This is a genomic window from Allobaculum sp. JKK-2023 (genome assembly GCF_034745455.1).
GTDB lineage: Bacteria > Bacillota_I > Bacilli_A > Erysipelotrichales > Erysipelotrichaceae > Allobaculum.
In genome coordinates, this window is sequence record NZ_JAYERV010000003.1 from 2,076,174 (window position 1) to 2,306,859 (window position 230,686).

The following is a 230,686-nucleotide window of genomic DNA, read 5'->3' on the forward strand; positions in this document are numbered from 1 at the left end:
ATTTTTCAGATGGAGTGTAGCTGGACAGCTGAATGATTTCCATTCGATCCAGCAGTGGTCCTGGAATGGTATCCAGGGAGTTGGCGGTTGCGATGAACATGACATCAGACAGATCATAGGGAAGATCCAGATAGTGGTCTGTGAAGGTGTCGTTTTGTTCCGGGTCAAGAACTTCAAGCATGGCGGCCGATGGATCGCCAGAGAATCCGCCAGCCATCATCTTATCGATTTCATCGAGAACCATAACCGGGTTGGTGGCACCAGCCTGCTTCATGGCTTTTAAGATACGGCCGCTCATCGAGCCGACATACGTGCGGCGATGGCCGCGGATTTCGGATTCATCACGGATACCCCCTAAAGAAAGGCGGGTATATGGACGATGGAGAGCTGCGGCAATGGATTTACCCAGCGAAGTTTTACCGGTTCCAGGAGGGCCGACCAGCAGGATGGCACTTCCTTTCATGGACTTGCGCAGTTTCATGACCGCAAGATGCTGGAGAATACGGTCTTTGACCTTGTCCATGCCAGAGTGGCGGGCATCAAGAAGCGCTCTGGCTTCTTTGAGGTCCGGCGTGAATGGTTCTTCTTTTTTCCAGGGCAGGCTCAGCGCAAATTCAAGATAGTTGCGCAGAACTTCTGCTTCCTGAGACTGTCCATTCATGCTTTCCAGACGTTTTGCTTCTTCTAAAAGAGCTTTGGAGTTCTCTTTATTCATGCCGGCAGCCTGAATCCGGCTGGCATAGCTTTTTTTGGGCTCATCCGGATTGCCGCCCTCTTCATTGAGCTCGCTTTGCAAAGCTTCGAGCTGACGCTGCAGTGCCTGGCGACGATAGAATTCACTGGCCTCTTTAGAAAGTTTTTCGTTGACTTCCAGGTTGAGGGAAATGGATTCTTTCTGCCGCAGCAGGTAATCGATAAAGCGAGTAACCCGCTGACGCTGGCTGGACATCGCCAGCAGTTCGTACTGCTCCTGGTTGGAGATCGACATGTACTGGCATAAGAAGGAGATCATCTGGTTGATCGAGGTATATTCTTTCGCCCGTCTGGCAATATGACGGCCGCCCTGAATGGACTTGGCCATATCATCAACGAGGCGTTTGATGTAGTCGAGCATATCCTGTTCGGACTGTTCAGATAAATCCTGTTCTTCTGGAGCAAGCTGCCAGGTGCAGGATTTACCATCTTCTGAGATGGAGACGATTCGGATTCTTTCTAAAGACCGAGCCGTCACGACGGTCGCGTTGTTGCCGTCGCTGTGCATATTCGTTGCGACGCACATTAACCCATAGGCGTTGAGATCTGATGCACCTGCCTGTGCATGCGAATCCTCACCGCTGAAGGCCGCAAAATTCTCTTCGAAGAGATTTTCGGCCTGTTCCTGTCGAAGGTTTTTCAGCCGGAGGATTGTCTGTGGCAGCAATAATGTTCCCGTTACACGAATGAACGGGGAAGTTTTTAATACTTGTTCCATGGTAATCCTCTCTTTCTAGTGTTATGGATGATATTATAGGTGTCGGTTAGAAAAAAGTAAATACTTATAAAAAACTTACTTAGAACTTTTTTCTGATCTATGTGGTAAAATGCTTCTCATAAGGAGTAAACTTGATTTATGAAAAAGCTCATCGTTTATCAGGATGATTCCTGTCCCATGAAACATGCATGCAAAGCCCTCGAGGGAAAGTGGAAGATTCCTGTGATCTATGTATTATGCGTAAATGGTACGCTTCGCTACAACGAACTCAAGCAGGCACTGGGGATTACCAATGTCATGTTATCCAATACTCTCAAAGACCTGGAGCAGGAGGGGCTGATTGTTCGGATCTCCTATAATGAAATCCCGCCACGTGTGGATTACTCCCTGTCAAAAAGTGCCCAGGGACTGATTCCGATCATGAATGCCTTCGCCCGCTGGGGCGAAACCCGGATGACAGATCTGGATACCGTATCCAGTCTGTTCGGGCAGGAAATTCTGGATAACCAGAAGTAATTCATTTCATATCGGAAAAGGGTATGTTTTTAAACAGATAAAGACAGAAGAGATCAAAGATACGCCCAAGAGACCGGAATTGCTCCGGCCTTTTTTGTTGGTTAAATTCACCTAAAACAGACACTTTGCGGCGGATGCCGTTTTGCCCAGGCAAAGAGCGGGGATCAGGCTCAGGTCGGGAGGCCTTGCGGTTTTATCCATAGATTGAAACAGCCGATTATGAATGGCTATGGATGATGGATCTTATATCTGAAAACAGGATCGAACAAAGAAAGCAGACACTATGGCCGATCAGGAAAGCAGATAAAAGGCAAAATCAGAAAGCAGTCATACGAAGGAAAGCAAAATACGATATGAAACAATCAGACGAAAAGGACGAGAGGATCAAAAAGAGGAAGAAAGACATCTGCCATCAGAAAAAAGGGATGAACAGAATCTCTGATAGGAAAAGATACAGGCAGACGCCCTTGGGGACTGTAGATCAGAACGAGTGTCTGATCAAAAAGTTGAGGTAATTTTGCGAATACCAGTCACCGTTCTTGGTCAACTTCATTATATCCGAAAAGTAAAATAAACTCTAAGATAAGAAAATTATCGAAAAAGAGACAAAACAGACAGATTTATTCGTGAATGAAGCGTCCAGCTGGCAAAAATGGAAAAGTGCAGCTCGTCAAGCTGGAATGAAAATTAAATCTCAAACAGCTGATTTTGTGCTCTTTTCTATAGGAAGTTAGTTGGTAAAGTGATGATAATGGTCATTTTATAATCGCTGATTCAGGACGAAAGAAAAGAAAAAAGAGAGAATATTCAAATTTGAATTGAATTCTTGCAAAAATCCCCCTCAAACTATCCGATTCGTACGAGTTTCTGCTCTTCTTTTTTCTTTCAAAGGTGGTTTGCCAAAGGTGGTTTGGCTGCAAGGATTCTCATACGGCATAGAAAGCAAAAACCAAGTCTTAGAATACAGGGATTTGGAGGGCAGGCAATACCAGACCTGGAGGGCAAATACGCAAGATCAGCCGTCAGCTTTTCAAGCCGTTTTTTTTGGAAAGAGACCAGCGCTGGGCACAAAGAGCAAACCATAGAGATGGTCCTGCCAGCCTGTCGGAATACGTATATGCACCGAATATCTGGCACCTCTATATGCATATAGATATTCAATATGCATATAGATATTCAATATGCATATAGATACAAGGGAACGAATTGAGTAGAAATCACTCTTTCAGTTCGCAAAGCTTCGAATGTTTCTTTTTGGAGTGCAGAACGTCCTGGGACAGTGCAGGATCGAGTGGGTTTGGCGAGTGGGGAGCAGGGGGGGCAGAAAGATGGTCGGAAAGTCAGGCAACCGGACAGCCGGGTTGGTTGAGAGGATTGGTCAGTTGACATTTACATCCCTCTGTCCTTTCCTGAAACCTTTATTCAAATTTAGTTTTCTGGTAAGGCCTGGAAAGCTTTGAAAAGGGAAAGAGGCCCCCAGAATCAAATTATGTGATAAATTCCATAACAAGAACCGCCTGAAACAGTTGTTATTTTTGCAGGAAAACGGATGAAAGCAAATTGAAGAAATATGACAGAAACAAAACAGGAGTATCCAAAAATAAAATTTATATGATGAAGGGCGAAAGAAAAACTGAACATAAATTTGCCCGATTCTGATTCAATAACCGCATAAAATAAGGGATATTCACATATAAGTCCAAATTGGATGAAAATTTTGTCCAGACCATGAAATGCTAAAAATAGATAGAGAAAGGACCGAGAAAAACAAGTGGAAAACAAGTCCTGACGATAAAATAGATGAGCATGCCAGAAGGACAAGCCCAAACTTCAACTATAATTTAGACATAAAGAACCCGTTAAAGGGGAAAGGAGAATTATTATGAGTAAGTCTTCATGGGGCTGGTTCAGAGTTCTGTTCATCATCCTGAGTATTGCATATATCTTCGCAGGTTTCATGTTGTTAATGTATCCGCAGATGTTTGCGGGAACCATGATCTATATGATCGGTTTTATGGCAATCTTCTATGGAATCGTACTGATCGGATCGTATCTGATGGCCACTAACTTCAAGAGTTCCTTCACATTGATTACCGGCATTATCCTGGTTATCCTTGGAATTCTGATTTCCTGCAATCTCTTCGAGGCATCCATTGCCTTAGGCGTTGTTGTTTCCATTGGCTTTATGGTTATTGGCGCATTCAAAATCTATCAGGCATTCTTCCTGAAAGATCTTGGCGTTCGCAGCTGGTGGACCATTCTGATTCTGGCTGCCTGCAACATCATCATTGGCCTGATCATGATCTTCAACCTGAACGATTCCGGTACGCTGATCACTCTGCTGATTGGTTCGAACCTGTTAGTCAACGGTGTATCTGACCTGATGCTTTCCTTCACAAGCTTCTAGATCTGATAAACTCTCAAAAAAGTCTATTTATCATTCTCAAAACGGCATTCCAGTTTCTGGAATGCCGTTTTACTGATTAAAGCATTCAAACTAGAATGAATCTTTCTTCTCTGGGCTTGAGGTCGTTGAACCTGTTGATTTCCTCTGATAAATTGAATAAAAAGGGAAATCATCATGAAACAGACACGAAAAATTATCCAGGAATCATTTATCGCCCTGGCGAACGAAAAACCAGTAGATAAAATTACCGTTAAAGAAATTGTTGACCGGTGCCAGATTAACCGGAACTCATTTTATTACCACTTTCAGGACTTGCCAGATCTGATCGAATCTATTTTTGAAGACCAGCTCAACGAAGAAGTCAGCCATCATGCCAATGAGGGCATCCAGGCTGTCTTACTCGCAACAGTAGAGTCCTTAGAAGATAAACATGACATCTGCCGCAATATTTATTACTCCAAAAACCGTGATATTTTATTCATGCGCATCAGCCGCATTGTCACCCGGATTGTGGAAGACTGCCTGAAAGAAACGTATATGCCCCATTATGTCATCTCAGATGAAGACTTTGCGATTATCGTTCAGTTATATCGAATGGAAGTCTCCGGATTTATTCTTGACTGGCTCCATGCGGGTATGAACTACGATCTGACCCGCCGCATTGGCCGGATGTTAGATCTGCGGGCAGGCACTCTGGAAAGCATGTTTGAAAAAGCGCAGCGTACCCGCCTGAGTGCAGCCAGCCAGGACTATCATCTGCGCAAGAAATAGCGATATCACGCAAACAGAGATACAAATGGAGATAAAAAATATAGGTTTATAAGGTTCCAACAGAAATCACGAACAAGAATCACTATTTTGAACGATGACTTTCCTGATTTTGATCACAAAATTAACAATAAACCCTATTGAGTCCAAGATGGTCTTACCAAGAAAAATGATTAATCGTTTTATTTAGAGCTCGGCAAAAGCCCGGCTCTAATTTTTTTTGCCCAGATGAAGGTTTGCAGGATCAAAGATTCAATGAGAATACGAAACAATCCGAACAGGACTCTGTTTATACGTGTTCTATCCTCTCCCTCCTTCACAATCGAAAGCGCATCCGGTGCCCATTGGGCACTTTTTTTGTTGGCAGATAAACAAATCAGGATCATTTCTTTCAAAATGAGATGGAAGTATATCGACTTGTGCTTCTACCTTGTCAGATTCAGGTACAATCAAGAAAGACAACGATGAAACAAAGGAGGCAGATTATGGCGGATTCTACATCTTTATTGCCTGAAGAGAGGACTGGATCGGAGACAAATATAATTTCTGGCAACAACGATCCCCAGGAAGAAAAACAAGAATTTGATCCTGGAAAAGACGACCAGAAGTGGTTCGCTCTTTTAAGCCAGCTGGAAACTCTGCGCAAGCAGACAGACAGAGAAACAAAGAAAGATCCGGTCTATTCGGGCGAGGTCTGGCTGCTTGAGCAGATGATTGATCGCCTGGGACTGGATGAATCTTTAACAAAACTTCTGGAAGACAGAAATACATATGAAACGAACCCCAATCTGTTACAGGTGGCGCTCTATCTGATTTGCTGCGAGTACGAAGATCAGACATTGGCGGATTGGCTGGTTGAAAGATTTCAGTTCAGCCATCAACAGATTCGTGATCTTTTTGCGTTGCTTGAAGAAATCAGACAAGAGGATTTGCTTGCCTATTCGAAAAAGCAGCAGCTGAGTGCGAAAGCCTCAGATCAGGATGAAAACAACACGATTTATGTCGTGGAAAGCGGCAGTCAGGAGCAGGGAGAAATGGATCTTTCGGCTTCGCCCATTGATGTGGTTTTAAAAGGAAGAAGACTGCCCAAAGAAATCAGACAGATTCAGCAGGAAAGATGGCTTGCGGCCATGGCCTACAACTCCAGTAATCAGCTTCCTTTCTTTTTTAAGCGATATCCCCGCCACGAGCAGAAAACAAAAGCATATTTTCAGGAACTGCCAACGCTTTTCGAAGATTGTAAGCAGGCCGATTTAAATCACTTTATTCTGCTTTCACCACGCGGCTATCACGATCCCAGTCATCTGGTCCCCTGGCTTGCTTTAAATCAGAAGCTGGCTGCGCCAGTCAGTCTGTATTGGCAAAGACTGGAAGACAAGTTTGATTTTTCGGATTTTTTCAATCCAGAAGTGACTGGCCAGATCAGGACAGGCGGCCTGCTCATCCGTGAATATCCGGTGAGTACGGACTTTTTCAAAACCTCTGGGGAACCAGAGCTGTTGAAAGGCTTGAAAGACTCGAACAATCTGAACGAGATGAATACTGATTCCTTGCGGTTGATTGTTTATCTGGATCCAGCAGCCCAAAGAAAGCAGGTCAATCATCTGCGTCGGGAACTCTCCAGACAAAAGCGGGAAGTAGAGCAATGGATGGCAGAAGGTCCGATCTCCTGGAATGAGCTGGCCCGTCAGATGCAGAAATATACCCTGCTCGATTTTTCTTATGACCCTGCAACACTGGCTCTTGAATCTTTGGATCAGGAAAAGTCGAATTCAACTGGTTCGGATGGATCAGCTTCGAAGAACTCTTTCTCTACGCATTCAGATTCTCGCTCAAGCAAACGGGAAAATGCGCAGACGAAAACCGCTCTCGCTAAGCCTTGGTCATGGCAGGTCAATACCGCAAAGATCGAACGTTTAGAAAAAACAGCAGGCTTTCGGGTCCTGTTAGTCAACGATGTGGATCAGGATCCCCTGACACTTTTACGGATCTGGAAAGAATATTGGGATCTGCATGAGGCCTCACTTTCGATTCAGGACCGTTTGTATCGTCAGTTTTATCGCGACCCGGCGATGGATCAGATTACGGCAGCTGATCTGACCAGCTATTCCCCTAAAGGCATCTGGGAATGGCGCAATTATCCGGAAGCTGGCAATCTGTTATGTGTGCTGGTGGCCAGACAGTTGTATTGCAGCATCTATCAAGTGTGGAAAAAATACTTTGCGAAAGGGTATGAAACACCCAGAGAGATTCTGCATATTCTTTCCTCGACCTCTTTTCGCTATGCCGAAGATCCTAAGCAGAAAGTGGTGCTCAGTTCTCTGACTGAGATGCAGAAAAACATTGTCCGCAAGTTTGGATTTCAGCTTCCGCCTTCAGCTAAAACATCATCACGCAAATGAAAACCCAGACCATAGGAGTCAACGCTCCATCTTGGCTGCCTGGCAGCCTGGATGGGATTTCTAATAAAGAAAATCTTTCCAGGCGAGGTCGGTCCAGGATTTAATCATCAAAATCAACCTGATGTACAGTTCTGCTTGTTGTTTCCATCTGGTGAATAGATGCACGTAGCCGGTCCATATTTTTCTTGGAATAAAATGGGTCTGCGGTTAGTTCAAATGGAATTCCATTTTCATTGATGATCTTTTTTAAATAAATATTGATTGCGGTTGATAAGGACAGACCGATCTTTGAACAAATTCGTTCTGCGTCTCTTTTGGTGCTGTCATCAATTTGAATGCTAATCTGTGCCATATGCTACCGTCTCCTCTACAAAATCTAGCATAGTATTGATAAATGCTATATACAAGGAAACGGATTTTAACAGTATAGATTAAATAGAAAACTGAGATCTGATCAGGTTCAGGTTTCAAAGGATGAGTCATGGTTTTATCCATTGAGCCGAATAGTATTGAATGAACCATAACAGAAAAACTCCCGGATTCTTTGAAAGAGTCCGGGAGTTTTTTATAGAGATGTTCGGCTTAGGGTTTTGCATGGATCTGATCAGTTGTTGTGGTCGTTGTTCTGGCACGAATCCGCGCTGAATCCACACGACCAATGGGAGTCAGGATGCTTGAGCAGGGAGTCGCTGGTCAGAAATAAGGAAGGCTTTTCTTCTTCAATCCAGAGACAGGAGAAATGTTCTCCGGTTTTGTGTCCATCCCGGCGATACGAGAAGCCATAAGGGCTGGTTTTGGTATTGAGATTAGACAGGTGAATGTTCTGTGGTGGAATGCCCTGGCTTTCGAGGATGCGCACATTGACCAGTTGATTGTCCAGAAAACTGCGATCTCCCTGGCCTGGGTGAATACAGCCCTCTAAGGACAGATGATTCGCCTGCGCCATTTCACAGACTTGGTCGATGACTTCAGGACCAACTTCCAGAGAATGCACCAGTAAAGAAGGGGAGAAATAAACCTGCAAGGTTTCTGGATGGAACAGTCCGTCCTGTTTGAGAGCGTCCAGAAGGCGAAGCAAAATGGCCTGGGCGGTGCCCTTCCAGCCGGAATGAACGGCGGCAATCATTGGAATGGTTGGGTCTTCCAGCAGGATTCCCAGACAGTCGGCTGTGAACACGCCAATTAAAAGGCCAGGATCGGTCGTATACAGGCCATCGGTTTCCAGAATAGAGCTTTCAGCATCAAAGGCGCCTTTGCCGGCGTCTTTTTTCGTTACCCGGGTGATGTTGGCGGTATGCTTCTGCCAGGGAAGGCACCATTGCTCTAAAGGCAGAGTTTCTTTTTGAAGCATCCGTCTGTTTTCCATGACATCCAGAGGATTCTGACAGACATGCAAAGCGAGATTCCCACTTTCAGGAGCATCCGGCGTGCGCAACGTGAAGCATCCGCGGATGATCTGATCAGAGAAAACAAGCCGATTCAGATGATGAACAGTCATGAATTCAGTATACCAATACAACGATAGATGTAAGCAAATAAATATGAAATCCATATATCCCCTGTCAAAATAGATTCAGGTAGCACTTAAGACTTGCATCTGCCAGAAGCGGTGCTATCATGATTAGCAGTTGAACAGATAGAGTGCCAAAACGAGGTGGGAACATGGACCTGACATACCGGCAGCAGGCAATTCTGAAGGCTGTAGTCGAAGAGTTTACCCGTACTGCCCAGCCAATTGGCTCCAAATCCCTGATTCCTTTTCTGGGAATCTCCATCTCATCAGCTACAATCCGAAATGAGCTGGCTGTTCTGGAAAAAGTCGGTCTGCTGGAGAAAACCCATACGTCAAGTGGACGGGTTCCTTCTTTGAAGGGATATCGTTATTACGTAGAAAACCTGATGGAACTTTCACTCGATGATTCCATCCAGCAGGGGCTTCGGCAGGTGTTTTCCAGACGTCACTGTTCCCTGGAAGATGTTATTGCCACGAGCTGTTCCATTTTAGCGGAAATGACGCATCTGACCAGTATGGTGATTGAACCGGATAAGAGCCGGCAGACTCTGATCAGACTCTCTTTAATCCCTGTCAACCAGACTCAGGCAGTGGCAGTGGTCGTGACCAGTACCGGTCAGACCGAACACAGGATGTTTAATTTCTCTTCTGATCTTTCGATTGAGGATCTGAAAGAATGCACGGACTTGTTGAATGACCAGCTCCATGGCGTTCCGATTGATCAGCTGGTTGAAAAACTGGAAGAGATCCGACCAACCCTGGCGGCCAATGTCTCCCGTCATGAAGTTCTTTTTGAGGCGTTTATTTCCGCGTCGCTTGGCTTTGCCACCCATGAATCCAAAGTGTATGGCCGGGCCAACATGCTTGCCCAGCCGGAATTTGCGGATGCGGCCAAGCTTCAGACCCTGATGAAAGTTCTCGAAAATGAATCTCTGTTCCATGAATGGACAGGAATGCCGGGCAATATCTGCACGCGAATCGACCAGCGCAACGAACTGATTCAGATCGGGGACTGCTCGGTGATCAGCGCGAAATTTGACACCGGTCCGGGAGAGCAGGGCCAGCTGATGGTCGTCGGGCCAAGCCGTATGCCCTATGCCCAAGTGATTGCCCTGATGGATTACATGTCCGAACAGATCGAAAAGATGTTTGGGCCACGGCTAGAAGGAGTACAGGATGAGCAAAAATCAGACAAAGAAGAAACCTGATCCAAAAGCAGCAGAAGAAAAGGCGGCTGACCAGGCCGCTGAACCTGTTGAAGCTGAAATTGTGGAAGAAAAAGACGTTGTTGATCCGATTGATGCCCTGAACCAGGAAATTGATTCACTGCAGGCGCAGCTGACACAGAGTAAAACTGATCTGCTGCGTGCTTATGCGGATACGGATAATACCCGCAAACGACTGCAGCGTGAAGCTGAACAGGCTAAAAAATATCGTTTCCAGAGCGCAGCGTTAGAACTGCTGCCAATTCTGGATAACTTAAACCGGGCGCTTGCCGCCAAACCGGACAATCCAGAAGTTCAAAACTATGTCCGGGGATTTGAAATGATCCAGACACAGCTCGTCAACGCGTTAGCGAACGAGGGTGTTCAGGAAATAGATGCTTTAAACCAGCCTTTTGACGCCAACTTTATGCAGGCTCTGGCAACAGAGAAAAAAGAAGGCGTTGAGCCTGGCATCGTAACCGATGTCATGCAGAAGGGCTATAAGCTCAAAGACCGCATGCTGCGGCCAGCTCTTGTAAAAGTGAGCGAATAAAGGAGGAGAGAGCTAACTATGAGCAAGATTATTGGTATTGACCTTGGTACTACCAACAGCTGTGTTGCCGTTATGGAAGGCGGGGAACCAAAAGTAATTCCTAACCCTGAAGGCAACCGTACAACTCCATCTGTTGTTGCCTTTAAAAATGATGAAAGAATCATCGGTGATGCCGCTAAACGTCAGGCCATCACAAACCCAAATGTCATTGCATCCATTAAACGTAAAATGGGTACAAACGAAAAAGTAACCGTTGATGGAAAAGACTATACTCCACAGGAAATTTCCGCAATGATCCTTCAGTACATCAAGACTTATGCGGAAGAATACCTGGGCGAACCGGTTAAAGAAGCAGTTATCACGGTTCCAGCTTACTTCAACGATGCTCAGCGTCAGGCAACAAAAGATGCCGGTACAATTGCTGGCTTAAATGTAGCTCGTATTATCAATGAACCAACAGCCGCAGCTCTGGCTTATGGTATTGATAAAACGGATAAAGAAATTAAAGTCCTCGTTTATGACCTCGGTGGTGGTACATTCGATGTTTCCATCCTGGATCTGAGTGATGGTACATTCGAAGTCTTATCGACAAACGGTGATACTCACCTTGGTGGTGATGACTTCGATAACGTAATCGCTGACTGGATCGTTGACCAGTTCAAGAAAGACAACGGCATCGATCTGAAAGCCGACAAGATGGCGATGCAGCGAATTAAAGAAGCCGCAGAAAAAGCCAAGAAAGATCTGTCCGCTACAATGCAGGCCCAGATTTCTCTGCCATTTATCTCTGCCGGCCCTGCTGGACCATTACACATTGAAACAACTCTGACTCGTGCTAAATTCAACGAAATGACCAAATACCTCGTTGAAAAGACGATCGTTCCTATTGAAAATGCATTAAAAGATGCAGATCTGACTGTGAATGATATCGATGAAGTTCTGCTCGTTGGTGGATCGACTCGTATCCCAGCTGTTCAGGAAGCTGTCAAGAAAGCAACTGGCAAAGAACCAAACAAATCTGTTAACCCAGATGAAGCTGTAGCCATCGGTGCTGCTATTCAGGGTGGTGTACTTGCTGGTGATGTTAAAGACGTTCTGCTGCTCGATGTTACTCCATTAACATTAGGTATCGAAACAATGGGCGGCGTCATGACACCACTGATCCCACGCAACACAACGATTCCTACAAAGAAATCCCAGATCTTCTCTACTGCTGCCGATAACCAGCCAGCTGTAGACATCAAAGTTTTACAGGGTGAACGTCCAATGGCTGCCGACAACAAAGAACTGGGCAACTTCCAGTTAACTGGTATTGCTCCTGCTCGTCGTGGTATGCCGCAGATCGAAGTTACATTTGATATCGATGCCAACGGTATCGTGAATGTAACGGCTAAAGATAAAGCTTCTGGTAAAGAACAGAACATCGTCATCCAGAACTCCAATGGTCTGTCTGAAGATGAAATCGACCGCATGGTTAAAGAAGCTGAATCCAACAAAGCTGCCGACGATAAGAAGAAAGCTGAAGTTGAAACCCGCAACAAAGCGGATGCGTTTGTCGCTCAGGTTGATGCAATGCTCGAAGATGACAAAGACAAGATTCCAGAAAAAGAAGCAGAAGAACTCAAGGCAAAACGCGATGAACTGCAAAAAGCCCTGGATGAAAACGACATGGATAAAGTTGAATCCATCATGTCCGTTCTCGAAAAAGCAGCACAGGCAGCAAGCCAGGCGATGTATCAGCAGGCAAACCAGCCAAATAACGAACAGCCAAAGAATGACAACAACAACAACGATGATGTTGTTGATGCCGAATTCACAGAAAAGAAGTAAACTCTTTTCCAGGTTCCTCGTTTTAGTGCAACCAACATGCCCTGCCGCTTTCCTGAATGCAGTCTGTATGGACTGAATCATAAGTGAATACGGACAAAATGCACCTGTCTTTTCAGGATGAAAGCGAATTTCGGGCATAGAATACGCGGATTTGCGGACTTTATGCTCTGCACTTCATACAGATTGAACCAATCTGTACTAAAATAACGGTACGAACCAAAATTAAGCTACAGGGGCTCTTGCTTCTGTAGCTTTCTGCGTAAGAAGGGGGAATACGATGCCGCAGCAGCAAAAAGACTTATACAAAATTCTTGGTGTTGACAAAACGGCTTCTGCAGAGGAAATCAAAAAGGCTTACCACAAATTAGCCCGCAAATACCATCCTGATATCAACAAAGAACCAGGTGCAGAAGAAAAGTTTAAAGATATTAACGGAGCCTATGAAATTTTAGGCAACGAAGAAAAAAGAGCGCAATATGACCGCTTTGGCACGGTTGATGGACAGGGAGGATTTGACTTCAGTTCTTTCTACCAGCAGCAGTCCGGTTATGATCCATTTTCGGAAATTTTCAACATGTTTACCGGCGGCGGCTTTGGCGGCGCTCAGAGCCAGGCTTTCAGAAACCAGCCAATCCAGGGGCAGGATGTTTACAAACGCATGAACATTGACTTCATGGAGGCTGTAGATGGAACGACTCGCACCGTCACCGTTGATGTAGATGAGCCTTGTGAGCATTGCCATGGTACGGGTGCTGAACATCCAGGGGATGTGCACACCTGCTCGCGATGCCGCGGGACTGGCCGCGTCACGGAAGTGGTCAATACGCCATTTGGCCGTTTCCAGCAGACTGAAGTGTGCCCGGAATGTCGCGGCACCGGTCAGACGATCAAAGAAAAATGCCACGAATGCCATGGCGAAGGCTACGAGCATGTCACCAAAAAACTCGATGTCAAAATTCCGCAGGGCATTCAGAGTGGCCAGCAGATCCGTCTGGTGGGCAAAGGCGAACGCGGCCTGAACGGGGGTCCAAACGGTGATCTCTACATTGAAATCAACGTCGGCGAGCATCCAGTCTTCAAACGGACTGGCCAGGATATCCGGGTTCAGGTTCCAATCTCCGCACTGGATGCAACCTTAGGCACAACGCTGAACGTTCCAACCGTCCATGGGGATGTTGAACTCGAAATTCCAGCTGGAACCCAGCCAGGCCAGCAGTTCCGTCTCAAAGGCAAAGGGGTTCCATACGGCAAGAGTGCCGGGGATGAGTTTGTGGATATTAAAGTTGAAATTCCAAAACGAATCAGCGAAAAAGACCGCGAACTGTATGAACAGCTGCGCAGTTCCGCTGAAGCCAAAGCCGACAGCCCATTTGAACGCTTCAAAAAATTCTTCTCCGGAAAATAAACCCAAAAACAGCCCATTGGAACTGGATTCAGAACCGATGGGCTTTTTATAAGGGCCAAATGGGCAGTGGCAGGAAGAAGTGTTCTCTTGCAAATGGCGGCTGAAAATGGAAGAAACCAGCTGAAAGGACAAAGAACCAGACAAGGCCCGGACAAAAGATCGGACAAAAAACGGGATTTAACAGTTGGATAAATAAGGCAATTTTAAAATAATAAGGGCTAAATGATTGAAATTCCGTTATCGGCTCATCCTCCATTTTTCACCTGTCCACTATTCTTTGCATGTCCATCGTCACCAACATGTCCTTTGTTATCAAGCTAGGCGAATACGCCACGGCTTGCCATGGGGATGAAAGCCCTCTGAAAGATGCTTTTGAGATTCAATAATGGATAAGATGCGACCGACAAAAGCGCTAAAAGCAATTTTTTGTCTGTTATATATGAACGTTTACGCCTGAAATCAACATTTTAGGGTTTGTTATGATCATTAATTGCGAACGTTTTTAGTCAACCTGACCATGAAAGGGACATTTGTCAGGCCCATCTGGATAAATAAAATAAATGCGTTTTCGGTCTTTTTATTGCGCATTTTTTGCGTCTGATGTACAATAAATATAGAAATAGAAAGCGCGTAGGTCTGCCAGTATTTTGGAGTTAGCAGACATACTTTGTACAGAATGATCAAAACTGATAACCTGCCTTATCATCTTTCTATTGGCGGCCATTATATGTTTGATTCTGAAGAGCTGGATGTCTATCTTGGGAAGACTCCAGAAAAGTCGCAAAGAACCGCCATTGGTTATTGCCGTGTTTCTACAAAGAAAAGAATGGCGGACCTGGAAAGGCAGGCAGATGTTGTTGAGATCTATATGCAGAAGCAGGGCTGGCAATACCAGATTATTGAGGATATTGGATCTGGAATGAATTACAAAAAGCCAGGTCTGCTTAAACTGATAGATCTGCTTATAAACAGAAAAGTCAGTCACATTGTCATTACCCACAAAGACCGCCTGCTGCGTTTCGGCTTTGAACTGGTTGAATATCTTGCCAAAAAGATGGAGACAGAAATTGTAATCATCAATCAGGGAGAAGAACGAAACAGTGCGCAGGAACTCACAGATGACCTGATTGCCATCATTACTGTTTTTTCTGGCCGCTTATATGGTTCATGCAGCAACAAGAATAAGGGATCTTGAGCAATGTTTGTTCCGAATAGTTTGTTTCACAATTTTGAAAAATTTCATAAGTAATCTGCCCAATAGACATAGGAGTGATTTCTATATCAACGAGTCATTAATGGAAGATTGAAAATTTTCATAATCACTTGAAAGCAAAGTCTTAGAACAAACATCGCACAAGATCCGAATAAGAAAATAATTGAAGAAACCAGGAAACTGCTCAAGGAGGACAAGGAAGATGAGTCGATCGAAAAAAACAATTCAGATGGTGTCCGTCAGACTGGACAAAAACCAGAGCAGACAGGCAGATAACTTATTTCTCGCCTGGAGAGAAACCTATAACCTTCTTGCTCCTTTTGGCTGTTCCATTGAGTTGATGGGAAAGTCCTGGAAAAAGTGCCGGGACCAAATCCGCGCTGAAAAACGACAGCTTCTTAAAGATACGACCAATCACGTAGCTAAATTGACGGGTATTTCTTTTCCAAAGGGAATGCTTCCTTCATGGCTCTGGACATGTGCTATGCAGTCTATCATCACAAACCGTAAATCCATGGAGGAAGAGATCATCCGCCGTATCAAGGATGAACTCTATACGAAGTACAAGATGAATGCCCAGGAAGCCTCAGTTGTATTTTATGTGGTCAAGACGCCTTCGCTGTTTAAACCAATCATTCGAAATCATCGGTTTGAACCTCTGGAGATTTCCAATAAAGATATCGCTGGCCGCCTGAAAAAATGCGATCCTGTCAGAATCCACCGGCTTCTCACTCATGCGGCAAGAAGGTATCGACAGTACCATAAACCAGTTCATACCAACAAAGGCAGCTGGATGAAAATTGACAAAAACGGTTATACAATCCGTCATGAAGAGAATACAACAATCATTCAGCTGATGGGGTTAGGAAACCAGGAGCCATTTGAAGTCAAACTCCGGGGGATTTTCTATACATCCAAAAAAGAAAAGACCAGAGGCAACCTTACTGTGCTCTATGACCGTGAAAAAAAACGTCTGGTTTTTCAGAGACTTGTCGAAGTAAGAAACCATCCTTCCAAGTCAGAGAAGAACGTTGGCGTAGATGCTGGAATTACTTCTTTGCTCAGCACTTCCAATAATATTTTGTCTGCTGAACTTAAAAAGAAGAAAACTGAAGATAAAAAACAGGTGTTGCGCAAAAACAAGAGCAAGGCGGCTGAAACTTTAGACCAAAGAACTTACAAAGAATGCTTTTATCCTGCTTCTGATTTTCTGAGTGCGCGAGGAGTTCAGAGAAACCGGATGCGGGATCGAAGAAAAAATCTTTTAAAGCAGGCTGACCAGGAGAAGTTTGCATCTAAAAAACCGGATCTTTCCCCTCAGGAAAAGAAAGCCTGCGAAGAACGGACATACTCGCTTTTGCGCAAGGCAGAAAGGATCAGAAAGAACAATATCCGCGGTAGAAAGTCCTTTGCCCGCCAGTCCAGAAAGATCCAGGCCCATCTGGAATGCCTGATCAACGAAGAAATTGCTTTGGTCCTGAAGACAGACCAGAATGTCGGCCATATTGTAATGGAAGATCTGGATATCCGAGGGGCGGCCAGCAAGTATAAGCGAATGAACCGCCTGCTTTCGGAATGGATGTATGGCGTCCTGCAGGAGAGAATCGAATACAAAGCCGGCCTGAAGGAGATCGGAGTCTCGTATGTCAATCAGGCCTACAGTTCCCAGTACTGCCACATCTGCGGAGCAAAAGTTACCCGCGACAAATCAGCTCATGAAAAGGCGTTTTGTCCTGTGCACAAAGAAATGAACGCCGATATCAATGCGGCGTCCAATCTTGTATGGATTTATGAGAATCATCCGGAAATCACCAAATGGACTCCCCGAGAGAGCATTAAGAAGCTTTATGAAGAGAGAATCGAGCAGTTAAAGAATCAGCAGGCAACAAAACAAGAAACAAAACAAGAAACAAAACAAGAAGTAAAACAAGTAACCAGTCAAGTAACACCATAACTCCCTAACTAACCAAGTAAACAAATGAATAGACAGCCATAATGACTGTCCGAGCTTTCATCAAGCCCGGCCGGAGCTGTTTTGTGAAATCTTCGGGTTTCTTAAAACTCAGGCCTGTACCGCGCCGGACGGGCTTTGAGGGGGACCAATTCTGCGAGATTGGGGTATGCCCCTTAAAATTACAAGCTGTACTTTCCCCGGAAAGTGCGGTGCGTAAAGCGGGACTTAGATAAGATTGAAGATTCAGAGTGGAGTCCAAAAGACAAGGCTTTGGATCACCATTCAATTTAACCCTTCGACCGCCGGCTAATGCCGAACACTGTTCGCAGGCAGGAGTGAGTACATTTTATCCCTCCAAGGACAAATTCTACTCATTTATTGAAGGGACAAAAGACCAGATGAAAGGACAGACGAAGGGGATCTGAATCCATTGAAATCAGCGTCCTGGCTGTTGCTTTCAATGGTTTTGGAACTAAAATCAGCTGAGTGCTGAAAATGGCTTTTTGTCCTGAAGAGTCTAAACTGAAGGTAACCCCAAACACGATCCTGGCCCTTTATTTCTCTAACCTCTCTCTAAAGCAGCTTTGAACCTGGTCTGGATAACTCTGAATCCACGCTTCAAAAAAGTTACAGACCTGTCTGGACGTATCAAAAGTCCACCAGGCTGTGCAGGGACAAAAATCGCTTTAAAGGTGGTCATTTCAGCCACGGTTTTGGCAGAAATAATCAAAAATATAAAAGGACACACATGTAAATCAGACGCTGTCCGATTGAAAAGCCAGCTGGCTTTTTGGAAAGGACTGAATATGGCAGATAATACAAGACTTTACTCGATTCTCGGGCTGACTCCAGATGCCGATGACAAAGCCATTAAAAAGGCATACCGGAAACTGGCGATGAAGTATCACCCTGACGTGAATAAAGACGCAGGCGCAGAAGATAAATTTAAAGAAATCAACCTGGCCCACGAAACGCTTTCCAACCCGGAGCGGCGGGCACTTTATGATAAATACGGTGAGATTTCCCTTGATCCAAACTTCAATGAAGATATGTATAACGCCCAGAGAGGATTTGGCGGCTTTGGAAATGGCGGCTTCTCCTATTCTGGTGATGGTGCAGGCTTTGACTTCTCCGATCTCTTCGGTGGAGGAGGAAGCAGCTTTGGCGGATTTGGAGGCTTTGGCGGCGGCCAGGGCGGCTTCAGCTTTGAAGACCTCTTTGGCCGACAGAGCAGCCAGTCCCATGAATACCCGGCAAAGGGTGAAGATCGTCATGGAAGCATTACGATCGACTTTATGGAAGCGGCCAAAGGCGGCACGGAAACGCTCACGTTTAATGTAACCGAACCAGGTCCGAACGGCACCCGTGTCAGCAAACCGCTGACGCTGGAAGTTAAGATTCCAGCCGGTATCCGGGAAGGCCAGAAGATCCGGATTCCTGGCAAAGGAGAACCGGGCGTATTTGGCGGCCCGGCAGGCGACCTCTATCTTGAAGTCAATATCAAGCCTGACCAGACCTTTACCCGGGATAACCTGGATATCATCGTTGAAGTCAGTGTGGATTGCGTTACGGCAGCTCTTGGGGGAACAATCGACGTTCCAACCCTCGATGGCACAGTAGAAATGAAAGTTCCAGCTGGTATTCAGTCTGGCCAGAGACTGCGTCTGAAAGGCAAAGGAATCGCTTCCTCTAAAGGTACTGGTGACGAATATGCGAAGATTCGCATCACTGTTCCAAAACCACTGACCGACGAACAGCGCGAGCTCTTTGAAAAATTACGTGATCTTCAAAAGTAAAATCAGATTTCCAAATTCTGTTGGATTCGATTCGATCTCAACAGCCGAACGCGACAATTTCCGTTCGGCTGTTTTTCAGTGAAGCAATCAATCGGACAGAAGATGCCAATCTTGGCGGCGATCCGCTATAATAACCGGGATATGAGGTGAAAAAATGGATGAAAACAAAAATCAGGTTCCAAACGAGAAACCTGTTAAACCAAACGAATCTGGCAGCGATGTTGTCGAAACCGTCGAAGTTGTTGAAGAAGAAGTGATTACTCCTGTAGATTCAGAAGATAGAGCCCAGAACAATCAGGAGGATGGGATCAAAGAACTGGCCGGCTATGGAAAAGAGACTCCATTAGAGGGCGAAATCATCGATTCTGTTCCAAGTACTGGCGATGAAGAGGCCGAAGCCGTGGATCCAGAAGTTGTTGCCAGTCTGGATAACCAGATTAAGGATCTGATGAAAAAATACAAGATGACTATGTGGGCTCTGGTTGCCTGCATCGTTGTCTATCTGCTTTTCCTGTTTGTCATCAAAACCGCCTACAGCACATGGATTGTCTTAGGCATTTGCGTGGTGATGATCGCAATTGCCGTGTATAACACCAAAATCTCCCGCCAGGTCCAGAAACTGGCGCTCGAAAAACGCCGTCTGACTCATCCCAATGACGCTCCTGCGGCTTCCCAGCCTGCTTCGAGCGGCCTGATGGGCAAATCGACAGCCGGTGCTCCAGTTGGTGAGGTGGATTCCAGCCAGCCAATCGTGGCCAATGCCACTTCCTTAAATGATTTGCCAAAACAGTACACGGTGCTTGATGATGTTGAATTTGGCGATGGCCAGCGGGCAGCCAATGTAGTTGTTTCCCCTTACGGGATTGCGGTGGTCGGAAATGAAGATCTGCGCCCGGAAATGGAAGCGATCTTACAGGAAGAGGGTCTGGAAGACATTCCCGTTTCTTATTACAATCCGGATGAAGAAGTCAGCAGTATTGCGGAAAAGATCCAGGAAGATAAAATGGTTGTTCTCGATGAAAACAAAATCATGTCTCTTCTGTTAAAACTGACGGGAATTAAACGCTAGAACGAACTTTTCTTCCTTCAAGCGAAGAATCAGGATGCTTTTTTCCATCCTGCAAGAGTAGATTGGCATGAGAATCAGCAACTCCATGCTTTTGCGTAAAAAAATGAAAATGCTCTGAATTCCGGTATGGAAGATTACCGTGGAATTCAGAGCATTTTTATTGCGTGAATTAGCTTGAAATTGGCTTAAACATAAATGATTAATCCCTATAAATCTCTGGGTTTATAGGTGCCCGATCCTCAGAAGATCCATTTTGTCCAATGGGTGGCTAGCGCAGTGAATGGTTTTGCTGGAGAGATGCGCTGAACAGACTAGGAATAAGACTGGATCGGCCAGTTAGTCAGCCAGAGAGGGAAGGATCAACGATCAATTTCATTCATGTTCATGACAACTTGTCGGATCTGTGAAAGGTCTTTGACTTCATCATAAATATTGCCGGAATCCATCAGGCGGATATCCTGTACACCGGCTTTGATGGAACTGTTGATGCCGGCCAGTGAATCTTCAATGACAGTCATTTTTGCCAGTGGAACATTCAGGATTCTGGATGCTTTCTGGAACATAGCCACTTTATCTTTATAACTTCCGTCATCATAAACGATATTCTCAGGTTTGATCCATTGATCCAGGTGGAAGCTTTCGACAAAGAAATCAATATTGTCTTTGATGGATGCAGAAGCAATCGTAAACGGAACGCCTTCGGCTTTCAAGTCATCGAAGAGTTTCTCAGCTCCTTCGACCAGATGGAAACTGGGCAGGTCTTCCACACAGGCTTCGCGATAGTATTTTTCCTTGAGCTTGGATAAGCGGTCTGCTTCTTCGGGTGTGGCTTTTCCATTGGTCAGGTAGCGGACAATTTCAATGTTAGGTTTTCCGTTCATGTGAGTATGCAGCTCTTCTTCCGTGATGGGCGTACCGCGAAGTTCTCTTGCAATTCGGCTCCAGGCCTTTACATGTTTGTCGTTATCGAAGAACAGTGTTCCGTTAAAATCAAAAATTACTCCTTGCATTTCGTTTTCTCCTTTTTTATGCTTATCTTTCTGGATTTGTCTGGTCTGTTCCAGGCTGCCGGCGCAATGCCTGGCCTGGAGGGATGACTCTTGTTTACTTTGCGCGGCTTGCTTGTTCTGTCAGTTCTGGCTGATCCGCTTTGTTTCCCTCCCGGATTTCGTCTGCTTGATCGCGGCTTGGGGCTACGGTGATACTGGTGAACTGGCGGTAATGATCGAGGGTGTCCTCTGAGACTTGATCATCTGTAATGACTTCATCGATATTGTGAAGCGAGTAGTAAACATAAAAATCTTCACGGTTAAATTTGTGATCGTCTGCCAGCAGGTAGACGGTTTTTGCGTTGTTGCAGGCAATCTTCTGGAGTTCGCCTTCTTCCATGGATGAGGTCGTGATGGAGTTATCGGCGATGCCATTGCAGGAAATGAACGCTTTATTGAACTTCATGCTTGCGACGACCTGGTTGGCAAGCGGTCCGCAGAAAGCCTTGGTATTGGAGCGATAGGATCCGCCAACCAGAAGAATCTGGTCATCTTGTTTTTCTTTGAGCGCCTCAAAAGCCGCCAGAGAAGGGGTGATGACGCGGACGTTTCTTTCCTTTAATAACTGGGCCATCATTTCAATCGTTGTTCCCGGTCCAAGAAAGATGGTTTCATGCTCACCAACCCGATCCACCGCTGCTTTGGCGATGGCCAGTTTTTCTTCGACTTTTACTGTCGCTTTTTGCAGGTGGCTCAGTTCGTAATCAATGTTATAGTCAAGCGATTGGGCACCGCCGTGAATCCGGATCAGTTTTCCGTTTTTTTCCAGTTCATCCAGATCGCGTCGGACCGTCATGTCGGATACCCCCAGAGCGTTGATGATCTCGGATGCGGTGACAATTCCTTTTTCGGCAATCATTTCCTGGATCCGCATAAGACGTTCGCGTTTCAACATACATGAATCCTCCTTGCATCTGCATTTTTATTTAATACGGAAATTTTATACAGGTCAAGCTTAAACAAACAAAAACAAACATTTTTTCTTCTTTAGTCGGTGAGTAAGCGGTTTATATGTTTGAAAATGTTGTTTGAAAGTGTTGACTCATGCGTAGGTGTCCTGTATATTGTGGGTGTAACAACAAAGAAGAACAAATTCGAACAAGAACAAACGAAGGCGTTCATACACAGCGGCCATCGCCCCCGATGACTGCTGCTAAGGAGAGAAGAATGAAAAAATTACCTGAAGATTTTCTGTTTGGCGGGGCAACGGCTGCGTATCAGGCAGAAGGCGCAACCCACGAAGACGGAAAAGGGGAAGTGGCCTGGGATGAATACCTGGAAAAACAGGGACGCTTTCTGGCGGATCCAGCCAGTGATTTTTATCACCAGTACCCAAAAGATCTTGAACTGTGCCAGATGTTTGGCGTGAACGGGATCCGGCTGTCGATCGCATGGAGCCGGATTTTCCCGAAAGGAAAAGGCGAAGTCAATCCGAAAGGTGTGGAGTTCTACCACAACGTTTTAGCGGAAGCGAAAAAACGGGGAATTAAAGTCTTTGTGACTCTGCACCACTTCGACACGCCTAAAGCGCTGTTTGATCAGGGGGACTTCCTGAACCGGGATACAATTGATGCCTTTGTCGACTATGCGAAGTTTTGCTTCGACGAATTCAAGGAAGTGGAATACTGGACCACATTCAACGAGATTTACCCGATTGCAACCAACCAGTATCTGTTAGGAATCTTCCCACCTGGTATCAAATACGACCTGACCAAGGTGATTGCCTGCCTGCACAACATGATGTATGCCCACGCCAGAGTGGTGAATCTGTTTAAGGACAATGGCTATCCGGGTCAGATCGGTGTGGTGCATTCGCTGGAAACCAAATATCCGGCCAGTGATGCGCCAGAAGATATTCATGCGGCGTTCCTCGATGACGCCCTGTCCGTGCGCTTCTTGTTGGATGCAACGTATAAAGGTGAATATTCAAGCCAAACCTTGCAGGCGCTTGATGAAATCTGTCAGGCCAACAATGCTCACTATGAATTCCCAGAAGAAGATTTCGTGGAAATGCGCAAGGCAAAAGATCGCAATGACTATCTGGGTATCAATCACTACCAGAGCCACTTCGTCAAGGTTTACAACGGTGAAAACGCCATTCACCACAATGGAACCGGCGATAAGGGGACAGGCAGTTATAAGGTCAAAGGCATTGGCGAGCGGATTTACAAAGAAGGTCTGGAAAGAACGGACTGGGACTGGCTCATTTATCCACAGGGCCTGTATGACCTGATGATGCGGATCAAAGAGGATTATCCAAATTACAAGGCTATTTATATTACCGAAAACGGTATGGGCTATAAAGATGAATTCAAGGATGGCGTCATCATGGATGAGCCAAGAATTGACTACATCCGTAAATACCTTTCGGCCCTGGCGGATGCCATTGAAGATGGCGTGAATGTCAAAGGATATTTCCTCTGGTCCTTAATGGATGTCTTTAGCTGGTCGAATGGTTACAACAAGCGCTACGGCTTATTCTTCGTCGACTTTGAAACCCAGAAGCGCTATCCCAAAGCCTCGGCCTACTGGTACAAACAGCTCTCTGAGACTAAAACAATTGTCTAGACGCTGACCCAGGATAAACGTTTTGCGATCTAACAAAGAAGGAGCTGACTTTCTGGAAAGACAAGAAGAGACTGGTATCCAGAAAAGACAAGAAGTCAGATTCCACCGGATCGAAGTGAAAAGAGAGCTATAAGCAATAATCAATAACGAAAAACTGACGGAAAACTGAAAGTCAGACTTAAAAATAAAGCTTTAAACAAAGCTGAAATGAAAACTGTGAAGGAGAACAAGGACATGACGAAAGATGAATTAACAATGACTGGATTTGAAATCGTAGCGTACTCTGGCGATGCGAGAAGCACACTGCTCGATCTGCTCAAGGAAGTCAGAAACGGAAACTTCGCTAACGTTGAATCCAAACTGGCTGAAGCAGACGAAAACATCAACCTGGCTCATAAAAGCCAGACCCAGATTCTGGCCGCTGAGGCAGGTGGGGAAGACATGGATATGGGCTTCATTTTCATCCATGGCCAGGACCATCTGATGACAACCATTCTGCTGCGCGATCTGATTACTGACATGATTGAACTGTACAAAAGAGGATAAAGAGCATGAACGCGATTATTGCTTTTATTGAAAAGGGAAGACCTTTCTTTAATAAACTGGCCGGCAATATCTACCTTCAGGCAATTCGTGACGGTTTCTTAACCGCCATGCCGGCAATTCTGTTTTCCAGTATTTTCATTCTGTGTGCGGCGCTGCCGGAAGTCTTCGGCTTTGTACTGCCCGCTGAATTATCCAGCTGGTTATGGCGCGTCTACAACCTGACCATGGGTGTGGTGGCCATTCTGGTGGCCGCAACCACAGCCCGCTCTTTAGCTGAAAGTTTGAATCGTAAACTGCCCGCCAATCAAAGTATTAATGTCATTTCGGTCATGCTGGCAAGCATCTGCGGATTTCTGACACTGGCCGTTACAGAAATTGATGGCGGAATTGATATCACCTATCTTGGAACTAAAGGTCTGCTTTGCTCCTTTATTTCTGCCTTTTTGTCCTGCAATCTATATAAGTTCTGCATGATCAAGAATATTACGATCAAGATGCCGCCAGAAGTGCCAGGTGTCATCTCGAATGTCTTCCGAAATGTTTTCCCCTTCTCGTTTTCGGTGCTTGGATGCGTATTGCTTGATCTTGCGACAACCAAGATTTTTGGGGCCCGGTTTGCGGAAAGTGTCATCCTGTTGTTCTCTCCGTTCTTCCAGGCAGCCGATTCCTATCTTGGACTGGGGCTGATTGGCGGCGCGATGGCGTTCTTCTGGTTCCTTGGTATTCATGGACCATCCATTGTCGAACCGGCCATTGCGGCAGCCATCTATGCCAACGTTGAAGCAAACTTGATGTTGGTTCAGGGCGGAGAACATGCTTCCATTGCCCTGACCGCTGGATTCCAGAACTTTATCGTCTGCTTTGGCGGTACGGGTTGTACACTTGTTGTTCCATTCCTGTTGATGTGGTTTTGTAAATCCAAACAGCTCAAAGCTGTCGGCCAGGCATCCTTTTTGCCTTGTATCTTTAATGTCAACGAACCTGTACTCTTTGCAGCACCAATCGTGCTCAACCCGTATTTCTTCGTTCCCTTTCTGCTCACGCCCATCCTCAATGCATGGATCTTCAAATTCTTTGTCGATGTGCTCCAGATGAATTCCTTTATCTATGTATTGCCATGGGCGACACCGGCACCAATTGCGATGTTTTTAGGCACGGGCATGGGCTGGCTTGCGCTGGCTCTGGCCCTGCTGCTGATCGTTGTGGATGCGGTGGTGTACCTGCCATTTGTCAAAGCGTATGATACTTCCCTCGTTGAAGAAGAAGCCAAAAACCGCGAAGCAGAACTTGAAGAAGAAAAAGCGGAAAAAGCTGCTCAGGTTGCACCAAAGACAATCGAAGTCGCTCCGGTTTCCAGCAATCAGACATCTGAAGCAAAAGCTGGAAGTGAAGCGGAAATGGCAAAAGCTCAAACAATCGAGCAGACTGCTTTGTCCAATAGTGAGGATTCGAGTATGAAGCCGCTCAATGTTCTTGTTTTGTGTGTAGGAGCCGGAACGTCTGCGATGTTTGCCAATGCGGTCAACAAAGGGGCGCAGGAAAAAGGTCTGCCTGTAACAGCCCAGGCGGAAGCGTTTGGTGGTCATACTGGCATTCTGCAAAACTTCCAGCTTGTCGTCTTAAGTCCGCAGGTGCAGACCCGCTACGATGAAATCAAGGCGGATGCGGATAAGTATGGAATCAAAGTGGTGAAAACCAAAGGGGCGCAATATATTAACCTGACGCGTCAGCCGGAAAAGGCCGTTGACTTTGTTGTTGATGAAGTGAAAAAAGACTGATCCAAGTCAGCTGACAGGTTTGCTTCGAATGTTCGTGAACGATAGACGGATTTTAGATGATTCATCCTTGATCTGATGTCGCTACTGCCGCCTCTATCAATAAACGAAGAATATGAAGCGATGCTCTGTTTATGTAGAAACGCTCTGTTTACCAGATGGAACAGAGCGTTTCTTTTGTTTGTTCAAGGAAATTAAAGGTTGCTTTTCGTCCTGTGCTGCTTTCTCTTTCATCTCTGGCAGTGGATCAGAAATGGTGATCCAGCCAATCCAGAAGTTGGCAGGATCGCAAAAAGGCCTGGAAATCTTGGTAGAACCCGATTTCCAGGCCTGAGGATCATGAATTCGAATGCTTTTTTTCTTTTCGTATTCTTCCCGCTCTTTGAGATATTCAGGATCTTTCTGGGTTCGCTGGCTAAGATTTTTAAAATCCTTGAAATCAGGATTAATTCCATCTATATTCTGGATACCGGAGATAACTCGACAGGTCAATATCTAGATAGTGGTTAACAACTAGGCGTATGTGAAGTACGTCGTCCTAGATAGGGAGAGTCCTTTGATTAGGACTCTTTTTTGGTTGTGTGGTTAACATTGCACAGGAATGATGAATAATTTACGCTCACCTGTTCGGTGAAAAGCAAAACGGCCGAAAACACGTTCTTTAAAGGTGTTTCCGGCCATTTTTCGGTTTTGGTGAATTGTTCAGGTTTAAGTGGGATTCCGCGATATTGTTTAACTGTTAAAATCCGTTATGGTCGTACGGTTTGAGATTGTCAGTCAGCAGGATTTGCGGTGGAATCAGAACCTGCAGAGTGGCTGGAAGCCGTGCCTGTAGGGGTAGAGGAAGATGAAGAAGTCTGGGAACTGGCGCTGGCTTCCGCTTTTGCCTTGGCAGCCCGTCTGGCCTGGCGTTCTTTTTCGTATTCTTCCAGCTCTTTGAGATATTCAGGATCTTCCTGGGGCTCATTGGCTTCGGACTTATACAACATCGACCAGTCGACTTTGCCTTTCAGCCACCAGGCTGTCAGGATTGCTGCAACAGTCATGCAAGCCATCAAAATCCATCTTGGCAGTTTCCAGAGGGTATACCAGCAAGAGCCGATATATAACAAAAGGAAAACTTCCAGGGCACAGGCGCCAAGCTGGATGTATTTTTTCTTTTCCATAGCCTGGCCAAACTGGACACCCATGCCCGCAAACAGAACCAGAATACACATCGCCTCGCCCAGGGCATACCATAAGCCGCCAATCTGAGCGGGGTCAATATCAGCCGATGCGCTTGAAAGCAAGGAACTCAGCCCGATAAATCCGACAAATAAAGCTTCATAGGCAAATCCCTGTTCAAATCCAAAAACGACGGCTTTTGAAGACAGGAAGTTGTTCTGTAAATGGAAGCGAAAAGCCACCCAGTTGAGCAAAGTTAAAAGCAGCGCAAAAACTATCGAGTAGACCATGTTGAACAGGGCTTCATTGTTGATCAATGAAACAAACCAGTCCGACTGAATGAAAATCAGCGGCAGGATCAGGCGAACTAAAACAAGTGTCGAAATCATTTCCAGAATCCCGAAGACAACCGGGCGCCAGCCGTTGTCTTTGATATAGGTATAGGAAACGGTCATCACAAACGGCACCAGCAGGGTGAGGATGACCAGGACGATCTGAGAAAACAGAACCATAAGACAAATACTTACCTTTCCTTGCGGTCTGAAACCGCAGTTAGCTTCATTATAGCATCTGATTTTTTGCTTACGGGCGGGAATTTAAACTGAGGGCACTGACGGCTTTGAAATCGGGAAACAAGAAGAAATTCGAAACTGGCCGGAAATCATCGAAATCTCTCCAGGAAAAAGCGTTTGGGCAGGATCAGAAAATTCTCTTTTGGGGGTTTTGCGCTATGCTTGTGAACATGAGGAAAAATTCAATGATGCAAAAAAGCGGTGGAAACGACCGCTTCTCTTTATGGTCTGGCGCATTGTTTTGCTGCGCACTGTGGGGACTGGCGCCGCCGTTGATTAAAACAGGTTATTCGATTATGCAGATTGAATCGACCAGTTCGATTATCCTGTTTGCGGGACTGCGCTTTTTTCTGGCCGGTGTGATGGTCATTGCCTGGAGCAGTCTCCAAGAAAAACACTTTGTCCACCCGTGCAAAAAAGAGATCAGGCCGATTCTGGTTCTGGCCTGCTTCCAGACATTTGGTCAATATGTTTTCTATTATCTTGGCGGGGCGCATTCAACCGGCATGATGATGTCGGTTTTAAGTGGACTGGCTGCTTTGCTGGAGCTGGTTTTTTCCTGCTGGCTTTTCAGGCTCGAGAAAATGACACCGCTCAAATTCATCGGCTGCCTGACTGGCTTTACCGGAATTTTAATCATGAACTATACGGCCGGTGGATTTACCTTCAGTCTCAATGGCGAAGGCGTCCTGGTACTTTCGCAGGTCTGCGCGGCGATCTCGGCGATTTTCATTCAGATCTTCTCGCGCCAGTCGAGTCCGGTTTTGCTTTCGGGCTGGCAGTTTGCCATTGGTGGGCTTGCCATGATTGGAGCCAGTTTTCTGATTGGCCATCCCGTGATTCACTGGAATGGAGCGGGGGCGCTGCTCTTATTGATGCTTGCCTTTGTTTCCGCTGGTGCCTATACCTTATGGGGTGTTTTGCTTTCCAGATGGCCGGTTTCCAGTGTGGCGGTCTTTGGCTGCACGATCGGTCTGTTTGGAGTTCTGTTCTCGGCACTGTTCTTGCATGAGGCGCTAAGTCTTCGAATTGCGCTGGGTGCGATCTTTATGAGTGCCGGCATTCTGGTCGTTAACTTGAAAACGCAGAAGCTGGAAACCAATGCGCAGGCAGGCTGAGCGGCTGAAAAACTTACAGAGATGCATTTGCTTACAAGAACCAGAAGAACAACCAGTCTGCTCTTTTCATCAGGATCGGACTGGTTTTCTTTTCTTTTTCAGGTCGTTTGTTCGTTACAATAAAGCTGACAAAAAGCGGGCCTCTTTGCTCTGGCCGATCGATCTGGCAGGCAGAGAAGATACAGAATAGGTTTCTGTGCAGGAATAGCAGACAAATTTTGGACGGATATTTGGACGGACATTCAGATGGATCGGTGGTTATTCAGATCTATGGAGACCTATGATGTTCTATGCAACTCTATCCGGCTCTACAGGTAAAGAACCCCGCACTTTCAACTGAAAACAGACATCAGATCTTGAAAAACGAAAAGAAAAAATAGAAAGAGAATCCCAGACGACCCAGCCCCATCAAGGCTTGCTGGATGCAGATTTATGAAAAGCGGCAAAAAGCAATGAGCAAAAGGGGATTGGATGGTTTTGACGGATTCCAGGAAAGGAGTGGACAATGCGAAGAGTGCGAAAATATGCAGGACTGCTGATGAGTTTTGTTCTCAGCCTGTCTTTATTTGCCGGATGTGCGGATGAACACGTTGTGCGGGTGGGCGTCAGCGATGAAGCGCATATCCAGATTATTGGCTATATGGTCAGAGAACTGGCAGCTCGTAAGGGAATTGAGTGCCAGATCCGCCAGACGGGAAGTGGAATTGCAAGTTTGCAGCCAGCGCTGGAAAGTGACTGTCTACAGGTAGGCATTGAGTTTACCGAAGCGGCCTGGCGAAATGTTTTGCAGAAGAAAGACTCCTATCATGCCGGAGATCTGGGGCTTTTGCAGAGTGAATACAAGAAACTGGGGCTTTCCTGGTATAACCTGCCGCAAGTGAAAGATCATTACACACTGGCCATCTCCCGGCGGCTGATGCTCAAAGAAAACATCCATACACTGTCGGAGCTTTTGAAAATCGATGATCAGCTGACCATTGGAGCGCCGACGATTTTCTTTGAAGACTCGACAGGCTACCCGTATCTGCAAAGCGAGTATGGCTTTGACTTTGCCTCGACAAGCAACCTGCCGGAAGATGGTCTGGTTGAAGAATTGCTTGATCAGAAGATTGATGTCATTCCGGCTCATTCAGTCGATGGCTATGTCAATAAGGCGGAACTCGTGATTCTGGAAGACGATCTGGGAGTGCGCGAGGATATGACGGCAGGGATTGTCATCACGAAAGATGCCCTGAAGGAATATCCGGAACTGGCGCAGATTGCCAAGTCGATTGCGGCGGTCTTAACAGATGGTCAGCTGGCCGCTCTGGCTGGCGGAGTGACTTCGGATCTTTTTACAGCCCAGCAGGCAGCCATGATGCTTTTAAAAGCGAAGAATCTGGTTGCAGAAAAGCCAATGTCGGCGTAAAAAAACAATTTTCATGAAACGTTTTCAAAAATCCGGTCATACAAGGCCGGATTTTTTTTGGTCAACGTCTATGATGATGGTGGGAAAAGTTGAGCATTTAAATTGAGCACGATCAAATCGATGCTCTTGAATGCGAAAAAAGCAGTAAAAAGTATACAAAAATCAATCCGGAGTCAGTGAAGAAAAAAACGTTTCAAGATTGGAAAATAGGAATTATTATAGCGAAAAAATCCGTCAGCGCAAACGGAGTTTTCGTAATGCAACAAATGCCATGTGATGTGCAATTTCAATTTTTATTATGCCGCAATTTATGCAACAAAAAGCCCGCCATCTGCGGGCTTTTCTTTATGCCTAAGCGAATATTGAATTTGATTCCGATTCGGTGAGTTATATGATAACTTTTCGTGCAAACGACTTGCACCAAATTGTTTCGATATTATTTTGACAAGATACAGGTAAAAACACTCGAATATTGAAAAAATGAAAACGGAATCATAGAAAATCTGTGGGTTGGATTCATAAACCGAATGAGATTGGCCGTGTAAGGGGGAAGAAGGCGGTTTCAAAAAAATGCGGAAAACGTTTTCTAAGTGGTAGCACTTTCGCATAATGTTGCTATAATCAAAACAGAACAAGTTTGCGAAACAAGCCGGTGCGACAGTGAAACCCGGCGTGCAAACGATTAGGAGGATATATGAAAAATTGGCAGAAATTTGCTTCTGCGGCAGTGATCGGCGCAATGGCTCTGGCCGGATGCTCCAGCTCCAGCTCCAGCTCTGAAACAACGGGATCTACAGCTGGTGGTGAATCCACAGCAGCTGGGGATGCTTCTAAAGGATCTGTTTACTATCTCAACTTCAAACCTGAAGCTGACGCAGCATGGCAGGAAATGGCGAAAAAATACTCTGAAGAAAAGGGTATCGACGTAAAAGTTGTAACTGCTGCAAGCGGCAACTACGAAACCACTCTGATGTCTGAAATGGGCAAGAGCGGTGCTCCAACTCTGTTCCAGGTTAACGGACCTGTAGGTCTGAAAAACTGGGAAGATTATGCATACAACCTGTATGGCACTCCAGTCTTCGATCAGCTGACCAGTGATGACTATGCATTATATATTGGCGACAAAGCGGATAATGATGTCGCTGCAATCGCTTATGCAATCGAATCCTACGGTATCATCGTCAACACTGAACTGCTCAGCAAAGCTGGCTACACAGTAGATGACATTAAGTCTTTCGAAGACCTGAAGAAAGTTGCCGACGACATTCAGTCCCGCAAAGATGAACTCGGATTTGCTGCCTTCACTTCCGCTGGTATGGACGGCTCTTCTGACTGGCGCTTCAAAACTCACCTGGCCAACATGCCTCTGTATTTCGAATACCAGGATGATGGCGTAGCGGATAAAGAAGAACTCGCAGGAACTTATCTGCCAAACTACCGTCAGATCTTTGATCTGTACATCACAGATTCCACAACTCCGGGTGCTGATCTGGCTTCCAAGACTGCTGATGACAGTGAACGTGAATTCACTTCTGGTCAGGCTGTATTCTTCCAGAACGGTTCCTGGGAATACACAAACCTGATCGACAACGGCATGACAGATGAACAGATCACAATGATCCCAATCTACATGGGTGCCGGCGACGAAGCAAATCAGGGTCTGACTACTGGTACTGAAAACTACTGGGTAGTGAACAAAGAAGCAAGCGCAGATGATATCGCAGCGACTCTCGAATTCATGGATTGGTTAGTTACTTCTGAAGAAGGTACAGCCTTCATGGCGGATGACCTCGGTCTGACTATCCCATTCAAAGATGCAAAACCATCTCCAAACGTATTCGTTCAGGAAGATATCAAGCTGACTCAGGATGGCAAGACACCAGTATCCTGGAACTTCACAACAATGCCTTCTGAAGAATGGAAGAACGGTTTAGGTTCTGCTCTGACTGCTTATGCAGCGGATCCAACGGATGAAAACTGGGATAAAGTGAAAGCAGCATTCGTTGACAACTGGAAGACAGAAAAAGAACTTGCTCAGTAATCTGGACCATTCAAACCTCTGATTCTCAAATACAATTCACAGTTCACTGAATAGATAATCTGATCAAGACAATCTGATCAGCAGCTTTTCAACAATCCATCTGGATGAATCGACGGGCGGGCAGCTTTTGAATCCGGCTGTACACATCGAATCTTCCATGGATGGATCGGCTTCAGTTCATCCTTGTGCAAGTCTGTTTCCTGCAAAAGCAGGCTTGCACAATGGAGGGAGATGATCTGGCTGACTCTCTTCGTTGCAAGCCGGAATTCTTCTCTAAAGCTTCACGACATCTTTCAGAATAAGTTGAAAGATGTCCATATTCGTTCTGGAAACAGAACAACCTGATCTGGTGCGCAGGGTTCATGATTTTCATGAAGCCGCAAAACCAATACGGATTCAGACAGGTATTCATCAATCAATTCCTTCGGTTTGTATATCGAACTAACGCGCAGGCAGGAGGTCACTTCCGCCTGCGCTTATTGTTTGAAAGAACAACTTAATTTGACTGGATTTCAATCTGATCAGTCCTGAATCTGATTGAATTTAAATCAAGTCGAAACACCGTAAGGAAACAGTTGGCCAAAAAAGAAAAAATACTGATTTAGGAAGATAAGGAAAAAATTATGGAAAAGGCTCTGAAACGCTATGGCTGGATCTTCGTCCTTCCTACTCTGGCAGCATTTACGATTGGATTTATCATTCCTTTTTTAGAAGGTCTGTATCTTTCGTTTTGTCGGTTTACCACTGTAGGCAACGCGCGGTTTATCGGTTTTGGTAACTACGTAAGCGCCCTGACGGATCCATTATTCTTACAGGCAGCCTGGTTCACGCTGGCCGTTACAATTGTCAATATCATCGCAATCAACGTTCTTGCATTTGCGCTGGCAATGGCTCTGACACAGAAATTAAAGGGAACCAACTTCTTCAGAACGATCTTCTTCATGCCTAACCTCATTGGTGGTATTGTTCTGGGCTACATCTGGCAGATTCTGATCAACGGGATCCTGTCAATCTGCGGACAGCCGCTGTTAAAGCTGAATGCTACAGCCGGCTACTGGGGCATCATCATCCTGATGTGCTGGCAGCAGATTGGTTACATGATGATTATTTACATCGCTGGTTTACAGAACGTACCCGATGATCTGATTGAAGCCGCAAAAATCGATGGTGCCAACGACTGGCAGATTCTTTGGAAGATTAAGATTCCAATGATGATGCCATCTATCACGATCTGCGTATTCCTGACGCTGACCAACTCACTGAAACTGTTCGACCAGAACTTAGCTCTGACTAACGGTGATCCAGGTCATGCGACAGATATGCTTGCATTAAATATCTACAACACGTTCTACGCTCGTGCCGGTGCAGCCTGGAAAGGCATTGGACAGGCTAAATCGGTTATCTTCTCGATTGTTGTTATCCTGATTGGATTCTGGCAGTTAAGAAGCACCAGAAGTAAGGAGGTTCAGGCATAATGAAAAAAGAAGGCTCCAAAGTCAAAGAAGTCCTGTTATTCATTCTCATGTGCATTCTGACTGTCCTGTGGATTTACCCAGTTTTCATGATTCTGGTCAACTCCTTAAAGGTCGAAAGTGCAATTACAACCAGCAGTGTATTCTCCATGCCTGGCCCCGGTCAGTTTGCCGGCCTGGCGAACTATACTGAAGCATTAAATTCTCAGGGATTCTTATCTTCTCTGGGTTACTCCACACTGATTACCGTAACGTCTGTTGCTGCGATTATTCTTTGCTGCAGCATGTGCGCATGGTACATCATCCGTGTCAAATCGAAATTTAATAACTTTTTGTACTATTTATTTGTATTCTCCATGGTTGTACCGTTCCAGATGGTTATGTTTACCCTGTCTCAGACAGCGGACCTGCTCAAACTGAACACACCGTACAACATCTGGATTATTTACCTCGGATTTGGTGCCGGTCTTGCCGTCTTCATGTTTGCAGGCTTCGTAAAATCCATTCCAGTGGAAATCGAAGAAGCTGCCCTGGTTGATGGCTGCACACCGCTGCAGATCTTCTTCAAGATTGTCTGCCCAATCCTGAAACCAACTATGGTTTCCGTTACCATCCTGCAGGCGATGTGGGTATGGAACGACTACTTATTACCAACACTGGTTCTTGATATCACCAAGTACAAGACCATCCCAATGCTGATTCAGTACTTCCGTGGAAGCTATGGACGTGTTGCCATGGGTCCAATGATGGCTTCGATCATGATGACCATCATCCCAATCATCATCGTCTACATTCTGGGTCAGAAACACATTATTAAAGGTGTTGCTGCCGGCGCCGTTAAAGGATAAAGATTTTGGCCAAGGTCACCATGAAAGACATCGCCAAAGCTTCGGGCTGGTCCTTAGGGACTGTCTCGCGGGTGATGAGCGATGCATCGGGTGTCAATGAAACGGCCAGAAAAGAAGTTTTAGAAGCGGCACGACAACTCAATTATCAGAAAAATGATTTCGCCAGCGCTTTGAGACAAAAGCGCCCGGAAGGAATTTTGATGATTGTACAGGCTGACGGATGCCCGATTTATTCCCGACTGGCCTGTCTTGTGGAAAACAGACTGAAACAGCAGGGAAAAAGGGTTACGCTTGTTCAAGTTCACCATGATGAAAACGAAGCTGAAGCAGCCCATGAACAGATGCGCTGTCAGACACCGGGTGCTCTGATCTTTTTTGGGGCAAGACGCAGCAAGCTTCGTACTCTGGGTCGGAGCGCAGTTCCGGCCCTTTGTGTTGGTGTAGACCAGAGCGGACTCGGCCTGGAAAGACTGATCAGTTTCGGTCTCCCCCAGACTGAAGTGGCCCAGCAGTCCACAGAGTGGCTGTTTGAAACCGGCCGCAAATCCATTGGCGTCATTTTGAATGATCGCTATACCTATCCAGAACTGCAGGAGTCTTTTTTAGGCGTCCAGTACGCATTTTATTCCCGCGATCTGGTCTTCGTGGCCAATGATCGCTCGACCCTGCAGCCATCCACCCTTCGCGGCGGCTATCAGGGTCTGCTCCAGCTCATGCAGCAGGTTCCGGATGTGGATGCCGTGCTGGTGGGCGATGAGGACCAGGCTCTGGGGGCTTTGCGGGCAGCGGCAGATCTTGGCAAACGGGTCCCGGAAGATTTGGCCATTTTTGCTCTGGATCTGACCGAGAACGCTGAATTTGCGATTCCGCGGCTTTCTGGGATCAGACGGGATCTGGAAGACGATGCAAAACAGATCTGCGAGCTGGTTTTGAAGCTGGAAAGTCATGACTGGAGTCTGCTTGATCTTCCGATGCGCGAAGCTTCATGGCAGGTTCGCTGGAAAGAATCCTGTCCAAAGCCCGTGCATCCGTTTGATCCGGCTCTTTCTTAAGGCGAAATCATCCCTTCGAAACGTTTTCCTTTTAACCAGACTGTTAAAAAGAAATCAAACGAAGGCGAGAGTGCTATTATCGATTTATGGATTCTTGACGCTGGCTATTCTGATTCACCCGATAATATGCGAAAAACGATTATAACTATTTAGATTTATCTCATCAGCAGACAGAAGCCCCCTTCTGGATCGAACCCCATCCTGAGTCATTACAAAGCCTGCAGTCAGGAACGATTCTCAAAAAGGGAAAGCTTTCTGTCGATTAGAAAGAAAGGATACGTATATGAGAAAAAATGGCGTGCTTTTGCACATCACCAGCCTCCCTTCCAAGTACGGGATCGGTACTCTTGGTCAGGAAGCTTTCAATTTTATTGATTTCCTCAAACGCTCTCACCAGCAGTTATGGCAGGTTCTGCCTTTAGGACCAACCAGCTACGGTGACTCTCCGTATCAGTCCTACTCCACTTTTGCGGGTAACCCATATCTGATCGATCTGGATCTGCTTGAAAAAGACGGACTGCTCAAACCGGAAGAATTCAAAGACCTGCAATGGTATGAAGAAGAGGACTGCGTTGACTTTGGCCTCATGTACAACCAGCGTTATAAAGTTCTCGACAAAGCGGTTGAACGTTTCCTGGCTAACCCGCCAGAAGACTATGCGCAGTTTCTCGAAGATGAAAAAGACTGGATCGATGACTACGCTCTGTTCATGTCTTTAAAAGACAAGCACGAAGGCAAGCCATGGCTCGAATGGGATCCAAAATACCGGAAATACGACGCCACAAAAGCGGAAGCCTGGAAAGAGGAGTTCAAGGATCGCATGGACTATTACAAAGTCCTCCAGTATCTCTTTTACAAACAGTGGAGAGCGGTTCGTAAATACGCTTCTGAAAACGGTGTTCAGATCATCGGTGACTTACCAATCTACGTTGCCCAGGACTCCGTGGATGCCTGGAGTAACCCGGAACTGTTCATCTTCGATGAAGATGGCAAACCATCTTTAGTGGCTGGCTGCCCGCCTGATGGCTTCTCTGCTGACGGTCAGTTATGGGGCAATCCGATTTACGACTGGAAATACCACAAGAAAACCGGCTATGACTGGTGGATCCGTCGGATTGCGCATACGACAGAAGTTTACGATATCCTGCGAATCGACCATTTCCGTGGATTTGATTCCTTCTATGCCATCCCGGCTGGTGCTACAACTGCGAAAAAGGGTGAATGGCTTGAAGGACCAGGCATGGATCTGTTCAATGCGGTTGAAAAGAAACTGGGGAAAAAGACCATTATTGCCGAAGACCTTGGCTATCTGACTCCATCTGTTAAGAAACTGCTTGCTGACACAGGCTATCCGGGCATGAAAGTTCTTGAATTTGCATTTGACTCCCGTGATGGATCTGGGGCAGAGTATCTTCCATATAATTATCCAAAGAACAGTGTTGCTTATGCCGGAACTCACGACAATGACACAATCCGCGGCTGGTTCGAGAATATTTCGCCGGAAGATAAGAAATACGCCTGCGATTACATGGATGCCTACAACCCAGATGAATACAACTGGGAAATGATGCGCACTGTGATCGCTTCTCCTGCCGATACGACTCTCGTTCAGGCTCAGGATCTGCTCAATCTGGATTCTTCTTCCCGAATGAACACGCCAGGACGTCTGGGCGGCAACTGGACTTGGCGCTTAAAACAGGGGCAGCTCGATGACAATATTGAGGGGACTTTACGCTGGGTAACCGACCTGTATGGCCGTGGACCTGTTGTAAAAAAGCCTGAAAAAGGCACTGAAGACAAAGAACTTGTCGAAGAAGTAATGACTGCAGCGGACTAATTCAGAGTTTTTTAGATTTTAGAATCTGTCCAAAACAGATCAGGACTTTGCCAATTTCCTGATCTGTAATTTATCCTTCCTATACCTCTTACCAAGACAGGATATCTGCTCATTGCAGAAATATCCTGTCTTTTTCGGTTTTTCACAATTGCGCAATCTGATCCTCCACACCTGTTAGTGCTTTACGGTTATGTGGGAAATGCGGCCGGATGGCGGTAGGACCACATACAACATCTGGAGCATAGGACCATCAAAAAATAGAAGGTGAACGCCAATTTTACGACGTTCGCCTTCTTGAATGGTTTATTAAACTCTATGAGGGAGTGATGTCTGGTGGATTGCCAGGGGGATTACTGAGACTGCTGGAGTAATTCCAGATATTTTAACCAGTCACTTTCAGGAATTTCCAGCAGGTCGATGGCCTCCTTGCTGGAGAGATGGGCATTTTTCATGACCGCATGAATCGAACGTAACGATTCTTCCTGAATCCCCTTATGGATTCCTCTTTCTTCGATTGTTTCGCTTAAATTACACATTTTACTGTGGCTGCTTGAGCAGCGCCAGATATCTGGATCGATCACTTTCAGGAATTTCCAGCAGGTCCATGGCCTCCTTGCTGGAGAGATGGGCGTTTTTCATGAGGGCATGAATCGAACGTAATGATTCTTTCTGGATCCCTCTTTCTTCGATTGCTTCGCTTAAATTACACATTTGGGCTGCCTCCTTTTTCATCGATTGTGTCATCTGAATTCCATAGTCATTTTGAAGCGTTTCTGCTTTTTCAGCCGCGCTTTTGAGATCAGAGAGCAGAATATCCAGCATTCTCTGCGTACCATTGTAGTTTTCTGGTCCAGGCCCGCCAAGACAGACGATGATTACAGACATTAAGTCGTAGTGACGGACAGGCTCAATGGTGTGACCGACGATTGGACGTGGTTGAATCTCATACGCGGTGACGGTGTTTCTTTTCTTTACTGGCGGATTGGTACAGATCCAGATGGAGTAGACTTTCTTGATTTTTCCATACTGGGAATCAGTGAAATCGCGCTCATTTTGTGCAGACAGTAATCTTGCACCATAATAAATTCCTCGCTTTACGATTGGATAGCCTGGATAGTAGTTTTTCTGCGCCTCAATGTTGATGATCAGGCCAATCCGCTCGTTTGTATGAGGGACCAGTGCCCGATACAGAATATCGTAAGTTACCTCCCCTCATTGACGGATTTATCCGCTGTATCCATGCCTGTGATGACAGGATTTGTCTGGTCTGGATTGACCGGAATCACTGCTACCTCAGGCGTGCCTTCGATATATCGATTGGCAATCTCATCCACAGAATAGTCCTGGTACTCTTTCAAGTAAGATTTCATAATACGAGCAAGAATTACCTTCTCTGACAACAGCCGTTTACAGGCCGCGTCGTAGCTGGCTTTTTCTTCAGTGCTTTGCAGTTTGCCTGCAATGGATGTCGGATGCTTTTGTTCGTCCATTCCTTCTTATCCTTACAATTATAAGTGATCGGAACGCTCACAACTTCTTTTGCCAGTTTTTCCTGCTGCATACTCCTTGGACTGTATGATCCAAAGATCATCCAGAATGGAGAAATGCGGACTCACTTGTGGTCATTTTTTTGCTGGGTGAAAAAAGCATTTGATCCAAGCGGTCTTTAGAAGGGGCAGGCAATGGAGTTAAGGTGAATGTTCATCTTGATATACGTGGCTTTTTAGGAAGTGTTTAAAACTCTTCCAAAAATCGAAGAAAATGGTCCTCTACATTTTGGAGTTTTCCGGTTATGTGAGAAATGGGATCGAATTGGCAAAGTCACAGAAAAGAAGAAATGATTGGCGTAGAGCGCTTAATAAAGCCGGTCTGAGCGATTTTGAAAGGATTGAATTCGAACATCGGCTCGCTGGCTGTTGGGGGATGGATAGGCTGGAAAAGATTGATATGGACCTGCAAGATGGATCGGAAAGCTGAAACAAGCTGGAAACACCGAAAAAGCCTGAATTGCAATCAAACCATATACAGCGAAATTACGGGATTTGTTCGAAAATGAAGAAGATTTCGGATTTTGAATTGCCAAAAGGCAAAAATTGGATACTTGCTGCAATCGGTACGAAAGACAAATATCAGGGAAAAGCAGGGCGTAAAATCGGTTAAATTCAAACTTTACAGTATGAAAATCAATCGTTTACAGAAGAGTAAATTATGTAAAATTCCGATAAAGCCCGTGTAAATGGCCTCAGATTCTTTGAAAAGTCACAGGAAACAGTCTTGTTCAATTGTAAAGAAGATGAAAAAATAGGAGTAATCAGTTTTTAGACTCTGAAAGAGTCAGGAGAGGAAAATGAATTCAACTGTTTCTATGGTCCTCAGCCTTCTGACAGGGGTAGCGCTTTTCATTTTTGGAATGGGATCGATGTCAGATGGTCTGAAGAAAGTAGCGGGTAACAAGATGGAAATGATCCTGTACCGGCTGACCAATTCACCCTGGAAAGGCTTTTTGCTGGGAGCTGCTGTAACCTGTGTTATTCAGTCTTCCTCAGCGACAACGGTTATGGTTGTCGGCTTCGTCAACTCCGGTATGATGAAAGTCACCCAGGCGATTGGTGTCATTCTTGGCGCCAATATCGGTACAAGTATTACGGGATGGATCGTCTGCATGTCCTTTTTGGATGGTGCAGGCTGGGCTTCCTACTTTTCATCGTCAACGATAACAGCTGTCATGGCCGTCATTGGCATGTGCATGCATATGTTTGGCAAGCGCGATTCGATTAAAGCGTTTGGCAATATCCTGCTGGGTTTTGCGGTTTTAATGACGGGCATGAGCATGATGTCCGGTTCGGTTGCTCCGCTTAAGGAAAATCCACAGTTCATCTCCATGATGCAAACCTTAAGCAATCCATTGATTTCACTGCTCTTTGGTATTCTGGCCGCAGGCGTTTTACAGTCTTCCTCAGCGGCAGTGGGCGTTGTTCAGTCTTTGTCAGTAACTGGCGCTCTGACTTTCGAATCCTCTTTTCCATTAATTATGGGGATTGGAATCGGTGCTTCGTTCCCGGTTATGCTTGCTGCAATTGGGGCCAATAAAGATGGTGTGCGAACGGCACTTGTTTATTTACTGGCATCAATTATTTCAGCCGTTCTTGGCTGCGCATTGTTCTATCCGCTGGAAATGACTCATGTCTTCTCGTTTAACCGGATGATTATGGATCCATTCAGCATTGCGGCCGTAAACACGATTTTCCGTGCGGTTACGATGACTTTGATGCTTCCATTTACCAAAGCCATCAAGAAACTTACCTTCGTGCTTGTACCATCCAAGCCGGAAGAGGAAGAAGACCTCGACGATTTCGACAAACTCGAATCCCGTCTGCTGGCCAACCCGGACCTTGCTTACTCGGCTGCCATGGATGTTATGGATGGCATGGGTAGAAAAGCCAGGAAGGCAGTGATCCGTTCAGTCAATCTGATCAATGATTTTTCCAATGAAGGCTACCGAAAGATCTGCGATCTGGAACAGTCGCTGAATAAATATGAAGAGAAACTGGGAAAATACCTGGTGAAATTAACAGCTGCTGGTGTTACGTATCGTGAATCGCAGAATATCTCGAAGTCTTTACAGGCCATTGCCGACTTTGAGGCGATCGGTGACTATTCCTTAACGATTGCTGATCAGACAAAAGCCATGAAGGAAAAGAAAGAGAAATTCTCGCTGGAAGCCCTGGATGAGCTCAACGTCATTGCAGCGGCAGCAGAAGAAGCAGTCACAGTAACTGTCAATTCCTTCATGAACAACGATACAACGGAAATCAAGCGAGTCTTCGCGCTTTCCCAGCTTGTTTCGCTGTCTGCCAGCCAGATTAAAAAACGCCATATGGCCCGTTTAAAAGCCGGTACCTGCTCCATGGAACTTGGATTTGTACAGGCGGATATTATTTCCTGCTATCAGCGGATTGTTGATCATTGCGCTGCGATTGCTCTGGATATTGTCAAAGAAGCGGAAAAGGATTTCTCGATCCACCGGTATCTTCGTCAGTACACCACCGAGATGCAGCCGGATTATGCAAAAATGCTCCAGCATTACGAAACAAAGTATTCGATTTAGTAATCAATTACAGGTCAGCTTCCTGCATGGGGAGGCTGGCCTTTTGTATTGAAAAGCGGATGAAATCGATTACACCCTTCTCACACAGTGTCAAGTAAACGTAAAACGCTTAAATTGGGAATATGTAAGCGAATACGAACGATTCCAGATCGTGCAACAACGTGCAACAAAGCGTAATTAAACGGAACAGATGCACAAACCGTTGCATTTCAAAATGTTGAGGTATATAACAAAGGTGGTATTGAACCACCCCGTTCGAGGCCTATATGCCCTTAACAACCAGAAAGCTGGATCAGGACTAAGCTCGTGAATATTCTAACAAGCAAAAAACGGACCGCCAGGTCCGTTGATTGATCGGTTGGTTTATCGGCTTCGCTTAGCCTGCTTCCACTTTTGAAGACAGCGCTCAATCTCTTCTTTCTCACGACGGGAAATCATGAATTTCCCTTTCTTAGCAGAGATTTCATACTGACTGCCGCCATACTTTTCCAGCGAGCGGATAGTAGAATAGGGGATGTCGTCAGTATGGTAAACCAGCCCCTGTTTATAAAACAGAAGCCGGCCGTCATTCCAGCGCTGAACTGCTTTAGCCCCCAAAAAAACAGCGATCCCGATAAAACAGAGGGTCTCTGGCGAGAATCCGTTTTCTCCAGCCATCGTTAACGACTGGCTGCCAAACGACAGAACGAAAAATGCCAGGACGATATCAAGAAACAGCCAACCCTGATCAAAGGTGGCTTTCACAGTACCGGGATGCAGTTTCATGAAGTTTCGCTGATAGTCGAAGCTTTGTTTAAGTGAAACCGCTTGTTTATAGAGGAAGACAATACTCAGTGCGAGTATCAGAATCCCTAAAATCCATAACGAATAAAAGGCCATATGGTGTGCTCCTCGTGATCACGTTATTTTTTATCATATCAAATAGATGATATGAGTGTGAATCTGAAAAATGCAAATTTTAGCCTCTGAAGTGCCCTGGAGATTAAATATTGCGTTCACATGATTAGATTTTGGCGAAGGGCTTCGGTAAGGTTCTATACAGGAGGATCTCTTATGGACATGAACAAAACTCTGCAGGACATCGCTTCCCATTATTATGGAAAGCCATTAAAAGACTGCAGCACCCGTGAAATTTATTATATTCTGCTCGACCTCACGAAAGACTTGCTCAAAGACGTTCCGACGATCCAGGGTGATCGTAAACTCTATTACATTTCTGCTGAATTCCTGATTGGTAAACTGCTTTCCAACAACCTGATCAATTTAGGCCTGTATAAGGATGTCAGAACCGTTCTCGAAGAAAATGGCATCTCACTGGCTGAAGTCGAAGAATACGAACCAGAACCATCCTTAGGAAATGGTGGCCTGGGCCGTCTGGCGGCTTGCTTTTTGGATTCGATCGCAACTTTGGAACTGCCAGGAGATGGCGTAGGATTGAACTACCATTTAGGCCTGTTCCATCAGCAGTTCACAGATTACAAACAGCACGAACTGCCAGACCCATGGATTACAGATAACAGCTGGCTGACGGACACTGGCAAATACTATCCAGTCACATTCAAAGACTTCACTCTGCCTGCCCACCTGTATTCCATCGATGTAGTCGGCTACACCAAAAAGAAAAACAAACTGCTTCTGTTCGATCTGGATTCTGTCAATGAAGCAATTGTCAAAGAAGGCATCTCCTTCGATAAAACGGACATTGCTGAAAACCTGACTCTGTTCCTGTATCCAGATGACAGCGATGATAAAGGTCGTCTGTTACGTGTTTACCAGCAGTACTTCCTCGTATCCGCTGGCGCCCAGATGATTCTGGAAGATGTAAAAGCAAATGGCTGGGATCTGAAAAACCTCAGTGACCACGTTGTCATTCAGATCAACGATACCCACCCATCCATGGTTATCCCTGAACTGATCCGTCTGTTAATCCAGAACGGTTTAACAATGGATGAAGCCATTGCTCAGGTGGAAAAGACTTGCGCGTATACCAACCACACAATTCTTGCCGAAGCCCTGGAAAAATGGCCAATGAGCTTCTTACAGGAAGTCAATCCAGATCTGCTGCCAATCATCAAGTATCTGGATCTGCAGGCGAAGAAACGTTCTGAAAATCCAAAAACATTCATTATCGACGACAACAACCTTGTCCATATGGCAAGCATGGATATCCACTACTCCAAATCCACAAATGGTGTAGCAAAGATCCATACTGATATCCTCAAAAACACCGAGCTTCATGACTTCTATGAACTCTACCCAGAAAAGTTCAACAACAAAACCAACGGTGTTACCTTCCGCCGCTGGCTGCAGGCCTGCAACCCGCAGCTGACAGACTGGATCATCTCAAAAATCGGAGACGGCTTTTTGAGCAATGCGGATGAATTAAGCAAACTGCTCCCATTCACCAAAGATCCAGAAGCTTTAAAAGAACTGATGGCTATCAAGAACGTGAAAAAACAGGAACTGGCTGTTTTCTTAAAGAACCGCCAGAACGTAGATCTGGATGTCAATTCCATCTTTGATATTCAGGTTAAACGTCTGCATGAGTACAAACGCCAGCAGATGAACCTGCTTTGCGCTATCAATCTGTACCAGGAAATCAAAAATGGATATAAACCAGAACAGAAAGTCACCATTATTTTCGGTGCCAAAGCGGCTCCTGCTTATATCCTGGCGAAAGATATCATTCATGCAATCCTTGTCTTTGCTCAGATCGTAGATAACGATCCAGTTGCTTCCCAGTACATGCAGGTGATCATGGTTGAAAACTACGACGTAACCTGCGCTGAAAAACTGATTCCAGCTGCTGATATCTCCGAACAGATCTCTCTGGCTTCCAAAGAAGCATCCGGAACATCCAACATGAAGTTCATGCTCAACGGTGCTGTGACTTTAGGTACAGACGATGGAGCAAACGTTGAAATCCACCAGCTCGTTGGGGATGACAACATCTTCATTTTCGGTACAGATTCCGATACCGTCATCAGCCACTATGAACATGCGGATTACCACCCACAGTCCATCCTCGAAGCCGATCCAAAACTCAACAAGATCGTTGACTACCTGGTCGGCGAAGAAATGATGACATATGGCGATCCAGAGTGCCTCAACCGTCTGCACCACGACATCACAACGAAAGACTGGTTCATGGCTCTGCTTGACCTGGATTCCTACATGGATGAGCGCAAGAAAGCCTATGCTGCCTACGCAGACCAGGCAAACTGGGCAAAAATGGCTCTGACCAACATTGCGATGGCTGGTTACTTCTCTTCCGACCGCACAATTGCCCAGTACAACAACGATATCTGGAAACTGAAAGATCTCAAAGGCTTCGAAAACGTAGATAAACCTTTACAGTCTGCCACTGAATTAGAAGCGGATACTCCAGCGAAGGCCGCTTGCCCAAAAGAAGAAGTGCCTGTAAAAGAGGCTGCTGCTCAGGAAAAAGCCTGGGATCATAAAGTGACTGAAGCCAATTCTGCTCCAAAGAAACTGGCTAAAGCCGCTTCGAAAATGACCCTCAAAAAGAAATCGAAATAATCGACGGATATAAAATCGTCGTTTCGAAAGAATCACAATCAGAATTACCATGCGAGAATAACCAATAGACAATCGGCAGCTGATCCAGCAAGTCAGCCTCCGATCCAGAATGAAACCCAATCCGAAAATCAACCTAAACCAATTCCTTTGAATTTCCCGAATCCATTTCGATCAGGGCATTGAAAGACACCTTCAAAGTCTGAGTATCCAGCAAATGCTCCAGATTCTTGAATCTGAACCTCAAGTCCTGACTCCCGAAATATAAACCTGTTTGAAAGACCGAATGATCTCGCCGTTCGGTCTTTTTTTTCATATCCGAAAATAATTCGACTGATATTTTTTTTTGCTTTTTGAATCTGGTAAAACATCTTTATCAAAAGCATAAAAGGTGTTTCATAGAAGAAGCGTTCAGAGAAAAATACAAAAAAGTTCTCACCTGATGAAACACCCTCCTCAAAACCCCGTATATGGAGACGTAAGGTTTGGAAGAAGAAAAATTCATCGGCTCACGAAAATTTACAGACTCCATGGCAAGTCATGGGGAGCGAAACATATCCTTATCGCATGGCAGGACAGTTTCAGCTATCGTCTGCGAGCAGCCTGGAGGAATACTGTCTTCGGACAATACTGCTATGTTGTTTACGTCATCACACCTTAAGATGTCGTTCTAGTCTTAAGTTCTATGATTCTCTTTTAGCCGTCTGTTTGAGGGAATAGGAGCGCACAGCATACCTTACAGCCTTCGGGCAGATTTATTTACTGAAAGGAGGGATCAGCGATGCCAGAAGCATTGACTGATGGGCTAGACATTTATGGCAATTCATTGAGGCCGACAAAACGGTACCCAAAGATTGGCAGACTGTTAAAAACAAAGAAAGCCAAAATCACAAAGAGGACTCCATTTTCGGTACAGCTTTTATACACACCTGACATACATATGATTCAAAAGATCACATCAGGTGTAGATGCTGGATCTATTGGACAGACTGCAAGAACGAAAATAAGTACATCAATTGGAGATCAGACCATTTTCATTTATATGCAGCAAATTAAGGAAGGAAATTGAATTATGGGGCAAAAAGATATTTTGGAAAAAAGATTCGAAAATAAAATAGAAAACTGGGCCGAGCTTGCGAGGCCCAGTTTTCTATTGAACCAACACGCAAAAGCCCTGATCTGCGGCCATACCCCCTCGATCGAATCAACCAAAGGAATATTTTGAAATCAGGACTTTCGTAATATATTTTTAAAATAATCTTATATGGGGTACTAATTTCTATAAGGAGTGTAGAGAAGATGCCAGTTTTAGAAAATCAAGGCATACTACCCCCTTTCCCCCAAGATTGTGTTTATAAAAATGTGCTTGTTATAGTTATGTAAAAACGGTTCTTGGAACCCCAAACAGCCTTAAACATTCCCAGGAACTGACATATTCCATTTCTGAACCGCATTTTTTACAACGTCCAATTGACTGCTTGGGAAATACCTTACTAAGGAAATGGATCAGAGGATTTTCTTTCGGTGGATTTACATCGGTAATAGTGATCACTTTATCACTCTGACGTTTAGATTCTTTGATCAATTCCTTTAGTTTGGGAATCAAAGAACCTTTGCGGCCGCTGCTTAAGAAACCATAGCCGCGTTTTGTGTTGAAGTAGCGAGGAGGAATATGCATCATAAACCGACGCAGAAATTCCTGGCCCGTAAGTTCCATCGTTTTAATCTCATTGTTGTCTCGATAGTCTTTATATTTGAATTTCACGATCCCGTTTTCGTAGGATACGATCCGGCTCTCAGTAATCGCTACTCTGTTGACATAACGTCCAAGGTAATCAATGACGTGTGATGGATCGCCGGTAGATTCACGGATTTCGACGTTCCATTGCTTTTTATCAGATTCTTGAATGGCCTCATTGAGTTTACTTTTATCAAAGGTATCGTCCGATGAGAAGTGTTCTTTGAGCCGTGACATGAATTCGTTTTTGAAGTGAGCAGCGAGTTCTTTGACAGGGAACAGGAATGTCTTGCCATCTCTGGTTGTTTTCTTTGGGGTCACCCACTCTCCTGAGTCAGACAGAGCACCGGCACAGAAGACGACATGGATGTGGGGATGAAGATCAAGTTTTTGTCCCCAGGTATGAAGAGCACAGTAAAAGCCAGGCATTCCGCCAAGGTACTTTGGGTTGGCGGAAAAATCAAGAAGAGTCTGCCCGACACTGTCAAACAGGCAATTGTACATGAATTCAGGGTCATACAGACAAAGTATGTTGAGTTCAGAAGGAATGGTAAACACAATATGAAAATACTCGGCATCTAACACGTATTCCTGCTGCTTTTGAGTCCATTTAAGACGAGCAGCAGTGCCGCAGCAGGGACAGCAGGCGTTGTGACAGGAGCCGTTGTGGTATTCGGTATGACCGCAGTGAGGGCAGAAGGACATGGCAATTCCTTTCTGCTCGGTATGACATTCGCGAATATCTTTAAGGACCTTGGCGTTCTTATAGCTCAGTTGATCGAGGACCAGGTTGCCATTTTCGATCTGGTCAGATATGATCTCTCTGAAAAAGAAGGTAGTATTATTTTCTGCCATTATTTTTTCCTTTCCAGCTCTCACAGGGAGAGCCAAAGTCAGCCAGATCTTTTTCATCTAAGCGGATGTATCTGGCTGTTGAAGCGATAGAGGAATGCCCCATGGCTTCTTTTAAAGCGAAGAGACTGCAGTTATCTTTGGCCATGTGGGTGGCGAAAGAAACACGCAGACTGTGGAACCTGTGACTGGGAAGATAGAAGTCGAAAGCCTGGATGTATTTCTTAAAACTCTGAGACAGGGAATCGGAGCTGAGATGACGTCCAGGCTTTTTTCCTTGGAAGACGAATTCGTCAGGCTTAGGAGTAACAGGATGGTTGTAAAAGGCGTACTTATAGTAGTCGTTAAGAGCCTCCTGAGTCATTTTGGAGTAATGGACACTGCGGGTCTTGTTGCGCTTTGAATTGTGAATGGTAATCAAAGCGTCCTTTTTATTGAAATCACTGAAACGAAGAGAAACAACTTCAGAAACCCGCAGGCCGCAGTCATAACCGAGAAGGATAGCGGCTTTTAAAAGAGGATTTGTACAGGAGTCAATAAGGATGTTGATCTGGGAGTGAGTGAATCCGGGAGTGGGGGCGGGATTGCGGTGAAGAGCTTTAGGCATGAGCTTAGAAGGGATACTGAGTCCAAGGACAGATTCATAGAAGAATCGGATAGCGAAGACAGCGCCATCAATAGTTGAAGGAGCGTAGGAGGAGTTTTTCTTAAGCCATATGAGGTAGTCTCTGGCGGCAAAGGGAGTGAGGAGGCAGACGTCAGAGGGAGAAGCGTGATTGAGAAAGCGGACGATCCAGGCATGGTAAGCAGAGCGAGTGCCTTTTTGAAGGTTGCGAAATTCAGTCATCTGGTCAAAGAGAGCGAGAGCTTCAGAATGAGTCATGGTGAGAGTTCCTTTTCGAATAAGTCAGGTAGAGAGCAATAAGGAACTTCGTAAAAGTAATTCCATATTTAATGCTACACATAATTCCCATAATTGATTTTCTCAGTCCGACCGAATCCACTGAGACAAAACTGTGTTTCTGATTTTAGCTTCCATTCGTTCTATACTTTAACCGAAGAACTCGTTTTCCTTTGGAGGTATGGATAATGAAGAAAGCCTACGAACCCAGTGATGAAGTTAATTACTACCTTGAATTCTACAATGCCATGCAGGACAGCTTTGATGAACCAACAAATCGAAAAGCTCTTGCCTGGATCTGCGAAAAGTGTGGATACGGAACTCAGCACTATGTCCAGACCGTTACCCATACTGACCCTAAAACGATTGAGCGGGGCAGAAAAGAACTTCATGGGGAGGTTCCAACTCCAGAGCAGGGACGCCAAAGGCTCAAGGGATCAGGCCGTAAAACAGTCATAGACCATCACCCAGAGATTTTGGATGACCTTCATATGATCATTGACGACCATACCTATGGCAATCCGATGAATCCATTGTCATGGACCACTCTTTCTGAATCCAAAATTTCCGAAAAATTCATGGAAGAATATCAGATTTCTGTCTCCCCTTCTGAAGTTGGCATTCTCCTTGAAAAAGAAGGATATAGCCGTCAGAACAACAAGAAGATGCTTCAGGCAGGCAAACCGCATCCAAACCGTGATGAACAGTTTCAGACGATTAACGCGACCGTCAAAGAATTCCTTGACGCGGGGGACCCAGTCATCTCCGTAGATACAAAGAAGAAAGAGAACCTTGGCAATTTTAAAAATAACGGTACGGAATACCGGCCGGCTCATGATCCCAGACTTGTTTTGGACCATGACTTTCTGGATAAAGAACTTGGAAAGGTCAATCCTTATGGGGTCTATCTTCTCAATAACAATACAGGGTTTGTAAATCTGGGAACAGATCACGATACGAGTGATTTTGCCATAGAAAGTATCCGCAGATGGTGGAATACTGTCGGAAAACCGACCTTTCCAAATGCAAAGCGCCTATACATCAACTGTGATGGTGGAGGAAGCAACGGAAGCAGATGCCGTTTATGGAAAGAAGATCTGGCTAAACTCGCTGAAGAAACAGGACTGGAGATCTGGGTCAGCCATTTTCCTCCTGGAACAAGCAAGTGGAACAAGGTCGAACATCGGCTGTTTTGTTATATCACCCGAAACTGGGAGGGCAAACCGCTTTATGATATCGAGACAGTAGTTGAGCTTATCAGCTCAACAACGACAAAAACCGGACTGAAGGTTAAATGCGTTGTAGACGATCACGAATATCCAATTGGCAAAAAGGTATCGGATGAGGAAATGTCCAAAATCGACATCACACATTTCGGGAATGAAGCACATTGGAATTATATAATCAAGGGGCTTAAGTCTGAATAAATTGGGATTTATTTTTACGCAGTTCCTAAGATAATGATATCGTACAAGATGATAAAGAACCATATGGATAAAGCTGAATATGCTTGAAAGAAAAGAACCATCCCTAGCACCCTCCCCTATCCCCACCACCCGAGGGGCGGGGGGGATGGGGGAGGGTGGTGGGGATGGGGTACACATTTGGATGACGTGTTGGTTCAATAACAAGGATGTCTTTGCGGATATCGTTAATGGCTTAATGTGGAAGGGAAAGCAGCGGATTCGACCAGAGGATCTGATCGATAAGCTTCCACGTCAAGACTATTGGTCGGAAGAGAAAGGAATGTTGTGCGAAAAAGAACGAGATGTTGTAAAGGGATGGTATGAAGGTGATATTCAAATTCTCAGCGTTGGTTTTGAAAACCAGACCAAATTTGATGAATGGATGCCATTACGAGTTTTTGGATACGAAGGAAATGAATACAACGATCAGCTTCGCAATGAAAACAAAGACAAACCATTTTATCCGGTCATTACTTTAGTTCTTTATTTTGGTGTGGATCAGCCTTGGAGAGGTCCACGTACTTTAAAAGAAGCGTTAAAGATTTCGCCGGAAATGGAGCCATATGTTAATGATTGCAAACTCAATCTCTTTGAGATTGCTTATCTGCCTGATGAAATCGTTGAGAACCTCAAAGGTGATTTCAGATTTGTTGTTGACTACTTGATTCAGACGAGAAAAAATGAGAACTATCAGGTTAGCATTCAAGAATTAGATCATCCAGAGGATACTTGGGCTTTATTAAGTGAGATTACTGGAGATCCCGGCTTTAAAATTTCTTATAATAATAACAGAGAAGGAGCACCTAAGACGATGAAACTATTTATGAGCGAAGTAAAAGCGGAAGGAAAAGCAGAAGAAAGAAAGGACATTGCGCTTCATTGTGCCAAGATGGATATGCCTGTCCAAAATATTTCTCGAATTGTCCGGGTCAGTGTTGACGAAATTGAGAAATGGATCAAAGAAGCCGGTCTGGATAAGGAAAGCCACGTTCTGCAATAATAACCAGGAATGCATAGTCTAGCCATTTTATCAAAGATGTTGATGGCTTGACTCAGATGAGAAATATCAGGTTAACATTCAGGATCCTAAGTGAGATTACTGGAAATCCTGACTAAAAATTTCAGTGTTAGGATAATAAATCAGGAACGCCTAAAATTATGAAACTATTCATAAGTGAAGTAAAAGCAGAAGGAAGAGCCGAAGAAAGAAAGGATATTGCGCTTCATTGTGCCAAGATGGATATGCCTGTCCAAAATATTTCTCGAATTGTCTGCGTCAGGGCTGACAAAATTGAGAAATGGATCAAAGAAGCCGATCTGGATCAGTAACTCTACTCGCATCATCACGCCATAGCCAGCGGCCGTTTATAATCAGGCCAATTCAGATCCAGCCAAACGCAATTGAATTGAATAATCAGGAAGGTATCGTCGGATCCCTTCCTTTTTTGGCTTCTTGGTGTTGGCAGGAGGCGTTGCCTTTTTGTTTACAATCTGCGTTTCTTTTGGTTTGTCTTTGATTTGTCGATGCTTTGAGAAAGAAGACCTTCTAAATAGACTTTTTAGGTCTTCATAAAGCTTTTCAGCACCAATATAAAAAGATCCAAACTTTCATAATGTAGTGGCTGAATGCTGCCAGAGACACTTCTGAAGCTTTGGATCTGTAAGGTAAAATGATAAATCTGTTTAAAATAAAGACTAAATGATGAGTGAATTAGGCCATCATTGCGCCATCTACCGGAAGTACAGCACCCGTAATATAGCTTGCCTGATCGGAGGCCAGGAAGACAAATGCTTTGGCAATATCTTCAGGTTCGCCGATGCGTTTTAAAGGAATGGCCTGAATCATTGGGTTGATCATCTGTTCTGGCAGGGCTTTGACCATGTCGGTGAAGGTAATGCCTGGAGCGACCGCGTTGACGCGGATGCCGAATTTACCCAGTTCGCGGGCCAGGGAAATGGTCAGGCCGTTGATCGCAAATTTGCTGGTTGGATAAGCGACCCCGGATGGCTGCCCTTCTTTGGAAACCATAGAAGAGGTAAACAGAATGACGCCATGGCCTTGTTCTTTCATGATGGGTGCTGCAGCACGGGAGCAGACATATGGAGCGATGACATTCAGGTTCATGACTTTGGTGAACAGGGATTCAGAATACTCCAAAAAGGGAGTGGCATCGGAAATGCCGGCGTTGTTGATCAGAACGTCAATGGATCCATATTTTTCCTTGATTTCAGCGAAGTCTTTATTGATGGCTTCTTCATCAATTAAATGGGTCCAGCGTCCTTCTGCGTTTGGATCGTTGTTGAGTTCGTTGAGCGCTTTGGTGACCGTTTCTTCACGGGATCCGTACAGAACGACTTTGTAGCCTTCTTTTAAGAAGGCCTGGACAGTCGCAAATCCAATGCCGCGGGTGCCGCCAGTAATAACACAAACTTTCATGAATTTAGATTTCCTTTCTGAACAAAAGAATCCGGCGCGGATGCTTTTGTTTCTAAATGGTTAACAGACTTATTTTGCATGAAAGCAATATCAAAAATCAAGGCGCGTCTTTGTCGGATCAGGCTGTTTTCGACCAGAAAATGGACCAGAGAACAAAAAAATCAGGACCCTTACGGGTCCTGACCTGGAGGAATTCAAAAAATTCCGGGTATTCGATGATTCTGACTATTTCAGGATTGTGCCTGTGTTTGGATCGAGATCAACGAGGATGTTCTTGTTGGAATCTTTATCGAAGATCTGGATGTTGTTGTTATTGAAAGCAAGAGTCACTACATCACCAACGCGTGCTTTTGTAGATGGGTCAACTGCCGCAGTGACTTGAGTGCCGTTGCAGTCTACATACAGGTTGGAAGTGGAACCGAGCATTTCGTAAACTTCAACTTTACCTTTAGCAGTGGATTCTGGGAATTTTGCCAGCATCTCTGGGTGGTCGGATAAGTCTTCAGGACGGATACCTAAAACAACGGACTGACCATTTTTGTAGCCTTTGGCTTTCAGCTTAGCGGCTTTTTCATCAGAGATCAAAATATCGTCATCGCCGATTGTCAGGTAAACTTTGTCGCCAGCTTCTTTAATCACGACGTCCATGAAGTTCATCTGTGGAGAGCCGATGAATCCGGCAACGAATCTGTTCACTGGGTACTGGTACAGGTTGGATGGGGTATCGATCTGCTGAACTTCACCATCACTCATAACAACGATCCGGTCGCCCAGAGTCATCGCTTCAGTCTGGTCATGGGTTACATAGATAATTGTGGAACCCAGTTTTTCATGCAGTTTGGAAATTTCGACACGCATCTGACCACGCAGTTTTGCATCCAGGTTGGATAATGGTTCGTCCATCAGCAGTACTTTTGGATGACGGACAATCGCACGGCCCATGGCAACACGCTGTCTCTGACCACCGGACAGCGCTTTTGGTTTACGGTCAAGCAGGCTTTCCAGACCTAAAGTCTTGGCAGCTTCGGCAACGCGGGAGTCAATTTCTTCTTTTGGCAGTTTCGCAATCTTTAATGGGAATTCCATGTTTTCGCGAACTGTCATATGAGGATACAGAGCGTAGCTCTGGAAAACCATGGCAATATCACGGTCTTTTGGATCCAGATCGTTTACACGTTTGCCATCAATGTACAGGTCACCATCGGAAATATCTTCCAGGCCGGCAACCATACGCAGGGTAGTGGACTTACCACAGCCGGATGGACCGACGAAAATAACGAATTCGCCGTCTTTGATGTCGAGGTTAAAGTCCTGAACGGCTTCGAAACCGTTCGGATATACTTTTTTAATGTGATGTAAGTTAAGTTCTGACATAAATCTCCTTGCAGCCGCCTGAAAGCGGCAGAATTCACCCTCAAAAATCAGCTTTATCTATCGGATTATTGAATGGTGTAAGCGCTCTTGCTTCATCTGAGAAAAGAATACGTCATCTGCCATACAGATACAAGAAAAAAGAGTTGAAACGTTTCATTCGGAGCTTTTCGAGACTGAAATCATCTTTTTCGGATACCTTAGGTGAAGTAAAACTGGAAGTAAAGATTGAAGGCCATAAGAGATCATCTAAATCGGATCCTTTCGACAGGCTTTTTGTGGGAATTTTGAAAGTAAAACGCTTTCATCTCTTTTGTGACCTACAATAAAGAGAGGAGCGGCGGACGAGTTGATGGCCTGAACGCAGAAAACTGGCAGCTATCTGGTTGAGAAAGAAAACGGCGCCTCAAAAAAATTTTTAAAATCTTCTTCCAGAGGGTTGCATTCAGGTAAAATTTTAGTAAATTATAGATAGATATTTAGTAAAACATTCTGGGCGGCACACCAGCCCGCCTGGTAGAAAGAAGAAAGATTATGGCTGACGTATCAATTTTAAAACTGGTGGAATACGGAGTGCAGACAGGCCTGCTTCCTGAAAGTGAACGTATTTACGCCACCAACCTGCTTCTGGACCTGATGCACCAGGATTCGATCGATGAAAACGCCTGGACACCAGATGGCAACCCCATCGACTTACCGGAAGTCTTGAAGGATCTGCTCGACCTCGCTGCAAAGCGCGGGATCATCGAAGACTCCATCACCTACCGCGACTTGTTTGATGCCAAACTGATGAATGCTCTGCTTGCCCGCCCCGCTCAGATTCAGGCAGTTTTTGACAATCTCTTTGCGGAAAATCCAAAAGCTGCAACGGACTGGTTCTATAAGCTCTCTCAGGATTCCAACTATATCCGCCGTGACCGCATTGCCAAAGATGAACGCTGGAGTGCTGCTTCTCCATATGGCGAACTGGAACTTTCCATCAATCTGTCCAAGCCGGAAAAGGATCCCAAAGCCATCGCGGCTGCCAAAAATGCTCCACAGTCCAGCTACCCAAAATGCCAGCTCTGCATGGAAAACGAAGGCTATGCCGGCCGTGTCAATCATCCAGGACGCACCAACCACCGCATTATCCCGATTACCATTAACCGTTCCGACTGGGGCTTCCAGTATTCGCCATATGTATACTTCAATGAACACTGCATCGTCTTCAACGGCAAGCACACTCCAATGGCGATCAACCACGATGCCTTTGTGAAACTGTTCGACTTTGTCGATTTGTTCCCACACTATTTCTTAGGCAGTAATGCTGATCTGCCAATCGTTGGCGGATCGATTCTCTCCCATGACCATTTCCAGGGCGGAAATCATGATTTCCCCATGGCCAAAGCAAAAATCGAAGAAGAAATCACCATTCCAGGTTTCGAGGACCTGAAAGCAGGGATTGTCAACTGGCCAATGTCTGTCATTCGTCTGCGCGGGGAAGATCGCAGCCGCATCATTGAAGCAGCTGACCATATTCTCGATACATGGCGTGGATATACGGATGAAGCCGCAACGATCATTGCCAACGATGGCGAACCACACAACACCATTACCCCAATCGTGCGCCGCCGTGGCAGCGATTATGAAATCGACCTGGTTTTACGCTGCAACATCACAAGTAAAGAGCATCCACTTGGTGTCTTCCATCCCCATGAACAGTGGCACCATATCAAGAAAGAAAACATTGGTCTGATTGAAGTCATGGGTCTTGCTGTTCTGCCGGCTCGTCTGAAGCAGGAAATGTCTGATCTGAAAGCAGCCATCCTCAACCATGAAGATCTGCGTGCCAATCCAACCCTTGAAAAACACGCCGACTGGGCTGACGAGATTCTCGCAAAGCATCCAGATCTGGATGCCTCCAATATCGATCAGATCATCCATGATGAAATTGGCTTAGTCTTCAGCCACGTTCTGGAAGATGCCGGTGTCTATAAGACAGATCAAGAAGGCCGCAAGGCATTCCACCGCTTTATCGCTGCTCTTTAATCGAGTTCAGTTTACAAAAGGCTGAAAACCACAAAAACCGCAGACTCCAAACAGCCTGGAGAACACTCCCAGGCAACATCCACCCCATCAATCCGCCCAAAACCAGCTTTTGCCTGGTCAAAGGCGGGTATGATCCGGTTTGATTAAAACCAAAAAACAGCTTGAACAGACGGACTGAAAAGCTGAATCCACGAAAGGTAGAAAAGGTAGACATCGTATGAAAATTCTGGTTACTGGCGGCGCCGGCTATATCGGCTCCCACACTGACGTTGAACTGCTCAATGCCGGTCATGAAGTTATTGTTGTGGATAACTTATACAACGCAGACGAAAAAGCATTAGAGCGCGTTGAAGAAATCACGGGCAAGAAAGTGAAATTCTATAAAGTCGATCTGCTCGACAAAGAAGCCCTGAATCGGGTCTTCGATCAGGAACAGGTGGATGCGGTCATTCACTTTGCCGGCTTAAAAGCCGTTGGCGAAAGTGTGCGCAAGCCGGTCGAATACTATGAAAACAACATTGGCGGCACCCTCAACCTGATCGACGTCATGAAAAACCATAACGTCAAAAATATCATTTTCTCTTCTTCGGCTACCGTGTATGGCGATCCAGTCGAGATCCCAATTACTGAAAAATGTCCAAAAGGCACTTGCACCAACCCCTATGGCTGGTCCAAATGGATGATCGAACAGATTCTGACGGACGTTCATACAGCCGATCCTGACTGGAATGTTTTGCTGCTTCGTTATTTCAATCCAATTGGCGCCCACGAATCCGGCCGGATTGGAGAAGATCCAAAAGGGATCCCAAACAACCTGCTGCCCTATGTTGCCCAGGTAGCCGTTGGCAAACTGAAAGAAGTGGGTGTCTTTGGCAATGACTATCCAACCCCAGATGGAACCGGCGTTCGTGACTACATCCACGTCGTTGACCTGGCAAAAGGCCACGTGGCGGCTTTAGGTCAGATTAAACACAATGGCGGTGTCAAAGTTTACAACCTCGGTACCGGCAAAGGCAGCTCCGTTCTGGATGTGATCCACGCGTTTGAAAAAGCGTGCGGCCATCCAATTCCTTATGTCATCAAACCAAGACGCGAAGGCGATATTGCGATGTGCTATGCCAACAGTGACCTGGCTAAAGATGAACTTGGCTGGCAGGCTGAATACGATCTGGATGACATGTGCCGCACTTCCTGGAACTGGCAGTCTAACAATCCAGATGGCTATCGTACAGAAGGCAAGTAATCGCCTCTGATCGCTTTCTTAAAGGCCAGAAAGGTCTTTAATTCCATCAAAGTCTTTCAATAAAACAAAATCAGACAAACAAAAGGACCGCAGGGAGCGGTCCTTTTGTTTGTCTAGAATTCAAGGTAAGCAAGCTTTTCGAATAAATCCGCGCTTTCTAACAGGATGGATTCATCAAAGGTAAAGCGGGAATCATGCAGTTCAATTGCGGTGCCTGTGCCTAAAAAGAAGAAGACACCTGGCACTTTCTGCTGGTAGGAAGCAAAGTCTTCCGCAATCATGACGGGTTTTTCTAACAACGTGAAGCCGTCAATCGTGCTGGTGATGCGTTCAACCAGCGCTTCATCGTTGTGGACCGGCGGGTAGGCATCGGACCAGTGAATGGTGATTTTGGCCCCACTCTGGTGTTCGAGTTCCTGGGCAATTTCTTCCAGGCCGCTTTTGAGAAAATGGATGGTTTCAAAATCAAACCCGCGCAGTGTCCCTTGCAGCAGGCAATGGTCAGCAACCACATTGCGAACCCGGCCGGCACTCATTTTGCCAAACTGAAGCAGGCGGTTAACCCCTTCTGGAAGACTCTTTTCCAGGGTCATCGCATAGCGGAAAAAACGCATGCCAATTTCGAGCGCATCAATGCCTTCTTCGTGGCGGGCAGCGTGAACCGCCTTGCCTTCAATGTCCACATCAATTTCAGTGGCACTGGCCATCATTGGACCGGAAATCGTTGCAATCTGGCCAGCGGGAAGAAGCGGCCATAAATGCAGGCCAAAGACAGCCGCGACATTGTACATTTCAAACAGGCCGGTATCCAGAATGGGCTGGGCTCCGCCTGGCGTTTCTTCACCGGGCTGGAAAATCAGCAGAATGTTGCAGGGCAGATCTTTATAAATCTTCTGAATGCGATGCGCCAGCAAGAGCAGATTGCTCATATGGCCATCATGGCCGCATGCATGCATGCGGCCTTCAAACTGGCTTTCAAAAGGCAGGCCGGTATTCTCTTTGACCGGCAGGGCATCCATATCGCTGCGAAAAGCGATCGTTTTTTCCTTTCCGTTATCGAAAAAAGCCGCGATGGCCGAGTCAATCGGATGGGTAATGATGCAGTCCAGCCCATCCAGCTGCTGGAGTAAATACTGTTTGGTTAAAGGCAGATCCAGTTCGAGTTCGGGAATCTGATGGAGATTGCGCCGCCAGGTCTGGAGCTGTTTCAGTTCATCGTTTCTGTTCATGGCACAAGTATAAACAGTTTCTGAAATCCTGAAAATATCCGCAGCCAATCCAAATTCAGGAAGAAATCAAATGAGCCGAAAACAGGACAAATCTTTTGTGCTTTCCAGACGAGAGGGAAGAGAAAGAGGATTTCTGAATCAGAGGATCAAAAGAGCCAGAAAGAAGAGAAGCAGTCAATTCAGAAGGAGGCGGGATAGATGGGTATCTGCAGCGAATTGGGCTGTTTTGGTGACGATAATAAAGTCATGAGTAAACAACCATCCAATTCAAAACAACCTGAATCTGCTTCTGTTCAAAAGCAGAATTCTTCCTCTATCGCCTCTGCCAGAACGGCAGGTGTCCTTCATTTCAAGCAGCCCGCTGGCGCCAAGGCTTCCCTGGTTGAAGAGCAGCACCAACAACGCCCGGTGCTTCAGGAAATCGTGGAAAATGATCGCGAAGAACACATTGAATCCGTGCGCCTTGGGGTGCTTCTTTCCATTGGTGTCGGCATTCTGAACGCCTGTACCTATGTGACCAGAGGCCATGTCTTTGCGAGTTCCCAGAGCGGAAATATCCTGTATCTGGGCCTTGATCTGGCCCAGGGCAACTTTGCGAACGTTACCAAGTATCTGTTTCCACCGATGATGTTTGCGATTGGCATCGTTATTGCCGAGCATTATAAAGACAAACCGGATTATCCGAGATGGCGTCAGATTCCATTTTTGATTGAAATCGTATTGATTACTTCGGCTTCCTTTTTACCCGACAGCTGGAATGCGCTGGCCAATCCGATTTTCGGCCTGGCAACCGGTCTGCAGACGATCACCTTTCGCAAAATCCGGCGCACCCCGGTGGCTACGATTGTCATCACCGGCAGTTTTCAGAATTCCATCACCCATCTCACGCGCTTTTTAACGGTGCATGACCGGGCGGATGCGTTTCGGGCGATGGTGTATCTGATTATCGTGCTGGCTTATTTTGCGGGGATTATTGGCGGAGCTATGCTTTGTCCCTATCTTGGCCACTATACGTCGCTGGTCAGTGCGGGGTTCCTGTTTCTTTGTACCTTTATCGCTTTGCCCGAACGATATCAGCTCGAAGAAAACAGGCGGGAAAAAGAATAAACCTGAAAATGACCCCATGCTCATCGAAAATCAAACAAAGTGGACAATCAGATGGAGACATTCTTCTCGAAAATGAATTCCTGTGTGCAGGCTTCGCCCTGCTGATATCAGCACACTTTTCTGGATGAAAGGAAGAAAAGCCGCAGGCTGGAATCTGTTCAAACCAGACAGATTCCAGTCTGCTTTTTGTTTTCCATTTCTGGCCGGAGGTCATCCTGAATATTGCTTTTTCCCATAATCAGACGATGAACTGGATTGGTTTCTTGATGAATCGTCAGTATTTCAGACGTTTTTCACCATTTTTCTGAAAAAATCAAAGTTTACATTTCAAAAACGTTGCGATTTGAGCACAGGCCGTTAGAATACGAATCATCAAATCGATGACCGGAAGGAGTACCTGTCGGAAAGTCCAAAGAGAGCCATGGCGTGGTGAAACATGGCGGCCGGAAGACAGCGAACGTGTCCGTGAGTGGAGCCGCGACAGAAATCGAGTGGTTCCCGCGACCTGGCGTTATAGGAAAGTGTCCTCTGCATTGATCAGGGGGAAGATTGGTGGTACCGCGATATTTATCGTCCTTTCCTTGGGGAAGGGCTTTTTTTTTGAAAGGGGAGATTCCTTATGCAGGAAGGCCGACGAACCCTTGAACCTTTCAAGGCTGACTGAGGACATCCAGGTCCTGTTCCTGAATGTCCAAAGCGCAAACCGAAAACCCAATTGAATCTGAACCTGTCCAACAAAAAGATGTTCAGAAAAGATCGATCGCAGGCTGCGTAAAAAAGAGCTATCAAAGGCGGTCGCAAAGAAAACCCACATGGAAATCATGTGAAGACAACTCAGGAAAACAGACACAACTAAGGAGAATACCCATTATGAGCAACTTACATAACGAAAATAAAAACTATAAGAAAATCGTCCTCGCCTATTCTGGCGGACTGGATACATCCTGCCTGATTCCATGGCTGAAAGAACACTATGGAAACTGTGAAGTGATCGCTGTTTCTGGAAACGTCGGCCAGGCCGGCGAGCTGGATGGCCTGGAAGAAAAAGCCCTGGCCACTGGAGCAAGCAAGCTGTATATCGAAGATTTAACCGACACATTTGTCGATGACTATATCATTCCATCCTTAAAAGCAGGGGCAAGTTACGAAGACTATCTGCTGGGAACTTCTTTTGCAAGACCCATCATCGCCAAACGGATTGTTGAAATTGCCAAAGCCGAAGGCGCGCAAGCCATCTGCCACGGCTGCACAGGAAAAGGAAACGACCAGGTTCGGTTCGAACTGGCGATCAAAGCTTTTGCTCCTGAAATGGACATCATCGCTCCATGGCGGTTCTGGGAGCTGAACTCCAGAGAAAAAGAAATCGAATATGCGAAAGCCCACAACATTCCTTTAAAGATTTCCAAAGAAACCAACTACTCCAAAGACAAAAACCTCTGGCATCTGTCTCATGAAGGCCTGGACCTGGAAGATCCGGCCAACGAAGCCCCAATCAATACACCGGGCTTTCTGGAACTGGGCGTGTCTCCGGAAATGGCTCCCGACAAGCCAACCACAATCAAACTGCACTTTGACAAAGGCGTTCCAACAGCGCTGGATGATCAGCCAATGACCGCCAAAGAAATCATTCTCAAACTCAACGAAGTCGGTGGAGCCAATGGCATCGGTATTCTGGATATCGTTGAAAACAGACTGGTCGGCATGAAGTCCAGAGGTGTCTATGAAACACCAGGTGGAACCATCCTGTATGCCGCCCACAAGAAACTCGAAGAAATCACGCTCGATAAAAACACGAAACACTTCAAAGAAATCGTCGGCCAGAAATTCGGTGAACTGGTTTACGACGGTCTGTGGTACACACCGCTGAGAAAAGCGTTGTCCGCATTTGTAGACTCTACGCAGGAAACGGTTACCGGGGATGTCACTTTGAAGTTATATAAAGGAAACATGATCCCGGTATCGGTCACTTCTCCATTCTCGCTGTACAACGCCGGCATGGCGACATTTGATGAAGATGACTGCTACGATCAGGCCGATTCTGCCGGATTCATCAACCTGTTTGGTCTGCCGGTTGCCGTTCGGGCAATCAATGACCAGGCCCTGGCTGAACAGACTGGAGAACATTTCTCCAGCGTTGAATAATGAGTACGCTCTGGGCCGGGCGGATCTCGAAAGGAACAGATCCTGCCGCAAACGACTTTAACAGTTCCATTTCCTTTGATAACAGACTGTACTCGCAGGATATTCTGGGATCTCTGGTGCATTCGTGCATGCTCGAAAACCAGGGCATTCTGACTAAAGATGAAAAAGCAGCCATTCATCATGGCCTGCTTGAACTTTTATCCGACATGAATGCCGGCCGCATTCAGTTTACGGATGAATATGAAGATATTCACACCTGTGTGGAGCAGCTGCTGACGGCCAAGATCGGCGATGCCGGCAAAAAGCTCCATACCGGCCGCAGCCGCAACGACCAGGTGGCGCTTGATACACGCCTGTTTGTGGTTGAACGCATCAATGAAATCAAAAACAGACTGTGCCGGCTGATGGATACCCTGGCTGATATCGCTGCCGCCAATGCCGACACCATTGTTCCAGGCTACACCCATTTACAAAGAGCACAGCCTGTGACCTTTGGCCATACGATGATGGCCTATGCCAATATGTTCAGCCGTGATATCAAGCGGCTGGAAAACACCCTCGATGTCATGGACGAATGTCCATTGGGCGCCGGCGCTCTGGCCGGAACTACCTTCGATCTGGATCGAGACTTCACTGCAAAACGCCTTGGCTTTTCCAGACCAATGTCCAACTCCATCGATGCCGTTTCAGATCGGGATTTCTGCATTGAATTTCTTTCTGATCTCTCCATCCTGATGATGCATATGTCCCGTATGTGTGAAGAGATGATTTTGTGGAGTTCCTGGGAATTCAAATTCATTGACCTTGATGACGCCTTCTCAACCGGAAGCTCCATCATGCCGCAAAAGAAAAATCCGGATATGTGCGAACTGATCCGGGGCAAAACAGGTCGGGTCTATGGCGATCTGATGGGCTTGCTGACGGTGATGAAAGGTCTGCCGCTGGCCTATAACAAGGATATGCAGGAAGACAAAGAAGCGATCTTTGATGCGTGTGACACCGTGGAACAGTGCCTGAAAGTTCTGGTTCCAATGTTAAAGACCATGAAGGTCAACAAGACCAACATGAAACAGGCCGGCCTGAAAGGCTTTATCAATGCCACAGACTGTGCCGATTATCTGGCAAAAAAAGGCATGCCTTTCCGTGATGCCTACAAACTGACCGGTCAGCTGGTGGCCAGCTGCCTCGAACAGGGAAAAGCACTGGAAGAGTTAACGCTCGAAGAGCTGCAGGCCTTATGTCCGCTCTTTGAGGATGACTTCTATCCCGCCATTGATTTACTCAACTGCGTCAACCAGCGCAAAGTCTATGGCGGCCCATCCCCACAGTCGGTTCTTGATCAGGCAGCCAAAGCCAAAGCGTTTGCCAAAGCGCATAAATCCTGATCACGATTCAAACCCATCCGGTCTGCTTTCGATCCGGCCAAAGATCCATTCCAGAAACGAATGGGAATGTTTGATTTTACTTTACATGAAGAAAAAAAGATCATAAACACAGGCTTGGCTGGCCTGTGTTTGGCTTTCTGTTCTTCCAAGGGGAGAAGCCAGAGCCAAAGGAAATAAAAACATGAAGAAAATCTATATTGATGGCCAGGCGGGAACCACCGGATTACAGATCCATGAACGGCTGAAAAACCGCCCGGACTTGCAGCTTTTAGAAATTGATCCTGCCTTGCGAAAAGATCCGCAGGCCCGCAGGGCACTGATGGAAGAAGCCGATCTGGTCTTCCTTTGCCTGCCAGATGCGGCCGCAAAAGAGGCCGTTGAACTGATGTTGGGCATGGATACCAAAATTATCGATGCCAGCACGGCCCATCGGACCCATCCAGACTGGACGTATGGCTTTCCCGAACTCGATGCACAGCACAAAAAAGCGGTTCAGAAGGCCAGACTCGTTGCCAATCCAGGCTGCCATGCCAGTGGGTTTATTTCTCTGGTGTACCCGCTCGTTTTGGGTGGATTGCTCAAACCCGATACGAAACTGACAGCCTTCTCCTTAACCGGATATACAGGGGGCGGCCGCAAGATGATTGAAGATTATGAAGGAAATAAAACTGAAGCCATGGCCAGTCCAAAAGCCTATGGCCTGACGCTCAGCCATAAGCACCTGCCCGAAATGAAAACGGTCTGCCATCTGGAACAGACCCCGTTATTTGTTCCGGTTGTCGATGACTTTGCACAGGGCATGCTTGTTTCGGTCTTCCTTGATCCAGCGGATTTAACTGAAGAAGGAAAGAAACTCACCCCTGAAAGTCTGTACCAGTTTTTTTCCAAGTGGTATGCCAACACCAATATTCAGGTTCATCCCGGCCAGCCCGCCCTTTTTTCCAACACGCTGGCGGGCAGTGATCAGATGGAACTGTTTATTAACGGCAATGAAAATGGCTATGTGCTCAATGCCCGTTTCGACAACCTGGGCAAAGGAGCAAGCGGGGCCGCTGTTCAGAATATGAACCTCATGCTTGGCCTGCCAGAATTTGAAGGCCTGGTCCTTTGAAGAGAAAAAAGAACAAACTCACACCTCTGAATCCTTTTTCAGATCCTCAAAATCTGAGCGATCGATCAAGAAAATTCGAAATGGATGAAATAGACGAAATAGAAAGGAAATCTGGATGAAACCTGTTACTTCTTCGATTACAGCAGCTCAGGGATTTTCTACCGGCGCCGTACACTGCGGCCTGCGCAGTAACCCCGAGAAAAAAGAGCTCGCGCTCATTGTTTCCAGTGTCCCCTGTACAGCCGCCGCGGTTTACACCTCCAACCAGGTCAAAGCCGCCCCCCTGTATCTGAATATGAAACATCTGGCCAATGGCAAAGCCCAGGCAATTACTGTCAATTCAGGCAATGCCAACGCCTGTGCTATCAATGATGCCAAAAATGCGCTGCTTCAGGCTGAAGCAGCCGCAAAAAAACTCAACCTGGATGTTGAAGATGTCCTCGTTGCTTCGACTGGCGTCATCGGCCAGGAATTACCGATTGAAAAAATCGTGGCGGGCACCGACGCCATTGTTTTGGGCCAGGATCCGCTGGAAAGTGCCCATGCGATTATGACTACCGATACGAAAGTCAAAGAATACGCAGTGGAATTTGAACTGGATGGTAAAATTGTCCGTCTTGGCGGCATTGCGAAAGGGTCGGGCATGATTCACCCCAATATGGGAACCATGCTTTGCTTCATCACGACCGATGCGGCCATCAGCAGTGAATGCTTAAGCCAGATGCTGAAAGCCAATGTCAAAAAGACCTTTAACCGCATCAGCGTCGATGGCGATACATCGACCAATGATATGTGCATCGTTTTAGCCAACGGCCTGGCCGGCAATACCGAAATCACTGGGGAAGGGACAGACTATGAAACGTTTAAAACGGCCCTGAAAGTGGTCATGGAACATCTGGCCATCGCGATTGCCAGTGATGGCGAAGGGGCAAGCCGGCTGATTACAGTTGAGGTTAAAAATGCCGCAACAGAAGATCAGGCGGAAACGCTGGCGATGAGCGTGGCTTCTTCTTCCTTGTTAAAAGCCGCTGTGTTTGGCGCCGATGCAAACTGGGGCCGGGTGCTTTGTGCGATGGGATATTCCAAAGCTGAATTTGATCCGGCACGGGTAGACATTTATTTTGCTTCGAAAAACGGTGAAGTCCTCGTCTGCAAGGCTGGTAAAGGCATTGAATTTGATGAAGACAAGGCAGCCCGGATCCTTGAACCCGATGCCATTGAAATCATTGCCGATCTGCATGAAGGCGAAAAACAGGCGACCTGCTGGGGCTGCGATCTGACTTATGACTATGTCAAGATCAACGGAGACTATCGGACATGATCCCGCCAGAGCAAAGAGCAGCGCTGTTAGCGGAAAGCCTGCCGTATTTAAAAGAATATAACGGCGAAGTGGTCGTCGTGAAATATGGCGGCAACGCCATGATTGATGAAGAGTTGAAAAAAGCCGTCATTGAAGACGTCCTGATGCTCCATCTGGTGGGCATCCATGTCGTGCTCGTGCATGGGGGCGGACCGGATATCAACCGGATGCTCAAACGGACGGGCGTCGAATCCCACTTTGTCAATGGCTTGCGCGTAACGGATGAAGAAGCGATGGAAATCGTGCAGATGGTCCTTTGCGGCAAGGTGAACAAAGAACTGGTCAGCCACCTGGAAGGCAAAGGAATTGGTCTTGGCGGCATGGATGGAAATCTCTTCCAGGCCATCCCGCATGTCGAAGAGGGCAGTGATGCAAAGTATGGCTATGTTGGCGATATCGTCCAGGTGAATTGCCAGCTCGTTTCGGATGTCATTGAAAAAGGCTATATCCCGGTCATTTCTTCGGTTGCCGCCGGACTTTATGATGGGCACTCCTACAACATCAATGCCGATCTTGCCGCAAGCAAGCTGGCTGGAGCGCTGCATGCCAAAAAGCTGATTCTGTTAACCGATATCAGCGGCCTGCTGGCCGATCCGGCGGATCCAGACAGTGTCATTGCCAATATTAAAGTTTCCCAGATTCCCGCCCTGGAAGCGACGGGTGTCATTTCGGGAGGCATGATTCCCAAAGTTGCCTGCTGCGTGGAAGCGGTCCGGCAGGGCGTTTCCAGAGCAAGTATTATTGATGGCCGGGTGCCGCATTCAATTCTGATTGAATTACTGACCAACGCTGGCATTGGAACAATGTTCAGCCAGGAGGAAATCTGATGGATTTTGAAACCTTAAAAGCAATTGAACAGGACAATCTGATGCAGACCTACGGCCGGTTTGATCTGGCTTTAGATCACGGCGATGGCTGCATTTTATATGATCTGGAAGGAAAACCCTATCTGGATCTGACCTCAGGGATTGGTGTCAATGCCCTGGGCCATAACTATGAACCCCTTGTCAAAGCCGTATCCGATCAGGCGGGAAAAATGATGCAGGCCAGCAACCTGTTTTATACCGAACCCATGATCCATGCGGCCGCAAAATTAAATCAACTGGCCGGCACCAGACGCGTGTTCTATGCCAACTCGGGTGCTGAAGCCAATGAAGGCATGATCAAAATTGCCCGCAAATACAGCTGGGACAAATACCAGGATCCAGAACGGTTGAATATTCTGACTTTACGCAATTCGTTCCATGGCCGGACGATTGCCACTCTGGAAGCCACGGGCCAGGACCACTTCCATGCCAACTTCTTCCCGTTTACCAATGGCTTTGACTACGTGGAAGTGGGCGATCTGGAAGACCTCAGTGAAAAACTTTGCTCGGGCAAATATGCCGGCATCATGATGGAACTTGTGCAGGGAGAAAGCGGCGTACGTCCTTTGGATCCAGCGTTCGTTTCAAAAGCCGCAGAACTTTGCGAAGCGAATGATGTATTGCTCATGATTGATGAAGTCCAGACGGGTGTCGGCCGGACGGGGGCATTCTTCTGTTACCAGAATTATGGCCTGCATCCGGATCTCGTTTCCTGTGCCAAAGGTCTTGGCGGAGGTGTTCCCATCGGTGCTGTTTTGGCCGGTGAAAAGACGCAGGATGTTTTAAAAGCCGGCGATCACGGCACAACATTTGGCGGCAACCCCTTAGCAGCCAGTGCGGCCAATGTTGTTCTGGATACCATCGGCCAGCCTGAATTTTTAGACGATGTAGCTCAAAAAGGCCAGTATCTGATGGAGGCCATTAAAGCATTGGATTCTGATCACGTCAAAGACGTACGCGGCATGGGTCTGATGATCGGCATTGAAGTCGGTCCAGATGCAGTTCTGGATGACTTGGCCAAATTAAGAGAAAAAGGCGTGCTCGCACTCAAAGCTGGCAAAGGCACGATCCGGCTGCTGCCGCCGCTGACTCTTTCCTATGAGCAGATGGACCAGGCCGTCGCAGCCATGAAGGAGGTTTTTGCATGAATCATTTATTGAAACTGCAGGATTTGTCCCCGGAAGAAATCACCCGGATCCTCGATCTTGCGGATCAGTTGAAATATGAAAAGAAACATGGGATTGAACACCCCTATTTAAAGGGAAAATCCGTAGGCCTGATTTTCCAGAAATCTTCAACGAGAACCCGTGTTTCCTTTGAAACCGGCGTCCATCAGTTAGGCGGACAGCCTTTATTCCTGTCTTCGGCTGACTTGCAGATTGGCCGTGGGGAACCTGTGCAGGATACGGCTCGCGTTCTTTCCCGGTATCTGGATGGCATCATGATCCGGACCTATGAACAGAAAGAAGTCGAAGACCTGGCTGAATATGGATCCATTCCAATCATCAATGGTCTGACTGATTATTGCCATCCTTGTCAGGTGCTGGCGGACTTAATGACCATCCGCGAAAAATTCGGCAAACTGGAAGGGTTGAAAATGGTCTACATTGGCGATGGCAACAACATGGCCAACTCTCTGATCGTTGGCGGTCTGAAGATGGGGATGGATGTCGCCGTTGCGACGCCGGCGGACCACAAACCAGATCCAGCTGTTCTTGAATTTGCGGCGGCCTATCCAGACCACTTTACCTGGACGGAAAGTCCCGAAGAAGCTGTCAAAGATGCGGATGTTGTCTTTACCGATACCTGGGCGAGCATGGGCATGGAAGCCGAAAAAGAAGCACGCCTCAAACTCTTTCAGGGCTACCAGGTCAATGATGAACTGCTTGCCCATGCCAAAAATCCAGTGATGGTCCAGCATTGCCTCCCTGCTTACCGGGGCCAGGAAATCACCGAAAAAGTCTTTGAAGACCATGCCGATGAAATCTTCGAAGAAGCGGAAAACAGACTCCATGCCCAGAAAGCGGTTATGGTGCTGTTGATGAAAGATCCACAATAGTCAGGCTCCCTTGAAAAAAGGACAGCCAAATTTCAATCAAAAGAACGAGAATAAGCCTCAGATTAAGTCTTCCATTAATCTGAGGCTTTACATTTTCAAGAAAGCTTTTAAATAGCCTTATATTATACGTTGAGTCAAATAGAATGAATAGATAGGATCTATCTAACCAAATGGAATGAATAGATAGGATCTATCTAATCAAATGGAATGAATAGATAGACTCTTGAATGTAGATATATTTTGGTGGTGCATCTGCACTCAGCAAAAACCATGCAAAATGCGTAGCCGCTTTACTGTGGCCGGATGAGAAAGGGCAATCTTCTGGATTTCGCCAGGCGCTGACCAACCTTTTCAAGAACTGTCTAAAAAGTAGAAGATGAATAGCGCTTTTTCTACAGGACTTCCTTGATTGTATCCTGGCAAACCTGACCAATTTGTATTCGAGTACGGGATTCGACTTGAACTAAGCTTTTTTCAAAAGCGACGGTCATAAAAACAAGAAAGGAGCATCGCTATGCCATTTACACCCATCCAGAAACTGGTATTCAACCAGAGTTATGAGGGAGTCTGGAGGATCGCTCAGTTTTCCCTGTCCAGCGATCGCAACGGCAATCCAATGGCCAGACTGGAACTGGCAGATGCCTTTGACCGGCTTCCAGCCGTCTTCTTTTCGATCAATGAAAATAACCTCAGCCAAAAAGAATTGTTTATACCCAGCGGATTTGCAAAAGTCGCTTTTCGATATGAAGAGGATGCCCGCTATGGTCCCCAGGCGAAAGTGATCAGTATGCAGGGCGTAACACTTTCTGAAGCAGGCGATCTGACACAGCTCATTCCGGCGCTGCCTGATCGTCGGGAAAATCTGAATGCTCTGTATCAATGCGGCAGACTGATTCAAAGTTCTGGGCTGCGGTCGCTGGTACTCTATGTACTGGAGCGATATCAATCGGTTCTGATCGATTTGCCAGCCGCAAAATCAATGCATCATGATGTGCTGGGCGGATGGGTTTTCCATACGCTGCGTATGGCCCGGCTTGGATATTCACTTTGCCGAGTCTATCCTGAAGTGAATCAGGATCTGTTGATCAGCGGCATTCTGCTCCATGATCTGGGCAAGCTCCAGGAATTTTCTCGTGATCCAACAGGGATGGTCATTGATTATTCGGTTTCTGGTGTTTTGCTTTCGCATCTGGTTATTGGTCTTCTGATGCTGGAAGAAATTCTGAAAGAGATGAAAGCCAAAAATCTTCCGGTACCCAGCGAAAACGAGCGCCTGGCCTTATTCCACATGATTGAATCCCACCATGGCAAACCGGAGTATGGAAGTCCAATCACCCCCAGATTTCGGGAAGCCATGATTTTACATTATCTGGACCAGATTGATGCCAAAATCTGGATGTTTGACCAGGTGCAGGGCAATCTGGACCCAGGCAAACTCTCCGAAAAAGCGGTTTTTGGCCTGGATGGACGCGTCTGGAGACCAGAATAATCGTCCGCCATCTTGCGGTCTTTTTCTGATCAGATCTGAGCAGAGTCTGTCCAAGGGAATGACTGCAGCTGCGCTTATGGCAGTGGTTTTAAATCTGGAACCGAAAGAATGCATTTTGATCATGGCACAGGGAAAGTCTGACCCTGTGCCATTTTTAAGTCGGGGATGAAAATGAAGATATTTTCCAAGCCAGTTCAGTTTTTCAATTCTTAAAATAGGACAGAAAATGAGGAAATCGCATGAAAAAAGAAATACGAACGGCAGTCTACGATGACCGGCTGCATCTTGAGGCTTATTCCTTTGCGAACATCACCCAGCCATTTCCCAAGCATTTTCATGAATACTATGTGATCGGATTGGTGGAAGAAGGGGAACGGATTTTGTGCTGTAAAAACTGCCAGTACACCCTCAAAAAGGGGGATATTCTCCTGCTGAATCCAGGAGATATTCACGCCTGTAGTCAACAGGATGGAGGAACGCTGGATTACAGAGGAATGAACATTTCGCAAAGTGTCATGCTCGATTTAGTCGAGAAAGCGATCGGCCAGCGGGTGCTGCCGGGCTTTTGGGGAAACGTGATCTGTGATGAAGAGGCAGCTGACTATCTGTACAGGCTTCACGAACTGATGATGAAAGGTTCCCATGAATCGAAAAAAGAGGAAATTTTGCGGCAGTTGATCGCTTTGCTTGTCGAGCACTATAGTCAGCCATTTGTCTTCGCTGTTCCAGAAGATCATGAAGAGGTGGAAAGGGCCTGCGCATTTATGGAAGCGCATTATGCCAAACCCATTAACCTCGATCAGCTTTGTCGATATACAGCTGTCAGCAAATCGACTTTGCTTCGAGCCTTTGCGGGCGCCAAAGGCGTCACGCCCTACAGCTATTTGCAGAACATTCGGATCGGAAAGGCCCGCCAGATGCTGGAACATGGCGATTCGCTGGTGGAAACCGCTCTGCGCACCGGATTTTATGATCAGAGCCATTTTACAAACTGTTTCAATCGCCTGATTGGACTGGCGCCGGGCGTTTATCGAAAGATCTTCCAGGATCCAAAGGAGAAAATCCATGAAAAATAGCCAGACTATAGGGCGTCTGTGCGCTCTGTTTACGATCATCATCTGGGGAACGACCTTTATTTCGACGAAAATTCTGCTGACAGACTTACAGCCGGTTGAGATTCTGTTTTTCCGGTTTGCCATCGGACTGTCAGCTCTCTGGCTGATTTGTCCTGAGTGGCTGAAAGGAACAAGCAGAAAACAGGAACTGATCTTTGCGGGGGCAGGACTTTGCGGAATCTGTCTGTACTATCTGCTGGAAAATATTGCCCTGACCTGCACTCTGGCTTCTAATGTCGGCGTAATTATTTCGGTCGCTCCATTTTTTACCGCTGTTTTCTCGACCCTGTTTCTGAAAGAAAACAAGCCGCCAGTTTGCTTTTATCTTGGCTTTGTGGTTGCCATGGCCGGGATCGCCCTGATCAGTTTCAATGGGTCCAGTCTGAAGTTAAATCCTTTTGGCGACTTGTTGGCGTTGCTGGCAACTGTGGTCTGGGCTTTCTATTCGGTGTGGACAAAGAAAATCAGTGGTTTCGGATTTTCGACCATTCTTACCACGCGCCGGGTATTCTTTTATGGAATTTTATTCATGCTGCCGGCCTTGTTCCTGCTGGATTTCAGGCTGGATCTGACATGGATCGCCAGTTTTTCCAATCCGGTTGATTTGGGCAATCTTCTTTACCTGGGATTGGGTGCTTCTGCTTTGTGTTTTGTGGCGTGGAACTATGCGGTGAAAGTATTGGGAGCTGTGAAGACGAGTATTTATATTTATATGGTTCCTGTCATTACAGTGGCAACTTCGGCGATTATCCTTCATGAACAAATCACTGTTCTCATGCTTGTCGGGACATTTTTGATCCTGGCGGGTCTGATTTTGTCAGAGAACGGACGGTTCAATGTCATTTAGCTTAGTTTTTGATAGTTAGTATTGTCCACCATCCGTGCACAGATGGTGGATTTTATATTTTCTGGTTTAACGAAAATTAGCTTTGACAACAACTCTATAATTGTCTAATTTAATCCTTACTCAATCAAAAATGCAACCGTTTAAGGAGGAATAAAATGGCAATTAGAGTTACTTCACCACATAAGATTTATCAAAGATTCATGAAATTCCTTGAGGAATTTGCCCACAAACAGGAGAAGATTCTTGCTTCTCAAACAGGAGCTTTCTCACGAAGTCATTATCGATCATCAAAAATAAACTTGTTCCATTTCCTGAATACATCCATTATCGGGAATGGATCAACACTCTCCGATTTATCCATGAACTATTTCGGCATGGGCAGTGTAAGACCATCTGCTTCGGCACTTGTTCAGACAAAAGCCAAGATTCCAGTCAGCGTATTTTCAGCACTGCACAAAGCCACCTTGGCACTTTATTCCATGGATAAAAAATATAAAGAACACAGGGTAATCGCTTTTGACGGAACCAATGAACCTGTTGCGCCAAATGAAGATGAACCTGACTACATCATTTATACCAAGAACAAGGAAAACATTATCCGGGCCGGTATTCACGTTAACGCAGCCTATGACGTACTTAATGACAAATTTTTAGCCATCGTCACTCAAGACCAGAGGTCCAAAGACGAACGGGCCGCTGCTATGAAAATGGTCAAGGAGATTCACGAAGCTTATCCTGGCGAGACATTTCTCTTTGTCATGGACAGAGGGTATTTCTCTTACCCATTATGTAAGCTTATTGAATCCTTAGGGCACAAATACCTCATACGTATGAAAGAACGAGAGTATAGCTGCCTGACTTATACAGAGCTTGACCATACAGAAGACCAGCAGATCAGCCGCATTCTTACCCACCACCAAAGAAAAGGGGAAAAAGAAAACCCCCAGATGAAATACCTGGTCAAAAAATCAATGAGACAGATTGATCCAGAATCTGAATTTATTGATTTTGACTGCAGGGTGGTAGCTATCGAGATTGGCGACAACGTCTGGGAAGGACTGATTACCAATCTGGATGAAGCAGAATTTCCTCCGGAGGCTCTTGGATTTATTTACCACCTAAGGTGGCGAATCGAGCAGAGTTTCTCCTGGCTTAAATATGGAATAGGAATGAAACGTATCCACTCGATAAAAGCAGAATACATCATTCAGGAGATTTATTCATCCCTTATCTTCTACAATCTGGTTTCCGAGATCAAAAAGTGTGTTCTTGAATCATCTCAATCAGATAATAAAGAAGAGAATCAGACAACTTATGAATACCAAATCAATACAACTAAGGCGATACGGGCTATCAGGAACACGTTCACCCCGAAGTGGACGAAGAATCGAACGATTCGTCAAATTACAAAAGCGGAGTTTCAGGCTCTGACCGAGGAGCTGCTAAGAGAAAAACTGCCCGTTCGGCCGGAAAGAAGCTTCAAGCGAAATCTCCATCCCAATCGTTTGATATGGTTCACCTATCGATAAGTGCATTATATGCGCATCTTATTGATACAAACCACCCATACAATTCTTAAAAACGGCTCTTATCGAAGGGTTGTTTTTAGTGCACCTATTTTGATGAATACAGCCAAATCAATCAGTATATTTTGTGCTTGGTTGGTGCATATGGATATAATCAGCAGCAAATTCTATTCCTATCATCCACTTTGTCTTTGATTTTTATACAAAGTTTGAGGTCATATTTTTCTAGCTAAATGACATTGACGGACGGTTTACAAGAAAAGAGGAAACAAAAGATGATTCAACAAGATGAAAAATGCGTAATGGTCATTGATAAAAATCTATCGAGGGGGCTTATTGCCAATACAGCGGCTATCCTGGGGATGACGCTTGGTAAAACAGAGCCGCAGATGATCGGAGTTGAGGTCATGGACCAGAGTGGAAATCAACATTTAGGGATTGTAAAAGTCCCAATTCCAATTCTGGAAGGATCACTCGAGCAGATCAGGCAGATTCGTACCAAACTGTACGAACCGGATTTTCAGGACTTGACGGTGGTGGATTTTTCGGATTTAGCCCAGGGATGCAAGACCTATGACGAATTTATCGAGAAAATGGGCAACTCTTTTGAAGAATCTTTACGATACTTTGGAGTCGCCCTGTGCGGTCCAAAGAAAAAGATTAACAAACTGACTGGAAGTTTGCCTTTATTGCGTTAACTCTATCTGGCTGCCAATGAGTTTCTGCACGTTGATGTTGACACGCAAACGCGAAGAGGCCGGTACCTCTTGGAAGAAAAATGCAAAAAAGCGAGACTTTGATCAGGCAGGGAAATGAAGAGCCTGCCTGATGAAAAAGCTTAGTCGCCTGGTAAAAGATTTCACTTTTCCAGGCAATTTCATTTTCGTTATTATCATCGGCATCATTTTCTTCATCTTCTTTGCCTGTCTGATCAGTCTATCAGTTATTCAGACACAGGAGTTTAAAGCAGCCCCTGTGCAAAACTACAGGGCAAAATGACTTTCTTCTGAAATTGATAGGCCCATCAGTACGAAAAAACGGCCATCATCATCGTGGCCGTTTCTCTTTGATTGTGCTTTTCACTTTCTTGTCAGCAAAGAGCGCTTTCTTCCAGTTCAGGCGGGTCGATTGGGGCTGGTTCTGTCGGAACCGGAGCAGGGGATGGATCTGCGGCGCCAGGATCTGGCGTTGGCATTCCTGGATCAATGCCGGGATCGGCACCGGTTCCTGAATCGTCCGGAGTTAAAGAAGGCGCATCTGGCAACACGGGATTTGTAGGTTCAGTCGAAACAGGCGGAGCAATATAGTCATTGCTTCCATCATCGATGGAAGGTGAAACTGGTGCTGAAGGATAGTAAGGCGTAGTCGTATCGGGTTCTGTATCTGGGCTTGCCGGATAATACGGTTCCGTGATTTCAATCTCTTCGGCAGGTCCGGCTGGCTGAAGTTCGAGTTTTTCCCAGAATTTTTCTTTGGCATCCGCTGTCTGATTGAGAACGTTGTAGGCGATCTTGTTAATTACGCCCGGATCAACCGTATTGTCATTGGAATTGGATAAGACAACGATGCGGTATGGATTTCCGACTTTTGAAAAGCCGACACTGTTGGTTGCTCCGCCAACCTGGCCATATTTCTGGATCATCGTATCTTCTTCCACCAGGTCATTGAGATAGGAATCTGCAGCAGCTCCATCCAGGGCTGAAATGATCGGTTTGTATTTGGTCTGGTTGTTCATCAACAGCCGGACTTCATCCATCAGCTGGGCTGCTGTGCAGACGTTATCGAGAGGATTTTCAGCAATGCCCGGGTATTTGGAATAGCGCGAGCGCAGATCGCAGAATTCTTCCCAGCCGCCCAGATTGTCATAGAGAATCGCAGCAGCCGTGTTATCGGAATACGTTAGCGTAAAGGCGACCGCATCCTCGATGGGAACGGCGGATCCAATCCCATAGGAGCCAAGAATGGGGTTTGAGCCTTCGTCACGCACCGACTCCGCTCCAAAGGTCAGGGTAGACTGTTCTGTTTTCTCCCCCTGGGCAATCTGATCGTAATACAACATGGCTAACGCCAGCTTGTAGGTACTGGCAGCAGTCATGGTTTTATCCACATTTAATTTGTAGGTGACGCTTTCATCACCCGATTCCACATAGATCGCAAGATCGGACATTGCATAGTCACGATCGTGAATATAGGACTCAATCTGGGTGGTCAAAAGCTTGGTGATGGCTTTCGGATCTTGGTAGATCGAAGAAATCTGACTGACATCTGAAGTCGTGGAAGACTGGCTATCGTGCTGGGCGACTGTCTTCTCTTTACTGGTCAGAGCTGAATAAATTGAAAAACCAGCCAGACAGACCGAAAGGGCAACAAAGACAATACACACCCAGACAATCGCAGGTCTGGAAGAAGAGTCATTGGAAGTCTGTTTCATACGTATTCTTTCTAAGGGGACGGCCATCGGCAATCCACCGGCCATATCATTTTACTTTCCTTATCTTCGGTATTTTTTAGTGGACAATCAAGATTCAGTTTTCAAATTCCATTGAAATGAATCAAAAAACATAGACTCTTATCTAACAATGCATTTCGTCTCATTTAGACATTGGTTTTTTGATCCTGTTTCCACGAAGAAAAGGGGGAAATGGTTGAAATGGCCAGAGAAACAGATCGATAAGGACAATGTTGAAGGTTCAGGCAGAATTTTGAGGCCTGCAAAGCCGGAGAATCATTCGCTGATTGGTGAATGACTCTCCGGCTTTTTCGTGAGCGTGGTTTTCGCAAAAGCCCACAGCCAAAGATCGAGGGAGAAACAGGGACACAACAGAGAAAGACCAAAAAGATCGACGGGAGATTTGAACGGTGAAGAAAGGAAGACCACCAGACAGAAAAGTGGGTTGGACGCCAGGCAAGTTCAGGCTCGGTGAAAGCCGGATCCAGACAGGCGCTGAAAATCCACTGGCTATTTTTTGGATACGATTACATGTAAAGATTTATAAAGACTTATAAAAGTGGAGGCTTGAGGCCAACTTCTTTAACGATAAAAACCCGCAGATTGGGCAATGTATGAAAGCTATAACGAGAGAGGATTAAGAGCGAAAAAAGGAAAGAATAAAATCGTTAAAGATCGTGCTTAATTTTCTTGATGAAATTAATCCTTAGATAATCAGGAAAGTAGAAGCACACTGTCTATTTTTCCAACAAACCCTTTAAGCATCAATTAAATTTCATATCTTCCTCGGTAGAACTATACTAAATGTGCTTCTACTTTGAAGCATAGAGGAGTGTGCTTCTACTTATGGCTTATATCAAGGTTCAGAAAATCGTTCGTGATGCTGAAAATAACATAGTCTCTGGGTCCGCGGCCATTGTTAAGTCTATTTATGCGCCAGAGAGGAAAAACCATTCTGCTCAACAGGTTTTAGAACGTCTTGGCAAGGTGATTTCACTTGCTGAGGATAAGAAATCCGGGGTTTTTCTTTCTCCAACACGTGGTTTAGTTCACTATAACGTGACTACGGATACTTTTTCTCCTGTTTCAGAAGAAGAAAAAGAGAACCAATGTAAGCTGGTTTTCCCAGAGCCGCAAATTCATACGGTTTTTGGTGACTCATATCTACTTCTACAATTTTTAGAAAAACGTGGCCTGCTGGAGGTTTTCAAAACGGTTTTTCCAAAAAAAGAAGAACTGGAAAGGGTTCTTGCTCATATTCTTCATGGAGTTCTCAGAGATGGATCAAAAATTGGCTGTGATGATTTTCTTGAAAAATCTTATGCATCTTATTTATTTGAAGACTTGCCAATTCAATCCCTACACTCCGATACAGCTTTTTTCTCTTTGCTGGGAAGCGATAAAACCCGGGTGGCATTCTTCAAAGAGTTTATAAAGCTGATGAAGAAACAAAATCCAAAATTTGGCCAGGGATGCTACGTAGACTCTACTCCTCTTCCAAACCAGATTACCAACAACCCTTTTAATGCACTATGCTGCCATGGACTTTCGTCATCTGAAATTCAAATCCGCCTGGTCTTGGTTTTAGACGATGCGACTGGCCTGCCAGTTTGGTATGACATCATTCCTGGCAATGTGCTGGATTTAAGCACGGTGATGAACATTGTCAATGATGTCGCTTCGACTTTGGATATTGAAATTGAATCGCTGGTTCTTGATGCTGGCTATGTATGTGAGCCGCTGATAGCCGCTTTCCATATTGGAAGTTCAAAATCCGTCATCAGCCGGATGCCAGCCAGACGGGGGTACCCGTTCAAAGAACTCTACTGGCAGTTCAAAGACCAGATAAATAAAGGGAAATACCAGTTTGTTCGTAAGGATCACACCTATTTCGGAAGAAAGAAGAAAATCAAACTATACGGAAAATATGACGAATACGCCTACGTTTATGTAGATCAGAACAATGCGCTTTACCACTTTATTGATTATCTTGAAGACCACAAAGATGAGTTTCAAAAGATGAAGGATAAAGACAAGGACTGGATGACTGTCAAATTCGGATATTTTGTTCTTCTATCCAACATCGATACTTCTCCTGAAGATTTGCTTTATCGGTATTTCTGCCGCACTGAGATAGAGACAGTTTTCAAAACCAGTAAAGAATATTTGGAACTGCTTCCTCTTTCAAAATGGAGCGATACAACAGTCAGAGGGAAAATCCTGCACGATATTATCGATACAATCATTCTGTTGCTCGTTCGAAAACAAATGGAAAATACCGGCGTATCTACATCACGATTATTTGGGAAAACCCAATCGTTGATGTGCTGCCTAGGACCTAATAAAAAAGTTGTGATCGAAGTTCCTAACAAGCACGTAAAACAATTTTATAAAATTTTAGATATAGAAATTCCAACTCATCTAAACCTTGATAAGGAACGAAGTAGAATGCGCGGCTATACTCATCTGTAACAGTCATTGATGTGTATAGCTAAACTAGTTTAAAATCCAAAGTTGTGCTTCTACTTTTTCGATTATCTAAGGTTAATGCTCTATTTATACACGTGCGAAGAAAAAAACTGGGAAATACGACGGTTCTCTGTGCTTAAATCGCCTTCATATCTAAAATAAGATTATAAATATACTTATTCGATATCTGTTAGCGTGTCCAATCGCTAGTTAATTTAGATAAAAATTAATTTGTATCCTTTATAAGATTATAAAAAATCTAATGTGGATTGATATAGTTTTAAAAAATATAGTTTTCAAAAAATGTTCAAAAATACTGTAAACTTTATGGACAAACATACAGTATAAGGATAGAATAAAGACAGAATTAAGAAGAAATAAAGAAATACCTTTCAGAAATAAAGAAGGCCTTTATTTCATCGCCGCCAATCAAGAGAAAACAAAGAAAAACAGAATGCCTGTTCGGGGGAATAATATGAAAAACACAACTGAAACCAACACATTAAAATCGAATAAAGGAACAAAGAAATTCAGACTTGCAGCTTTAGTCGCCGGCTGTTCAGTTGCTGCTGTGATCGGATTTGCAATGATGAATTCGAACAAACCAGTTGTTGCAGGCCATGCTTACACCAGCGAAAATAAAGTCGCTGTGGCTGCCTCAGACAAGAAAACTCTTAAAGCTGAAGAGAAAACACCAGAGCAGCCAGCAAACTCCGCAATCGCATCCGATGCGGATCCAAAAGAAGAGTCAGTCGTTGAATCAACATCCGTTGAACCTTCCACTCCAGCCCAGCAGAATGCTCCCGTAGAAGCGGCTGCCTCTGTTCATGAAGAGACTTCTATGGCCCAGACTTCTTTTGAAGAGTTTGAAGAAGTTGAACCTGACTACGCGCCGGCTCCAACCGCGGTTCCTGTTGAACAGCCAGTCGCAGACCAGATGACAGCGGCACAGGATAATGTATGGCACATCACTTATATTCCAGCCTGGGGCGCCGGATCCGCTCCTGAAGATGGATCGATTGGCATCTGGGCAGACGGATGGTTCATTGCTCATTCTGGTATGGCCAATGGCGACAAGATCGCTTCTTTACCGCAATATGTAGAAGTAGATGGTCAGGTTTATACAATGACCGACACCTGGGTTTCTGACGACAATGTTTCCACGGATGAAATTGCCAGAGCTCGCGCCAACAACGGCATCGTTTTCCAGACCTGCATTACCGATACCACCAACCGCATGGTTCACTATGAACCTGTAAATGGAACTGGCTATGCTTATAATTTCTCCAGTTATCCATATACCGCTCATGATGGCGAGATCTTCGGCTATTAAAAATAATGATTCATCCTGTTTATAAAGGGATTGTGACGCATTTCTGTTTGTAAGAGCTGCGGGCAAACAGTCCCTTTTTCTTTATCCGCTTGATGGCGAGCGGTCCTGAGCACTTTTCTGAATATGATTTTCAATCTGATTTACTTGGTGGAAGTTCTCTTTGCCACTAATTGTCGAATTTTTTCTAAATCCGTCAGCGGTGGTTGAACTGGCGAGGCAGTTTCTTGTTACTGTTAAAATCCGTTCATATCACTTTTAACAGGTTGTGTATGGAATTGGATTAAGCCAGTTATAAGGCAAATTAACCATAGTTGACTGAAAGTAAGCATTAATTTCAATTCAGGAAAAATGCACCGAATTGCATCAAGATGTGAATGGTAACTTAAAACAGATCGGATTGAGCAAAGAAAGGCTGTGGATTGTTTTGCTTTTCGGAGAAATGATGTATACTATGACTGTAATGACAACACCTTGGGAGCTTCACTAAAGAAGCCAAAAGAAAGGGCCGTGCTGGTAACACGGCCCTTTTTTACTGCTTGAGGATAATGACAACGCCTTGGTGGCTTGTGCTTGTTTTAGATCAAGACATAAGCCAGAACAGAGTTGGGAGTTAATCCAGAACTTTCTTGATCACAATTAAAACAACGATCAAGATGATCATCATTTCCATAAACATGGAAGTGGGTTGCTCCTTTCTGCTTAGGTGTTGTCAGCATCCTCAACTTTCGTTGAATGTGACATGATGTCATTATCCTCCCAGCGTTTGGAAGTCCAACCGCCAAATGAATTATAGCAGAAAAGCTCAATTTTGTGCATAATTAACGCAAAATATTGGTGTTCATTTTATTGATATTGCATATTGTTTGACTTGATGAACAGGGAATCACTTATGAAGTTTTTCTGAAACGAATGTATGGGGAACAGGTCTCTTGGTGTTCGATTTTTGAAATGTTTTATGTAAACCCAGATAATTCATGATGTTTTTCGCAAATGAGTTTTGTATTCGAAATTCTTTCTTTTTGGTTGAGTAATTTACATTGCACAGGATGCTGATCGATTTATTTTCACCTGTCTGGTGAAGAATAAATGGCCGGAAGCTCTTTTGATAAAGGGGTTTCCGGCCATTTATTGTTTGTGATGGAGCGCCTGGGAATCATTAGGCTTTGGATTTCTGCTTTCTGGCGGAAGCTTTTGAACGGTCAGCTGCCCGTAAGATGATTGGTCAGGAAGATGATCGGTGTGGTCAGTCGGTGGAAGTTTCATTGACCAGATGCGCCTTAATCGTGACATCATAGCCATATTCAACATAGCCGAAAAGCTGAAGGCCGATTTCATCCGCAAAGACCTGATCGACTTTGCGATGATGATCTTTGAGCCAGTTGAATAACGGCGAAAAGTCGGCGTGTTCATCCTGGATATGAACGGAAAAGATTGCATACTGACCCGCGGGGATTACCAGCAGGTTTTCCGGATTGACTCTGGTGTAGTCACAGTGTGGGATCTGGATGTACTCCTGAAGTTTGAGAAGATGATTTTGTTTCATGGCTTCCAGATCGAGAACATATCCATATCTGCGGCGGATGGTTTCGGCATGTTGCAGCGCATCTTTAGCTGCTTCCATCATCGACGCATGATAATGCTCATAGGCCTGTTTTTCCTGCCGAAGCCCCGCAATGACGACTTCCTCTTTGAGGGTTTCCAGATGAACTGCCAAGTCCGCGGGTCTTTTTTGAATGCGTTCGTTGACCTGTTCATACCAGCGAATATCATCAGCTACCTGCTGATAATAGCGGCTTAAGGCCAGGGCCTGATCCCGGTAGGCGGCAAGCAGGGCGGTAACTTTTGTATTGTCATGGGAAGCAAGAATTTCCTTGACCTGACTCAGGGGGATCGATAACTTGCGGCACATGGTAATGACATCCAGCTGCCACAGATTCCAGCGTGAATAATAGCGATAGCCATTGATTTCGTCGACAAAATCCGGTTCTAACAGCCCGCTTTTGACGTAAAAGTGAATGGTGTCTTTGGACAGGCCAGTGATCTTGCTGACCTCACCGATGCGATAACGAGTGGCTTCCATTGCGCAAACCTCCATCAAGAAATTTCAGACTTTCATGTCTGTCTGCTGGTTTCTTATGGTTTATTATGGCCGCTTGGAAGAGATGGTTTCAACCGGACCAGGAAGATTTGAGCGTTTGATCCGGGCATTTTCAAAAAGAAAAACCAAAAGGCAAAAACTGAAAAAATCATCCTTGACTCTGACGGAACGTCAGGCTGTATGGTTAGAGTGCTTAAGCACAAAGGAGTACTCGATGATTCCAGTTGGAAAATTTGCCCGGATGTGTCAGGTCAGCATCCGCACTTTGCATTACTACGATCAGATTGGTCTGCTCCATCCTGCCTATGTGGATGAAGACAATGGCTTTCGCTACTATGAAATTGAGCAGATGGATACCATGCTCCAGATTGCCCGTTGTAAACGATTTGGTTTTTCTTTAAATGAAATTGCCAGTCTTGATCTGCACTGCCCTGAAAACAGCCGGGACCTGTTCAAAAAACAGGAATACCTACTGATCTCCAGAATTCATGAGCTGCAGACAAACCTGCAGGATCTGCGCATCATGATGGAGAGAGCTGAAAGGAAGATAGAAACCATGCCAGAAACAAAGAACATTCGCATTGACTGTATTGAAACCAAACCCACTCCGATTTTCTCTTTACGCAAGCAGATGGGCGTAGGGAATTTCGGCCAGGCGTATTCCGAATTGTATGATGCCCTCATGAAAGCCAACGTAAAACCAGGTCTGCGCGGAGCCAGATATTTTGATGAAGAATTCGATTCCCAGAACTCAGACATCGAAGTCTTTGTCACGCTCGATGAAGCAGACCAGCCAAAAGCAACTGCCCTGATCGATGGCGGTCTTTGCGCTCATGCCACTCACCATGGCGGTTATTCAACTTTAAACGAAACCTACAATGGTATTGCCCGCTGGGTTTTCGAAAATGGCTATGAGCTGACTGGTGCGCCTTATGAGTTGTACACAAGCACTGGTTTTGAAAACCCGGATCCAGCCACCTGGATCACTGAAGTCTACTTCCCAATCCGGAAAGCAGACTGATCTTTGATCGATAGCTGCAGTCCACTCAAGAAATTTGAACAGATTCAAATCTTGCCTCTTTTCCTATGAAAAGGGGCGTTTTTTGCGTTCGTTTTCAAAAGTGGGGATGGATTTCTGGGGATATGCTGGGCCAAGAAGAAAAAAGCAAAAAAATTTGCAGATTCTGAAACACAGTCTTCCTTTTCGCGAATATGAAGGTGATTACCGGAAGAAGGTGAAAGCAGATGAGAACTGATGATTCAAAAAAAACAGGCAGTGTTTAACCGCAAATAAAAAGTGGTCATGGAAAATAATGAAAGATAAAGGAGGAATGAGTATTTATGGATCACACTGACAAGTCTTGTCTCGATGAGACAGATGTTACAAAACCAAGCAATCACAATCAAGAAAAAGAACAGTCAGACTTTTACAATCCACTGCTGATTGATCTTGTTATGAGAAATCTCTTTTGCAGTGAAAAGAATCTTATTGAGCCGGTTTTATGCACACTTCTGGACAAGTCGAAATTGATGATACTGGATGACTTTCATCGCTCTGCCCTAGACATATATAGGCCTCCATATGCCATTTTTGATATTCTAGAGTTCGTTAAACCAGTCAAACGTGCGTTTGTTTATCTTCGGAGAGCAAAAGAATATCCCAATCCATTGGATGACAGATACCAATGTGCCAAATTTGATATGGAGTTCAAAGATCTCGGAAATAAAGTCCATGATTTGCCGGAGATTTATCACGTAGTCATCATGGATCATGATTTTTTTGGTGAAGGGGAACCTGTCTATGAAGCCCAGTGGTCATTTAAAAAGACAGGAAAGCTGTTAGGTGATGGTTCTCATATTCTTTATATCAATGGAGACAATCGAAGCGATACGCCTTTAGGACGATTGATCCATGATCTTTTCTGTCCTGTTCCAGAGGACATGTATGATAAAAAACTTGGTGAATGGACTGGAGAACTCATCAAGAGAAGAACAGCGTTTGTAGAGGCGGTATTCAGCGACAATGAACAGAAAGCTGAAAAGAAGAAGCAAGAGGATCAAGAGGATATGGAATACGCAAAAGTTTCAGCAAAACAACCATCATAAGACGGTTCAGTGCAGCGACAATGCCTAAAACCAGGCCCAGGATGGTTCCGATGATGCAGACACCGATCCCAAGGCCAAAGGAGATCCCGATGCGCGGCGTAACCAGAGCGGAAACCGGCATATTGCGTTTGATCGCATAGGAGATTCCAAAGTCACCTTTGAGCATGTTGGCGACGTAGGTAAGAAACTGCGTGAAGACCGGTTTATCCAGCCCATACGCGGCGTAGATCTGTGCTTTCTGCGCTTCTGTGAGTTTTTCATCGTTAAATGGGGTACCAGGCATGAGCTTGAGCATCATAAACAGAACAAAGACGATGACAAGCAGAGTCACGATGGAAATCAACAGACGGCGCACGATATAGCGGATGGTTGATTTGTCCATAACATATATATTCCTTTCAAATCAAAATTCTCCAGACTTTCATAAACCGGACTTTGAAAGAAGCGAAGAAGAAAGCCTGACTTTTGTGAATGTCAGCGAAAAACATCTATTTTCAATACATGAACACAACATGGTGCAGATAAGAGCTGAATCACAAAAGATGCCCGAAAGCAGGAAAGCCAGCCGATGGCTGCAGACAGAAAGCTTCAAAGAAGAAGGCCTAAAAGCGCAATCGGCAGGCTGCAAAGAAAGAAATGAACCATTTTCTTTCGTTTCTGGATGGATGGGCGGGCAACATCAGCAAAGAGAAGCCAGAAGAGAAACCAAGCCAGGACAGCTTTTCTTTGAAAAAACGGGTCTCACCAGGAGGTCCGTTTGTTGTCCGTACAGAGAATCAGTCAACTGATTCTGTCAATCAGTCAGCTTTTTCGAGGTTCTTATAAATATAAGGAACACCGAAGGAATGGCTTTCGATGCCTTTTACTTTCGGGTTGTTCAGGGTACACAACTGTTACCTTATCTTGGCGAATCAAGATATTAATATTCTTATATAACTATTTTATAATTCAACTAATTGTGGATTTTTTATGGTATCATTCAAACAGGAGATGACGTTATGATCGGTCCTGAAGACTTAAGAAGAGAACGGTATACCACTGGACAAATTGGAAAACTTGTAGGGAAAAACTACCATACAATTGCCCTTCATAAAAACAAGGGCATGATTAATATGGTGCAGGATCCCGTTTCCGGGTTCTGGTATGCCGATAAAAAAGACCTGATTGATTATCTGAAAAAACTCGGGTTATGGAACAATTCCGAGAAAAAGAATGCTATCTATGCCAGGGTTTCTTCCCATGATCAAAAGAAACATGGTGATCTGGACAGACAGATCGGCAGGCTCTGCCAGAAAGCTTCTGGCGCAATGATCTTTTCTGATGTTGGCAACGGCCTGAATACAGAACGCAAAGGACTAAATAAACTCATAGATGAGGTCATTCATAATAAGATTGATGTCCTCTATATTACTCATAAAGACAGACTCACCAGATTTGGATACGGCTATCTTGAAAAGTTTTTTAATGCCCATGGAGTCAAAATCATAGTGACCGAGGGTAAGCCGGATAAGAACTATCAGGAGGAGCTGGTAGACGATATGATGTCGCTCCTTGCCTTCTTTTCCGGGCAAATGTATGGAATGAGAAGTTCTCAAAGAAAAAAGATTGCCCAACAGGCCAAAGAAGCAATTGAAGAACCTCTCAAACAGGAAGAAACAAGAGTTTGGGAGGCCTGTAAAAGAAAGGAGCTGCATATATGGCGACAAAAATGAAGATTCGAGAAAAAGTCCCTTATCAAAGAGCAGCTCTTTTTGATGAAGAATCGTTTACACTCACTTCCTCCGGCCGTTTTGGTAAAGAAGGATGTCTGGATAAAAAATCACTGCTCAAACCAAAGGAAGAAGCTGTGGCGCAGCTGGCGGAACTTAGAGCCTATATTGAAACAATGGCAGAACATTTTTCGCAGATGGTTCATTCGGCATGGGTGATGATCTGCCATGGAATGGAAGATGGCGAGATTAAAGCTTCTCTTGTCGAAAAGTATTCTGTTAAATCGAGAGTAGCGAATGCGGCAATCAACCAGGCCCGCACCAGAATGAATTCCCTGAGTGCGCTCAAAGTGACACAGATGGAGGAGCTTGAATCCAAAATCAGCGCCTACGAGGAGCTGCTTGAAGATCAGAAAAAGGAGCATAAAGAATGGCACCAGAGCGTAAACTGGCATAAGCCGCAAAAAGGTGACTGCCAGAAAAACAGATACTGGAAGCGAAAACTCAACAACATGAAAAACCGCCTCCATGGAATGAAGCAGAAACTGGCGAACTGGAAAGAAAAAATTGAAAACAGTTCTTTTTCATGCTGCTTTGGATCTAGAAAACTCTTTAAGGCTCAATACCATTTAATAGAAGCAGGATTTGCAAACCACGAGGAATGGAAAGCGGCCTGGAGAAAAGCCAGAAAGAAAAGCTATTATCTGTTTGGCAGTTCGGATGAGACTCAGGGAAACCAGTTGTGTCAATTAACACCAGAATCTAAACTTGGCTCTGACTGGTTCAGTCTGCTTCTTAGAAGCGGGTTTAAAGATGACAAAACTGGGCGTCACATCGCAGTGCGGATTCCATATCTGAAAAAAGAACTGAAAGACAATCTCGAAAACCGCTCTGTTTCCTATCGTTTTGTTCTGAAAGATAAAGGACTGTATATTCAGCCGATGGTTACAATCCAGAAAAAAGAAACCTATGAACCACAGGGAATGCTTGGAATCGATATTAATGATGGATTCTTCTCGGTTACTGAAAGTGACAGCCAGGGAAAATTTGTTTCTTCCCAGGATATCACTTATTCAAATTCAGGTTCCAAAGCGGTAAATGCCACCGTGATGGCCCAGAAGCTGTCTGAAATTTTTACCCGAGCAGAGAAGCTCCATTATGGGGTTGCCATCGAGACAATCAATCTTACGAAGAAGAAAACAAAGATTCAAAAGAGATGGGAAAGAAAATATAACCGAATGATTTCCAATTTCCCATACTTAAGATATATGGACAACTGTGAAGCATTATCGCTTAAAAGCGGTGTTCCACTTTATTACGTCTCTCCCTACTGGTCATCTGTTCTTGGGGATGAGAAGTACTCTGAAAAGCTGGGGATCAGCCGTCATCAGGCGGCAGCCTATGTGATTGCCCGGCGGGCTCAGAATTACAGCGAATTCTATATTCCTCCCAAAAAAGGAAAGTCCAAAGCCAAGAAAACTGAGGCAAAGAAGTCTGAAACAAAGGCGTCAAAACCATGTGCGTAACTGGCATTCAGCAATGATGTAAGTCCAATCTGCTTTGAAAATTCGGCCTCTTAGTCCACTTGATTGAAGAGGCCTCACTTGTTTTTATTGCGACATGGGCGAAAGCCCAAGGTGTCTTGCAATGTATTTTTGAAATGCATTTAATCTGCAGTCCGCTATATATGAAGCGAGTCCAACTCTGTACAAACGCAAGTTTGTTGGGCACGGAAAAGTTTATCCTTCATCCCGGTTAATGGCCAGCGGATCATTAGCCTTGCTCTGAAGGTGAAAGAGCTTTTTTCAACCCAGCAGAGGAACCAGCCGTAGGGATTCTAGGGCAGCTTCATTTTATCCGTATAGCTGGATTAGCTAAAAATAGGCTACGGTCTTGAATCCATGGATAAAGATAATGCGCCAATTCCAGCCATTGCCGAAAGCTACGATGTTTCCGATGATGAGCTGACTTACACCTTCCATCTGCGCGATGCCAACTGGGACAACGGCACACCTGTAACTGCTGACGATTTCGTCTTTGCCTGGGAAGAAACCGTCCACAATCCTGCTGCTGAATATGCGTATCTGTACACACAGGATGGTGCCTGTGTTGAAGGTGCAGATGAGATCGTCTACGACGAAAAAACTGACGGTAAGCTCAGTATCAAAGCTGTAGATGACAAAACATTTGAAGTAAACCTGAACAATTCATCAAAACCGACAAATGGCCGGAAACACCTTTAAAGAACGCGTTTCCGGCCATTTTGCTTTTCACCAAACAGGTGAGTGTAAATTGTTCATCATTCCTATACAATATTAGTCACACACACCCAATGTCATTTAGCTTAGTTTTTGATAGTTAGTATTGTCCACCATCCGTGCACAGATGGTGGATTTTATATTTTCTGGTTTAACGAAAATTAGCTTTGACAATAGCTCCATAATTATCTAATTTAATCCTTATCACGTTGAAAACATAACTTTATAAGGAGGAAAATATGACAACTAAAGTTACTTCGCCGTCGGTGATTTATCAAAAATTCATGAAATCCCTTGAGGAATTTGCCTACAAACAGGAGAAGATTCTTGCTTCTGAAACAGGAGCTTTCTCACGCAGTCATTATCGATCATCAAAAATAAACTTGTTCCATTTCCTGAATACATCCATTATCGGGAATGGGGCAACACTCTCCGATTTGTCCATGAACTATTTCGGCATGGGCAGTGTAAGACCATCTGCTTCAGCACTTGTTCAGACAAAAACCAAAACTCCAGTCAGCGTATTTTCAGCACTGCACAAAACCACATTGGCACTTTATTCCATGGATAAAAAATATAAAGAACACAGGGTAATCGCTTTTGACGGAACCAATGAACCTGTTGCGCCAAATGAAGATGAACCTGACTACATCATTTATACCAAGAACAAGGAAAACATTATCCGGGCCGGTATTCACGTTAACGCAGCCTATGACGTACTTAATGACAAATTTTTAGCCATCGTCACTCAAGACCAGAGGTCCAAAGACGAACGGGCCGCTGCTATGAAAATGGTCAAGGAGATTCACGAAGCTTATCCTGGCGAGACATTTCTCTTTGTCATGGACAGAGGGTATTTTTCTTATCCATTGTGTAAGCTTATTGAATCCTTAGGGCACAAATACCTCATACGTATGAAAGAACGAGAGTATAGCTGCCTGACTTATACACAGCTTGACCATACAGAAGACCAGCAGATCAGCCGCATTCTTACCCACCACCAAAGAAAAGAGGAAAAAGAAAACCCCCAGATGAAATACCTGGTCAAAAAATCAATGAGACAGATTGATCAAGAATCTGAATTTATTGATTTTGACTGCAGGGTGGTAGCTATCGAGATTGGCGAAAACGTCTGGGAAGGACTGATTACCAATCTGGATGAAGCAGAATTTCCTCCGGAGGCTCTTGGATTTATTTACCCCCTAAGGTGGCGAATCGAGCAGAGTTTCTCCTGGCTTAAATATGGAATAGGAATGAAACGTATCCACTCGATAAAAGCAGAATACATCATTCAGGAGATTTATTCATCCCTTATCTTCTACAATCTGGTTTCCGAGATCAAAAAGTGTGTTCTTGAATCATCTCAATCGGATAATAAAGAAGAGAAGCAGACAACTTATGAATACCAAATCAATACAACTAAGGCGATACGGGCTATCAGGAACACGTTTACTCCGAAATGGACGAAAAAACGAACAATCTGTCAAATTACAAAAGCGGAGTTTCAAGCTCTGACCGAGGAGCTGCTAAGAGAAAAACTGCCCGTTCGGCCGGAAAGGAGCTTCAAGCGAAATCTCCATCCCAATCGTTTGATATGGTTCACCTATCGATAAGTGCATTATATGCGCATCTTATTGGTACAAACCACCCATACAATTCTTAAAAACGGCTCTTATCGAAGGGTTGTTTTTAGTGCACCTATTTTGATGAATACAGCCAAATCAATCAGTATATTTTGTGCTTGGTTGGTGCATATGGATATAATCAGCAGCAAATTCTATTCCTATCATCCACTTTGTCTTTGATTTTTATACAAAGTTTGAGGTCATATTTTTCTAGCTAAATGACATTGCACACACACCAAAAAGAAAGGATTTTGAACAATGACACACACCCTGAACAACAGTATGGCCGGTTTTATTCCTGAATGCAACATTTCTTTTAATGGAGGGGATCTTTCTTCCGATACCGGTGCAATTCTCCCTCTCGATTTCATCAATTCTAATCTACTTCTTCAGCCTTATGCAGACCTTCCTTTTCGGACGAAAGGCAATCCTGCCATCAGAAAAATTCCAACTTCTCTTTGATGAGCCAGCAGGTTTTCAAGTATCTCCTTGGTTACTCATCTCAGGCTGATCAGGAGGTTCTTGCCAAAGACCCAATTCTCTGTCAGTACTTTCAGGGGATTTCTTCCCAAAGCTCTGTCAGCCGTTTTTTCAGCCGTGTCTGTGAAGATACGAATAATGCTTTCTGGCAGATTTTTATGAATCAGACCTGTCAGTTTATCAGTGCTAACCAGGACGATATTCTTCTCGATGCCGATTCGACAAAAACCGATACCTATGGAAAGCAGGAAGGGGCTGCATGGATCCATCACTATAGTCAGACTGGATATCATCCATTTGTCATTAACGAATACAACTCGAAAACCCTTGTGGGGGCATGGCTGCGTCCTGGATCCACTTATTCTGCCGACGAAGCTGAACCGATCATGGCTGAAGTCCTCAAGCGACTGCCTGACTGGACTGCAGCTGGCAGAATACGGATTATCATGTTCCGTGGAGACGCTGCTTTTTACTCGGGCGACCTGATGGACCTGTTTGAAGGCCGTTTCAATCCAGTTCGTTATGCCATCAGAGCCAAAGGAACAGACAGACTTGAAAGCTTATGTCAGGATGCCTGCTACGACAGTTCCGATCACGAAGAAGACAGCACTTATACTTCAGCTAAGCCTTTTTATGGAGAAATCCGCTATCAGATGTCCAACTCTTCAAAAAGCAGAATGGTCTGTTTTAAGCTCTATTTCATCGAAGAAGAGGATGAGAAAGGGCAGGCTCAGCTTCTGCTGGTCCCTCATGTTTTTGCGGTAATCACCAATATCGAAAACATGAGTGTAAAATAGGTTATCGACTTCTATTGTCAGAGAGGCAACAGCGAAAACTACACCAAGGAGTTGAAAAGTGACTTCATGGCAAATACGCTTTCGCATCGCTCATTTGAAGCCAATGCCTTTGAATTTCTTCTAAAATGCCTTGCCTATAACCTTTTTCACTTTTTCCAGTTCCGGGTGATGGAAGGTGCTGATCAGAATATGACATGTGGATCATTCCGGAAAAAGTATCAGAAAGTTGCTTCAAGGCTGAGCTTTCATGCGCGAAGTTTTCACTTGAAGATTGCCAGTTCATTTCGTCATGCCGACAGATTCACCCGATATCTGCAAAAGTCCAGGACAATCGGATGGATAGCCGCTCATTTGTGTTGAATCCATTTTAAATAAAGTAAAATTTTAAATTCGGCAGCCTTCGGACTGTCTTTTTGTCGTGGACAAAAGGTTGTTATATGCGATTTCGACCAGTTTTTGCCCGTCATTTTTGAAAAAATCAAGTACCCCCCTCCACCGGAAACAATGTGGATAACCGAATCGAGAAAGATTTGTTTGCATTTTGAAGACAAAAAACGAAAAATGGTTTTGTGAAAAAAGCCATGAATTATTCGGGGTAAAACTGTCGAAGAAATATCCGTACTTCGTTTCTTTAATGTCCTTCCCTGTTTTCTATCCAATCAATGAAGAATTCTTCAAAGAACAGGGCGAAAACTATGCCCAGACAGCTGACAACCTGTTGGCCAACGGTCCTTACAAACTGGTTGACTGGACTGAAGGTGCATCCCTGACTCTAGATAAGAACACACAATACTGGGATGCAGACAATGTTAAAGTTGACGGCATCGATGTCAAGATCGTTCCGGAGGCTTCCACTTCCGCGCTTGATTTCGAAAGCGGCAACACTGACTTTACAAAACTGAACTCTACTCTGGTCGATAAATACAAAGATTCCGACAGCTACACTTCCTATCTGGAAGGATATCTGTGGTATCTCCAGTACAACTTTGCTAACGAATATCTGGCCAATGCCAATATCCCTCAACGGTTGCGGCAATCATCTCAAAGGACATACCATCCGTTGCGTACGACGTATCCATAGAAATAACGTCGTTTTCTTTAGCGAGGGTGACGCGTTTTCCGCTGCTTGTCGTGGATGCACCATCCGCAGTGGATGGAGCATCGGCAGTGGAAGAGGCAGCCGAGCTGGATCCTTTCGTTGAGCTGGTCGATGCAGAAGACGAACTGCATGCTGCCAGCGAAAGAGCCAGGGCGCCTGAAGTTAGAATGGAAAGTAATTTCTTCATAGTCTCCTCCGGAAATCGAACTCATTATAGGTTGGTTGAAAAATTTACAAAGAAACTGAAAGCTACTTTTCATGAAAACGGCAAAATTATGGTCGAAAGCGCATACATGATATTTAAATTTTGGAAAGTGTTAGATTTCTTCGATCTTTTTTGCCGTTTTCCAGTAATGAAGAGAAAAAATGACAGGAAAACGGCGAAAAAATCGGAGATATGTCTTTAATTTAAATCTGAAAACGATGTTTTTTCATAAGAAGAAAAGCCAGCGAAAACCAAGAATGTCAATATCTGGAATGAAAGAAAATGAAAGCGGGGGAAACCAGACAAAACGAAACTGGATTGCCCAACCTATTGCTTGAATGGGTTCCATTGGCTTTGGAAGGTGATATACCGAGAGCAGCAATATTCTTCTTTGCATGAAAGCTGGCCTTGTCTGGTCACTCTTGCAAGTCATACCGGCAGCTTGCCTCAACAGCTGAATCGGCCAGCCGCAGCGCAATGAGGACAGCCTGGTTTTGAGAATATTGAGTTCAGGAAAGTTCAGGATCCAGTCTGGATCCGGAAAGGAATGAAGAGAATGTCAAAAAACAGAAAAGCCGCCATCATCGGGATTGGCCATGTTGGCGCTCATGTCGCAAACAGCCTGGCAACCCAGGGAATTGTCGATGAGATCATGCTGATCGATCAGAAGGCACAGAAAGTCACTTCGGAAGTTCAGGATCTGCGGGATGCCATGCTTTGGCTGCCGGATCCGGTCCGGATTTATGGCGGCGATTATGATCAGCTAAAAGACGTGGACGTCATCGTCAACTGTGTCGGGAATATCGAAACGTTAGTCACCTGCAATGACCGCACGCTGGAGATGCGCTTCAACGTGGAAGCAGTCGACAGCTATGCCGATAAAATTAAAACAAGCGGCTTTGATGGCATCATCATCAATATCTCCAACCCCTGCGATGTTATTACCCGTCATCTGGCTTTAAAAACCGGTCTGCCTAAAGGGCGTGTTTTTGGTACGGGAACGGCCCTCGATTCTTCCCGCCTGATTTCAGCTATCTCTTTGAAAACCGGACTCAGCCTCCAGTCGATTGATGCCTGCATGATGGGAGAGCATGGCAATATGCAGTTTGCACCGGCTTCGATTTTCTCCTTCCGTGGAGCGCCCTTACAGGCCGTTTTAGGCGATACAGAACTGGATTGGCACGAACTGGAAAAAGAAGCGATCGGTGGCGGCTGGGTGACGTTTACCGGCAAGCACTGCACGGAGTATGGCATTGCCGCGACGGCAGCAAGACTGGTCCGGGCCGTTCTGGAAGATGAAAAAGTTCTGCTTCCGGTTTCCGCTCCACTGGACGGCGAATATGGCGTGTTTGGCCTCTTTGCGGGGGTTCCGTCGATTATCGGCAAAAATGGCGTGGAAAAGGTCATTGAATATCCGCTGACTGAAGATGAGCTTTTCCGTTTCCAGGCGTGCTGCCAGGGAATTGCTAAAAACGTTGAAACGGCAGCCAAAATGGAAGTCGGCGAAATGTAGTCAATGATCCATCCAAACTGTATAGCAATTTGGATGGGGTATCCTTGCCTGTTGTATGAATTAGATCTAGAACCATCCAAAGAAAAGACAATCCACCAATAGACATCACTTGTAAACAGGACAGGAATCGATATCACTTACAAAATTGAAACAGCATGTGGAACATGTCCTGCAATCACTGCTCAATAAAAAACGATTGAACAAGGATTCTCTGGGCAGACTTGCTGGTCTGGTCAGAAAACCATTATTCAAGAGCCTTGCCAGAAATAGCAAGGCTCTTTTTTGTAAAGGAAAAGAGAAAAGGAAGAAAAGCAAAAGGAAAAAGAAAAAACCGTCTCTTTATTCTGGGGCCAAAGAGACGGCTAAGATGACAGCAATAATAATGTTTCAGGGAATATGTTCGAAAAAGAGGCAGATACGGGTGTTTGCTGTCACCTGGTGAACAAGCGTTCGCGCAGACTTTGCTGCATCAGAATCTTTGCAGCCGGAAATCGATCTGTAATTTCCACTTGTCTGCAAATTCAGGATACGAAAGAAGCAATCTGGATGCATTTCTTTTGCCCAAAAAGAGAGAAAAACATTACATCTCAATCAGATACAATCATTTCCTGAACATGTTGTTTTTTTCAATACAGGCAGAATCGTCCCGTCCAAGGCGGCGAAAATCAGTTGAAAAGGAAGAAAAAATAACTCTTTTCTGAAAGCAAATTTTGATAGGATAAACATGAAAACGGCCGGTTTTTGACAGTCTCAAAAAAAGAGATAAAAAAGAGAGATGCTGTTTCAAAAAAAGAATCAAAAGAATTACACAATTGGTGACATTATATTCAGAAAAGGAAATGCCTTCATCTTCTTAAATAATGAAAAGGAAGATCTTCGCCAAAAGGGGGACGCGGTCGATGGCAGTCGATATGAAAAAGATTCTGGCAGATGGCCTGCTGGATCTTTGCCAAAAGAAAGATCTGCGGCAGGTCAGCATCAAAGAAATTCTTACCCAGACTGGTGTCAGCCGCCAGACATTTTACAATCACTTTCTCGATAAGGAGGATTTGATCTGCTACATTTATGACACTCGGATTATTCCTGAATTTGATCTCAATTCGGCCGAGGTCAGCTTTTATGAAGCCCTGCTGGCGGATTTCTACCGCATGAAAGAACACAGGGCCTTTTTAAAGCAGGCGCTGGCCATGGAAGGACCCAACTGTCTGAAAAACCATATGTACCGTCATGCAGAAGATTTTGACCTGAAGTGGCATCAGAAAGCTTATGGAAGTGAGCCTATGCCTGATGCCCTGACTTTTGCGACCACGTATCATGCCAGTGCTTCAGTCAGTATGACTCTTTCATGGATTCTGGCAGACATGCCAGTTCCCCCTGAAGAAATTGTTGAACTGATTACCCGGATGCGTTCGATCGGAATGGAAAAGCTGTTTGCCACATCCAAAGACGGAATCAATCCCTACCGCAGTCATCCTGCCTTGAAATCAGCTTTGACAGAGGAATGAAAGCCATAATTTGGGCAGGCATTGATCCGAAACGACAGGCAGGCAGGAAGTTCTGAAAAAAATTTGGACATTGGCCAGCTGAGCTTTTACAATGGAAAGCATTGCCTGACTGGCAGCCAGATTCTGGCTGAACAGCCAGGGATTTTGAAATCAGAAAATTGAGAGAAAATTAGGAAATGAAACCATTATGTCTTCTGTATTGATCAAAATTTGCGGATATCTGGTCATTATCGCCCTTGGCTATCTGCTTCGTGAACTGAAACTTTTTCGAAAGGAAGATGCCAAACTTCTGGGGACGCTGATCATCTCTGTAACTCTGCCTGGCGCCTTGATTCGAAATTCAGGAGCGATTGTGATCGGCCCTGAATTTCCCCTGTTATTTACATTTGGAATCATTGCCAGCATTGTGACGCTGGCAGCCGGATTTTTACTGGCCGGGCGTAAAAGAGAACCCCGGACTTCCGCATTTATGTTAACAGTCAGTACGTTCAACCTGGGCGCCTTTTTGCTGCCGTTTGTCGAACTGTTCTTTCCCGGGACCGGTGTCGGATATCTTTGCATGTTTGACTCTGCCAACTCTGTGATGGGACTTGGTGTTTCGTATGCGCTGGCCAAAGCGGCTTCCAGCCCCCAAGAACCCCTGACCCTGAAAAGCGTTTTTAAGACTCTGGTCCACTCCATCCCGTTTATGACGTATGTCTTTCTGTTTGTGCTGGCTGCGTGTCATCTCAGGCTGCCTGATGTAGTCCTCGAGTATGCAGGAACCATCGGCAATGCCAATGCCTTTTTGACGATGTTCATGATCGGTCTGTTGATTGAATTCCGCCTGCCAAAACAGGAAATCAAAGAAATCATTCAGGTCTGCCTGACTCGCTGGATAGTGGTTGCCTGTCTTGGAATCTGTGTTTTCATTCTTCCAGATGTGGATCCACTGCTGAAAACCATCACGATTCTGTGCTTATTTGCTCCGGTGGCCGCTGCGGCTGTTCCGTATTCAATCAGCTGCGGCTATCAAGGGGATCTGGTCGGGATGGTCAGCACGATTACGATGGCCTTCAGTGTCGTCAGCATCCTGTTGATTGTCAGTTTTGCGGCTCATCTTGGCCTGACGGTTCTGTAAGCTGGTCATTTGTCGGATTGCTTCATGATTATGGATCAGTATCCACTCAGACTCATTCCGAAAAGAAAACGGCTCTGAACGCTTCAAAAAAGCGGGCAGAGCCGTTTTTGCTGGGAAGAATTTGAAACCAAAGGACTCTGCTTAAAGAAGCCAGAACCTTAAAAAGGCCCGAATCTTTAAATAGGCCAGAAAGCAGGATGGATGGACTTAGATCTGGATAGAATCAGATCCGAAATCCTGCAAAGCATGGGCCGACAACGTGATGGATCAGGCGATGCGGTCAGGTAAGGACTCGTGCTGGCCTTGCCATGTATGCTGCAAAGCTTCCAGAAAGGCGTCCAGATATGGCTGGCCATCCCGGTCGAGATGGTACTCACCCAGCGTAATATTCGGCTTGGTCTTGCCATGGAAATCCGAACCGCAGGTGATCAGAAGACCATGATTTGCTGCAAAGTTTCGATAATAGTCGATCTGCTCTGGGAAATGATAATTGGAGTAGGCTTCCAGACCGTCCAGGCCATAGGCAGCAAGTTTTTCAAGCCATGCATCCTGGTGCTCAAAGGTGCGGAAAGGGTGGGCGATGACCGCAATCCCGCCGGCTTTATGAATGTGGTCGATGGCTTCAAAAAGATCTGGATACTGGACAGGGCAGTACAGATCGCTGCCAGCCTGCATATTATCCCAGTAGAAGTTGACGGGGGCAGGCTGGCTGCGCGGGCCGCCTGGCAGATAATCCTGGAAATCAGGGATGTCTTTGGTTCTGGGATCGGCAAGAATCTGGTCAAACAGCGTAAACCAGGGATTCATGTCTTTTGCCTGTTTGCGGATGGTGTCTTCATCAAAGCTGAAGCCATATTTTTCATTGATTTTTTTGACGCGAAGCCCAAAGGAAACCCGGGCGTTTTCTTTGGCTTTGGCCAGCAGGCCTTTGATCCAGGGATCCTCCAGATTGATGCCATAGCCTAACAGATGAACGTTGTGTTCACCTTTGTAGGTGGTTGAAACTTCAATGGCATTGATGACCTGAATTTTGCGCTTTGCCGCGATTTCTTTTGTGGCAGAAACATTTTGAACAGTGTCGTGATCAGAGAGAGCAATGAGTTTCAGATCATGGTCGTCAACCAGATCCACTAATTCTTCTGGAGTAAACTGGCCATCGCTGCTGGCGGCCGAATGCATGTGTAAGTCAAATTTCATAGGGAAGATTCCTTCTTTCTGGCAGATGCAAGGAGAACAAAGTAAAACAGAAAATGGGCAAAGCGATAAATCGAACATCGGAAAGTGTCGGCCAAAAAGGTCGAAAATCACGATGAATAAAAGATTTCGGCTTCATTATAAAAGCAGGACCGTCCAAAAAAACACCCGTCATTTGGCAAGCGCTTAGAAAACCGGAAAGATGAACGCGCCTGAATATGGCGGCAGGGCGAGAGTCCTTTGCAGGATTGTCGAATCAAGAAAGCAGGACAGAGAACAGCGCAAAAAAAGCTGGCCCTTGCAGTCAGGACCAGCTTTGTGGATTGGATTGAGTCAGTTGAAAAGAGAATTATTCAACGAGTTCAGCATCTTCGAAATGCCAGTAGCCGTATGGAGAATGCCAGATTCCTTTAACTTTTGTCTGATCTTCTAACCAGAAGTCATTGTAGTAAGCCAGAGGGATGCATCCTGCTTCTTCCATCAGGATTTCTTCTGCTTTGTGCAGCGCGTTGGATCTTTCCTGTTCATCCAGAGTGGTTCTGGAGATTTCCATCTGTTTGTCATATTCTTCGTTGCTGAACTTACCATCGTTGTTACCGTTGGTGGAGTAGAGCAGGTCGAGCATGTTCGATGGGTCAGTGTAGTCACCTACCCAGCCGTTACGGGCAACTTCATAGTCACCGTTACGACGCATCGGGGTAAAGGATGCCCATTCAACAATATCAACATCCATGTCAATGCCCAGCTCTTTCCAGGCCTGCTGCAGATATTCAGCAACAGCTTTATGGTAACCGGCATCGTTTGTTGTATAGGTGATCTTTGGCAGACCTTCGCCATTTGGATAACCAGCATCGGCTAACAGTTTTTTCGCCTCTTCAAGGTTGCCTTCATAGTCGGTTGTCGAGATGAATTCTTCGCCGCCGTTCGAGTTGGTGACAAAGTCTGTACCGTTGATGTCAGACCATCCTGGACCCATAAAGTTGCCAGCTGGAGAATAGGTACCCTGCATCAGCGTGTTGGCCAAATAATCACGGTCAATCGCCAGGGAGAGGGCTTTACGAACGTCTTTGTTTGTGAACGGTTCTTTTTCAGTGTTCATCGAAACATAGTAAGTACCGATGATTGGATCCACAAAGAAATCATCGCGATCTTTCAGAGATGGGATTTCTTCTGTTGGAACGTCTTTAATCATGGCCACTTCGCCAGCGTTATAGGCATTGTAAGCTGCGTTGGAATCTTCGATCAGGTTGAACTTGATTCCATCGAGTTTCACGTTTTCAGCATCCCAGTAGTTCGGGTTCTTTTCCATCAGGATGTAGGAAGAAGGTACCCATTCTGTGATGTAGAACGGACCATTGGAAACGTAAGTGGAAGCATCAGTTGCCCATGCATCACCATTGGCTTCGATGGTTGCTTTCTGGACTGGGGAAAGCGTTGCAAAGGCTGCCAGGGATTCAAAGTATGGGCAGGCATCTTTCAGATGAACAACGAAAGTCTGGTCATCAGTTGCTTCAACATTCAGTTTTTCAATGTCGCCAGCAATCGCTTCATCATAGCCTTCAACCATGGACAGCACAGTTTCAGCATATGGAGCCGCTACATTTGGATCGCACACACGCTGCCAGCTGTAAACAAAGTCTTCAGCGGTTAAAGGTGTGCCATCGGACCATTTCAGGCCATCCCGCAGTTTGAATGTATAGGTTTTTCCATCTTCGGAAACTTCCCAGCTTTCAGCTGCGCCCGGAGCAATTTTGCCATCTTTGTCATTGGTCAGCAGACATTCGAAGTTAGTCAGGATCATATTGCCGCCATCTACTGCGGAGTTCAGGGCTGGATCCAGAGTCTCTGGGTTTGGACCAATCTGTACGGATAAGATTTTCTTATCGCTGGACGTATTGGTTGCACTGGCTGTGCTTCCGGATGTGGAATCAGCGGTGCTGGTTGGTGTGCTGCTGGAAGAGCATCCAGCAACGCTCGCTGCCATGACAGCTGCCATGAGCAACGAAAGGGAACGAGTCTTCATTTCTGTATCTCCTTTTCTTTTTTCCGTCGTTGTTGATCCAGATCAAGATTCATCAAAAACACGAAACGCAGGCCAGAGCGTTGATTTCTGAGCGCAGTTGTTCGAAGTAAACGACGCATTTACCAACATACAAGATCTGGAACAACTTCGAAATCTTAAAACGATCAAGCAAAAGACGGTATATAAACCGAAACGGTGAAGAATCCGTTTCGTGTCTACCAGAGTGAAAATAAAGCGTTGAAAATAAAATCTCTATTTCTTCTTGAGATCTTCCATATTGACGTGGTGGCAGGCGACAAAATGACCTGGCAGCACTTCTTTAAATTCAGGAGCCTCTTTGGCACAATGCTCCGTTGCGCGCGGACACCGGGTTCGAAACCGGCATCCACTTGGCGGATTGACTGGGGAAGGAACATCACCTTCCAGCACAATTCGCTGCGAGGCCCGGGCGAGTTTTGGGTCCGCCAATGGAATTGCGGAAATCAAAGATTGGGTGTACGGATGAAGCGGGGTGTTGGTCAGTTCATTGGCTGGTGCCAGTTCGACCATCCGACCCAGGTACATTACGCCAATCCGGTCGGAGATGTGTTTGACGACGGACAAGTCATGGGCAATGAACAGATAGGTCAGGCCCAGATCGCGCTGCAGGTCTTCAAACATGTTGATGACCTGTGCCTGAATGGAAACATCCAGCGCACTGATTGGCTCATCGCAGACGATAAAGTCTGGATTGACGGCCAGAGCGCGGGCAATTCCGACACGCTGGCGCTGGCCGCCGGAAAATTCATGCGGGTAGCGGTTGGCATGTTCGGAGTTCAGCCCAACTTTACGTAAGAGCTCAATGATCATGTCATAGCGCTCTTTGGAATCTTTGGCTAAATGGTGGGTATCAATGGCTTCGCCCACGATATCACCGACGGTCATACGCGGATCGAGCGAAGCATAGGGGTCCTGGAAGACGATCTGCATGCGCTTGCGATAGGGCAGCATGCTCGCATACTGTTTCTTTTCAACATCGAAAATGACATCGCCATCAAAAACAAATCGGCCGCCAGTTGGTTCATACAGACGAAGCAAGGAGCGCCCAGTGGTGGTTTTTCCGCATCCGGATTCACCAACCAGTCCTAAGGTTTCGCCTTTTTTTATCGTGAAAGAGACGTCGTCGACAGCCTGGACAAATTTTTTATTCTTACCATGACCACCGGCCGGGAAGTATTGTTTGAGGTGTTCGACAACGATAAAGTCTTCATTTTTCTCGCTCATGCTTCTCCTCCTTGGTCCATGGCAATGCGGCTTCCTTCAATATTCGAAGGAGCAATCTGTTTTTCCATGGCCGCTTTCTGGTGCAGCCAACAATACGTATAGTGCGTGCCATCATCAAATTCAGTAATTGGAGCCGGCTCACGCAGGCAGATTTTCATGGCTTTCTCGCAGCGCGGAGCAAATGGGCAGCCTTTTGGCGGATTGAGCATATCTACCGGCGTTCCTTCAATCGGGATCAGACGCTGGTGCTCATCCACATCCAGTCTTGGAATGGAACGGATCAGGCCCTTGGTATACATATGACTTGGTTCATAGAACACCTGGTCTGTGGTTCCGTATTCAACAATGCGTCCGGCATACATGACCGCAATGTGGTCACACATCGAAGCAACTACGCCTAGATCATGGGTGATCATGATGATCGCCATGCCCAGTTTATCTTTTAGCTCCATCATCAGCTCGAGAATCTGAGCCTGAATGGTGACGTCAAGTGCGGTCGTTGGTTCATCGGCAATGAGCAGCTTGGGTTCACAGGCCAGGGCAATGGCAATCATGATCCGCTGTCTCATTCCCCCAGATAATTCATGGGGATATTGCTTCAGACGTTTATCAGGTTCGTTGATGCCGACCAGTTCGAGCAGCTCGCGCGCTCTTGCTTTGGCTTCCTGTTTGGTTTTACCGGTATGAAGCGTAATGACTTCCGTAATCTGGTTGCCGATGGTGTATACCGGGTTGAGGGAGGTCATTGGATCCTGGAAGATAATGGAGACTTCGTTCCCCCGAATTTTACGGAATTCTTTTTCGCTCATCGTTTCAATCTGGTGACCGTTAAACTGAATTTTCCCCCCGAGCAGTTTGCCTGGATCAGCCGTCAGGCCCATCAGGGAATAGGCCGTAACGGATTTTCCGGAACCGGACTCACCAACAATTCCAAGAACTTCGCCAGGACGCAGCGAGATATTGACATCGTTTAAAGCTTTCACCTCTCCGGCGGGGGTAAAGAAGGAAAGTCTTTCATTTTCAATCTTAACTAAATATTCATCTGACATGGACATCACCTGTTACTTTTTCATCTTCGGGTCAAAGGCATCGCGCAGACCATCGCCAAGCAGATTGAAGCTCAGAATGGAAAGAGAAATGACAGCAGCTGGAATAAACAGCAGATATGGATAGGTATAAATTCCGTTCAGACCAGCACTGGCCAAAGAGCCCAGGGAAGGAAGCGGAACAGCAACACCCATGCCTAAAAAGCTTAAGAAACTTTCAGTAAAGATAGCGGATGGAATCTGCAAGGTGGCGCAGACAATCAATGTACCGATGCAGTTGGTCATCAGGTGTTTGCGGATAATGGTGGAACTTTTGACCCCTAATGCTTTGGCAGCTGTAACATAATCGGACTGTTTGATCGTCAGAACCTGGGAACGAATCATTCGGGCCATTCCTACCCAGTAAAGCAGGGCAAAGACAATAAAGATGGAGATCATACTCGTTCCGACTGTCTGGATCCAGCCAAAGCCAGGCATTGAAGCCAGGGATTCAAGTGGGGCTTTCAGGGCAAAGGACAGCAGGATAATTAACAGAACATCGGGAATGGTATAGATGATGTCGACAATGCGCATCATCATCAGATCGACCCAGCCGCCCGCAAAGGCTGCCACGGCGCCATATAATGGGCCGATCAACAGGATAATGCCCGTTGCAATCAGACCAACCAGCAAAGAGATCTGGGTGCCGACCATAACCCGGATCGCATAGTCACGGCCCATGGTGTCGGTTCCAAAAATATGCGGGAAGACATGGCCGCCAGCATCAATGATTGCCTGCTCGTCGGCTGAGTACTGCATCGGGGCCAGGTTGGTGGCGCCTTTAATCTGCGTTTCGTAGCTGTAAGGATAGAAATGTGGAACTACGAAGGCGAAAATCATGATAATGACAATGACCACCAGAGAAGTCATGGCCACTTTGTTTTTTAATAAACGCCGCAATCCGTCTTTCCAGAAGCTGACGGATTCGCGCATGATGACTTGGGATTGTTTTTCTTCATCGGTCGCCGGCAGAAAGTCTGCGGGATCCAGCTGAAGACTGAGTGGATTTTTTGGCATCGCTTAAACCTCCTGCTTTCTAATCGAGTTTGATCCGTGGGTCGATGACTTTGTAGAGCAGATCGACTACCAGAGTCATCAAAATAACCAGAGTGGCTAAGAAGATCGTCGTTCCCATGATCAGGGTGTAATCACGTCCGGTAATGGCAGTGATGAACGATCCGCCAAGACCTGGAATAACGAAAATCTTTTCAACAACGAAGCTTCCGACAATGGTATAGGCAAGCATCGGACCAACGTAAGTGATTACCGGCAGAATGGCATTTCGCAGTGCGTGTTTGAACAACTGTTTATTGCCTGAAAGACCTTTGGCTTTTGCGGTTCGCATATAGTCCTGGCCTAAAGCATCCAGCATGCTCGAACGCATCAGCCGCATGATGTAGGCTGTCGGATAGAAGGCGATCGCAAAGACAGGCATGATATACGATTGCCAGGAATTCAGGCCAAGGGTGGGCAGCCATTTGAGCTTCGCACCAAAGATGTAAAGCAATAAGGTACAGATAACAAAGCTGGGAACCGCAATGCCCAGAGTGGCAAAGACGGAAATAAAACGATCCCAGAATTTTCCCTGATGAAGGGCAGCAACGCAACCCAGAGTAACGCCGACAACCAGCGCAACACACACCGCAATTCCGCCGACTCGAGCGGAAACCGGAAACTTGCTGGTGATGATATCCAGTACCGAACGGCCGCGCTGCTTTAAAGACATTCCAAAATCTCCCTGCAGCAGCCCCTGCATATAGGTCAGGTACTGCTGCCATAAAGGTTTATCCAGGCCATATTTGGCTTCAAGGGCAGCGGTAGCCTGTGGACTGATCGCTTTTTCTGAAAGGAATGGTCCGCCAGGGATCATGTTCATCAAAAAGAACGTCAGCGTTGCGACAACCCAGACCGTAATGATTGCCAGCAAAATTCGTTTCAAGACATAACGTGACATTTTTCAATCCTCTCCTGTTTTGTTGGTTTTCAATCCTCACATCAGGTGACAGTTCCTGAACAATTTCAGACCAAGCTCTTTATCACGCTGCTTGCGAAAATTTACGTGAGGAATTGTAACACGCTAAAAACAAGATTTTCCCATAGTATTTCAAAAAGTTTCAGACAAGCTGAAATTTCTTTTCAAAATATATGATTTTTCATGGGATTTTTCACTTGATGCAAGGTGGACAATGGAAAAAGACGGGCATAAAACCGGATGAAATTCACATAATCTGGTAATGAGATGATATCAATCCGGGTAAAAATTATCTGATGTAGAAAATGCAAAAGAATGAAAGAAGAAAAGGAAAGCAAAAAACAGAAGGAAGGACAGAAAAAACGCTGAGGCCTGGCCAGCTTTATGGTTCAGAAAGATCTGCATTCCTCGTGATCATCACCGCGGATTATCCTGCATTCAATCCGACCTCCTGTTCGCCAAAAAGTCGGGAGAGGGGAGCGGTCATTTTGTACAATAGGACCAACAAATGATCATTTGGAGGAAAAAATGAACTGGATTGAATCGCTGCAAAGCGCAATTGCGTATATGGAAGCGCATCTGGAAGAAAATATCACAACTGAACAGATTGCCAGGCACTGCGGCTATTCGCAAAGATACCTGGCGCAGGGTTTTCAGATTGTTACTGGCTATTCGTTTGCAGACTACATTCGAAACCGCCGGCTGTATCTGGCGGGAAAGAAATTACAAAGGCCAGACCAGAAAGTCATCGATGTTGCCCTTCAGTATGGCTATGACTCTGCTGATAGCTTTAGCCGGGCGTTTCGACGTTTTCATGGCTTTCTGCCAAGTCAGGCAGGACAGCCAGATAAAACATTAAAACCTTTTTTGCCTTTGTTGATTCAGATCAGTGTTCGCGGAGGAGAAGCAATGGAATATACAATTCAAAAACTGCCAGCTTTTGAGCTGATTGGAAAATGTCTGTCGATCCCTGCAGGCGCAAACTCTTTTCAGATCATTCCGGAATTCTGGAATAACTTTAATGGAAAAGTCGGCCAGCTTATGGATCAAAAAGACTCTGTAAATCCAGAGGCTAAAGCCGTCTGGGAAAACCGCATTGGTGAATTTGGACTCTGCATTGATTCCCCAGAAAAACTGGAGTACCTGATTGGCGGCCGATACCATGGCGGCCAGATTCCTGTTGGCTATGAAGTCCGTCACATTCCAGCCTGTACGTGGGCCCAGTTTACCAGCATTGGCCCGCTGCCTGATGCTTTGCAAAGCGTCACCAGACAGGTGTTCAAAGAATGGTTGCCGCAAAATCCAGACTACCAGCTGGATCAGGATTTTTCGATCGAATATTATCCGCTGGCAGACTGCCACACGTCAGATTATCGCTGCCAGCTCTGGATTCCGGTCAAGAAAAAAGAAGCGGAAGAAAAGCAGGATTAAGGATGAAAAAGAAAAAACAAACTTAGCTCGAGACAGACCATATTGCACAAAGTCTCAGATCAACACCCCAGAAAAAACAAAGACGGCTTTCTATACAATGAGAGCCGCTTTTTTTTTCACAAAAATAAGGACCTTTTTATGATCAACAACAGATGATCTGCCAATATTCCAATCTTCTCAATATTCAGTCATGCGGATATCTGTTAAATTTCAGTATTGTTTTCAGTTTGTACGCAAGGGATTCAGATCGTTTGATACACTGGATGAGGTCTGTATCCGCAAAGGAAAATTACAGGAATAAGGGGAAATTTTACATGTCATTTCGAACAGATATTCTGACCTGGTCCAAAGGGGATTTGATGGAAACCTACTGGAAGGTCTTCTTTAAACGCCAGAACTGCCAGACAGGATGGAAGATAGATCTGATGACTGTCTTCTTAAACCGGTCGGCCAACAAGCATGGCGGCTATATCGGCAAAGGCGCCTGGTTTAAAAGCCGGCCGCGGCTTCCGCATGGATTGCACGGCATTTTTATCTCCCGCTATGCCCGGATTGGAGAAGAGTGCTGGATTTACCAGAATGTCACCATCGGTGAAATTCATGGCAAGGCTCCCATCATCGGGGATCATTGCCTGATTGGCGCCGGTGCCGTTCTGGTTGGCGAGATTACCATCGGCGATGGAGCAAAGATTGGCGCCGGGGCGGTTGTCCGGCAGAACGTTCCAGCCAAGGCTACTGTCTTAGCAGGGGAGCCACAAATTCTGATTCGTTCTTCCAGAAAAGACGTATAATAATCAAAGACACTGTCCATCTGTCAAAAACAACTCATTCGGATACACTTTTCATCCCTGTTTCTTTAGCTTATTGAGCACTCTCATAAATTCTAGGAGGAATCTGAATAAATTATTAACTAATTATTAAGAAAATATTAGCTAAGCGGCTTTTATTAGTTCTGCCTTTCTCAAAGAAAGTTTTGAGAAGCCAGTTTCAGTCGATCTGAAAAAAAGGCCGCACTAAAAAAAGTAGGAATACTAGTTTGTTTTTTTACACTAATTATTAGCTGCCTTTTCCTCTTTTAACCAGGCATCTGTATGAATGTTTACACATACAAGAAAGGTTACAAATGATATCCGGCGCTGAGTACGTGTTTTCGTTTTATGGAGACCGTAATCATTCAGACAACGATTGTTGACTCGCTCACAGCTTGTCCGATTGTTATAAACTGTCTTCCACTCTTTGGTTCCATGCTTCTGCATAGCCCTTTCTCTGGCACTGTTACACTTCAAATAGACGGAGAGGCCATAGGTACCTTTTGAACATTCGTCACGATGGGAGCACTCCGGAATTCGCTTCATAACATACGGGCAGCGATATTTATAGGCATTATGCGTTTTGTCAAAACCGGTACAGTACATCTCTTCGCCTGATTTGCATATTGGTTTGCCGGTAGAGGAAATGGTTACGCTGCCTTTTTCGGTTCCTTTTCCTCTTCTTTTATTGAGGTCGATAACGGGATTGATAGACCAGTTTTCGCACAGCTGAAAAGTCGCTTCATTATCACTGGCGCTGTCCAGACAGAGATGAGTAATGTTTATGTTCGGATATAAGTGCCTGACCTGGTTTATTGCTTTAATCGAAATGGTTGAATCGTGTTCTCTGGCAGATTCGATCATAAAGTGGATTGGCAGATCAATATTTTTATCGGAGTTATGAACAACGTTAAAATAGCCTGTAAAGCCAAAATAGTAATCTCCCTTATCACTGTCAAAACCAATACTGGCATCAGGATCAGAATAACGACGAAGGGTATCAAATTTTTCGGTTCCAGTGTATTCTAATAGATGATGACCTCTGTTGTTTGCGTGAACATAGACAGCGGTTCCATCACCCGAAAGAATGAGATTACCCGGATCGATCAGGCCCATTGCGATAGATGGTTCCACCGCAATTTCTTTAAATAGAGCTTGAAGAATCCTGATAGACCTTTCTGGGTCAATCTCGCCCATTTGAGCCTGAATCGCCAGGGAGGTTGTCGCCCCGGGAGGATTCAGGTTCATTTTTTCTCCCTTTCTGGTTGGATTTGGTGTCCCGGACTGATCAATATCAGAATCTGGAGGACTGGCAGAGTTTTTTGGGGATCTTACGCAAATGTAGTTTTTAACACTAGTGATCAGTAGAAGCCTCTCATTCTGACTATTTCTCATTCATGATCATTGTTTAAATGACCGTTTTGTCTTCCCAACGTGATTTTTCAATCCAGTCTGCTAACAAAGTTCTGGCATTTAATCCACCACACGTTATACTAGATTGGGCATAAAACTTATGGAACAGGTGTTCAATGTTGGCTCTGCCAAACATGGTACGTTTGACAAGCTTATAGCGGCAGTTGCCGCCTTCAACGAACCCGCTGCTATGCTCATAGGATATTGCGTTCTTGACCGGCGCAATATCTTTTTTTATGCCGTTTATAAAGCCTTGGATTCTACTCTCCTCATATTTGGTACAGAACCAGTCAAGTTTATCTGGATTGTCTCCCATCAATGTCTCATGGAAATCCTTCCAGAGCTGATCGCAGAATCTCACTGCAGGATACTTATCCAGAATCTGTTCGTACACTTTCGCAACTTCAGTCTCCTTCATCTTGTCCCGATCGCTGGTTACCATGTATTTCACGATGTCGTAGCGTTTGACCTGAACCGCTTCAGTGCCCCTGTCATAGTCAAAAGGCTTTATGAGTTCGTCTTTGAGATGAGTATTCTTCATCTGATGAATATAATGCAAGACCGTACCATAACAGGCCTTGCATCCTTTAGATTGCAGGTATGAATAGATGACAGCGGGTTTATGGCCATCAATAACCATTTTATAAATTATATTGGTATAGTTATCCATGTCTGTCTTATACTTTGGTCGCTTTCTAACCTCTTTTATTCCTTCAACTTCCTCTTCCGTCATCTTCAGGTATTTTTTTAAAGTCGGATAGGAGATGTCATATTTCTCCTGAAAATCCTTGAACTTAGGCTTCACGGTCTCAGCCCATTCTTTTCGCAAAGAACAGATCATTGCGTACTTATCAGAACAGACTTTTGCCTGTCTTTCATACTGTTCTGCGTAAAAATCGTCACTTTTGGCTTTGTCTTTGATGATCTGGCAGTTTGTTTCGGCAACGGGTGTATTGTCATATTCCACTTTTTCTGGAACAGCAGGCGCGGCTTTCTCTGTCTCAGGTTTTACTGAAGTAATCTCTCCATCCTTTACATAGAGTGTAGATGGAATTTCACACTTCAAAATATCCTTAATACGGCCTACAAGATTCTGGAATAAGTGGAAACGGTCTGCTATCTGAGTACAGTCTGGCAAGATCTCAGAAATCGCTGAAGCAAAAGCGGAAGCACGATCACGGGTTACAATCTTAACCTTCTGGTGTTTTTTCAGCCACTCCTTAAGTGCCTGGCCATCTCTTCCATCAAGCAGCGCAATAACCTGGTGCGTTTTCAGATCGTAAATAGCTGTGTGGTAGGTTCGCCCTTTTCTGGAACTGACGTCATCGACACCAATGGCCTTGATATCAGGGTTATCTACGATTGTAATGTTTTTGTAGATTCTGGTGATGGTATCATGGCAGACATCAATGCCCATGGACTGGCACACGTGTGCTGCCACATTTGCCGAGCAGAAGAGTGAAATAGACAGCAGAAAAACAGTAAGTTCGTCACTTTTCCGCTGATTAAAGCGGTATCCCTTGACAGGAAGCACAAAAGTAACTTTCTTACCATGCTTATTGAAGTAGACAAGGCGTTCCTGGCGAATATGAACATAAGCAGTCTGGCCTCCAACAGGCATGATCTGACAGATGCGTTCCTGATATCCATTTGTGGAAATACATTTTTCACCGTTTGGTCCACTGATTTTCCCGGTTTCTGGAGCATGAATACGAAAAAAGTGGAGGCAGCCATACTTGTCCCGATAATCCTGTCGGTCAGCGTCTTTAATCAAATCTTCACCAAAGAGAGAGGACTCAATATCGTGAACAGGCTTATTCTCTTCGTGAATACGGATAAAACTCAGTTTGTTCATTGTCACCACAGTCCTTTCAGAAACCCCTTAAAGAGCATGAAATTCTATGATAATGAAATAAGCAATAATGAGCAATAAGGTTATTGATTATAGATGCTTAACAAACCTAATAAAGATAATTAATTTATTTAAATGATCAAAAAAGGGACTGTCATTGCGGACAATCCCTACTGATCACCAGTGTTAAAAACTACATTTGCGTAAGAACCTTTTTTGGCTTTCGTCCCGGCCTGCCTTTTGGCTTTTTAGCTTTCTTAGGCTTATTATTCTTTCCTGCGGGAAGGATGTTCACAGAAATATCCCACAGATAAAGTCGATCCATTAAGGAATAATAGGTCCCGACTGCTGGGTTGCGTCCACTGATGCCGCAAAGTACCCGGAGTAAAAAGTCGTACTCAAGGCGGTCATGCCATAACTGAATACTGGTTTCCTGGAAGTGATACATAAGAACCAGAGAACGAATAAGCATCCGTGGATCGGCAGCAGGTCGCCCTCTGGAGGAATACAGGTGAGAAATCACATCTATAACTGGATCCAGATTAAGCAGAGTGACCTTACCTAAAGCCATGGCGTATGACAGATCGTTAAGCCTGTCAATCTGCGAAGAGTGCATGATGGCTATCCGGCCATTCAGATCCTGTAAAAAATCCTGGTGAGTACTAGAAACGGTTAACATCTCGACTGCTCCTTTCTAAAAGTCATTTTTCTGATCGGCATGAGGCCGCAGAAAGGTGTTAAGTTTTCAACGCTCAATCCAATGCTTAATAAAAAGTTAATATTTATTCAAATAAAAAATACCATCTTTCGCTTCTGAATGTAGGAAAAACGAAAAATGGTGAATATAAAATCCATGGCACCTAAAGGTGTTTCGAATTTATGAGAGTCGTCTTATTAAATATAAGGAAAGAAAATTGAGGAGAAATCCGATCTGCCCAACAGGGATATCGGCTCATGCGTCTGATAAAGTCCTGATCAGGCCACTTGAAAAGCCATATTCTTGAAGAGGGAAGACAGAAATACGAAAACAAAAATACGAAAACAAAAATACGAAAACAAAAAGGAGGGAACCCGCTGGAGCCCTGGGTCGGGTGCTGAAGGAACTGGGCTTTGGGCAAACAGGGGAAAAGAGCGCATGAAGTCAATTAAAATCAATGAAATTGAAGGGTTTCAGATTGGTCAGGCCCAGGATGAAACTGGCGGTACGGGTGTAACCTGCATTCTTTGTCTGGAGGGGGCAACCGGGGCGGTCGATGTTCGCGGCGGCGGACCAGCGACCAGAGAAACTGATCTGCTCGATCCGAAAAATATGGTCCAGAAGATCAATGCGGTCGTCTTATCGGGCGGCAGCGCCTTTGGGCTGGAAAGCTCGAGCGGGGTCATGCAGTATCTCAAAGAAAAAGGCGCCGGCTTTGGAATGAAAGGATTCTGTGTGCCGATTGTCTGCCAGGCTTCCTTATTTGATCTGGGCTGCGCAGATCCGAATGTTTTCCCGGATAAAGCCATGGGGTATGAAGCGGCCTGCAACAGTGAACAGGGACACTGGACCAGCGGCTGCTATGGCGCAGGCACGGGAGCAAGCGTAGGCAAGATGCTTGGCTTTGATCGGGCCATGAAATCTGGCATTGGTTCAGCGGCCTTTCAGATTGGGCCGTTAAAAGTCGGGGCCATTGTGGCGGTCAACGCGTGCGGCGATGTGTTTGAACCAGACAGCCAGACCAGGCTCGCAGGCATTTATGACAAAGAAACCCAAACAGCTTATAACACGGAAGATCTGATTTTGCAGATGGCTGGCCAGCAGTTAGAGCGGATGAATACCACGATTGGCTGTGTGCTGACCAATGCAGATCTCGATCAGGCCCAGCTGACCAAACTGGCTGGCATGGCCCAGAATGGCCTGGCCCGCACGATCCGGCCGGTTCATACTCCCAATGACGGGGATACGCTGTTTGCGATGACAACCAACAAAGTGCCCGCTGATTTGACTTTAGTCAGTGTGATGGCGGTTAATGCTGTATCCCAGGCGATTGTTGATGCGATCAAATCCGCAAAAGCTGGTTATGGTCTGGAAAGCTGGTCTTCTTTACAACAGGAAATCCAGAGATAGACAAGACTTGGCTCGTTTGATTCATCGAGCAGTTTTCCTCATTTTTTTGTTCATTTCATCGGGCCAGGAATAGATTCCTGGCCTTTTATGATGCCGGAAGAAACAATCTGGCCAGATCAAGAAAACAGATCTGGCTTTGATTAAAAAGCAGAATCTGCAAGATATCAATCAGCCACACAGCCTGCAAAAAGGCATTCTCTGCCGGCTTTTCCGTCTTTCCCTGCATAATAGAGATGAATCTGAATCAGATATATTCAGAACAGAAAGAAGGATTCTAACATGTCTTTAAAAGGAAAAGTCGCTCTGATTACTGCCTCCACCCGCGGCATTGGACTGGCTATTTCTGAGCGACTGGCCAAAGAAGGAGCTACGGTCTATATGGCGGCCAGACGGCTGGATGCAGCCAGCCAGATTGCAAAGGCGATGAATGCCAAAGGATACGATGTTCATACTGTTTATTTTGATGCGTACGATGAGGATTGTTTCCACAACATGGTGCAGACCATCGTTACGGAACAGAACCGGCTTGATATTCTCGTCAATAATTTTGGAACAAGCGATCCCCGCAAAGATCTGACCATTACCGATACTCCGTATGGTGTCTTCAAAGATATCATCAACGTCAATCTGGAAAGTGTGTTCCGCGGCTGCCAGGAGGTCATTCCAGTGATGGAGAAAAATGGCGGCGGAAGCATTATTAATATCTCTTCGGTCGGCGGCCTGATCCCGGACATCTCGCAGATCGCCTATGGTACTTCAAAAGCAGCCATCAACTACCTGACCAAAGAAATTGCCGTACAGGTCGGCCGCAAGAACATCCGCTGCAACGCCGTCCTGCCTGGCATGACTGCAACGGATGCTGTCAAAGACAATCTGTCCGATCACTTCAAGAATATGTTTGAAAAAAATCTGCCGATCAAACGAATGGGCACGCCTGAAGAAATTGCAGCGGCCGTTGCTTACTTTGCCAGTGATGATGCGGCGTATACAACCGGCCAGATTCTGACGGTTGGCGGCGGCTTTGGCCTGGGAACTCCAATTTTTGGAGACCTCGCGGATGCTGCCCAGAAGCGTTAGCCGGATTGGGAGAACTGAATAATCAAGAATAAACCAAAAATAAAGGAAAATCTGCCCTGCTCAGATCGATCTGTACTGCCAGGTGGCGAAAAAAAGCTGGATGAAAACCCATCCGGCTTTTTCTTATGGTTTCTTGCGGTAAGGAATCGTCCGATTTTCTGGCGGAGATAAGAAACCGGGGGGACGGTTTGTACTGGACGGTCAGACAGGTTGAAGAATCTGTCTGGGTGATGGTCACCGGTTTGTTTGAGTAAATGCTAAAATAGAATCAGGATTTATCATTTTATAAAATATTAAAAAATAGAGCGTTAAAACGGAAAAAGGAGTGAAAAGAATGGCTTTACAGACAGTTCTGAAAACCTGCGCGGATCCCATCAACAGACAGATCCTGGATTTGCTTCGAACATCCTCTTTAAATGCAGGGGAAATCAGCAGTCATTTTTCGGTGAGCAATGGGGCGATTTCTCAGCATCTCAATGCACTGAAGGCTGCCGACCTGGTGCGCAGCCGTCGGGAAGGGCGCTTCATTATTTACGAGCTGAATACATCAGTCCTGGAAGAGGCAGTGATGTGGATGTACTCTCTCTAATACAGCTAAAGAAGCACACGGTGAAAATGAATCCAGGCCAGCGCAGACCTGCCGGCCACAGGAAGGAAAATTAAAATGATCCGGCTTTGGCATGGCACTTCTTTAAAGAATCGCAGAAACATTCTGATTTCGGTCATTTCCTGCCTGTTTCCGATGGGAATTGGGCTTATGGCCTGGTCTTCTTTTCCTGACCAGATTCCCATCCATTTTAACTTTCAGGGAACGCCGGATGACTGGATGTCCAAAGCTGCATTCTTTTTTGGATTTCCCTGGTTTTTTGCGGGATTTGATCTGCTGATTCTGTTCATTACCTTTCAGGATGCCAAAGGGCGGCCTGGAAGTCCGGTCATTGAATCCATGATGATGTGGATGATCCCGGTGATTGAATGCATCACCATCGGGGGATGTGTATTCTTTGTTTTCCGGCCAGAATTTCAGATTGAACGGTTTTTAACCGGAGCCATCGGTCTTGGCGGACTGGTTCTGGGCAACCTGCTTCCAAAAGCAAGACAGAATACGACTTTTGGATTTCGCAACAGCTATACGCTCAACTCAAAGGAAGTCTGGGCAAAAGTTAACCGTGCGGGCGGGTATGGAATGTGCCTGATCAGTCTGGGGACTCTGCTTGGCGCCTTTTTGATCCATCCTGCCTGGGCGACTCTGGCCGTCCTTCCCTTTTTGATGATTGGCCTGATGATCGGGCTTTGGCTGTATTCAAAAACTCTGTACCACAAACTCCATTCCCAGGCCTGAAAAGAAGCAGCTTCAAACTGCACTTTCAATATCAGTCAAGTCCAGAAAACTGGATCATTCATATCAATTATGGTGCTGACCAATCTATGATGCAGAAAATTCAGGCCGATCTGCAATCCAGTTTGATCGGATCTTTAGACAGAAGATTGATCCTGCAATGGCAGACTTTCTCTTTCATGGACCGATCAACAGAAAAAACGATCCGGATTCTGTAAAGACAGAGGACGGATCGTTTTGCTTTGTGGCAAAGAAGAAATCGAATGAAATCAGACCAGAGCAGGTCCTTTTTTCCAGGCGTGTTTAAGCCGCCATAAAAAGAGCAGGCCGCGAACATTCAATTCGACATTCATCGCAATCCATGGACCAATCAGTCCCATCCGGGTGCTTAAAAACCAGGCCGCGGGAATCCGTACACACCATATGGACACAAAGTTCAGGCAGGCTGGCCAGATCGTATCGCCTTTGGCGCGCAGAATGCCCGCAATCGCAATCGAAGCGCCATACATGGGTTCCGCAAAGGCTTCAAGTCGCAGGAGTCTGGCTCCCAGCCTCTGGACTTCTACAACGGGAGTGAGCATGGCCATCAGGTTCTGGGAGAGCACAAACATCAAGATGCCCGAGCAGCCCATCATGATCATCGCAATGCGGGTAATGCGCCAGGAAATCTGTCTGGCCAGATCCACGCGGTCGGCTCCAACTGCCTGCCCGACAATCGCCGTGGCCGCTGCGGCACAGCCATAGCCAGGCATGTAACAAAGACTTTCCGCGGTGATCGCAAAACTGTTGGCTGCAATCGAAACTGTACCCAGAGTGCTGACAATCCGGGTGAAAACGACATAATTGGCCCCGGAGATCAATTGCTCAATACTGATGGGGACGCCAATGCGCATTGCGTTTTCAATCGATCCGCGGGTAAAGCGAAAGGAAGATTTTTCTTTGAGATACGGATTTTTCAGATATACCCAGCCCGTCAGAAACACAGCAGCCCAAAAAATTGAAAGCGCCGTTCCTAAAGCCGCGCCAAGCACACCAAGCTGCAGGCCATAAATAAAAAGGGCATTGAACAGGACATCGAGAAAACACATGACAATCTGGACCAGGCCCGGAATTTTGGTATCACCCGCACTTTGCAGCATCTTCACCGCCCAGTCATTGAGCAATGAAAAGGGAAGGCCCAGGCAGAACACCAGCAGATAGAGTCCGGCATCGTGCACGACTTCGGGCTGGCCGCCAAGCCATAGGGGCACCTGGCGGCTGATCAAAGCGCCAAGCAGGGCGATGGGAATGCCCAGAAATAAAACCGCAAGCATCCCTTGTCGGCACAGGGAACTGGCTTTATCCAGTTTTCTGGCCCCGATAGCCTGGGCAGCCTGAACGGAGAAGCCATAGACAATCCCCTGGCAAAGGCCATTGATCAGCCAGGTGGTCGAAGCCACCAGACCGATGGCGGCCGAGGCATTGGTGCCAAGCTGGCCAACCATGCTGGCATCGATCAGCTGCATAATGGTCACTGAAATCTGGGCAAGAATCGCCGGCCACGACAGCAGCAAAATCAGCTTGCACTGCTGGTTGGCGTCTAAGGATTCGTTCTGGCGGATGCGAGCGAGTAAGGCTTCCGAGTTCATTCCTCAAGCTGATCGACATACGCAAGCAGATCAGCCATGGAGCCATGCGGAAAGGTCTCTAAAAGGGAAGAGCTGGTTTTGTTTTCGATCAGATACTCGGTCAGCACAAACAAATCCATGCCAGCGGCAACGGCGCCATAGTCTTCATTGAGGTCGTTTCCAACCATCAGGATTTCTTCTGGTTTCAAACCGAACCGGTCGGCAATTTCCATAAAGTAACGGGGATCGGGCTTGCAGAAGTGGGAGTTTTCATAACTGGTGATCCACTCGAACGCTTCCGGCTTTAATCCGCCCCAGGCCAGCCGCCTGTCGATCGCAATTCTCGGGAAGACCGGATTGGTGGCAAGAATTGTCATCAGTCCTTTTTCTCTGGCTTTTTCAATGACTTCATGGGCCAGCGGAATTTTTGGACAATGCTGCTGGTTCAGGTTGAAGTCCGTTTGATAGTAGTCTTCAAAGTAGGGCATCTTCTCGACAATTTCAGGGCCGTACTGTTCTTTCATAATCTCGAGAAAGGCTTCTTCATTGGTCAAAGCCGGATCATGGCGATTCATGGCCGCCATGCCCCGATAAATCGTCTGAATCAGTGTTTTGGGTTCAAAACCATAAGGGGCCATTGAAGCAGAGAGGGTATTGAGATAGCCCTGAACGAACTCTTCCAGCCTCATTCCCACTAAAGAGCCGTCCAGATCAAAAAACAGAGCTTTTTTCGTCATTTCAGAATTCCTTCCTATTTTGTTACGTCTATTTGGTTTCGCTTCCTGTCCGCTTGAATGTTCTGAACTGATTTTTCGATACTGTACAGGAATGCGTTACTCACCATTATACGACAAGCGGGACTTGAAAAGGCTGTTCCTACAGAATGGCAGCCAGAAGTTTGCCTGAACTGGCAGCTTGACACATCCTGTACGATAGACAAAGACGAACCGGTGCCACTCGACAATTCTGTATCGAAAACAAAAGTCAATTATCGCTGGTGTTTTTGGGCCGGTCAGATGCAGAAATGAATCCGGAAATCGTCTGAAAAACTCTTCCTTCAAAAGGAGAGAAAAATGGATGGAAAGGAGAAAAAATGATTGTCAATGCAAGCAGCCGGACCGATATTCCGGCCTTCTTTTCCACATGGTTTTTAAACCGCCTTAAGGCTGGGTACTTTGACGTGCGCAATCCTTTTGCCAGCCAGATGGTTTCCCGGATTTTTGTTGAGGATATTGATGCCTTCATGTTCTGCACGAAAAATCCGCTGCCGCTGATCGATCATCTTCATGAAATCGAGAAACCGATTTTGATGGATGTCACCATTACGCCCTATCACCAGGATTTTGAACCGAATGTGATCGACAAAAAGAAGATCATTGAAGGGCTTTGGAAGATGAACAGAATTCTGGGCAAGGAAAGTCTGAGTGTGCGCTATGACCCGATTATTTTATCCGATCGATACCCGGTGGAATACCATCTGCGGGCCTTTGAAAAACTGTGTACGCTGGTAGAAGGCTGCGTTGAATCCATCTCTGTCTCTTTTTTGGACGACTATAAAAATGTCCGTAAAAACGCTCGTGAACTGGCGTTTCACCAGCCCACTCCAGAAGAGTTCGAAGCCATTGGCAAAGGCTTTGCCCAGAGTGCGGCCCGCCATCATCTGCAGGTTTTTACGTGCTGCGAAAAAGGCATTCTCGCAGAGTATGGCATTTTGGAAGGCGGCTGTTTTTCCATGAAGAAAGCCTATGCCATGACGGGAAAAGTCTTTAAAAAGTGGAAAGCCAGGGATTGCGGGTGTGTCGAGATGGCCGATATCGGAGCTTACAATACGTGCAGCCATCTGTGCCGGTACTGCTATGCCAATTACGATGAGAAGGCCATTGCCCGCAATGTTGCCAACCATGATCCTGACTCCTCTTTACTGATCGGCCATCTTGGTCCAGGCGACGAGATTAAGCGCCGTAAACCTTGAGGAAAAGAAAAACAAATGTTCGAAATCATCTGGAAACGATACAATAGAAAGAAAGAAAAACCGAACCATTCGGTTTGATGACAGGAACGACAGGAATAAAGGAAGAAATTGAGCGCGTTTTGCCATCGCGTTCAACCATTGAAAAGCAGAGAAAGGAAAGAGGAAGTGTCATGGATATCAATCAGGAAAAAGACTATCTGCAGGAAATTCAGCATCTTTATAATCTGCTGGAAGCCCATCAGATCCCGGTTAAGAAACCCGAATGGGTGCTTGAAGCGATGAACCGGGTCTTTTCCTCTGCTGCCTATCCTCCACAAACCCATTCTTCTTCCCACCCGGAGAATCATTCTTCTTCCGGGCCGGAGAATCATCCCTCTTCGTGGTCAGAGAATCATTCTTCTTTATGCGCAGATAATCGTTCCTGGCCGGTGCCTCCTTCATTGGAATCTTCGACTTTGAACGATCCAGCGCCATCCTTTGAGCCATTGCAACCTTTTCAATCGGCAGTAAGCGGGGGTTTACCGAAGGGTCAGTCCTCTGTTGCCGAGAAAATGAATGGCGCTTTGCAAGGGAACTCAGCCATCTCTCCTTCTTTCGGGAAAGATCCTTTGACAGAAAAAGAAATTTCCCCAATACCGGCTGTTTCTGCCTCAACCAGGCCCGATCTTGACCTTTTTGCTTCTTATTTCAAAGGGCGGCCGGATCATTTTTACTGCATCGCCAAGTCAGGCGCCATGTATGTTCCGTGTACACGGGATGGAACTTCAATCTGTCCGAAAACCAGTCCTTCTTTTGTCTGGAAGCCAGGTGTTTCTCCTTGCAAGAACTGTAAATACAAGGAAAACCAGATCTTCAACCGCCAGGTGCTCGCTGCCTATTTTTCTGGGCGGCCAGATATTCCTTACAATCAGCTGCGCATCTGCCCATTTTTGGCCAATGGAACGACCTCCCTGATGGTTTTTGATTTTGCCAGACTGGAAGATCTTTCTTTAGAGCGCCAGAAAGGACTTGCCGACAAACTGCAAAAAACCGCTGTCAGTCTGAGGATGGATGGACTGAAGGTCGTGAATGCGGATGGAAAAGCCGTTACGCTCTGGTTCTTTCTGGAACAGCCCATTGAAGCGGCCAAAGTCATTGAACTTGGCCAGATCCTGATTTTAAGAGCGATCGAACAGGAAGCTTTGGATGAGCTGCGGGTATTTGACTGTGTGATCCCCAATAAACTGCCAAACAAACCTGGGGATCCTGGCTGGTCGATGGAACTGCCTTTGCACATGGCAAGCATGAAACAGGGCCGGACTCTCTGGCTGGACGAAAACTGGAACCCGAAAAAGCCTGATGTCTGGACGGTTTTAAAACAGACTTCCAAAATCAGCCTGGCTCGGATCGATCAGCTGATCAAAGGCTCCCGCAAAGAAAATCTGAAAAGCAGACTGGAACTGCGCCTGCCTCAAACAATGGATGAGACCAGCCAATCTGAGAAAGGCTTTGAATATGCCGAAACCCTGTTTGATCCCTATGCTCTTGATGCCTTTCTTTTTGAAAGACAGGACATTGAAGGAAAAATGCAGATCCATTTAACAAGCGGGATTGAAATTGAGACTTCAAATCTTAAAGATGGCCTGCGCATGGCGTTGCTGATGCTTGGCAGCTGCTGGAATCCCGAATATGCAGGAAAGAACACCCGCTTTGTCAGTGGACCGCACGTTCTTTCCAGTGTGCACTTCCAAGGTGATCGGATTGTGCTGCCGCGGGGAAGTTTGCAGGTACTGGTTGAACAGCTTGAGCAGGCCCAGATTGATTTTGAGCTTTCTGACGAAACGATTGCTGGGCCAGCCCTGCCCATGAACTTTGGCGGCGAGCTGCGCGAAGAACAGACTGGTCTGGTCGATGTGTTAGCCCAGGGCCGCTGCGGCATTTTGGAAGCGGCCACCGGAGCGGGGAAAACGGTCATGGGAGCGGCATTGATTGCCGAAAAGAAAACCAGTGCGCTGGTCTTGGTCAATTCCCGGGAAATTCTTTCTGGCTGGGTGCGCACCCTCAATGAATTCCTGGCGTTTGAAGATGAAGAATTCGAACAGTTTAAGATCTCTTCGACGAAATACCCTGGAAAAATCGGCGTTTTGCAGTCTTCGACCAAAGCGCTGACGGGGCGGGTGGATGTGGCGATGATTCCTTCCCTGACCAAACGGGAAGATCTGGACAGCCTGCTTGAACGGTATGGCCTGATCCTTTTTGATGAATGCCATCATGCGGCCAGTCCCGTGGCGCAGACGATTCTGGAAGCGACGAAAGCGCGCTACGTTTATGGCTTTTCGGCTACCCCAAAACGCAATGACGGTCTGTTTGCGAAAGTCTATTGGCAGCTGGGTCCGGTGGTTTCCCAGTTTACCGCCCGCGATCAGATGGCCAGACAGACATTTTCAAGAGCCGTTACCGTTCGCCCAACGCCCTTTAGCGGATATGGAGAAGATCTTGGCGGCGATTTTACCCGGATTACCCAGCAAGCCTCACTCGACCCGGAACGGAATGCCAGAATTCTGGAAGATGTTCTTTGCGCAGTGGACCAGGGAAGAACAGTGCTCGTGCTGACTCGTTTTGTCGAACATGCCCGCATGCTTGCCAGGACTTTGGAAAGCATTGATTCGAGGCTGAATCTGCTGGTCTATGCCGGGGATCCAAAAGAAAAAGCCGCCAACCAGGAAAAACTGCATGAGCTGGCGGGCAAAGATCATGTGGTGCTCGTTGGAACCTATTCGAGTATTGGTGAAGGCTTTGACTTTCCCCCGCTTGATACCTTGATGCTGGCCCTGCCGATCCGTTCTCAGGTTTCGATTTCGCAGGCCATTGGACGCATTCACCGCCAGACGGCTTCGAAAAAACAGGTGCTGGTCTATGACTATCTCGATGAACAGATCCCAATGCTCAATAACATGTACGCAGCCCGCAAACGGGAATATGAAAAACAGGGATATGAATGGACTTTGCCTTTAAAACAGACCCGATCCTTTCCAGAGGTGTGGAAACCGAAAGAATATGCCGGCCAAAAAGCCCTGGCTTCTCTTGGTCAGGATCTTCAGAACGTTCAGGCAAGGGTGGCTTTTGCCACGCGCCAGATTCTGCCAGAAGAAGAAAACCGCCTGTTTGCTCTGCTTGCCCGCTTAGATTCAAGAAACAGAAAGATCCGGGTGGATCTGTTTGTCGAAACCATCGAAAATGATCAGAGTTTTCGCCTGCAAAGCCGGGGCATTCATATCCATGTCCATGAGCGGATCGTGGAAAACTGCCTGATTCTTGACCAGACCATTGTCTGGTATGGCCGTGTCCTTCAGCTTCAGGACAGCACCGATCTGGAAGCGGCTGGATTTGGGGTGTGGCGGCTTGAAAACGCGCAATTTGCAAATGATCTGCTGACGCTGCGCCGTAAGGAAGAACTGAGACTTTTGAAAAAGCAGCAGGATGAAAGAACAGGTTGATGGGTTTTCCGTTTGAAAAAAGCAGCCGAACTTTTATCGGTTGGCCACAAGAGGTTGTTTTTGATGGTTGGAAGACTGATATAATAGGTAGACAACAGGAGAAAATACGCGATGACAATTGATTTAGATGAAATTATTGATGCGATTCAAGGCGGAACCAGCCGGATCGAATACTACCTCAATACACGCAGCGGGGAAATCATTATGCGTGATGATACCTTACCACCCCGGGAACTCAATGATATTGATGATGAAATTGATAAATACTATGATTCCCTGATTCTGATGCCAAATTCCAGAGATGCCGGTGAAGTGCGCATGATGCGCCAGTTCACCTGGGATCTGCCAGAAGGCCAGGCCAAAGAAGCACTGGAAGCAGCGCTCAACAGCGGGAAAGGATTATACCGCCGTTTCAAAACTGTACTGAAAAACTACAACCTTGAAAACATGTGGTACGAATATGAAGACGATCAGTATGTTCAGTTTGCCCGTGAATGGTGTGAAGCCAACGAAATCGCCTTTGAGGAAGTGCCAAAGATCGTTTACCGTCATGCAACCCGCCGGGATGTAGAGCAGCTGATCGCCCTGAAGAAAAAAGAACTGGGTGTTGAAGACGACAGCCTGGATTTTGAACTCAACCGCTATTTCTCTGCCCAGTTACGCAATGGTGCTCTGTACCAGATTGTAGCCTGGTGGAAAAATAAAATTGTTGCCACAGGTGGAATTGCCTGGGTATTTACGCCGCCAACGGTTGAACAGCCAGATGGCCGCATCGGCTTCTTATGCAACTTCTGGATTGAAGAGGAGCTGAAAGGACGCGGCTACGAACAGGAAATCATTCAGCGCCTGCTCGAAGAATCCCGCCGCCGCAAACTGCCAGTCGTCAGAGCCTATGGGATGACCCAGGATCTGATGGAACAAACAGGTTTTGTCAAAGAAGACGATGTTTATCGCACGGTTCTCAAACTGAAATAGAGCGGACCGTTGATTGCTGTAAGCAGATTCCAAAACTGGATTCAAGCTTCCAGTTCGTTAAATTCTGAAAAATAGAGCCTGAGATTTCTGTTTCTTGAAAAAGAAAGGAAATCCCAGGCTTTTTGTGTGGTTAGACATTTGCTCAAAGTTGCTGATGATGGATTCTGTCTGTGGAAAAAACCAACTTTTCCATCAGAGGTTGTGCCGGGCTTTATAGTCAGTCCCCCAGTTTTCCATGGCATCCAGGATCGGTGTTAAAGAAAGGCCGAGTTCAGTCAACGAATATTCGACGCGGGGCGGAACTTCGGCATAGACCTTGCGGTGAACAAGGCCATCTTCTTCCATGGCGCGAAGGGAAGAGGTCAGAACTTTCTGGGCATTTAACAGTTATAAGTAATATTATAAATTCTTTTATTTAATATAAAAATATATAGACTTTCGGCTATGAAATCGATATCATAATAGCGGAGATGATGCTTATGGCCCTGATGAAAATCGGTGAATTTGCCAAAGAACTGGGCGTGTCTGTACAGCAGCTCAGAATTCTGGATAAGAACGGAATTCTCAAGCCGGCTGTCACTTCCCCAAAAGGGACCCGCTATTATTCCGAAGATCAGCTTTATCAATACAAACATCAAAATCGTCCAACCAGAATAGTCGTCGGTTACTGCCGGGTCAGTACGAACGGCCAGAAGAATGATCTGGAAACTCAGATCTCGAATGTCAAAACATACATGCTTGCCAAAGGCTACAGTTTTGATGTCATCAGTGATATTGGTTCCGGAATCAACTACAAAAAGAAGGGCCTCCAGAAGCTGATGAAGATGATCTCCAGTAACGAGGTTGATAAGGTTGTTGTGCTGTATAAGGACCGTCTGATGCGGTTTGGGTATGACATGTTCGCTTATTTCTGTGAACTGAACGATGTAGAAATCGAAATCATCGACCATACGGAAAGAACAGAAGAACAGGAACTGACAGAGGACCTGATCCAGATTGTTACCGACTTTGCAAACCGCCTGTATGGCAAACAATCAAAGAAAACAAAGAAGCTCATCGCTGAAGTAAGCCAAAAGGAGGCTGATCCAGATGATTATGGCGAGGAAGATCCGCCTGCTGCCAACACCTGAGCAGGAAAAACTGTTCTTTAAATCGGCAGGAACAGCCCGCTTTGCCCACAACTACTTTGTGCAAAGAATGAAGGAACATCACGAAGAGACCGGCTTATGGTCCATTAAGGAAGAAGATGTCCGAAAGGAGTTGACGCAGCTCAAAAAGACAAAGGAATACTCATGGCTGAAGGAAGTCGGGGCTAATGTCGTCAAGCAGTCTGTTAAAGATGCCGGAAAAGGACTCACCCGCTTTTTGGAAGGTACCGGCGGGCTTCCAAAGTTTCACAGCCGCAACTGCACAAAACCGTCATTTTATGTCAACTACGAGACCCTGATTAAGACAGAAAACGGATTTCGCGGTGAGAAGATCGGCTTTGTCAGAACAGCCTCACCTCTTCCAGACCTTCCAAAGGGACAGGCTCACTATAGCAACCCAAGAGTCTCCTATGATGGAAAACACTGGTATATCAGTGTCGGCATCGAGGTTCCCGAAGAAAAAGCAGAACTGACTTCTACAGTCCTGGGCATTGACCTGGGAATTAAAGTGCTTGCTTATCTTTCAGACGGAACCTGGTATCCAAACATCAACAAAACCGGACGAGTGCGCAAGCTTGAGCGAAGACTGTTAAGAGAGCAAAGACGCCTGTCCAGAAAAGAACGGGCCAACATCGACCACTATGAGGAAGCCATTGGAAAAGACGGAAAGACTTATCGAAAACCGGTCTATAGAAGAGGGCTGCATGAATGCCGGAACTACCAGAAGCAGAGAAAAGTGGTGGCCGGTGTCCATAAGAAACTCAAAGACCTGAGAACCAATTATGTCCATCAGGTAACAAGGGACATCGTCAATACTCTGCCTAAGGCAATTGTTATGGAAGATTTGAAGGTCCGGAATATGATGAAAAATCATACGCTTGCCAAAGCAATCAGTGAGCAGATGTGGTCAGAGTTTCGAAGACAGATTGAATATAAGGCGAAGATGAAAGGGATCGAAGTTGTCTTTGCTGATCCGTTCTTTCCAAGCTCAAAAACCTGTTCGCACTGTGGAAACGTTAAGAAAGATCTTCAGTTAAAGGACCGGATTTATATCTGTCCGGTCTGCGGCCATGTGATTGACAGAGACTTGAATGCCAGCATGAATCTGGCATACTGCTACATCAATCAGCATGACCTGGTGCAGGAATAAAAGTTCACCAAAAAGAACATCCTGCAAGTACCCTTCGCTATGGGGGAAAGAGAATGCCTGTGGACTGCCATACAAACGCTGTGTAAGCCAGCGGGCGGAAAAACTCCGAAAGGAGAAGAAGCAGGAATCCATCCAGAGCAGACCTGTTTAAGAATTTGCATAAATCCCTGTTTTATGTTTTTGCAGAAATAGCGTGCTGACCTATAACCAAATTATATTTATATCGTTGTTTGATTTTTATAGTTTGAATATAGTCGCTATATATCTGACTTAGGCTAGATTATTGGGAGAGTTACTTTTATGCAGATCCTTAGCAGGTTCAAGCTGGATGGGGGAAGATATCTGTAACTATCGAGCAGAAATATTAGATAGTTGTAGATATTTAGTAGCGGAAACCGAACCAATCGAGCGCTGCAGCTGGCCAAAGCGCAAGGTGCCCTGACGCAGGTCTCTTAAAATGAGAACTTTCCATTTTGAATCAATGGGTGTATATTTCTCCAGCGGCTGATTTCCAGGCTGATGGAGAAGAAACAGGAAAAATTCTCGAATTTGACGACCATTTCATGGTGAATAAAGATGGCCAGAGCTTCATCAGCTACAAAGATTATGCAAAAGCGTTCGTAAATGAAGTGTTGAATGGTACACATCATAACGAACAGATTAGTTATTTGGCTGCTTAGGATGATTTAGGAAGGTGAATGCGTTCTCGAACAACGGATCTTTCTTTTCAGTCTTTTATGGCTTCGGATTGTTGATGATGAGCTTGGTTCCTGGCAAATGCCAGAAAACAAAGATTTGAAGCATACTTCTGATCTACGAGTTATCCGCGAAAATTTTTCGCCATACACAGTTAAAAACAAAACAGCGCTGCCCATTTGCGTAAAGGCAATGGACAGCGCTGTTTCTTTGTAAAAAGACGACTGAAAAAAGAAGGATGAATGGAGAATAGTTCGGCAGGGCGCCAGAGTTTCTTATTCTTTATAGGCATATTTTCTGTTTCGCGTTGATCCCTCCACCTGAATCTGACCATTATGGATCAGCTGAGTAAGCGCTTTTGAAATCTGGTATTTGTTCAGGCTGGTAGCCGCCATAATTTCTGCCCGGGAAAGAGAACCGGAATCATGGTTCTGTAAAACTTACAGAATTTGTTTCTGCACAGGCGTGAGAACTTCCAGGCCCTTTACGACAGGAAGGATCACATACAGAGAGTTGTCTGTGATCTCAAAGGAAGGTTTCTCATTCGAATCGATCGAATTATGACAATCTGACTCATTCGAATGATGATTTCTCTGATGCAAGATCCACTCAGACTCCAGTGCATGTTTCCAGAGAGATCTGGATTCAACGATTACTAAAGGTCAGGCAAAAGAGAAAAAGAGGATCCTTTTAGCTGCCTGCGGCAGAAAGGATCCTCTTTGATGTTTTATGGACGGATTCAATCCAGGTTCAGAGTCCAGAAATAGAACACAGATAGAGTCTGGTTCAGTTCATTAGATTCTGGATTTGGATTACGAATTCTTTTATCTGTGTGAATGTCCAAAGATGGGAACTTCAGGCGATGAAATGCCTGGTTACACACGACAGGCTGGCTTAATGATTGCAGCCGCCGTGTCCGCCACAGCAGCCATGATCTTCATCATGATCCTGTCCATGTCCACCGCAGCATTCGTGATCATCTCCATGATCATGTCCGCCGCATCCGCAGACAGGGTTAAAGACAACCAGTTCACCATCCTGTAAATCAATGATGACCTCTTTAACGGCTTCTCTGGCCTGTGGATCGTCAGCTAAAATCATGACGCCGTCTACATTTTCTGGTTTATCGTTTTCGTCGAAACGGACCATCTGGAATGCTGGGCTTACACCGCAGCAAGTCTGCTGTAACACAACTTCCAGACCATCAGCACCGTTATCCGACAGAAGTTTTTTCAGTTCAGCTAAAGCTGGTTCAGTAATTTTCATGGAAAACTCCTCCAATTCCTACGGTTTCAGTTTACCGATATTTGGCATGGATTCAATTTAATCGACTTCAAAGAATGGACTTGACCACACAAAAGACCTGAGATAAAGAGAGAGACAGACTATATTAAGAAGTAATTAAATATTGTGGCTATTATATGAAAAACCAACTGAAATAGATTGTTTAGAGTATCCTTTTTATTGTTCTACGTCAATGTAAATATCGGATTTTAAAGAAATATACCCAGAAAAGACAGGCATTGATCCTCTTAACGAAATTTTTATGCGTTAGTATGTGAGTAAGAAAAAGGAGGGCTTACAGATGAGTCTTACACTTCGAAACAAGCTCGATGCCCAGGCAAAACTTGGCGATGGACAGACCTGTATGGATCTGTATGAAGCTTACCAGAATGAGAGTGGAAAGCAGGCGGCTGCCGACTGGCTGGAAGAGGCACTGGACTCCAATAGCTCCTCTGCCCAATATATTGCCGGTGTTCTCGATCTCAATGAAGGCCGCATTGAAGAAGGAATTTCGTTTTTAACATTGTCTGCGACCAACGATAATGCTCAGGCGATGAATGTTTTAGGCCAGCTGTATCTTGGAAACGTAGCAGGATTGGAAAATGTTGAATTTGACCTTGAAAAAGGAATGGATTATCTGATTCAGGCTGGCTGCAATGGCTGCACTGATGCTCAGCTCATTCTTGGTAAGTGCTTCTATCTCGGAAAATGGGTGCATAAAGATAATTTGATGTCTACATTATGGCTTGAAAAAGCGGTTAAGCAGGGCTGTCAGGATGCACAGACACTTCTCGACGAGGTTTTGATGACCAGTGTGGTTCTGAATTAGGCCAGCTGCTTTCGATTTTGTTTTCTGTTTTGAAGCTTTACTTTTGTTCTGCTTGATTCAGGGATTGTCTTGGAAAGCAGGAGGGTTCGTTTGGACAACAGACCGGAGCAATCCGGTTTTTTTGTGGGTCTTGGAAATTGGCACAATGCGCATTAAAAAGAACTAAAGCAAAGGAGTCCCGGGCCTGCCTTTTCTGGAGGGCGTTATAATTGGCCGTATGACGGAACATGAATATAAAACGGATCAAAGGTCCCTGTTTCTGGCAGGGATGAAAGCCTCTATTCCCATTGCGCTGGGGTATTTTGCGGTTTCGGCTGCATATGGCATGGCTGCAATCATTGAGGGAATGACGATTACCCAGGCGACAGTGACTTCGTTGATTACCCTGACCAGTGCCGGACAATTTGCGGGCACGACGCTGATTTGCGCTGGCGCTTCACTTGTTGAACTGATTTTGACGCAGCTGATCATCAATGCCCGCTACTTTCTGATGTCGATCTCGCTGGCGCAGAAGACAGCGCTGCATACACCATTATGGAAACGAATGTTGATGGCGTATGGGATTACGGACGAGATTTATGCGGTCGCTATATCCGAAAAGGGAAGACTGCGCTTTGCCTGGATGATGGGCTTGATTGTCGGTCCAGTTGCTGGCTGGACATTGGGAACATGGGCTGGCGGACTGGCCAGTGCAACTTTGCCCACAGATCTGGTCAATTGCCTGGGACTGGCAATGTATGGGATGTTTATTGCGATTTTCATCCCCGCTGCCAAAAAATCCAGACCGGTCTTCTATTGCGTTTTACTGGCATGCGGACTTTCCTGCCTTTTTGCGTGGGCGCCGGCTTTGCAGCTTTTTTCAGGCGGGTATTCCATTATTATCATTACGGTTGTGGTCAGTGCCTTGATGGCGTGGCTGTTTCCAAGATCGGAGGATGAACAATGAGTGCTCTGCATACCTGGACAGGCATTGTCGTCATGGCCTTGGTGACTTATATCATCCGTATGATTCCAATGGCCTTTTTCTCAAAACCGATCCGTTCTCGGTTCTTTCAGTCTTTTCTTTACTATGTCCCTTATGCCGTATTGGCCGCAATGACCTTTCCAGCAGTCTTTTCCAATGACCTGCCGCTGGTTGTCAGTGCCATTGGAGTGCTTGCAGCGATTGTCAGTGCGTATTTTGGAGGAAGTCTTCTGGTGGTGGCAGCAACTGCTGCGGCCGCTGCCTATCTGGCCCAGTTGTTTGTTTAGAAAATAGATAAGAATGCGTAAAAACGTGTAAAGCTGAATCTGCCTTTTCCTTTCCGGGATTGGATTCAGCTTTTTTGGTGTCCAAGGCGAAATATTCTAAGCAGCTGGTTTGGCAAACGGTTTCCAAATCAGATGCCAAGTCTCAATTTCAGGCAGGATTGTTTTCTCATCTTGGTTTTAAGGGGACCCTATGGTTGGGCGGTGTCGGCGGGATGACATAAAAGTGGTGCATCTGGCTTGAAAATTGATTGGAATTCGCTTTCAGGTGGTGATTTGTCCCCGCCAGCAAGGGGTTTTATGGTCCTTATTGCCAGAATCGTTCTGTTTTCTCTTATAATGAAAACTGACAAAGGAGTCTTTTGATATGGAAAAAACAGATAAACTCCACTATATCAAAGTTGCCTGCTCCGCCTGCCTGATGGTGGCAGCGAGCATGGGACTTTGCTTCTATTGCGCTGGAGTCTTCTATCAGCCTGTCGCCGAGGGCCTGTCAATCTCAATTGGGCAGGCTTCAGCCTGTACGACGATTATGCTGATCTGTATGGCGCTGACAACGGTCTTTGTACCGTATCTGCTTCGTAAGGTAAAACTTGAAACCCTTTTATGGATCGGTACGATCCTTGCAGCAGGTTCAGTTCTGTGTATTTCTTTTTGCTTCAACCAATATTTCATGTATTTCTTCTCCATTCCAATGGGCATTGGAGCGGCAATGATCGGCATGGTGCCGGCTACAACCATGATCAACAACTGGTTTGAAAAGAAAAAATCCTGGACGACTTCAATCGTTCTGGCGGCTTCGGCCTTCAGTGCCGCCATTTTTTCGCCCATGATGTCCGCTGCTGTCAGTGCTTTAGGATGGCGCATGGGATTAGTGATTCAGGCCGTTCTCATCCTGATTTTAATGGGTCCTGCCCTTTACTGGCGATGCTCACTTCATCCGGCTGCAGTGGGTCACGTTCCCTATGGACAGGAAGAAGTTTCGCATGAACGTCAGAAAACCCCAAAAGCAATTCTGGTCAGCTTTGCGCTCATTGCGGTTTTCTCGGCAGCTTTAATTGGCCTGCCGATGCATTTCTCCACTCTGGCCACTTCTATGGGCCAGAACACGCTGGCAGGTGCAGTGGCTTTAAGCTGGTGCATGATTGGCAACTTTGTATTTAAACTGCTGGGCGGATTTTTATCCGATAAGCTCAAGCCGGTGCTTTCTTCCGGAATCCTGGATGTCATTGCCCTGGTGGCTACTGCTGGAATCCTGATTTCGATTCTGACCTCTTCAGCAGGCGGCCTGGTCATTCTGGCTTTCTTCTTTGGCAGTGTGTTTGCGCTCAATGAATTGTCGCTGCCATTGCTTGTTTCAAACCGGATGCATCGCAAATACTATGCGACGGTCTATGCCCTGCTTAACTTTGTTTCCACATTGACAACAGCGTTGGCCATCATGACAGTTGGCTTTATCTATGATCGTACGGCTAACTATATCTGGATTTATGTCATTGCGGTTGTTGAAGAAGTCATCATCGCTCTCTTGATCTGGTATCTGATTCATAACGAAAAAGTCGATGATCTGGTCACCAACGAAAAGACCAGAAGCTTTGTGGCCAAACTGCGTGCGGACCGGATCAAGCGTGCCAACGCCCGGGAAGAAAAGGCAGCCCGCCGCAAAGAACAACAGGCGCAGGCGGCCAATGGAAAAACAGACGCAAAAGCTGACGCAAAAACAGAACCTTCCAGCAACCCAAGCTCCGCCCAGGATGGTTCAGATGCGGTATTCAAATCTCAGATGGCTCTGATTGATGCACAGCCTGACTTTGCCCAGGATAAAAAAGGAGCTGCGCCAGCGCAAAGTCCAAAAATGGAAGCGGATATTACCGGAGACTTGGCTTCTGAGACGACCGGAAAGACAGACTTGGCGACTGAAAAAACAGACGCTTCATCTGCTACAGCTGCCCCGGATGCTCCAACGACACCAACTGCACCGGTTTCGTTTTCTTCAGCTGTAAAGCCGGATGTCCAGGGTGACTCTGATAGCCCGAAAGCAGACGAAAAGCCGCCGGTCAAAGCGACCTCGGTTAAGCAGCCTGATTCTTTTGACTTCACTTCGGATCAGCAGCTCGATCAGCAGGCTGAATCGATCCTGCCGGATTTTGATCCTGGAACTTCTGAATTGGAAGACTGACAGGGAAAGATCTGAAAAACAGATACTGGCCATTCAGAGGTAAGTAAAAATGCGAAAAAAAGGAGAACCATTGATTTCGGATGGTTCTCCTTTTTTGAGTGGGACTAAAAGCAGATACAGGGCGTTTTGGGTTCTTGATCGATTCTGAAGCGAGTTTTTCAGCTTGTTTTGATGGCAGATAGATTGCTTCTTTTTAAAGCATTCGATCGGGCAGATCCTGCCCCTTTTCTGGCAGGTCAATGGTCAGCAGATAGCTTTCATAGCCATTGATGACAGTGGTCTGCTCGATCGTATAAATCCGGGGATAATTTCCATAAGCCAGATGCACATGGCCATGGAAAAAGTATTTGGGATGGTAATCATGGATGAGTTTGTTAAAAGCCTCAAATCCGGTATGGCAAAGATCTTTGCCATCATGGTGACCATAGGCAGGGGCATGAGCCACCAGAATATCAAAGCCGTGGGTCTTTTTCAGTTTGAACCAGAGCTTGAACACACGCTTATTCATTTCGCGCTGGGTGTACTGAAAGGGGCCATCTTTATAGCGCATAGATCCGCCAAGCCCTAAAAAGAGCAGGCCATTCCAGCGATAAATGGCATCATCCAGACAAAAACAGCCAAGCGGTGGATTATCGAGGTATTCCGTGTCATGGTTACCGGCGATATAGAGGACATCGCCTTCAAACATCGTGGCGATAAATTCCAGATAGCGCGCTGGCAGATCTCCACAGGAAATAACCAGATCGATTCCATCAAAAGTGTCCTGTTTCCAGTATTGGTAGTAAGCAGGTTTGACTTCATCGGCCAGAAGCAGAATTCTGGCTGTTTTCTTACTCATGCTTTGCACGCGGACTCAGGCTGGCTGCCTGGACACTCTTTTCGAGTTTTTCGGCATCACCGGCCTGAACCGAAGACGAAATGACTTTGACCAGCCCGGAATTGGAAGAGTCAGGATCATCGGCTGGAATTTTCAAGGAGGAGTCAGCCTGAACCGAGTCGGTATATTTTTCTTTTGGTGTCTGTTCACCGGGTTCCAGTTCATCCAGACCGTGGACAGCCACCAGTTTTTCTGCCGATGGAATCAGTTTATCGGATGTCTCATCCGGCAGTTTGCCAATAATATTGCCAACCAGGAAGTCCATCCGGGCCAGATCATTCATGGTAATGGAGGCATTTTCTTTCGCTCCACGTTCTTTGGCATGGATGCCGCCAAAGATAAAGAAACGTTTTTCGGTAATGTCATTTTTTAACAGATCAATCAGACGATGGGTCTCATACGGCAGTTCATCCGAGAAGGAGACATCAATCAGGCCATTGGACAGGCCCAGCCAGTAGTTGATCGAGCCGCCATTTGCGGTTTGCTCATCCGCTTTATAGGTTCGATTCAAAATTGAAGACATGATCCGCGTATAGAAAACGGACCATTTCTGCTGGACAAGCGACAGATTTGAGAATTTTCCAGTGCGTACATCAAACAGGCCAAATCGTTTTCCCTTCCCAATCCGGGTATCAAAGTCCTGGCCAGAGATATAGATCATATCGATATCGAGCGGGAATTCCGTGTTGGTCGGCGTTTCAGTTGTCGACCAGTCCAGATACACTCTTGCCGCCGGCCGAACCATCGCAACACCGATCGCAAACGCATTGATATCGGCAATGGCACCATAAATCGGGTAGTCGGCAATGTAGCCGATTTTACCGGACGTACTCATTGCGGCTGCTGCAATCCCCTGCAAAAACTGGATCTCATAGCCGCGAGTGTAGTAAGAGCGCACGGTGGTTGCTTCCGGGTTCAGGGAGCAGTTGAGGAATTTAATTTTCGGGTACTTCGCGGCATAGCGGTTGGTTGCCTGCAGCATGAGCGGATGGGAAGTAAAAATGACCTGTGCTCCCCAGGCAATGGCTTCCTTGAAGGCGTTGTCGAGGGCTTCTGGCGTATTGTTATTCGGATAAATTTTCACATCTACCCGGCCATCCATATTCACAGCCATCGTCTTAAAGGCTTTATAGTGGGTCAGTGCCCATGAGGAAGACTGAGGATCGCCTTCCTGGATCAAGGCAGCTTTGATTGGCTCCTTCAGCAGGGAAAGCACGGACTTGCGCTCACTCAGTTCGGTTTCCGTCAGTAAAGCAGCTTCTACCACGTCCGGGTAGGATTCAATCTGGGGCAGAATCGGCGTCAGTTCCTTTTCAATCGTTGAATCTGGAATGGCCTGGGAAGGCCGCCAGCCATAAACATCCAGATAAATTAGAAATGCATCCCCATCACTGGCCTGAATCGGGCGGGTGATCAGTTTATTCAGGACGGTAGAAAAGCTGTAGAAGAAAGACAGAATGTTTTTGCGTTCTGTTTCTGTAAAAGGCTGCTCTGAATCAGGATGGAGAATGCGCAGCAGCTTTTTATAGTTGCGGGATTTGGTCATCAAAATGGAGTCAATGCCAGTGAAGTCATAGAAAGCGAGAAAACTCTTGTAGAGTTCACCTTTTTCCATATCATCAGGATTGACAATTAAGTTGATGACGTGGGCACTGATCAGTGGGTTGTTTAAAAATTTCGTGACTGAAACGCGTTTATTGCCTTCTTCGACAAAGTAGCGGCCGAACAGTTCATAGACAAGAATCGGATCGCGCAGTCCTTCGTTGGTCGCATGCTGACAAAGTGTAATCCACTTCGATGCAAATTCAGTCGTGTTATCAAGCAGCGGCATAAAGTTTGCCGCAAAGGATTCGGTACGGCCTTCATGACAGGTGCCGAGAATCTGGTCAGTCAGAATTTCGCGGACACCAAGATCCTTCTTTTTCACCACTTTCATGGATTTGAGATAGTGGTCAAGTACAGGCAGATAGGGATCGGCTCCCTTCGCTTTTTTTTCGTTTAAACAAGCCAGACCTCGTTTGCGGGCCTGATTGTACTGGTCCATAGCGGATGCGGGCATAGTCTCACCTCATTCATCATCAGTCTAACATTGTCAAATTTCTTCCCAATCGAGCAAGCCCATCCAATGAAAGCCAAAACCGACTGTTTTGCTTGGCCCTGAAGAAAGTTGAAGAGGACTCGAAAATGAGACCAAGACAGATAAGGGGCGCACTGGAGTGGACACGATGGCATTCCAAGAGGCGGATTGCTTCTCACTTTCCGTTGTTCATACGAGAGGAAAGGCAGAGCGGAAATCAATCAGAAACGATGTGAGAAACCTTTTTCAGCTGAAACAGTATATTTTTGGTTAAAAAAATCTTCGCCCGCTGCGAAATTTTAATAATGGTCAGCGAATTGTACCAAACAGGACGGATTAACAGCAAAACAGGACGGGCAGAAGTTAATTATGCAGAAAACGCTTACAATATATTGGCAGACAGTGCATGATCACGCCAGACTGCCCCTTTGAGAACTAAAAATCCAGGGACTCGTTCGGTGGAGAGAACCGACTGCACGACTTGATTACTGCATGTTTAAATTCATGGAAAGGGAGATTCATTATGGTTTTAAGTGGAGAGGAAATGCTGCTGCTCGAAAGTCTGATTGGCAAGAAGGCGGAGAAAATTCTGATTCCAATTCCAAAAAATTCTGTAAGCAAGCCAGTCGAAACCGTGCTCGTTCTTTCAAAAGATAAAGGGATTCTGATTGATTCCTGTTACCGACCCCAAAAAGCAATTGAAACACCCGATGGGTATCCGCAGATGCGGGTGCGCCTCATTGAGAAAATTCCTGAATACGCGAATGGAGATGCGATCGCATTGTCAAATACCGGAGAAATTGTACGTTCTATTGAAGTAACAAGTGAGCACATCCTTACCCCGAAAGACACAGCATGCTATACAAAGGCTGTCCATATCGAATTTACTGGACAGCGTGAAATTACCATTACCCGTGAAACCTTCCGCAATCCTTCTTTGCAGGTTTACGAACGGGTGCCGGATCATCCAATCGAGCCAGAATACAATGCTCGTGTAACCCAGACGGTCCAGACTTTCTGACACTGAAAATTTCGTTTCATCCTCATCCCTATCAAAATCCGTTCCAGATCGGATTTTGGAATTCCGGCAGTTCGTCCAGGCTGCCGGGATTTTTTTATGAAAAAACGCAATATTTCCGTAAAAATAAGGATTGCAAACTGTGAGGTATTCAATGCGGGCCAGAGGAGGGAGAAAAATGTTCAGAATGGTTTTCTGATGTCAGGAAATTGAAAGAAATCAAGTCGATAGGAGATTTTCAGTCGAAAAATGTGAAGTGGAAAAAGAGCGTAAAATTCCATCTGAATGACTTTTCAATAGCATCTAAAGTCGATTGGATTTGAATCTTCAAACAAGATTATACATTTTTTGGGCAAAAAATGATAAAAAAGAGGGGTTCCGGTCTAGAATACCCAGTTGCTTATTTACTTCCCAAAGATTATTTTTTATACTCCAAGTGTACCTGAGATTTGCGTTGGGGGACGTGGAGATTGGGTACGGGAATTTTGTAAGGACGGAATACCATAATAATTCATAATAAATTTTGTGCGATCATGTATTCATCTTTTTTCAACTCTGATACCTTCTGATAGATTCATCACTCACGTTTTAAACCGTCCTTATTGTGCGATTAACAGTGAATTCTGCCAGGACAGAGTTCACTGTTGGGAGCCTTCGGGCTCTTTTTTTTATACCGCTCTTTCAGGCAACGATTGAAAACAGGAAACGCACGCAGCCAAAAAAGCAGCAAAAAGATGTCCAGATGCTCTTCGTATGATCTTTAAGTCTCTCTTTTTAAGAGAGAACCGGAACCTTTCAGACTGAAATCAGAATTCTGTTGCCTTAGAAAGCGATAAAGAAAAGGGAAAAAGCGAAAGAGCAGCTTTTCAAAAATTGTGATCTCTGAATGCTTTTTGAGAGGCTGGCTGCCAAATCACTTGCTGATTCAGGCTGATCATGTCAGCGGCCTTATTGAAATCAGTACTCGTCTGGTTAATAATCAAGGCACTGAGAACGTTCCATTCAGAACATTCAATCCACCCAGACTCCATCTTTGAGACTAGAAAAAGGAGGCTTTATGCAGATTTCCAGCCGTTTTACTATCGCCGTTCATATCTGTGCCTGTCTTCATGCTTTTGAAGGCAAATATCGTCTGACCAGCGATTTTCTCGCATCCAGCGTCAATGTCAATCCCGTCATCATTCGCAATATTCTCGCCCAGCTGAAAGTCGCCCGGATTGTGAGCGTCGCCAGAGGATCAGGCGGAGCCTGCCTGATCTGCAACCCTGAAACGACAACTTTACTGGATGTTTATCGCGCAATTGACCCGATCGAAAACAACCAGCTGTTTCATTTCCATGAAAATCCAAATCCAGACTGTCCAGTCGGGCGTTCGATTCATGAAGTACTGGATGCGCATCTGATCAGTGCTCAGAAAGCGATGGAAGAGGATCTGGCGAAAAATACCTTGGCTGATCTCTTTGCTCAAACCGATCAGGCGATTGAAAATCAGGAACAGCAGGAACAGACTTCGCTTTGAAAACCGAAATTGACAAATGAGGCCAAACGTCCACATCTGGACAGGCCTCATTTTTTTGTCTCTGGTTTGAGTTGGATCTTTATTGGATAATGGAGCCACTGAAAAGATATTCAAGAATATCCAGTCAGATGTTTTCGGAAGCTGTCTTTTGAAGGATTGAAGGAATGGATAGAGAAATGTTTTGTTCGAGTCAGCCAGAATTGAGACCAGAATTGACACAGGAAATTCAATTCAGAACCAATAGCTGTCCATCCTTTCCAGCCAGAGCAGTTTCCAATACCACAAGAAAGGGAGACACCATGAAAAGAAGCGCAAAAGGCCAGGCAATGGTCGAAGACACAATCCAGATTCAACCGACTGCTTTTGATAAGCAGGACAAAACCTCAATTTACTGGTTAGGCAACGGCGGAGCCATGATCAACTCTCAGGGAACCGTGATTCTGATTGACCCGCTGCTCAAAGGTTTTGATATGCCGCTTTTGATGAATGAAATGCCGCTTGATCCATTAAAAAGCGGCCATATCGATGCGGTACTGATCACCCATATTGATAATGATCATTATTCCCGTCCAACCTGCACGGATCTTAAAGACAAAACTGATCGCTTCTATGCCCCCAATTATGTGGCAGAAGTTATGGACGAAGAAGGTTATCCTGTCAGCATGAAAACCATCTGGGATGAATTTCCGGTTGGTCAGGTCAATGTGCAGCTGACTCCAGCTTTACACAACTGGCAGAACAACGTCAAAAAATGGCAGTATCGCTATTGGAAACCGGAAGACTATTGCGGCTACTATCTGAATACGCCAGATGGAAAAATCTGGATGCCAGGAGACTCCCAGCTTCTTTGTGAACAGCTGGAAAGGCCGGTCCCGGATGTCATTCTGTTTGATTTTGCGGACAACGCTTCCCATATCACATTGGATGGAGCTGTTGAGCTTGCCAATGCGTATCCCGATTCAGATCTGATTGCGATTCACTGGGGATGTGTGGATGCACCTGAGATGTCCCCATTTAATGGGGATCCTGAAAAACTCCGGGCCAGAATTGTCAATCCAGACCGCCTGAAAGTTCTTGCTCCCGGTGAAGAATACATTCTGAATCAATAAGCCGGATTTAAAAGGAGAAGAGAAGACCAAATCAGTCGTAAAGAAACAGGAAGCCTCACAGAGAAGGCACCAGAGGGAAAGCACGATAGAGAAAGCCGAAAAGAAGAAAGGAAATGGAATGAAACATTTATATCTCATGCGTCATGGACAGACGCTTTTCAATGCTCAGAACAAAATCCAGGGATGGTGCGATTCTCCTTTGACATCCAAGGGAATCGAGCAGGCCAAAGCAGCGAAAAAGATTCTCGATGAACGGATTTTAACAGTTGATTATATTAGGTTTTTAAGGAAAAAACAGTTTCTAATGAATAGAGATGTGTTATTATAAATTCATGAGAATGAAGACGTCACAAGCCTGCAAATACCTTGGGGTTGCCAGGCACACCTTATACAAAATGATTGAAGATGGAATGCCTGCCCATCGCTCTATTGGCGGACACTACATGTTTGACCAGGAAGAAATGGATCAATACATTGGCAAAGCTCCTGCTCTTCCTGAACGAATGGCTGTTGGCTATTGCCGGGTTTCAACCAAAAAGAGAAAAGATGACCTTGAAAGACAAGCAGATGTGGTTGAAATCTATATGCAAAAGCAAGGCTGGAAATATCAAATCATTGAAGATATTGGATCTGGGATGAACTACAAAAAGCCGGGGCTTTTAAAAATGATCGATCTTTTACTGGATCGAAAGATCAGCCATATTGTCATTACCCACAAAGACAGGCTTCTTCGTTTTGGCTTTGAGTTGATTGAATATATTGCCAAAAAGATGGATACAGAAATCGTAGTTCTTAACCAGGGCGAAGAAAGAAACAGCGCCCAGGAATTAACAGATGACTTGATTGCGATCATCACTGTATTTTCAGGACGGCTGTATGGCTCCAGAAGTAATAAGAACAAAAAAATCATTGAGGAAAGTAAACGGCTGTTGAAAGGTGATGAAGCAGATGAGCAAATCGAAGAAAACGATTCAGATGGTTTCAATCAAATTGAATGATGACCAGCAGATGTTCGCCGAGAATTTGTTTACTGCTTACATGGAAACCTATAACCTGCTCTCTCCTATTGCCTGTTCCATCAATTCTTATGGACGAAGTGCAGAAAAGATCCGGGACGATCTGCGCAAGCAAAAGCAGGTGTTAAAAGACATCACGACTCATGTTGCAAAAGTAACTGGGGTCGCTTTTCCTGATGGGACGCTTCCATCCTGGCTATGGACAATGGCTTTGCATTCTGCAGTAGCGAACCGCAAGTCTATGGATGAAGAAATCTTCAGGCGGATTCAGGAAGAGCTGTATGCAGATTACAAGATGACGGCCCATGAAGCGGCAGTTGTCATGTACGTGGCTAAATCCCCCAAAGTCTTCAAGAAGATCCTTCAAAAAAGAATATTTGAAGTGCCCAAAAAATTTTCAAACAAAGAGATCAATGGCCATCTGCGGCAATGCGATCCTAAGCGGCTCCACAAACTCATTGCCCACGCAGCAAGAAGATACAGGCAATACCTTCACCCAGTTCATACGAATAAAAATACATGGATGAAGATCGATAAGAATGGATATGGCATCCAGCATAAAAATGGAACGACTTTTATTTCTATGCACAGCTTAGGCAGCCAGAAAGAATTCAAGGTTGAACTGAAAGGAATCTTTTATACAGCCAAAACAGGCAAGACGAGAAGCAATCTTACTGTTGTCTATGACCGGGACAGGAAATGCTTAGTTTTCCAGAGAATGGTTGAAGTCAGAAACCGCCCGAACCAGTCCGAGACAAAGGTTGGGATGGATGCCGGAATCACGTCACTGCTCAGCACTTCCCATGATATGGCTTCTGCTTCTTTAAAAGAAGAAAAGCTTGCCAAGAAGGAAAAAGAACTGAAAGAAAAAAGAGCAAGGCGGCTCAAACGCTTGACCATACAACCTTCAAGCAGTTCAGCTATTCTGCTTCTGATTTTCTCAGCGAGCGGGGAATCCAGCGCAACCGGATTCGAGACCGCAGGAAAAATGCCTTAAAAGAAGCAGACCAGATCCAGTTTTTGCTTAACGATCCACAATCAAAACACTCAGAAGACGAGAAAAAGAAACTGGAAGACCAGATCTATGCCCTTAGACGCAAAGCCAAGCGGATTGAGGAAAACAACCGAAGAGGAAACAAACGCTTTCGCAGGCAGTCCCAGAGAATCCAGGATCATTTAAAGACAATCACAAATGAAGAGATTGCCTTAGTTCTCAAAGCAGACTCGGATATTGGGCACATCATCATGGAAAACCTGGACATCCGGGGACAGGCAAGCACCTGGTCAAAACTAAACCGCAGGCTGTCAGGCTGGATTTATGGCCTCTTGCAGGAAAGAGTGGAATACAAAGCTGGATTGAAGTCAATTAAAACTTCGTATGTCAACCAGGCTTACAGTTCCCAATACTGCCATATCTGCGGAAGCAAAATCCAAAGAGACAAATCTCATTATGAAAATGCGCGTTGTAAGCTGCATGGACAGTTCAATGCAGATATCAACGCCGCCCATAACCTCGTCTGGATGTATGAAAATCATCCTGAAGTCACCAAATGGACTCCAAGAAAAACAGTCCAGCAGTTTTATGAAAAAAGATCTGAATGTTATAACCAGACTGTCTGCAGCCTTATTGCATCATTAAAAGGGTTAAGCAGTGCAAAATCTGCCTAACCCTGCGTAATTAGTTTTTCTGCACAAAAAATACGAACCAAAAACAAGTGCGAACATCAAGCACGAACCCATAGAAAAATCCCATATGAGTTTTGGACTCATATTTGTTTACTCCCCCTGCCGAAGCTGGCGGCGGAACGATCTTCGGATTGTGCCAAAGTCTCAGGGCTGGTCCTGCGTCGGTAAGGGGGATGCGGGATGCCAGTACTGCGATACTGGGCTGTATCCCATAAAATTTGGATTTGGATTCCCTTCGGGGAATTTTGGTCCTCAAAGCGGGGCTTAGATAAGGATCTTGTATCTTAACCCTTCCCCCGCCGGCTAATGCCGAACACTGTTCGCAGACAGGGATGTAACCGTTTTATCCTATCAGGGATAAAACAACCTCATTTAACGAAGGGGAGATTCAGTTTGATCATGCCTGCTGTTCAACGGCGGAGCGCTGCTCCGATACCCTGGAACTGGTAACTGATCTTCCTTATGAGCGCTTCAAAGGATTGAAAGAACAGTTTTATGGTGAGCTGGAAGGAGAAAGCGAACGACTCAACCATCATCTTACGCCAAAAGACTGTGAGACGTTTTATCTGCAGTATGGCGGAGAGTCGAGTAACGAAACCAAAGACCGGATGGTTCGCACACTGACAAAGATTATGGAGCGGGATGGCTATGAAAATGTCCTGGCGGTTTCGCATAGTGGCTCCTGTTTTAACTTCTTAAGACACTGGCAGGATCCGATGGAAGAACTCAAAAAAGGATTTGGCAACTGCACGATTTTTGTCTATGACTATGAAGACGGCCGCTTTACGCTCAATGAAGTCGTTCGTCCGTAGTCATTCGCAAAGTCCTTTTTCACTGCCGTATCCTCGATATGAAAAGAAGAGGGTTTGACCGGAAGCGGAGAACGTGGTCATTCGTGGATCTGAGAATCCGGTCCACATCAAAGATAACTTTAATATCTGGGATTTTGAGCTGACCAAAGAAGAAATGGACCAGATTGCGGCACTCAATCAAAACAAGCGTTACTACCATTCCGCTTTGGAACTGCCTGAAAAGTATGTGGCAATGGTTCCAGATGTAGAGGAACAGAAGTAAACGCTGATTTTAGCCAGGTTTCAACATATTCCTGGAAAAACGAAAACCGGGGAACAGTTTTTAATGCTCACCAGCCCTTTTGGAAAGCCTGCAAGGCTTTTTCAAAAGGGCTTTTTGCGATCAGGTCTGAATTTTGGTTTCAATCTGGAATTTGATTTTTTTCTGGAAAACGCGGGGCTGTGGCTGCATCTGGTGTGGTCTGAAGAGCAGGAAATGTCGTCAGTACAGGTCAAAATTCTCGATGTAATGTTTGACATAACAACAAGAGGTATCTATAGTTTTATTGTAATGATTATCATTACAACTGACTCTCTCCATCTATTCTGCTACGTGCAAGAATGGGAATATGCATTTTGATAAAGAAAATAGGAGAAAGTGGCAAGAAAATTCAGACAGAGGAAGAAAAGAAAGCCATGACACAAGAAGAAAGAATGAGCTGCCTGATTGCAGCGTTGATAGAAGAAGATGAACGATATCAGGGCTTAACGATTCCGGGAGGCTATGAAGACAAAAAGCATCTGCTGCGGGGATTGATGAATGTAAGGCCGCCGCGTCCGGTTGATCCGGAAGTTCTGACTTTGCAGGATGAATTTTTACAGGAAGAACTGAAGCATAAAGGAGTAGTGGGGCTGGAAGATCTTAAGCCGGTTGAACCGCAGATTTATCTATGGAAAGGGGACATTACTCGTCTGAAGGTTGGTGCGATTGTCAATGCGGCCAATGATCAGATGCTCGGTTGTTTTGTACCACGACATCATTGTATTGATAATGCCATTCATACGTTTGCGGGCATGCAGCTTCGTCAAGACTGCGCAAAATTGATGGCAGAACAGAATGGTCCTGAACCAACCGGACAGGCGAAAATGACCAAAGCCTACAATCTGCCCTGTCAATACGTCCTTCATACTGTCGGGCCGATTGTTTATCACCATGTGACGAAAAGAGATCGTGAACTGCTCGCTTCCTGCTACCGGTCCTGCCTGGAAGTGGCCGATGCGCATCATTTAAAATCAATCGCGTTTTGCTGCATCTCAACCGGTGTCTTCCATTTTCCAAATGATCTGGCCGCAAAGATTGCGGTGGATACCGTTAAACAATATCTGAAAGAAACAGGATCAAGAATCGAGGTGGTTTTCAATGTTTTTAAAGAACTGGATGAACAAATCTACCAATCCATCCTTGGATCAGGACAAAACAGCCATTGAACAGCTCAAAGAAGCAATTGAACAGGCTGATGCAATTGTGATTGGGGCTGGTGCTGGTCTTTCAACGGCTGCAGGATTTACGTACAGCGGCCCAAGGTTTGAGAAATACTTTTCAGATTTCGAAAAGAAGTATGGTTTTGACAACATGTATGAAGGCGGATTCTACTCCTATTCAACGCCGGAAGAATTCTGGGCGTTCTGGAGCCGTAATAATTACATCAACCGGTATATGAATGCTCCAAAACCGGTTTATGATGAGCTGTCTGAACTGGTGAAAGACAAAGATTATTTTGTTCTGACAACCAATGTGGATCATTGCTTCCAGAAAGCAGGTTTTGATAAAAAGCGTCTGTTCTATACCCAGGGGGACTATGGCCTGTTCCAGTGCAGCAAACCCTGCCATGAAGAGACTTATAATAACGAAGAAATTATCCAAAAAATGGTTAAAGCACAGGGTTTTGTGATCGAAAAAAATGGAGATCTGCTTTTACCTGAAGGCATAATGCCTAAAATGGAAATTCCTTCAGACCTGATTCCCTATTGCCCGCATTGCCATGAACCGATGAGCATGAATCTGCGCATTGACAATACGTTTGTGGAAGACAAGGGATGGCATCAGGCAGCCAGACGCTATCATGACTTTCGGCAAAGTCATGCGGATCAGAAAGTTCTTTATCTCGAACTGGGCGTTGGACCCAATACGCCAGGAATCATCAAGTATCCTTTCTGGTCGTTTACCAATTCCAATCCAGATGCAGTGTATGCCTGCCTGAACATGGGCGAGGCTTTTGCTCCTAAAGAGATTCAGGATCGCTCGATCTGCGTTAATGGTGATATTGGCGAAATTATCAAAGAGCTATTTTAGAAAAGTGGTCCATGGACCACTTTTCTAAAATAGAACGTTGACCATTGCGAAAGGGGATATAGAAAAAGACTGGATATCAGAGATGCTTTCTTAGGGCATGTTCTGAAATTCCAGTCTTTTTGTTTTTTTTCTTAAATTGGGGAGCGGCTATTCCACTTTCAACATTCTATAACCGACACCAATGTGGGTCTGGATGAACTGAACGTTGCCTTTCTTTTCCAGTTTTTTACGCAGGGTAGCCATAAATACACGCAGGGAAGCAATGTCGTTATCCATGTTGGATCCCCAGATCTGCTGCGTGATGTAGTTGTGGGTCAGCACACGACCGACGTTTTTGCTGAGCAGTGTTAAGAGCTTGAATTCAATAGGCGTCAGGTGGAGTTCCTCACCATTAAGAGTGACGCATCCAGCGGCATAATCAATGCGCAATGGGCCGTTGACGAAAACAGACTTGGAAACGGCTGCCTGAGGCTGAGAAGACAGATGTCTTTCGACAACCCGCAGACGAGCCAGCAGCTCAACAATGGAGAATGGTTTTGTCAGATAGTCATCTGCACCGGCATCCAGAGCGCGAATTTTATCTTCGTCATCTGTACGGGCAGAAATAACAATCACTGGAACGTTGGACCAGCTGCGGACTTTCTTAATAATATCGACTCCATCCATATCGGGCAGGCCCAGATCCAGGAAAATTACATCTGGATTGTGGGTGGAAGCTTCCAGAATTGCCGTTTTACCATCAGGAGCCATCAGATATTTATAATTATGAGCTTTCAGGGTGGTACCGATTAAATTGCGAATGGAGTTATCGTCTTCGACAACAAGTACTGTTGTAGTATTCATAAAGATCACCTTTTTCTTTTCTCAATTATACAAAAGATTTATATATGGAAACAAATGCAACTATGCAAGTTTGGTGCACGGAAAGCGGATTTGGCAAAAAAAGCGCCAGACGTGCAAGGCTGACGCTATGCGATCGAAAGTAAAGGAATCCGGAAGGAGAAAACACATCCATGAGGCTCGTTATCGTGAACTTCAATGGTTCCGTGATGAGCATCAATAATCGCTTTACAAAGGAATAAGCCAAGACCTAAATAGTGGGTAGAGTCAAACCTTGGAGCCTCTCCCGTGTAGAAGATATCAAAAATTCTTTCTTTCATGGAGTCTTTAATCCCATCCCCCTCATCAGACACTTCAACCACAGCCATATTGTCCTGGGCGTAGGTCCGTACCTTGATTGGAGTGCCTTCGGGGGTGTGGTGAATGGAGTTGGTCACCAGATTGGAGACAACCTGGGCAATCAGACTGGCATCCATGTTGGCCACCAGAAGGTCATCACCTTCTTCGATCGTAATTGGATGGGTGACGTTGGCTTTGTTTGGGTAGTCCATTCCGCTTTCAACCACATCACTCAGCAATTCTGGCTGCAGTTTAACCGGCATGGAACTTGAATCCATGCGGGCAGCTGTCAGCAGATTTTCGATCATGTAATACATGTTCAGGGAATCGTACTGGATTTCATCCCAGAGCTTTTCTTTTTCCGGCTGATCCATGGTGTCGTGCGAGAGCTTGTAGTTGGCAATGTTGCCGATAATGGCGGTTAATGGCGTGCGGATATCATGAGCTAAAGCCTTTAACAAGTTAGAGCGAAGCAGGCCGCTTTCACGCTGGAGATTGGCTTCCTGCAATGCGGCTTCCTGTGTCATTGTCTCCAGAGTCTGGGCCCCATCCGCAACGATATTGCGCAGCACCATCTGCTCGAGGGGATCAATGGCCTGCTGGTCAAAGCGGATGCCGATGACCCCGAAGGTTTCCGAAGAGGTTTCCCAGGGAAAATAGAGATAGGAGGCCATCGTGTGATAACGGGTCATACACCCAGTTGGTTCACGATACTTCAGCGCTTCTTTGGCAATGACCAGTTCTTTTTCAGCTTGCGTGTGGTCACTGGGGACATTCAGATTCACATCGAAGTAGACAGGATCCCGGAAGATTTCCTCTTCATAGGGGTAGTAAACAATGTCCCGTTCTGAAATTTCCGCAAGCTTACGGCAGGTAACATCAATGACTTCTTTTGGTGTTTTGGCCAGATGAAGTTTATGGGTCGTATTGAGCAGCATCTGAGTTGCCCAGGTTGACCTTTTGGCGCTTCGTGTTTCAGCCTGAAGTTTGATTCCAATATAGGATCCGATCAGGGAAACAACAAAGGCCATGGCGATGGCCATCGACAGACGTCGCTGGTTATACAGGATAGACAATCGTGGCTGGGCAAACAGGAAGACAAACAACAGGTCAGAACAGAATGCGGAAATCAGTGACCAGAAGATGCTTCCGGTGGTAATGGAGCAGGCCAGAACCCCAAGAATAAAAATCTGCGCCAGGATAAATTCGTCGACGTTGGCCCCATCGAGGATAAAGCACGCAATTGTGGTCAAAGCGATGATCAAAACGATGCGCGCCAAGTTCAGCAGGTTGGATTTCAGATCGTGTTTTTCAGGCTGGAGATGCGAAGCATGTACGGTCATCGTTCCGGGGACAATCATCAGTCTTGTCTCTTGAAGAACTTCTGAAATTTTCTGGGCAAAGGTTGGATGAAAACGGCCCAGAACTTTTGGAGTCGGCGATTGATTGATTACCAATAAATTTATGGAATTGCTCCGGCAGAATTCACCGATCAGGTAGGCAGGGTCTGCCCCATCAAGAACCGTAATATGAGCGCCTAAAGAGGCTGCATAATTGACATTGTTCTGAAGAGCAGCTTTCTGGCTTTCACGGGAAAGATGCATGTCAGGTGTATTGACATAAAAGGCAAAAAATTCCCCATTGGACAGCGCAGCCTCCTGAAAAGCAGTATCAATGGCTTGTCTGTTCGATGGATCAGAAGTCAGATACACCGCAATGACAGAAGGCGAGTTTTGAGCAGGTAAAGAAGGTTGACTGTTCATTCTATCACCGCCTTTCTAAGAAAATCCTCATGAAGGATAAAAAGAGGCTCACAGAATACTGGTCAGTTTTCGAGCTGGGAAAAGAGAAGAACAAGTGAAGTTCAAAATATGGATATGTGAATATTCGCTTATTGCCTTCAGTATATAGAAGAGTTCATTAAGGTGCGCTTAAGGAATAAAAAGGCGGGTATGAATCGAATAAAGAAAATGTTGAGTGTCCTCAACAAATTCAGATATCGCAAACGCATAACCGCAATCCCGATCGTTTGCCTGAATGATTTCCACTGACCACGATGAATCCTGCTTATTTTGACAGAAATGAATCGGGCGCTCTTTTCTGGGCGGCTGATCGTTGCCTGCATGTAAACGTCCAAAGCCTGTTTCCAGTCGTTTTGTGGATCTTTACCACGAATAAGGAATAAAACCCACTTTGACCATCTCATAATCGCCGAAAAGAGAGAAATAAACAATATGAAATGATTAGAAGCGGTCAATTTACAGACGTTTTTCAGCAAGTTGATAGAAAAGTCAATAAAAATCGACAATATGTGAACAATTATAGCTTATCTAATCTTTATGTGTATCTGTGAAATACGAATATTAAGGACAAAAAAGAGACAGAAATGCAAAAACGGTCGTATTTATTCGTTAAAGCAAAGAGAAAAAGGAAACAGGAGTGTCTTACACGACCTGAAAAACAGGCAGGATACAAGACAGAAAAAGAATGGACAGCATCTGACAATAAAAAAGACAGCTACTTTGCTGTCTTATACGTCTTGGTTGGGCACGGGCGGACAATCAGAATTTTACGTGCAAAGAGTTCATCGATCAGTACATACGGGCGGCACTTAGAAAGTAAGGCAGCCAGTCTGGAAAAGCGCCACGCTTCCAGTAAAGTCAGGCCAAACATCGCAAGGATGGATGGGATCGATATAAGTTCTGGAATCCGCTGGTACATCGTAAAAACAAACACGGTGCACAGAATTGGAATCAGAACCATATTGGCCAGAGCAAGAACGGTTTTCTGCGGCATCTGAAGCATCGACTCGATCTGAGCGTACTCATTCTGCTCGATCGAAGAAGAGGCCATCCGATAATGGAGGACGCTGCGATAGATGTCGATCAGTTCTGGGTTGTTTTTCGAGATGATCTGTTGAAGGGTACTATACAATTCGTCGCTGCTGATATATTTACGCATTTTGATACCTCAATTGTTAGAAGACCTGTCTAAGAAATCTTAGATCATGTAATCCTGAATTAAGAATCTGAGATCTGTGATCAGAACTCCTCAATCAAGATATACGAAAGAAATCGAATGAGCAAGATTCCAGTAAAAAATCGGCCTCGAAGTACAGTTATCTGGAATTGAAAGCGATCACTAAAGTGAACGATCGAAAAAAACAGGCAATTTTAAATGTGCAGAAATGATTCGAAGACATAAAAATGAGAAAAGTAGATATTCAGAAAAGAATATAAATCGCTTTCACGATAAATAAGTCATAATATCGTCCTGTACATAAATTAAATTCATCTGTTTTAGAGGATGAGGTTTATCCAAAGCTTGCAGTCGCTTTACAGTTCGTTCACCATTATCGTGACATGAATAAGAGCCAGAAACAAGTTATACGATTCAATAAAAATGAAAGTGCTTTCTATACAAAAGGCGAGGAACTCATCGATGGGAGTTCCCCGCTGGAAACGGATTTCTGGATCAGAAAAGTTGATTTTTATAAAGAATAGAGTGCCGGATTCAGTCTTTTAAATAACTTTAAACTGACTCCATTTACCGGAGCGAAAACGACCATAGAAGATAACGGCTCGAACGCCCCAGTCCATTGCCATGGCCAAAGCCACACCGATGACGCCAAGACGAAACATCACGCCTAAGAGCCAGGAGAAGACCAGGCGGATGAATACTGTGGAGCAGATCGAAACAATCATCGTAAAGCGCACATCGCCCGCCGCGCGCAAACCAGCGGCAAGAGCCCCCGAGAAGGGGAAGAACAGGGCATTGAAGACGTTGTGAATGACAACCAGCCAGAACACCAGGGCTTTGGTTTGGGCAGACAGGGAGTACACACCCAAAAAAGCCGGACAGCCAGCCAGAATGAGCAGATTCCAGACGGAAGAGAAAATCAGCGTGATCTTGAGCAGCTTTTTGAAAAAGAATTTGGCATTTTCAATATCACCTTCTCCCATACACTGACCAATGACGGTGATGAAGACAGGAGACATGGTCACTCCAGCCAGGGCAGCCATCGACCAGATACTTTGGGCAACACCATTGGCAGCAATCTGAAGCGTTCCAAACATAGCAACAATGCTGGATAAGCCAACTTTGACCAGCTGGAAGATGCCATCTTCCAGTCCATTGGGAATGGCAATATGTAAAATCCGCTGAAGCATCGACCAGGAAAATTTGCTCAGCCATTCTTTCTGATAGGACACATCGTTTTTTGGGGAGAAGGCCAGAATGGTAATCACCAGAGCACTGAAGGCTCTGGCAATCAAGCTTGGCCATGCAACACCCGCGACCCCGGCATGAAAAACAAAGACACCCAACAGGTTGCCGACTACGTTAATCAAGTTCGAGAACAGCGAGATCACCATCGTCACCTTGGTTTTGCCAAGGGATCTGAAAATCGCTGCCCCCGAGTTGTAAATGGCGATAAACGGATAGGAGTAAGCTGAAATCCGCAAATAGGTCATGCAGGCTTCCATCACATCCGCTTCGACCTGACCAAAGAGTAACGATAAGATCGGACGGGCAAAAGCCAGAACGAGAACAGCCATGACCAGGGAGAAGACAGTCGAGAATAAGAGGAGCTGACTGGAGCTTTTACTGCCATTGGCCCGATCGCGCCGGCCAATATACTGGCTGATGACAACGGCCCCGCCGCTGGCTAAAGCAGCGTACAGATAGATGAAAATATTGTTGAACTGGTTGACCAGGCTTACACCGGAAACAGCCGCTTCACCGGCGTAACTGACAATCAGTGTATCGGCAATGCCCACCAGCATCACCAGAAACTGTTCGCAGAAAAGGGGAACGATAAACGCCATCAAAGCTTTATTGGAAAAGCGTTCAGTTTTCAGAGAATGAGTTTCCATAAAGATCCTTTCTTGTTGTGTTTTCCTGAATCGTTTTATAGCAAGTTTTATAGTTCAGCTTTTGATGCTGAGCTTTTTCTGAAAAGGTTCAAAGTCGTGTTTGAATGCTGCAAGCGATGGTTTATTGCTCGCAAACCTGATAGCGAAGGAGAACAGCATTGCTTCTTGGCCGATGATTTACATCAAGAAGTTTCAGTCTGGTTAAAGGCGCTTCATTGTCCTGGTGGTTGAACACCGGCATAAACTGGGCCCGGCCGTCAATCCCGGCACCGATCAGGATATCAATTTCATCGAGCAGGCCGGCATCGAGAAAGGCAGTATTGATCGTGGCGCCGCCAACAATACCTAAACGGTTGATGCCAAATTCATCATGCAAAAGTTTAGCAGCCCTGGGCAGATCGATTTCTCTGTCCCCTGTGACAATATAGGAAATGTCCAGAGTATCAAGGTACTTCAGATATTCAATCGGGACCTGCTTGCTGCAAACCATGATCAGCGGATGGGCATACTCTTTGGCCTGTTTCCAGAGCAGTCCCCCATGAGAGGCCATTACCACATCAAAGGGCTTGGGGCCGTGGACTTTGTTGGAAATCATTTCCTGTCCTGCCGCCAGACAGCCCAGCTTGAAATTGCCCTGGCTGGGCCATTTCAAGCTGGGCTGTCTGGCGGCCGGATACCGTAGCATCAAACTGAAAAGCATCAAGCAGGAGATAATATTCTTCAACACCGGGAAGTTTTGCGGTCATGGCGCAATCGATTCTTCCATCGACGGAAGTCATCATGTAACAGATAATTTCAGGTTTACTCAGAGACGTATTCATATTGAAGGTTCCTTTCAAACGAAGAGCAGAGATTGAGCCGGATCTGGTTTTGACAACCAGAAAACGGGATCTTTGCTTTTTCTTTCTTTTGATGGTTTTAGTATAGAAAGTCTGCTTATTAATATCTAATACCTATTAATCATTTCGATCTATACGGAAAACGAATAAAAAGATGTCGGTTTGCCTTTTGGAAGTATTTTTTTGGATCCATGGTTGCATCAGAGGCAGCACTTTGATCCAGCAGTGTTTTGAATCCATCGCTTTTTGGGCCGGGCTCAAAAGAAGAATGAAAGATAAGACCCGAGGATAAGTGAGAAGAAAGAGGCAAGACCAGGAAAAGAAAACAGAAAAGCGCGAAGAGAAAATGGCCAAAGCTTCATCCTCTATGCCGGCAATTGTGAAAGGGGGTTCCCAGAAACTGGGAAAGGGACGGGAAAATGGGAACCGGTTTTTATTGAAGCCTATAAGAGAAGAAAGAAAAAGCGCGATAAATAAAGAGAAAAACAGCCTGGGAAAATTCCGGCCGAAATGGGAAAAACACAGAAAATCCTGCAAAATCCCAGATGCTTTCCCAGAGATTGAAACCGGTTTTCTTAGATTGTATTCTGACACCGTCAAAAGACAGATGAAGTCAGAGAGGACTTCTCAAACAGGAGGAAAAAGAAATGAGTTTAGTACTTGCACGCATTGATCAGCGACTGATCCACGGAATCGTCGTTACCCAGTGGACTGGAGCCACTAAAGCCAAACGCCTGATGGTAGTTGACGATGAAGTCTCCAAAGACGAAATTCAGAAACAGGCCATGCGGATGTCCAAACCAGCGGGAACCGGAATGTCCATCATTGACACAGACACAGCGATCAAAAATTTTAATGCCGGAAAATACGACAACCATAACGTCTTCATGGTTGTCCGGGAACCATCGACTCTGATCCGTCTCAAAGAAAACGGTGTCGAGATTCCAAAAGTCAACATCGGCATTATGTTCGATGGCGAAGGTAAGCGCACCGTCAAGAAAATGGTTTCCGTCAATGAACAGGAAATTCAGGATTTCAAGACGCTGCAGTCGATGGGCGTCCCTGTTACCTTCCACTTTGTTCCTGGCGAAGCAGAAGAAAGCTTTGAAACCTATATTCACTGATCTGCCTGTCTATAAGACAGAAAGCCGCCTTCTTGTGGATGTTCATGCACCTGAGATAGATAGCCGGTGAATAGATTACCCAAAATGAAGATTAGAAAAAGAGAATCGAATTAAAAAATGAAGTGAAAAACGAATTAAAAAAACGAATGGACTGAAGCAAAGCGCAATCCTGGACGACTCAAAAGCCAAAAAACAAAACCAAAAGTAGACTGACCGGACATCGGACCAGTCACTTTGAAGGAGGAAATTATGGAATTTATTCAATCGCTGCTGATTATCCTGCTGGCAAGCTGGATGGTCATCGATCAGCAAGGCCTTGTTTTGATGACCTGGTTTCCGGTCATGATTTCTGTTCCCGCTGGCCTGATTATGGGCGACATGACGACAGCGCTGATGATTGGTGGAACGTTCCAGCTGATGAACCTGGGCGTTGCCAATATCGGCGGAAGTTCGGTTCCCAACTGGGGCCTGGCCGCCTTAGTTGGGATCTATGTTGCGTGTCGGACGACATCTGATCTTGAATCGGCTAAAGCCGTAGCTCTTGCCGTTGGTGTTCCGGTTGGCATGTTAGGTATTCAGCTCGATGTGCTGGCCAAACTGATTAATACGTATGTGGCCAACGCAGCCAAAAAAGCCTGCGATGCGCTCAACTTTAAAAAGATGGAACGCATTCTCTGGTTAGGCCCAGTGGTCTTCATTCTGTCTACCGCCATTCCAACAGCTCTTTGCATCCTGTTTGGCGAGCAGATCGTCAACTTCATTCTGGAATCCGTTCCTGAATGGTTTACCAATGGCCTGTCCATTGCCGGAAATATGCTTCCTGTTGTCGGCATTGCCTTGCTGCTGCAAGTCATGCCAACCAAAAAGTTCTTATCCATGTTGATGCTTGGCTTTGTCTTCTCGGCTTATCTCAACATTCCAATGCTTGGCGTTTCCATTGTTGGCTTCGCCCTGGCTTACTACTATTTCACCACCCAGAATAACAAACCTGCCCTGGCTGCCGACCAGGCAGAGGTCACAGAGGAAGGAGACGATTGGGATGAATAAGGAAACTATGCAGGGAAAACTGACCCGCAAAGATATCCGCACTGCCGCTTTTCGCTATATGTTCATGGCCTGCAACATCTTCAACTATGAAAGTCAGCAGGGACCGGCAGTCGTCTTTGGTTTAAAAAAGGCGCTGCGCAAACTGTATCCCAACGACGAAGACTATCGGGCTTCTTTGGATAACCAGTTCAAATACTTCAATACCACAACCTGGATGGGCAACATTCTGCTGGGTGCCGCTTTGGCCATGGAAGAAAAAGATGGCCTGAAGGCCCTGGATGCTGTTCAGAACTTCAAAACCGGCATGATGGGTCCGCTGGCAGGTATCGGTGACACCCTGATCTGGGTTCTGTATCCGACCATCATGGGATCGATTGCTGCCTACATGGCTCTGGAAGGCAATCCCATCGGCGCCATCAGCTGGTTTTTGCTCAACGTATTCTTCCTGTTTGTCCGCTTCAAACTGTTTGATATGGGCTATGACTCCGGTCTGAAACTCATCACGGCTCTTGGCGATAAGCTGTCCGTGTTTACGGAGGCTGCTTCCATGATGGGCCTGACCGTGGTCGGTGCCCTGATTCCATCGGTCATCAAAATGACGGTCGGCCTGGAATTTGCGACCGGTGATGTCGCTTTGAACTTGCAGACAGGCGTTCTGGACCAGATCATGCCAGCTTTATTGCCAGCTTTATTAACTTTCGGCGTCTATAAGTTGCTGGCCAGCCGGAAAGTCACTGTCATCCAGGTGATTTTGATGATCATTGTCCTGGCTCTGGTTTGCTCCTTCTTTGGAATTCTGACTGTCTAAGATTGCAGACAGAAAGAATCAAACCAACTCTATACCCCCAAAAACCCGTTTTAATCTTCGCTATGCAGGCTGGATTTCGATTCTGACATCGATCGAAGCCAGCCTGCCTTTTCTTTGCGAAAACCAGACTCTAAAACGGATGGACTGAGAACACGGCGAAGAACATGAGAAAGAGGACTGGAAACAAAATCGAAAACAAAATCAAAGATTGAAAAATGGAAATCATCGAAAAAAGAAAGTGAGAAAGCTTATGACAAAAATTGTACTCGCCAGCCATCACCGCCTTGCCGATGGCATGAAAGATACTCTGGATTACATCCTGCCCGAACATGTGGAAGTGCAGGCAGTCAGTGCCTATTTACAGAATGTTCCAGTGGAAGCAGAACTCGCTCAGGCTCTTGAAGGCATCAGCAGTGAGGATCAGACTTTGATTTTTACCGATATGATGGGCGGATCGGTCAATCAGGCGTGCCTGCCGCATGTCCTGGCCAATCCCAATGTGCATCTGATTGCTGGCATGAACCTGCCATTGATTCTGTCCTTAACCCTGCGTGCTGCTGCCGGACCTTTAGAGGCAGCGGATATTGTCAATGAAATCAACAATGCCAGAGAACAGATGATCTATGTCAATGAGCAACTGAGCGGCAGTGAAGATGACGAGGAGGATGAATAGCCATGTGTGCAACGGCAGCACCCTGGTGGAAACAGTCCGTTGTCTACCAGATTTATCCACAGAGCTTTCAGGATTCCAATGATGATGGCATCGGGGATCTGCGCGGGATTATCCAGCGTCTGGATTATCTGAAAACACTGGGAGTGGATGTTTTATGGCTGAATCCCATTTATGAATCCCCACTGGTTGATAATGGCTATGATATTGCCGATTACCAGAAGATCAATCCTATGTATGGAACAATGGAAGACTTCAGGGAATTGCTTGAAAAAGCGCATGAGCGCGGCATCCGGATTGTGATGGATATGGTTATCAACCATACCAGTACAGAACACCGCTGGTTTCAGGAATCGAAAAAATCCAAGGACAATCCCTATTCGGATTACTATATCTGGAAAGATCCAAAACCTGATGGCTCTGCACCCAATAACTGGGGATCGACCTTTGGCGGTCCGGCATGGGAATATGTGCCAGAGCGGAATCAGTATTATCTGCATTGCTTTGCGATTGAGCAGGCGGATTTGAACTGGGAAAGCGAAACGGTCCGCCAGGATATTTATGATCAGCTGCGCTTCTGGCTCGATCTGGGTGTTGACGGCTTCCGTTTTGATGTCATCTCGCTGATTTCTAAAGACCAGTCCTTTCCGGATAACAATGGCGAGTATGTCTACACGAAGTCGTATTATGCGGGCTGCTCGAATGGGCCGCGCGTGCACGAATTTTTACACGAACTCCACGAACAGGTTCTCGACCATTACGAAACAATCACCGTAGGAGAGACCCCAAATACCAACAGTGCCCAGGCTTTGTTGTTTACAAATCCAGAACGCAAGGAACTTGACATGGTCTTCCAGTTTGAACACATGCATCTTGACTATGGCAAGTATGGAAAATTCTCGCTGGAGAGAGTCAATCTGGCGGACCTGAAAGAAAACTTAAGCAAGTGGGAACACGATCTTGAGCAGGGTTGGAACTCGCTGTACTGGAATAATCATGATCAGCCGCGGGCTGTTTCCCGCTTTGGGGATGAAAACTATCCAGTTGAATCTGCCAAAATGTTAGGCACCCTGCTGCATGGCATGAAGGGAACCCCGTATATCTATATGGGCGAAGAACTCGGGCTGAAAAATACCGTCTATGATTCGCTGGACGAGTATCAGGACATTGAAACTCGCTATTTCATTGAAAATATGAAAGAAGCAGGGGAGAATCCTGAATTTATCCGCCAGGTGGTCTACAACGGCTCCCGTGACAATGCCAGAGCCCCCATTCCGTGGAATGACCAAAAACCGTATTATGGTTTTTCGAACCACAAACCCTGGCTTAATTTTTCCAAAGAGACTTCGGCTAATGTTGAAACAGCTCTGGCCAATCCGCAGTCCGTTTTCTACCACTATCAGAAACTCATTGCTCTGCGCAAACAATTACCCGCTATGGTGGATGGAACCTATACTCTTCTGGCGGCAGACCATCCCCAGGTGTATGCGTACCGTCGCTCGACCAGCAATCAGGATCTTGTCATCCTCTGCTCCTTTGCTCCAGAAGAAATCCCCTTTGAACTGGATTCGAAGGAAAGCAGAGTAAATCCAGCCAAGGCCCGGCTCGTTTTATCCAATCTGGAAAATTCCCCGCACACGCTGGAAGGCGTGCACCGGCTGCGTCCTTACGAAGCCTTGATTTACTGTCTGGATAAAGAAAACTGATGTTTCCGGCTCTGCCAGAGGCTGGCAGCTTTATAAACCGGGAGAAGACAGCTTGTCTTGATCTGAGGGTCTGAAAGCAGATTCTTTTCTGTGTGGCTCCCCACTGCAGCTTTCAGATCTTGTTTCAGATCTTGATTTCCTGAATTTCTTTCGTATCTCTTTTGCTTCTCTTTTCTCTTTATGGAAAGGCGGCTGATCCTTTGTGGACTGGCCGTCTTATTTTTTTGAGTGCTGGATTTGCGGCAAGTTTTTCAAAAAAATGACAGGGTCAGTTGGAAGCAGGCCAAATCTGGTTAAAATAAAAACCATCCGGATGATCATTAAATGAATGGAAGAGAGGCGGAAGACAGCTGTTCTGCGTGCTTTTGCAGCGGCTATCCCGCCATGGTCTTCGATCAGAAATCCGCTCATCAGGCAAGAAGGAGAGAAAACCATGGCACTTCAGGAACAAGTGAAATTGCATTATGACGCGCTCAATGAGACCGAAAAAGAGATGATTTCTTATCTGATGGACCATCTCGATGAACTTTGCAGTCTGTCGATTACAGATATTGCCCGCATGCTCCAGTCCAGCCGTTCGTCTGTTTTACGCCTGGCTCAGAAACTTGGCTATCGCGGTTACAGTCAGCTTAAATATGAGATGCAAAATGCAGTCCAGATGCGGGAAGTGATTCCGGACAATCTGGTCGCCAGTTTCCGTCATGAAGTGGAACGGACCTTCGAACTGGCTGAACAGGTCAATTTTCTGCCGCTGGTCCAGGCGATGAGTCAGGCCCAGAATCTGATTTTGTATGCGACAGGATTTGTGCAAAGCAACTATCTCAAGCAGCTGTCCAGTGAACTGTTCATGTATGGACGCCCGAATTTCAAAGTGAATGGCGAATCCAATTTTGAAATCATTGCCCGTTCGCTCACCAGCAAGGATCTGGTGATCATTGCCGGATATTCCGGCAATACGCCTGGAATTATGCAGACGATTAATCTGCTTGGCGTACGCAAAGTCCCAATCTGTTCTGTAACAGTGCTTTCCAATAATAAGCTGACTGAAGCCAGCCGCTATTCTCTCTTTTATGAAACCTCTGAACTGGCCGGAATAGAAGGCGGTATTTCGATGAATTCACTTGGCATCATTCTGACTATTCTTTCCCGCAAGTACCTCGAGTATACGCTTTACGATGAAGTCTGAGACACTGACTTCCAGACGGGAAAATCGTAAAAAGCCAGAACAGACAAGGCCAGTCTACGATTTGAAGACCAGGGTCTTGTTTCTTTCAATGGCGAATTACTATACTGTTTTTAGAAATATTCCAAAGTAAATTAACCAGTTTTTTCTACGGCTTCTGCTGGAAATGAACAGGCAGGCCGTATTTTGGTCCCGAATAAGGAAATAACGCTAAGAAAAGTAAATGCAAAGCTGAAGATAAACAATAATAAAGAGCAATGGAAAGGTAGTGAGAAAGAATGAATCGCTTGTCCGCTGTTCTGTTTAACCAATTGAATTCTGGTGCACCCAATAGTACGGATGCTCAGATCGCCCGTGGGATTCTTGATCATTTTAAGCAGCTGGACAGACTGAGTCTTTCTCAAATGGCTGAATTGTGCGGAGTGTCACCGGCGCGCCTGAAAAAATTCATCAAAGAGATTGGTTATGAAAGTTATACCGATATGAAAAGATTCAATACTGTTCAATCGTATACGGAGGAGCAGCTTACCCAGCGGATGATGACCTATGATGTGCTCAGTCAGCAAAATCAATTTCTGAAGTACGCCCATCGTGAAGAGGAAAAGCTGGAGCTGCAAAAGAGGATTGAAAAAGTCGTTCGCAAAATCAACGAAGCAAGGACCATTTATCTGGCCGGGTCGCTGGAAATGGTTTCGCTGGCCCTCAATTTCCAGACTGATTTATTCCAGATGGATAAACGATGTTATGTGATCAAAGACAAAGCAGATCTGGAATTTTACCATCCGGATGGGGAGCAGGATCTGGTAATTATCATGACAATGACAGGTCGGTTGTTTTCCTTCGGAACGCCATTGGGAATTTTGCTGAGATCCTATGAATCAACCATCCTGATGTCCAGACGCCCCTGTCTGGATTGTGATCTCTATCTGCCGATTGGCTCACAGTATGAGATTTTTGATGGATATTATTGGGTACTGTTTTATCTGGACCAGATCAAGGCAGCTTACTGGCGCAGGTACTTTGCATGATTCTTCTGCCACGAATCTGCCTCGATTGTATGGAGCATGATGTAGATTCCTACCAGGCAGCCATTGCCAGAGAAGTATTCAGACAGAAAAAGAAAATCGTACAGTTTGGAGAGCGAAAGTTCTTTGAGCAGTGTTTCTGCTCAAAAGCATCTTTCCAGCGGTATTTGAAGAAGATGAACATGGATTCCTTTGAGAGATTCAAGCGGACCGTTGTCAAAGAGATGGAAGAAATTGAAGGCCTGATGAGGTGCAGACCCCGGAATCAGCAGCTTCACGAGCGACTAAGCATGGCTGCCCAGGTGAATATTCTTGCTGAACCGGAAGCCGGTTTTCTGTTCCAGGTTTATCTTCCTTATTTCCTGTACCTCAATCCAAACACTCGACTCCTTCTGCCCGTTGATCAAAGCCCAATGCATTTTCAGCCCGAAGATGTGTTGATTGTCGCTTCGACCGAGCGGATGCTTTTGGATTTGATTATCTTTCTGAACTATGAGTTCGGTCAGAAATCTGTGCTTGGAGGAGACCAGCTCAAACCAACCGTATTTATCGGCCCAAAAGGAATTTCCAGCGCATCGGATCCACAGATCAGTATTTATATTGAATCCACGTCACGGCCAAGTAAACGAATCAATTCGTTTTGCAAAGCTGTTGAATCGATTCTGTTCTAAGAGACTTCATCTGGACCACTCAACTTTTTGACTGGTTCGTATTCTTACTTTGTTCAATCTCCCGGTTAAATCCCGGCTAAAACAGAAACAAAGGCGCCTGCATGGGGCGCCTTTGTTGTGAAATTTGAGGAGGCTTCAAAGAAAATCGACTGGTTTTTACCAGAGACTTTCATTGGAGTAGTATTCATCCAGATCAGCAGAGAACCATCTGCCATTGAGGATGTTCTGAATAATCGTCTGCTTGTCCTGGGCATCTAATGGATCAGCATCCATTCTTTCAATGATCTCTGCATTTGTTGTGCTGACATCTTCCATCTTGACAACCGCTTTATCCTCTTTTGCATCCAGAACGAGCGTTTCGGGACTGGATGCTGTAAATGGAGTCCAGTCTACACCGGCATCAGCGGATACTGGTTTTCCATCTTTCAGGAAGCTTGCCAGATACTGGTTGAAGTCTTTGGCCATATCGGTATATCCAGCCTGACTGAAGTCATAAACGCTGGAATAGTTGTTCTGGCTTGGAGAAATCGCCGGAACAAAAATACCGTGGAAAGAGCCGTAACCTTCGATTGGATAAGCAGAATTGCGATCACCGTAGTTGATCTGAGCCAGATAAATATTGGAGGTATATTTGCCATCCATTTTCTGAGCCGACAGCTGAGTATTGAAAATCCGGTAGAAATCGCCGCCGTAGACATTGACGAATTCAACGGATTTTTCTTTATCTTTCGTCTCGTCCAGTAATGGATCGAAGCAGCCAAACATCGAGAATTCTTCGGATCCGGTCACCATCATCAATGGAACATCATTGACGAATTCGCCATCAAAGCCATCCATTGGCAGGACTATATCATCGACATACAGATGCGGGAATTTTGCCATGCGGATACCGGCATTCGGGAACAGATTGATGACACGATCGGCATCCAGGCCATACAGATAGTCTCTGACTTCGTCGGTATCTTCCAGCAGCCAGGCCGCGGCTTCTTCTTCGGTTTTGGCCTTTTTATCTTCAACAACAAGCGGAGCCATGGTATCGGCAATTTTCTGGCTGGCCTGCTCCTGGGTGGAAATCGTCATACCGCCAGAGAAAGCGATGGCTTTGCTGAACAGATCTTTAAAGGTTGGAGAAATCAGCATGGCCATGACATCGCGGCCGCCAGCCGAGAAGCCGGATACCGTTACGTTTTCAGGGTCACCGCCAAAATTTTCGATATTGTCTTTGACCCACTGTAAAGACTTGGCCAGATCAAGCATCGCAAAGTTTCCCGTTGGATTGTCATCATCGATTAATGCTGGCAGGCTGTTGAAGCCCAGCAGACCTAAACGATAGTTAACGGATACATAGACGCAGTCATCGGTTTTGACCATGTCATTGCCAGGAATTTCAAAGGAACTTCCAGTCTGGTTGTTACCGCCATGAACATAAACAAGAACCGGCAGCTTTTCTGCTTTTTCGGTTGTATACACATCAAGGTTCAACGAATCGGTTGTCCCGGTCACGATGGTTTCGCCATCTTTTGTGGTCGTCTGCATCGCAATTTCTTCCTGAGTGGAGACATCTTTCACGTCCTCCCATTTGTCGGGATCTTGCGGAGCTTTCCATCTTAAATCACCAACAGGTTCTTTTCCATAGGGGATTCCATAGTATACTTCAACACCATCCTGATCAACGCCCTGTACCTGACCATATTGAGTGTCACGCACGCTGGACTGAGCAGTTTTGGCCTCTTCTGTGGTTTCGCTGGAGACTGCAGAAGAAGCCTGGGAAGAGGTTTCACTGGAGGCTGTGCCTGAACCAGAACTGGAGCAGCCAACCATTGATAAAGCCAAAAGCGCACTGAGTGTTCCACTCAAAAATCTTTTGATTCGCATTCTTTTTGTCCTCTCTTTTCATAAAAGGGAAAACTCCAGCAATTTCCTGATGTCTGCAGGATGGATGAGGGAGGGAATCACGGCGAATGTTGCCATCCATACAGACTGAAAAGGAAACTGCATCCAGAGAACCGCCATCTTTTGAAGTTTTAACTTCGCGCAATTTTAAGGTTGATTGTTTCAGCCTGCCTGCCAGGAATAAGCCGGATACAGAAAGGAAATTGAAGACAGTCTACGGATGAAGAAACACTATAAAACAGTGGTATTTTCGGGAGTTTTCGATTTTTTTTGATCTCTATCTCTATCATAGCTGAAAGCGCTTTTTTGAACAGAATCACTTTGCTTGGACGGCCTCAAAAAATGAGGCCGGTTGAGGAAAAACAGAGTTGGAAAATGAGGGCGTTTATAGTCTTGATCAGTCAGAAATAAAAAAATCTGGCATACACCAGATTCAACGGAAAATTGAGTGATTCAATGTCTTTTTGATCAGCTTGATTTGGCCGAATTGGCAGCAGACAGAATGATGATTGTTTGCGGCAGATCGGAAGGGGAAGATTATGCAGAGGTTTTTTCTGCAGTATTTTCACCAGAAGCGTCTTCAGGATTTCCCTGAGGAGTTTCTTTTGCCTGATCCTCGGCTTTGCGATAGAAGTGGGCAGTAGAAATTCCCCAGGTCTTTTCGCGATATTTGACTAAGTCGCCATAGCGGTCGTTCATTTTCTTTTCTTTGCGGGTGCGGATCACAACTTCGCCATCGGGTTTGAGCAGGGTGGCATCGCCTAAAGCTTCCATGACTGGATGAAAGATTTCATCGACGGTATAGGGCGGATCCAGATAAATCAGATCGAAGGTTTCCTTGTTTCTTTTTAACTGTCTGATCGCATCAAAAACATCCTGCTCCATGACATTGGCATCCCGGCCTTCAAAATGGCAGGCCTTGAGGTTGGAACGGATGACTTTGGCCGCTTCTTTTCCTTTTTCAACCATGACCACATGCTTAGCATGCCGGCTGATCGCCTCTAAGCCCATGGATCCTGAGCCGGAAAACAGGTCCAGAAATGAACTGCCGGGAATTTGAAACTGCCATACATTGAATAAAGCCTGACGAATTTTGTCCGTGACCGGGCGGGTATCTAAACCTTTTGGGGCATCTATGATCTTTCCGCGGGCATCACCTGAGATGATTCTCATATCCTATTTCCTCATTTCTATCCGATGAAAAATCCTTTGATGGATCTGTTCTGATCGTACCATGAACGGGCATAAACAGCCTGTTGAATGCGTAATTGGAATAAGAACGCAAGTGGATTGGAAGTACCATTGAAAATAAGTTGAAAGAATATTGAAAATGGTAGACTTTCTGTTAAAAATGTGAGAAAAAGGAAATAGATACTACAAAACCGCTTACATTTTTTGTAAGCTGAAAAAATCTATAGTACTTGTTTGACTCAGAAACGAGCCTGAAAACCCATGAGCTCTGGAGGTGAAGAGATGAATACCCGTAATTTACAGATCCATCTGGAAAACAGACTTTCTTCGCTTGCCAGTGCCTGCGTGAACCACAATGCGGTTGATGACGGACTGATTTTTGAAATCCTGACCTCGGATAGCCTTAGCGACGAGTCCCGCCTTCATTACATCTGTCAGATTGAATATCGTCTGCCTTCCACCAGCAAAGTGAAACGGAAATCGAATGTAGATCTGAATTCTCTCTACCAGGAAGAGGAAGACGTTCGCTGTGAAAAACAGAAACGCTGGAATGAACTCCACCAGATCGCCGTGGAACTGCGTTTAAACAAGAGTGAGCACAGAGAACAGCCCAGAGAACGCTTCTACAAAATGGTCAGCGTGCTGACTGTTGATTCCAATCAAGCTGCGGGCATGACAAACGACCTTTCAGAATTCCCCCTGAATAGTCTGCAATCCTGAAAAACTTGATCCGGCTTAACCGCCGGGTCTTTTTGTCTTGTTTGTAATGCGAAAATTGGAAGGACCAAATTTGTTTTTATTATACAGACTGGGTTGTTCTGACTCCCGTCATCTGCTTTGGTTTGTGTCCTTTTCAAAGGGGATTTTTACAAAGATTAACCTGATTTTCGCAAATTCAGTTTTGTAAAAGATTTTTTCTTCTCTCTATGCCTCAGATCGAGCGATGTGGCCGGCTTGGTATGAACAGGATCTGGAAATTCGATACAATATAGAGAACAGAACTCGATTCGATTTCGAACCAATACGCAATCGAAACAAAACGTCAAGTTACAGAAACAGGATAAAGGAGGAGTCAAAACGATGGAACGCTATCGAAAAGTCAAATCGCCCGCAGATCAGCTCGTACTCGATGTGGTGGATGTGATCCCAAATGGAGAAGTGAAAGGCATTGTCCAGATTGTCCACGGGATGCAGGAGCATAAGGAAAGATATCTTCCGTTTATGGAATTTCTGGCGAGTCGGGGTTACGCCTGTGTAGCGGGTGATCATCGTGGTCATGGAAAATCAGTGCGCGAAGATGAAGATCTTGGCCATTTTTATGACCAGACCGGAAATGCCATTGTTGAGGATCTTGATGCCATCAACAGTCCTTTGCGTCTTGAATATCCGCATGTCCCCTTTTTTATGATAGGACATTCCATGGGAACGCTGGTGGCCCGCAAGTATCTCAAAGATCATGATAATGAACTGAGCGGACTGATTTTATCGGGACCGGTCTATGAAAATCCGGCTGCAGCAGCCGGGCAGAAACTGATTGATGTTCTTACCCACTATAAAGGGGAAAAATACGTCTCCAAACATGTCGCGAAACTGGTTGATGGCTCTTTTGACAAGAAAGTCAAAGGAACCGGAAAGAATCGCTGGTTATCCGCCAATGAAGAAAACATCAAAGCATTTGATGCGGACCCGCTCTGCGGAAAACCATTTACTCTCAATGGATATCGCAACCTGATGATTCTGGTCCAGGATACCTACAGTAAAGATGGCTGGCATGTCCACAATTCTGGATTACCAATTCTGTTTGCGGGAGGTGAGCAGGATCCGGTCATCGGCAGTCCGGATGAATTTGTCAAGATGCAGGAATTCCTTAAAGAGCGCGGCTACCAGAATGTCCATGGCAAGCTTTATAAAGATATGCGTCATGAAATTCTCAATGAAGTCAACCGTCAGATGGTCTACGAAGATTTCCTGAACTTTTTCAATGAACACAACCCGAAAACCAGACACTAAAGCGCGATGGAGGCGAAAGGGAAGCACCGGATCGGCTGGTTTCTACCTGGCAAGGAACAAGATGAGAAAGTCACGTTGATCTGCGCTCACCATTCCTATTGCAGCAAGATGGCAGAAGCTTCTGGCCGATCTTCTGAATTTTAGAGATGTCAGCTGGCCTCTCGTTTTTGAAGCCTGATTTTTGAAAAAATCAAACGTTTATCGAAAAGTTGATTGAAGCCAGGTCGTTCAGTTCGGATCTTTTTCGATCGATTGTAAGATAAAAACAAATGTATTTACGGCGTAGTGAGCACAGATGGAACCAGATCTTGATTCAAGCTCCCGTCAATAGAATTTTCAGAATCAAAGCCGGAAGAATGGTTTTGTAGAAAGCGAATGAGAACGATGATCAATGTAGGATTTATTGGATTTGGAAAGATGGCGATGGCCATTGTCCAGGGCTGGAAAAAGACCGGACTGCTCAATCAGAAGCTTTGCTGCTTCGCTTATGCGCCGACATGGCCGAAGCTGGAAGCAAACTGTGCGTCTTTGGATTCCACCCCATGCAAAACCCCGCAGGAACTCTGCCAGAAGAGCGATGTGGTGATTCTGGCCTGCAAACCCTATCAGGTAGATGGTGTGCTTGACCAGACTGTCTTTGATCTGGCAGGGAAACTGGTTGTCTGTGTGGCCGCAGGAATTAACTTTGAAAAACTGGATGAAAAACTGCCAGATATCCATCATGTCTCGATCATGCCCAATACGGCCATGGCAGCCGCAGCGGGGATTGTGATTGAAGAGCAGAACAATTCAATGGATGAAAAAGATCGTGAACTTTTTAAAACTCTGTTCAGTCCACTGGCTTTAATTGAGTCGATTGCTTCTAAAGATTTCTCCATTGCAGGAACGATTGCCGGCTGCTCGCCTGCATTTCTGGGTCTCTATGCGGAAGCTTTGGCGGATGCGGGCGTGAAATATGGATTAAGCCGTCCGGTTGCGGCAAGACTGGCAGCCAGAGCTGTTTATGGTGCGGGTGCCATGTTGATTGAAGAAGGCAAGGAGCCTTCTGTCTTCAAAAATGAAATCTGCTCACCTGGTGGAACCACGATCAAAGGCGTTGTGACGCTGGAAAAAGACGGCTTCAGAAAAGCTGTGATTGAAGCCATTGAAGCCATTGAAGGTTAGACTCGAGCCGGTCTCAAGCGGTGAAGGGCAACGTTCAAACGCACAAACTGCCCAGGCTGGATGGCCTCCATTAACAATCTGAAAAACAAAATGGATTTTCCTGACTCTGCATCAGCAGCATGGCGGGAAAATCCATTTTGTTTTCCATTTCTGGCTGTTTCCGGCAGCTTCCTGCGTTTACCGAATAGAAGAATGCGGTCTTGATTTTCAGCCCGATAGTTTCTGAAAGCAGGGAGGACGAATTCTAATGCCTAATGCCTAATGGCCTAATAGTGAAGATCGATCAGTTCGACGCTGTCGTAGGCAGGCAGGGCTATGGATGGCGCATAGACAAAAGTCTTGGCAGAAGAACTGATCGCATTGTAATCATAGATCCCGCCATAGACCACCTGGCCGTCTTTTTTATAGACAACATTGACCTTGCCATCGATGTAGTCCACACCGGGCTGCGGAGTGACCTGAAAGGAGATAACGCCGCTTTGTTCAGGAACACCATCGGTCAGTAAAGTCAGCGTATTGTATTTTTCCGGATATTCGTGACGATAGGCTTTCAGAAGCGTTTCATGGTCAGCAGATTCTGGATTGTTGAGCAGGAAGGCGTAATCATCCAGCCTGTTCCACGCATCGTCATCCCGGTCCAGGGAGATGCTGACTTCACTGATATCATCCAGAACTTCAAAATCAGGAAAAACAGTGGTGATCCAGATCTGCGGGCAGTCAAAACCAATAGCCGAAACGTATTCACTCTGGATGTCCGAGTCAATCTGGCTTTCAACTTCCAGCTCAATCCAGGTACTGTATTCTTTGCCCAGTTCTGTCGGTTTGGTAATAGAGACAGTTGCCAGCAAGTTGTCATCAACCATGGAAAGCGGAAGAAGTTCATATTCAAGGGCCTGATCGCTTTCAGCGACTGCTACCGTTTCAGAATAGCCAACATAGCTGTCTTGTCTGGCAATCGAATAGATACTGCTGCCCATAGAGAGCACGCAAGCCAGGGCGGCCGCCAGTAAAACGGGCGCCGGCCGGAAGTAAGTCTGGTATTTTCTGGAAGAAGCCAAACGTGGATTTGTCTCTGTCGTCTGAAAAGCGTTCTGCTTTGTTTGCTCATGTTGAGAAGCTGTTTTCTTTTGCGGTGGTTTGGGGATCTGGAATTGTCTGTTTGTTTTCATACATATTCTTTTTCAAAAGCGGACTTTTGATTGTCCTTTCTGCTTGCGGCGGACGATTTCTCCTTCTTATACGGCTGTTTTTCAGCCTGGAAAAGACAAAGGAATCGATAAGGAGATCCAGGGCAGTTATGAAGTCCGTCGCTAATCTGCTAAGATTATAGCAAATCTGTTTTTTCATCTGTCTTACCTTCAAAAATGTACTGGAAGCTGTAAGAAAAGATGAAATGTCATCATTGATCGAAAGAGAGGGAAACAATCTCTATGTCTCGACGAAAACAGAATCCGTTTAACTTTCAATACCCTTACCAGATGGGCCGGATCAAGGCGGCTTTATATCTGTGCGCCTTTGTGATCACCGGCTGTTTTTCCTTTCTTTTTCTGGTTGCAGCCGAAAATGCGTTTGCGACGATGTGCGGGGTGGCCGGCATTGTGTTCAGCCTGTATGGCCTGATCAAAATGATTCTGACTTTTCCTGATCGCTCCAGACAGCGTGCTTCAAAGTCACCTTTTCTGTATCCAGAGATCAAAAAGGAAGAGCAGACAGAAAAAGAAACCAGACTGCCTTCTTTGCCAAAGAAGAAAACAGCTCCGGAATACCAGGCCCTGCTCAACCGGCTGGAAAATAACCTGGAAGGCGTGCAAAGCCGCAGCATTGCCGTCTCTACATTGATTGACGAGTATTTTGAAGGATCTGTCATCTCTTCCAGCCGCTATAAAGACGTCATGAAAAGTGCCGTTGATGTGCTGGAAACCAACTATAAAAATGCCTGTCAGGCTGTTGAACTGTTTGGAGCCAGCGCCCCAACGAAAGCCAGAATCCAGATTTTGCAGAACTATGTGGATGATTCCGAAGATGTCGTCAGCAGTTTTGACGTAGTTGTCAATGAGTTAGTCCGCCTCAAACAGTCCAGTACGATTGAAAAAGGCGATCTGCTCGATCAAAGTCTCGACGAACTGGCAGCAACAACCGCTTATTACGCTCATAAGAAAAACAACCCCGGCCAATAGCCGGAAAGCTGAGTCTGCACGAATATGGCCAGGGCAGATTTTCAGAAGTTTTCTCTTGGTGTTTTGGATAGACTTGCAAACACAGGATTCCTCTTTGGCTTTTTGAACATCGTAAACCTGCAAAAAATGGTGCCCTGCCAGTCATTGGCAAGAGCACCATTTTTTGTCTGCCTGAAAGAAACAGACCGGTTTGTTGATCAATCTGGTCGACAGGGACAGCAGAGAGTTCGTCAACAAAGACAGCACAAGGAAGCAAGGTCACTCCAGCTTCACTTCAATGACCGTATCATCCTGCAGCGGGGTCTGGGCTTCAATACTTTGCCAGTTGACCCGGCCATAGCCATCCGCACTGATCGCAATGCCGGTTAACTGCCAGAAGGCTGTGATGTCCTTGCGCGTCCAGCCGATCATGTCGGGCATTTTCCGCTCTGGACCATTGGTCAGCAGCAGAACATTGTCATTGGAGTTGATCGTTGTGCCCGGATCCGGAAACTGGCTGACAATGGTATCGCCATTGCCGATCACAACCGTATTGACGGACTTATCGGACAGACTCTGGGTCGCATAGTCGAGCGAATGAGAAACCAAAGAAGGCATCTGAGCAGTTGTCCATTCCTGATGGGGTTCTGTGACACTCTGATCCGTTCCGGTGTTCACGTTCTGGGCTTTCAGGGCAGCTGACATGATGTTTTTAAAGGGGTCAGCGGAATAAGACAGATAGTCCGGTCCCTGCATGCCATAACAAACCAGAACTTTCGGATCATCGGCTGGCGCAGCAGCCAGAACTGTTGAGGTGTAGTTGGTTTTGTCATACGTTCCGGTCGCTTCATTATAAATTTCACCGGTACCGGTTTTCAGAGCCATATCGACACCATCAATCCGGAACCGCTCACCGGTCATGCCATCGTCCATGACGTGCCGCATCAGATCGATGGTCTGATGCGCAGTGTCGGCTTTAATTGGAGTTCCGACGGGTTCTGGATTGAATTTCTGAATGGTCTCATTGGTTAATGGGTCAATGATGGAGTCCACGACGTAGGGTTTCATCATGATGCCGTCATTGAAGATTGCGGTATAGGCTTTGCACAGTTCCAGAATGGTCATGGAAGAAGCCTGACCGAATCCGGAAGACAGATAGTCCGTTGCGGTATTGTTGTTGCTTACCCCAGTGACTTCATTGAGAAACGGAATATCTGTTGCCTCAAACAATTCAAAGGCGTCCAGGTATCGTTGGACGGTATCTTTGGTCAGATAGTTGGACAGCAGTTCACAAAGCGCAATGTTAGAGGAATGCGCCAGGCCATCCGCATACGTCAGGGTTCCATAGTCAGTGCCAAGGGCATCCATGATCACAGGGTATTCAGTCGGGGTGTCGGCGCTGACACGGGTGATCTTGCCAGTATATTCGTCGACGACATAGTGGAATTCTCCGGCTCGATAGTATTCGTTATACGGGTACACCCCGGCATCAATGGCCATAGCATAGTAGATCGGTTTGATGACCGAACCAGGCTCGAGGGAGCTTTCGGAGATCTTGTCGGTATAAGACGGAATCACCAGGTGGGTGTTCTGGTCAAAGGTTGGATAGGATCCCCAGCCAAGAATTTTGCCGGTTTCCGGATCCATGACCAGACACCAGGCGGCAGTGGCTTTGGATTGTTCCATGGTCTGCCTGAGGTTGTCTTCGATAGTCTGCTGCAAAGAAGAGTCGATGGTCAGTTTGACATTTTCGCCATTGGAGGCTTCCTGAAGTACCTGTTTGCTTCCCGGCAGTTCCTGGTTGAGTTTTGTTGCCCGGTACTGTTCCAGCCCGTCTTCACCACCCAGATAGGATTCCATGGCTTTTTCCAGACCCGATTTGCCCGTGATCCGTCCAGACTCATCAGAGTAGGCCGCAAAGCCGATCATATTGGATGAGAATGGAGTGATTGGATATTCACGTTTGACGGTTTCCACAAAGGAAAGACCTGGAATATTCATCGCTTCGAGTTTTTCTTTTTCATCTTTGCTGATGCGTTTGGTTCCAGTCCCCAGCTCAATCTGGGCTTTTCCGTTGGCCTGGCCATCTTCAAGCAGCTGGAGAAGTTCGTCTTCATCGACCATGTCGCCTAAAACGGTTTTGATGGCAGCTGCCGCCTGAGCGGGATTTTCGATGTAATCATCGACATTCTGTTCATCAGCAACTTTCAGTGCGGCTTCAACCTGGGAAGTCCGGCCGTCTTCTTTGGCCTGTTCGAGAACATTCTGGCGCTGATAAGCGCGCAGCTGTTCATCTTCCTTCTTTTCTTCTTCGGTACGAGTATCAAAGTTGGCTGTGATGGTGTAGGCGATCGTCTGGCGGGCGATTGGCTGATTGGAGCGGTCAAGAATTTCTCCACGGACGCCGGCAATCGTGCGATATTGCACCGAGTCACGAATCAGGGAATTGAGGGCAGAATTGCCAGACCACAGATGCTTCTGGCTGACCATGGTGTAGAGAATCGTGCTGACGGCTAAAGCCATACACAGAACAAACGAAAAGCCGATGACCAGAATATGTCGGTTGGCGGCCTTATCATCTGGCTTCTTTTTCGAACGACGACTTGCCTTTAAAGCCCTGGGGGAAGATTGGCTTGGGCGGGCAGATCGGGATGTTTTTTTTCTTGGCATAAATTCCTCCTTTCTGATCCGGTTCCGGGAACTCTTCCCAGAAGGATCCATTGATGTATTCAAGTATTCCAGCGAAAAGTTAGTCTGCAATTAAAAACAGAAAACTTTAATGTATGTTTGTTAAAAAAACAATCTTAATTACTTTACTAGAAAAAGGAACAAGAAAAAAGAGCAGAATAAGGACCATTCTGTAAGGAAGGACATTTCTGCTCTTGAAGTTTCTATTGGTTTTCGCCGTAGTAGTAGACCCGGTTGGCATCTTCGCTGACCTGGCCTTCAAGCATACCGAGAACCCGGCTTTTTTCTTCAAGCTGGGCGATATCGCTTTTGAGCTGTTCAATCGCTGTAGAGCGCTGAGAAATTTCGTCGGTCAGTTCTTTGTTGCTTACGGATAAATCATTGGCGTAGGAATTCAGAATCAGCCTGGTCGCACAAAAAAACAGGGCACACAGCACAAACACACTGGTCAGGATCTTACCGGTTTTTGTCAGGTGGCTGTTTTTTCTGGATTCACTTCTTTTCGTCTTCTTCATCGGTCCGTTCAACTCCCCTTAATTTTGCGCTGTGCGCTCTGGAGTTTGCCTCCAGTTCTGCTGGCGAAGCCGTGACTGGCTTGCGGTTGACCAGCCGGTAATTCAAAGTTTCATTCACTGCCACCGGCATCCGGCGATTGACTTTTTTCGGTAAGGCCCGATTGGCAAATGCCTGCTTGACAATTCGATCTTCCAGCGAATGGAAGGTAATGACGGCCATGCGGCCGCCTGGTTTGAGCCGGTCGAGTCCCTGTTCAAGGGTGGCAGTCAGCTGTGGAAGCTCTTTATTGACCTCCATGCGCAAAGCCTGGAAGGTCTGTTTGGCTGGATGACCTTTTTTGCGCAGAACAGCAGCTGGCAGGGCAGATTTGATGAGATCCACCAGTTCGAATGTGGTCTCAATGGGCTTTTCTTCGCGGGCTTTGACAATGGCCGAAGCAATGCGGCCGGCATTGGGTTCCTCGCCATATTCACGCAGAACGCGCAGCAGTTCTTCTTTCGGATAGGTGTTGACAATCTTCTGCGCATCCAGATCCTGACTTTGATCCATGCGCATATCCAGCCTTGCATCATAGCGATACGAAAAGCCTCGCTTTGGATCATCAAACTGGGGAGAAGAAACGCCCAGATCCATCAGGATGCCATCGACCTGGCCGACGCCCAGCTCATCGAGTTTTGCATTGAATTCTTCAAATGGAGCATGAATCAGTGTGAAGTTGCTGCCAATTGCTTCCAGTCTTTTTCGGCTCTCGTCAATCGCGCTCTGATCGAGATCGAATGCATACAGGTGGCCATGAGGGATGCGCTTGAGAATTTCACTCGAGTGGCCGCCGCGTCCTAATGTGCAGTCGACATAAATGCCATCCGGCTTGATCTTTAGCATGTCAATTGCTTCATCCAGTAATACGCTGATATGTTCCATAGTTTTAGCCTCCATGACTTAGTCGAGAAGGGTGGTCAGGTTTTCCGCAACCTTCTCGTAGGAAGGAAGCATTTCTTCTTGCAGAGCAAGCCATCTTTCTTTGGACCAGATTTCAACCCGATTGGCCACACCGATGATGTAACACTCTTTTTCAAGAGCGGCTTCCTTGACCAGTGATCCCGGAATGAGGATTCGTCCCTGGCCGTCCGGTTCTACCTCAGTCGCTTTGGCCATAAAAAAGCGCATAAACATACGGGCATCCGGGTTTGTCATTGGCAGGGAAGAGTATTTTTTGTAGAGGCTGGTCCACTCTTCGAGTGGATAAACGGTGAGGCAGCCATCCATACCCCGGGTAATGTACACACGTTCACCGAGTTCTTCGCGGAATTTCGCAGGCATAATCAGCCGCCCCTTACGGTCGATATTGTGCGTGTATTCGCCCATGAACATGTGTCATCACCTCCCCACTTTGTGACACATTTACCTACTTTGTAGGTGCATTATACCCCTGAAACCCCCTTTCCTCAATTCAAATTCCGAAAAGGTTTAGAACTGTCAGAATGAATGTCAAAAAATAAACACCGAAAAAACACTTTAAGTAAAACCGAAATAAGTTGGTCATTTCGAGAATGCAAGGAAAGTGGGGGAAAGGGGCGGCAAAAACCACCCTTTGTGCTCTTTTTTGGCGAATGTTATCCAAATTGGCCCCAAATGAGCACCAAAAAGGGTTTGGGTGGGGCGTTGTGCCAGAGGTTTAAAGACTGAAAATGTTCAATTTTCAGACATACATGGCGAATCTGTAAGAAATAAGAAACGGATGGTGAAGAACTATGAAGAATAGCGAAGAAATGAAGTCTGGCCGGGGCAAAAAGTGGTGAGCCACAGGGGCGGAAGCTGGTCATGAGAGTGACGAGCCACAATCTACCACCAAAATAGACACCACTTTGTGACACGAAAGGCAGAATTTTTCGGACTGAATGGCGGCCAGACTGCTTTTTAGAGTCCTGCATCGTGTCTGCAAAGGAAAAAGGAGCCACTTTCCACCACCAGATTCATTGCTTTTCCAGGACTGGGCCAGTCCATCCACTTTCTGCCACGAATTTCCTCTCTTCTTGCGCTCCAATTGCGCTTTCAAAAACACCCACTCTGTACCACGGGATCCTTTGCTTCCAGAGTGCGGCTAAGATCCACTTCGCTCCACCTCTTTTGCAAACTTACAAAGATTTGGCAGATATTTCCTTCCACCATCAAAAAAAGAAGACTCGGATTCTTTCTGATTTCTGTCAAAGACTTTTTGAAGACTGGATTTGGTGCAGGCCAGAGTGCAGCAGAAAATGAAGACGGGAAATGATTCCAGTAAAGAGAAAAAACGGTCATATAAAGAGAAAAAGCTGTCATTAATCTGTAAGACAAATACTGTCAGCACGGGAGATAATAAAAGAAATGAAAGGCCTTAGGATAGAAAAGCAGAAAGGGGAAGGTAAATTGCGGTCAAAAAATTTGACGGGACAGGTCTTTCGTTGACCAGTCAAAGATAAATCAGGTCTTTAAAAAGTGGGAACTGAACGACAATGTCAGGAAAAATTAAAAAGAAAGAGTTCGCAGAAATTATGTGAATTGTGTTTCAGAAATTACTTAAAAAATTCAAAGCGCGCCCTATAATAAAGGCAAATGGAGAGTATGTATGAACTTTGTTAGCTTGATTCTCGCGCTGTGTCCGATCATTTTGCTGATCATTATTATGATGGTGTTCAAAAGACCGGCATGGCAGGCGGCCATTGGAGCTGCCATCCTTGCAGCAATTGAAGCTCTGCTGTACTGGAAAACGCCGGCCAGTGTGGTCGGCATGGCTGCCATTGAAGGTGCAACCATGGCATTATGGCCGATTGTCGTGGTCATTATTGCTGCTGTCTTTACGTATAATCTGGTCTGCTCGACTGGCGGCATGGACGTCATCAAAACCATGCTGACGAGCGTATCGCCAGATAAACGGGTCCTTGTCTTACTGGTGGCCTGGTGCTTTGGCGGGTTTATGGAGGGAATGGCCGGATTTGGCACGGCGATTGCAATTCCAGCCGGTATGATGATGGCCATGGGATTTGATCCCTTGTTTTCCTGCCTGATCTGTCTTTTGTCCAACGGATTTCCGACGCCCTGGGGATCAATTGGTATTCCAACGGTTACCGTTGCTTCCTTATTGAATATGCCGGGAACAACAGCGCTTTCGACCATGCAGGTCATTCAGGTGGCTGTTTTCTTTATCGCAATTCCTTTTCTTCTGGTCGTGCTGACTGGTAAGGGAGTGAAAGCTTTAAAAGGCATGACCGGTGTCTGCCTGGGAGCTGGTCTTGGCTTCGTGCTTCCCATGCTTGTTGTGTCTGCTTTTGTAGGGGCTGAACTGGTTGTTGTTATCGGTTCGGTTTTCTCTTTGGCCATTACAGTTCTTTTAGGAAAACGAGTGAAACCGGATCCTGAATATCTGATGAGTGCCAAAGAGGAAAAAGAGGAAGAAAAAGCGGCAGCCAAGATCACGCTCAAAGATGCGCTGGTTGCCTGTGCACCATTCCTGTTTATCTTTGTCTTCCTGCTTGGTTCCTCCAAACTGGTTCCACCCGTCAACAGTTTCTTATCGCAGTTTTCAACAACGGTTTATTTTGTCAATGAAAACAGCGCAACGACCTTTGCCTGGATCAATACGCCAGGCGTATGGATTTTCCTGTCAGCTATTCTGGGTGCCCTCATCCAGAAAGCCAGCTTTAAACAGTTCACTTCTGTTTTCAAGGCGACTCTTAAGCAGATGACAGGATCGATCATCGTCATGGTTTCCGTTTTGATGGCGGCCAAGATCATGATCTACTCTGGCATGATTTCTGATATTGCCAAGTTTGCGATTGCAGCAATGGGCGGCATGTATCCGATTATTGCCCCATGGCTTGGCGCTCTTGGTGCTTTTGTAACGGGAAGTGGAACGTCTTCGGGTGTTCTGTTTGGCAAGGTTCAGGCCGATGCCGCGGCAGCTTTAAATATGAATGAATACTGGGTTGTTGGTCTGAATGCCTTAGGCATCGGCGTTGGTAAAATGCTTTCGCCACAGTCCATTGCGATTGGTCTTTCGGCAGTCGGCGGTCTGAAAGAAGACTCCAAACTGCTCAAGATGGCTCTGCCTTATGGAGCAGCCTTCATTGTGATCTGCTCGATCATTGCCGGACTTGGTATTGTATTTGTGCATTAAGTCAATGGTCAGACACGAGAATTGGTTTTAATCCCAATAGACAATGGGAACGAATTAACCGTTCGTTGTTGTGGGTGTTGCAGTGCGAACTTCGTACAATAAATTCATACGATTCTGTCTGGGATATCCAGCCTTGAGGAGGAATTTCTATGAAGTACGATTTCAGCAAGCCTTTAACCGATGACCAGCTCGAAGTAGTTAGATGGGTTCAGGAAAATGGTGATGACGTGACCAAAGCCAGCGAACATTTTGATCTGGATCCAGCTGATATTTTCAAATGGACGATTCAGGATTACGAATTGACACGGGAGCCATTGATGAAAGAGGGCACACAGAACATGACAGAAGAACTGTTAGCGCAGATCAATACGCTCTATGAACATGAAGTCAACCTGAACAAGATCTGGGAAGATTTCCAGAAGGCTCAGTTTCTGAATTAAAATTGAATTCTTATCGAAAGCTGCTCTTCGGGGCAGCTTTTTTCATGGGGAAAACGGGGAAGATACCCGAAAAGAGAATGGAACAAGCCATAGCTGCATCACAGAGCTGAAAAATAAAGCCAGAAAACAGAGCTTTAAAGATAGAACCGGTGCTGAAAGAGACAGGATCGGCATCCAGAAAAATCCCTTCAGAAATCCAGACTGAATGTTAAGAAAACGTTTCTTGTTTCTTTACGGGGAACTCTGATTTGGATTGGTACAATTTTGATATCTGAGTGTTTCTTTACTCGTGTTTGTGTTCTTGAGCGGTTCTGGAAAAAACAGAAGCCAAACCAGGCTGGAACTTTCATCCAGCCAGACGATGAACATTCCAGAACTGAATCACCAGCAGACTCTGCATCGACCAGAAACAAACAGAGTTCACCAGCAAGAAGGAGGCTGAACCGTAATGAAAAATCTGAAGAAACCGATCTGTACCGTGCTTTGCGGGGCGATGTTGTGCGGGTGCGCCGGCGGCTCGGATCGTCAATCCTCCACTGCCTCATCCCAGACTTCCACTCAAAACTCCCAAGTCAGCGTAGTGAGGGCTGGCGATGAAGAATTAAACCGCCTGTATTCTTTTTCCTGGGATCTGTTCAGCCAGGTCCGCCAGGAAAAAGAAGGCCAGCTTGTCAGTCCGCTTTCGGCTTTATTTGCGCTTGGCATGACGGCCAACGGAGCCAAAGGAGAAACGAAAGACCAGATGGAAAAGGCCCTGAACCTTTCCGTTGATCAGATCAATGCGCTCAGCCGGGCTGCCCTCGACTCCGCCAGCGCTGACCAGACCCGGACTCTGGAAATTGCCAATTCGATCTGGCTCAATCAGAACAAAGCCGACTCGTTTGTCGACTCCTATGGCACCCTGCTTGACCAGGATTACGACGCACAGTCTTTTCAATTTGATGCTGCGAATGATCCACAAAAAGAGATCGATCAATGGATTAGTGAGAAGACACATGGCCTGATTGATCAGATCCCCGCTGAACTGTCTTCAGCAACGGCTCTGGTTCTGGTCAATGCTTTGGCTTTTGATTCTGCCTGGGCCAAGGCCTATGAAGACAACCAGATTGTCCGTGCGCCTTTCCACAATGTCGATGGAACCGAAACCCAGGTCGAAATGTTGACGAGTGAAGAAGAAGATCTGGTGATGGCTGAAGGACTTAAGGGTTTTATCAAACCCTACGAAGGCCATCGCTATGGTCTTGCGATCATGATTCCGGAAGATGAGAATCATTCCCTCGATGAAGTGCTGGCCAGTGTGGATGGAACTAAACTTCTCAATGCCCTGCGCACGCCCCAGCCAGCGACCATTCATGCCTCCTTTCCGGAATATGAATTTTCCAGCGAAATGGTGCTCAATGACACACTGAAAGCCATGGGAATGGAACTGCCTTTTGAAGACGGTGCTGATTTTTCCGGCATGATCGAAGGCGGAAACATTGCGATCAGTGAAGTGATCCAGAAAGCCAGAATTGAAGTGAGTCGTACGGGAACCAAAGCGGCCGCCGCAACGGAAGTGGTCATGAATGAAACGGCTGCTCTGGTGACAGAAGATGAAGTGGATGTGGTCTGTGACCGACCGTTCCTCTATATTCTGATGGATCTTGAGACCGCCACCCCGGTATTTATGGGAACAGTTCAGTCCATGGAGAATAACCAGCCAGACCAGTAAGGAGAGCTGCACTCCGGACGATCTATTCCAGGATTTCAGATCAATCCAGACCGAAAAATAAGAAATCAAGGAAATCTTTGATCCTAAGATTTGATCTTTAGAAAGGAAAGATACGCATGATGCATACCACGAAAAAATCAATGGCTGCTCTGCTTTGCGCAGCAATGGCAGCCGGCTGTTCCAGTCAGGCAGCCAACCCTTCGCAAAGCGCCAGCACCCGCTCTTTGCAAAGCCAGGCTCCAGCCGAAAGTGAAGCGTCCAGCACGCAGTCGTCACAGGTGGTTACAACGCCCGCTTCTAACGTGAATGCCATTACGGAACTCGATCATCTGTTCGCTTTCTCGTGGGATTTATTTAACAATACACGGGACGAAAACGACAATTCCATCCTGTCGCCATTCTCCGCCTGGATGGCTCTGGGCATGATGGCCAATGGCACCGGCGGAGAGACCCGTAAGCAGATGGAAGATGTATTTGGATTGAGCATTGAGCAGATCAATGGTCTGGCCAGCAGTGCCCTAAAGGCCACGAGTGCCGATGAGGCACATACCCTTCGTCTGGCCGATTCTGTGTGGATTCGGGCTTCTGAATCCGATTCGATTCTGGATTCGTACAAAAACCTGTTAGCTGCGGACTATCAGGCTGAATCCTTTGAAACTGATTTTGATGACTCGACCAAACAGCAGATCAACGACTGGGTTCGTGAACATACAGACGGCCTGATCGATCAGATGCCGGTTGATCTTTCACCAACCACGATGATGATTTTACTCAATGCTTTGAGCTTTGATTCTGCCTGGCAAAATGAATATGAAGACGATCAGATTGTTGAAGAAATATTCCACAACCAGAATGGCAGTGAAGCTTCGGTGCAGATGATGAAAAGCGATGAAACGCAATACATCTCTTCGCAGGGCCTGCATGGATTTACGAAACTGTATAAGGGCTACCACTATGGCTTGACGGTTCTGATCCCAGAAGGGGACCAGAGTCTCGATGAAGTCCTGCACAAGGTTGAGGGCGTCAAATTGCTGCAGGATCTTAAAAATCCGACTTACAGTATTGTTCATGCAAGCTTTCCGGAATTTACCCTGAGCAGTGAGCAAGGACTCATCAAACCATTACAGAAAATGGGGCTGAGTCTGCCGTTTGGCGATGATGCTGATTTTTCCAATCTGAGCCAGGAAACTGGACTTCATGTCAGTGAGATCAAACAGAAAGCCAAAATCGAAGTCAGCCGCACGGGAACCAAAGCCGCTGCTGCCACGGATGTTGGAATTGCCGGGGCTGCGCTGACGGAAGAAGAATATACCATCACCTGTGATCAGCCGTTCCTGTATATCCTCAGTGAGATTGAAACTGGAACACCAATTTTTATCGGAACCGTCGAAAATATCTCCGATGAAGTGACCGAGTCGTAAAAGAGGAAAAAACCACAGACAAGCGGAAGAAAACGGCTGGCGATCCGCCAGAACGATGAATCAATCAGGACGCTGCTTTCCAGGGCCGGAAGGTCACCAAGAAGCAGCGTCCTTTTTACAGTCTGGCCCAGGCAAAGAAAAAAGCGAAAAATCCATTCTCGGATCTTTCGCTGAATTCTCAATATCGTGAATAAAAATCAAAATTCTATATCCCGAAAGGCTGCATACAAAACCATGCAGTCTGCCGGAGTCAGATCGACCAGAGCAAAGCTGGTCACAGATGGATTCAGTGTCCTGAAGCAGTATCAGACTAAGCGTCGTGCTCAGTGTAATCCACGTCAATTACATTCGGTAAAGATTTCTTTTCCTGGTACTGGGACTTGCTGGATCCAGAAGAGCCGGCACTATTCAGATCATTTGCAGAAAATGTTCTGGTATAGACTTTTACAGTGGGTCTCTGGAACATGAAGAGCAGGGGCACCGCAAGAATTAAAACAGGAAACATAAAGCTCAGGAACGGAAGTAAGAACACACATCCAATCAAAAGCAGCATTGCAATCATCCACATGGTCAGTCCTCCTTAATAAGCGGCCTTCTTTTTAATTTTTCATCTGCCGCGTCGTGACTATAAGTTAGCACGATTGGTTCGTACGAATACAGTAAGATTGTGTGAGATTCACTAAAAGCATAAATTGTGCTCTTTTCCAAGGGTAAGACACTTAAAAGAAGATGAAAGGGTCAACAAAATCGTTAAAAAGCCATAATTTTGACTGCTTTTTTAACTCCCTGCTTTATGTGTACAAAATGTGTGGCTGCAAATCATGGACAAACGTTCATGAATACAAGACGGAATTCAGGGTAACCGATTTGAATGTTAATCGAAAAAAGAACAGAAAAAATATTCTTAACGAAATGGCTGCAAACCAAAAAACGCCAGAATCTGGAAGGAAATCCTCTTTAAAAGACCGATCAGAAAAGAGGAACGAACACTTTTGAGACGTTACCTTCCTGCAGCAGTTATTTTGCCTGAGTGCCAGAAGATCTGGCAATTCTTATCCTCGAAAGAGAGTAGATGGATCTGAAAAACGCTATCTTCAGGTGAAAATATGGCAGGAATTGCATTGTTTATGGCAGTATATTGAATTTGATCGGTACAATATGGAAAAGAGACCGATTTTTCTTTCCGATGGTTCGACCTGCTCTTCTGGATGTCACTTTTCTGTCCTTTCTTCCATCCACTCCTCCGTCCTTCTGTTTATTAATGGGCTGGAAGGACCGCAGGTGAGAAGACAAAGAAAAAGCCGACTGAATCAGTCAGCTTGCGTGGAAGGTTACCAGAGTTCGGTTTCCAGAACGTGAAGGTTATAGACATAGCGAATCTGTTCTTCCAGCCATCCGTGGGCAATCCAGCCCAGATCGCCCTGCTGAAGAACAATTTCGTCTCGCTGGTCTAAAGAACCTAAATAAATATCATAGCCGCGAAAATTTCCAACATAATCCATTTTCAGGTAGGGACGGCCATCGTAAGGTTCCTGCTCATCGACGATTGTCCGATAAACCATCAGTACTTCTGTTTCCGAATAGGTAAAATCATCGTCAAAGGTTGTCATAACTAAAGGTTATCATGAAATTTCCATCAGGCCATCTCCTTACCTCAAAAAGTAAGAAGACTGAAACGCTGACCTGCTTGTGTATATGTCAAATATATTTTCCAATTATAAGTCTAAATTATTTTGCAGTTTTTCCTTCATAGACCAGGGAAGGGGGATCGGTTTTTGTCCAGCTTATCCTTCTTTCTGGCAAAAATGAGAAATACGTCTGGGCAATTGCTGGCTGCTTAGATAAGATCAGAGTGATCCAGAAAAAACAGGTTTGTTGCCTGTCCAGATTGATGGAAATCCATTGATCTCAGATGGAAATTCGCATAGGGGCATTGCCCGCATCGGAGATATTTATTGGCCACAATTCAACAGGAAGAGCAGAGTCTGGACGAGTAAAGATGGAGGAAACATCAATGAGCAATTTTGAACGCTATGAGAAAATCCATGATCTGGTCATGAAGGAATTCGGAAACATTTATAACAAAAATCTCTATACCTATGCCGTGGCCCACACCTCGATGGTGGATGCCTATATCACCTTGATTGCCCGCAGCCGCGGGCTCGATGTTGAGCTGGCCAAGGTGTGTGCTGTGCTTCATGACTACTTCAAGTTCACGCGGAATATGGCCTATGAGCATGCATTGCGCGGAGCCAGTGCAGCGAAAAAAATGCTGGATGAAAGCGGCCTGTTTACCCGGACGGAAACTGAAACGATCACCCATGCGATTGCTGAACACTCCAATAAAGAGCGGACGGGCGAAATGATGGATGAAGCTCTCAAAGATGCTGATGTACTGGCTTCCTGGGCAGAAAATCCCGCAAAAAGCCTTTCTGCCACAAGAGAAGCCCGTCTGGAACTTCTCAAAGAGGAACTGAATTTTTAGTCCAGGCCAGGCAGGATAAAAAATTCAGCGGGCTTTTGACGAAAAGAGATCGTTTCATTGGTCAGTATAGGATAAAGAAATCCGAAGCGCTAAATGAAGCTTGAGGAATAGATTGGTAATAAAAGGAAATTTTGATGATGAGGTCAAATAATTATAAAAAATACCGAGATGTTGAAGATCAAATTAAATATCTCGAAATACATAAAAAAATCATTGTTGAAGATGATAATAAGAAACTATTCTTGGAGAGGAATTATATAGAATTAATAAATCCATATAAAGAATTGATTTACCAAGGAAAAACTGCGACAGGTAAACATATTTACAAAGAAGATGTTTATTTCTCATCTATAAAATCTCTTGTCGAAATTGATGACTGGATTTGTCAAAATCTATTTATTCTTATAAGAAGGTTTGAAAAGCGTTTTAGAAATACGATTACACTCATTCTTTCAGACAAGTATTCTCAACCTGGAAAATACTGTAGTAATTATGGAATAACCTATATCGATGACATTCAGGATGTGATAAAAGAAGGCGATAAAGACTATTCCGAGTCTGTAATAGCTCCTAATATTAATGTTACTCTTTCAAAAGAAGGGAAATTTATTTCTGATAATCCAAATAGAATTATAAGTAAAGCCGATCTATTGGCAAAAATCAAAATAATTGGAACTTGCAAAGATCAGAGAGATTATAAAACCAATGGCCCTATCAATAATGCAATTTTATCTCAAAAAACAGCTCCTTTTTGGCTGGTAACTTCAGCATTAAATTTTGGGGACTTACAAAGGCTTTTTGAGTTACAAGATTCTAAGACAATGAAGAAAATCTATAGACAGACTTTGGATATCAATGACGATGTTGAAGTTAGTAATAAAGATATATTTAAATTTTTAGGCAAGATTGAAACTGTGCGTAAGATGAGAAATACAGTAAACCATTACTTGCCGATTTTCCCTCTTCTATTAGATCAAATCCCTAAAAAAGTCCAAGAATCACAGATTTTGGCAACTATAAAAATGCTAAAGAGTATTAAGGATTCATCATTGATGAAAACAGATTCAGAGAATTTAGACTATCTTGCCTTTATAGGATCGCTAGAAGACAACACTTTCGGGATTAAAATCACTAATTATAATAAGAAGAAGTTTGAAATGGTAAAGGCAGTAGTCGATCTTATTATTCAAACAAAAGAATAATAAAAGGCGGACCCAAAATAATGAGATCCGCCAGTTTGAGGGCCTTGCCCTCCGTCGTTAAATATAGTTTACTGTTTTCGATCAACTGTTGTCAACATTTGCCTGAAATTGTTTGTAGATGCACGGGTAAATCCGTTACTGTTCACACCCTAATGCAATTGAGCGGCATATTTCTATGAATTGAAGCCAATGCCAGCTCCAATTCAGCTATATCTTTAGTATCTTAGTGATCTGTCCCAATGACTTTTATAATTATTCTCAAAGAAGTTAATTGCCATTAGACCTTTATATAAAGTGCAAATCTCTAACGATGAAAGATCTTGTTAATATAAAAGTCAATGAAACGCAACATTAGTACAGGGGTTTCTATTTACGAGAATTGCTCATTTCAGCTATTCATTGAAACTTCAAAAATACTGTACTAGATATTCTGTGTTCTACGCTGTCTATTGGCCAATGACCAGACTTTCTGCTTTTTCAAGATTTAGCGCTAATAGAATTAGTCTGAGATCCTATGCTCTCACGCTCTTAGTGATCCTGATGTCGGAATCGGTATTCCCGTCTTAAGGGTTTGGGTACTACTTTCTTTAGAAAATGCGAAAAAAATTTTAGAAATTTATTTATTGAGCCCTTAAGTAAGGCTCTTTTTTTTTTGAAAAAACTTGCGAGTATTTTAGATGTGCTCTATAATGGTAGTACTTGTAATACCTAATTATGGAGGAAATATGGTATGGCATTTCATCTCAGAAAATCCAAACGCGCTAAAGGGATCTATCTTCAAATTTACGAGTCATATCGCGATCCAGAAACCAAGCTACCTAAATCAAAACATATAAAAACACTAGGTTATGCAGATTATTTAGAATCTCTAGGAGTTAAAGATCCAATCAATTTCTACACAACCGCTGTGCGAACGATGAATGACAAACGGAAAATTCAGACCTCCAAGAAAAAATTGATAGAAAAAAACATTCCAGAAAAACGCATTGGCTTTTTTGTGCCTGCAGCGATTTATCGCCGTCTGGATGTCAAAAATGATATTGACTACCTTCAATACGGGCGCAAATTTGAATATAACTTGTCAGATTGTCTTGAGTTATTAATCTATTCAAGACTATGTAATCCCATGTCTAAATTTAAAACCGTTAACGAAATATTTCCCACTCTGTATGGCCAGACACAGTTTTCCTATGACCAGACTCTTTCTTGCTTAGAGTTGCTCGGACGCGAATATGAGAAAGTAGTAGAAATCTTTACGCATCATACACATGAAACATACATTCTAGATGTAAATCAAACCTATTTTGACTGTACAAATTTCTATTTTGAAATAGATGCCCAGGACGACTGGCGACGTAAAGGTCCGTCTAAAGAAAATCGAACTGATCCTATTATTGGTATGGGATTATTACTTGATGCAAATTGTCTTCCAATCGGAATGAGACTTTACCCCGGCAATCAGTCTGAGAAACCGGTTATGCGTGAAGTTCTCCATGACCTTAAAAATAAACAGGGAGTGACGGGAAAAACGGTCAGAGTGGCCGACAAAGGCCTCAATTGTGCCGAAAACATCCATGATGCGATCTTGGCTCATGATGGCTATATCTTCTCCAAGTCAGTCCTCCAGCTCCCTGAAGATGAGATGGAGTGGGCTATCGAAGATGAGGGGTTTCAGGAAGTGATAGATCGTGATGGCCGGCTGGCTTACAAAATGAAGAGTAAACTTTTTCAACATAAATACGATTACCGAGATGAAAACGGAAGAAAGCATAGTCTTACCGTCACTGAAAAAAGAGTAGTCACATTCAATCCTTCTTTGGCAAGAAAAAAACGTCGAGAGATTACTAGATTAGAAGAAAAGGCCAAGAATCTGTGTGCCAGTGCGGCAAAAAAATCTGATTACGGCGATTCGGCTAAATATATGATTTTTACGACAGAGAATAAATCTGATAATGGAAATAAAGAAAAAGTTATCGCTGTATTAAATACAAATTTGATTGAAAAGCATCGTAAATGTGCTGGTTTCAATATGCTTATTACTTCTGAATACAAAATGGATGATTCGACTATTTACCAGACCTATCATGAATTATGGCATATTGAAGAATCATTCAGGACGATGAAATCATCTTTAGATGCGAGGCCAGTATACTTACAGAATTATGACAGAATCAAAGGGCATTTTTTAGTGTGTTATCTCAGCGTCCTGCTTGAGAGGCTTTTTCAATATAAAGTTTTAAAAAATAAATTTGGAAGTGAAAAAGTATATAACTTTATGCATGAACTAAAAGTACTTCCAACAGGCCCCTATACATTCATAAATATAAGTCCGAAATGTGATATCAATGATTACTTATCTAAAACATATAATTTACCACTCGATCACTATTACTTAGAGAGAACTCAAATAAATAAAATCCTGGAGAAACATTTCTGATGTTTTCTCCAGGATTTTGAGTACTACATTTAAAAACGTGACCCTAAAGTCAGGTTAAATATAGTTTACTGTTTTCGATCAACTGTTGTCAACATTTGCCTGAAATTGTTTGTAGATGCACGAGTAAATCCGTTACTGTTCACACCCTAATGCAATTGAGCGGCATATTTCTATGAATTGAAGCCAATGCCAGCTCCAATTCAGCTATATCTTTAGTATCTTAGTGATCTGTCCCAATGACTTTTATAATTATTCTCAAAGAAGTTAATTGCCATTAGACCTTTATATAAAGTGCAAATCTCTAACGATGAAAGATCTTGTTAATATAAAAGTCAATGAAACGCAACATTAGTACAGGGGTTTCTATTTACGAGAATTGCTCATTTCAGCTATTCATTGAAACTTCAAAAATACTGTACTAGATATTCTGTGTTCTACGCTGTCTATTGGCCAATGACCAGACTTTCTGCTTTTTCAAGATTTAGCGCTAATAGAATTAGTCTGAGATCCTATGCTCTCACGCTCTTAGTGATCCTGATGTCGGAATCGGTATTTGCCTTTCCCAAATCCAGATACTGGCTCAATGACTCCATGTTTTGCCATTTCACCCAGCAGTTGAGAGCATCTTGTCGGTTTCAGACCAAGGATCTGCTGAACCTGCGATCATCCAAAGGCTGGCTTTGATCCCAGTTTCTTTTGTAATGCATGAATATGAGAAGCGGTTTTGGGGCTAAAAGCATCTTCAATGTTCACTTTTCTGGGTGAATATTCGCTTTTTCTTTTTCAATGTCCACTTTTTTGGGTCAATGTTCACTTTTTTTATCCGATGTTCGCTTTTACTATTCTTTAAAGGCGCCGCTGATATGCAAGAACCGATTATGAAGAGGATTGCTTTCGTTTAACAGGAGATTGCGTAGGAATAACTCGAGGTACTCTGTTGTTTCATAAATGCCGTTTTTCAGATCGTTGTAGTTTGCCCTGACCAGAGAATTTCGAAAATACCATGCATTCTCGGCAAAAATATCGTTTGTCACATCAAAGCCCAACGCGTGTAAGTACTTGATGAAAAATACCGCTGTCGTTCGTGTGTTCCCCTCGCAAAATACATGGATCTGCCAGAGTCTGGATACGAACAATGCAAGATGGTGGATGATTTTAGCCATCGAACGATGTTTATAAGAAAATTTCTTTTCCTCTGAAAAATCGTAGTCAAGTGTGGCCTGTAACTCTGTACCGCTTCCGTAGAGCACCGAAGCCCCGTTCAGCACCCATTCCTTCTTTGTAATGTTGTAGTCTCGAATACGCCCGGCGTGAGAATAAATGCCGGTAAACAATTTTCTATGGATGGAAAGATACTCATTTGGCGTAAAGCTGAATGTCTTCTCTGAAAGCAGGGCAGCGATTCTGACCGACACTTTATCGGCTTCTTCAGTGCGATCATCGGCGTTTCGACAAGAATTTTTCTCATAATAGCTTTGCACAAGCGCGTTGGCCTGTTCAAAGGAAATCTCGCCCTCAATATTGCGAATGGCTGTCTGGGCCAGATATTCCGAAGTTCTCAGGCCATCCACAGCCTGCAGCCCGATGGCCGTACGCCACGCCCACTCCCTGTCTTGCTTATCTGGTTCTGCCTCTTTCATGGATTCCTTAAACGGATCTTTGGTCATTCCCTGTTTCCTCGCTGTCATTTTTGCCTCGATAAGATATTCCTCGTCTCTACGGGCCCAAGGTACATCCCCTGTTGAAAATCATTATTCTTCTGCCTATTTGTTGAATGCCTGCTTGGTTCACTTCACCACATCATCAATATCAGAGGTTTGTTCAAAGAACAGTTCTGCGTCCTCATTTTTTCATCTACCAGGATCGGTAGAGCTCTTGCATCGCCCTGTTTGCCTAAAGGCCTTTACTCTTTTAATCTGCTAATCTGCGCTGGACTTTTTACGTTTTCATCTCGTCGATCCGAACAGCACCTGCTACAATATGAAAAACGTTGAATTTTGCAGTTTTTAATATTGAAAAACGTTGGATTTTGCAGTTTTTCAATATGAAACAGAAATTGGAGGGAAAATATGCTGAAACGAATTGTTTACAGTAAGCTCGAAACCTGGAAGAAAGACGGCTTGAAAAAGGCGGTCTGTCTGATCGGAGCCAGGCAGACCGGCAAATCTACCGTGGCCCGAGAGTTTGGCAAAAACAATTACCGGCAAGTCATCGAACTCAATTTCATCCGCCATCCCGAAGCCAAAGAAATTTTCCGCTTGCCTGATCCCGCCACCATTTATTCTCGTCTGACCGCTCTGATGCGCCAGAGTATTGTCGAACACGATACATTGCTCATACTTGATGAGATCCAGGAATGCCCAGAAGCCAGAACGGCTGTAAAATTTCTGGTTGAAGATGGAAAACTCGATATCATTGAAACCGGATCCCTTCTTGGAGTCAGCATCCAGGAAGTCAAGTCCTATCCAGTTGGATTTGAAAGAATTATTCCTATGTATCCGATGACCTTTCTGGAATTTTTATGGGCCTTGAATATTCCTCAAGGCACTATTGATCATCTCAAAAGCTGTTATAAAAACAGACGGCCTGTGGACGAGTTGATCCACAAACAGATGCTGGATTTGTTTTCTCTGTATATGGTCATCGGCGGGATGCCGGAAGCTGTACAGGTTTATTGCGACACCTTCGATCTGGCCAAGGTATCTGTCATCCATGACAGTATCCTCGATTTATATCGTATGGATATTCAAAAATATGCAGTCCGCAGAGAACGAGTAAAAATTCTGGATATCTTCGATTCGATTCCTGGCCAGCTCAATGCCAAAAACAAGCGGTTTAAGGTAGCAAAAATCGATAAGAAAATGCGGACTTATCAGTTCGAAGACAGCTTTTTATGGCTGGAGGCAGCTGGGATTGCACTGCCTTGCTACAACGTCTGCCAACCCACTTATCCCCTTTTGCTCAATGAGGAACGAAATCTGTTTAAGCTGTATCTTTGTGATACTGGGCTTCTTTGCCGGATGATGGGTGGTGGCACATCTATGGAAATCTTGAAAGGCAACATCGAAATCAATCTTGGCGGTGTTCTGGAAAACGTCTTTGCCCAGGCTTTGAAAAGCCGTAACTTCAATCTGTTTTATTTCGTCTCAAAGAGAAATTATGAACTGGACTTTCTGGTCCAGAACCAAAGCCGGATCGATCTTTTAGAAATCAAATCTGGAAAGTACTATACAAAACACGCCTCTTTAGATAAGGCTCTCAACAATCCTGAATGGCAGTTTGGCCAGACCATTGTTTTCTGCAAAGGAAATGTTCAGGAAATTGGCCGCATTCTGTATTTGCCACTGTATATGGTGTTGTTTTACGAAGAGGAAAAAGAGCCAGAGCAAGTATGGAAACCAGATCTGAGTGCCTTGCTGAATTTCAATTCCGATGGAAATACCTGCCAATCTAAGGAAGAACTAGAGTAAAGAAGAATCAGAGCAACAGAAAACCGGACCGAGCTGACGGGTCCGGTTTTCTGTTTTATTCAGCTTCATCCACAGAATTGCCCATGATTGCCATGCCCTTTGGCAGGATGGGGTGTTTTGTAGACAGGATCTGGTCCAGCAGAACAAAGTGGATTTGGTCTGGCAGGGTAAAGAAGCCCTGGTTTACTGGTCAGGTTTTACGCTTCTTTCTGGCATTCCTTAAGCAGGATGGCTTCCACCTGACCTGAGAAGCGCTGCTGCAGGGCTGGTGTCGGATCCTTGGAAGCAAAGAATGTATAGAGGGCACTGTTGCCATAGCTTACATTCAGATCTTCGACATTGAGGCTTCGCAGATAGCTTTCCACTTTACCGGAAATGCTGTAGTCCGCTTCCAGCTGATAAAACCCCAGCGTTCGCGGCGTGATCCATTTAGCCTGTTCTAAGGCTAAAGCAACGCTTGATGAATACGCCCGCACCAGACCGCCTTTGCCAAGCAAGGTCCCGCCAAAATAGCGGATCACGACCGCGCCAATCTCATCCCCCGCACTTCCCAGTAAGACATCCAGCATCGGTCGGCCGGCTGTTCCGGAGGGTTCGCCATCATCGCTTGAATGGGTAAGACTGCCGGCTTTCAGGGCCGAACAATAATGGGAGGCCTGAGGATAGTCCTTTTTCAGGCGGGCGATCAGCGCTTTGAGTTCTTCCACACTTTTTATTCGGGCCAGAACGCAGATAAATTTACTTTTCTTGATTTCCTGACGGACAACAACTTCCTCTTGCAGATACATCGCATAACCTCTTTTTCTGAATTCTCTTTTGACAGCTTTTTGGATTTCTTTTTTGACGGTTTTTCAGATTCTTTCTGTCTTTTGGTCTGTTCCATACTACCTGTTTTCTTTGGACGGTGAAAGTCCAAAAATGACTGTCCAATTATGCAAAGCTCAATCGGACTTCCTGAAGATTGTCTTTGGCAGATATGCATACCCAGAAAAGCAGAAAAACTGTTGATCACAGATGAACAATGGTTTGCTCACAATGAGAAATGTAAGAATCGGTTACAAAAACATGGATTTTTCTTTCAAATTTTTACAAAGGAACACATCATTCGTTGACAGGTTTGCGACACCTTCTCTAAAATGGAACCACGTTGAAAAAAGCGATGACAAGGACAAATCGGATCTGGAAGGTTTTCAGAAAGCAGCCGGGTGATGCGAGACTGCAGCCGAAGATTTCGAAATCCTCCCCTTCGAGCTGAAAGAGTGAACAGAAGTAATTCTTTCCGGGACATCCCGTTATAGATGAAACGATTGATAGATCGTTGAGCGGCCGCAGTGTTGCGGCAATTAGAGTGGTACCGCGGATGATTCTCCGTCTCTTTGCGTCTGTGATGCGAGAGACGGTTTTTTTATGCAAGGAGGAGACCATCATGATGAATGCATCCAAATATTCCCCCGGATACTTTCCGGTTGAACACGCTGAATATCGCTGGGTGAAAAAAGATCACCCAGAAAAAGCCCCAAACTGGTGCTCGGTTGACCTTCGCGATGGCAACCAGGCATTGATTGTTCCAATGTCGCTGGAAGAAAAACTTGAATTTTTCCAGATGCTGGTTCGAATTGGATTTAAAGAAATCGAAGTCGGCTTTCCGGCTGCCTCGGAAACGGAATATGAATTTTTACGGACACTGATCGAACAGGATCTGATTCCGGAGGATGTCACCATCCAGGTGCTCACGCAGTGCCGGGAACACATTATCCGCAAGACTTTTGAAGCGGTAAAAGGTGCCCCAAGAGCGGTGGTTCACTTCTACAACTCCACTTCCAAAGCCCAGCGCGAGCAGGTCTTCAAGAAGTCCAAAGAAGAAATCAAAGAGATTGCGCTGGAAGGTGCAAAACTCGTCAAACAGCTGTCTGAAGAATACGATGGCAATTTCCTGTTTGAGTATTCTCCAGAATCCTTTACCGGAACAGAACCAGACTTTGCTTTGGATGTCTGCAATGCGGTCATTGATGTCATGCAGCCAACTGTTGAGCGTCCGATGATTATCAACCTGCCGGTAACCGTTGAAATGTCACTGCCGCATGTTTATGCCAACCAGATCGAATACTGCTCTGACAGGCTTCATAACCGGGAGGCTATTATTTTAAGCACCCATCCGCATAACGACCGGGGAACTGGGGTTGCCGATACGGAACTGGCTTTACTGGCTGGAGCGCAGCGTGTGGAATGCTGCTTATTTGGCAATGGCGAGCGTACTGGCAATGTGGATGCAGTCACCCTGGCGATGAACTTATATGTTCTGGGTGTTGATCCCCAGCTGGATTTTTCCAATATGCCTGAAATCGTTGAAACCTATGAACGTCTGACCCGCATGCATGTTCATGAACGTCAGCCCTATGCAGGGGCTCTGGTCTTTGCGGCGTTCTCCGGCAGTCATCAGGATGCGATTGCCAAAGGCATGAAATGCAAAGAAGCGGATCCGCTTGGCCGCTGGACCGTTCCCTATCTGCCAATCGATCCGCATGATGTAAGCCGGACCTACGACGCTGATGTCATCCGGGTAAATTCTCAGTCCGGAAAAGGCGGCATCGGATATATTCTCGAAACCAAATATGGATTTGACCTGCCGGCCAAAATGCGCGAGCACTTTGGCTATACCGTCAAGGAAGTTTCTGATCATGCCCACGCTGAACTCAAACCTGAACAGATCCTCAAAGTCTTTGAAGAAACCTATCTCAATAAAAGAAAACCCGTCCTGGATGTTATCGAAGCCCACTTCATTCAGGGCCGCAGCCTGAAGGCGGTCGTGACCGCAAAAACCGGCGGCGCAGAATATGAATGGTATGCAGCGGGAAATGGTCGTCTGAATGCAGTTAATAACGCAATCAAGCAAGGACTGGGCATCGAATATTCTCTGGAAACCTATACCGACCAGTCTCTTGGTAAATCTTCAGATGCAAGTGCAGCCAGCTATGTTGGCCTGCTCTGGCCGGATGGCAGCCGCACCTGGGGCGCTGGCATGGATCCCGATATTATCTTCTCGGGTATTCTTGCCCTGGTTTCCGCAATTAACAATCACTTTGAACAAGGAGGGACCAACTGATGGCAATGACAATGACGCAGAAGATTCTGGCGGACCATGCGCATTTAGAATCTGTCAAACCAGGCCAGTTGATTCTGGCTGATCTCGATGGCGTACTGGGAAATGACATTACAACTCCAGTGGCCATTGCTGAATTTGAAAAAGCCGGCTTTGATTCCGTTTATGATCCCGAAAAGATCAACATCGTTCTGGATCACTTTGTTCCAAACAAAGACATCAAAGCAGCTAAGCAGTCTGCTGCCTGCCGCACTTTCTGTCACAAACATGAAATTCCCCATTTCTATGATGTTGGCAAGATGGGGATCGAACATGCTTTGCTGCCAGAGCAGGGAAGAGTGACTGCCGGGGACTGCCTGATTGGGGCGGATTCTCACACCTGCACCTATGGGGCGCTTGGAGCCTTCTCAACGGGTGTTGGATCTACGGATATGGCAGCCGGCATGGCCACCGGCAAAGCCTGGTTTAAAGTGCCATCCGCAATCAAAGTAGAACTGACTGGAAAACTTTCTCCTTATGTAACAGGCAAAGATGTCATTCTGGCTTTGATTGGGCAGATTGGCGTGGATGGAGCATTGTATCAGTCACTTGAATTTACCGGTGAAGGTGCCCACTCCCTTTCTATGGATGATCGTTTATGCATCTGCAACATGGCCATTGAAGCAGGCGCCAAAAACGGCATCTTCCCAGTGGATGAAAAAACACTGGCTTTCCTGACGGAACATGGCGCCAGTGAGCCCCGTATTTTTGAAGCCGATCCAGAGGCTGAATACGAAAAAACCGTGAGAATCGCTCTGGATGAACTGGAGCCAGTTGTTTCCTGGCCGCACTTACCAGAAAATGTGCATACCGCAAAAGATTCGAATGAAATTGAAATTGACCAGGTTGTTATTGGGTCCTGTACCAATGGGCGCCTGGAAGATATGACTGCTGCTTACGAAATTCTGCATGGCAGTCATGTCAAAGATGGCGTACGCTGCATCATCATTCCAGCAACCATGGATATTTATAAACAATGCATTGCCAATGGGTATTTAATGGCTTTTATTGAAGCTGGTGCCGTTGTTTCCACCCCAACGTGCGGCCCATGTCTTGGCGGATATATGGGCATTCTTGCACCCGGTGAACGATGTGTTTCGACCACCAATCGCAACTTTGTCGGCCGGATGGGGGATGTGACTTCTGAAGTCTATCTGGCAAGTCCTTATACAGCAGCTTATTCTGCTACGACCGGCCGGATCAGCGACCCAAGAGAGTTTGAAGGAGGAAATGATCATGAATGAAGCTTGCGGAAAAAGTTTTGTCTATGGCGATAACGTGGATACCGATGTTATCATTCCTGCCCGTTATCTGAATACACCAGATGCAAAAGCGCTGGCCGAGCACTGCATGGAAGATATTGATGCAACCTTTACCCAGAGCGTAGAACCTGGGGATCTGATCTGCGCGGGCTGGAACTTTGGATGCGGCTCAAGTCGTGAACATGCCCCGCTGGCGATTAAGACTGCTGGCATTGACTGTGTCATTGCCAAATCCTTTGCGCGGATCTTCTATCGCAACGCGATTAACATCGGTCTGCCAATTCTGGAATGTGAAGCAGCGGCAGATGAAATCCAGCCTGGCGATGTGGTGAAAGTTGATTTTTCGACCGGAACGATCACCGATGAAACCCTGGGCAAAAGCTGGAAAGCTGAACCGTTTCCACCCTTTATTCAGGAAATCATCGACTGCGGCGGCTGGATGCATTACCTGCGTAAAAATCAGTCCCATCAGGCATAATCTGGCTTTTCACTGGCAAATGGGGCAGAAATCTGGATACTGCTTTCGTTAGAGCCTTATTCACATGGGGCATTGATCATCATTCTTATGAGGGATCGATCATCGTTCACTGCCTAGAAAGGCTGCCCTGCGCTATGGGATTCTGGATTAGCTGTGGACTAATATATAAGGAAAGAGATAGAGAAATTTAAGAAAGCTGCTGCAAGGAAACAGGCAGAATCAAGAACTGAATTTCATTCTGGCTCAGATGCTGACTATTGAGCAGATTCGATAACAAGAGAGTTGATCCTTCTATAAGAAAAGATAAATCCGGTAGTCCGGGCCTGGGCTGTCGGTTTCTTTCAATGAAACTTGTCTTTGAATAATGGACAGCTCTTATCTTTAGAAGTAGGATTCAAAGATCAAAAGAAATAATCCCGAAAGGAATCGAGTGTGTATGAAAAAGAAAATTGGTGTGATCCGCGGAGATTGCTCATCACGGGAAATTGTTGAGCAGACGCTTCGGGTCCTCGACGCGATCGCCAAAAAATACGATCATGAATGGGAGTATGAACCCATTGCGATGGGTGGTGATGCAATTGATCAATATGGAAGCCCGCTTCCAGATCATGAACTAAAGAAAGCGCTGAGTTGTGATGCGGTGCTTCTTGGAGCAGTAGGCGGACCCAAATGGGAGGGCCTGCCTGGGCCGCAACGGCCGGAAAAAGGCTTACTGGCTTTGCGTAAGGGGATGGGACTTTTCTCCAATCTGCGTCCAGCCAAAATCTGGCCGCAGTTAGCCGATGCCTCCCCATTGAAAAAAGAAATCACAGACAGGGGGATTGATTTTGTCATTGTGCGTGAACTGACTGGCGGGGTCTATTTTGGCGAACATACCACCACAACCGAAAATGGCGTCAAAAAAGCCTTGGACTTAATGCCTTATGATGAAAACGAAATTCGCCGCATTGGCCGGGTTGGTTTTGAAACGGCCATGAAGCGCCGCAAAAAACTGACGCTGGTCGACAAAGCCAACGTTCTGGATACTTCGAGATTATGGAGAGAAGTTCTATATGATCTGAGCAAAGAATATCCAGAGGTTGAATTTGACGTGATGTTTGTAGATAACTGTGCAATGCAGATCTGCAAGAACCCAGCGCAGTTTGATACCATTGTCACGGAAAATATGTTTGGAGATATTCTGTCCGATGAAGCCAGTGAAATCACCGGTTCAATTGGCATGATTCCTTCTTCTTCCCTTGGCGAGGGAACAAGAGGCCTGTACGAACCGATTCATGGCTCCGCTCCTGACATTGCCGGCAAAAACCTTGTGAATCCATTGGCCTGCATTCTGTCCGCGGCGATGATGCTTCGTTATTCCTTTGGCATGGAAGAAGAAGCAGCTGACATTGAAAAAGGTGTGGAAGCTGTTCTGAACGATGGCCTGCGCACTGCTGACATGATGAGCGAGGGCATGCGACAGGTAGGCACCTGCGAAATGACGGATGCCCTGTTAGAAAAACTGGCTTAGTCTGTCTTCGATTTAAAACTGAAAGAAAATTGGAACCCTGTCTTTGAAAAGTCCAGACAGAACCTGAAACATCAAAAACAAAGCGAAAAACAATACTTCAGAAATAGAATTGTTGCAATCAACAGCCCGGGAGGTCCCGGGTTGTTGCGTCTTTTCACCCTCCCTGTCTCAATCAGTCTTCGCTCATCTGCCTGACTTTGAGCTGTTATGTTCTAAAAATGTCAGTCAGCTGAAGTAAGAGCGGAGAAGGGAAGAAAAGAAGAGAGGGGGGAAGAGGGGGAAATCGACTTCTGCCAGATCGCCCCAGATTCCGGCAGATTCGAAAAAGCAAGACCCAAAAAGTCAAAACCTGGGAAGAAAAATGGGTTGACAATGGAATTCGATCCTGTGTTTTTTCAGTCACATTGTAGTTTTATTGTCTTATTCGGATGTTATTCTTTGCTTGCCTGAGATCTTATCGATTCAACGCAGCCTGTATTCATGGAGGAATTCTTGTGAAAAATTGACAAAAAACGGATGCCTGAATCCTGAACGACTCAAATAAAGGAAGATCAAATCATGGAATAAAGTAAGGTGAGACAATGAATTTTTATGATCTGATTCAGCTGGATCCAAATGCCATCCGCGCCCGAATCCAGAAGACCGATGATCCCAAAGAAATCAGACAGATGCGGCTTGCGGTTGTCGTTCGTTCCGTTCTGATTGTCTTGTTTGCGATTTTATTCATTTCTTTAATGAATGCCTGGTTTGGAGCGTACAACAGTTCAATGGCTGTTTCCATTTTCTGTGTACTGCTTGCGGTGCGTTTTGTCGGATACGGCTATAACATTTATGATTCCCTGCTCAGCATGGCTGTTGTGTTTGCACTGCTGGTAATTTGTCCGGTAGCGGCCTATAATGCTGGCTTTCTGATGAAGCTGATTTTGTATATCGGCAGTTTGTTGGTCATTATGATTCTGACAACCCAGCAGCCGCAGATGGGCAATGGCGGGTTGTATACGTTCTCATTTGTTTTTCTGGCTCAGAATCCAGTGTATGGGCAGCAGCTGCTGCAGCGGGCAGAACTGGCGGCTTTAGGATTTGTGATCTGCGGTATTGTTTTATGGCGCAACCATCGAAAACAGTTTGCGGATGTTCATCTGAAGGAGATCTGGAAAGAGGCACGTTTAAGCAGCCGGAAATTCCAGTGGCAGCTGCGGCTGGCTTTAGGGGTCGGCCTGCTGTTGAGTATTTTCTCGATTACGCATGTCGAACGATTCATGTGGATTGGTTTTGCGTGTGGCTCACTGCTTTCGGATTACAATGTCGAAACCAATGTGCATGAAAAATTTAAAGATCGTCTGGTCGGTGCAGTTGTTGGTTCGCTGGCATTCTATCTGCTCTATCAGATTGTTCCGGCCAAGTTCTATCCGTTCTTTGGCCCGATTGGCGGCGTTTGCCTGGGACTTTGCACTGATTATAAACATAAGACCATGCTCAACTGCTTTGGTGCGCTGATGATGGCAGCCGGTCTGTTTGGCCTGAAGAGTGCAGTTTTCATGAGAATGGGATATACATTGCTTGGTATTCTCTTTGCGCTGGTTTTCTTCTATCTGTACGACCATTTTCTGATGAAAGGTCTTCTCAAAAAAGGCAGTGACCCAATTGCGCAATCCTTTAAAACGCAGGACTAGAAGATGGATTCAGGACGTCATGAATTGAGGTTTATGAATCCAAATCCATGGAGACTATTTCTGAAACAGAATCTGGCTTGAACGATTCTCTGGTTTGAGCCAGTTTTTTTTGTGGGCAGACAGACGTACAAAAGGAGAACAGGGAAGAAAAGGGGAACAGGAAGTCCACCCCACTAAGGGAGTTCATGCTTTTGGAGCAGAATTTTGTTTTTTGGAACAGATCTTGTACAATGTGGACATGAAAAAGAGACAGATTGGCTTCTGCAAGGAATCCGAATGGTTTTATCGCGTGTACGCCCGGGAAAATCAGGTCGACTATCTGCAGCTCTGTTTGCTTGATCTGCTCAGACAAGCCAATGGATCCCTGACCTGGATGGCCATTGATCAGCAGATTCCCTATTCCCGGCAAATTATCCGTCAGACTGTTCAAGATCTGGAACAGGATGAGCTGGTCACAACAACTCCGGATGGCGTCTTTCTTACAGACCTGGCTGAATTTACAGTGGATGAAATTCTTGACGATCTTCACCATAAACTGGATGCAGCCTTTGCCTTGATGGATGACAGTACACCAAACCTGATGGCCTAGCCTTGCATTTAAGCCTGCCCTTGAACCACCTCCCAAAGCGGAGGTTTTTTTATTGGTCTGAATCTGGCTTCTGTTTCTGACTTCTTGTTTTTGCAGTCTGGCCTTTGCGTTTAAGTTTTTGTACTTCTGGCTTTTTGTACTTTGGCTTGAAAAGCCAGGAAGAGGGACTGAATCACAAAGAACCAAAAGAAATTCTGGCCGCTGAAGAATCTCTTAAACTTTCCAAAGAATTTGATAAGAATCGACGAAGAGAAGAAGAATAATTTATGCTGTGTCTGTTTCTGGCTTTTTAGACGGATCAAAAATGATGAAATTAAGTTCGAAAAATCCAAAACAGGATGAAAAAGTTAAATCGAATAGATGAAAATTAAAATCTATTTGGAGAAGGTAACCGAGAACAACATTTTTGTGATGAAAATGGGATGCTTTTGGGGATGCACTTGGGCATATCTTGTTGCCTGCCCAAAAATCATATACAATAGGAATCACTTAATTTGTTAAGAAATTAACAAATAGTAGAAAGGAGTGGAGGATATGAGCTTTGGAACAATGGGAATCTTCTGGCTGGTTCTGGCCGCAGTCATGCTTGTGATTGAATTGGTTACAGTTTCGCTGGTTTCCATCTGGTTTGTTGCTGGTGCCCTGGTTGCCGCACTGCTGGCCTTTTTACATCTTGGTCTCTGGATTCAGATTGCGGCATTCATTCTGGTATCGGTTGTCCTCTTCTGCTTCTTCAAAGATCGGCTGCAGGCATACTTCCGGTATCGGCATGACCGTTCTGGTGCCAGTCTCATCCTCGGGAAAACCGGTAAGGTGACCAGCCCGATTCAAGAACACCAGGATGGACGGATCCTGGTTGATGGTCAAGACTGGAAAGCAAGCTCTACACAGAATCTGCCAACGGGCACAGCCGTCAAAGTCATTGGCATGCATGGAGTGACCCTTGATGTCGAGCCGATGGACAAAGCCTAGTCAAAAACATCTGGTTTCATGGACCAGAGAAAGCATTGAACGAATTGAATTTTTAAACTGCATTTTACATTTCATCGAATGAATGCTGTCTCGGGCAGCAGCTGACCGGAAGGAACTGGCTTATCACGAAAGTCCGGTCAGAAGGAGGAAATTATGCGTATTTTAAGTGGTGCGATTGGTGGAATCGTCCTTGTAGTGATTCTTGTCTTCATCCTGCTTGCACTCATTAACAGTGTGGTTTATATCGTTCCTCAGGCTTATGCCTATGTAATTCAGCGCCTGGGTGCGTATCTGACCACTGCGGATGTAGGTCTGCACTTTAAAGTTCCGTTTATCGACCGGATCACAAATAAAGTCGATTTAAAAGAGCAGGTGGCTGATTTCCCGCCACAGGCTGTAATTACCAAAGATAACGTTACGATGCATATCGATACTGTAATCTACTATCAGATTACGGATCCAAAGCTGTATACCTATGGTGTTGAAAACCCAATGAATGCGATCGAAAACCTGACCGCCACAACATTGAGAAACATCATTGGTGAAATGGATCTCGACCGTACCTTAACCAGCCGCGATGACATCAATACCAAGATGCGCGCGACTCTGGATGTTGCTACCGATCCATGGGGCATTAAAATCAATCGTGTCGAACTGAAGAACATCATGCCGCCGCAGACTATCCAGGATGCGATGGAAAAACAGATGAAAGCAGAACGCGAACGTCGTGAAAAAATCCTGCGTGCTGAAGGTGAAAAGGAATCCACAATCCTTGTTGCCCAGGGCCGTCAGGAAGCGGCGATCCTGGAAGCTAAAGGTAATCGTGAAAAGATGGTTGAAGAAGCCCTTGGTAAAGCCGAAGCGATTAAAGCTGTTCAACAGGCTACTGCCGAAGGCTTGCAGATGCTCGCCCAGGCTGGTGTTACCGATGAAGTTCTGCGTCTGAAAGCCATTGAAGCCTTTGAAAAAGCTGCCGATGGCCGGGCAACCAAGATCATCATTCCATCCGAAATTCAGGGTGCCGTTGGTCTGGCCCAGGGGATTGTTTCAACGGTGACCAAAGAAGATCCGGACAAACTGCCAACTCTGCCGCCAGAAGCCAGAAAGTAGTCATTTCTCAGCATTAGATTTTGCTTAACAAGCCGCCTGCATTCAATTGCAGGCGGCTTTTCTGTGTTTTGGGCAAGAGTGAAATAGGAGCAGACCCAAAGCAGGCATGCCGCGAGTCAAGAAATGAGTCGATCCGGGAAGACTGAAGCGTCAGAAAACAAAAGCCAAGAAAAAAGACGAAGTCATTACTTCGTCAGAGGAGCAAGTTCTTTGTCGAGATAGTCGAAAGTTTCTTCAACGGTAGAGCAGACTTTGAAAAGACTCATTGTAGCTTCAGAAACAAAGCCTTCATCGACCATTTTATTCATGGTTTTCAGTAACAGATCATAATACCCATTTAAATTTAACAATACGATTGGAGCATCGAGCTGACCGAGCTGTTTGAGAACCAGGATTTCATAAAATTCTTCCAGGGTTCCTACACCGCCAGGTGCGGCGATAAAGGCATTGGATAAGGATTCCATGAATGCTTTGCGCTCACGCATTGTCCGGGTATAGATGGTGTCATTGCCATTGTCGTAAAGAACACCCGGCTGTCTGAAAAAGAAAGGCGCAATTCCAACCGTGTCGCCGCCAAGCTCCAGCGCCCCACGACAGGTTGCCCCCATAATTCCGGTGTCCCCGGCACCATTGACGAGTCTCCAGCCGCGTCTGGCCAGTCCTGAACCAAGCTGTCTTGCAGCCTGTAAGTAGCTGCTGGCTACGTCATTGCTTGAGCCGCCATATACGGCTATACCGATTTGTCGCATATACATATTCCTTTCCTTCATCGCAAGGCGATGATCATATCAATTGGATTAACGGAATCTGAATCTGTTCAAATTCCTCAAGTCAGATTTATTTTGCCCCATAATGAGCATTCTGAGGAATCAGAAGCTTGCAATCTGCAAAAATCAGAAGCTTTTCTTGATTTTAGAAGGTGGATTGATTCAGCAATCCGGCTTGCCTGAACCGGTATCTTCGTGATTTTGAATATCAAGGAAGCGGTGAATTCTCTGCATTTTGACGTCGGTCTGATTGAGCATGGTTGCGCATTCAAGCAGCTCACGATTGACGTATTCGGAATCTGGCAGATTTTTTTTATAGCGGAGCTGGTGTTCAAGGGCAGCCCAGGAATCCATGGCAGTTGTCCGAAGCTGGATTTCACAAAGTACAGGCCGATTCTGAACGGCCGTACAAAGACCGATCACGTGCAAAGAACGGTAACCAGATTTTTTGGGGTGCTTGATATAGTCTTTGACTTCAAGAATACGGTAATGGTCGATTGAATTCAGGACCTCAACGACAGAATAGATATCGTCGATATACGAGCAGATGATTCGCAGACCAATAATATCGTGCAGATTCTGACAGGCTGAAGCGGGTGAGACTTCAAAGCGATAACGGACCAGCTTCTTTTCAATGCTTTCACGGGTTTTAAGCCGGCCGGAGATGGAACGCAGCATCGTATGATGATGATCGCGTTCGACTGAATATTTAAGATTGAGCAGGGATGTGAGCATGTACTCCTGTGTTCTCGAACAGGTGTAAAGCATCTCGTCCCAGTCGTCGGTACTCCATACCAGTGGATCCTCAGGCATGGTTGCCCTCCTTTCGAATGAAGACCAGCGTGCTGGAATCAGAACTCTCAGGATCGAAGTGGTAACCGAGTTCCTGAAAATCCTTCAGGTCATGCCAGTCTTCAATCTGATGTTCTGCCATCCAGCGCACCATGGCGCCGCGGGCCATTTTGGCATAGACGCCTTTTTCTTTGCGCTTTCCATTTTCAATTTCAAAAAAACGCGGTGTAATCATGTTCTGAAAAGCGCCGATACAGCGGGAATATTCTTTAGAAGCCAGATTGACGATCACTTCGTCTTCCAGTTCATCTTTCAGCTTGCTTCCCCAAAAATCATAGAGTGAAAACGGGAGCTTTTGCTGCATCTCCAAACGGTAAGGAACAACGCCATCGAGAGGTTTTAAAACCCCGTAAAGAGCGGAAAGAATACGCAAATGCCTGCAGATATACTCCCATTGCGTATCATCAAACACATCAGGAGCCATATAGCGAAAGGCAATTCCGTCATAACTGAGTAATGCAGGTGAAACCGGCGGAAAAATTCCTGCCTTCTGGCGCTGCAGTTCTTCGTAAACCGGATTGAAAGTCCGTAATGAACAATTATAAAGTCTGAATAATTCTTCATAACTCTTGCTGGCCAGAACCCGGAAAAGGGTATCGTGCTCTTCCATAAAGACGGGTGTTGATAATGGAAAATCGTGATCTTCACAAAGCTTCATTTTCTTTGCGGGCGAAATAATTATTTTCATTGCTTTCATTATAGGGACTAACGGCAGAGCATGGACAAAAATTGGCAACATCTTTGGGGCATCGATCGAATTTGACCATTTCTGAAAGAAAAGGACTTCGTGCTCTGGATGCTTGTTTCAGCTTTACGGTTTTCAATCCCTATAAATTGCCATCTCTTTTTGCAATGGTATCCTGAATGCGAAACGGGCATCGATTGTCTAAATCGAGGTCATGTCATTCTTTTGAAAAAAAGCGGATTCAGATATCCTGAGCTGTTTTGTACTGTCGAGAAGGAATTGCAACGGTACAGAAAGAAAAGGATTATCTGGACAGTATCTGGCACAAACCATGATAACCAGACAGAGTTATCCCTTTTTAAGATACATAATAAATCGAGATAAGATTAAAAAATATGGATAGTTAAAGCAAAAATAAAAATACATACAATTTTGACGAAATGTATATACAAAAAGAAAATAAAGGTCTAAACTACAGACATAAGGAGATATACAGACTATGGGAAGAATGTTTAAAACAGAACCGTTCTATTCGCCAAGACCATGGGGATATGAGCTGTGGACGCTTTCAACACATCGAAGCGGACAGTCACTTGTCCTGCCAGAAAAAGAAAATCTGCTGAAATACTTAGGAGAACCTCTGAAAATTCTGATCAAGATCATCAAAGCGGATGAGGCTCTTTCCGTACAGGTTCATCCTGGAGATGAATACGCCCGCATCCATGAAAATGATATGGGCAAAACCGAATGCTGGTACATCCTGGATGCCAAACCGGATGGCAAACTGATTGCGGGCATCAAAAAAGGCCTCGACCGCCAAAAGATGACCGAAATTCTTAAAGAAGGAAAGCTGGAAGACGTTATTGAATACATTCCAGTCAAAAAAGGAGACATGGTTTTCATCCCCCACGGAACGGTCCATGCCATTATGGGCGGCCTGAAGCTGTTTGAAATCCAGGAATCTTCCGACTCCACCTATCGTATGTATGACTGGGGCCGTGACAGAGAGATGCATATTGAAAAATCGCTGGATGTCATCGACTATACCTGCACCAATGGCGCCGGTAAGATTGAAAACTTCACCAAACTGGAAACACCGTATTTCCGGGTGGAAAAAATCGTGCTGAGTGATGAATCAGCAACTTACCAGGTCACTGAAGAATTCCAGACGTTGAATATCTGTCATGGAAGCGGAAAAGTTGTCTCTACGGAAGGACAGGAACTTTCTCTGGAACCAGATCAGACTATTTACATTCCCAAAGGAACGGAATATACGATTTCCGGAAACGTTGAACTGTTAAGAACCTGGTGATTTTGCCAAAATCCTTTCTCCCCTTATAAAAGGCTGCCCTTGATTGGACAGCCTTTTATATAGATCATCAGCCGTAGATTCTATCTATATCCTATTTGTATGTTTGAATCATCTTTCGCCTCTTCAAATAGTCTGCTTTTCCGGCTGATTCTATGCGATAAGGGCGGCATGGATCTGGCTGCACGGGATGGTTTCAGAAACCACTGGGACGTAAAATGAGTGAATTGTATCCCTTTTCATGACCTGAAGAGGTTTTAGCTTGCGCTCATACAGGAATGGCGGTATAAAGAGTGAGCTGCTTTTGAAACACCAGAAACAGCAAACCTCTTATTTGTGAATGAATAAAATATTTTCACAAAAGTGCTTGACCCGGGATACCACCCGGTGTTATAGTAATTGAGCGTTAAGAAAACACGGCAACAAAGCCGATGGCCTGACGCGAATCATCTTTAGATATCGAAGAAATCATTGATTGTGAAATTCTTAAAAATATTTCACAAAAGATGTTGACTTCTGATATGGCAGATGATAAGATAAACAAGCCTTGTGAGGGAAATCGATTCGCTCACAAATGGATAGCTCTTTGAAAACTCTGATTACAGACAATTCAATATTCGAAATTAACACGTCGATTCTTGAAACAACACTTAATACTTCAATAATCAATTCACGAAATATAAACGCAATAGCGTTGAGTCAATATCAAATGGAGAGTTTGATCCTGGCTCAGGATGAACGCTGGCGGCATGCCTAATACATGCAAGTCGAACGGAACACTTTTGTGTTCAGTGGCGAACGGGTGAGTAACACGTAGATAACCTGCCCATATCCGGGGGATACGCTTTGGAAACGAAGTCTAAAACCCCATAGGAAAACAGAAGGCATCTTCTGTTTTTGAAACAGGCCTTAAAGCCTGGGAGATGAATGGATCTGCGGTGCATTAGTTAGTTGGCAGGGTAAAAGCCTACCAAGACGATGATGCATAGCCGGCCTGAGAGGGCGATCGGCCACACTGGGACTGAGACACGGCCCAGACTCCTGCGGGAGGCAGCAGTAGGGAATTTTCGTCAATGGGCGCAAGCCTGAACGAGCAATGCCGCGTGAGTGAGGAAGGTCTTCGGATCGTAAAGCTCTGTTGCAGGTCAGAAAAGAAGGAAAGAGGAAATGCTTTTCTTTTGATAGTAACCTGCCAGAAAGTCACGGCTAACTACGTGCCAGCAGCCGCGGTAATACGTAGGTGGCAAGCGTTATCCGGAATGATTGGGCGTAAAGGGTGCGCAGGCGGCGTGGCAAGTCTGAAGTGAAAGGTACGGGCTCAACCTGTACAGGCTTTGGAAACTGCCACGCTCGAGGACAGGAGAGGGCGGTGGAACTCCATGTGTAGCGGTAAAATGCGTAGATATATGGAAGAACACCAGTGGCGAAGGCGGCCGCCTGGACTGTTACTGACGCTCAGGCACGAAAGCGTGGGGAGCAAATAGGATTAGATACCCTAGTAGTCCACGCCCTAAACGATGAGGAGCAGGTGTCGGGGGTAATGCCCCGGTGCCGAAGCTAACGCAATGACTCCTCCGCCTGGGGAGTATGCACGCAAGTGTGAAACTCAAAGGAATTGACGGGGGCCCGCACAAGCGGTGGAGTATGTGGTTTAATTCGAAGCAACGCGAAGAACCTTACCAGGCCTTGACATGGGATGCGAAGACTTAGGAACTTCGTAAAAGTAATTCCATATTTAATGCTACACATAATTCCCATAATTGATTTTCTCAGTCCGACCGAATCCACTGAGACAAAACTGTGTTTCTGATTTTAGCTTCCATTCGTTCTATACTTTAACCGAAGAACTCGTTTTCCTTTGGAGGTATGGATAATGAAGAAAGCCTACGAACCCAGTGATGAAGTTAATTACTACCTTGAATTCTACAATGCCATGCAGGACAGCTTTGATGAACCAACAAATCGAAAAGCTCTTGCCTGGATCTGCGAAAAGTGTGGATACGGAACTCAGCACTATGTCCAGACCGTTACCCATACTGACCCTAAAACGATTGAGCGGGGCAGAAAAGAACTTCATGGGGAGGTTCCAACTCCAGAGCAGGGACGCCAAAGGCTCAAGGGATCAGGCCGTAAAACAGTCATAGACCATCACCCAGAGATTTTGGATGACCTTCATATGATCATTGACGACCATACCTATGGCAATCCGATGAATCCATTGTCATGGACCACTCTTTCTGAATCCAAAATTTCCGAAAAATTCATGGAAGAATATCAGATTTCTGTCTCCCCTTCTGAAGTTGGCATTCTCCTTGAAAAAGAAGGATATAGCCGTCAGAACAACAAGAAGATGCTTCAGGCAGGCAAACCGCATCCAAACCGTGATGAACAGTTTCAGACGATTAACGCGACCGTCAAAGAATTCCTTGACGCGGGGGACCCAGTCATCTCCGTAGATACAAAGAAGAAAGAGAACCTTGGCAATTTTAAAAATAACGGTACGGAATACCGGCCGGCTCATGATCCCAGACTTGTTTTGGACCATGACTTTCTGGATAAAGAACTTGGAAAGGTCAATCCTTATGGGGTCTATCTTCTCAATAACAATACAGGGTTTGTAAATCTGGGAACAGATCACGATACGAGTGATTTTGCCATAGAAAGTATCCGCAGATGGTGGAATACTGTCGGAAAACCGACCTTTCCAAATGCAAAGCGCCTATACATCAACTGTGATGGTGGAGGAAGCAACGGAAGCAGATGCCGTTTATGGAAAGAAGATCTGGCTAAACTCGCTGAAGAAACAGGACTGGAGATCTGGGTCAGCCATTTTCCTCCTGGAACAAGCAAGTGGAACAAGGTCGAACATCGGCTGTTTTGTTATATCACCCGAAACTGGGAGGGCAAACCGCTTTATGATATCGAGACAGTAGTTGAGCTTATCAGCTCAACAACGACAAAAACCGGACTGAAGGTTAAATGCGTTGTAGACGATCACGAATATCCAATTGGCAAAAAGGTATCGGATGAGGAAATGTCCAAAATCGACATCACACATTTCGGGAATGAAGCACATTGGAATTATATAATCAAGGGGCTTAAGTCTGAATAAATTGGGATTTATTTTTACGCAGTTCCTTAGAGATAAGTTGGAGGATATCATCCACACAGGTGGTGCATGGTTGTCGTCAGCTCGTGTCGTGAGATGTTCAGTTAAGTCTGGCAACGAGCGCAACCCTCGTGATCTGTTACTACCAGTAAGATGAGGACTCAGATCAGACTGCCGGTGACAAACCGGAGGAAGGCGGGGATGACGTCAAATCATCATGCCCCTTATGGCCTGGGCTACACACGTACTACAATGGCGCCTACAGACGGAAGCGAAGCTGTGAAGTGGAGCGAACCCGAGAAAAGGCGTCCCAGTTCGGATTGAAGTCTGCAACCCGACTTCATGAAGTTGGAATCGCTAGTAATCGCGGATCAGCATGCCGCGGTGAATACGTTCCCGGGCCTTGTACACACCGCCCGTCAAACCATGGAAGCCGGCAACGCCCGAAGCCGATGGCATAACCTGAAAAGGAGTGAGTCGTCGAAGGCGGGGCCGATGACTGGGGTTAAGTCGTAACAAGGTATCCCTACGGGAACGTGGGGATGGATCACCTCCTTTCTAAGGAGAAAGTACAAGGAAGCATTAAGTAACTAAGTTGGAGTCTGTAACAGAGTTTTGGAAGAGCGATCTTCCAGGCTGAAATTCATCTTCTTCTCGAAGAACAAAGTTCAAAAGAGAAGTACAGAAGAAACAGTCTAAACCATGGATCTTTGAAAAACGAACATCAGTATAAGACATAACAGAAGGTCTGACGTAAGTTGTAAGTAGCAACGTTACGAAAGTAACCGACTGAAAAGAGAGAAGAAATTCAATCTTTGAAGTCACAAGATTTACCAAGTCAGAAAACAGTTAACAGTTCTTATTAGAAAAATCTCGAAAAAGCATAGTTAAAAACAAGCATATTTGAAACTAGATCAAGCAAGGAAGGGCGTACGGAGGATGCCTTGCCACTCTTGAATGATGAAGGACGCATCAGACTGCGAAAAGCTGCGGGGAGCTGTCAGGAAAGCGACGATCCGCAGGTATCCGAATGGGGGAACCCGGCTGGAGTCATATCCAGTCATCCATGTCTTTGATATGGAGAGCAACCCGGTGAACTGAAACATCTAAGTAGCCGGAGGAAAAGAAAACAACAGTGATTTCCCGAGTAGCGGCGAGCGAAAGGGAATTAGCCCAAACCATAGCGATATGGGGTTGTAGGAGCGCAACAGACGAAACGCGAGTGAACAGGAACGTGATGGAAAGCACGGACACAGAAGGTGAAATCCCTGTACTGGAAAGCAAGCCAAGTAGTCAGCGAGATCCTGAGTACGACGGGACACGTGAAATCCTGTCGGAAGCAGGCGGGACCATCCGCCAAGGCTGAATAAGTAAGAGTGAGCGACAGTGAAGAAGTACCGTGAGGGAAAGGTGAAAAGAACCGCGCAAGCGGAGTGAAAGAGAACCTGAAACCGTATGCCTGCAAGAAGTCAGAGCCCGTCAAAGGGTGATGGCGTGCCTTTTGTAGAATGAACCGGCGAGCTGCTTTTGGATGCAAGGTTAAGCAGGAAAATGCGAAGCCGAAGCGAAAGCGAGTCTTAACAGGGCGAATGAAGTAGCCAGGAGCAGACCCGAAACCGGGTGATCTAGCCATGGGCAGGTTGAAGCAGAGGTGAAACTTTGTGGAGGACCGAACCGACCATCGTTGAAAAGCTGGCGGATGACCTGTGGCTGGCGGAGAAATTCCAATCGAACCCGGAGATAGCTGGTTCTCCCCGAAATAGCTTTAGGGCTAGCGTTAATGTAAGCCTGCGGAGGTAGAGCACTGAATTCATGATGGCCCCATCCCGGGGTACTGAATGGAATCAAACTTCGAATGCCGCAAGGAGAAAAGTTGGCAGTCAGAGTGTGGGTGATAAGGTCCATGCTCAAGAGGGAAACAGCCCAGACCGCCGGCTAAGGCCCCAAAATGATGACTCAGTGGAAAAGGATGTGGGGACGCACGGACAACTAGGAGGTTGGCTCAGAAGCAGCCACCCTTTAAAGAGTGCGTAACAGCTCACTAGTCGAGTGGCCCTGCGCCGAAAATGTACCGGGGCTAAGTCATCTGCCGAAGCCGCGGATAAGGATTGAAAGATTTTTATGGTAGGGGAGCGTTGCATGTTCATGGAAGCAGAATCGTGAGAGTCTGTGGAGGGCATGGAAGTGAGAATGCCGGTGTGAGTAGCGAGATGCAGGTGAGAATCCTGCACACCGAAAGCCCAAGGATTCCAGGGGAAGGTTCGTCCGCCCTGGGTCAGTCGGGACCTAATGATAAGCCGACAGGCGAAGCAGATGGAAAGCAGGCGAAGATTCCTGCACCCGCAATAAAGGCGATGGAGTGACAAAGACGGGAAGTGTGACCCTCTTAATGGATTGAGGGCCAAGCGCGGCAGTACGGATCCAGGCAAATCCGGATCAAGACGTACAGAGCGTTAGGGGTAAGTGAAATCGAAAGAAAGTAGCCAAGCACATGGAGCGGCTTTCAAGAAAAGCTTCTAGCTTAAACTTTATTGCGGCCCGTACCAAAACCGACACAGGTGGGCGCGCTGAGCAAGCGAAGGTGAGCGAGAGAACTGTTGCCAAGGAACTCGGCAAAATTGCCCCGTACGTTCGCAAGAAGGGGCGCTCGAGAGAGCCGCAGTGAAAAGGCCCAAGCGACTGTTTAACTAAAACACAGCTCTATGCAAAGCCGCAAGGCGAAGTATATGGGGTGACACCTGCCCGGTGCTGGAAGGTTAAGGGGATCTGTTATCCGCAAGGAGAAGCAGTGGTCCGAAGCCCCAGTGAACGGCGGCCGTAACTATAACGGTCCTAAGGTAGCGAAATTCCTTGTCAGGTAAGTTCTGACCCGCACGAAAGGTGAAACGATTTGGGCGCTGTCTCGGCAGCAGACTCGGTGAAATCTTAGTACCTGTGAAAATGCAGGTTACCCGCAACTAGACGGAAAGACCCCATGGAGCTTTACTGCAGCCTGGTATTGGGTTTTGGATGATCATGTACAGGATAGGCGGGAGGCTATGAAGAAGGAACGCCAGTTTCTTTGGAGCCGCCGTTGGGATACCGCCCCTGATGATTTGAAGCCCTAACGTGAAGAGAGAATCTTACAGACAGTGCCAGGCGGGCAGTTTGACTGGGGCGGTCGCCTCCTAAAGAGTAACGGAGGCGCCCAAAGGTGCGTTCAGTCTGGATGGAAACCAGACAGAGAGTGTAAATGCAAAAGCGCGCCTGACTGCGACACCAACAAGTGGAGCAGGGACGAAAGTCGGGATTAGTGATCCGGCGGTGCCGAATGGAAGGGCCGTCGCTCAACGGATAAAAGCTACCCTGGGGATAACAGGCTGATCCCGCCCAAGAGTTCACATCGACGGCGGGGTTTGGCACCTCGATGTCGGCTCATCGCATCCTGGAGCTGGATTCGGTTCCAAGGGTTGGGCTGTCCGCCCATTAAAGCGGTACGCGAGCTGGGTTCAGAACGTCGTGAGACAGTTCGGTCCCTATCTGTTGTGGGCGCAGGAGATCTGAGGGGAGCTGTCCTCAGTACGAGAGGACCGGGATGGACCTGCCAATGGTGCATCGGTTGTCACGCCAGTGGCACAGCCGGGCAGCCAAGCAGGGAATGGATAAGCGCTGAAAGCATCTAAGTGCGAAGCCAGCCCCAAGATAAGATCTGCGGTAGATAAGACCCCTTGAAGACTACAAGGAAATAGGCTGGGTATGGAAGTGGAGTGATCCATGAAGTTGGCCAGTACTAATCGGTCGAAAGCTTAATCTAAGATAACGAGAGTGCCTGTTGGAGTGATGAAGAATTGATGAAGGATATGGAACCAGAGTCAAAGACGCAAGTTAAAGACAATGATTCCAGAATCATTCAAAATCACAGACAGGCGGTAATAAGAAGTAAACGATCAGAAATGATCCAATCATAACTGTAACCAAGGTTATGTCGAAGCTGGTGTTTGTTTTTGAAAGATCCATGAGATAGAATGGTTAAGTCGCAAGACAAACCGGTATGGTGACGATAGCCAATGGGTCACACCCGTTCCCATCTCGAACACGGCCGTTAAGCCATTGAACGCCGACGATAGTGTAAAAGCAAAAATAGGAAGTCGCCAGACAAAAGCAGATCCCTGAAGAATAAAGGAGAAATCCGATATTCTTCAGGGATTTTTTTGCTTTAACTGAATATACTGGAAATGTAGAATTTCTTTCAGACTAGATCTGATTTGATACGATCTGTATGAACGAACAGAATCAACAGACAGGAGGAGATCCATATGATTCGCGATATTTGTAAAGATGAGGCATTTCTAGCTCAGAAAGCAGAACCAGCAACAAAAGAGGATCTTGGAATTGGCCAGGATTTGCGGGATACACTCACTGCGAATAAAGAACAGTGTGTTGGCATGGCGGCCAACATGATTGGTGAAAACAAACGGATCATCATCTTCGATGACGATGGCAAATATACAGTGATGTACAATCCGGTCATTGTGAAGATGTCCGATCCTTATGAGGCAGAGGAAGGCTGCCTTTCTTTGACTGGTACGCGAAAAACGAAACGATTTGGAAAGATCAAAGTGAAATGGCAGAACGAAAAATTCCAGACCCGGATTAAAAACTTTTCAGGATGGACGGCTCAGATCATTCAACACGAGATTGATCATTGCGAAGGAATTCTGATATGAAAAAACGAACCCGGATTCTTCTTTCCGTCCTGATTGCGGTTGCTCTGATCATTGGAATCGGCGGCTACGCTTATGTTTCGGACTACTATCATGCTGATGAGGCTGCCCAAGAAGCGATGGCCAGTCAGAATGGGCAAATCAAAGTTGAGCAGGATGGAAATGTGACTTGGTTTATCCCTGAAAGTCCAGCGGCAGGATTTATTTTTTATCCAGGTGGAAAGGTGGAATTCTCGGCCTATGCGCCATTGATGAAAGCCTGTGCCGAGAGGGGAATTCAATGCGCTCTGGTTCGAATGCTCGCCAATCTTGCCGTTCTGGATCCGAATGCGGCGGAGAGTCTAGAAGCAAAGTATCCGCAAATCAAGAACTGGTATATCGGCGGCCATTCGCTTGGCGGCGCCATGGCCGCAAATTATGCGGCTTGTCATGCAGATGAGTTTAAGGGGGTGATCTTGCTGGCGGCATATTCGACAAAAGATCTTGCCAATACCGGTCTTCGTGTTTTATCCATCTATGGCTCAAAAGATGGAGTCCTGAACCGGGAAACGTATGAGAAAGATCGTTTGAATCTGCCGGCGGATACCACAGAAATCATTCTGGAAGGCGGTAATCATTCGCAGTTTGGAAGCTACGGCCATCAGGAAGGGGATGGAGAGCCCACACTTTCCGACACCCAGCAGATTCAACAAACGGCAGAGGCAATTCAGACTTTCGTTTCTGATCAGACTAAGAAGGACTGACCACGCCGAAACTGGCATCACCCAACCTGTTCGTTTCCAAATTGACAATTTGTTTTGATTTTTTGGTAACTGGCCGTGCAGCTACGTACAATTTCTTGAATCAGTCTTCAAATCCCGTTAAATTGTTTTCAGAAACAGCAAATGAGGTAAAGAAAAGATGGCGAATACGAGCGGTATAGAAATTCCTGAATTAGTTCTAGCGGATATTGATGGAACTCTGGTTGAAGATGCAACACGAACGATGACTCCGTTTGTTCGAAGAGTGCTCCAGCATCTCCATAAAAAAGGTGTTCTGTTTGGAATTGCCTCCGGCAGACCTTGTGATGAATTGCCAAATACGATTGCTCAGTATGAAATGGGATTTGAACCGGATTTTATTGTCGGAATGAATGGCGGAGAAGTTCTTGATACCAGCACTGGTGAGGTAAGTGTATTTGATCAACTGCAGCCAGACAGAATCAAGACGATTATCGAAATGATGCAGCCTTATGATCAAGTCAATCCAGTCATTTACAGAGAGCATCTTCTGGTGTGCCGGTTTTATGATGATCTGATTCGTACATCAGAAGAACATGCGCATAAGAAATCCATTGTGGTCAAATCGGATGATGAATATTGGACAGAGCCAACCGGAAAAATTATGTTCCGTACCCAGACTCCAGAACAATGCGAAGAAATTGAAGCTTTTGCGAAAGCACACATTGATTCGACGTTAGCGGCTTTCAGAACTCAGCCTACTTTGTTGGAAGTTCAGGATATCAATATGAACAAGGGTGTGGCTTTGATGGAAATCAGCCGCAGAACTGGAATTGACCGTTCTCGGATTGTGGCTTATGGAGATGCCAGCAACGATAACGAAATGTTGAAAGCGGCTGGTCTTGGGGTATGCATGATCAATGGTCTGCCCGATACCAAAGCCTCCGCAGATGCCATTACTGAAAAAGATAACGATCATGATGGTATGGCGCATGATCTGATTGAGCGCTTCCCCAGACTTTTTGAAGACTTCGACATCGATCAGGCCTGATTGAATTACAGAGAGAAATAAACCCAAATAATTCATGGCTTTTTTCACAAAACCATTTTTCGTGTTTTGTCTTCAAAACGCAAACAAATCTTTCTCGATTCGGTTATCCACATTGTTTCCGGTGGAGGGGGGTACTTGATTTTTTCAAAAATGACGGGCAAAAACTGGTCGAAATCGCATATAACAACCTTTTGTCCACGACAAAAAGACAGTCCGAAGACTGCCGAATATAAAATTTTACTTTATTTAAAAAGGATTCAACACAAATGAGCGGCTATCCATCCGATTGTCCTGGACTTTTGCAGATATCGGGTGAATCTGTCGGCATGACGAAATGAACTGGCAATCTTCAAGTGAAAACTTCGCGCATGAAAGCTCAGCCTTGAAGCAACTTTCTGATACTTTTTCCGGAATGATCCACATGTCATATTCTGATCAGCACCTTCCATCACCCGGAACTGGAAAAAGTGAAAAAGGTTATAGGCAAGGCATTTCATAAGAAATTCAAAGGCATTGGCTTCAAATGAGCGATGCGAAAGCGTATTTGCCATGAAGTCACTTTTCAACTCCTTGGTGTAGTTTTCGCTGTTGCCTCTCTGACAATAGAAGTCGATGACCTGTTTTACGGTCATGTCTTCGATATTGGTGATTACCGCAAAAACATGAGGGACCAGCAGAAGCTGAGCCTGCCCTTTCTCATCCTCTTCTTCGGTGAAATAGAGCTTAAAACAGACCCTTCTGCTTTTTGAAGAGTTGGACATCTGATAGCGGATTTCTCCATAAAAAGGCTTAGCTGAAGTATAAGTGCTGTCTTCTTCGTGATCGGAACTGTCGTAGTAGGCATCCTGACATAAGCTTTCAAGTCTGTCTGTTCCTTTGGCTCTGATGGCATAACGAACTGGATTGAAACGGCCTTCAAACAGATCCATCAGGCTGCCCGAGTAAAAAGCAGCGTCTCCACGGAACATGATAATCCGTATTTTGCCAGCTCCAGTACAGTCAGGCAGTCGTTTGAGGACTTCGGCCATGATCGATTCAGCTTCGTCGGCAGAATAAGTGGATCCAGGACGCAGCCATGCCCCAACAAGGGTTTTCGAGTTGTATTCGTTAATGACAAATGGATGATATCCAGTCTGACTATAGTGATGGATCCATGCAGCCCCTTCCTGCTTTCCATAGGTATCGGTTTTTGTCGAATCGGCATCGAGAAGAATATCGTCCTGGTTAGAACTGATAAACTGACAGGCCTGATCCATAAAAATCGGCCAGAAAGCATTATTCGTATCTTCACAGACACGGCTGAAAAAACGGCTGACAGAGCTTTGGGAAGAAATCCCCTGAAAGTACTGACAAAGAATTGGATCTTTGGCAAGAACCTCCTGATCAGCCTGAGATGAATAACCAAGGAGATACTTGAAAACCTGCTGGCTCATCAAAGAGAAGTTGGAATTTTTCTGATGGCAGGATTGCCTTTCGTCCGAAAAAGGAAGGTCTGCATAAGGCTGAAGAAGTGAATTAGAATTGATGAAATCGAGAGGGAGAATTGCACCGGTGTCGGAAGAAAGATCCCCTCCATTAAATGAAATGTTGCATTCAGGAATAAAACCGGCCATACTGTTGTTCAGGGTGTGTGTCATTGTTCAAAATCCTTTCTTGGTTGTTTGTGCGAATAACATTGTACAGGAATGATGAACGATTTACACTCACCTGATTGGTGAAAAGCAAAATGGCCGGAAACACGTTCTTTAAAGGTGTTTCCGGCCATTTGTCGGTTTTGATGAATTGTTCAGGATAAAATGAAAAAATGATCCCTGAAAGCAGAATGCAAGAAGAACCGCTTCCACTGCTTTCAGGGATTTTGCTTGTTGCGAAAAGGTATTGTTACAGAAAGGGTATTGATGCAAGATTGGATTTTTTGATTGAGTTTATCAGGCTGGAATGCGCTGTCCAATAATCAGTTTTTAGAGGATGGAATACATTGGGCAACGGCGCCTGCTAATGTAGAAAGCGGCATCGTCTGTAAGACGACCTGCCCTGGTCCGGTTACCACAGTATTGAAGAAGCCTTCACCACCAAACAGTTTGTTTTTCATGCCTTTTACAGATTGCACATCAATGGAACAGGTGGATTCAATCATCGCCACATTACCGGTATCAACGATCAGCTGTTCACCCGCTTTGAGATCATACGTCCATTCGGCACCATCTAATTCCAGAAAAACGATACCAGGGCCGATAATCTCCTGCATAATAAATCCTTCACCGGAAAAGAAACCAGCCATCATTTTCTGTTGAAAGAAAGTGGATAACTGAATGGAACTTGATCCAGCCAGAAAAGCGCCTTTCTGAGCGATGATGGATTCACCTTCTTGCAGAATCACAGTTTTGATGCTGCCAGGAAAGGAAGAACCAAACGTAATTATTCCAGGTTGTTGGCGGGCGGTATAGACATTCTGGAAAATACTTTCGCCACTGAAGATCCGTCCGAAAGCTTTGCCTAAAGAGGTTCCCTGGGTCTGCATTTCCATATTTGGTGACATCCAGATCATGGAACCTTTTTCGGTGACCATGGATTCGTTTGTGTCCAGATCGCAGATGACAGCGGGAAAATCACCGCCAATAATTTGATATTTCATAACAGCCTCCATTCTGAATTTTCGCCATGAGCTGATTTGTGCCTAATGAGCTATGGGCAGAAATTCTTATTTTTTATCATCGCACAGTTTGTTTAGAATGGATGCTTTTCATCCCTTTTTCTTCTCTTCTTATCCGGATACCTATCGATCAAATAATCATAAAATATAGTTTCAGCTCATAGAGTCTTTGCTTACTCTTCTAATCCTTTCAAAAAACTTGATATATCCTTTACGGCTTTGGCTGGCCGATCACTCATAATCTCCCAAATCGGCGTTTCACTTTGTGCTTTAGAAAAATACCTTCGAGCACAGGATAGAACAGCAGCAATATCCTGTTTTTGAGCCATAGCGTCATACGCTTTGTCGTAAATGCACATATCAAATTTTTGCAAAGGCTCCTCATCTAATTCAATTTCGTATAAATGGAGTTTTGCGCGTTTTTCTTCAGGTTCTTGTTTCCAGCCTGCCTCATAGAGAATTTTAAAATTTTCAAGGTCGTCAAAAAAGTATTTGCAGTTTATTCGGCTTGGGCAGTTTGGAAATTCTTCTTTACGAACAAACTCGAAAACACCTTCAACACACCATTTTATATACTCAGAACGATCAAGATGTATCAATTGATCGGGTAGTAATTTCTTCGCCTGACCATTGGCTGCCACATCACAAAAGAAATCCATACCGATTTCAAGAGCATGTACAAATGGAAGCGTATATTCAGCTTTTTTCTCAAAATCATTTTTCATGTTTTCGCCCAACACAAGTGTCTGGCTCATATGGTATACAGTCATACTTGGCCTCCTATAAATATCAACCTAAATCGGTTTGTTTTATACTGTTCCATTCCATGTTTTTAGGATACATTTCTACTTTCCAAATCATTTAGCTTCATCAATCAGTAGAAAAGGCATTTCATCTTTCTGAACTCCCAGCCATTATCTGCATTTCCTCAAGCAATCTAATCTGTCCGGGATAAAGGTTTGCAGACCATAATCATTTGAAGAATCACATCCTGGATTTTAACATTTCTACCACTTCGAACATCAATTTGTTTGTAACAGAAGCCTGCTGGATTTAGTTATTTGGAATAAACACAACGTTGCCCAAGAAAATGTTAAAGTATAAAATAAGAATAACCAAGGAATGAATTTGTTTTTTCGATTGGAAGATTGATTCTGATAGTGTCGGATCGTTTTGCTGCCTTCTTGGCAATTGAATCAACAAGGATTTTTGCTTTTTTTTATCAATGAGGCCCAATGTCATTTAGCTTAGTTTTTGATAGTTAGTATTGTCCACCATCCGTGCACAGATGGTGGATTTTATATTTTCTGGTTTAACGAAAATTAGCTTTGACAACAACTCTATAATTGTCTAATTTAATCCTTATCACGTTGAAAACATAACTTTATAAGGAGGAAAATATGGCAACTAAAGTTACTTCGCCGTCCGTGATTTATCAAAGATTCATGAAATTCCTTGAGGAATTTGCCCACAAACAGGAGAAGATTCTTGCTTCTCAAACAGGAGCTTTCTCACGAAGTCATTATCGATCATCAAAAATAAACTTGTTCCATTTCCTGAATACATCCATTATCGGGAATGGATCAACACTCTCCGATTTATCCATGAACTATTTCGGCATGGGCAGTGTAAGACCATCTGCTTCGGCACTTGTTCAGACAAAAGCCAAGACTCCAGTCAGCGTATTTTCAACACTGCACAAAGCCACATTGGCACTTTATTCCATGGATAAAAAATATAAAGAACACAGGGTAATCGCTTTTGACGGAACCAATGAACCTGTTGCGCCAAATGAAGATGAACCTGACTACATCATTTATACCAAGAACAAGGAAAACATTATCCGGGCCGGTATTCATGTTAACGCAGCCTATGACGTACTTAATGACAAATTTTTAGCCATCGTCACTCAAGACCAGAGGTCCAAAGACGAACGGGGCGCTGCTATGAAAATGGTCAAGGAGATTCATGAAGCTTATCCTGGCGAGACATTTCTCTTTGTCATGGACAGAGGGTATTTTTCTTATCCATTGTGTAAGCTTATTGAATCCTTAGGGCACAAATACCTCATACGTATGAAAGAACGAGAGTATAGCTGCCTGACTTATACACAGCTTGACCATACAGAAGACCAGCAGATCAGCCGCATTCTTACCCACCACCAAAGAAAAGAGGAAAAAGAAAACCCCCAGATGAAATACCTGGTCAAAAAATCAATGAGACAGATTGATCAAGAATCTGAATTTATTGATTTTGACTGCAGGGTGGTAGCTATCGAGATTGGCGACAACGTCTGGGAAGGACTGATTACCAATCTGGATGAAGCAGAATTTCCTCCGGAGGCTCTTGGATTTATTTACCACCTAAGGTGGCGAATCGAGCAGAGTTTCTCCTGGCTTAAATATGGAATAGGAATGAAACGTATCCACTCGATAAAAGCAGAATACATCATTCAGGAGATTTATTCATCCCTTATCTTCTACAATCTGGTTTCCGAGATCAAAAAGTGTGTTCTTGAATCATCTCAATCGGATAATAAAGAAGAGAAGCAGACAACTTATGAATACCAAATCAATACAACTAAGGCGATACGGGCTATCAGGAATACGTTTACTCCGAAATGGACGAAAAAACGAACAATCTGTCAAATTACAAAAGCGGAGTTTCAAGCTCTGACTGAGGAGCTGCTAAGAGAAAAACTGCCCGTTCGGCCGGAAAGGAGCTTCAAGCGAAATCTCCATCCCAATCGTTTGATATGGTTCACTTACCGATAAGTGCATTATATGCGCATCTTATTGATACAAACCACCCATACAATTCTTAAAAACGGCTCTTATCGAAGGGTTGTTTTTAGTGTACCTATTTTGATGAATACAGCCAAATCAATCAGTATATTTTGTGCTTGGTTGGTGCATATGGATATAATCAGCAGCAAATTCTATTCCTATCATCCACTTTGTCTTTGATTTTTATACAAAGTTTGAGGTCATATTTTTCTAGCTAAATGACATTGCAATGAGGCCTGAATATTTTGAAGGGAGAAAGTTGTATGCGTAAAAATCGGTTTTTGATCAATCTGACCCTGATTTGCATTGCCTGTATGGTGATGGTTGGAGCGATGGCTGCAATGCTGCTGGCAAAAATCAGCCAGACAAGTGGATTCCTGATCATTGTCATCAGTCTGGCCGTTTGCTGTTGTGGGCTGGCGTGGACAAACTATCGGTACAATGCCTATGGCAGACAGTTTGCATCGCGATATCCAGATGCTGGTCAAAAGAAGAAAATCTGAAATACCATAGAGCCAGATGTTTTTTTCAAGAGTCTGACAGGAATTGAAAATCAAGAAGGAAAAGCCGCTGAAGAAGATCGTCAAATGCTTTTACCATCGGAAAAATAATCAGTAGTAAGAAGCACTACCAGTATCAGCAAACAGAAGAAATAATAAGAAGCCAAAAATGGAAAGGCCTCGAGAGATGGAAGTTCATCTTTCGAGGCCTTTTGTATGCTGCCTGGATCAGCGCATTATCGTTAACTATCCTTTAGTTCAGAAAATGGAGCACAAGGCAATCCAGCTCTTCCATGTTTCCAGGTCAAAGAAGAATGGCTTTATTGCCCATATTCTGGGCGAACGGCTGAAACATCGAAGGCTTCATACATCCCCAGATTTGTCTGTAAGTAAATTCGATAGCAGGGAATCAGCCATTGCCCAGAGAGATCAGCTTTCCAGATCAGCCAGATGTGATCAGAAGAAGGAGATTCGTAACCGTCAGGGACTTCGAAGTCATCCAGGACTTCCTGCAAGGTCAGCAGCGGATATTCATAGGCAGATGATACGGTATCTAAAGGATAGAGAATGGATTGAATGCCCTGTGTATCTGCATAGACAATAATGGCTTCGATCTGGGAAGCAATGAGATTGTCAATTTCATCGGATTGGCGCTGATAGATCCGAAAGCGGAATTGGTGGTCGCTTTCAGTCTGACGGACAGGCTGCAATTCGATAACGGGATCTGAAAAAGGAAACAGGGCAGGGTAAGTTTTGATAATATTTTCCATGGCGAGCAGGGCTTGTTGGGAAGTGGTGGCTGCAAAAGGAATCGAACCATTCACAAACAACTGCCCATAATCAGCATTAATTAAATCCAGACGCCCATATTGAGTCTGAGCAAAGATGGAGGAATTTAACAAATAGGGTTCAGGATCAGCCTCAATCAGGGAAGCACAGATCTGGAGTTTTTCAAGTAAGGAATTCAGTTGGTCCTGGATAGTTTTGGTGTCGCTTTGATCAATCTGACGATCTGGGAGGGCTTGGGTATAACGAAAAACAGGTAAATGGGTCGGCCATTCCTGGTCAGCGTGCGGGTTGGTGGTCAGCGTGTAGAAGCCGACAACCCCTAAATTGGCCGCGCCGCTGGCATTGAGGGCCGTCTGCCCCAGAGAATCCAAAGGAAGCCGGGGAAGCGTGCGGGCTACAGACAGAGGCAGAAAGACAAAGCCCATGGTCAGAACCAGGACCAGTGCTGCTGGAGCTAAGAAAAGAAATAGGGATCGTTGGGGGCGAAGGGAAGCCTGAGTTAAGGAGTGGATCAGTCTTTGTTTCTGGTCATCGCTTAGATAGATTTGATCAAGTTGTTGGCGGTACTTCTGTTGGGATGAATCTTCAGAATGCATACAGACTTCCTTTCCAGATTGGTCACTGGTCTTGTTCTGTTGTGGGGTGGTAGTTTTCTGGCCTTCATGTTGGGCTTTGTCTTCATTCATGTCTCTGCCTCCAGAATGGTTTTCAGGTGGGTCCGCCCACGGGAGAGCAGGCTGTAGACTGTCCCTTCACGGCACTTCAGGATTTTAGCAATCTCTCTTGCGGGCAGGTTTTCATAATAGTGCAGGTAAATAGCTGAGGCTTCGCGGGCCGGAAGTTTTCGGATTTTGGCCAACAGATCCATCTGGGCGGAATCAAGGAGTGATGGATCTTGGAAAGCGGGCTCGACGGTGGGGTATTCCGAGCGCATTTTCTGCCACCAGTGCCGGTGATAATCCGTGCATAAGTTCAGCACGACCCGATAAAGCCAGGCTTTTAAATGTTCAGAGTTCTGAAAGGTGCGGTGGGTGTTCATCAGGCGCATGAAGGCTTCCTGGACTATGTCCTGCGCCTGGACTGGATCGCAGTGATGCATCGCCAGCCGGTACATGCCATCCGCAAATTGCCGCACAACATCTTCAATATTTTCTTTGTATGCCATACGGCGTTTCCTTTCTGTTCGATTTCTCTTGTCATTTTTTGCCGCAATACTGATCCAGCTGCGATATTTTTAAAGCAACCTGGCTGCACGCCAATTGGATCGATTTTTCTTCTGGATAAAGTTACAGTTTACAGCTGCTTGTAACTTTCGACCTGGAAGATGTAACCATCGTCTTCACTTTCAAGAAGTGTTCCGGTCAGGGCCGCTTTGCACGAACCAATTCCAACCTCTCCATTCAATCGCAGCCGGATGTTTTCTGTATCGCCTAACAGAAAAAGCATCGGGTGCCCCTGATCGTCCATGGGAGCATTCTGGGGCAGGTTGCCGATCACGATAAAACGGGATCCAACAAGGCTTTGTGCATTGTCTAAGACTGAAGCCACAGGATAGGAATGCAGCTCCTGATCACTTCGAGATGCATTTTGGATGGATGGATTCGAGAGAGTGGAACTGGAGTCAGTTGGAGAAGATGAATCAGCGACAGGAATCGGGTGAAGATTCTCATCGCCCTTGGCCGCTTGGCCAGAGGGTTCCTCTTGCTGGCTTTCTGATTGGGGAGTGGACTCTTCGGTTTCAAATGGTTCACTGGTGGTGTTTGGATTTTTCGTACAGCCACTCAGGATTACGGCTGAAAATAAAATGGCAGAGCTGATTCGCGAAATTTGCTTCATAATAAAACCTCCTTCACTTACAACACGATTGAGCAGGACAATTCCTTGCGTCAAAAAATATTTTCGCAAAAACGAAAGAATCACAGAAGAATCATAGAAGCCAGATAAAAGAGTAGATGGGCAGGCAAAAAGAAAACCCGGTCTGCGATCAAAAAGATCACAGACCGGGAAGACAGACAATAGATAGAATTTAAAGCTGAAGGCGAATTCAATGATTCTTGTATGGTGAATTCAGAGATTCTTGTATGGCCTAGTAAGCACCGTTAACAAGACTGGCCGTTCCGCTGGTTGCAGAGAAGCCTGGAACACCCTGGTTGGTAACATCAACGCCGTTCTTTTCAACTTTCAGGTTTCTGAACTCAACGCCCGCATTGCAGAAGTTATGAAGAATGTAGGCATTTGGAGTCGTCAGCTGAGTTTTGTACAGACCAACAAGCTGGTCGTTAACAAAGGCAGCCATATATCCTTTTGCATAGTAATGAACAGTCAGATGAACAAACTGGTTGTCGACGATTTTAGGGGCAATGGTATTGACAGAGTAGAATTGTTCACCGCTTGTTCCCGCATTTGCGGGGAAGTTGATGACAGTGACGTTGATTTCCCCCTGCTTGAACAGGGCATCATTTCCAGCCTGATAGTGCAGTTCGATTCCAATCTGCCCGGAGCCGCTGCCATTGCCAGCAATCACAAACTGTGTTTCGTAGTCAGATTTTCCCTGACCATTGATCGCAATGTCTCCAGAAAACGCAATGACTGGCGTTTCGTTGTCCAAATCTGTGTAATCGAACATTTTGTTAGAATACAGAGTTCTGTAGGATCCTGGATTATTCTGTTCAGCGCCGCCGGCACCGGTTACGTTTTCATCGACCTTAACTGTGCGGTTTCCTGGATTTCCTTCTTCGATACCGAGGTCAGCAACTTTCCAGGCGACACCTTCATTTTTCCAGCCAACACTAGCCAGATGGTTTTGTTCAGTCTGGCTTGTTGTGTAGTTATGGGTTCCGGATTTTGCGTTTGGATTGTAAGCAACATACAGATTCAGGTCCCCGCTGGAGTAGAAGACTGGACTTCCGCCATTGTCCCATTTCCATCCCAGTTTTACGAGATTGTCTGCTTCGTCTTTATTGACCGTATAGTAGTGATCGCCGCCATTGGCATTTGGATTGTACAGACGGTAAACAGGATCGCCAGTGTTGTACGCCTGCCATCCCGTTCCCTCATACAGCCAGCCGACGCTGATCAGATGTGTGCATTCGCTGCGGTCAGTTGTGTAAAAATGTTCGCCAGTATGCGCGTTATACAAGCGGTAAACCGCAGAAGAGTTTGCTGGAGTGCCTGGATTGAGAACAGGCACGACCCCACTCAGCAATGAGGCGGCTAAACTCATCGCTGCAAGTGTTTTGAAAGCCATTTAGAAATCCTCTCTTTTCTTTGGGTTCCACACATATTCACAAAGTGTGGTTAAGTATATTGATTATTGTTAATCTTAATCGTTAGAATGGCAATATCTTAATCGTTAGAATGGCAATACCTTATGAATATTGTCCGGTTGTCATACTTGATTCTCACTGACCCCATGGCAAGCCATGGGGGGTGAAATACACCCCTGTTGCTTGACAGGACAGCTTCGGCTGTTGTCTGTGAGTAGCCTTGGTGAATATTGTCTTCGGACGATACGAACTCCGTTGTTTATGTCATCACACCTTTAAGATATCGTTCTAGTCTTAAGCTCTGTGGCTCTGCTTTAAAAGCCTGTTCGGGGTAACAGGCGGTGAGCTTGAGCGTAAAAAGCATTTACAACATTGGCGAAGGACACCTTACATCCTTCAGGCTGGTTTATTTACCGAAAGGAGGCATCTGTAATGCCGGAAGCTTTGACCTATGTTCTGGACATTGATGGCAACCCATTGATGCCGACCAGACGATGCGGAAAGATCCGCAGACTCTTAAAAGCAAAGAAAGCTAAAGTAGTAAAGAGAACTCCTTTTACCATCCAGCTTTTATATGAACCTGATACTCATGTGGTTCAACAGATCACATTAGGCGTCGACGCAGGATCTAAACATATTGGATTGTCCGCATGTACAGACGCAAAAGAACTCTATGCAGAAGATGCAAAGTTGAGAACCGATGTATCTAACAAACTGACCGCAAGAAGAGAGGCGAGAAGAACAAGAAGAAACCGCAAGACAAGATATCGAAAGCCAAGGTTTAACCACCGGGTGCATTCAAAACACAAAGGATGGCTGGCGCCTTCTGTGGAGCAAAAGATTACATGCCATTTAAATGTTATCCGGAAAGTGACAAAGATCCTGCCGGTTTCAAAGATCGTGATTGAGACAGCCTCTTTTGATACACAGAAACTGAAAGCACAGCTTGCAGGGCAAAAACTTCCTGAAGGCAAAGATTACCAGAATGGCGAAATGAAAGACTGGCTCAACGTCAGAGACTATGTACTGTCCAGGGATGGATACACTTGCCAGTGCTGCAAAGGAAAATCCAAAGACAACAAACTGCAGGTCCATCATATTCATCAAAGAAAAGATGGAGGCAGCAACCGTCAATGAAACTTGGAGCAGACGCGTGCTTTGCTGCTTCTTGCCTGTTCCAGTTTAGTCTGTTTCAACCGTTTCTATCGTTAAATCCAGACGACGGATTTTCCATAATGGGGAGCGAAAGCGGATCTTCTCAACTTGCTGGGGGTCAATGTTAACAATCAGATTGCCTGGTTCACTTCCAAGTTCGGCCATGACCTGGCCATCTGGAGAAACAACCATGGAATGTCCATAGCTGGTATAGCTTCCATAGTCGGCTTGTGCGGGATTGACGGCACAGATAAAAACCTGGTTTTCCATGGCTCTCGTCTGAAAGAGTGGTTTCCAGTGTTTCTTTCCTACTTGTTCATTAAATCCGCAGACAGCCGCAATCAAAAAACAGTCTTTCGCAATCAGCCGATAGTTTTCACAAAAGCGGTTGTCATAACAGATCAGAACACCAAGATATCCCCAGGGCGTCTTGATTTTGCAAAGGGAATCTCCTGGGGTAAAGACATCCCTTTCCCGATACGTATGCTTTGAAGTATGCACTTCCAGTAAGTGCGTCTTGGAAGGGGTAGCGGCGATCTTTCCATTGGCGTCAATAATGGCGCATGCATTGTAAAGATGCCCATTCTTTTTGCAGGGAAGGGAGCCGGCCACAATCCAGACGCCAAGCTCTTTTGCGCGCTGGCAAAGGGCATCCATCATAAACGACCATTCATCCTGATGCTCCAGAATCTTCTCATTGATAAACGGCGTATTCCAAAGTTCAGGCAGAATGACCAGATTGGCCTGCCCTTCAACAACAGCGGATTCAATCTGAACCAGAATCTGGTTTAAGTTTTCTTCTTTCTGTTCGCCAACCAGCGGCTGAATCAATCCAACAATCATGTGCTGACCTTCTTTCTTTGCAGATCTTTTCTTCCAGTCTACTCATATTCACAGAATCTGAAAACAACCAGTCATCTTCAAAAAGGCGGACTCATCTTTGGAGATTTTAAGCTTCAGGCATCCTGATCAATTTCAAAAAAGCCACGCACTATACTAAAGAAAACTGGACCGGAAATATGAAAATGCGAATAATGGAGGGTATATATGTCAATTTTAAAATTAGCACCAGCCTCTGTGGTTGATGAACCCGATAAAAAAGCCATCTCGAAACTGATCAGCACGGATGAACCTCTTGCAGCTGCTTCTACGTATCTCTTCTCAGCCAATCCTGAATACGGAAGCGTTGTTGTCAGCGGAGACAAAGCCGGTATCTCCTTTAGCCAGTGGCTCATGGACTATGGGTATCATGCCTTAGGTACGGATTGCGATCAGTACGGAAAGCTGCCGCTGGAAATCCGCGGCCTGGGTGGAGAAGAAGGCAAACTGTTTTACAGTCTCAACAAAACCAAGCCAAGTCTGTGGGTAATCACTGAAGCCAAACCAGGGGCAGTTGTCTATCTCGGTGAGGGTGAAAAGACTGAATCAGCCCAATTCTTAGCTTCTCTGACGGACGGGTCGTTTACAAAAGGGATGGAAGATTACGAAGTTGTTCCCCAGATGACTGCTGAAGTGGATGCGGGAACGACCTATGTGGTCGATGACAGAGTCCGCATCCTGGAAGTCACCCCTACAGTCGATCTGCCTGCCGAACTTCATATGCATGTCTTTGATCACGAAGAAGAAATTGAACACTGCGATGATCCTGATCATGATCACGATCATGACCATGGCTATCATCAGGGCGATGGTGTCATTGATGGCAGTGCAAGTTTCTCAGCCGGCGAATCCAACAGCCTGTATGAAGCGGACTTCTATCTGGTGGATGGCTCCATGGAAATGAGTACTGATTCCAGAAGCTTCAAAGTTCTGGTCTTCATGTCGGGAACGGCTGTTGTCGATGATCACGAAGAAACGATTCATGCCGAAAAAGGAACGGTTATCTTTGCTCCAGCCAGCAGTAAACCTTTCCGCATCACTGGCAACTGCAACTTCATGATGGTCCACCTCAATGCTTAACTGATTTTGATCAGTAAGCTGCCTCAGTACCAGAAAAATGGAACTGCAATCCGCATGCGATGCATGTCATGAGTGCCAATATCAAATGTATTGAACAAAAAGCATTCCCACGCGGAGTGCTTTTTTTGCGGGCTTCCCTGCAGCAGAGTCTTTTCAGACTGAAACTGGCGGTAAAAAAGCGGATGAATCTCTCTTTTCAGAGCACAAGCATCTGAAAAAGGATTCTTCCGCTAATTTTTTACGTTAACGAAAGAAACACATTATTTTCTACGGCGCTTTTTTCTGGATTTGCGCTCGTCTTCATCGGGCAGTTCAACATCCACAATATAGCGTTCAAAGGCATTGACGACGGTTGTTTCTTTATAGGTGGAAATTCGGGGATAATCGCCATAGTTCATGTGGACATGACCATGGAAATAGTATTTTGGGCGATGTTTATCGAGAATAGCAGTAAAGGTTTCAAATCCTTTATGAGGCAGATCCGGGCCGTCATTGTGCCCGGCAGCAGGAGCGTGCGTTACGAGAATATCAATTCCGCGATGGCGGATAAAGGAATACCACAGGGAAAGATACCGGCGGTTCATTTCCGCTTCCTGGTATTGATAGGGACCCGGCTTATACCAGTACGATCCGCCCAGACCTAAAATCCGCAGGCCGCGCCACACATAAATGCGGCCATCGATATTCACGCAGCCATGAGGCGGCTTGTGAATATAGGAAGAATCATGATTGCCAGGAATATAGAGGACTTCACCGCGAAAGACATCCGCAATGAAGGTCAGATATTTAGCCGGCAGATCTCCGCAGGAGATGATCAGATCGATGCCTTCAAATGTTTTTTCATTATAGTATTCGTAATACGCTTTGACTGGTTCGTCAGCAAGAACCAGAATTCTGGCAGTCTTCGGCATCAGAAATCCTCCTCAATCGGATGGTTCAGTCTTTTCAACAAGACGGGTTCAAAATCAATATAAAAGTAATCATAACAATTCCTACCAATAGTCTACAAAGAATGGGAACGTTTCTGAGAAATCGTGACTGATCAGGTGAAAAGAAAGGGGATTGATCACGCTGAAAAATTTTTGACTAAAATAGAAGCCAGAACAATAAACCAGAAAGGAGAAGCTGCCAGAAGTCTGAACGATCCATGCACTTCCCAGAATTCCCATCAAAAAATGAGAATAAGACAGAAAGGCAAAAGATATCTAAGACTTAAGAACGGCAGCAGGACTGAATCCGAAAGCGGGCAGAAATCATACCGATTTTATAAAACCTCTGGATTGAGTCCCTTGTGACAGGAAATGGTAACTAAGGATTTACAACCCCGCCAGGCCGGAATTCTGATGCCGGTTTTTTCGATTCCCTCCCCTTATGGAATCGGTGATTTTTCTTCCAATACATATCGCCTTATCAAAGATTGCTCCCAGGCAGGACTGAGCATCTGGCAGATTCTACCACTGGGGCCGATTGAAACTGGCGAAGGCCCTTATAGAACGTATTCGTCGTTTGCGATTGATCCGATTTATATCTCGATCGAAGAACTTCAAAAAGACGGCTTGCTGGAAACGATCACCACCCTCGATTCCAATCCGGATGAAGTGGAATATGCAAAAGTGCGCGCATTTAAGGAGCCATATTTCAGACAGGCCTTTGAAGCGTTTCGAAGAAGTGAAAACGAAAAGCTGAAAAAAGACTGGAAATCATTTTTAAAACAGGCATATTGGTTAGATCGTTATGCCTTATTTATGGCGCTGAAAAAGAAAAACGGTATGAAGCCCTGGATGGAGTGGCCCATGGAAGAGCGCCAGAAAACAACCCCCGATGAAAGCCTGGAACAGGAAGTCGAGTATCAGAAATTCCTGCAGTGGCAGGCGTTTTGGCAATGGCGCAAGATCATTGATTTTGCCCACGCGCATGGCATTCATGTCATTGGGGATATTCCCATTTATGTCTCGGGCGATTCGGCTGATGTGTGGCAATATCCCGAGGCTTTTGAACTGGATGAACAGGGGAAGCCGCTGCAGTATTCTGGATGTGCTCCAGATGATCTGGGCGATGGTCAGTTCTGGGGAAACCCGATTTACAACTGGGATGCTTTGAAGAAGATGAATTATGACTACTGGATCAAACGACTGGGCTGGTCGGCTTGCTTAACCGATACCGTGCGCCTGGATCACTTTATCGGCTTTGACCGATATTGGGCAATACCGGCCGATAATCCAGTGCCAAAAGCCGGCCACTTCGAAGAGGGACCCGGGGAAGCATTGTTTGATGCCGTATTTAAAGCTGATCCTTCGCTGTCCTTTATCGTTGAAGACCTTGGTGTCCTGCGTTTGCAGGTGACTTTACTTAAAGATAAATACGGCATGCTTGGCATGCGGGTTTCGCAATATGCTTTTGGTCCTGCAGAAGAAAAAGCGGGGTATCGGCTGCCAGAAGCCTGCATCGTTTATCCAGGCACCCATGACAATGATCCCATCGAGGGCTGGTATGCCTCTTTGCCAAAGCACGAACGCAAACAGATCAATAAGATCTTCCGTCACTTAAAACTGAAAGGCCGCAGCATTTCTGACCGTATGGTGGACTATTGCCTGAAGACGGACTGCCGGATTGCAATTCTGCCGATGCAGGATCTGCTCAACTTCGATGAGACGACCCGCATTAACCGGCCGGGCACGCCTGGGGATGAAAATTGGAAGTGGCGGCTCAATGATTTTGCGCTGTTCGAAAGCCGGCTGGATTCGATCCGCCGTAAGCTCAAAAATACCAACCGTCTGGTCAGCAGAGTTCATTAAGTTGATCGGCCTGTCTGGATTCATCCAGGAAACAGGACAGACCAGACCGAAAACTCAGATCCAAAAATCAAACCAGAAATTCAGACCGGACCAGGCTGCAGGCAGGGAGGTCTGATCAGAAATCCTGCATAAAATATAGAAATCCTGAACAAAATATAAGGAAAACAGGAAGATCAGAATTGTCTGCTGGTTATGAACAGCCTCTAACTCTTTAAAAACTGCAGACCATTCACAAGGTCTGAAAAACTTGCTCAATCGAAGCGGCAGGCGATGTATACTCTCATCAATCCCCCAAGAAAAAGGCGGCCGCCAAAGCCGCCTTTTTCTTGGGGGATTGAAATCGAATTGAACCCAGGATCCAGGTCTGAATTGAGGCCTTTTGACCAACTGTTTCTGATACAGAAAAGAAACTGCATTGAACCAGTCTGCTGACCATAGAAACCATCAAACAGACTTTGGATAAAATAAAATTGTCTGCTGATGCCGAGAATTCAATCCTTTCATGAAATCATATTCTGAATAGACCAGTTTCTGTCCCTTAAACGATCTTAGTCTTCCAGCGGCAGATCGAGCGTGAAGGAAGAACCGGCCGTTAGGGTTTCGTTTTGAATCTTTTCAAACAGAGAATTGAGGAAGTCTATCGCCGCAGGCCCATCGACTTTTTTAAGGGTATCTGAACGGGAAGTGGAGGCAGTATATGTCTGGCCATCATAGACAAATGTGTCTTCCAGATCCAGGAGCGCTTTTTCAATTGCACCTTGGGCATTGAGATGGAAAGTCAGTTCGGCCCTGGTGGTCTGATACGTGTCTGCCATGTAATTGCCCGTTTCAAACAGGTCTTTGCGATCCTTTTGCCGGTCGAGTACCTGGTTATAGGTGTTCAGATTTTTGGCCTGAACGGTAAACAGATACCCATCTCCATCCGGTTTGATCTCGAAGGTATAGAAATCCGGATTTTTGTAGGGAGCAATGGGCAGGGCGTTGCCAAACATCGAAGAGAACAACTGTGTTTCGTTGGCAATCAGATTCTGACGAATCTGTTCGTCACTTAAGTTCGAAGTTTCTTCTTCTTTACCGGGAAGAATACTTTTGAGCGTCAGGGTCGGATTTGGAGTTGTGTACTGTCCGCTATCAAAGCTGGCAGAAAGAGCAGTTGTAGACTGGGCATCCATTTTGACAAAAGCGACGTAGGCATCCGAGATTCCACTGGGGGCATTGCGGGTGACTTCGTAGAGGGTGGTTCCCTCTAAGTAGCAGGAGAGAATCTTATCCGCGGTTTTGGTTTTCAAAATGAACTGACGTTGCGTATTTGTTTCAGGAACCTGGCTTGAGCGCAGCTGATCGATCTGGAAGCAATAGTCATAGGCAGCAGCAGTATGGCTGATCAGAGCATTAAAAGCGGCATTGACTTCTTTGGCAGAAGACTGGTCGGAAAGAGCGCCCAACTGCTCGAGAACACTGGCCTGATTTTCTTTCGAGGTGTTCACGGTGTCCGAAGAGGAAGCAGACGAAGATGAGGTGCTGATCTTTGCCTGAACAGAACTTGAAGGTGTTTTTTCTTCCGAGAAAACGGAATTGGTGGAGGAAGGGCTTGAAACCTGTCCATTTGGTGTGGTACAGCCGGCAAGGAAGAGAACAGCCCCGAAAAGAAGGGCAGAAAATTTACGCATGGAAAAATCCTTTCATTGAACTGGCGGCCATCTGAAAAAAGCTGGACTTTTCAAGTGTTCTGCTTAGAAAAGGCAAAAAACAGAAAGTAAACGCTCTTGCAAAGACAACAGTTCAGACTGGAGTTGAGCTTTCAGACTGACCAAATCGAAAAATTGACCGAAATTTGATTCGATTATTTGTTACAATAACACACACAATCAGACCAGGCGCCTAAAAATGTGCGGTCTGATCTGGATTGTTCTGTTTCAGACAATCCAGATTCAGCGGATCCTGGCAAAAAGAAAGGTCATTTTATGGAAGTCTATGCTGAATACAGCGTTCCGGCGATCCCCAAGTTTTCCCAGCTGATGCTTCGCAATCTGCTGATTTTAATGGGGATTCTGTTCTTTATCCTGTCTCCGACACTTTACTACACACTGGTTTTTTCGATTACCTGTTTTACGCTGGCTTACTATTACAATCATTCGCTGCGAATCGACTATGAGTACATCATCTGCAACGATGAATTTCATATTGACCGTATTGTCAATAAAAACAAACGCCGCAAAGCCTATCGTCTGAATCTGCAGTTTCTGGAAGTCTTTACGGATATGCAGTCCGTTGTCGATGAATATTCCCGTTCCAAACTGCGCGGACGGCGGGTCATCCGCAAAAACTTTCGCAACCCGAAATACAAACCCTATCTGCTCGTAGTGCACGATGCAGATCGAACCGAATGTGTCATCATCAACGGATCTGCTGAACTTGTCCAGGCCTTCCGCCAGCGCTATCCTCAGAAAAGCAAACTTTCTTTTGAAACCTTAACCGAACTGCGTACGGTTGAGGCCGGATAGAAGAAACCCTCTTCTAAAAAGAAGGGCGATCTGAAGCGAAGAAATCTGTTTTTTAAAATCTTATTCGATATCCAGTTCAGTCCAGTTTTGATCTGCTTTTTGGCAGATCAAAACTGGACTTTTTCAGGTCTGCTTTTTGATTCATTATCGATTTGGCTAGACTCGACTCACTCGACTCGTTCCTGTTCAGCAAAAAAATATCAGATTCGAGATGGAAAGCCTTTTTTGATTTGCAGGGCGCAAAGAGACAGAAGAGGCAAAAGGGGCTAAAGGGACTAAAGGAATAAAGACGGTTTCATACCCAAAAAATGTGTCTTTTCCATACTTTTTTGTGAAATTATCCGATGTGTGCATAAAGATAACTGTTTTGTTCTTTGATTTTGATTGGTCCTACCATTTGTGGACGATAAGTACTAAAAACGTGTTCGTTCAGGATGGCAGGAAAACCATTTCAATGAAATTTTGTTAGAAATTTCACATGGAGTGGATTACAATAGGCCACGGTTCACAGAAAAGTTGTGCTCAATGAGAAGCATCCGTTTGGCGGGCGGCTTCAAGTTCGATGAAATGTCGACAAAATATCAAAACCCGGCTGTTGCTCTTGGCAGGAGGTTGCATACCTGTCAAGCAGCTCGGCAGTCATCTGCGTTCTGGGTTTGGCAGCGATCAGAAAAAAGAGGCGGACTGTGAGTAGACGATCAGACGCATTGAGCACGCATTCCATTGGCTGACAATGGAGTGCTGAGTGTTGGGCAATTCCGAAAACGGGCAAAACAGGCAATTGGATAGGTAAACGATGCGCGAAATAAGATCTTATATTTGCATAAACGTTGCATGAGCTTCGAAAAATGCGTTCGAATGATCAAAAAACGGTCAAATATGGAATTGAACGGAAGGAAATGGGGATTTTTCTGGAATTTGCACAAAAAAATTAGGCGCTTTCTGCGAAATTGCGATATAAATTAACTATCTGAATTCTGAATCCGTTTTCATTCTTGAAAGGCATGAGAACTATTGCACAACATGGCCACGGGACAGACCGCTATCAGAAAGAGTTGTTCCAGACTCTCTGCTGTCTTTGGCAAATTAGATCGAAATGTTGTGCTTCTGTTTCGTAAACACGGCTCTGAAGCACCGAAAAGAATGAACGTCTTCAGAAAAAACTGAATCTTGCGCAGTGCGGGATTCAGACTCATTTCTGTAATTTTGACATAAGGAGGAAAATCAAAATGGAAATGAAAAAACTTAGCGCCGGCTTGATGGCTGGTCTGATGGCTCTGTCTATGGCAGGCTGCGGCGGCAGTGGTAATTCTTCTAGCGGAAGCACAGCTGGTTCGAGTGCAGCTGCTGGTTCCCAGGCCGCTGGCTCCGAAGAAGCAAAAACAGTCACCATGACCGTTTCCGGTCCAAGTGAAGACCAGACTTCTGAAGCAGATCCGAACAAAGGATGGCTGCAGGAACAGTGCGAAGCTTTCGCC

Annotated in this window: 187 protein-coding genes, 2 rRNA genes, 5 pseudogenes and 4 other annotated features (2 of these 198 only partly in view); of the genes and pseudogenes, 129 read left to right on the forward strand and 65 right to left on the reverse strand. The window is 45.5% G+C overall.

Annotated elements, in window-relative coordinates; genetic code table 11:
• Positions 1-1,471, reverse strand: partial view of an endopeptidase La gene (gene lon / locus U4956_RS08340; RefSeq protein ID WP_323090128.1) — the 5' portion only. 869 nt of this gene lie to the left of the window's left edge; only the first 1,471 of its 2,340 coding nucleotides appear in the window; it begins with the start codon at positions 1,469-1,471; the stop codon falls past the left edge of the window.
• Positions 1,472-1,609: 138 nt separating this feature from the next.
• Here lon and U4956_RS08345 point away from each other — a divergent pair, with 138 nt between their 5' ends.
• The 4 genes from U4956_RS08345 to U4956_RS08360 all read left to right on the forward strand — a co-directional run bounded on the left by U4956_RS08345 (position 1,610) and on the right by U4956_RS08360 (position 7,564).
• Entirely contained in the window at positions 1,610-1,987 is a 378-nt protein-coding gene (locus U4956_RS08345; RefSeq protein WP_323090129.1) for a winged helix-turn-helix transcriptional regulator, read from the forward strand.
• Positions 1,988-3,869: 1,882 nt separating this feature from the next.
• Entirely contained in the window at positions 3,870-4,394 is a 525-nt protein-coding gene (locus tag U4956_RS08350) for a DUF308 domain-containing protein (protein WP_323090130.1), read from the forward strand.
• A 174-nt stretch (positions 4,395-4,568) separates the two neighbouring features.
• Positions 4,569-5,165 (forward strand): TetR/AcrR family transcriptional regulator C-terminal domain-containing protein, encoded by a 597-nt coding sequence (locus tag U4956_RS08355; protein WP_323090131.1) that lies wholly within the window; start codon positions 4,569-4,571, stop codon positions 5,163-5,165.
• Positions 5,166-5,647: 482 nt separating this feature from the next.
• Positions 5,648-7,564 (forward strand): hypothetical protein, encoded by a 1,917-nt coding sequence (locus U4956_RS08360; RefSeq protein WP_323090132.1) that lies wholly within the window; start codon positions 5,648-5,650, stop codon positions 7,562-7,564.
• Between the two features lie 100 nt (positions 7,565-7,664).
• On the opposite strand, the gene U4956_RS08365 is transcribed toward U4956_RS08360, so the two are convergent.
• Positions 7,665-7,916: a type II toxin-antitoxin system RelB/DinJ family antitoxin gene (locus tag U4956_RS08365; RefSeq protein ID WP_323090133.1), complete on the reverse strand. Its 252-nt coding sequence runs from the start codon at positions 7,914-7,916 to the stop codon at positions 7,665-7,667.
• A gap of 252 nt (positions 7,917-8,168) precedes the next feature.
• Positions 8,169-9,062 carry a polyphenol oxidase family protein gene (locus U4956_RS08370; RefSeq protein ID WP_323090134.1) on the reverse strand — a complete coding sequence of 298 codons (894 nt, stop codon included), beginning with the start codon at positions 9,060-9,062 and terminating at the stop codon, positions 8,169-8,171.
• A gap of 164 nt (positions 9,063-9,226) precedes the next feature.
• Here U4956_RS08370 and hrcA point away from each other — a divergent pair, with 164 nt between their 5' ends.
• The 8 genes and pseudogenes from hrcA to U4956_RS08410 all read left to right on the forward strand — a co-directional run bounded on the left by hrcA (position 9,227) and on the right by U4956_RS08410 (position 20,102).
• A complete protein-coding gene (gene hrcA / locus U4956_RS08375; protein WP_323090135.1) occupies positions 9,227-10,285 on the forward strand; it encodes a heat-inducible transcriptional repressor HrcA in 1,059 nt (352 codons plus the stop codon).
• The gene (gene grpE / locus U4956_RS08380; protein WP_323090136.1) at positions 10,254-10,835 is read left to right on the forward strand and encodes a nucleotide exchange factor GrpE; all 582 of its coding nucleotides are present in this window, start codon (positions 10,254-10,256) and stop codon (positions 10,833-10,835) included. The genes hrcA and grpE overlap by 32 nt, the downstream gene beginning before the upstream one ends.
• 18 nt (positions 10,836-10,853) lie before the next feature.
• The gene (gene dnaK / locus U4956_RS08385; RefSeq protein WP_323090137.1) at positions 10,854-12,665 is read left to right on the forward strand and encodes a molecular chaperone DnaK; all 1,812 of its coding nucleotides are present in this window, start codon (positions 10,854-10,856) and stop codon (positions 12,663-12,665) included.
• A 277-nt stretch (positions 12,666-12,942) separates the two neighbouring features.
• Positions 12,943-14,070 (forward strand): molecular chaperone DnaJ, encoded by a 1,128-nt coding sequence (gene dnaJ, locus U4956_RS08390; protein WP_323090138.1) that lies wholly within the window; start codon positions 12,943-12,945, stop codon positions 14,068-14,070.
• A gap of 646 nt (positions 14,071-14,716) precedes the next feature.
• Positions 14,717-15,265: pseudogene (locus U4956_RS08395) on the forward strand (IS607 family transposase); the annotation flags it as partial.
• A 220-nt stretch (positions 15,266-15,485) separates the two neighbouring features.
• Positions 15,486-17,237, forward strand: a complete 1,752-nt coding sequence (locus U4956_RS08400) for a zinc ribbon domain-containing protein (protein ID WP_323090140.1) — start codon at positions 15,486-15,488, stop codon at positions 17,235-17,237.
• Positions 17,238-18,043: 806 nt separating this feature from the next.
• On the forward strand, positions 18,044-19,033 hold the full coding sequence (locus U4956_RS08405) for a DnaJ C-terminal domain-containing protein (protein ID WP_323090141.1): 990 nt from the start codon (positions 18,044-18,046) through the stop codon (positions 19,031-19,033).
• 154 nt (positions 19,034-19,187) lie between these two features.
• Positions 19,188-20,102, forward strand: coding sequence for a hypothetical protein (locus U4956_RS08410; RefSeq protein WP_323090142.1), 915 nt, complete (start codon positions 19,188-19,190; stop codon positions 20,100-20,102).
• Positions 20,103-20,461: 359 nt separating this feature from the next.
• Here the strand turns inward: U4956_RS08410 and U4956_RS08415 are convergent, their stop codons facing one another.
• Positions 20,462-21,112: an HAD family hydrolase gene (locus tag U4956_RS08415; protein ID WP_323090143.1), complete on the reverse strand. Its 651-nt coding sequence runs from the start codon at positions 21,110-21,112 to the stop codon at positions 20,462-20,464.
• A gap of 94 nt (positions 21,113-21,206) precedes the next feature.
• A complete protein-coding gene (locus U4956_RS08420; RefSeq protein ID WP_323090144.1) occupies positions 21,207-22,046 on the reverse strand; it encodes a DeoR/GlpR family DNA-binding transcription regulator in 840 nt (279 codons plus the stop codon).
• A 272-nt stretch (positions 22,047-22,318) separates the two neighbouring features.
• Between U4956_RS08420 and lacG the strand changes: the two genes are divergently transcribed.
• The 3 genes from lacG to U4956_RS08435 all read left to right on the forward strand — a co-directional run bounded on the left by lacG (position 22,319) and on the right by U4956_RS08435 (position 26,043).
• Positions 22,319-23,719 (forward strand): 6-phospho-beta-galactosidase, encoded by a 1,401-nt coding sequence (gene lacG / locus U4956_RS08425; protein WP_323090145.1) that lies wholly within the window; start codon positions 22,319-22,321, stop codon positions 23,717-23,719.
• 234 nt (positions 23,720-23,953) lie between these two features.
• The gene (locus tag U4956_RS08430; RefSeq protein WP_323090146.1) at positions 23,954-24,265 is read left to right on the forward strand and encodes a PTS lactose/cellobiose transporter subunit IIA; all 312 of its coding nucleotides are present in this window, start codon (positions 23,954-23,956) and stop codon (positions 24,263-24,265) included.
• Between the two features lie 5 nt (positions 24,266-24,270).
• Positions 24,271-26,043 (forward strand): PTS transporter subunit EIIC, encoded by a 1,773-nt coding sequence (locus U4956_RS08435; protein WP_323090147.1) that lies wholly within the window; start codon positions 24,271-24,273, stop codon positions 26,041-26,043.
• 770 nt (positions 26,044-26,813) lie between these two features.
• Here U4956_RS08435 and U4956_RS08440 read toward each other — a convergent pair.
• Positions 26,814-27,716 (reverse strand): hypothetical protein, encoded by a 903-nt coding sequence (locus U4956_RS08440; RefSeq protein ID WP_323090148.1) that lies wholly within the window; start codon positions 27,714-27,716, stop codon positions 26,814-26,816.
• 245 nt (positions 27,717-27,961) lie between these two features.
• Here U4956_RS08440 and U4956_RS08445 point away from each other — a divergent pair, with 245 nt between their 5' ends.
• The 7 genes from U4956_RS08445 to malQ (U4956_RS08475) all read left to right on the forward strand — a co-directional run bounded on the left by U4956_RS08445 (position 27,962) and on the right by malQ (U4956_RS08475) (position 37,552).
• The gene (locus U4956_RS08445; protein ID WP_323090149.1) at positions 27,962-28,894 is read left to right on the forward strand and encodes a DMT family transporter; all 933 of its coding nucleotides are present in this window, start codon (positions 27,962-27,964) and stop codon (positions 28,892-28,894) included.
• A gap of 505 nt (positions 28,895-29,399) precedes the next feature.
• A complete protein-coding gene (locus tag U4956_RS08450; RefSeq protein WP_323090150.1) occupies positions 29,400-30,302 on the forward strand; it encodes a glycine betaine ABC transporter substrate-binding protein in 903 nt (300 codons plus the stop codon).
• Between the two features lie 694 nt (positions 30,303-30,996).
• The gene (locus tag U4956_RS08455; RefSeq protein ID WP_323090151.1) at positions 30,997-32,343 is read left to right on the forward strand and encodes an ABC transporter substrate-binding protein; all 1,347 of its coding nucleotides are present in this window, start codon (positions 30,997-30,999) and stop codon (positions 32,341-32,343) included.
• 623 nt (positions 32,344-32,966) lie between these two features.
• On the forward strand, positions 32,967-33,818 hold the full coding sequence (locus U4956_RS08460; protein ID WP_323090152.1) for a sugar ABC transporter permease: 852 nt from the start codon (positions 32,967-32,969) through the stop codon (positions 33,816-33,818).
• Positions 33,818-34,663, forward strand: coding sequence for a carbohydrate ABC transporter permease (locus U4956_RS08465; RefSeq protein WP_323090153.1), 846 nt, complete (start codon positions 33,818-33,820; stop codon positions 34,661-34,663). Before U4956_RS08460 ends, U4956_RS08465 begins: the two co-directional genes overlap by 1 nt.
• Positions 34,664-34,668: 5 nt before the next feature.
• A complete protein-coding gene (locus tag U4956_RS08470; protein WP_323090154.1) occupies positions 34,669-35,715 on the forward strand; it encodes a LacI family DNA-binding transcriptional regulator in 1,047 nt (348 codons plus the stop codon).
• Positions 35,716-35,998: 283 nt separating this feature from the next.
• On the forward strand, positions 35,999-37,552 hold the full coding sequence (gene malQ, locus U4956_RS08475; protein WP_323090155.1) for a 4-alpha-glucanotransferase: 1,554 nt from the start codon (positions 35,999-36,001) through the stop codon (positions 37,550-37,552).
• A gap of 350 nt (positions 37,553-37,902) precedes the next feature.
• Here malQ (U4956_RS08475) and U4956_RS08480 read toward each other — a convergent pair whose 3' ends face one another.
• The 3 genes from U4956_RS08480 to U4956_RS08490 all read right to left on the reverse strand — a co-directional run bounded on the left by U4956_RS08480 (position 37,903) and on the right by U4956_RS08490 (position 39,042).
• Positions 37,903-38,088: a hypothetical protein gene (locus U4956_RS08480; protein ID WP_323090156.1), complete on the reverse strand. Its 186-nt coding sequence runs from the start codon at positions 38,086-38,088 to the stop codon at positions 37,903-37,905.
• Between the two features lies 1 nt (position 38,089).
• Positions 38,090-38,437, reverse strand: a complete 348-nt coding sequence (locus tag U4956_RS08485) for a hypothetical protein (protein WP_323090159.1) — start codon at positions 38,435-38,437, stop codon at positions 38,090-38,092.
• Positions 38,438-38,754: 317 nt separating this feature from the next.
• Positions 38,755-39,042: a hypothetical protein gene (locus tag U4956_RS08490; protein WP_323090161.1), complete on the reverse strand. Its 288-nt coding sequence runs from the start codon at positions 39,040-39,042 to the stop codon at positions 38,755-38,757.
• Positions 39,043-39,899: 857 nt separating this feature from the next.
• Here U4956_RS08490 and U4956_RS08495 point away from each other — a divergent pair.
• The gene (locus tag U4956_RS08495) at positions 39,900-41,660 is read left to right on the forward strand and encodes a Na/Pi cotransporter family protein (RefSeq protein ID WP_323090163.1); all 1,761 of its coding nucleotides are present in this window, start codon (positions 39,900-39,902) and stop codon (positions 41,658-41,660) included.
• 363 nt (positions 41,661-42,023) lie between these two features.
• Here the strand turns inward: U4956_RS08495 and U4956_RS08500 are convergent, their stop codons facing one another.
• The gene (locus tag U4956_RS08500) at positions 42,024-42,539 is read right to left on the reverse strand and encodes a hypothetical protein (protein WP_323090164.1); all 516 of its coding nucleotides are present in this window, start codon (positions 42,537-42,539) and stop codon (positions 42,024-42,026) included.
• Positions 42,540-42,713: 174 nt separating this feature from the next.
• Here U4956_RS08500 and U4956_RS08505 point away from each other — a divergent pair, with 174 nt between their 5' ends.
• Entirely contained in the window at positions 42,714-45,200 is a 2,487-nt protein-coding gene (locus U4956_RS08505; protein ID WP_323090165.1) for a glycogen/starch/alpha-glucan phosphorylase, read from the forward strand.
• A 778-nt stretch (positions 45,201-45,978) separates the two neighbouring features.
• On the forward strand, positions 45,979-46,266 hold the full coding sequence (locus U4956_RS08510) for an RRXRR domain-containing protein (protein ID WP_323090166.1): 288 nt from the start codon (positions 45,979-45,981) through the stop codon (positions 46,264-46,266).
• A 306-nt stretch (positions 46,267-46,572) separates the two neighbouring features.
• Here U4956_RS08510 and U4956_RS08515 read toward each other — a convergent pair whose 3' ends face one another.
• Positions 46,573-47,790 (reverse strand): IS91 family transposase, encoded by a 1,218-nt coding sequence (locus U4956_RS08515; RefSeq protein ID WP_323090167.1) that lies wholly within the window; start codon positions 47,788-47,790, stop codon positions 46,573-46,575.
• The gene (locus U4956_RS08520) at positions 47,777-48,670 is read right to left on the reverse strand and encodes a site-specific integrase (RefSeq protein ID WP_323090168.1); all 894 of its coding nucleotides are present in this window, start codon (positions 48,668-48,670) and stop codon (positions 47,777-47,779) included. Before U4956_RS08520 ends, U4956_RS08515 begins: the two co-directional genes overlap by 14 nt.
• A 206-nt stretch (positions 48,671-48,876) precedes the next feature.
• Between U4956_RS08520 and U4956_RS08525 the strand changes: the two genes are divergently transcribed.
• From U4956_RS08525 to U4956_RS08535, 3 genes are all read left to right on the forward strand, one after another.
• Positions 48,877-50,115 (forward strand): ISAzo13 family transposase, encoded by a 1,239-nt coding sequence (locus U4956_RS08525; protein ID WP_323088158.1) that lies wholly within the window; start codon positions 48,877-48,879, stop codon positions 50,113-50,115.
• A 79-nt stretch (positions 50,116-50,194) separates the two neighbouring features.
• The gene (locus U4956_RS08530; protein ID WP_323090170.1) at positions 50,195-51,154 is read left to right on the forward strand and encodes an Rpn family recombination-promoting nuclease/putative transposase; all 960 of its coding nucleotides are present in this window, start codon (positions 50,195-50,197) and stop codon (positions 51,152-51,154) included.
• Positions 51,155-51,312: 158 nt separating this feature from the next.
• Positions 51,313-51,483: a hypothetical protein gene (locus U4956_RS08535; protein WP_323090171.1), complete on the forward strand. Its 171-nt coding sequence runs from the start codon at positions 51,313-51,315 to the stop codon at positions 51,481-51,483.
• A gap of 382 nt (positions 51,484-51,865) precedes the next feature.
• Here U4956_RS08535 and U4956_RS08540 read toward each other — a convergent pair whose 3' ends face one another.
• On the reverse strand, positions 51,866-52,591 hold the full coding sequence (locus U4956_RS08540) for an SDR family NAD(P)-dependent oxidoreductase (RefSeq protein WP_323090172.1): 726 nt from the start codon (positions 52,589-52,591) through the stop codon (positions 51,866-51,868).
• Positions 52,592-52,816: 225 nt separating this feature from the next.
• Positions 52,817-53,965, reverse strand: coding sequence for a sn-glycerol-3-phosphate ABC transporter ATP-binding protein UgpC (locus tag U4956_RS08545; protein WP_323090173.1), 1,149 nt, complete (start codon positions 53,963-53,965; stop codon positions 52,817-52,819).
• Positions 53,966-54,496: 531 nt separating this feature from the next.
• Between U4956_RS08545 and galT the strand changes: the two genes are divergently transcribed.
• Both galT and galE read left to right on the forward strand, forming a co-directional pair.
• Positions 54,497-55,990: a UDP-glucose--hexose-1-phosphate uridylyltransferase gene (gene galT / locus U4956_RS08550; protein ID WP_323090174.1), complete on the forward strand. Its 1,494-nt coding sequence runs from the start codon at positions 54,497-54,499 to the stop codon at positions 55,988-55,990.
• A 217-nt stretch (positions 55,991-56,207) separates the two neighbouring features.
• On the forward strand, positions 56,208-57,233 hold the full coding sequence (gene galE, locus U4956_RS08555; protein WP_323090175.1) for a UDP-glucose 4-epimerase GalE: 1,026 nt from the start codon (positions 56,208-56,210) through the stop codon (positions 57,231-57,233).
• 113 nt (positions 57,234-57,346) lie between these two features.
• Here galE and U4956_RS08560 read toward each other — a convergent pair whose 3' ends face one another.
• On the reverse strand, positions 57,347-58,462 hold the full coding sequence (locus U4956_RS08560; protein WP_323090177.1) for an amidohydrolase: 1,116 nt from the start codon (positions 58,460-58,462) through the stop codon (positions 57,347-57,349).
• Positions 58,463-58,660: 198 nt separating this feature from the next.
• On the opposite strand from U4956_RS08560, the gene U4956_RS08565 reads away from it, so the two are divergent.
• The 14 genes from U4956_RS08565 (at position 58,661) to U4956_RS08630 (ending at position 74,468) form a co-directional block, all read left to right on the forward strand.
• On the forward strand, positions 58,661-59,569 hold the full coding sequence (locus U4956_RS08565; RefSeq protein WP_323090178.1) for a YoaK family protein: 909 nt from the start codon (positions 58,661-58,663) through the stop codon (positions 59,567-59,569).
• Positions 59,570-59,940: 371 nt separating this feature from the next.
• Positions 59,941-60,150 (forward strand) — a binding site (T-box leader).
• A gap of 289 nt (positions 60,151-60,439) precedes the next feature.
• Positions 60,440-61,711, forward strand: coding sequence for an argininosuccinate synthase (locus tag U4956_RS08570; protein WP_323090179.1), 1,272 nt, complete (start codon positions 60,440-60,442; stop codon positions 61,709-61,711).
• Complete coding sequence (gene argH / locus U4956_RS08575) at positions 61,711-63,096, forward strand: argininosuccinate lyase (RefSeq protein WP_323090180.1); 1,386 nt, start codon at positions 61,711-61,713, stop codon at positions 63,094-63,096. The genes U4956_RS08570 and argH overlap by 1 nt, the downstream gene beginning before the upstream one ends.
• A 181-nt stretch (positions 63,097-63,277) precedes the next feature.
• Positions 63,278-64,207 carry an N-acetyl-gamma-glutamyl-phosphate reductase gene (argC, locus tag U4956_RS08580; protein WP_323090181.1) on the forward strand — a complete coding sequence of 310 codons (930 nt, stop codon included), beginning with the start codon at positions 63,278-63,280 and terminating at the stop codon, positions 64,205-64,207.
• Between the two features lie 115 nt (positions 64,208-64,322).
• The gene (gene argJ / locus U4956_RS08585; protein ID WP_323090182.1) at positions 64,323-65,528 is read left to right on the forward strand and encodes a bifunctional glutamate N-acetyltransferase/amino-acid acetyltransferase ArgJ; all 1,206 of its coding nucleotides are present in this window, start codon (positions 64,323-64,325) and stop codon (positions 65,526-65,528) included.
• The gene (gene argB, locus U4956_RS08590) at positions 65,525-66,394 is read left to right on the forward strand and encodes an acetylglutamate kinase (protein ID WP_323090185.1); all 870 of its coding nucleotides are present in this window, start codon (positions 65,525-65,527) and stop codon (positions 66,392-66,394) included. The genes argJ and argB overlap by 4 nt, the downstream gene beginning before the upstream one ends.
• On the forward strand, positions 66,394-67,581 hold the full coding sequence (locus U4956_RS08595; protein ID WP_323090187.1) for an aspartate aminotransferase family protein: 1,188 nt from the start codon (positions 66,394-66,396) through the stop codon (positions 67,579-67,581). The genes argB and U4956_RS08595 overlap by 1 nt, the downstream gene beginning before the upstream one ends.
• Positions 67,578-68,492 (forward strand): ornithine carbamoyltransferase, encoded by a 915-nt coding sequence (gene argF / locus U4956_RS08600; RefSeq protein ID WP_323090189.1) that lies wholly within the window; start codon positions 67,578-67,580, stop codon positions 68,490-68,492. Before U4956_RS08595 ends, argF begins: the two co-directional genes overlap by 4 nt.
• A 514-nt stretch (positions 68,493-69,006) precedes the next feature.
• The gene (locus U4956_RS08605) at positions 69,007-69,981 is read left to right on the forward strand and encodes a 3'-5' exoribonuclease YhaM family protein (protein ID WP_323090190.1); all 975 of its coding nucleotides are present in this window, start codon (positions 69,007-69,009) and stop codon (positions 69,979-69,981) included.
• A 239-nt stretch (positions 69,982-70,220) separates the two neighbouring features.
• Positions 70,221-71,057 carry an AraC family transcriptional regulator gene (locus U4956_RS08610; protein ID WP_323090192.1) on the forward strand — a complete coding sequence of 279 codons (837 nt, stop codon included), beginning with the start codon at positions 70,221-70,223 and terminating at the stop codon, positions 71,055-71,057.
• Positions 71,047-71,943: a DMT family transporter gene (locus tag U4956_RS08615; protein ID WP_323090194.1), complete on the forward strand. Its 897-nt coding sequence runs from the start codon at positions 71,047-71,049 to the stop codon at positions 71,941-71,943. Before U4956_RS08610 ends, U4956_RS08615 begins: the two co-directional genes overlap by 11 nt.
• A gap of 155 nt (positions 71,944-72,098) precedes the next feature.
• Positions 72,099-73,472: an IS4 family transposase gene (locus U4956_RS08620; RefSeq protein ID WP_323090195.1), complete on the forward strand. Its 1,374-nt coding sequence runs from the start codon at positions 72,099-72,101 to the stop codon at positions 73,470-73,472.
• A gap of 272 nt (positions 73,473-73,744) precedes the next feature.
• Positions 73,745-74,167 (forward strand): DUF2000 domain-containing protein, encoded by a 423-nt coding sequence (locus U4956_RS08625; RefSeq protein WP_323090197.1) that lies wholly within the window; start codon positions 73,745-73,747, stop codon positions 74,165-74,167.
• Between the two features lie 130 nt (positions 74,168-74,297).
• The gene (locus U4956_RS08630; RefSeq protein WP_323090198.1) at positions 74,298-74,468 is read left to right on the forward strand and encodes a hypothetical protein; all 171 of its coding nucleotides are present in this window, start codon (positions 74,298-74,300) and stop codon (positions 74,466-74,468) included.
• 91 nt (positions 74,469-74,559) lie between these two features.
• On the opposite strand, the gene U4956_RS08635 is transcribed toward U4956_RS08630, so the two are convergent.
• A complete protein-coding gene (locus U4956_RS08635) occupies positions 74,560-75,900 on the reverse strand; it encodes a serine hydrolase (RefSeq protein ID WP_323090199.1) in 1,341 nt (446 codons plus the stop codon).
• A gap of 864 nt (positions 75,901-76,764) precedes the next feature.
• On the opposite strand from U4956_RS08635, the gene U4956_RS08640 reads away from it, so the two are divergent.
• On the forward strand, positions 76,765-78,390 hold the full coding sequence (locus U4956_RS08640; protein WP_323088133.1) for a transposase: 1,626 nt from the start codon (positions 76,765-76,767) through the stop codon (positions 78,388-78,390).
• 472 nt (positions 78,391-78,862) lie between these two features.
• Positions 78,863-79,720 (forward strand): hypothetical protein, encoded by an 858-nt coding sequence (locus U4956_RS08645; RefSeq protein ID WP_323090200.1) that lies wholly within the window; start codon positions 78,863-78,865, stop codon positions 79,718-79,720.
• A gap of 1,243 nt (positions 79,721-80,963) precedes the next feature.
• Here U4956_RS08645 and U4956_RS08650 read toward each other — a convergent pair.
• Complete coding sequence (locus U4956_RS08650; RefSeq protein ID WP_323090203.1) at positions 80,964-81,800, reverse strand: MerR family transcriptional regulator; 837 nt, start codon at positions 81,798-81,800, stop codon at positions 80,964-80,966.
• A gap of 232 nt (positions 81,801-82,032) precedes the next feature.
• Between U4956_RS08650 and U4956_RS08655 the strand changes: the two genes are divergently transcribed.
• Positions 82,033-82,839, forward strand: coding sequence for a MerR family transcriptional regulator (locus tag U4956_RS08655; RefSeq protein WP_323090204.1), 807 nt, complete (start codon positions 82,033-82,035; stop codon positions 82,837-82,839).
• Between the two features lie 320 nt (positions 82,840-83,159).
• Positions 83,160-83,924, forward strand: coding sequence for a hypothetical protein (locus tag U4956_RS08660; protein ID WP_323090205.1), 765 nt, complete (start codon positions 83,160-83,162; stop codon positions 83,922-83,924).
• Here the strand turns inward: U4956_RS08660 and U4956_RS08665 are convergent.
• Entirely contained in the window at positions 83,833-84,306 is a 474-nt protein-coding gene (locus tag U4956_RS08665) for an ABC transporter permease (RefSeq protein ID WP_323090206.1), read from the reverse strand. The genes U4956_RS08660 and U4956_RS08665 overlap by 92 nt on opposite strands.
• Between U4956_RS08665 and U4956_RS08670 the strand changes: the two genes are divergently transcribed.
• From U4956_RS08670 to U4956_RS08720, 11 genes and pseudogenes are all read left to right on the forward strand, one after another.
• Positions 84,290-84,712, forward strand: a complete 423-nt coding sequence (locus U4956_RS08670; protein ID WP_323090207.1) for a hypothetical protein — start codon at positions 84,290-84,292, stop codon at positions 84,710-84,712. The two genes, U4956_RS08665 and U4956_RS08670, sit on opposite strands and share 17 nt — an antisense overlap.
• 210 nt (positions 84,713-84,922) lie before the next feature.
• A complete protein-coding gene (locus U4956_RS08675) occupies positions 84,923-85,636 on the forward strand; it encodes an IS607 family transposase (protein WP_323090209.1) in 714 nt (237 codons plus the stop codon).
• On the forward strand, positions 85,621-87,159 hold the full coding sequence (locus tag U4956_RS08680; RefSeq protein ID WP_323090211.1) for a hypothetical protein: 1,539 nt from the start codon (positions 85,621-85,623) through the stop codon (positions 87,157-87,159). The genes U4956_RS08675 and U4956_RS08680 overlap by 16 nt, the downstream gene beginning before the upstream one ends.
• A gap of 375 nt (positions 87,160-87,534) precedes the next feature.
• On the forward strand, positions 87,535-87,876 hold the full coding sequence (locus tag U4956_RS08685; RefSeq protein ID WP_323090213.1) for an ABC transporter substrate-binding protein: 342 nt from the start codon (positions 87,535-87,537) through the stop codon (positions 87,874-87,876).
• A gap of 254 nt (positions 87,877-88,130) precedes the next feature.
• A complete protein-coding gene (locus tag U4956_RS08690) occupies positions 88,131-89,504 on the forward strand; it encodes an IS4 family transposase (RefSeq protein WP_323090214.1) in 1,374 nt (457 codons plus the stop codon).
• Positions 89,505-89,977: 473 nt separating this feature from the next.
• Positions 89,978-91,153, forward strand: a pseudogene (locus U4956_RS08695) (IS1380 family transposase).
• 181 nt (positions 91,154-91,334) lie between these two features.
• Positions 91,335-91,874, forward strand: a complete 540-nt coding sequence (locus tag U4956_RS08700; protein ID WP_323090215.1) for an ABC transporter substrate-binding protein — start codon at positions 91,335-91,337, stop codon at positions 91,872-91,874.
• Positions 91,875-91,942: 68 nt separating this feature from the next.
• A complete protein-coding gene (locus tag U4956_RS08705; RefSeq protein ID WP_323090216.1) occupies positions 91,943-92,299 on the forward strand; it encodes a hypothetical protein in 357 nt (118 codons plus the stop codon).
• 354 nt (positions 92,300-92,653) lie between these two features.
• Entirely contained in the window at positions 92,654-93,610 is a 957-nt protein-coding gene (locus tag U4956_RS08710) for an L-lactate dehydrogenase (protein WP_323090217.1), read from the forward strand.
• 899 nt (positions 93,611-94,509) lie between these two features.
• Complete coding sequence (locus tag U4956_RS08715) at positions 94,510-95,115, forward strand: TetR/AcrR family transcriptional regulator C-terminal domain-containing protein (protein WP_323090218.1); 606 nt, start codon at positions 94,510-94,512, stop codon at positions 95,113-95,115.
• Between the two features lie 187 nt (positions 95,116-95,302).
• The gene (locus U4956_RS08720; RefSeq protein ID WP_323090220.1) at positions 95,303-96,235 is read left to right on the forward strand and encodes an AEC family transporter; all 933 of its coding nucleotides are present in this window, start codon (positions 95,303-95,305) and stop codon (positions 96,233-96,235) included.
• 267 nt (positions 96,236-96,502) lie between these two features.
• Here the strand turns inward: U4956_RS08720 and U4956_RS08725 are convergent, their stop codons facing one another.
• From U4956_RS08725 to U4956_RS08750, 6 genes are all read right to left on the reverse strand, one after another.
• Positions 96,503-97,432, reverse strand: a complete 930-nt coding sequence (locus U4956_RS08725) for a PHP domain-containing protein (protein ID WP_323090221.1) — start codon at positions 97,430-97,432, stop codon at positions 96,503-96,505.
• Positions 97,433-97,778: 346 nt separating this feature from the next.
• Positions 97,779-99,452 (reverse strand): peptide ABC transporter substrate-binding protein, encoded by a 1,674-nt coding sequence (locus tag U4956_RS08730; protein WP_323090222.1) that lies wholly within the window; start codon positions 99,450-99,452, stop codon positions 97,779-97,781.
• 252 nt (positions 99,453-99,704) lie between these two features.
• A complete protein-coding gene (locus tag U4956_RS08735) occupies positions 99,705-100,715 on the reverse strand; it encodes an ABC transporter ATP-binding protein (RefSeq protein WP_323090223.1) in 1,011 nt (336 codons plus the stop codon).
• Positions 100,712-101,764, reverse strand: a complete 1,053-nt coding sequence (locus U4956_RS08740; RefSeq protein ID WP_323090225.1) for an ABC transporter ATP-binding protein — start codon at positions 101,762-101,764, stop codon at positions 100,712-100,714. Before U4956_RS08740 ends, U4956_RS08735 begins: the two co-directional genes overlap by 4 nt.
• A 12-nt stretch (positions 101,765-101,776) precedes the next feature.
• Positions 101,777-102,817 (reverse strand): ABC transporter permease, encoded by a 1,041-nt coding sequence (locus tag U4956_RS08745; RefSeq protein WP_323090226.1) that lies wholly within the window; start codon positions 102,815-102,817, stop codon positions 101,777-101,779.
• Positions 102,818-102,836: 19 nt separating this feature from the next.
• Complete coding sequence (locus U4956_RS08750; protein WP_323090227.1) at positions 102,837-103,754, reverse strand: ABC transporter permease; 918 nt, start codon at positions 103,752-103,754, stop codon at positions 102,837-102,839.
• Between the two features lie 546 nt (positions 103,755-104,300).
• On the opposite strand from U4956_RS08750, the gene U4956_RS08755 reads away from it, so the two are divergent.
• Positions 104,301-105,203 carry an AraC family transcriptional regulator gene (locus U4956_RS08755; RefSeq protein WP_323090228.1) on the forward strand — a complete coding sequence of 301 codons (903 nt, stop codon included), beginning with the start codon at positions 104,301-104,303 and terminating at the stop codon, positions 105,201-105,203.
• A gap of 314 nt (positions 105,204-105,517) precedes the next feature.
• Entirely contained in the window at positions 105,518-105,994 is a 477-nt protein-coding gene (locus U4956_RS08760) for a DapH/DapD/GlmU-related protein (RefSeq protein WP_323090229.1), read from the forward strand.
• A gap of 258 nt (positions 105,995-106,252) precedes the next feature.
• Here the strand turns inward: U4956_RS08760 and U4956_RS08765 are convergent, their stop codons facing one another.
• The 3 genes from U4956_RS08765 to U4956_RS08775 form a co-directional block, all read right to left on the reverse strand.
• Positions 106,253-107,260: a transposase gene (locus U4956_RS08765; protein ID WP_323090230.1), complete on the reverse strand. Its 1,008-nt coding sequence runs from the start codon at positions 107,258-107,260 to the stop codon at positions 106,253-106,255.
• 160 nt (positions 107,261-107,420) lie between these two features.
• Complete coding sequence (locus U4956_RS08770) at positions 107,421-109,280, reverse strand: ISL3 family transposase (protein WP_323089818.1); 1,860 nt, start codon at positions 109,278-109,280, stop codon at positions 107,421-107,423.
• Between the two features lie 190 nt (positions 109,281-109,470).
• Positions 109,471-109,956 (reverse strand): transposase, encoded by a 486-nt coding sequence (locus U4956_RS08775; protein ID WP_323090231.1) that lies wholly within the window; start codon positions 109,954-109,956, stop codon positions 109,471-109,473.
• Between the two features lie 456 nt (positions 109,957-110,412).
• Between U4956_RS08775 and U4956_RS08780 the strand changes: the two genes are divergently transcribed.
• From U4956_RS08780 to U4956_RS08795, 4 genes are all read left to right on the forward strand, one after another.
• Positions 110,413-111,384, forward strand: coding sequence for a P1 family peptidase (locus U4956_RS08780; RefSeq protein ID WP_323090232.1), 972 nt, complete (start codon positions 110,413-110,415; stop codon positions 111,382-111,384).
• A 279-nt stretch (positions 111,385-111,663) separates the two neighbouring features.
• Complete coding sequence (locus U4956_RS08785) at positions 111,664-112,461, forward strand: SDR family NAD(P)-dependent oxidoreductase (RefSeq protein WP_323090234.1); 798 nt, start codon at positions 111,664-111,666, stop codon at positions 112,459-112,461.
• A gap of 334 nt (positions 112,462-112,795) precedes the next feature.
• Entirely contained in the window at positions 112,796-113,050 is a 255-nt protein-coding gene (locus U4956_RS08790) for an autorepressor SdpR family transcription factor (protein ID WP_323090235.1), read from the forward strand.
• 75 nt (positions 113,051-113,125) lie between these two features.
• Complete coding sequence (locus U4956_RS08795; protein WP_323090237.1) at positions 113,126-113,803, forward strand: DUF1648 domain-containing protein; 678 nt, start codon at positions 113,126-113,128, stop codon at positions 113,801-113,803.
• A gap of 266 nt (positions 113,804-114,069) precedes the next feature.
• Here U4956_RS08795 and U4956_RS08800 read toward each other — a convergent pair whose 3' ends face one another.
• Together U4956_RS08800 and U4956_RS08805 are read right to left on the reverse strand one after the other, a co-directional pair.
• Positions 114,070-115,428: an MATE family efflux transporter gene (locus tag U4956_RS08800; protein WP_323090239.1), complete on the reverse strand. Its 1,359-nt coding sequence runs from the start codon at positions 115,426-115,428 to the stop codon at positions 114,070-114,072.
• A complete protein-coding gene (locus U4956_RS08805; protein WP_323090240.1) occupies positions 115,425-116,144 on the reverse strand; it encodes an HAD family hydrolase in 720 nt (239 codons plus the stop codon). The genes U4956_RS08800 and U4956_RS08805 overlap by 4 nt, the downstream gene beginning before the upstream one ends.
• A 356-nt stretch (positions 116,145-116,500) precedes the next feature.
• On the opposite strand from U4956_RS08805, the gene U4956_RS08810 reads away from it, so the two are divergent.
• The 3 genes from U4956_RS08810 to U4956_RS08820 all read left to right on the forward strand — a co-directional run bounded on the left by U4956_RS08810 (position 116,501) and on the right by U4956_RS08820 (position 121,830).
• On the forward strand, positions 116,501-117,379 hold the full coding sequence (locus U4956_RS08810) for a DUF1848 domain-containing protein (RefSeq protein WP_323090241.1): 879 nt from the start codon (positions 116,501-116,503) through the stop codon (positions 117,377-117,379).
• Between the two features lie 608 nt (positions 117,380-117,987).
• Positions 117,988-120,855, forward strand: coding sequence for a TOTE conflict system archaeo-eukaryotic primase domain-containing protein (locus tag U4956_RS08815; protein ID WP_323090242.1), 2,868 nt, complete (start codon positions 117,988-117,990; stop codon positions 120,853-120,855).
• Between the two features lie 111 nt (positions 120,856-120,966).
• On the forward strand, positions 120,967-121,830 hold the full coding sequence (locus U4956_RS08820; protein WP_323090244.1) for a UPF0158 family protein: 864 nt from the start codon (positions 120,967-120,969) through the stop codon (positions 121,828-121,830).
• Positions 121,831-122,022: 192 nt separating this feature from the next.
• Here the strand turns inward: U4956_RS08820 and U4956_RS08825 are convergent.
• Positions 122,023-122,208, reverse strand: a pseudogene (locus U4956_RS08825) (winged helix-turn-helix transcriptional regulator); the annotation flags it as partial.
• Positions 122,209-122,309: 101 nt separating this feature from the next.
• Between U4956_RS08825 and U4956_RS08830 the strand changes: the two are divergent.
• Both U4956_RS08830 and U4956_RS08835 read left to right on the forward strand, forming a co-directional pair.
• Entirely contained in the window at positions 122,310-122,960 is a 651-nt protein-coding gene (locus U4956_RS08830; protein ID WP_323090245.1) for an IS607 family transposase, read from the forward strand.
• Positions 122,920-124,128 (forward strand): transposase, encoded by a 1,209-nt coding sequence (locus U4956_RS08835; RefSeq protein ID WP_323090246.1) that lies wholly within the window; start codon positions 122,920-122,922, stop codon positions 124,126-124,128. The genes U4956_RS08830 and U4956_RS08835 overlap by 41 nt, the downstream gene beginning before the upstream one ends.
• 348 nt (positions 124,129-124,476) lie before the next feature.
• On the opposite strand, the gene U4956_RS08840 is transcribed toward U4956_RS08835, so the two are convergent.
• Positions 124,477-124,677, reverse strand: coding sequence for a winged helix-turn-helix transcriptional regulator (locus U4956_RS08840; RefSeq protein ID WP_323091490.1), 201 nt, complete (start codon positions 124,675-124,677; stop codon positions 124,477-124,479).
• On the opposite strand from U4956_RS08840, the gene U4956_RS08845 reads away from it, so the two are divergent.
• Entirely contained in the window at positions 124,602-124,808 is a 207-nt protein-coding gene (locus U4956_RS08845) for a hypothetical protein (protein ID WP_323090247.1), read from the forward strand. The two genes, U4956_RS08840 and U4956_RS08845, sit on opposite strands and share 76 nt — an antisense overlap.
• 910 nt (positions 124,809-125,718) lie before the next feature.
• On the opposite strand, the gene U4956_RS08850 is transcribed toward U4956_RS08845, so the two are convergent.
• A complete protein-coding gene (locus tag U4956_RS08850; protein WP_323090249.1) occupies positions 125,719-126,090 on the reverse strand; it encodes a hypothetical protein in 372 nt (123 codons plus the stop codon).
• Positions 126,091-126,409: 319 nt separating this feature from the next.
• Here U4956_RS08850 and U4956_RS08855 point away from each other — a divergent pair, with 319 nt between their 5' ends.
• The 4 genes from U4956_RS08855 to U4956_RS08870 all read left to right on the forward strand — a co-directional run bounded on the left by U4956_RS08855 (position 126,410) and on the right by U4956_RS08870 (position 130,364).
• Positions 126,410-126,937, forward strand: coding sequence for a tetratricopeptide repeat protein (locus U4956_RS08855; protein WP_323090250.1), 528 nt, complete (start codon positions 126,410-126,412; stop codon positions 126,935-126,937).
• Between the two features lie 217 nt (positions 126,938-127,154).
• Positions 127,155-127,883, forward strand: a complete 729-nt coding sequence (locus U4956_RS08860) for an AzlC family ABC transporter permease (RefSeq protein ID WP_323090252.1) — start codon at positions 127,155-127,157, stop codon at positions 127,881-127,883.
• Positions 127,880-128,188 carry an AzlD domain-containing protein gene (locus tag U4956_RS08865; protein ID WP_323090254.1) on the forward strand — a complete coding sequence of 103 codons (309 nt, stop codon included), beginning with the start codon at positions 127,880-127,882 and terminating at the stop codon, positions 128,186-128,188. Before U4956_RS08860 ends, U4956_RS08865 begins: the two co-directional genes overlap by 4 nt.
• A gap of 364 nt (positions 128,189-128,552) precedes the next feature.
• On the forward strand, positions 128,553-130,364 hold the full coding sequence (locus U4956_RS08870; protein WP_323090257.1) for an MFS transporter: 1,812 nt from the start codon (positions 128,553-128,555) through the stop codon (positions 130,362-130,364).
• A gap of 193 nt (positions 130,365-130,557) precedes the next feature.
• On the opposite strand, the gene U4956_RS08875 is transcribed toward U4956_RS08870, so the two are convergent.
• Together U4956_RS08875 and U4956_RS08880 are read right to left on the reverse strand one after the other, a co-directional pair.
• A complete protein-coding gene (locus U4956_RS08875) occupies positions 130,558-131,202 on the reverse strand; it encodes a metallophosphoesterase family protein (RefSeq protein ID WP_323090259.1) in 645 nt (214 codons plus the stop codon).
• Complete coding sequence (locus U4956_RS08880; protein ID WP_323090261.1) at positions 131,195-133,300, reverse strand: BMP family ABC transporter substrate-binding protein; 2,106 nt, start codon at positions 133,298-133,300, stop codon at positions 131,195-131,197. The genes U4956_RS08875 and U4956_RS08880 overlap by 8 nt, the downstream gene beginning before the upstream one ends.
• Positions 133,301-133,841: 541 nt before the next feature.
• Here U4956_RS08880 and U4956_RS08885 point away from each other — a divergent pair.
• The 12 genes and pseudogenes from U4956_RS08885 to U4956_RS08940 all read left to right on the forward strand — a co-directional run bounded on the left by U4956_RS08885 (position 133,842) and on the right by U4956_RS08940 (position 142,810).
• Entirely contained in the window at positions 133,842-134,339 is a 498-nt protein-coding gene (locus U4956_RS08885) for a hypothetical protein (protein ID WP_323090263.1), read from the forward strand.
• Between the two features lie 1,054 nt (positions 134,340-135,393).
• Entirely contained in the window at positions 135,394-135,855 is a 462-nt protein-coding gene (locus tag U4956_RS08890) for an Rrf2 family transcriptional regulator (protein WP_323090265.1), read from the forward strand.
• 299 nt (positions 135,856-136,154) lie between these two features.
• Positions 136,155-136,964, forward strand: coding sequence for an MBL fold metallo-hydrolase (locus U4956_RS08895; protein WP_323090267.1), 810 nt, complete (start codon positions 136,155-136,157; stop codon positions 136,962-136,964).
• Between the two features lie 118 nt (positions 136,965-137,082).
• Positions 137,083-137,238, forward strand: a pseudogene (locus U4956_RS08900) (phosphoglycerate mutase family protein); the annotation flags it as partial.
• 64 nt (positions 137,239-137,302) lie between these two features.
• Positions 137,303-137,962 carry an IS607 family transposase gene (locus tag U4956_RS08905; RefSeq protein WP_323090268.1) on the forward strand — a complete coding sequence of 220 codons (660 nt, stop codon included), beginning with the start codon at positions 137,303-137,305 and terminating at the stop codon, positions 137,960-137,962.
• Complete coding sequence (locus U4956_RS08910; protein WP_323090269.1) at positions 137,913-138,977, forward strand: hypothetical protein; 1,065 nt, start codon at positions 137,913-137,915, stop codon at positions 138,975-138,977. Before U4956_RS08905 ends, U4956_RS08910 begins: the two co-directional genes overlap by 50 nt.
• 23 nt (positions 138,978-139,000) lie before the next feature.
• The gene (locus U4956_RS08915) at positions 139,001-139,648 is read left to right on the forward strand and encodes a transposase (protein WP_323090270.1); all 648 of its coding nucleotides are present in this window, start codon (positions 139,001-139,003) and stop codon (positions 139,646-139,648) included.
• Positions 139,649-140,052: 404 nt separating this feature from the next.
• Positions 140,053-140,478 carry a histidine phosphatase family protein gene (locus U4956_RS08920; RefSeq protein WP_323091491.1) on the forward strand — a complete coding sequence of 142 codons (426 nt, stop codon included), beginning with the start codon at positions 140,053-140,055 and terminating at the stop codon, positions 140,476-140,478.
• A gap of 73 nt (positions 140,479-140,551) precedes the next feature.
• Positions 140,552-140,740, forward strand: a complete 189-nt coding sequence (locus tag U4956_RS08925; RefSeq protein ID WP_323090272.1) for a hypothetical protein — start codon at positions 140,552-140,554, stop codon at positions 140,738-140,740.
• 63 nt (positions 140,741-140,803) lie between these two features.
• Positions 140,804-141,097 carry a hypothetical protein gene (locus U4956_RS08930; RefSeq protein ID WP_323090274.1) on the forward strand — a complete coding sequence of 98 codons (294 nt, stop codon included), beginning with the start codon at positions 140,804-140,806 and terminating at the stop codon, positions 141,095-141,097.
• A 56-nt stretch (positions 141,098-141,153) separates the two neighbouring features.
• Positions 141,154-141,945: a protein-ADP-ribose hydrolase gene (locus U4956_RS08935; RefSeq protein ID WP_323090275.1), complete on the forward strand. Its 792-nt coding sequence runs from the start codon at positions 141,154-141,156 to the stop codon at positions 141,943-141,945.
• Positions 141,878-142,810 (forward strand): Sir2 silent information regulator family NAD-dependent deacetylase, encoded by a 933-nt coding sequence (locus tag U4956_RS08940; RefSeq protein WP_323090276.1) that lies wholly within the window; start codon positions 141,878-141,880, stop codon positions 142,808-142,810. Before U4956_RS08935 ends, U4956_RS08940 begins: the two co-directional genes overlap by 68 nt.
• 147 nt (positions 142,811-142,957) lie before the next feature.
• Here U4956_RS08940 and U4956_RS08945 read toward each other — a convergent pair whose 3' ends face one another.
• From U4956_RS08945 to U4956_RS08970, 6 genes are all read right to left on the reverse strand, one after another.
• Positions 142,958-143,653, reverse strand: coding sequence for a response regulator transcription factor (locus U4956_RS08945; RefSeq protein ID WP_323090277.1), 696 nt, complete (start codon positions 143,651-143,653; stop codon positions 142,958-142,960).
• 125 nt (positions 143,654-143,778) lie between these two features.
• Positions 143,779-145,752, reverse strand: a complete 1,974-nt coding sequence (locus U4956_RS08950) for an ATP-binding protein (protein ID WP_323090278.1) — start codon at positions 145,750-145,752, stop codon at positions 143,779-143,781.
• 754 nt (positions 145,753-146,506) lie between these two features.
• A complete protein-coding gene (locus U4956_RS08955; RefSeq protein ID WP_323090279.1) occupies positions 146,507-146,950 on the reverse strand; it encodes a hypothetical protein in 444 nt (147 codons plus the stop codon).
• Between the two features lie 560 nt (positions 146,951-147,510).
• A complete protein-coding gene (locus U4956_RS08960; RefSeq protein ID WP_323090280.1) occupies positions 147,511-148,863 on the reverse strand; it encodes an MATE family efflux transporter in 1,353 nt (450 codons plus the stop codon).
• A gap of 121 nt (positions 148,864-148,984) precedes the next feature.
• A complete protein-coding gene (locus U4956_RS08965) occupies positions 148,985-149,458 on the reverse strand; it encodes a dihydrofolate reductase family protein (protein WP_323090281.1) in 474 nt (157 codons plus the stop codon).
• Positions 149,421-149,684, reverse strand: coding sequence for a hypothetical protein (locus tag U4956_RS08970; RefSeq protein ID WP_323090282.1), 264 nt, complete (start codon positions 149,682-149,684; stop codon positions 149,421-149,423). The genes U4956_RS08965 and U4956_RS08970 overlap by 38 nt, the downstream gene beginning before the upstream one ends.
• 665 nt (positions 149,685-150,349) lie before the next feature.
• Between U4956_RS08970 and U4956_RS08975 the strand changes: the two genes are divergently transcribed.
• From U4956_RS08975 to U4956_RS09010, 8 genes are all read left to right on the forward strand, one after another.
• A complete protein-coding gene (locus U4956_RS08975) occupies positions 150,350-150,826 on the forward strand; it encodes a PTS system mannose/fructose/N-acetylgalactosamine-transporter subunit IIB (protein ID WP_323090283.1) in 477 nt (158 codons plus the stop codon).
• Between the two features lie 249 nt (positions 150,827-151,075).
• Positions 151,076-151,873: a PTS mannose/fructose/sorbose/N-acetylgalactosamine transporter subunit IIC gene (locus tag U4956_RS08980; RefSeq protein WP_323090284.1), complete on the forward strand. Its 798-nt coding sequence runs from the start codon at positions 151,076-151,078 to the stop codon at positions 151,871-151,873.
• On the forward strand, positions 151,866-152,681 hold the full coding sequence (locus U4956_RS08985) for a PTS system mannose/fructose/sorbose family transporter subunit IID (RefSeq protein ID WP_323090285.1): 816 nt from the start codon (positions 151,866-151,868) through the stop codon (positions 152,679-152,681). The genes U4956_RS08980 and U4956_RS08985 overlap by 8 nt, the downstream gene beginning before the upstream one ends.
• Before the next feature lie 250 nt (positions 152,682-152,931).
• On the forward strand, positions 152,932-153,354 hold the full coding sequence (locus tag U4956_RS08990) for a PTS N-acetylglucosamine transporter subunit IIBC (protein WP_323090287.1): 423 nt from the start codon (positions 152,932-152,934) through the stop codon (positions 153,352-153,354).
• 2 nt (positions 153,355-153,356) lie between these two features.
• Entirely contained in the window at positions 153,357-155,057 is a 1,701-nt protein-coding gene (locus U4956_RS08995; RefSeq protein ID WP_323090288.1) for an alpha-glucosidase, read from the forward strand.
• Between the two features lie 433 nt (positions 155,058-155,490).
• The gene (locus tag U4956_RS09000; protein ID WP_323090289.1) at positions 155,491-156,243 is read left to right on the forward strand and encodes a MurR/RpiR family transcriptional regulator; all 753 of its coding nucleotides are present in this window, start codon (positions 155,491-155,493) and stop codon (positions 156,241-156,243) included.
• A gap of 275 nt (positions 156,244-156,518) precedes the next feature.
• Positions 156,519-157,268, forward strand: a complete 750-nt coding sequence (locus U4956_RS09005) for a hypothetical protein (protein ID WP_323090290.1) — start codon at positions 156,519-156,521, stop codon at positions 157,266-157,268.
• On the forward strand, positions 157,265-157,936 hold the full coding sequence (locus tag U4956_RS09010; protein WP_323090291.1) for a hypothetical protein: 672 nt from the start codon (positions 157,265-157,267) through the stop codon (positions 157,934-157,936). Before U4956_RS09005 ends, U4956_RS09010 begins: the two co-directional genes overlap by 4 nt.
• A 156-nt stretch (positions 157,937-158,092) precedes the next feature.
• Here the strand turns inward: U4956_RS09010 and U4956_RS09015 are convergent, their stop codons facing one another.
• Together U4956_RS09015 and rsmD are read right to left on the reverse strand one after the other, a co-directional pair.
• Positions 158,093-159,811 (reverse strand): carboxylesterase family protein, encoded by a 1,719-nt coding sequence (locus U4956_RS09015; protein WP_323090292.1) that lies wholly within the window; start codon positions 159,809-159,811, stop codon positions 158,093-158,095.
• Positions 159,812-160,366: 555 nt separating this feature from the next.
• A complete protein-coding gene (gene rsmD / locus U4956_RS09020) occupies positions 160,367-161,002 on the reverse strand; it encodes a 16S rRNA (guanine(966)-N(2))-methyltransferase RsmD (RefSeq protein WP_323090293.1) in 636 nt (211 codons plus the stop codon).
• Positions 161,003-161,302: 300 nt separating this feature from the next.
• Between rsmD and U4956_RS09025 the strand changes: the two genes are divergently transcribed.
• From U4956_RS09025 to proC, 3 genes are all read left to right on the forward strand, one after another.
• Positions 161,303-161,740, forward strand: a complete 438-nt coding sequence (locus U4956_RS09025; protein WP_323090294.1) for a hypothetical protein — start codon at positions 161,303-161,305, stop codon at positions 161,738-161,740.
• 360 nt (positions 161,741-162,100) lie between these two features.
• The gene (locus tag U4956_RS09030) at positions 162,101-163,030 is read left to right on the forward strand and encodes an alpha/beta fold hydrolase (RefSeq protein WP_323090295.1); all 930 of its coding nucleotides are present in this window, start codon (positions 162,101-162,103) and stop codon (positions 163,028-163,030) included.
• A gap of 384 nt (positions 163,031-163,414) precedes the next feature.
• Positions 163,415-164,194, forward strand: a complete 780-nt coding sequence (gene proC / locus U4956_RS09035; RefSeq protein WP_323090296.1) for a pyrroline-5-carboxylate reductase — start codon at positions 163,415-163,417, stop codon at positions 164,192-164,194.
• Between the two features lie 266 nt (positions 164,195-164,460).
• On the opposite strand, the gene U4956_RS09040 is transcribed toward proC, so the two are convergent.
• Both U4956_RS09040 and U4956_RS09045 read right to left on the reverse strand, forming a co-directional pair.
• Positions 164,461-165,252, reverse strand: a complete 792-nt coding sequence (locus U4956_RS09040; RefSeq protein WP_323090299.1) for a hypothetical protein — start codon at positions 165,250-165,252, stop codon at positions 164,461-164,463.
• Positions 165,253-165,298: 46 nt separating this feature from the next.
• On the reverse strand, positions 165,299-165,541 hold the full coding sequence (locus tag U4956_RS09045; protein ID WP_323090300.1) for a hypothetical protein: 243 nt from the start codon (positions 165,539-165,541) through the stop codon (positions 165,299-165,301).
• A gap of 83 nt (positions 165,542-165,624) precedes the next feature.
• Between U4956_RS09045 and U4956_RS09050 the strand changes: the two genes are divergently transcribed.
• Positions 165,625-166,371, forward strand: coding sequence for a hypothetical protein (locus U4956_RS09050; RefSeq protein WP_323090301.1), 747 nt, complete (start codon positions 165,625-165,627; stop codon positions 166,369-166,371).
• 258 nt (positions 166,372-166,629) lie between these two features.
• Here the strand turns inward: U4956_RS09050 and U4956_RS09055 are convergent, their stop codons facing one another.
• The 4 genes from U4956_RS09055 to mraZ all read right to left on the reverse strand — a co-directional run bounded on the left by U4956_RS09055 (position 166,630) and on the right by mraZ (position 170,925).
• Positions 166,630-169,020 (reverse strand): penicillin-binding protein, encoded by a 2,391-nt coding sequence (locus U4956_RS09055; RefSeq protein WP_323090302.1) that lies wholly within the window; start codon positions 169,018-169,020, stop codon positions 166,630-166,632.
• A gap of 221 nt (positions 169,021-169,241) precedes the next feature.
• Entirely contained in the window at positions 169,242-169,553 is a 312-nt protein-coding gene (locus U4956_RS09060; RefSeq protein ID WP_323090303.1) for a hypothetical protein, read from the reverse strand.
• Positions 169,531-170,475, reverse strand: coding sequence for a 16S rRNA (cytosine(1402)-N(4))-methyltransferase RsmH (rsmH, locus tag U4956_RS09065; RefSeq protein ID WP_323090304.1), 945 nt, complete (start codon positions 170,473-170,475; stop codon positions 169,531-169,533). The genes U4956_RS09060 and rsmH overlap by 23 nt, the downstream gene beginning before the upstream one ends.
• An 18-nt stretch (positions 170,476-170,493) precedes the next feature.
• Positions 170,494-170,925 carry a division/cell wall cluster transcriptional repressor MraZ gene (gene mraZ, locus U4956_RS09070; protein ID WP_323090305.1) on the reverse strand — a complete coding sequence of 144 codons (432 nt, stop codon included), beginning with the start codon at positions 170,923-170,925 and terminating at the stop codon, positions 170,494-170,496.
• A gap of 1,234 nt (positions 170,926-172,159) precedes the next feature.
• On the opposite strand from mraZ, the gene U4956_RS09075 reads away from it, so the two are divergent.
• The 4 genes from U4956_RS09075 (at position 172,160) to U4956_RS09090 (ending at position 177,279) form a co-directional block, all read left to right on the forward strand.
• Positions 172,160-173,707 carry a lactate permease LctP family transporter gene (locus tag U4956_RS09075; RefSeq protein WP_323090306.1) on the forward strand — a complete coding sequence of 516 codons (1,548 nt, stop codon included), beginning with the start codon at positions 172,160-172,162 and terminating at the stop codon, positions 173,705-173,707.
• Between the two features lie 149 nt (positions 173,708-173,856).
• Complete coding sequence (locus U4956_RS09080; RefSeq protein ID WP_323090307.1) at positions 173,857-174,147, forward strand: hypothetical protein; 291 nt, start codon at positions 173,857-173,859, stop codon at positions 174,145-174,147.
• A 448-nt stretch (positions 174,148-174,595) separates the two neighbouring features.
• A complete protein-coding gene (locus U4956_RS09085) occupies positions 174,596-175,858 on the forward strand; it encodes a serpin family protein (RefSeq protein WP_323090309.1) in 1,263 nt (420 codons plus the stop codon).
• 116 nt (positions 175,859-175,974) lie between these two features.
• Positions 175,975-177,279, forward strand: a complete 1,305-nt coding sequence (locus U4956_RS09090; protein WP_323090310.1) for a serpin family protein — start codon at positions 175,975-175,977, stop codon at positions 177,277-177,279.
• 310 nt (positions 177,280-177,589) lie between these two features.
• Here U4956_RS09090 and U4956_RS09095 read toward each other — a convergent pair whose 3' ends face one another.
• Together U4956_RS09095 and U4956_RS09100 are read right to left on the reverse strand one after the other, a co-directional pair.
• Entirely contained in the window at positions 177,590-177,847 is a 258-nt protein-coding gene (locus U4956_RS09095) for a hypothetical protein (RefSeq protein ID WP_323090311.1), read from the reverse strand.
• Between the two features lie 763 nt (positions 177,848-178,610).
• Positions 178,611-178,889, reverse strand: a complete 279-nt coding sequence (locus tag U4956_RS09100) for a hypothetical protein (protein WP_323090312.1) — start codon at positions 178,887-178,889, stop codon at positions 178,611-178,613.
• Between the two features lie 404 nt (positions 178,890-179,293).
• Here U4956_RS09100 and U4956_RS09105 point away from each other — a divergent pair, with 404 nt between their 5' ends.
• The 3 genes from U4956_RS09105 to U4956_RS09115 all read left to right on the forward strand — a co-directional run bounded on the left by U4956_RS09105 (position 179,294) and on the right by U4956_RS09115 (position 183,403).
• Positions 179,294-179,764, forward strand: coding sequence for an HD domain-containing protein (locus U4956_RS09105; protein ID WP_323090313.1), 471 nt, complete (start codon positions 179,294-179,296; stop codon positions 179,762-179,764).
• A 134-nt stretch (positions 179,765-179,898) separates the two neighbouring features.
• Positions 179,899-180,966, forward strand: coding sequence for an Abi family protein (locus U4956_RS09110; RefSeq protein WP_323090316.1), 1,068 nt, complete (start codon positions 179,899-179,901; stop codon positions 180,964-180,966).
• Between the two features lie 730 nt (positions 180,967-181,696).
• A complete protein-coding gene (locus U4956_RS09115) occupies positions 181,697-183,403 on the forward strand; it encodes an IS1634 family transposase (protein ID WP_323089868.1) in 1,707 nt (568 codons plus the stop codon).
• Between the two features lie 839 nt (positions 183,404-184,242).
• Here the strand turns inward: U4956_RS09115 and U4956_RS09120 are convergent.
• Positions 184,243-185,091, reverse strand: coding sequence for a Fic family protein (locus tag U4956_RS09120; protein ID WP_323090318.1), 849 nt, complete (start codon positions 185,089-185,091; stop codon positions 184,243-184,245).
• Between the two features lie 381 nt (positions 185,092-185,472).
• Between U4956_RS09120 and U4956_RS09125 the strand changes: the two genes are divergently transcribed.
• On the forward strand, positions 185,473-186,873 hold the full coding sequence (locus U4956_RS09125; RefSeq protein WP_323090319.1) for an ATP-binding protein: 1,401 nt from the start codon (positions 185,473-185,475) through the stop codon (positions 186,871-186,873).
• 197 nt (positions 186,874-187,070) lie between these two features.
• Here the strand turns inward: U4956_RS09125 and U4956_RS09130 are convergent, their stop codons facing one another.
• Positions 187,071-187,661 carry an IMPACT family protein gene (locus U4956_RS09130; protein WP_323090320.1) on the reverse strand — a complete coding sequence of 197 codons (591 nt, stop codon included), beginning with the start codon at positions 187,659-187,661 and terminating at the stop codon, positions 187,071-187,073.
• A 362-nt stretch (positions 187,662-188,023) separates the two neighbouring features.
• Positions 188,024-188,252 (forward strand) — a binding site (T-box leader).
• A gap of 47 nt (positions 188,253-188,299) precedes the next feature.
• Here U4956_RS09130 and U4956_RS09135 point away from each other — a divergent pair.
• The 8 genes from U4956_RS09135 (at position 188,300) to U4956_RS09170 (ending at position 197,606) form a co-directional block, all read left to right on the forward strand.
• Entirely contained in the window at positions 188,300-189,976 is a 1,677-nt protein-coding gene (locus tag U4956_RS09135) for a 2-isopropylmalate synthase (protein ID WP_323090321.1), read from the forward strand.
• Complete coding sequence (leuC, locus tag U4956_RS09140; protein ID WP_323090322.1) at positions 189,976-191,256, forward strand: 3-isopropylmalate dehydratase large subunit; 1,281 nt, start codon at positions 189,976-189,978, stop codon at positions 191,254-191,256. Before U4956_RS09135 ends, leuC begins: the two co-directional genes overlap by 1 nt.
• Positions 191,249-191,752 (forward strand): 3-isopropylmalate dehydratase small subunit, encoded by a 504-nt coding sequence (gene leuD, locus U4956_RS09145; RefSeq protein ID WP_323090323.1) that lies wholly within the window; start codon positions 191,249-191,251, stop codon positions 191,750-191,752. The genes leuC and leuD overlap by 8 nt, the downstream gene beginning before the upstream one ends.
• Before the next feature lie 436 nt (positions 191,753-192,188).
• Entirely contained in the window at positions 192,189-193,262 is a 1,074-nt protein-coding gene (gene leuB, locus U4956_RS09150) for a 3-isopropylmalate dehydrogenase (RefSeq protein ID WP_323090325.1), read from the forward strand.
• A 581-nt stretch (positions 193,263-193,843) separates the two neighbouring features.
• Positions 193,844-194,935, forward strand: coding sequence for an FUSC family protein (locus U4956_RS09155; RefSeq protein WP_323090326.1), 1,092 nt, complete (start codon positions 193,844-193,846; stop codon positions 194,933-194,935).
• A gap of 211 nt (positions 194,936-195,146) precedes the next feature.
• Positions 195,147-195,524 carry a hypothetical protein gene (locus U4956_RS09160; RefSeq protein ID WP_323090327.1) on the forward strand — a complete coding sequence of 126 codons (378 nt, stop codon included), beginning with the start codon at positions 195,147-195,149 and terminating at the stop codon, positions 195,522-195,524.
• A gap of 534 nt (positions 195,525-196,058) precedes the next feature.
• The gene (locus U4956_RS09165; RefSeq protein ID WP_323090328.1) at positions 196,059-196,496 is read left to right on the forward strand and encodes an NfeD family protein; all 438 of its coding nucleotides are present in this window, start codon (positions 196,059-196,061) and stop codon (positions 196,494-196,496) included.
• A 153-nt stretch (positions 196,497-196,649) separates the two neighbouring features.
• Positions 196,650-197,606, forward strand: a complete 957-nt coding sequence (locus tag U4956_RS09170) for an SPFH domain-containing protein (RefSeq protein ID WP_323090329.1) — start codon at positions 196,650-196,652, stop codon at positions 197,604-197,606.
• A gap of 185 nt (positions 197,607-197,791) precedes the next feature.
• On the opposite strand, the gene U4956_RS09175 is transcribed toward U4956_RS09170, so the two are convergent.
• From U4956_RS09175 to yaaA, 3 genes are all read right to left on the reverse strand, one after another.
• Entirely contained in the window at positions 197,792-198,361 is a 570-nt protein-coding gene (locus U4956_RS09175) for a TIGR00730 family Rossman fold protein (protein ID WP_323090330.1), read from the reverse strand.
• 174 nt (positions 198,362-198,535) lie between these two features.
• On the reverse strand, positions 198,536-199,186 hold the full coding sequence (locus U4956_RS09180) for a GTP pyrophosphokinase (protein ID WP_323090331.1): 651 nt from the start codon (positions 199,184-199,186) through the stop codon (positions 198,536-198,538).
• Positions 199,179-199,913 carry a peroxide stress protein YaaA gene (gene yaaA, locus U4956_RS09185; protein ID WP_323090332.1) on the reverse strand — a complete coding sequence of 245 codons (735 nt, stop codon included), beginning with the start codon at positions 199,911-199,913 and terminating at the stop codon, positions 199,179-199,181. The genes U4956_RS09180 and yaaA overlap by 8 nt, the downstream gene beginning before the upstream one ends.
• A gap of 496 nt (positions 199,914-200,409) precedes the next feature.
• Here yaaA and U4956_RS09190 point away from each other — a divergent pair, with 496 nt between their 5' ends.
• The 7 genes and pseudogenes from U4956_RS09190 (at position 200,410) to U4956_RS09215 (ending at position 210,801) form a co-directional block, all read left to right on the forward strand.
• Complete coding sequence (locus U4956_RS09190) at positions 200,410-201,222, forward strand: class I mannose-6-phosphate isomerase (RefSeq protein WP_323090333.1); 813 nt, start codon at positions 200,410-200,412, stop codon at positions 201,220-201,222.
• A 711-nt stretch (positions 201,223-201,933) separates the two neighbouring features.
• Positions 201,934-202,798: a sequence feature (16S ribosomal RNA rRNA prediction is too short), on the forward strand.
• A 354-nt stretch (positions 202,799-203,152) separates the two neighbouring features.
• Positions 203,153-204,253 (forward strand): annotated as a pseudogene (locus U4956_RS14450) (ISAzo13 family transposase); the annotation flags it as partial.
• A gap of 10 nt (positions 204,254-204,263) precedes the next feature.
• Positions 204,264-204,873: a sequence feature (16S ribosomal RNA rRNA prediction is too short), on the forward strand.
• 367 nt (positions 204,874-205,240) lie between these two features.
• Positions 205,241-208,121, forward strand: a 23S ribosomal RNA gene (locus tag U4956_RS09195).
• 236 nt (positions 208,122-208,357) lie between these two features.
• Positions 208,358-208,464, forward strand: a 5S ribosomal RNA gene (rrf, locus tag U4956_RS09200).
• 159 nt (positions 208,465-208,623) lie between these two features.
• Complete coding sequence (locus U4956_RS09205) at positions 208,624-209,034, forward strand: peptide deformylase (RefSeq protein WP_323090336.1); 411 nt, start codon at positions 208,624-208,626, stop codon at positions 209,032-209,034.
• Positions 209,031-209,774 (forward strand): alpha/beta fold hydrolase, encoded by a 744-nt coding sequence (locus U4956_RS09210; protein ID WP_323090337.1) that lies wholly within the window; start codon positions 209,031-209,033, stop codon positions 209,772-209,774. The genes U4956_RS09205 and U4956_RS09210 overlap by 4 nt, the downstream gene beginning before the upstream one ends.
• A 157-nt stretch (positions 209,775-209,931) precedes the next feature.
• A complete protein-coding gene (locus U4956_RS09215) occupies positions 209,932-210,801 on the forward strand; it encodes a Cof-type HAD-IIB family hydrolase (protein WP_323090338.1) in 870 nt (289 codons plus the stop codon).
• Between the two features lie 257 nt (positions 210,802-211,058).
• Here U4956_RS09215 and U4956_RS09220 read toward each other — a convergent pair whose 3' ends face one another.
• The 3 genes from U4956_RS09220 to U4956_RS09230 form a co-directional block, all read right to left on the reverse strand.
• Complete coding sequence (locus U4956_RS09220; RefSeq protein ID WP_323089605.1) at positions 211,059-212,438, reverse strand: IS1380 family transposase; 1,380 nt, start codon at positions 212,436-212,438, stop codon at positions 211,059-211,061.
• 317 nt (positions 212,439-212,755) lie between these two features.
• Positions 212,756-213,436, reverse strand: a complete 681-nt coding sequence (locus tag U4956_RS09225; RefSeq protein WP_323090340.1) for a TIGR00266 family protein — start codon at positions 213,434-213,436, stop codon at positions 212,756-212,758.
• A 191-nt stretch (positions 213,437-213,627) separates the two neighbouring features.
• The gene (locus tag U4956_RS09230; protein WP_323090341.1) at positions 213,628-214,224 is read right to left on the reverse strand and encodes a DUF2441 domain-containing protein; all 597 of its coding nucleotides are present in this window, start codon (positions 214,222-214,224) and stop codon (positions 213,628-213,630) included.
• A gap of 630 nt (positions 214,225-214,854) precedes the next feature.
• Here U4956_RS09230 and U4956_RS09235 point away from each other — a divergent pair.
• A complete protein-coding gene (locus U4956_RS09235; RefSeq protein ID WP_323088877.1) occupies positions 214,855-216,228 on the forward strand; it encodes an IS4 family transposase in 1,374 nt (457 codons plus the stop codon).
• Positions 216,229-216,503: 275 nt separating this feature from the next.
• Positions 216,504-216,743 carry a hypothetical protein gene (locus tag U4956_RS09240; protein WP_323090342.1) on the forward strand — a complete coding sequence of 80 codons (240 nt, stop codon included), beginning with the start codon at positions 216,504-216,506 and terminating at the stop codon, positions 216,741-216,743.
• Between the two features lie 317 nt (positions 216,744-217,060).
• Here U4956_RS09240 and U4956_RS09245 read toward each other — a convergent pair whose 3' ends face one another.
• The 4 genes from U4956_RS09245 to U4956_RS09260 form a co-directional block, all read right to left on the reverse strand.
• On the reverse strand, positions 217,061-218,215 hold the full coding sequence (locus U4956_RS09245; RefSeq protein ID WP_323090344.1) for a hypothetical protein: 1,155 nt from the start codon (positions 218,213-218,215) through the stop codon (positions 217,061-217,063).
• Positions 218,212-218,694, reverse strand: coding sequence for an RNA polymerase sigma factor (locus U4956_RS09250; RefSeq protein ID WP_323090345.1), 483 nt, complete (start codon positions 218,692-218,694; stop codon positions 218,212-218,214). Before U4956_RS09250 ends, U4956_RS09245 begins: the two co-directional genes overlap by 4 nt.
• A gap of 128 nt (positions 218,695-218,822) precedes the next feature.
• A complete protein-coding gene (locus tag U4956_RS09255; RefSeq protein ID WP_323090347.1) occupies positions 218,823-219,365 on the reverse strand; it encodes a hypothetical protein in 543 nt (180 codons plus the stop codon).
• 250 nt (positions 219,366-219,615) lie between these two features.
• Positions 219,616-220,776, reverse strand: a complete 1,161-nt coding sequence (locus U4956_RS09260; RefSeq protein WP_323090348.1) for a hypothetical protein — start codon at positions 220,774-220,776, stop codon at positions 219,616-219,618.
• Positions 220,777-221,227: 451 nt separating this feature from the next.
• Between U4956_RS09260 and iscB the strand changes: the two genes are divergently transcribed.
• Complete coding sequence (gene iscB, locus U4956_RS09265; protein WP_323090349.1) at positions 221,228-221,932, forward strand: RNA-guided endonuclease IscB; 705 nt, start codon at positions 221,228-221,230, stop codon at positions 221,930-221,932.
• 45 nt (positions 221,933-221,977) lie between these two features.
• On the opposite strand, the gene U4956_RS09270 is transcribed toward iscB, so the two are convergent.
• Positions 221,978-222,793 carry a nitrilase-related carbon-nitrogen hydrolase gene (locus tag U4956_RS09270; protein ID WP_323090350.1) on the reverse strand — a complete coding sequence of 272 codons (816 nt, stop codon included), beginning with the start codon at positions 222,791-222,793 and terminating at the stop codon, positions 221,978-221,980.
• A 204-nt stretch (positions 222,794-222,997) separates the two neighbouring features.
• Between U4956_RS09270 and U4956_RS09275 the strand changes: the two genes are divergently transcribed.
• Entirely contained in the window at positions 222,998-223,909 is a 912-nt protein-coding gene (locus U4956_RS09275) for a hypothetical protein (protein WP_323090351.1), read from the forward strand.
• Positions 223,910-224,169: 260 nt separating this feature from the next.
• Here U4956_RS09275 and U4956_RS09280 read toward each other — a convergent pair whose 3' ends face one another.
• Entirely contained in the window at positions 224,170-224,820 is a 651-nt protein-coding gene (locus tag U4956_RS09280; RefSeq protein WP_323090352.1) for a metallophosphoesterase family protein, read from the reverse strand.
• 390 nt (positions 224,821-225,210) lie between these two features.
• Here U4956_RS09280 and malQ (U4956_RS09285) point away from each other — a divergent pair, with 390 nt between their 5' ends.
• Positions 225,211-226,704: a 4-alpha-glucanotransferase gene (malQ, locus tag U4956_RS09285; RefSeq protein ID WP_323090353.1), complete on the forward strand. Its 1,494-nt coding sequence runs from the start codon at positions 225,211-225,213 to the stop codon at positions 226,702-226,704.
• A 548-nt stretch (positions 226,705-227,252) separates the two neighbouring features.
• On the opposite strand, the gene U4956_RS09290 is transcribed toward malQ (U4956_RS09285), so the two are convergent.
• Positions 227,253-228,374 (reverse strand): hypothetical protein, encoded by a 1,122-nt coding sequence (locus tag U4956_RS09290; RefSeq protein WP_323090354.1) that lies wholly within the window; start codon positions 228,372-228,374, stop codon positions 227,253-227,255.
• 294 nt (positions 228,375-228,668) lie between these two features.
• Here U4956_RS09290 and U4956_RS09295 point away from each other — a divergent pair, with 294 nt between their 5' ends.
• Both U4956_RS09295 and U4956_RS09300 read left to right on the forward strand, forming a co-directional pair.
• Positions 228,669-229,208, forward strand: a complete 540-nt coding sequence (locus U4956_RS09295; RefSeq protein WP_323090356.1) for a DUF6106 family protein — start codon at positions 228,669-228,671, stop codon at positions 229,206-229,208.
• Between the two features lie 1,229 nt (positions 229,209-230,437).
• A protein-coding gene (locus tag U4956_RS09300) for an extracellular solute-binding protein (protein WP_323090357.1) crosses the window boundary here: on the forward strand, positions 230,438-230,686 show its beginning. The gene runs 1,059 nt beyond the window's last position; the window shows 249 of its 1,308 coding nt (coding positions 1-249); it begins with the start codon at positions 230,438-230,440; its stop codon lies beyond the right edge, outside the window.

Coding starts and splice junctions, on each gene's coding strand:
- U4956_RS09255 (WP_323090347.1), bottom strand. CDS start 219,365: ATGAAGCAAATTTCGCGAATCAGCTCTGCCATTTTATTTTCAGCCGTA.
- U4956_RS08605 (WP_323090190.1), top strand. CDS start 69,007: ATGCCATTTACACCCATCCAGAAACTGGTATTCAACCAGAGTTATGAG.
- lacG (WP_323090145.1), top strand. CDS start 22,319: ATGAAAAAATTACCTGAAGATTTTCTGTTTGGCGGGGCAACGGCTGCG.
- U4956_RS08435 (WP_323090147.1), top strand. CDS start 24,271: ATGAACGCGATTATTGCTTTTATTGAAAAGGGAAGACCTTTCTTTAAT.
- U4956_RS09180 (WP_323090331.1), bottom strand. CDS start 199,186: ATGCCTGAGGATCCACTGGTATGGAGTACCGACGACTGGGACGAGATG.
- U4956_RS09055 (WP_323090302.1), bottom strand. CDS start 169,020: ATGCCAAGAAAAAAAACATCCCGATCTGCCCGCCCAAGCCAATCTTCC.
- U4956_RS08860 (WP_323090252.1), top strand. CDS start 127,155: ATGACGGAACATGAATATAAAACGGATCAAAGGTCCCTGTTTCTGGCA.
- U4956_RS08370 (WP_323090134.1), bottom strand. CDS start 9,062: ATGACTGTTCATCATCTGAATCGGCTTGTTTTCTCTGATCAGATCATC.
- U4956_RS09080 (WP_323090307.1), top strand. CDS start 173,857: ATGAAGTACGATTTCAGCAAGCCTTTAACCGATGACCAGCTCGAAGTA.
- U4956_RS09010 (WP_323090291.1), top strand. CDS start 157,265: ATGATTCTTCTGCCACGAATCTGCCTCGATTGTATGGAGCATGATGTA.
- U4956_RS09210 (WP_323090337.1), top strand. CDS start 209,031: ATGAAAAAACGAACCCGGATTCTTCTTTCCGTCCTGATTGCGGTTGCT.
- U4956_RS08890 (WP_323090265.1), top strand. CDS start 135,394: ATGCAGATTTCCAGCCGTTTTACTATCGCCGTTCATATCTGTGCCTGT.
- U4956_RS08955 (WP_323090279.1), bottom strand. CDS start 146,950: ATGCGTAAATATATCAGCAGCGACGAATTGTATAGTACCCTTCAACAG.
- U4956_RS08490 (WP_323090161.1), bottom strand. CDS start 39,042: ATGGACGAACAAAAGCATCCGACATCCATTGCAGGCAAACTGCAAAGC.
- galE (WP_323090175.1), top strand. CDS start 56,208: ATGAAAATTCTGGTTACTGGCGGCGCCGGCTATATCGGCTCCCACACT.
- U4956_RS09030 (WP_323090295.1), top strand. CDS start 162,101: ATGGAACGCTATCGAAAAGTCAAATCGCCCGCAGATCAGCTCGTACTC.
- rsmH (WP_323090304.1), bottom strand. CDS start 170,475: ATGGAACATATCAGCGTATTACTGGATGAAGCAATTGACATGCTAAAG.
- U4956_RS08565 (WP_323090178.1), top strand. CDS start 58,661: ATGGGTATCTGCAGCGAATTGGGCTGTTTTGGTGACGATAATAAAGTC.
- U4956_RS08665 (WP_323090206.1), bottom strand. CDS start 84,306: ATGGACAAATCAACCATCCGCTATATCGTGCGCCGTCTGTTGATTTCC.
- U4956_RS08795 (WP_323090237.1), top strand. CDS start 113,126: ATGATCCGGCTTTGGCATGGCACTTCTTTAAAGAATCGCAGAAACATT.
- U4956_RS09240 (WP_323090342.1), top strand. CDS start 216,504: ATGCGTAAAAATCGGTTTTTGATCAATCTGACCCTGATTTGCATTGCC.
- U4956_RS09215 (WP_323090338.1), top strand. CDS start 209,932: ATGGCGAATACGAGCGGTATAGAAATTCCTGAATTAGTTCTAGCGGAT.
- U4956_RS09130 (WP_323090320.1), bottom strand. CDS start 187,661: ATGTATCTGCAAGAGGAAGTTGTTGTCCGTCAGGAAATCAAGAAAAGT.
- U4956_RS08870 (WP_323090257.1), top strand. CDS start 128,553: ATGGAAAAAACAGATAAACTCCACTATATCAAAGTTGCCTGCTCCGCC.
- U4956_RS08780 (WP_323090232.1), top strand. CDS start 110,413: ATGAAGTCAATTAAAATCAATGAAATTGAAGGGTTTCAGATTGGTCAG.
- leuB (WP_323090325.1), top strand. CDS start 192,189: ATGAAAAAGAAAATTGGTGTGATCCGCGGAGATTGCTCATCACGGGAA.
- U4956_RS08360 (WP_323090132.1), top strand. CDS start 5,648: ATGGCGGATTCTACATCTTTATTGCCTGAAGAGAGGACTGGATCGGAG.
- U4956_RS08935 (WP_323090275.1), top strand. CDS start 141,154: ATGACACAAGAAGAAAGAATGAGCTGCCTGATTGCAGCGTTGATAGAA.
- U4956_RS08570 (WP_323090179.1), top strand. CDS start 60,440: ATGAGCAACTTACATAACGAAAATAAAAACTATAAGAAAATCGTCCTC.
- U4956_RS09170 (WP_323090329.1), top strand. CDS start 196,650: ATGCGTATTTTAAGTGGTGCGATTGGTGGAATCGTCCTTGTAGTGATT.
- U4956_RS08540 (WP_323090172.1), bottom strand. CDS start 52,591: ATGAAAGTTTGTGTTATTACTGGCGGCACCCGCGGCATTGGATTTGCG.
- U4956_RS08905 (WP_323090268.1), top strand. CDS start 137,303: ATGAAGACGTCACAAGCCTGCAAATACCTTGGGGTTGCCAGGCACACC.
- U4956_RS09245 (WP_323090344.1), bottom strand. CDS start 218,215: ATGAATGAAGACAAAGCCCAACATGAAGGCCAGAAAACTACCACCCCA.
- U4956_RS09165 (WP_323090328.1), top strand. CDS start 196,059: ATGAGCTTTGGAACAATGGGAATCTTCTGGCTGGTTCTGGCCGCAGTC.
- U4956_RS08885 (WP_323090263.1), top strand. CDS start 133,842: ATGGTTTTAAGTGGAGAGGAAATGCTGCTGCTCGAAAGTCTGATTGGC.
- U4956_RS08830 (WP_323090245.1), top strand. CDS start 122,310: ATGGCCCTGATGAAAATCGGTGAATTTGCCAAAGAACTGGGCGTGTCT.
- U4956_RS09090 (WP_323090310.1), top strand. CDS start 175,975: ATGATGCATACCACGAAAAAATCAATGGCTGCTCTGCTTTGCGCAGCA.
- U4956_RS08510 (WP_323090166.1), top strand. CDS start 45,979: ATGCCAGAAGCATTGACTGATGGGCTAGACATTTATGGCAATTCATTG.
- U4956_RS08545 (WP_323090173.1), bottom strand. CDS start 53,965: ATGTCAGAACTTAACTTACATCACATTAAAAAAGTATATCCGAACGGT.
- U4956_RS08455 (WP_323090151.1), top strand. CDS start 30,997: ATGAAAAATTGGCAGAAATTTGCTTCTGCGGCAGTGATCGGCGCAATG.
- U4956_RS08785 (WP_323090234.1), top strand. CDS start 111,664: ATGTCTTTAAAAGGAAAAGTCGCTCTGATTACTGCCTCCACCCGCGGC.
- U4956_RS08770 (WP_323089818.1), bottom strand. CDS start 109,280: ATGAACAAACTGAGTTTTATCCGTATTCACGAAGAGAATAAGCCTGTT.
- U4956_RS08715 (WP_323090218.1), top strand. CDS start 94,510: ATGGCAGTCGATATGAAAAAGATTCTGGCAGATGGCCTGCTGGATCTT.
- malQ (WP_323090353.1), top strand. CDS start 225,211: ATGGTAACTAAGGATTTACAACCCCGCCAGGCCGGAATTCTGATGCCG.
- rsmD (WP_323090293.1), bottom strand. CDS start 161,002: ATGAGAATCATCTCAGGTGATGCCCGCGGAAAGATCATAGATGCCCCA.
- U4956_RS08755 (WP_323090228.1), top strand. CDS start 104,301: ATGAACTGGATTGAATCGCTGCAAAGCGCAATTGCGTATATGGAAGCG.
- U4956_RS08595 (WP_323090187.1), top strand. CDS start 66,394: ATGGATTTTGAAACCTTAAAAGCAATTGAACAGGACAATCTGATGCAG.
- U4956_RS08855 (WP_323090250.1), top strand. CDS start 126,410: ATGAGTCTTACACTTCGAAACAAGCTCGATGCCCAGGCAAAACTTGGC.
- U4956_RS08650 (WP_323090203.1), bottom strand. CDS start 81,800: ATGGAAGCCACTCGTTATCGCATCGGTGAGGTCAGCAAGATCACTGGC.
- hrcA (WP_323090135.1), top strand. CDS start 9,227: ATGGACCTGACATACCGGCAGCAGGCAATTCTGAAGGCTGTAGTCGAA.
- argH (WP_323090180.1), top strand. CDS start 61,711: ATGAGTACGCTCTGGGCCGGGCGGATCTCGAAAGGAACAGATCCTGCC.
- U4956_RS08520 (WP_323090168.1), bottom strand. CDS start 48,670: ATGACTCATTCTGAAGCTCTCGCTCTCTTTGACCAGATGACTGAATTT.
- U4956_RS08625 (WP_323090197.1), top strand. CDS start 73,745: ATGATTCAACAAGATGAAAAATGCGTAATGGTCATTGATAAAAATCTA.
- U4956_RS09105 (WP_323090313.1), top strand. CDS start 179,294: ATGAGCAATTTTGAACGCTATGAGAAAATCCATGATCTGGTCATGAAG.
- argF (WP_323090189.1), top strand. CDS start 67,578: ATGAATCATTTATTGAAACTGCAGGATTTGTCCCCGGAAGAAATCACC.
- U4956_RS09220 (WP_323089605.1), bottom strand. CDS start 212,438: ATGACACACACCCTGAACAACAGTATGGCCGGTTTTATTCCTGAATGC.
- U4956_RS09125 (WP_323090319.1), top strand. CDS start 185,473: ATGCTGAAACGAATTGTTTACAGTAAGCTCGAAACCTGGAAGAAAGAC.
- U4956_RS09000 (WP_323090289.1), top strand. CDS start 155,491: ATGGCACTTCAGGAACAAGTGAAATTGCATTATGACGCGCTCAATGAG.
- argC (WP_323090181.1), top strand. CDS start 63,278: ATGAAGAAAATCTATATTGATGGCCAGGCGGGAACCACCGGATTACAG.
- U4956_RS08640 (WP_323088133.1), top strand. CDS start 76,765: ATGGCTTATATCAAGGTTCAGAAAATCGTTCGTGATGCTGAAAATAAC.
- U4956_RS08480 (WP_323090156.1), bottom strand. CDS start 38,088: ATGTGTAATTTAAGCGAAACAATCGAAGAAAGAGGAATCCATAAGGGG.
- U4956_RS08880 (WP_323090261.1), bottom strand. CDS start 133,300: ATGCCCGCATCCGCTATGGACCAGTACAATCAGGCCCGCAAACGAGGT.
- U4956_RS09270 (WP_323090350.1), bottom strand. CDS start 222,793: ATGATTGTTGGATTGATTCAGCCGCTGGTTGGCGAACAGAAAGAAGAA.
- mraZ (WP_323090305.1), bottom strand. CDS start 170,925: ATGTTCATGGGCGAATACACGCACAATATCGACCGTAAGGGGCGGCTG.
- U4956_RS08465 (WP_323090153.1), top strand. CDS start 33,818: ATGAAAAAAGAAGGCTCCAAAGTCAAAGAAGTCCTGTTATTCATTCTC.
- U4956_RS09085 (WP_323090309.1), top strand. CDS start 174,596: ATGAAAAATCTGAAGAAACCGATCTGTACCGTGCTTTGCGGGGCGATG.
- U4956_RS08615 (WP_323090194.1), top strand. CDS start 71,047: ATGAAAAATAGCCAGACTATAGGGCGTCTGTGCGCTCTGTTTACGATC.
- U4956_RS08735 (WP_323090223.1), bottom strand. CDS start 100,715: ATGAGCGAGAAAAATGAAGACTTTATCGTTGTCGAACACCTCAAACAA.
- U4956_RS09290 (WP_323090354.1), bottom strand. CDS start 228,374: ATGCGTAAATTTTCTGCCCTTCTTTTCGGGGCTGTTCTCTTCCTTGCC.
- U4956_RS09095 (WP_323090311.1), bottom strand. CDS start 177,847: ATGTGGATGATTGCAATGCTGCTTTTGATTGGATGTGTGTTCTTACTT.
- U4956_RS08560 (WP_323090177.1), bottom strand. CDS start 58,462: ATGAACAGAAACGATGAACTGAAACAGCTCCAGACCTGGCGGCGCAAT.
- U4956_RS08660 (WP_323090205.1), top strand. CDS start 83,160: ATGGATCACACTGACAAGTCTTGTCTCGATGAGACAGATGTTACAAAA.
- U4956_RS08445 (WP_323090149.1), top strand. CDS start 27,962: ATGATGCAAAAAAGCGGTGGAAACGACCGCTTCTCTTTATGGTCTGGC.
- U4956_RS08500 (WP_323090164.1), bottom strand. CDS start 42,539: ATGGCCTTTTATTCGTTATGGATTTTAGGGATTCTGATACTCGCACTG.
- U4956_RS08940 (WP_323090276.1), top strand. CDS start 141,878: ATGTTTTTAAAGAACTGGATGAACAAATCTACCAATCCATCCTTGGAT.
- U4956_RS09050 (WP_323090301.1), top strand. CDS start 165,625: ATGTCTCGACGAAAACAGAATCCGTTTAACTTTCAATACCCTTACCAG.
- U4956_RS09260 (WP_323090348.1), bottom strand. CDS start 220,776: ATGGCTTTCAAAACACTTGCAGCGATGAGTTTAGCCGCCTCATTGCTG.
- U4956_RS08345 (WP_323090129.1), top strand. CDS start 1,610: ATGAAAAAGCTCATCGTTTATCAGGATGATTCCTGTCCCATGAAACAT.
- U4956_RS09100 (WP_323090312.1), bottom strand. CDS start 178,889: ATGACAACCTTTGACGATGATTTTACCTATTCGGAAACAGAAGTACTG.
- U4956_RS09205 (WP_323090336.1), top strand. CDS start 208,624: ATGATTCGCGATATTTGTAAAGATGAGGCATTTCTAGCTCAGAAAGCA.
- grpE (WP_323090136.1), top strand. CDS start 10,254: ATGAGCAAAAATCAGACAAAGAAGAAACCTGATCCAAAAGCAGCAGAA.
- U4956_RS08460 (WP_323090152.1), top strand. CDS start 32,967: ATGGAAAAGGCTCTGAAACGCTATGGCTGGATCTTCGTCCTTCCTACT.
- U4956_RS08495 (WP_323090163.1), top strand. CDS start 39,900: ATGAATTCAACTGTTTCTATGGTCCTCAGCCTTCTGACAGGGGTAGCG.
- U4956_RS08980 (WP_323090284.1), top strand. CDS start 151,076: ATGGAATTTATTCAATCGCTGCTGATTATCCTGCTGGCAAGCTGGATG.
- U4956_RS08450 (WP_323090150.1), top strand. CDS start 29,400: ATGCGAAGAGTGCGAAAATATGCAGGACTGCTGATGAGTTTTGTTCTC.
- U4956_RS08765 (WP_323090230.1), bottom strand. CDS start 107,260: ATGAACCTGAATCCTCCCGGGGCGACAACCTCCCTGGCGATTCAGGCT.
- U4956_RS08505 (WP_323090165.1), top strand. CDS start 42,714: ATGGACATGAACAAAACTCTGCAGGACATCGCTTCCCATTATTATGGA.
- U4956_RS08970 (WP_323090282.1), bottom strand. CDS start 149,684: ATGAATACGTCTCTGAGTAAACCTGAAATTATCTGTTACATGATGACT.
- argB (WP_323090185.1), top strand. CDS start 65,525: ATGATCCCGCCAGAGCAAAGAGCAGCGCTGTTAGCGGAAAGCCTGCCG.
- U4956_RS08525 (WP_323088158.1), top strand. CDS start 48,877: ATGAAGAAAGCCTACGAACCCAGTGATGAAGTTAATTACTACCTTGAA.
- U4956_RS08725 (WP_323090221.1), bottom strand. CDS start 97,432: ATGAAATTTGACTTACACATGCATTCGGCCGCCAGCAGCGATGGCCAG.
- U4956_RS08685 (WP_323090213.1), top strand. CDS start 87,535: ATGGATAAAGATAATGCGCCAATTCCAGCCATTGCCGAAAGCTACGAT.
- U4956_RS08405 (WP_323090141.1), top strand. CDS start 18,044: ATGGCAGATAATACAAGACTTTACTCGATTCTCGGGCTGACTCCAGAT.
- U4956_RS08950 (WP_323090278.1), bottom strand. CDS start 145,752: ATGAACAGTCAACCTTCTTTACCTGCTCAAAACTCGCCTTCTGTCATT.
- U4956_RS09005 (WP_323090290.1), top strand. CDS start 156,519: ATGAATCGCTTGTCCGCTGTTCTGTTTAACCAATTGAATTCTGGTGCA.
- U4956_RS08415 (WP_323090143.1), bottom strand. CDS start 21,112: ATGCAAGGAGTAATTTTTGATTTTAACGGAACACTGTTCTTCGATAAC.
- U4956_RS09190 (WP_323090333.1), top strand. CDS start 200,410: ATGGGAAGAATGTTTAAAACAGAACCGTTCTATTCGCCAAGACCATGG.
- U4956_RS08355 (WP_323090131.1), top strand. CDS start 4,569: ATGAAACAGACACGAAAAATTATCCAGGAATCATTTATCGCCCTGGCG.
- U4956_RS08730 (WP_323090222.1), bottom strand. CDS start 99,452: ATGAAGACTCGTTCCCTTTCGTTGCTCATGGCAGCTGTCATGGCAGCG.
- U4956_RS08365 (WP_323090133.1), bottom strand. CDS start 7,916: ATGGCACAGATTAGCATTCAAATTGATGACAGCACCAAAAGAGACGCA.
- U4956_RS08675 (WP_323090209.1), top strand. CDS start 84,923: ATGATCGGTCCTGAAGACTTAAGAAGAGAACGGTATACCACTGGACAA.
- leuC (WP_323090322.1), top strand. CDS start 189,976: ATGGCAATGACAATGACGCAGAAGATTCTGGCGGACCATGCGCATTTA.
- U4956_RS08400 (WP_323090140.1), top strand. CDS start 15,486: ATGAGTCGATCGAAAAAAACAATTCAGATGGTGTCCGTCAGACTGGAC.
- dnaK (WP_323090137.1), top strand. CDS start 10,854: ATGAGCAAGATTATTGGTATTGACCTTGGTACTACCAACAGCTGTGTT.
- argJ (WP_323090182.1), top strand. CDS start 64,323: ATGAAACCTGTTACTTCTTCGATTACAGCAGCTCAGGGATTTTCTACC.
- U4956_RS09275 (WP_323090351.1), top strand. CDS start 222,998: ATGTCAATTTTAAAATTAGCACCAGCCTCTGTGGTTGATGAACCCGAT.
- U4956_RS08805 (WP_323090240.1), bottom strand. CDS start 116,144: ATGACGAAAAAAGCTCTGTTTTTTGATCTGGACGGCTCTTTAGTGGGA.
- U4956_RS08975 (WP_323090283.1), top strand. CDS start 150,350: ATGAGTTTAGTACTTGCACGCATTGATCAGCGACTGATCCACGGAATC.
- U4956_RS08485 (WP_323090159.1), bottom strand. CDS start 38,437: ATGTCTGTAATCATCGTCTGTCTTGGCGGGCCTGGACCAGAAAACTAC.
- U4956_RS08515 (WP_323090167.1), bottom strand. CDS start 47,790: ATGGCAGAAAATAATACTACCTTCTTTTTCAGAGAGATCATATCTGAC.
- iscB (WP_323090349.1), top strand. CDS start 221,228: ATGCCGGAAGCTTTGACCTATGTTCTGGACATTGATGGCAACCCATTG.
- U4956_RS08410 (WP_323090142.1), top strand. CDS start 19,188: ATGGATGAAAACAAAAATCAGGTTCCAAACGAGAAACCTGTTAAACCA.
- U4956_RS08995 (WP_323090288.1), top strand. CDS start 153,357: ATGTGTGCAACGGCAGCACCCTGGTGGAAACAGTCCGTTGTCTACCAG.
- U4956_RS08850 (WP_323090249.1), bottom strand. CDS start 126,090: ATGAAAATTACTGAACCAGCTTTAGCTGAACTGAAAAAACTTCTGTCG.
- U4956_RS08895 (WP_323090267.1), top strand. CDS start 136,155: ATGAAAAGAAGCGCAAAAGGCCAGGCAATGGTCGAAGACACAATCCAG.
- U4956_RS08655 (WP_323090204.1), top strand. CDS start 82,033: ATGATTCCAGTTGGAAAATTTGCCCGGATGTGTCAGGTCAGCATCCGC.
- U4956_RS08760 (WP_323090229.1), top strand. CDS start 105,518: ATGTCATTTCGAACAGATATTCTGACCTGGTCCAAAGGGGATTTGATG.
- U4956_RS08810 (WP_323090241.1), top strand. CDS start 116,501: ATGATTGTCAATGCAAGCAGCCGGACCGATATTCCGGCCTTCTTTTCC.
- galT (WP_323090174.1), top strand. CDS start 54,497: ATGGCTGACGTATCAATTTTAAAACTGGTGGAATACGGAGTGCAGACA.
- U4956_RS08745 (WP_323090226.1), bottom strand. CDS start 102,817: ATGCCAAAAAATCCACTCAGTCTTCAGCTGGATCCCGCAGACTTTCTG.
- malQ (WP_323090155.1), top strand. CDS start 35,999: ATGAGAAAAAATGGCGTGCTTTTGCACATCACCAGCCTCCCTTCCAAG.
- U4956_RS09230 (WP_323090341.1), bottom strand. CDS start 214,224: ATGACTGTATACCATATGAGCCAGACACTTGTGTTGGGCGAAAACATG.
- U4956_RS09045 (WP_323090300.1), bottom strand. CDS start 165,541: ATGAAAAAACAGATTTGCTATAATCTTAGCAGATTAGCGACGGACTTC.
- U4956_RS08740 (WP_323090225.1), bottom strand. CDS start 101,764: ATGTCAGATGAATATTTAGTTAAGATTGAAAATGAAAGACTTTCCTTC.
- U4956_RS08680 (WP_323090211.1), top strand. CDS start 85,621: ATGGCGACAAAAATGAAGATTCGAGAAAAAGTCCCTTATCAAAGAGCA.
- U4956_RS08645 (WP_323090200.1), top strand. CDS start 78,863: ATGAAAAACACAACTGAAACCAACACATTAAAATCGAATAAAGGAACA.
- U4956_RS09135 (WP_323090321.1), top strand. CDS start 188,300: ATGATGAATGCATCCAAATATTCCCCCGGATACTTTCCGGTTGAACAC.
- U4956_RS09060 (WP_323090303.1), bottom strand. CDS start 169,553: ATGAAGAAGACGAAAAGAAGTGAATCCAGAAAAAACAGCCACCTGACA.
- U4956_RS08670 (WP_323090207.1), top strand. CDS start 84,290: ATGGTTGATTTGTCCATAACATATATATTCCTTTCAAATCAAAATTCT.
- U4956_RS09110 (WP_323090316.1), top strand. CDS start 179,899: ATGATGAGGTCAAATAATTATAAAAAATACCGAGATGTTGAAGATCAA.
- U4956_RS09015 (WP_323090292.1), bottom strand. CDS start 159,811: ATGCGAATCAAAAGATTTTTGAGTGGAACACTCAGTGCGCTTTTGGCT.
- U4956_RS08430 (WP_323090146.1), top strand. CDS start 23,954: ATGACGAAAGATGAATTAACAATGACTGGATTTGAAATCGTAGCGTAC.
- U4956_RS09075 (WP_323090306.1), top strand. CDS start 172,160: ATGAACTTTGTTAGCTTGATTCTCGCGCTGTGTCCGATCATTTTGCTG.
- U4956_RS08865 (WP_323090254.1), top strand. CDS start 127,880: ATGAGTGCTCTGCATACCTGGACAGGCATTGTCGTCATGGCCTTGGTG.
- U4956_RS09235 (WP_323088877.1), top strand. CDS start 214,855: ATGGCAACTAAAGTTACTTCGCCGTCCGTGATTTATCAAAGATTCATG.
- U4956_RS08835 (WP_323090246.1), top strand. CDS start 122,920: ATGATTATGGCGAGGAAGATCCGCCTGCTGCCAACACCTGAGCAGGAA.
- U4956_RS08820 (WP_323090244.1), top strand. CDS start 120,967: ATGACAATTGATTTAGATGAAATTATTGATGCGATTCAAGGCGGAACC.
- U4956_RS08720 (WP_323090220.1), top strand. CDS start 95,303: ATGTCTTCTGTATTGATCAAAATTTGCGGATATCTGGTCATTATCGCC.
- U4956_RS08910 (WP_323090269.1), top strand. CDS start 137,913: ATGAGCAAATCGAAGAAAACGATTCAGATGGTTTCAATCAAATTGAAT.
- U4956_RS08800 (WP_323090239.1), bottom strand. CDS start 115,428: ATGAACTCGGAAGCCTTACTCGCTCGCATCCGCCAGAACGAATCCTTA.
- dnaJ (WP_323090138.1), top strand. CDS start 12,943: ATGCCGCAGCAGCAAAAAGACTTATACAAAATTCTTGGTGTTGACAAA.
- leuD (WP_323090323.1), top strand. CDS start 191,249: ATGAATGAAGCTTGCGGAAAAAGTTTTGTCTATGGCGATAACGTGGAT.
- U4956_RS08420 (WP_323090144.1), bottom strand. CDS start 22,046: ATGTTGAAACGCGAACGTCTTATGCGGATCCAGGAAATGATTGCCGAA.
- U4956_RS08440 (WP_323090148.1), bottom strand. CDS start 27,716: ATGGTTCTGTTTTCTCAGATCGTCCTGGTCATCCTCACCCTGCTGGTG.
- U4956_RS08775 (WP_323090231.1), bottom strand. CDS start 109,956: ATGTTAACCGTTTCTAGTACTCACCAGGATTTTTTACAGGATCTGAAT.
- U4956_RS08990 (WP_323090287.1), top strand. CDS start 152,932: ATGACAAAAATTGTACTCGCCAGCCATCACCGCCTTGCCGATGGCATG.
- U4956_RS08620 (WP_323090195.1), top strand. CDS start 72,099: ATGGCAATTAGAGTTACTTCACCACATAAGATTTATCAAAGATTCATG.
- U4956_RS08945 (WP_323090277.1), bottom strand. CDS start 143,653: ATGAATACTACAACAGTACTTGTTGTCGAAGACGATAACTCCATTCGC.
- U4956_RS09025 (WP_323090294.1), top strand. CDS start 161,303: ATGAATACCCGTAATTTACAGATCCATCTGGAAAACAGACTTTCTTCG.
- U4956_RS09280 (WP_323090352.1), bottom strand. CDS start 224,820: ATGCCGAAGACTGCCAGAATTCTGGTTCTTGCTGACGAACCAGTCAAA.
- yaaA (WP_323090332.1), bottom strand. CDS start 199,913: ATGAAAATAATTATTTCGCCCGCAAAGAAAATGAAGCTTTGTGAAGAT.
- U4956_RS09115 (WP_323089868.1), top strand. CDS start 181,697: ATGGCATTTCATCTCAGAAAATCCAAACGCGCTAAAGGGATCTATCTT.
- U4956_RS09120 (WP_323090318.1), bottom strand. CDS start 185,091: ATGACAGCGAGGAAACAGGGAATGACCAAAGATCCGTTTAAGGAATCC.
- U4956_RS09175 (WP_323090330.1), bottom strand. CDS start 198,361: ATGTATATGCGACAAATCGGTATAGCCGTATATGGCGGCTCAAGCAAT.
- U4956_RS08630 (WP_323090198.1), top strand. CDS start 74,298: ATGAAAAAGCTTAGTCGCCTGGTAAAAGATTTCACTTTTCCAGGCAAT.
- U4956_RS09250 (WP_323090345.1), bottom strand. CDS start 218,694: ATGGCATACAAAGAAAATATTGAAGATGTTGTGCGGCAATTTGCGGAT.
- U4956_RS08750 (WP_323090227.1), bottom strand. CDS start 103,754: ATGTCACGTTATGTCTTGAAACGAATTTTGCTGGCAATCATTACGGTC.
- U4956_RS08985 (WP_323090285.1), top strand. CDS start 151,866: ATGAATAAGGAAACTATGCAGGGAAAACTGACCCGCAAAGATATCCGC.
- U4956_RS08710 (WP_323090217.1), top strand. CDS start 92,654: ATGTCAAAAAACAGAAAAGCCGCCATCATCGGGATTGGCCATGTTGGC.
- U4956_RS09225 (WP_323090340.1), bottom strand. CDS start 213,436: ATGAAATATCAAATTATTGGCGGTGATTTTCCCGCTGTCATCTGCGAT.
- U4956_RS09295 (WP_323090356.1), top strand. CDS start 228,669: ATGGAAGTCTATGCTGAATACAGCGTTCCGGCGATCCCCAAGTTTTCC.
- U4956_RS08535 (WP_323090171.1), top strand. CDS start 51,313: ATGAAACTATTCATAAGTGAAGTAAAAGCAGAAGGAAGAGCCGAAGAA.
- U4956_RS08610 (WP_323090192.1), top strand. CDS start 70,221: ATGAAAAAAGAAATACGAACGGCAGTCTACGATGACCGGCTGCATCTT.
- proC (WP_323090296.1), top strand. CDS start 163,415: ATGATCAATGTAGGATTTATTGGATTTGGAAAGATGGCGATGGCCATT.
- U4956_RS08690 (WP_323090214.1), top strand. CDS start 88,131: ATGACAACTAAAGTTACTTCGCCGTCGGTGATTTATCAAAAATTCATG.
- U4956_RS08350 (WP_323090130.1), top strand. CDS start 3,870: ATGAGTAAGTCTTCATGGGGCTGGTTCAGAGTTCTGTTCATCATCCTG.
- U4956_RS08875 (WP_323090259.1), bottom strand. CDS start 131,202: ATGAGTAAGAAAACAGCCAGAATTCTGCTTCTGGCCGATGAAGTCAAA.
- U4956_RS08930 (WP_323090274.1), top strand. CDS start 140,804: ATGCTCACCAGCCCTTTTGGAAAGCCTGCAAGGCTTTTTCAAAAGGGC.
- U4956_RS08965 (WP_323090281.1), bottom strand. CDS start 149,458: ATGATTTCCAACAAAGTCCACGGCCCCAAGCCCTTTGATGTGGTAATG.
- U4956_RS08635 (WP_323090199.1), bottom strand. CDS start 75,900: ATGAAACAGACTTCCAATGACTCTTCTTCCAGACCTGCGATTGTCTGG.
- U4956_RS09155 (WP_323090326.1), top strand. CDS start 193,844: ATGAATTTTTATGATCTGATTCAGCTGGATCCAAATGCCATCCGCGCC.
- U4956_RS08790 (WP_323090235.1), top strand. CDS start 112,796: ATGGCTTTACAGACAGTTCTGAAAACCTGCGCGGATCCCATCAACAGA.
- U4956_RS08960 (WP_323090280.1), bottom strand. CDS start 148,863: ATGGAAACTCATTCTCTGAAAACTGAACGCTTTTCCAATAAAGCTTTG.
- U4956_RS08530 (WP_323090170.1), top strand. CDS start 50,195: ATGCTTGAAAGAAAAGAACCATCCCTAGCACCCTCCCCTATCCCCACC.